Genomic DNA, 229043 nt, shown 5'->3' with positions numbered 1-229043 from the left:
TGGAGCTGTCGACCCCGGTGGTCCGGCTCTGGGACGGGGTCATCGCCGTGCCGCTGGTCGGCACGTTGGACTCGGCGCGCACCCAGGTGGTCATGGAGAAGCTCCTCCAGGCACTGGTGGACACCGGCTCCGAGCAGGCCATCATCGACATCACCGGCGTGCCCGCCGTGGACACCCAGGTCGCCCAGCACCTGCTCAAGACGATCGTCGCCGCCCGTCTGATGGGCGCCGAGTGCACGGTGTCCGGCATCAGCCCGCAGATCGCGCAGACCATCGTCGCCCTGGGGATCGAGTTCGACGGCATCGTGACGAAGGCGAGCCTGGCGGACGCCCTGAAGCTGGCCCTGCGCCGGTCCGGTGTCGACCTGGTCGCCCACCAGGGCGGCCAACGATGAGTGAGCGCATCCCGATCCTCCGGATCGGAGACACGCTGATCGTGTCCGTGCAGTTCGACCTGGAGGACCAGACGGTTCTGAACCTCCAGGAGGATCTGGCCGACCAGATCGTCGCGCGGTCGGCCACGGGCGTGATCATCGACATCGGCGCGCTGGAGATCGTCGACTCGTTCGTGGGCCGGATGCTCGCCACGGTTGCCTCCATCTCGCGGGTGCTCGACGCCCGGACCGTGGTCGTGGGCATGCGCCCGGCCGTGGCCATCACCCTCGTCGAACTGGGTCTCTCCCTCGGTGGAGTCAGCACGGCCCTGGACCTGGAGAAGGGCTTGGCGAAGCTGAACCGGGCCGCCAGTTCGGGCTTGCAGTGACGGCGCCCTGGACGGCGGGGGAGGAGCCGCGGGTCTATCCGATCGCGCGCAGTGGCGATCTCGTACACATCCGCCAAGCCATCCGGACGCTGTCCCAGGAGTGCCGGCTGTCTCTCGTCGATCAGACGAAGATGATCACCGCGGCGAGCGAGCTCGCGCGCAACACCCTCATCTACGGCGGTGGGGGCACGGTCAGGGCCGGCACCGTCAGCAGGGGTGGCAAGCGTGGCGTCGCCGCCATATTCGAGGACTCCGGTCCCGGTATCCCGGATGTCGAGCAGGCCATGACGGACGGCTGGACATCCGGCGGTGGACTCGGGCTCGGACTGAGCGGTGCCCGTCGGCTGGTCGACGACTTCGATCTGAACACCGTGCCCGGTGAGGGCACGGTCGTGACCATCATCAAGTGGGTCCGATGACTACGACTACGGTCCTGGCGTGCGAGGACGTGGCCTGGTTCCGTGACGGCGAGTCCTTCGCGGCCGCCGCTCGGGGCGCGGCCGCCGCACTCGCCCGCCGCATCGGACTGAGCAGCCACCGCGCGGCGGAAGTCGCACTCGCCGTCACCGAGGCGGCCACCAACGTGCACCGTCACGCCGTGGACGGCGCGCTGCTGCTGCGGGTGGTGCGCCAGGACGGCGAGGCCGGCGTCGAGTTCCTCACCGTCGACTCCGGGCCCGGCATGACGGACGTGCCGGCCGCCCTCGCCGACGGGGCGTCCAGCGCGGGCACCCTGGGCATCGGTCTGGGCGCGGTCTCCCGGCTCGCCGACCACTTCGACCTGCACTCCGTTCCGGGCCGCGGCACGGTCATGGCGGCCCAGTTCTGGCCGCGCTCGCTGGACGGCAGGGCGGTCGTCGCCTCGCCCGGGTCCTCCCTCGCCGCGGGGGTCACCAGGCCCATCAGCGGGGAGAGCGTCTGCGGGGACGCCTGGGCGGTGCGCGGCGTCGACACCGGTGCCGGGGACCGGCCCGTCGTCCTGGTCATGCTCTGCGACGGCCTGGGCCACGGGCCCCTTGCCGCACGTGCCAGCGCGGCCGCGGTCAAGGCGTTCGAGACCACGTCCGAAACCAGCCCGGAAGGCGTCCTCGGCGCCGTGCACCGGGCTCTCCAGGGCACCCGCGGCGGCGCCGTCGCCGTGGCCCGGATCGAGCCCGACGCGGGCCGGCTGCTGTACTGCGGCATCGGCAACGTCAGCGGCTTCCTCGTGGGGGAGGACGGGCGCCGGGCCCTGATTTCGGCCCCCGGAATAGTCGGCGCGCACATGCGCCGCCTGCGCACCTTCGAGGAGCCGCTGCCCGGACACGGCGCCCTGGTCATGCACTCCGACGGCCTGACCGAGCGCTGGAACCCCGCGGCGATGCCCGGTCTCCTGCACCACTCCCCGCTCGTCATGGCGGGGCAACTGCTGCGCGAAGCGGCGGTACGGCGGGACGATGCCAGCGTGGTAGTCGTCAAGGAGGCCTGGTGACCGGCGAAAAGCAGGGCGGACATGGCAGCCGACGCGTTTGAACAGGGCCCTCGCACCGGAGTGCTCCACGGCGGCGGTGTGCCCGCGGCGCCGGTGGCGTCCTTCGCCCTGGCCTCGACCCAGGACGTCTTCGGTCTGCGCCGCAGCGCTCAACAGGCCGCAGCGGCACTGGGGTTGGACGGCCAGGACCAGGTCCGGCTCGCCACCGCGCTGAGCGAACTCGGACGGGACCGCCTGGCCTGCACCGGTCTCGGCGTCTCCTTCGCTCTGGACCAGTCGGCCCAACAGGCGTTCCTCGTCGTCACGTTCACCTGGACCCAGGGCCCGCCCCCGGGCCAGGACACCCTCGCACTGGCCGGAAAGCTCGTACGGGTCGACCACGACGCCGAGGCCGCGCCCAGCCGCATCGTCATCACCCAGCCGCTCCCCTCGGACGGCGCGAGCAGTGCCGAGCAGCACAGCCGCCTGACCCGCGTGCTCCGGACCGGCACCCGCTCCACCGAGGCCGACGACCTGCGTGCCCAGACCCGCGACCTGATCGCCGCCCTGGAGGAGACCCGCGCCCAGCGAGAGGAACTGCACCGGCTCAACGAGGAGTTGGAGGAGACCAACCGCGGAGTCCTCGCGCTGTACTCCGAGCTGACCCAGGAGCTGGAGGACACCAACAGCGGGGTACTGGCGCTGCATTCCGAACTGGAGGACAAGCGCCACCAGTTGCAGGAGGCCAGCGAAGCCAAGACGCGGTTCTGGACCAACATCAGCCACGAGCTGCGCACCCCCGTCAACTCGGTCGTCGCGCTCTCGACCCTGTTGCTGGCCCCCAGCTCGCCCCCGCTCAGCGACGACCAGCACGAGCAGGTCGAGCTCATCGCCTCCAGCGGACACATCCTGCTGTCGCTCGTCAGCGATCTGCTGGACGTCGCCAAGGCCGAGGCCGGCCACCTGGAGATCCATCCGGAACCGGTGGACCTGCGGTTGCTCGTGGGCCACCTCAGCAGCCTGATCCTGAGCAGCCACGGACGCGACGAGGTCACCCTGGTCCTTCCCGACCTGGAACGGCTGCCCGCCCTGGTCACGGACGAGACGCTCCTCGTCCGGATCCTGCGCAACCTCCTGACCAACGCCCTGAAGTTCACCGAGCGCGGCGAAGTGCGCCTCGACATAGTCGTGGACCCCGAGCCGTCGGTTCCCTCGCTGCTCTTCACCATCACGGACACGGGAGTCGGCATCCCGGCCGATGAACTCGACCGGGTCTTCGAGGCGTTCTACCAAGTGAGGGGCCCGCACCAGAGCGGCCGCCCCGGCACCGGCCTCGGCCTGCCCTACGCCCGCACCCTTGCCGAACTGCTCGGCGGCTCCCTCAGACTCACCAGCACCGAAGGCGTTGGCACGTGCGTCCGCCTGCGGCTGCCGGACCTCAGCCGAACCAACTCCCCGCACCCGGAAGCCAAAGGGGCAGGCCAATGATCGACAGGGCCCCGGACCTACCCGCCACCGTTCTGGTCATCGACGACAACGAGACCAACCGCTACATCCTCAGCCGCTGGCTGCAGCGCGCCGGCCACACCGTTCTGACGGCCGCCACGGGTGAACAGGGGCTCGCCCGGCTCGACGCAGGCTCCGCCGAGCTGCCGGACATCGCGATCGTCGACGTCCGGCTCCCCGACATGAGCGGCTTCGAGGTCAGCGAACGCGTCAAGACCGATCCCCTGACGGCCCATGTGCCGGTCATCCAGATATCCGCGGCCGCCATCAGCCCGGACGATCACGCGGAGGGCCTGCGCCGGGGCGCCGACGCCTATCTCGACCAGCCCATCGACCCCGGCGAGCTCCTCGCCACGGTTGCCGCGACCCTGCGCTACGCCCGGGCCCGTCAGCGCGCCGAACGCCTTGCGCAGCGCCTCATCGCGCTCAACCGGGCCACGCTGGACGTGTACAGCGCCGTCGGCTTCCACTCGCTGGCCGCGGCGGCCACCGGCGGCGCGGCCACCGTCCTGTCGTGCGCCGCGAGCGCGGTGTTCCTCTCGCCCCAGGCGCAGGCCGTACACAGCATGATCGCCGGTCATCGGAGCCCGCTGCGCGTGCAACCCGCCCACCCGGACCTCCTCGACCAGCTGTCGGCCCACGGCCTGAACCAGGGCACCGGCGTCACCATCGTGCGCATCCCGCAAGGGCAGTGGCGCGCCCTGCTGCCCAGCGACCACCTCTCCGGCGACGTCGCCCTCGCGATGTCCCGCACCAAGCGCGGCCGTCCGCCCATCTGTCTCGCGGTCCCCGCCGAAGCCCTGCGGAGCGCCGACGACGAGCAGCTCTTCCAGCAACTGGCCAATGCCAGTGCCCTGGCCCTCGAAGCCCTGCGCACCTACAACGAGGAACACGCGCTGGGCCTCGCCCTGCAGCGATCGTTCCTGCCCAAGGAAATGCCGACGGTCCCGGGCATCGACCTCGCCTTCCGCTACCTCCCCGCCTCCGAACACGCCGAAATCGGGGGCGACTTCTACGAGGCGGTCCAGACCGTCAACGGTCTGCTGCTCGCCATCGGCGACGTCGTCGGCCACTCGGTCACCGCCGCGACCGTGATGGGCGAGGTGCGCCACGCCCTGCGCGCGTACGCCATCGAGGGCCACTCACCGCACCGCATCCTGGAGCGCCTGGAGATACTGCTCGGTCATTCCCAGCCCGGAATCACCGTGACCCTCTGCCTGGTCCTGGTCACACCCGACGAGCGCCGCCTGCAGATCGCCAACGCGGGCCACATCCCCCCGCTGGTGATCGACCCCCGGACCGGCCCGCGCTACCACACCCCGCACGGCCCGCTCCTCGGCCTTGGCCTTTCCCACCCCGAGCCCACCGAGGTGCCGGTCCCGCCCGGCACCCGTCTGCTCATGGTGACCGACGGCCTCGTGGAGGTACGCAACGCCGACCTCGACGACACCCTCGCCGAGTTCCGCGACGCGGTGGCGAACGGGCCCGAGGACCTGGAGGAGATGTGCGATGTGCTGCTCGCACGCTTCGGCCGGAACAAGGACGACGACATCGCCCTGATCACCGCGCTGTTCACCTGAGGGCCGCGGGCGCGCAGGCCGTGCGGCACTGAGCGTGCCCGCACCTCCGGGCCGTCGAGGAGGTCCGCTCGCCGGGCCGATCACGCGAGCTGTCGCGCCGCCGTGCGCGTCGCTGCCTGGGCCGCCCCGGGCCGCCCTATGATCGGCGGCCGTGGCACACACTTTCGACGAGCTTGTCGCGATGCAGCGTACGGCCGACGCGGCGCACGCCCAGACCGAGCAGCTGCGGGAACAGTACGGGCCCCCCGGCGCCCGGCCCTGGTCCGGGCAGCAGTCCCAGACCTATGAGACGGCGTGGCGGGCCTGGCGGGATCTGGCCCGGGACGCGCATGCGGCGATCACCGCGTACGCGAAGGAGCAGGGTTCGGATCGGCGCGAGATGGAAGCGCGGGTACGGAAGGCCGCGGAGCAGCCGGGGTAACCGCCGGGACGAGGGCCACCGGTCCGCGTGACCGAGCCGTGACGGTGGGCCCGGCGCGGAAAGGGCTGGTCACAGGCCATGGGGAGGCCTTAGTATCCGCTCCTCGGCCCTCTACGAGGCGGCCGGTGCGGTCCGGCGGTTCAGCCCGGCGCCCTTCTTTTCTTGTGTCCTGTGGGGGGACTTTCACATGGCTTGGACCTTGCGTGCTCTGCGCGCCCTGGCGCTGCTGGCCGGGTTCTATTTGATCAGCGGCGCTGTGCTCGCGCTGCTCGTGGGAATCGACGTCCTGATAGCGATCGGGGTCTTCGAGGGCGGCCACGCGGCCTGGGCGCTGGTGAAACTGCTGGCTTTCTCGCTGGCCCTGACCATCCCGATCGTCCAGGGCATGTTCGCCCTGCGGGTGCGCCGACGCCGGCACGAGCCCAAGCCGTGGCTCGCCGTCACGGAGGACGAACAGCCCGAACTCTGGGCCGAGATACGGCAAGTGGCCCAGCTGACCGGCACCCGTCCTCCGCACCGGGTCGTGCTCACCGGCGATGTGAACGCGGGCGTCGCCGAGCGGACCTGGATGCTCGGACTCATTCCCGGACGGCGCCGCATCCACGTCGGCGTTCCGCTGCTCGTCGGCCTGACCCGGCCCCGGCTGCGGGCCGTGCTCGCCCACGAGATGGGGCACTACAGCAACCGCGACACCCGGCTCGCCGGGATCACCATGCGTGGCCGGGACGCGATATTGCGCACCATCGACGCGCTGCGCAAGGGCGCGGAGGGCGGTAGCGCGTCCCAGGCCTTCATGGTCAGGATGTACCTCAGCTACGCCCGGCTCTACATGCGGGTGTCGCAGGCCGTCGCCCGGCGCCAAGAGGTCGCCGCCGACCTCGTGGCGGCTCGGACCGCCGGCCGCGACTCGACGGCCGGCGCACTGCGCGAGATCCCGCTGCTGCACGCGGCCTTCGGTTTCTACGTCGAACGCTATGCGTGCGTGGGCTGGGACGCGGAGCTTCTGCCCCCCGTCGGAGAGTTCTACGGCGGCTTCCGCCACCTCCTGGCCGATCCCGGACGTGAGGACGAACTCGCCGTCCTACGAGCCGAGTTGCCCGAGGAGGAACACTCTCTGTACGACTCCCACCCACCCATCGCCGAGCGCGTCCGGCAGATCGAGGCCCTGCCCGACGACGGTGTGCCCGACGCCCCGGACGCCCCCAGCGCCCTCACCTTGCTGCACGACCCGACCGCGGTCCTCGCCGCACTGGAATCGGTCACCCTCGTGGGGGAGTCGGCGGACATGCGGCACCTGGAATGGGGTGAGCTCGTGCACACCGCCGCGCGCGCGGCCTGTGACCGGGCTGCCGAGCCGCTGCGGAGCGCGGCCGCCGCCGAGGGTGCGAGCGCCGACCTGGCCGGGGTGCTGGACGTGATCGACGCCGGCCGACTGTGGACGTCGCTGGCCGACCGCCTCCCCAAGAGCGCCGAGGCCGCGCGGGCAACCGGCCGCGCGGCCCGCGAGTTCACTCGTCCCGCGGTGCGCAACGGGCTGGCGGCGCTCGTACGCGTCGAGCTCGCGGACACCGGGCGCGGCCGATGGGAGCTCTCCTGGTCGACGACGCCTCAGCAGTCCCTGTCCGCCGATGTCGCGGAGGCGATCGGGCCGGCCCTCGATGCGGCCGTCGCGGATCTCCCCGACACGGCGCCGCTGAGGGCGCTGCTCACCGCGCATCCCAACTCCCCGGTGGCGGGCTCCACCTCGCCCGCGCCGGGCTCCACCTCGCCCGTCGCGTTGCCCGCCCCTACGAAGAACTGAGACAGACACCATGTACGACTCGCAGGCGACCGCCACCATCATGTTGCTGGGCGGAGCCGTTGTGGCCGTCGTCGGCTGCTGCTGGTTCAAGTGGAAGATGAGCCGCGTGGACATCACGCCGCCCGGCCCGCCTGCCCCCTACACGCCGCCCGAGCCCGGCCTCGTGGCACCGGACGACCTGCGCACCGACTGGGGCGGCCCCGACGAGGAGGCCGACGACGCGCTGCGCGCGGCCGAGTCCGGCAATTGGCATGCGGCGGCGGATCTGCTGAGCCGCACCGGGCAGGAGTGGGACCTCCGCTCGCGTCGGGCCAAGGCGCTCGGGGCCGTCGCCGCGCAGGACGACGGATGGCTCCTGAACTGGCGAGCGCAACGGCCCGGTGACGCCGACGCGGCGCTGGTCCACGCGCACGCCATGGTCGTCCTGGCTTGGCTGGTCAGGGGGAGCCTCGGCAGCGAACACACGACGCGCGAGCAGTTCGACGGCTTCCACCGGGTCCTGCACGAGGCGCGGGACGCCTGCGCGGAGGCCGTGGCCCTCGCCGACCCCGGCGACCCCAGCCCCTACATCGCCGAACTCCTGGTGGCCCGCGGTCTGATGTACCCGCACGAGGAGTTCCGCTCCCTGTGGGCGGAGGTCGTCGCGCGCGCCCCGCACCACTACGACGCGCACTTCACCGCGCTGCAGTACTGGTGCGCGAAGTGGCGTGGCTCCCAGGAGCTCGCCGAGGAGTTCGCGACGACGGCCGCCCAGTCCGCACCGCCCGGAAGTCTGCTCCGCGTGCTGCCGGTCGTGAGCTGGTACGAGCACCATGTGAGCGACGCAGACACCGAGCGGTTCCTGCGGCCGGAGATCGTGGCCCGGGTCGAGGCCCTGAGCGAGGACGTGGCCGCCGCGCCGGCCGACCACCCGTGGCTTCCGTCCGCGCGCCACGCTCTCGCCTACTTCCTTCCCCTTCAGGGCCGTTCCGCCGAAGCGCTCCCGCACTTCCGCGCCGTCGACGGCTGGACGGGCACTTTCCCCTGGGCCTATCTGGGCGAGGGCCGCTATGTGGCGGCACGCGACGAGGCGTTCCGGAGCGCCCTGACGCAGGTATAGCCGTCGCCCCCGCCGTGGAGGTCGGGAGGAGACCGCTCGGCCGCAGGGCCGCCCTTGCGGGTGCGCGCGAGGACCCGCGCGCGCCCCTCGACAAGGCCCGGAGCCGTCCGTACGGGGTGTTTATGTGCCGGTTTCCGGAGTGCTCGGGTGTGAGGGTGGTGGACTTTCGGGGCCGGGCGCTGTGCTTCCGGCCCGGAAAGCGACCCGAGTGAAGGGAACGTTCTGTATGCGAGTTCGGATGAGTCTGGCCGCCGCCGTGGCAGGGGCCTGCCTCGCTCTGTCCGGTGCGGCGGTTCCGTCCCAGGCCACCCCGACCAGTACGGCTTCCACCGCACAGACCCCCAGCGCCGCTGCTCTGCAGCGGGCGGCCGAGCAGTGCGGGGCCGGGGAGGTGTGTTTCTGGCACGACCGCAACTTCTCGGGCACCCCGTGGAGGTGGATGCCTTCCAACGGGTACCGGGACATGCCGCCCAACCTTCACGACCACGTGTACTCGTTCTACGCCAACGTCCGCGCATGCTTCATCGACTACAAGCCGCGCGAGTTCCGCGCGGTCAACATCGGTGACTACGCCAAGGCGTACGACACCAACTTCGGCCGCAGGATCGACGCGGTGGGCATCCGCAGCGCCTGCTGACCGGCGCATCCGCCGGACAGGCCCGGCGCGACGTCGTCGAGCTGCCGCCGTCGGCCTCCGGCGGGAGGGGTACGTCTCCCCAGGGCTCACGTAAACCGACGTGGCTTCCGCTACCGGCTTCGTCGCGCCGGCGGGAGCCATGTCCGTATGTGTGGGTTGTACGGCCGTACAGCCATGGCACGACGAGCCGGCAGCTCGGAGACTGGAGTCGTGGCCGGAGGGACCGGTGCACCGAAGGATCTGGTGATGACGATGACGGACGACTCCCCCGTACCTGCCGGGGCGCGCGTGCCCGACTCGAAGCTCGCGCGCGAGGCGACCGAGTTCGTCCGGGACAGCACCGACGACCTGATCTACCACCACTCACGCCGGGTGTATCTCTTCGGCGCTCTCCAGGGCTTCAACCGGGACCTCAGCTTCGACCCCGAGCTGCTCTACGTCGCCGCGATGTTCCACGACCTGGGCCTGGGCGAACCGTTCCACGGCAGCGGCCGGCGCTTCGAGGCGGACAGTGCCGACGAGGCGCGGCGCTTCCTGCAGGCGCGTCAGGTGCCGGAGGACAGCATCCGACGGGTGTGGACCGCCATCGCCCTGCACACCACCCCCGGAATCCCCGAATTCATGGAGCCGGAGGTGGCGTTGGTGACCGCGGGCGTGGAGTACGACGTCCTCGGCATCGGCTACCACGACCTCGACGAGGCGGATCGCGCCGCGATCGTCGCCGCCCATCCGCGCCCCGACTTCAAGCGACGCATCCTGGAGGCCTTCACCGACGGCGTCCGGTCCAAGCCGGAGACCACGTTCGGCAACGTCAAGGCCGATGTGCTCGCCCACTACGTGCCGGGCTTCGAGCGGGGCGACTTCGTACGCGTCATCCTGGACTCCCCGTGGGCCGAGTAGCAACTCCCGTACCAGAAAGCCGAGTTGTCGTGGTGGCCGCCTTCGACGGAGTACAGCTCCTTGACGTCACCGGCCCCGCCGAGGTCTTCACCACGGCCAACGCCCACGGAGCCCGCTACGACGTCCGCGTCGTCTCCCCGACCGGTGCCGACGTCCGGACTTCCTCGGGCGTGCGCATCGGTGTCGACGCCACGGTGGCGAGCCTGCCCGCGCGCCTGGACACGCTCGTCGTTCCCGGCCGTCGCGACTGGCAGCGCGCGGTCGCCGACCAGCGGCTGCTCGCCCTCGTCAAGGAACTCTCCGGCCGCGCACGCCGGACCACCTCGGTGTGCGCCGGCGCCTTCGTCCTGGCCCAGACGGGTGCGTTGAACGGGCGGCGCGCCGCCACCCACTGGCAGCTCGCCACGCAGTTGGCGACCGCGTATCCCCAGGTCACCGTCGAGGCGGACCCGGTCTTCGTCAAGGACGGGGACGTCATCACCTCGGCCGGAGTCACCGCGGGCATCGACCTCGCCCTGTGCCTGGTCGAGGACGACCACGGTGCCGACATCGCACGGGATGTGGCACGCGAGCTGGTGGTCTTCATGGCCCGCCCCGGCGGGCAGTCCCAGTTCAGTGCCCGACTGGCACCGCGCGAAGCGAAGCATCCGGTGGTGCGGCAGGTGATGGACAGCGTCGGCACCGACCCGGCTTCCCCGCACAGCCTGGAGTCCCTGGCGCGTGAGGTCGGCGTGAGCGCCCGTCACCTCGGCAGGCTCTTCCGCAGGGAGACGGGGATGACGCCGGGCCGGTACGTCGAATCGGTACGGCTGGAGGCGGCTCAAGCGCTCCTCGAAGCGGGCAACGACTCCGTCGACAAGGTCGCCCAGGACTCGGGCCTCGGCTCCTCGGAAACCATGCGCCGGGTCTTCCAGCACACCCTGGGTATCACCCCGACCGCCTATCGGGCCCGCTTCCGCAGCACGGCGGAAGCCACCCGCTGACTTGTCGGCCCCCCCTTAGCTCGGGGTGTACACCGAGGCCGACGTCCCGCGCGTGTCCTGGTGGGCCGCCCCGGGTTCCCTGCGGGGGCCGGGCGCGCGGTCCCGGGCGAGGTGCGTGTGCTCGGTCCGTGCGGTTTCGAGGAGGCTGCGCCAGGAGGCGACGCCGGGCCGGCGTCGCAGCAGGGCACGCCGCTCGCGCTCCGTCATGCCACCCCAGACCCCGAACTCGATGCGCTGATCCAGAGCATGCGCCAGGCACTCCGTCCGTACCGGGCACTTCGTGCAGAGGGCGGTGGCGTCATGCTGCCGCGTTCCCTCGGCGAACAGCGCGTCCGCGTCACCCTGTCCACACATCGCCCGCTCACTCCAAGCCAGCACGACCACCACGCCCTTCCACTTCTGCACCGCCCGAGCGACAGTGCCTGCGGCCCGCAGTAAGAAGGCGCGATCGGCGACGGTCGTCGGCATATACACCGTTTCGGGCGGACTCCTACCCCCGATCGGTGACCCCGCACGGTCGATGGCACGGCCGAAAGATTTTGGTGGTGGGCGGGCTCGGCTGCGCCGCTTGCCACTCTCCGCGTCGCCCCGCGATGACGCCCTGAGTGGTCACGGACGGTCAGGGAAACGGATGCGGATGTGGGTTGACCTCTTCGGGGACGAGCGGGCGCGTCGTGTGGCCCAGGCGATGGGGCGCCGTCAGCACCCGGTCCAGGCCCGTGACCCGGCGCAGATGGTGGCCGAAGGTCATCGGGAGCAGGCCGGGGACGATGGTCTTGACGCAGGAGAGGCCGGACGCGGTGTGCACCGGGGTGGTCTGGTCCACGACGATCGCTTCGAGGCCGCTCGCGGCGAACCGGCCCACCAACTCGTCCAGATCCGCCCGCAGATCGGCGTGGAGCGGCCATGCGTACCGGGCGTCGAGTTCGCGCAGGCTCACCCGTTCCCGCGGCGGCCGGCCGCCCGGAGCGAGCAGGAAGTCGAGTCGGCGGGCCGCGACCGGGTCGCAGTAGAGCAGCGCGTGGTCGTCCATCAGCCGGACCTGCTCGGAGTCCTCGCGCATGCGGACGGCGTCGTTCGCGCGCTGCGGATAGATCAGTCGGTACGCCTCGATGGCCGTGACCAGTTCGTGTAGCGCGCCGAAGACACCGCGTTCCGGGTCGAGCCCCGAGCCGCCCGCGCACAGCACGCCGGGGCGGGGCGGCGGGGGCTCGGTGCCAGGGGCGGAGCGCGGTGCCACGTCCACGGCGGCGGCCCAGAAACACGGGATGCCCTCGGTGCCGGTCACGTCGAAGACCTCGACGCGGTAGCCGGTGCGCTGCAGAATCCGGTCGGCGAGCAGGCCGATCCGCCGGTCGCGCGCGGTGTAGAGGTCGATGGCGGGGGCCGGAAGCCGCGCGTACCAGGTGAGCAGGAACGCATCGCGCTCGGCGAGTTCGAGGAGGCCGTACAGCGCGGCCTCTTCGATGCAGCCGCCGAGCGCGCAGCCGTTGGAGATCTCCGAGACGAACGGGCGGGCGGACTGCGGGCGGTGCCGGCCGAGCCGGTAGTACGCCAGGCTTTCGGGAACCAGGACCGGCCGTTCGCGGGTCAGGGAGTACCCCCACACCCACGGCATGACGAGGTCGGGACGGTACGGCTGGAAGGGGAAGCCGGGGTCCTGGTAGCGGTGGGGCTCGTGGCCGCCGGTGGTTGCCGGGTCGAGTACGCCGCCGGGGTGGCGGGCGGCGAGTTCGCGATGACTGCCGTGGACCACCGTGCGCCGTCCGCCCGGGCGCCCACCGCCGAGCCGTTCCAGCGCCTCGGCGATCGCGGTGACCCGGGCACCGCGGAAGTCGAGAGCGCGGCCGTATCCGCCGTCGACCGACTCGGGCGGCCCGACCTTCGCCTCGGCGAAGGGCAGCGTGTGCAGCCCGCGCGACCGCAATCCCTTGAGCACGCCGGTCTCGTCGTCCGCGTAGCGGGCTTCCAGGGCCGTCCGCTCGGCCCGCAGATCCCGGACCCGCAGCACCGAGGGGTCCGGCTTGGGCCGAGGGAGACGCGGGATCGTGGCGCGGGCCGGGGAGTCGTCGGGCAGGCTGCCGCAGTCGGGGCAGTGCGGGTCGGGCATGAAGCGGTGCCGGGTGATCTCCAGATCGGTGAGGCGGAGCATGGTGACCTCGTGTTCGGACGCCTCGTACTCGGCGGCGTGCGAGGTGGTGAGCCGGATCAGGGCCAGGTTCGCCGCGAGGTCGGCGGCGATCGGGGTGAGCAGGGGAGAGACGGTACCGCTCAGGCGGCTGCCGTAGGTGGCGCGCAGGGCCTTCTCCTCGGCCGCGTCCGCACGGGCCCCGGCTCGGCGGGCGGCCAGGCAGCGGAGGCATCCCGGTTCGCCGGGACGGACCAGCGGACCGACGACCACCCGGTCCAGCTCCCCGACCACCAGCAGGAACGGATGCCCCGCAACTTCCGCTTCGTGCACGTGTTTTGAGGCCGCATCAGGTGTGTCGGCCGCGATCAGTGCGACCTCGTCCCGAAGCCTTGGCGAGGCGGTCGATCTGCGGGCGAGTGCCGCCCCGAGCAGGCCGCCGTCGTGCTGCACCCGGAGGCGGTCGTGGTGCAGCACCACGACCGCCTCCGGCAGAACGTCCTCAGTCATCGAAGCGCACCGCTCTCAGGAGGTGGGGCAGTATCTCGGTGGCGGCCGGGTCGTGGTCGAGGGGCACGACGAGTTGGCCGTGTGCGTGGCCGCCCCGGTCGCGGAGTGCCGAAGCCACCGCTTCGTCGAAGGTGGCGCCCGACCCCAGACCTCGCGGCGCGCGCGGGCCCCGCGCGCCGACCGTGGCCGCGGGAACCAGGTGCGCGGTGCCGTGCTCGGGCGACCAGGCCCACAGTGACGGTCCGCCCGCTGCCGGGATGAACCGCCGGGAGTCGAGGGCGAGGAGGGCGTAGAGCGCGAGAGCGCGTTGCGCGGTGCGCAGGCGCGCTGTCGTGAAGTCCGTTCCGGTGGCGTGGACTTGGTGCTCGGCGCGGCCGGTGTACGGATCGCGGACCAGTGCCCGGGACGCGTGCCGGGGAAACTGCGGCAGCGCCGCCTCGTCGAGTTCCGCGAGGAGTCCGCCGCGCCGGTCGATGCGGCTCGCGGCGCGGCGGGAGAACTCCTCGGGGCTGACGGGGGGTGCCTCGCGCAGGTCGGCGATCTTGGCGAGGAACTCCGCCTCGGACTCCGGCGCCGCCGGCAGCGCGGACGGATGGGGCCGGTAGGAGTGGCGGGTGCTGGTCAGGGTCGTGGCGTCCAGCCGGACGAGCGGATCGGGCTGCTCCGGCGCGGATGACGGCGCACCTCGGACGAAGGCCCGCTGAAAGCTGTGCACAAGCAGGGTGGCAGCCAACTCGTTTACACATTGAGGGTGTTGGGGGACAGGGAGAAGGGCTCCCGTGCCGTGTACGCGCAGCCAGGCGCCGAGCCAGCCGCCGTCGGCCCGGTGTGGGCCGGGGGCGAGCAGGGGGCCCAGCCACCAGGATTCCGCGTCACTTACAGCGGCGGCGAACCACAGTCCGTGGGTGCGGCAGTCCTCGTCGAGCCGGGCGACGGCCCCGGGATCGTCGCCTCCCGCGAGCACGAGCAGCGCGTCGTGTGCGCCGGCCGCCACCGCCGCCCGGGCCGCGGCAGGGTCGGCCACCGGCGTGATGGCCGACAGGCCGGTCAGGTGCAGTGCGCTCGTCAGGGCACTCGTCGCGGCCGGCGCGCCCAGGACCAGGGCTCTGAGATGGGGGTAGGAGGCCGTGCGCGGGTCGGGGTCCGGAGTCGCCCGGTCCATCAACAGGTTGTGGCTGTCGATGAGTTGGAGTATGCGCAGCACCATCGCGCGACGGGCTTCGTCCAGGCCGTCGAGCAGTTGTCCCACGGTTCGGGTGCCGTCCAGGAACGGTGTGAGCCGATCCAGCCAGCCGGCGATGCCCGGGGCGGCGATCAGGTCGGTGCCGCGGCTGGAGCGCACATAGACGGTGCCGTTGCCGCTGGGGGTGAGAAAGACGTCGGGGCGCAGGAGAGGGGCGGAGTCGGAGGTGATCACGGTGTCCTCGGCCGGGGAGGGGGCGGTGCGGTCGGGTAGCGGGGGAGGATCACGGCGGGCCCGATGCCCGGAGCAGGGAGAAAGCCGGTGTGCCGCTGCCGCGTTCGTGACCGAGCAGCACGGCGAGCAGGGTGGTGCGGTGGGGGTGCGTACCCAGCACGGCGTCGGCGGCCCGGATGTCGACATCGCAGCGGAGCCCGGCGCCGAGCCCGGCGCGTGCCGCGGCCAGGCCGATCCGCTGGCCGATGACGCCGGCCCGTAGGTTGAGCATCCGGTACCAGCGGTCGCCGTGCCTCGGGTAGCCGGACTCGTAGTCACCGGTCACGAGCACGGCGCAGGCGGCCTCGAACCCGGCCCGTTCTCCCGGCCCGTTGGGCGGGAACAGGTGCCGGGGCGTGCTGGTTTCGGTGACCGGTATGAGGGCGCCGGTGCGCCCGTCGCGCCGGTGGCAGCCGGGTTCCAGGCCGGTGATGCGATGAGCGACCACGTACAGGGCACAGTCGACGGGGGCGGCATGGTCCATGGGGATCGGGCCGGCCGCCTCCGCCAGGACGGAGAGCAGGGCGGGCAGCGGGACCGCGGCGGGTTCGAAGCCGCAACGGGCCGTACGGCGGCGCAGCAGCGGAGCGGCGGGGGTGATCGCACCGGATGCCCCGGCGACGACGACCGCGTGGACGCGTTCCGCCGTGGCGTCGAGGCGGAGCAGACGGCCCAGTTCCTCGTCCGCGAAGACCGCGTGCGCGGTCGGCGTGGCGCCGGCCGACTCCAGCAGGGTGAGCGCCTGCCCGGTCAGCACGCCGGTGTCGAGAGCCTGGAGCCGGTGTCCGAAGGGGCCGTACCGGGCCAGGTTCGCATCCAGCCGAGTGGTGATCAGCAGGACCGACTCCGGTGGTTCGAGCGGTGGCCGGCCCAGCGCGCGGACGACGTCGGCACGGAGATCGGCGGAGTCGAGGAGTTCGAGGGCGTGGGCCGACGGCAGGTAGTGGCAGAGCCCGGAGGCGGTGGCCACGTACACCTCGCCCGGATAGGTGCCGCCGCCGGACGGGACCGGACGTCCGGCGCCAACGCCCGCGCCGGTCCAGTCGACCCGGGTGACGCCGTTGAGCAGCGCAAGGAGAGCGCCCAGACGTTCCGCGGCGGCGGCCGGACCACGGCCGCCCGCGAGAGACGAGAAGACCGGCGGGAACGGCAGGGGGAGTACGGGCACGCCCGGATGGTGCTTGGGTGCGGTGCTGCCCGCCGCCGGGTCGATGGCGGGCAGCACACTGCCGTGCCGTGCGTGGTAGCGGCGCGCGGCCGCCCCGCCGGTCTCGGCCGCCGCGGGATACGCGTCGGGCGGGGGAACCGGAGAGGTGGTCCTCATCGGTGCGCCCGCACCGGAGCGGTGGTGTCGGCCGGGGCGTCGGCGCCGTTCGCCACGACGGCTCCCTCCCGCGAGCCGGGGCCATGCGCGGGGTCGGCGTTCTCGGCAATGACGGCGGCGTTCGCGGGGTCGGGCTCCTCCGGCACAGTGGCGTCGTTCGCCGCGGTGGCCAGGACCAGTTCGAGCGCGCTGACCCCGTAGACCTCCTCCACCGCGTCCGCGGCGAGATGGCAGAGCAGATAGCGGGTCAGTCCGGGCAGGCCGAGGCGCGAGAGGTGGAGGTACGTGTAGTTCAGCATCAGGCGGTAGCGCAGGAACCGCGGATCGCGGTACATCATCTCCTTGTACGTGGTGCTGCCGCTGATCGCCCGGTGCAGCGGGCTGGACGTGAGCAGTTCGCCGATGCCGTTCTCCTCGTCGGTCGGGATCTCCGCCTCGGGGATCTCACCCGCCTCGTACAGGGCGGTCCAGCGGCCTCCCAGCGGGTCGATCGTGGCCACCCAGCGGTGCAGCGCGGCGGCCCAGTCCGGCCCGCCCCCGTCCCCCTGCCCCGCCGCACCGGAGTCGAAGGCCGCGACCACGTCACGCACCTGCGCGATGAGCACCGCGCGGTTGGCCGAGTACCGCGCCTCGAAGGCATCCCGCACCTGCGGGCCGACCGTGCTCAGGTAGCCCTCGGCGTGCGAGCGGAAGGAGACGAAGCCACGGCGGACCGAGGGATCGAGCGGATGCCGGCAGAGCGTGTGGGCGGTGGCGAGCATCAGGCGCAGGGCGAGCGTCTCGCGCGGCAGCCCCGCCGCGACGGACTCCAGATGCTCGAACAGCAGGCTGTTGGTCCGCTCGTAGAAGAGGGCCAGTTCGTCGGCGCCGACCGGACAGCCCAGCACGTCGACCCTGCGGTCGTGCTCCTCCCAGGTGATCGAGTTGTCCTGATAGAAGGGCGTCAGCGGGCCGGACTCCCGTTCCGCCGAGGCGAGTCGGCGGTGCAGCGGGAGGAGGGCCGCCTCGTCGAGGGGCGGCGCGGTGGAGGGCCGCTCCGCGAGCCGGCCCCCGACGATCTCGGCAACGGCGGGCACCACGAGTGCGTCGAAGACGGTCGGCGTGGCCCGGACGACCAGGCGCAGATGGGGACCGCGGCGCCAGTGCCGCAGCACGTAGACCGACTCCACGTGACCGGCGCAGCGCTCGATCACCGGCCGTACGGCGTGGAGGATCAGGTGGTCGATGTCGTCATCGAAGTACGCGATGTGGGCCGCGCGCCACTGTGGCTCTTCCGTCTGCGGGATGGCTGTCACGGGGGTCGCTCCTCGGTGGTTCTGCGCTGTCAGGACTGCTCGACGCGGGGATCGGATCACGGCGGTTCCGCGGCGCCGCCGTGCCCCGCGCGACCGTCCCGGCGGCGTGCTGGGGCGGGTTGGCGTAGGCGGCCGTCACCCGCCAACTCCGCGACGGCCAACAACGCGAGGCCGCGCAAAGTGGCTTCCTGGCCGAGCCGAATGCCGAGCCGGTTGCATGCCAGATGCGTCAGATGCCCGGCGAGCGCGACGGGCGAAGCGGCCTGCCGCTGGGCACCCCGGCAGGACGCGAGCCACCGGCTCACCGGGTCCGCGTCGGGGCCCGCGGGGGAGGCCGAGCGTGCCGCGCGGGCGACGGTCAGCAGGGCGGTACGTCTGCTCCCGTACTGCATCAGCACGTCGGGCGTGGGTCGTACCGGCGGTGCGGTGATGTCGGAACTGCCGGTCAGCAGGGCGAAACAGTGTGCTGTCCGCCGTGCCGGGGGCCACTCGTCGAGTACGGCGGCGAGGGCCAGTTCGCTGCACGTCGCGAACGCGTCCTCCACGGCTCGTAGGGCGGCGTCATGCCCGTACTTGCCGTGCTCCGGACGGTAGTTGTGGAAGGCGAGACTGTCGTTGGGGGCCAGGACACCGGGCTCGCTCCCGGGCTCGTGGACGGCCAACTCGGTTGCCAGGGCGCGATATTGATGTGCCGACATGGCTTGCGAGGGCGGGAGCCCGCGGAACAGTGCCTCGGCGTGTGCGCTCAGGACGGCACGCACTTCGGGCTCTGCCTCGGGCGCGGTGAGACGGACCCGCAGGCGCAGATGCGGGCCGCCCTGCCAGTGACGGAGGAAGAAGTACCGGTCGGCAACGGCGCGTTGGCGCAGCTCGGCGAGGGCTCCGGGCACGAGTGTGCGCAGCACCAGGTCGAGCGGGTGCCCGGTATGCACATGGGCACTGACCCAGCGGTCCGCGGGTTCGGAGTGCGGCGCGCCTGCCGACGCGCGGTTCAGCACGGCCGCGCCCCTCTGTGTGCGGTGGCGGTGCTCGGCATCTCGATCACGAACTCGGTCGCGTAGCGGTGACCGTCCGGGTGGGCGGGCGCATGGTGGAGGTCGGGCAGCGCCTCGGTGAGCAGCAGTGGCCTGCCCGAGGCCGCCGCACGTTCGAAGACGCGCAGCAGATGGGCGTGGGCGAAGTCGATGTACACCGGCTTTCGGTCCTTGTCGTGCAGAGCGGGACCGGTGAAGCCGTCGGCCGGGCGCGGGGTCAGGATCCGCAGGAAGCACCGCCGGGGGAGGCCGAGCGCCGCCCGCCAGGTGTGCACGCGGACGAGGTGGGCGGCGTCGGACTCGCCGGCGCCACGGGCGGGCGCCCGGCCCGCGTCGAGGAACCAGGACGCACGGCGCAGCACCACGGAACCGAGGGCGAGGCGGGGCAGCTTCCTCCAGCACCCGCCGCCTGCTTCTACGTCGAGGTCTTCGCGGGGCTGGTCGACTCGCTCGGACGGGAGCAACCTCCACAACTGCGGCCAGTCCGACCAGAAGGTGTACGAGGTCTGGCCGAAGGCACCCACCAGCAGACGGGCTTGCAGGGGGAGCAGCGGTGTGGCGAGCAGCCCCAGGTGAACCGGCCTGGTTCGACGGCCGGTTGGGCGGTGGATCAGATGCAGTTGCTGTGCGCGCGCGTCGTGTACGACGTCCAGCTCGGCCGGGCGGATCAGCTGCTCGGGCGGACGGTGAGAGGTGGTGCCGTCGAGGTCGATCGCGTAACGAGTGGCGTCGACGCGCTGGTTGAGGGCACTGCCGAAGGTGCCGTCCAGTTCGGCGTACAGGGGGCCGTGCGCCGGGTCGTCGCCTACCCTTTCGCTTCCGGGGGTGCCGAAGCCGGCTGGCGCGTCGAGCAGCCGGGCCGTCCGGGTCAGGCCGGTGCCGTGCCCGCCGGTCACCGTGTTGAGCACCAGGCCCAGCCCCCGTTCGGCGGACGGGTCGGTCAGCGTCTGGATGTAACAGGCGTGGCTGTCGCGGGAGTTCTCCGGATCGGGCCAGTCGCCGCAGAGTTCGCCGACGGCCTGCGGATCGAGACGGACGGTGCCGTCGGGCGAGGGCGGGGTGGCGGCGATCAGGCGGCGCAGCTCGTCCTGCCGCCGCGCGTCACGCTCGGTGGGGCCGCCCGAACCGGCGACGGCCCACCAGTCGCCGAAGTCGTGGAGGAACTGCGTGAACGACCGCGTGAATCCCGGGCCGTAGGCGGTCACCGCGTGCCGACGGAGGTCGACGCGCGCCGGTCCGAGCGTGTCGAACGGGGCGAGCAGCCCGGGTACGAGAGCGAGGTCCGCCAGAGCCGGTCGCCAGACAGCCGGGTCGAGTACGGCGGCCGTACCGACCGCGACCGTGTGATGGAAGTACGGCAACCCGGAGTCCAACTGGCCATCCAAAGGGATCAGTTGGAGCACCTTGGCCACGTCCGTGAGATGGTGCCGAAGACTCGTGGCGATGCTTCGGTGCGAGCCGGGAGCGGCGCCGCGTGCCGTGTCGATCCGGTCGCGGACGGCCCGGAGTCCGCAGAGGAGGCGGGCCGGGCCGTCGTTGCCGCGAACGGGTTCGGGCAGGTGTCGGTCCAGCCAGTCGCAGAGCGTCGCGGCGTCGAGCTCCTGGTCGGCCAGGCCGATGCGGACCTCCAGGAGCCCGAGTTGAACGAGCCGGGCGATCACGGAGTCGGCGCCGCTCCCCGGAGCGGTCGCGCCGAGCAGGCTGCGCAACCGCCCGGGGCTGCCGGTCTCGGTGGCCGCCGCCATGATCGCGGCCAGTGCGGGTGTGGCGGGCAGTGTGCGTACCTCGCCGGACGGGCCGGGGGCCGTGAACAGCCACCGTTCCCCCTCGGGCGTGGACGCGAGGGTGGCAGACGGGCTGACGCGGAGCTGGACCGCCGCGGCCAGCTCGGGCATGTGGGCGAGCGCGGCGGCGATCCGCGACAGCGGCAGCAGGCTCACCTCGGCCACTTCGGCCCGGCCCGAACGCTCCAGGCGCACGCCGACGCCGGTGTTCGCCGCCCAGCGGCCGAAGCCGCCGGCGGCGAAGGTGGTCAACGGGCTGGGCTTGGCCATCGCGCGACCGGCGTACTTGGCCAGCCGGACGGCGGCCCCGTCCAGCGGCCTGCGTGTCGGAGCGTCGCGCTCGGACCAGCGCAGCAGGTCCTCGTACAGGTCCGGGCTGGCGTAGTCGAGACCGGCGGCGAACGCCGGGTCGTGGATGAGCGAGGTCAGAGCCGTTGCCGCCGAGCGCGTCTCGGACGGAAGGACGCGGCTCAGTTCGGCGAACACGTCGGCCCGGGTGCGGCGCAGGGCGGCGTGCCGGTGCAGTCGCTCGGTGAGTGCGCCACCGAGCACATCGGGCGGCGCCGCCGTGTCGAGGAGCGCGTCGATGCGGGCGCCCCGGTGGACCGCTCGGCGCAGGCCCACCAGCCTGGCCTTGAAGGGGCGGGCCGGCTCGGTGCCGATCAGGGCGTACAGCGAATCGCTGAGCTGCGCCGCCTCGGCGGTCAGTCGTTGGTCCAACGCCGTTGTCTGCAAAGCGAGTTCGGTGCTGACGGGAATGCGGGAGTGGTCGAGTGCGAGGGTGGGCAGGCCGGCGATCCGTACGCCCACGGGGCCGGGGGGCGGGCCGTCCACGGATACGGCGGGCAGGTCGGGCACGGGGGCGTACGCCGGGTTTGGGGACGGTGTGTTCCGGCCCATCAGAACATCACCGGGAGGCGGAACGAGGCCGAGGGGCGCGCGGCACCGATCGCCAGTTGGAACACCACCGTCTCCTCACCCGGGACGAGCCCGAGCAGGCGCTCCGCGGTGGCGGCTTCGTAGCCGTTGTGTATCCGGGCGGACAGTCCATGGCGAGCCGCGATCACGCAGATCTGGTGGGCCGCCGCCCCCGCCGTCAGATGCAGTCTGCGGAAGGCGTCGGCGCCGTACCGCGCGACGGCGCTGCCGCGCCGGACGGCGAGATACGCGACGCAGGCGGTCGACCGGAAGTTCATCGACACCCGGCCCTCGGTCTGTCCGATCCGTTCGAGCAGCGCGAGCGGGTCGCCGGCGCCGACTTGGCCCAACCGGCCGTCGCTGTGGACGTAGTGGCCCGGCGCGAGGTCGGTGGAGCGCTGTACCAGCAGGTGGCAGGAGAAGTCGCCGAACGGCACTGTGTCGAGCGCGGTTTCGAGGTCGGCGATCAACTCCCCCGTGACGGGGGCTGGTTCGGGATCGAATATCGCCGCGCCGGAGTGCCGGCTGCGCAGCACGGAGGCCAGGTCGCTCGGGGGCCACGCCCGGCCGGGCGGATGGCGCGGGCCCTCGGCGGCGGTTGGGCCCGGCTTCATGGCCCCCTCCAGTTCCAGGTAGCCCATCGGATGCTCACGGGCGGAGGCTGACCAGGGCGCGCACAAGTCGCTCAGGGTTTCCCGGTCCCGGCCGGCCCGGGTGCGCAGGCCGAGCGCCGCGGCGACCAGGTGCACCGAGCCCAGCAGCATTCCCGCCTCCTGGGCGCAGAGCCGGGGGGCGTAGTCGCCGTAGAGCCGCGCCGTGCGGGCGAACCGGCTGGTGATCACGATGAAGCGGGGTGTTTCCAACTCGGCACTGTGACTGTCCGTCATCGAGGCTTCCAGAAAAGCCAGTTGATGGTGCAGCGGGTCGTAGCGAAACGCTCCGGTGGGGGTGATCAGGGTCAGCTCGCTCGGATAGCGGCACCGCGCCGAGGCCACCGCGCGGTGGAGCGGCCAGCCTCCCGGGGTCAGATCGTGCTGGAGCAGCCCGTAGGAATAGTGCACCAGCGCCGCGAGGACGGCCGGGTCGGACGCATCGGTCGGGGCAGCGGGAGAGGGGGCCAGCTGGAGCGGCGGCGAGGCCAGCGGGATGCCTGGTCCGAGGGGGTGCGGCGGGTCGAGTACCGCAGCGGTCCGTCCCGGGGCCGGCTGTCCCGCGGCGAGCGTGGCCGGGATGGACCGGCGGGAGTACACCGCCTCGGCCCAGAGTTCCGGGGGAAACGGGGCGTCGGCCACGCGGCTCCGGGAGATCTTGTCGATCCGGCCGGTCATTTCGACTCCGCGCCGAGGAAGCGGCCGGTGGCCAGATCGAGCACCGCGGCCGCCGTCTCCGGTGACGGCTCGGCGGCGCCGTCGGCGTGGTCGATTCCCGTCACGCGGCGCAGGAGGTGCAGACAGAGCTGGTGGGCGGCGAGGGCCGCGACGGGGCCGCCGAGGTAGGGGCTCGGCCGGCGCGCGGGAGCCGGACGCGTCCCGCCCGTCGTGTGACGCGCGACGCCAACCGTGGCGGCTTCAAGCCGAGTTGGCGCGGACGTCGCACACTCGACGCTCGCCACGTCGCTGATGACGATGTGTTCTTCCCGGCCCACCGCCTGGCCGTACAGAAGTCCGCCCCGTAACGCGAGCGTACGGGCGAGCTCCGTGGCCTCGGGGTCGAACACGTCCGAGCCCAGGAGGACCGCACCGACGTCGGCGGGCAGTGCGCAGCCGTTGTCGCCCTTGCCGAGCCGCTCGTAGCGGAACGAGCCGCCCTCCTCCTGGAGCAGTCTCACGCATTCGTCCAGCCGGGCCACATCGGTCGGGGTCCCCGAGTGCTCCGCGCTTTCGTTCAGCCGGAGGCGGACCTGTGCCACACCCGAGGCGAGCAGGGCGAGAACCAGCGCATTGGCCAGGTGCCCGGAACCCACCACCACGGGGGCGCAGTCGCGATAGCGCTGGAAGCGGTGCTCGGGCGAGTCGGTGTGTGCCGCGATGAAGTCGATGATCGCCGCGTGACGGGTACGGATGTCCGGGCTCAGCGTGTGGGGCAGATCCGCCGTGGCATCGCGTACGAAGCCTTCCCGGGCGAGGAGTTCGACCAGGGTGCGGACATGCTGTGCGGCCCCGGGCGGAAGGTCGGCGGTGAGTTGGTCCAAGGTGTGGTGGCCGTCCAGGAACGGACGGAGTCTTTCCAGCCACGGGTGCATTCCCGGCAGCGCGTAGGCGGCCGTGTGGCGGGGCCCACTGATCACCACGCCACGGTCGGACGGCAGCAGATGTGTGTCGGGAAGCAGCCTCGGCCTCATCCGCACCTCCTCGGGACACCTGGACGCGATCGCCCCGAAAAAGTGCCCGGCGGCGCGCTCGCACTGGCGCTCGCGCATGTCGCTCTCGCAGGCGTGAAAGTGGCCGGTCGGGGCTGCGTTCGCGGCCTCCGGGCGGCCGACACTAGCGGAGGCGAATGGTCTAGTCCACCCCCTTCACAGTTCACAATTGTCCCGCTAGTGTCCCAACTGGACGTCCAAATAGGCCTGTTGATGCTCCATTCGGATCGAAAGGAGGGCTTTGATGAACGAGTACAGCAACGGCTCACCCTCGCTCGCTGATGCGGTGGCCGACCTCGCGCTGGACCTCGACCTGGACTCGCTGGCCGGGGACGAGCACAGCCAGTCGCTCACCGCAGGTCACGGCATGACGGAGGTGAGTGCGTCCTTCTGCTGCGCACCGCCCCCGAACTGCTGCAACTGCAGCTGTTCCTGAGTCGGTAGCGCGTGCCGGGCGGTCCGTAGGCCCGGCACGCGCGTCGGCGGCCGACGCCCCCCCCCGGAACCCCCATCCGAGGTGCCAACCCCGTTGCGCCGAGCAACATTTCGTGGCTCCTCGCACCCACCCGTACGGTCCCGTTCATGGACTGGAACTTTCGAACGGCCGAAGAACTCGGCGCTGCCCTGCGCACCGGTGAAGTGACCTCGGCGCAGCTGACCGATGAAGCGATCTCGGGCATCGAGCGGGACGACAAGGCGGTCAACGCGATCTGTGTGCCGGACTTCGACCGCGCCCGGGCCGCGGCACGTGACGCCGACGAGGCACGCGCCCGCGGCGACGTCCGACCGCTGCTCGGCGTCCCGGTGACGGTCAAGGAGTCGTACAACGTCGCCGGACTGCCCACCACTTGGGGCATGCCGCCGCACCGCGACTACCTGCCGGCCGAGGACGCGGTACAGGTCTCCCGGCTCAAGGCCGTCGGCGCGGTCGTGCTCGGCAAGACCAACGTGCCCGTGGGGCTGCAGGACATCCAGTCCTTCAACGGGATCTACGGCACCACCAACAACCCCTGGGATCACGGTCGTACGCCGGGTGGATCCTCCGGCGGATCGGCCGCGGCCCTGGCGTCCGGATTCGGCGCGCTGTCCATCGGCTCCGACCTCGCCGGATCGCTGCGCACCCCGGCACACTTCTGTGGTGTCTACGCGCACAAGCCGACCATCGGCCTCGCGGCGACCCGCGGGATGGTGTCGCCCACCGCGCCGGCCCTGCCGACGGAACTGGACCTCGCCGTGGTCGGCCCGATGGCGCGCACGGCCCGGGACCTGACGCTCCTGCTCGATGTCATGACCGGGCCGGACCCGTTGACGTTCGGCGTCGCACACGACGTGACGCTGCCGCCCGCCCGCCACGACCGGCTCGGCGACTTCCGGGTCCTGGTCCTCGAAGACCATCCCTTCATTCCGACCGGAGAGGCTGTCCGCGCGGGTGTGAACCGGGTGGCGGACGCTCTCGCCGACGGCGGTGCCCACGTCGAACGGGGCAGCCGTCTACTGCCCGATCTGGCCGAAGCCGCCCTGATATACCGGCAGTTGCTGTTCTCCGGAGCCACCGCGCACTTCCCGGTCGAGGCGTTCGAGCAGCTGCAGGAACGCGCCGCCCGGCTGGACGCGGACGACCTGAGCCTCGATGCGGCGGGGCTGCGCGGGATGGTCCTGAGCCATCGGGACTGGATCGAGGTGGCCAACCGCAGGGAGGTGCACCGCCACGGTTGGCGGCAGCTCTTCGCCCGGTTCGACGTCGTGGTGTGCCCCATCACCCCCACGCCGGCGTTCCCGCACGACCACCACCCCGATCCGCTGGAACGCCGGATCGACATAGACGGCGTCGAGTACCCCTACTTCGACCAGCTCGTGTGGGCCGGTCTGGCCACCATGCCGGGCCTCCCCGCCACCGCCGTACCGACGGGGCGGTCCGCGCAGGGCCTGCCGGTCGGCGTGCAGCTCATCGGGCCCATGTTCGAAGACCGCACCCCGCTGCGTCTGGCCGAACTCCTGGAACTGAGCATCGGGGGCTTCCAGGCGCCGAAGTAGGGCACGGCCGCCTCCTCGATGGGCCGACGACGACGCCGTCTCGCCGCTGTGCCGCGGCGAAGACCGTCGGCCGGGGCTCCGGTCGACGGTCTCAACTCCCCACGGGGCGCGAGGCGGTAGGGCCTCGCACCCGAGTCCGGCCGCTACTTGAAGAGGCGGTCGGAACTGTTGGCCATGCGGTGGGTGGAGCTGTGCTTGTTCACCCAGTCCCGCACGAGGTTGACCGCATTGGCGCACTGCCAGCTGTCGTCGTACTCGCGCACGCCCGTGAAGGCGCCGTAGCCCGCGATGATGCCGTCCACGCGTGCGTCGCCGAGGAGCTTGTCGACGTACCAGGGGTCGTTGTACGTGGTCGTCCACGACAACGTTGCCGCGAGTCGCCCGGCGGACCGGTCCGAGGCGCCCTTCTTGAGCTCGGCGCACGTGTTCCAGGTGGCCTCCGTGCAATTCCCGAAGCCGTTGGTGATGTCGGTGTCGCCGTAGTCCATCACCCGACGGCCGTTCGGGAACCCCGACCCGGAGCGGTTGAAGGCGCCCATGACCTGGTCGCGGGTGCCGGTCGTGGTGATGCCCTCCAGGGGGCCGAGCTTGCCCTCCAGGCTCTGCCAGCCCCGCCCGCCGACGTCGGGGGTGCTGCCGCCGTGGTACTCGAAGAACCCGTAGAGCACCTGGATGCCGGCCGCGGTCAGGCGCTGTGCCTTGTCGCGCAGTCCGGCGACGCTGCACGTGCGATTGGGGGCTTCCCCGCAGTAGTTGGGGTCCTTGATGTCCAGCCACACCAGGGCGAGGCGGCGGCCTGCGTTGGCGTTGGAGACGATGCGGTCGATCATGCTGTCGAAGCTGGGGCCAAGGCGGTTGTCACCGGCCGACGAGCAGTCGTGGTAAGCACGCCATTCGTTGGGGTTCCACCAGGCACAGACGTCGATCTCGATGCCGTTGGCCCCGTGCTTGAGTGCCGCGTCCACCCCGTCCAGGGTGTCGACGCGGTGGGCGATGGCGTAGATCGCATGCCGTTGGTCGGCCGCGGACGCCGGTGTGGTGCCGAGCGCGGTGGCACCGACGATGCCGCACAGCGCTGCGAGGATGGCCAGCAGTGCGCGAGGGCGGATGCCTCGTCTTAAGTGAGTGGTCAAGGAGACTGCTCCTTCAGGATGGGATACGAAGTCGCTTGTCCGAAGCGGGACGTGTCGTGGAACGAGGCGGTGAGCGTCGCACGTGTGCTGCCCTGTGTGGGGTCGACGGAGCCCACTGCCGTCCATCCAGATGGGTCGACGGCCCGGCCCGTTGCACACCGTCCCGCGCCTTCACGAATCCATCACAAGTGGGTCGGTGCCCTCGCCTTTCGGGCCGCGCCTCCGTCGGGCCGCGCCACCGCTGACTCGTGACGTGAACGGGCTCAGGACGCGTAACCACGCAGGAGCGTGAGTGCGTCCTGGGAGGTGGAGCCCGCATCCGTGGTGACCAGCACGAGTGACTGCTCGGGGGAGCGGGCGGGAACGAGGATCTGCTGGGTGACGGTCAACTCGCCGACCAGAGGGTGGCGCAGTCGGTACTCGTCCGCTTCGCACGGCCGGACGCGGTGATCGCCCCACAATCTGGTGAACTCGGCTGACTGGATGGACAGTTCACCGATCAGCGACGCGAGGAGTGCGTCATCGGGATGGCGTCCGGCGACCTGCCGCAGGTTCCCCACGACAGCCCGCGCCTTGCGTCCCCAGTTCACGTACAGCTCTCTGGTGGGCCGGTCGAGGAACAGCATGCGGGAGAGGTTGGGCCGGTCCTCGGGGCGGTCGGGTGCGGTGGGGGAGAGGTGGCCGGCCAGCAGGGCGTGTGCCGGGGGATTCCAGGCCAGCACGTCAGAGCGACGGCCGAGCACGAGCGCCGGAGTGTTCCCCACCGAGCGCAGGAGGTCGCGGGTCAGCGTGTCCACGTTCTCCGCCGGAGGCGGGCCGAGAGGGCGTCGCCGCCGCGAGGCGAGCTCGCGCAGATGCGCGCGCTCGTGCTCGTCCAGGCGCAGGGCGCTGGCCAGCGCGTCGAGGACACCGTCGGACGCGTTGACCGACTGGCCCTGCTCAAGGCGGGTGTAGTAGGAGACGCTGACGCCCGCGAGCTGTGACAGTTCCTCGCGGCGCAGTCCCGACACCCGCCGGGTGCCCGGCAGTTCGGGCAGTCCCACGTCCGCGGGACTCACCTGTGCCCTTCGGGCCCGTAGGAACTCGCTGAGCTGCTGGGAGAGCGCCATGTCCTCGATTATGCCCGCACCGCCCCATGCCAGCCTGCCCCTGCTGTGCCTAGGCACGGGCCGGGGCTGGTGCCGAACACGGCCCGGGGGGAGGTTGGCAGCACTTCCTTCCTCCTCTCTCCTCCCACGGACAGGACCACGCTCATGCAGGAAATCGTTCTCGGTGACGTCTCGGTAGCCAGGGCCGTCGAGTACTACGGGTCGGTCGAGTTGGCTCCGGCGAGCTTCTTCCCCGATGCGCCGGAAGCGGCCTGGCGACAGCACGCGGCGTGGCTGGAGCCGGACTTCGTCGACCTCGCCTCGGATGTGTGCATCAGCGCGATCCAGACCTGGGTGCTGCGCAGCGAAGGCAGGACCATCCTGGTCGACACCGGTGTCGGCAACGACAAGGAACGCCCCTACACGCCGATCTGGAGCCGCCGCCAGGGCGACTTCCTCGGTGAGCTCGCCAAGGCGGGCGTCCATCCCGACGATGTCGATCTGGTGATCAACACGCATCTGCACGTCGATCACGTCGGCTGGAACACCCGTCTGGAGGGCCGTACTTGGGTGCCGACCTTCCCGAACGCCACCTATCTGATGCCGGCGCGCGACTTCGACTTCTGGAACCCGGAGAACGGTCACGTCCCCAGGCTCGGGCGCGGGAACCAGAACGTGTTCGAGGACAGCGTGGCGCCGGTGCACGAGGCGGGGCAGACACTGTTGTGGGACGAGAGCCACACCATCGACGGCAATCTCCGGCTGGAACTCGCGCCGGGTCACACACCGGGTTCCTCGGTGCTGGCGCTCACATCGGGCAGTGACCGCGCGCTGTTCGTCGGCGACCTGTTGCATTCGCCGCTGCAGTCCGTCGCTCCCGACGTCAACAGCTGCTTCTGCGAGAACCCGGCCGAAACCATAGCCACACGGCGGCGCCTGCTGGGGCGGGCGAGCGAAACCAACTCGCTTGTGCTGCCCGCGCATTGGGGCGGAGCGGGCGGCGCCGAGGTCGTCCGAAGCGGTGACACGTTCGACATCGCGGCCTGGGCCCCCTTCGCCCGGCTCTGAACTCTCATGCTCCCCATACCGAGACTGAGACCGAGCCCGAGACCCAGCCCGAGCTCGAACAGTGCCCCGTCGCCACCGACACGGCTCCACCCATGTGAAGCCCCCTCGGCACCGGCACAGACCGACCCCATGTGAAGGAGAGTCGAAGACCCATGTCCCACCCGATCGTGACGACCAGCACCGGCCGCGTACGAGGTGACATCGCCGACTCCGGCGGTGAGGAGGTCCGGCGGTTCCTCGCCCTTCCCTACGCCGCGCCGCCGCGGGGTGCGGGCCGTTTCGCGGCGCCGCGCCCCCACGAGCCGTGGACGGGTGTGCGCGATGCCCTTGAGCTCGGTCCCACCGCGCCTCAGCCACGCCGGGACGCGTTCGGTGGCCTCGACATGTCGCCGTACTTCGGTCCGGGCTGGGTCCGTGGCGACGACCACCTCACGGTGAACGTCTGGGCACCGAGGGAGGCGTACCGCAGCCCGGTGATGGTGTTCGTGCACGGCGGCGGCTTCGTGGCGGGTTCGACCGGCGCGGGACTGTACGACGGCGCCGCCTTCGCCCGCGACGGGGTGGTCCTCGTCACGCTCAACTACCGGCTCGGCATCGCGGGCTTCCTGGACCTTCCCGGCGCGCCCGCCAACCGCGGCCTGCTGGATGTCATCGCGGCGCTGCACTGGGTCCGGGACGACATCGCGGCCTTCGGCGGCGATCCTGGCAACGTCACCCTGTTCGGCCAGTCCGCGGGAGCCACGATCGTGGGGGCCGTGCTTGCCGCGCCCGCCGCCTCGGGGCTCGTCAAGCGCGCGATCGTGCAGAGCGGCAGTGGGCTGGGGGCGTTCTCCCCCGAGCAGGCGTCGCGGGTGACGCGCAGGGCGGCGGGAGTGCTGGGCATCGCACCGACGGCCGTGGCCTTCGCCGACGTGCCCGACGAGAGGTTTGTCCGGACCGTGCCCGAACTGGGCGGGCTCGACCTGCGGACGGCCGATCGGCCGGACCCTCTCATGGGCCTCAGCCCCTTCGGTCTCGTACTGGAACGACAGCCGGCCGAGAGCCCGCTTGCGGACGTGGATCTGCTCATCGGGACCAACGCCGAGGAGGGGAACCTCTACCTGGCACCCCAGGGCAGCTTGACGACGTCCACCGAGGAGGACGTGCGCGCGACGGCCGCCGCCCACGGCGCCGCCGGCTCGTTCCTCACGGCCCACCGGGCCCGGCATCCGGCCGCCGGGCCCGGTGAGGTGCGCTCGGCACTGCTCGGGGATGCGCTGTTCGGCGCCGGCAGCCGGGGACTGGCCGAGGCCCATGGCCGTGCCCACGTCTACGAATTCGCCTGGCGGTCACCGGCCGTCGAGGGCACGCTCGGTGCTGCCCACACGGTGGAACTCCCCTTCGTGTTCGACCGCCTGGGCCTCCCGGCGCTGCGCGGTGAGCGAGGGCTGCTGGGGCAGCCCGAACCGCCTACCGCGCTGGCCGACGAGATGCACGCGACGTGGGTCGCGTTTGCCCGGACAGGCGACCCCGGCTGGTCGGCGTTCACCGAGGACGGCCCGATCCACCGGTTCGGCGGGGGTGGGAGCGGGCCCGTCCCGGTTCGCGAGTGACTCCATGAGCGATCGCGTCGGCGTCGTCAGGGGTAGTAGGGCGTGTAGGTGATCGAGGAGACCTTCAGGTACCGGGCTCCGTCGGCGGTGGCCCAGGTGGAGGCGTCGGGATTGCCGGGCCAGTCGCCGCCCACCGCGGTGTTGACGATGAAGTGCATGCCGGTACCGGGCGGCGTGGTGTACCACTTGGTGCCGCTGAAGCCGCCGTCCACCCAGAAGTCGATGTGGTCGGGCCACCAGGAGAACGAATAGGTGTGGAAGCTGTTGGTCCAGGCCGAGGCGTTGTTCCGGGCCCACTGGGTCTGGCCGTTGTTGGTGTCGTGGAAGGTCTGGTAGACGGCGGTGGGGTTCTGTCCGACGATCTCGGCCGCATCCATCTCGGGCAACCACGGGTTCAGATAGGCGCCCCAGACCGCGGGCAGAAGCCCCCGCCCGTTCGGCATGCTCGCCGTGAAGCTGTAAGTGCCGTATCCGTAGAGCGACTTGGACTCGACGCGTCCGGAACGGTACTGGCCGCCACCCGCGTTGTACGTCTTGATGATCAGGGTGCTGCCTTCGTACCAGACGCAGTCGGGTGTGTACGTCTCCAGTTCGTGGTTGGCGGTCCATCGTCCATTGATGACGTTCCAGGAATTGACCGTCTGCGGCGTGCCCCAGGAGGAGGCATGTGCAGGTGGCTGCCCCAGCAGAAGCATCGAAAGGGCGGCGAGTATCACGCCCACCCAGCGGGGGGATCTCACACGTGCAGAGAACATCGCGGCTCCCTTGCTCGGATTGACCAGGACCAGCACCAGGACCGTGGGAGCGGTTCCATGGTTGGTTGTGTCACGGACTGTAGGAGTTTGTTCGAAACCTGACAAGACCGTCAGGGCTGGAATCAGTCGGCGTCCCAGGAGGCCCGGATCGGGCAGAACCGGCGGTCGCGCCCGGGCGAGATGGCTTTCGTCGCCAACTGTGCTTCCGCAGCAGCGGTGTTGTGGCGGTGTTGCAGCTCGCGAGGCCCTCTCCGGCGGTCCCCGCGGGGGCTGTCAGGGTCGGATCACGACAGGAAGACCGCCATGATGCCGAGCGTGACGCCGGCGACCAACAGCATGACCAGGAGGGCGGCGAGGCCGCATAGCCAGCCGGTCGTGATGGACAGCAGCGCCCACCAACGGCCGGGCAGGCCATGGCGTTTGGCCTGGCGACGGGCTCTGTGGCCCGCGACCACCGCGGTGATGCTGCAGCCCTCCACGAAGAGGAACCAGGCGGTGGTCAGCGGCATGTAGATGACCGCACCGCTCGTCCACATGCTGCCGCTGCCCGCCAGCACCGCGGTGATCGCACCGTAGAAGCTGATCCGCAGGGCACGGTTTTCGGGCCGTTCGACTTCGTTCCGGCCGCCTTGGACGTACGGTCCCGGCGCATCCCCCGTGGTACTCATCCGGGGACGGTAACAAGCCCCTCGTCACGGTGTCGAAGCGACGCCGATCTCGCGCAGATGGAGGTCGGCGACCTGGCGGTTGTTCACGTCGCGGCGGTCCTTGAGCTCGCCGACGGCGATCGCCCTGCCCAGCGCGAGGCCTTCGCCGATGTAGTCGTCGACGGCCTTGCGGTTGGCCTCCTTCTTCAGCAGACGTACCAGGTGACCCATGAAGACCTCGCCCAGGACGGTGAGTTCGTACCCCGCGTTCGTGTGCCGCACCAGGCCTTCGCCGCAGAGGGCCTGGAGGGTCCGGACCTGTTCGTCGTCGAGCGCACCGTTCGCCAGCATCCAGTCGTATCGATGCTGCGGCAGACCCTCGTGCCGCAGGGGGAAGACCCACAGCGCGGCGTCGGCCTGTGGGACGGTGGCGCACTTGGGCAGGTGCAGCGGGTGCTCCTTGCGTTCCGCTGCCGCCATCCACTGGCCCAGGGAGCTCACCTGCTCCAGCCGGACGCCGGGCATGCTGGAGATCGCGCTCGCACCGACGCCCAGCAGAAACGCCGCATGGTGGCTCTGCCCCAGGCACTCGTTGCCGCTGATCTTGTCCAGCGTGGGCGCGGGCACGGCGGACGGGTCGATGTACGTGTTGGTGCCGCGCCGCACCCACCCCTGGCGCAACAGGGTTCCGTACGTGTTGAGGCGCATGAGCGCGCGGTCGTGCGGGGACGCCTGCTCCGGCAGGGCACCCGAGAGCAGCCCGCCGATCAGGGACGGAGAGGCGCCGGACGTCAACAGGTAGGAACTGATCGCGTTGATCGAGGGGTGCTCGATGAGGGCTTGGAGGTCGTCGAGGGCCATGGCGAGGGACTGGCCCGGCAGGCAGGTGATGAGGTCGGCGTTGATGACGGGGATACGGCCGTCGATCATGTCGAGCACCTTCGAGAGGTGCGTGAGCGAGCGCGGCTGGCGCATGTGCGTCCGCAGGTCCGGGTCGAGGGTCTGGATTCCGAAGGACGCCTTGGTCACGTCGTGACGGACCAGCTCCTCGATGAACTCGGGCCGAGTGGTGCTCAGCGTCATCTCGACGGAGAACTCGGTGGCGTCGGTGCAGCCCGGCAATGCCCTGACGCCTTCGAGGATTCTGCCGACATGGGACCCGAGCAGGTCCGGACTGCCTCCGCCGATGTGTACGGAGCTGATGTGACGGCCTTTCACCTGGACGCGGTCCATGAGGTCCGTCAGCTGCCACATCACCAGCTTCGAATAGCGCTCCGCCATCTTGTAGCTGATGCTGTTCGCGCCGGTGAACGCACAGAAGGTGCAGTTCTGCGCGCAGATCGGTACGTGGATGTAGAGCTGCAGGGAGGCGTCGGGCAGAACGGGCGCCGCCGATACGGCGTCGAGCACGCCGTGGTTGGTCAGGGACGGATCGTCCGGCAGCATCCAGTAGTCGATCGTGTTGCTCGCAAGCGCGTCGAACCGGCTCCCCAAGAGCCCCGAACTGCCGACCGCAGACATCTGACGTCCCCCCGGTAACGTGGCGAAGGCCGGACACCCCGCGGCACTGCGTGCGGTCGGTGCGATGGCCACGGCTGACGTTAGGCAGGAGCGGGCGGGCCTCACCAGACCACCTGGCCCTTCTTTGCGCCGACCACTTGCCGGCCCGCAGAAGGGCCGGCCGGGCTGATCGGCGAGGGTCAGTGGGGCAGACCCAGCAGGTCGTGGCCCGCCCGGCGCACCGTGGCACGGACAGCCTCGGGATCGTCGAGCTGCGCGCCGGCCAGAGCGCCGTCGTGGAGGAGCACCAGGACGCGACCGGCGTAGGCGGGGTCGGGGTGGCCCGCCCGGGCCGCCAGCTCGGTGACCGTCTGCTGGAACCAGGCGCGGTGTTCGGCGATCGCCTCGCGTACGGGGTCGGAGGCGTCCGGGTACTCCGCGGCGGCGTTGATGAAATGGCAGCCCCGGAAGCCGGCCGCGCACGTCGTCTCGCCGATGAGGTCGAGGACCGCCGAGACGCCCTGTTCGGCGGCTCCCCGGGCGACAGCGGTCTCGACGGCGCCGCGCAGGCGGGCGTCGGTCGCGCGCAGATAGGCCACCACCAGGTCCTCCTTGGCGGGGAAGTGCCGGTAGAACGTGGCCCGGGTGACATCGGCCTGGGTGACCAGGCGATCGACTGGAACGGTGTGGATGCCCTCGGCGTAGAACAAGCGGCTTGCCGTCTCCAGCAGGCGTTCACGGGGGCTCGGGGGCGTAGTGGACATGGGGCCAGTGTAGAGAGCGCAGAGACAGAACGTTCTGTTGACACCGGAGCAAGGGGTCCGTAGCGTCAAAGGGAGAACGAACGTTCTGTCTTTGACGGCGGCCTCCCGGCCCTCGAACGAGGAAGGGGTTCCATGAACGCTACGAACAGCCAGTCCCCGACGATCGTGCTGGTTCACGGCGCGCTGACGGACGCGTCCGTATGGCATGGGGTGATCCGGCGGACGCAGGCGGCCGGACACCACGTCGTCGCACCTTCGCTGCCCCTTCGCGGCCTCGCATCGGACGCCGCGTATCTGGCGAGTTTCCTGGAGAGCGTGCCCGGCCCGATCGTGCTCGTCGCGCACTCCTACGCGGGCTCCGTCATCTCGCATCCCGCCACCCTGGATCCGAAGGTGAAGGCGCTGGTGTTCATCGCCGCGTTCCAGCCCGACGCGGGGGAGAGCTCTGCCGAGCTCAACGAGAAGTTCCCCGGCAGCAAGCTCGGACCGGCGACCACGACCGTCGTCCCCCGCCCGGGCGGCAACGACATGTATCTCAAGCCGGAGGCGTTCGGCGAGGTGTATGCCGGTGACGTGACTCCGGACGTCGTGTCGGTGATGGCTGCGGCTCAACGCCCCATCGATCCGGCCGCACTGACCGAAACCCTTCCGGCGCGGGCCACTTGGCACGACCTGCCGTCCTGGGCACTGGTCTCGACCCGGGACCTGTCGCTCCCTCCGCAACTCCTCGGATTCACGGCCCGGCGGGCGGGATCGAACATCGTCGAGGTCGAGTCCTCGCACGCGGTCCCGGTCTCGCATCCGCGCGAAGTCACGGAAGTCGTCCTGGAGGCCGTGCGCTGCGCCCTCTCCTGAGGTCCCCGAACCGCTGAGACCACCGGCCTCCGACCCTCAACTCGCTTTACTCACAACAGAATTGCGTCATAGGAGCAGATCGTGTCCCCCTTCGCCACGTACATCGAGCGCAACAATGCCTTCGCGCACACCGACGCCCACCTCAAGGTGCCGGAGATCCCCTTCATCCCCTTCAAGCAGACGTTCGTCATCACTTGTCTCGACCCCCGGGTGGAGCCCGCCGCGATCCTCGGTGTCGAACTCGGCGAGGCCATCGTGCTGCGCAACGTCGGCGGGCGGGTCACTCCCGCCACCCTGCGGGACGTGGCCTGGATCGGCCATCTGCACGAGGCCAAGACGCCGGACGCCGACTGGTTCGAGCTGGCCGTGATCCACCACACCGACTGCGGATCAGCCCTGTTCGCCGACGACGAGCTCCGCCGGGACTTCGTGAGCCGGGGCGGCTACGACGACTCCACGATCGCCGCCCTGGCCGTCCTCGATCCGGCCGTGACCGTGCGCCGGGACGTCGACCTGCTGCGCTCCTTCCCGCTGTTGTCGGCCGATGTCGAGGTCTCGGGACACGTCTACGACCTCCGGACGGGCCTGCTCACCACGGTCGTCCGCAAGTAGCACTCCGGGGGCGAGGGGTCCCGGACCCCTGAGGGGCGTCCGTGGCCCTCGTCGCGGGTCAGGGTTTCGAGGGCGAGCCGAGAAGGGCGCAGACGAAGTCCTCCTCGACGTCGCGCAGGTGGGCGAGCAGATCGGGGGTGTTCTCCTGGTTCACCTGTGAGGTGATGGAAAGGGTGACGCTGCGGCGGCCGTCCGGTGTGCCCGCGCCGAACTGGGTGTAGCCCGCGGTGTTGCCGGTGTGCCCGTACACCACCCCGCACCGGGTCTTGTACGCGAAGATTCCCAGCCCTGCCCGGTTGGTGCCGGGGCCGGCCGGCTCGGAGGCGCCCGCGATGAAGGATCGCTGCTGCTTCCGGGTTGCCTCGCTGATCAGCCTGCCGCCCGCGTAGCCGGCCATGAAGGTGTTGAAGTCCGCAGGAGTGGCCACCATGCCGCCCGAGGCCCAGGCCCCGGAGGCGCCGAATAGGGTGGAGACGTCCTGGGGCGGGCTGCCCGGCTCCACGTCGTAGCCGTGCAGATACGGGTTGGGCAGGCGGTAGCCGGCGGGGAGGCTGGTGTGGGCGAGGCCGAGGGGCCGGAAGACCTTCGAGGCCAGCAGGTCCTCGTAGCGCTGCCCCGTCACGGCCTCGCTCATCAGGGCAACGGCGATGTTGTCGGAATTCGAGTAGTGGTAGCGGGAGCCGGGGGCGAATTCGAGGTCCTGGTCGGCGACGAAGTCGAGCAGATGCCGGGAGTCGAAGATCCGGTGCGGATCGGCCCGGATCAGGTCGACGAAGTCCGGAGCCGCGCTGTAGTCGGGCAACCCGCTGGTGTGGTGCAGGAGTTGACGCAGCGTCACATCGCCCCAGGCGGCCGGCAGCGCGGGCAGCCTGCGGGCGATGGTGTCGTCAAGGCCGAGCAGCCCGCGGTCGACGAGACGGAGTGCGACGGCACCGCTGTACGCCTTGGAGGCGCTGGCCAGCCGCATGTGGTCGGAGGCGCGGGGCTCACGCCGGGTGCCGACCTCGGCGACCCCGGCCTGGATCACCCGTACCCGGCCGCCGTCCCGCAGCACCGCGATGGCGCCGGGCGGGCCGTCCGGACGGTCCACCAGCTCGCGAAGGCGGTTCCGGAGAGCCTCGTCCCCGTTGCCGCGGGGGGTTGCTCCGGCGGGGCCCGCCAGCGCCAATGAGGCGGCGAGCAACATGACGAGCGCGCGCCCGCCCTGGCGGGACAGCGGCGAACGGCGAGAGCGCAGTGGCACGACGGGCCTCCGATTGGCGACGTGAAGGGAGCGGCGGCGGTTGATCCGGGTATCCCGGCACCCATGCATCACCTGCCGGCGGCCGGCCGAAACGCTCGGCGCCCCGAGGTGACCCGCCCGGCGCAGCCCGCCCGTGCCCGGCCCTGTCGAGCTCCCCTCTCGCCGGGCTCCGAGGCGGGCGGGGGCGGCGCGAGGCCCTGACCACAGCCCGCCCCGTTGATCAACGCAACGCCGCCGAGTCATCCTGGTGCCCTCGGGGCACTCCCCGCGCGGCCATCCCGTCCGAAAGGCGTCACGGACATGACGTTCAAAGACCTGCACCATCAAGCCGCCCCGCTCCTGCTGCCCAACGCCTGGGACGTGGCCTCGGCGCTCGCCTTCGCGGAGGCCGGCTTCCCGGCCGTCGGCACCACGAGCTTCGGGGTCGCCGCCGCCGGCGGAAGCCCCGACGGCGGCCGGGCCAGCAGGCAGGCCACACAAGCCCTCGCCCGGAAGCTGCGGAGCGCCCCCTTCCACCTGTCGGCCGACATCGAGGACGGCTACGGCGACGACCCCGAGCGGGTGGCGGAGTACGCCGCCGGCCTCGGTGCCGACGGCGTCAACATCGAGGACAGCACCGACGAGAGGCTCATCGAGCCCGCACTGCACGCGGCCAAGATCGCAGCCATCAAGCGCACCTCGCCCGACCTCTTCGTGAACGCCCGCATCGACACGTACTGGCTCGGCCAGCGGGCCACCGTGGAGGAGACCCTGGCGCGGGCCACCGCGTACGTGGCCGCGGGCGCTGACGGCATCTTCATTCCCGGGGCGACCGACCCGGCCGAGCTGCATGACCTGGTGAACGGCATCACGGCACCGGTGAACACCCTGGTCCACCCCACGCTCACCATGGCGGAGCTGGCCCGGCTCGGCGTGCGGCGCATCAGCACGGGGTCGCTGCCCTACCGCGCCGCGATGGACGCCGCCGTGCGGGCCGCCACGGACGTACGCGACGGTGGCACGCCTCCCGCGGCGACGCCGTACCCCGTCATGCAGGAACGGCTCCTGCGCCATCAGCGGGCAGAGCGTAAGGACTGAAGGACTGACGGGAGCCACGACGTGCAGATCCGTCCTTTCGGCGTGGCACGCCGGCGCACAACGACGCGCGGGGCAGAGCGGCCACAGAACCCTGACGGGTCGTAGGGGACCTTCGGCCACCAGGAAATGACCTTCGCGGGCGGCGGCCCGGGCGGCGGTCGGCTGAGATGGAAGACCCGCCCGCAGGGAGGCTTGCCGCGCCCGTTCGCTTTCGAGGTCGATGTCCATGTGTGTAGACGCCGGCGCCCCCGGCTGCCCCCGCCACGAGGCGCTCGGCGTCGACGGCATGTGGATGCTGCTCGCTCCCGCGGACGAGCCCGCCGGGGCGGGGGAGCTCATCCGGGCCAGCCCCCGGGCCCGGGCGGCCCTCCTCGACGGCAGGTCCCCGCGGCGCAGCTTCGCCGATCTGCTCGCCCCGACCAGCGTGGCCATCTCCCGCCAGCTGCTCCTGGACGCTCTCGAAGGCGGCGGCCGCACCTGCCGCCAGCCGCTCGAATACGCCCATGCCGACGGGGCGGTCATCTGCATGACGTCGGCGCGTCGCTTCGACCGGTGCGACGGCGGACACGGGCTCCTGGTGGAGATCGAGGAGGAGGAAGAGGGGGAGTGGCTGCACTGGGAGGCCCTGCGCTCCATGACCGTACTGGCGGACCACTCCTTGTGGACGTACGACGAGGAGGCGGACGAGTTCAGCTGGCTCGACGGTGAGCGCCTGTACAACGGCGTGGGCCCCGGCGACCGGATGCCGCTCGCCGAACTGCTCGGGCTCGTGTACGCCGACGACGTGGGCCGCGTGGAGGAGGCGTTCTGGGCGCTGCGCAAGGGGCGGGCCCGGCAGGTGGACGTCGACTTCCGGATGCCGGACGAACACGGCGACCCGCACTGGCTGCGCACCCTCGCCCGGCTGGTCCGGTTCGGGTTCGACGGCAAGCGACGCGTCGTGGGGACGACGATCAACACCACCGCGGCCGTCGAGCGCCACCAGTCGCTGCTCAAGGCCCACGCGGACGCCCGGCGCCGCGGGGACCTCGTGCAGCAGCTCGCCGCGGCGTTCGTGTCCGCCGCCACGGAGGACGAGCTGACCACGGCGATCCTCAACCGGGTGGCCCCCGCCTTCGGAGGGAACGGAACGCTGCTCGCGTTCGCGGAGGAGGGGAGGTTGCGGGTGACGTTCGGCGCGGGGATCGATCCCGCGCTGGCCCGCTCGCTCCACGGGCTGCCGCTGGAGGCCCCGAAGCCCCTGACCGAGGCGATCCGTACGGGCACGCCCCTGTTCATCGCCACCCGGGACGACTACCGGCGGTCCTGGCCACTCGCCCACGGGTTGCTGGACGCCACGGCCGCCGAGTCCTTCATCATGATCCCCCTGCGGGGCCAGGGCGCTTCCCCGCTCGGCGGCTGGGTCGTGACCTTCGACCGTCCGCACAACCTCTCCGACCACGAGCAGACCCTCGCCGGCGTCATGGCGGATCTCGCGGGGCAGGCGTGGGAGCGCATCCGGCTGCAGTCCGCCCGGGCCGAACTCGCCAGCACCGTACAGCGCAACCTGCTGCCCGCCCTGCTGCCGGTCGCCCCGGGCTATGAGATCGAGGCCCGGTACAGCCCCGCTCACCACGGCCTGGACGTCGGCGGGGACTGGTACGACGTCATCGCGCTGCCGGACGGCAGCACCGCCTGCATCATCGGCGACGTGCAGGGGCACAGTGTGCAGGCCGCGGCACTGATGGGGCAGGTGCGGACCGCGATGCACGCGTACGCCTGGCAGGATCCGGCTCCGGACCGGGTGCTGGCCCGCACCAACGACCTCATGCTGCAGATGCGGCTGCCGGTCTTCGCGACGTGTCTGTACGCACTGCTCACGCCGGACGGCCGGGTCATGACCGCACGGGCCGGGCACGTCCCGCTGGTGCACGCCGCCGAGGGCGGGGCCGAGGTCCGCGAGTACCCGGGCGGCCCGCCGCTGGGGGTGCTCGCGGGGAGCGATTTTCCCGTACACGTCCTTCACATGGCACCCGGCGACCTGCTCGCCCTGGTCACGGACGGCTTGGTGGAGGGGCCGCAGCTGCCGATCGACGCCGGTCTTGCCGGGATCTGCGATGTCGCCGAACGCCGGCGCGCGGCGCCGCTCGCGGAGATCGCGAACGTCGTCATGGCTCAGGGCGACTCGTTGACGGGACACGTGGACGACCGGGCGGTGCTCGTGGTCCGCCGGGGAACGTGTGAGGAGACGTCCGTAGCGGGGCCGCGGCGCGCGTTGGCGGACTCCAACCACCCTGCTGGGTCGGCTGGTTGAGAGCCGCAGGCCCTCGGTAAGGGCGGGACGTCGGGACCCGGCTACCGGGTCCGGCTCCAGCTTGCCTGGACGGTCTTGCCCTGCTGATGAGGAATCACCCTGAAGTCGGTGGCCGGCCGACGCACGATGCCGAGCCCGAAACCGCCCCCGCCGCAGAGGTCCCCGGAGCGGGGGACGGGGGCCGTGTTGCTGTGATCGCGCACCGCGGCCACGAGCTTCCCCTGCCGCTGGTCCAGGGAGAGGTGCCAGGGGCCTCGGGTGTGGCGTATGGCGTTGCCGAGCAACTCGGCTACCACGAGGACGACTTCGTCGGCGTCGACCCACGGGCACATCGCTCGACAGTAGTGAGCCGTGGCCTTGCGGGCAGCCGATGGACCGATCTGCGAAGAGTTGAGGGTCAGCATCGATCCGGAACACTCCTGTCTGGGTGCCTGTCTGTACGCGTCCCTCTGCCCGTCTCTCGGCAAGGGAGACAGATATGGGAGCAATAGGGTCATTTTCTCTGCGGCAACGGGACTTGAGCACCTGTCCTCGATGACCAACGGCAGGGGGCCGGCCGTCCCGTCAGGCGAGGGCGGCTCCGCGCAGTACCAGGAGGGCCACGTCGAGGACGGCCAGGAGCAGGGTGGCCGTGAACGGCAGGCGGCTGCGCGCGCCGGAGCGCGGGGGCAGGACGACGGCCGCGGCCAGCGCGCTCGTCACCGCGAGGCCGGTCCACTCCAGGGGGCCGGCCGGGGTCGACGGGCCGAGGACGAGCACGGTCGAGGCCGCCAGAAGCGGCACGGCCGCCATGAGGCGGGCCCGGTGTGCGCCCAGGCGTTGGGGCAGTCCGCGGACGCCGGTGGTGAGGTCGTCCTCGATGTCCGGCAGGACGTTGGAGGCGTGCGCGCCGATGCCGAGCAGGGCCCCGGCCGCCATGGCCCAGCCGGGGGGCCACGGGTGGTCGGGCAGCCCGAGCGTGACGACCGCAGGCAGCAGTGCGAAGGCGGCGGCGTACGGCAGCCAGGACAGCGGAGTGCGCTTGATGCCGAGGTTGTAGGACCAGGCCAGCGCCACGGCGACCAGATGGACGCCCCCTGCCGCCGGCCCCATCGCCAAGGACAGCGGCACGCACAGGACAAGGGCGCAGAGCGCGGCCGTGGCCACGGTGCGAGGGGTCGCCGTGCCGGACGCCAGGGGTTTGTCGCGCCTTCCGGTGGCGATGTCGCGGTGCAGGTCGGCGCGGTCGTTGCACCAGCCCACCGACAGTTGCCCGGTGAGGACGGCCGACGCGGTCAGGACGGTGCCGCCCAGGCCTCGCCCGGTGGTGGCCGCAAGGACGGTGGCCACCACGGTGACGGTGAGCGAAGGCCCCGGGTGCGAGGCCGCCAGCAGCCCGAGAAGGCGCCCGCCCGAGCCGGAGCGCGGCGTGCTGGCAGAGGCTGCGGTGGTGTGCACGGCTTGAGCATAGGCGCCATCCGACCTGCCGGATATCAACCAATTCCTGATGGTTGATCAGTTCGCACCTATTCTGACCGAATGACGCGAATCGCCGCTGTCCATGGGGTGCTCCCGCCCCACCGGTACCAGCAGTCCGAGATCACCGAGGCGGTCGCGGCGATGTGCCTGCCGCCGGGTGCGGACCGCAGCGTACTGAGGCGCCTGCACACCAGCGCGGCGGTCACCACCCGTCACCTCGCTCTGCCCCTGGAGCGGTACGCCGATGTGCACGGCTTCGGGGAAGCCAACGACCTCTTCATCGAAACCGCCCTCGGTCTCGCCGAGCAGGCGATGGTGTCCGCCCTGGCGGAGGCCGGTCTCGCTCCGCAGGACGTGGACCTGGTGATCTCGACGTCCATCACCGGGCTCGCCGTACCGTCGATCGAGGCGCGCCTGGCCGCACGGCTCGGGCTGCGTACGGACGTGAAGCGCGTACCCGTCTTCGGTCTGGGCTGTGTCGCCGGGGCCGCCGGACTGGCGAGGCTGCACGACTACCTGGACGGCCGGCCGGACCAGGCGGCGGTACTGCTCTCGGTCGAACTCTGCTCGCTGACCCTCCAGCGCCGGGACACCTCCGTGCAGGGCATGGTGGCGGGCGCGCTCTTCGGAGACGGTGCGGCCGCGCTGGTGGCGGTGGGCCGAGAGCATCCGCGCGCTCGGGAGCAGGCGGGGCCGCAGGTCGTGGCCACGCGCAGCCGTCTCTACCCGGGCACCGAAAGCGCCCTGGGCTGGGACATCGGCGACAGCGGCTTCGCCGTGGTGCTGGGCGCCGAACTGCCCGACCTGGTGCGGCTCCACCTCGGCGAAGAGGTGCGGTCCTTCCTCGCCGAGCACGACCTCAAGCCGCCGGACGTCACCGCTTGGGTGTGCCACCCCGGTGGGCCCAAGGTGCTGGAAGCGCTCCAGGAGACCTTGTCGCTGGACGCCCGGGCGCTGGACCTCACCCGGCGGTCACTGGCCGAGGTCGGCAACCTCTCCTCCGCCTCGGTCCTGCACATCCTGCGCGACACGCTCGCGGTGCCTCCGCCGCCGGGCAGCGCCGGTCTGGTGCTCGCACTGGGGCCGGGTCTGTGTTCCGAACTCGTTCTGCTCCGCTGGTAGGCCCCTGTGAACCCGTACACCGTTCTGATCCTGCTGGTGGCTGGGGAGCGACTGGCCGAACTCGCCGTCGCGCGCCGCAACACGACATGGAGTCTCGCGCGCGGCGGCGTCGAGTTCGGGCGCGGTCACTATCCGACGATGGTCGTGCTCCACACCGGACTCCTCATCGGCTGTCTCGCCGAGAGCCAACTCGCCCACCGCGCCTTCCTGCCGGCCCTCGGCTGGCCGATGCTCGCGCTGGCACTCGGTGCCCAGGCACTGCGATGGTGGTGCATCACCACGCTGGGGCCGCGCTGGAACACCCGCGTCATCGTCGTGCCGGGCCTGCCACTCGTCGCCGCGGGCCCCTATCGGCTGCTCAAGCACCCCAACTACCTGGCCGTCGTGGTCGAAGGCGTGGCCCTGCCCCTGGTCCACTCCGCGTGGCTCACCGCGTTGTGCTTCAGCCTGCTCAACCTTCCGCTGCTCGCGACCCGGCTGCGCTGCGAGACGCTCGCCCTTCGGCGCTGCGTCCCGGAACCGGCGTGATCGACCTGCTGATCGTCGGCGGCGGCCCCGCCGGGCTCGCCACCGCGATCCACGCCGTGTCGGCCGGTCTCGACGTGGTGGTCGCCGAACCCCGCACGGCCCCCATCGACAAGGCATGCGGCGAGGGCCTGATGCCGGGCGCGGTCCGTGCCCTGCGCGAACTGGGCGTCCAGCTGCCCGGTCAGCCCATCCACGGCATCCGCTACCTGGACGGCGAGTGCCTGGCCGAAGCCAGGTTCCGCGGCGGGCCAGGCCGGGGCGTACGGCGAACGGCGCTGCACGAGGCTCTGTCCCGCAGGGCGGCGGACCTCGGTGTGCCCGTCGTTCCCCTCCGGGTCGGCACGGTCGACCAGGACTCCCACAGCGTCACCGCCGCCGGACTGACGGCCCGCTACCTCGTCGCCGCCGACGGCCTGCACTCACCGATCCGCAGGCAGTTCGGCCTGGAACGCGCCGACCCGCGGCCGCCCCGCTACGGACTGCGCCGCCACTTCGCGGTGGCGCCGTGGACCGACTGCGTGGAGGTCCACTGGTCGCCGCGATCCGAGGCCTACGTCACACCGCTCGCCCCCGACCTGGTGGGCGTGGCCGTCCTGACGAGTCAACGGGCGCCCTTCGACGAGCAGTTGGCCTCCTTTCCGGCCCTGGCCCGGCTGCTCCGCGCGCACGCCACGTCTCCCGTCCGGGGCGCCGGGCCACTGCGCCGGCGCGTCCGGGCCCGGGTCGCGGGCCGTGTGCTGCTGGTGGGGGACGCGGCCGGCTACATCGACGCACTCACCGGCGAAGGCATCTCCCTCGCACTGGCCGGCGCGGCACACCTCGTGCGGTGCGTACGGGCCGACCGGCCGCAGGACTATGAGCAGGCCTGGCACCGCGCCTCCCGGCGCTACCGGCTGCTGACCGAGGGACTGCTCCGCGCACGTTCCCACCCGCGCCTGGCACCGCGCATCGTGCCGCTCGCCACCCGCCTGCCCGCGGTCTTCTCCCACCTGGTCAATCAGTTGGCTTGAGGGGGTTCGGCGGGTGTGCAGAGGGGCCGTAAGGCCCGGCGCGGAAGCCCCGGGTGGCGACATGTGTGCCCATGTCGGGCCACGCCCACTTCGTGCGCCGCAGTCGCGGCGCAGCGCGTCCGGGTAACGAGTCCGACAGGGCTGACGCAGTAATTCAGGGGAAGACGATCAACGTCATGTCCACGCCCCGTCTGGAAGGTGAGCTGCCCGACCCACTGCGTCCCTGCCCACCCGCCGTTCAGGCTCCCTGGAGCGGCGGTCTCTGAGATTGCGACAACTCTGTGTCCCGACGATCGTTGCGCACGGCCCCCACGCCGCCGCTCGACCCCGCATACCCCACCGCTACCCGGCCGAGCCACGAGCCACGCCCCGAAGCGCCCGCGACATCCGAAGCACCGGGGCCGCCCGCGACCGACGAGCCGCCCCTGACCGAGCGGGAGGTAGCCCTCGTGCGTGCGGGTCTCGCGGTGGTCGAACCACAGGCCGGCGAGGTGACGGTGTACTTCTACGCCATCCTCTTCGCCCGTTACCCCGAAGTTCGAGCACTCTTCCCCGCCGACATGGACGTCCAGCGCGACCGTCTGCTGCGAGGCCTGCTGCGCATCATCGAGCTGGTGGACGACCCGGACAACCTCGTCCGGTTCTGTTCCCTTCTGGGGCGTGACCACCGCAAGTTCGGAGCACTGGAGGGGCACTACCCGGCAGTGGGGGAGTGCCTGCTCGCGGCACTGGCCCGGTATGCCGGCCCCGACTGGACACCCGAGATGGCCGCCGCCTGGACGAAGGCGTACACCACGGCAGCGGGCGTGATGGTGCAGGCGGCCGAGGAGGACAGCCGGGTGCGCCCCGCCACATGGCGGGCGCAGATCGTCAGCCACCTGCCGCGGGGCAACGGCATCGCGGAGATCACGGTGCGCCCCGAATTCGCCTACCCCTACACCGCGGGCCAGTACCTCAGCATGGAGACGCCGTGGAGACCCTTGGCCTGGCGTCACTACTCCGTGGCCAACGCGCCCAGGCCGGACCACACCCTCACCTTCCACGTCCGTGCCGTCCCCGGCGGAGTGGTCAGCAACTCACTGGTGTACCGCGCGGTCGTCGGTGACATCGTCAGGCTCGGGCCGCCGCAGGGGGCCATGTCCCTGGACGCCGCCGAGGACCGCGACCTGGTGTGCGTGGCTGGCGGCACCGGACTCGCCCCCATCCGCGCCATCCTGGAACAGGCCGCGCACACCGGCATACGTCGTTATGTCGACCTCTTCATCGGCGCCCGCACCGCGGACGAGCTGTACGGTCTCGACGACATGCTCCGCATGGCCCAGCGTCATCACTGGCTGTCGGTCCGCGCCGCCGTCTCCCACCAGCGCATCGTGGGCAGGGAAGGAACCCTGCCGCAGGTGCTGCGCGAGTTCGGGCCCTGGGACCAGCACGAGGCGTTCCTGTGCGGGCCGCCCGACATGGTCAGCTCCGCCGCCCACAACCTCATGCGCGGCGGTGTCCCCCCGTTCCGGATTCACCACGACCCGCTCGACGTCCCCGTCCTCAACACCCCGCTCGCGCCCATGCGCAACCCCGAGGAGAACCCAGAGCCGTGACCAGCCCCCACCCCATACCCTCCCCGGGTGAGCGTGCCCTCCAGGCCCACCTCGGCACCGCGGAGCGCGCGAACTCGTTCTACTCCCGCCAGGTGCATCCGGTGCTGACCCCGCCCATGGAGGACTTCATCGCGCGGCAGTCCATGGTGTTCCTCTCCACCGCCGATGCGGGCGGACGCTGCGACTCCAGCTTCAGAGCCGGGCCACCGGGCTTCGTCACGGTCCTCGACGACAGGACGCTGGTCTACCCCGAATACCGTGGCAACGGTGTCATGGCGAGCGCCGGGAACATCGCGGAGAACCCCCATGTGGGGCTGCTGTTCATGGACTTCACGCACCACCACATAGGCCTGCACGTCAACGGGACGGCCGGGTTGCTGGCCCCCGCCGACCCGCGCATCGCCCACGCCCGCATTCCCGTCGATTCGGCCCCCGGGCGGCAGCCCGAACTGTGGGTCCACATCACGGTGCACGAGGCCTACGTCCACTGCTCGAAACACATCCCCCACCTCGAACCCGCCTCCCGCCCCCGGCGCGACGAGTCGGCCCAACGCCCCAAGGACAGCGACTACTTCGTCGCCCCGCCCGCCGACCTGCTGGGCGCGGGTAGCCAGTACGACCACCTGGCCCACGACCCTCGATCCCCGCGATGAGGTCACCGGGTGCGAGCGGCCCGGAGGGCTCCGGCCCGGCGATCGGGTTGGTCCTGGGGCGGGTTGGCCGACCCGCCCCGTCCGGCCGGAACCAGTGCGCCGGTTCGTCCCGGAAAGCCGGAGTGCTCCCGGGCCGGACCCGATGCACCGAGTCGTCGTAGCATTGGGCACACTTTGCTGTTTATAGACCTATGCGAACTACCAGAGGATGGCTGACGCATGATCACGCTGACGAAGGAAACCGGGCCGGCGGACCTGGACGGAGTTACCCATCTGTCCCTCGGTGTGTCCTGGGACCCCACGGCCGGCAGCAGCGGTGGAGTGGTGGGGATGCTCCGTCGTAAGACGGGCACCGACCTCGACCTGATAGCCGTCGCCATGCAGGGCGCTGACCCGGTGCGGCTGGCGGGCCTCGACTCCTTGGACCCGATGGGCAACGGCTCCCTCGTCCACAGCGGCGACAACCAGACCGGTCACGGCGACGGCGACGACGAGACCGTCACGGTCGAGTTCGCGCGCGTACCCGCCAACATCACCTCGATCGTGTTCGTCGCCGCGGCCTTCAAGAAGGGCAGCTCCTTCCAGAAGGCCCGCAACATCAGCTTCAAGGTCTACGACGCGACGGGCGGCAGCTCGCAGCAGGTCGCCGACATCTGGCCCAGCCTCCTGACGCAGGACAACGGCTGCGCCGTGGCGAAGGCCACGCGGGCCGGCGCCTCCTGGAAGCTCGAAGTGATCAACGTGACGGGCAAGATCAAGCAGGGTGACGAGCACGCGCTGATGCGGTTCGCCGTCAGCAAGTAGCCCCGGCGAGGGCGGCCCTCGCGTGACGCGAACGGGCCGTCCTCCGATCACCGGCGCCGCACGCCTCAGACGACCTCGTTCAGCCTGCCGTCCGCGACGTCGAAGACGAACCCCCGAACCGCGTCCTTGTGCACGATGAAGGGGTCGGCCTTGATGCGGGCGACGGACTGCCGCACATCGGCCGCCAGGTCGGTGAACGCTTCTGCCGCCCAGGGCGGTCGGATCCCGGTGTCCTGCTGGATCTCGTCCTTGAAACCGTCATCGGTGAAGGTGAGCATCCCGCAGTCGGTGTGGTGGATGAGGATGATCTCGGTGGTGCCGAGCAGTCGCTGGCTGATGGCGAGCGAGCGGATCTCGTCCTGCGTCACGACGCCGCCCGCGTTGCGAATGACGTGGGCTTCGCCTTCCCGCAGGCCGAGCAGGGCGTAGACGTTGAGCCGTGCGTCCATGCAGGCCAGGACGGCGAGCTGCTTGGCGGGCGGCAGGGGGAGGGGGCCGGCGAAGGACTTCGCGTACAGCGCGTTGTTGGCGAGCAGTTCATCGGTCACGGACATGTGCCCTCTGTTCTGGTGCGTCGTCGTGAGGATGGGGGGTGCTGCGGGCGCACGGCAAGGCCACGGGCCGATCCGGTGCGTACCGGGCGCGCGAGTGCTCAAGCGCGGGAGGCGGCTCGGCGAGGAGCGCTCAGCGACAGAAGAGGTCGTACAGATAGACGCGGCGGGACGGCCAGAAGGCTTCCAGTGCGCGGGCGACTGCGGACACGCGTCCAGTGAAGCGCCCTCTCCGGCCGCTGACAAGGAGACACTTGTTCGGCCCGCTCGGGCCATGGGCACACGGAGCAAGCCGAGGGAGAGCAGTTCATGACCACGTTCCCCACCGCGCGAAACGTCAGGACCACACCGGAGGGCCTCGTCTGGGAGCCCGGCGAACGCTGGGTCCGAGGCCGCAAGGGGGAGGTCACCGTGGTCGACAGCAGGCACCCCGTCCTCGTCTGGGAGCCGGATGTGCCCGTCCCGCTGTACGCGTTCCCCCGTGACGAGGTACGTCAGGAGTTGCTCCGGCCGGCGAAGAACCCGCCCACGGGTACGCACACGGGCTCGCGCGTCTTCTACGACCTGGAAGTCCAGGGCGAGTTGACGGAGAACGCGGCATGGACGTTCCCGGCCGACGACCTGGCCGGGCACATCGCCTTCGAGTGGTTCACCCGGGTCGGCCGCGGCCTCGACCACTGGTACGAGGAGGAGGAAGAGATCTTCATCCACCCCCGCGATCCGTACAAGCGCGTCGACGCGCTTGCGAGCAGCCGGCATGTGACGGTCGAGATCGACGGCACGGTCGTCGCCGATACCCACCGCCCGGTGCTGCTCTTCGAGACCGGACTCCCCACGCGCTACTACATCCCGCGCGAGGACGTGCGTCTGGACCTGTTCGAGCCGACCGACCACAGCACCGGGTGCCCCTACAAGGGCACCGCCGAATACTGGTCGTGGCGCGGCGATGCCGACGTACCGCCGAACGTCGTCTGGACCTATCCGGAGCCACTGCCCGCGGTGGGCGCCGTCCAGCGTCTCGTCGCCTTCTACAACGAGGCCGTCGACATCACGGTGGACGGTGAACGGCTGGAGCGCCCCGCCACGGTGTTCAGCAAGACGCTACCGACACCACCTACGCCATGACCCCGGCCCTTCGGCCGGTCGCCGGGGCGTGTCCCGCGGGTGCCTGGATCGCGCTCCGGAAAGCGGGATGCTCCCCGAGCCGCCGCACGTACTCCCCGAGCCGAGGGGCCCCGAGCAGTTCGGCCGGCTCGTCGAGGTGGACCAGTGCCACCCACAGGTCCACGTCCGAAGCCGTCAGCTCCTCGCCCAGCGCGTAGGGACGCCGGGCGAGACGCCGGTCCAGTCGGCCCAGCGCCGCTCGTCGGGCCGAGGGCTGTGCGGCGGGCGTGACGTCGCGGTCGAGCAGGGTGCGCAGGGCCTCGATGTCCGCGGTCAGGTGCGGCGGCCTGAGCGCGGCGGGCCCGGCGCCGCCCTCGCCGGCGAGCGGACCGGCCAGGTCGCGGAGGATGTCGGACGTGTGGTTGCTGACGATGCGTCCGCTCCACCGGTCGCGCAGCGCGGGCGCCGTGAGCGGGCCGTCGTAGTGGTACCCCGTGGTCTCGTAGGCGCGGCGCAGCGCGGCGTATCCGTCCGGGGTCGCGGTGGGGGAGGTCAGCAGAGTCGTGCCGACCGAGTCGCGCAGACCGAGCAGGTCGAGGGTGATCGAGATACGCAGTGACCTGGGACAACTCCCGCACAGGAAAAGGTCGTAGCGCCGTGGGGCGGGGTAGAAGCCACCGGCCGCGCCGACGCCGATACGGCTGCGAAAGCGACGGGGGTACGGCGACGGCGACGGCACCCGGGGGCGCGCGCCCGGCGCGGGGGCCGGGGCCTGACAGCCGGTGGAGGCAGTGCGGGACGTGCGGGAAACGGTCTCGGGCATGACTCTCCCTGGGAATGAGACGCCACTGCGGCCATGAGCGCACCAGTGGCCGGATGCGGGGTGGCCGCGCCGGTCGGGGGCGGTCCGGATCGCGCGGACCCGTCCCGGATCAGTAGGCGCTGGAGACGCGCAGGAGGTCGATGTGCAGGCGCCTGGTCAAGCCGCTCCTCGGCATGTCCACCCGCCTCATCCTCGGGGCTCGCGAGACGCGAGACCACGCTTGCCCCGCCGTGCAGGCGAGACCCGGTCGTCACCCGGGGCACCCCGTCGCGGTGGAAGGGTTGCCTGTCAGCGGGCCGGGGCCGATGACCACGGGAGCGGGGTGAATCCGCACTGTGGGCGCTGACAATCGTGACCGTCCACGCCAGTCTGAGCGGGGTTCGCGGAGCCGTCAAGAAGGCCGACAAGGGGTCTCAACTGGTGGCCCGTACATTGACATTCCCTTCGGCGCCTGCCTACCTTTCGCGAACGACGTGATGCCCTCGGGCCCGTAGCAGCGGGCCGGTGGCAGATGCACCTGCGGGGCCGGAGAAGTGACGGGGACAGTGATGCGCGCAGCTGAGGGGACGGCCGCCCGGCGGCAGCCCGGACGCATCGCGCTGTGCACGGACCGCTGCGTCGACCTGCTGCGCGTCAGCAGCGCGCTGTGTACGGCCATGAGCAGCACCCTCCGCTGAGCCCGGCAGTTGCCCCAAGTCCCTGACGTCCACCGCCCGCGCGGTGCGGCTCCCCGGGCTTGACGACCCCCTCGGCCCCCACGGACCCCACGCGTCATCGCAGGCCTCCACGCCGTGTTCCGCCCGGCGAGGGCCCTGCCGCGATCCCGATACGGAGACCCGCCCCGCCATGTCCACCAGCGTGTACCCAGCCCCGCCGTCGAGCCCGGCCGCTCGCCTCCCCGAACCGCATGTCCTGGACAACGCGGCCTGGGCGGCGCTGACGGGCCCGCAGGCGCACCTCGCCGAACGCCACGGCCTGGCCGCCCGCTTCCCCACGGACGTCTCGCCCTTCACCGCTCTGGCGGACCCCACCGACGTCCGCGCCTGGGACGACCTGGCCGTACTCGTCGGGCCCGGTGCCGTCACCCCGGTCGCCGCGGTCCACACCGTGCCGGACGGCTGGCACGTCGAGCAGAGCGGCGAGGGCGTCCAGATGGTGGCCACGGCGTTGCACGACGCCGCCGCGCCCGACGCCGTGCGGCTCGGGCTCGCCGACGTACCCGAGATCCTCGAACTCGTCGCGCTGACCAAGCCGGGCCCCTTCCTGCCCCGTACCGTTGAGCTCGGCACCTACCTGGGCCTGCGGGAGGGCGGGCGGCTGATCGCGCTGGCCGGAGAGCGGCTGCGCCCGCCCGGCTGGACCGAGATCAGCGCCGTGTGCACCCACCCGGACCACCGCGGCCGGGGCCTGGCGACCAGGCTCGTGCGCGCGGTCGCCGCAGGCATCAGAGAGCGCGGGGACACCCCCTTCCTCCACGCCGCCGCGAGCAACACCAACGCCATCCGCCTCTACGAGTCGATCGGCTTCACCCTGCGCCGCCGCACCCGGTTCACGCGCGTCCGGACACCGGGAGAACTCTCCGACCCGCCCGTCCGAGCGGGCCAGGAAAAATCCGAACTCCGGGAAGAAACGGCGTAGTTGTGCTGTTGGACTCGATGAAGAGGACGTGGTCCCCCGGTGGGGGGCCGTCGGCGCGAGATCGGCAAGGAGCCCGGGGGCACCGGACAGAAGGGGCGGTGAGCCAGGTGCGTACGCCGTCTCGTCGCCCTGCCGCGAAGCCGGTTCCGCGCCGCCGTCTGTACCTGTACTCCCGGCACCACATCGACCTGCTGCGCGTCGCCGGCGCGCTCTGTCGCCCCTGACGTTCCCCTACGGCCACGCCCCTCGCACGGGGGCGGGCTTCCCCGTACGGATCTTCAGGAAGGCGTCACCGCCGTGACCTCAACTCCCCATCCCCTGCACCTCGCTGTCGCTCTCGACGGCACCGGCTGGCATCCGGCGTCCTGGCGGGAGCCGGTGTCCCGGCCCCGGGACCTGCTCACCGCCGGATACTGGGCCGACCTCGTCGCGGAGGCCGAACACGGGCTGCTCGACCTCGTGACCATCGAGGACGGTCTGGGGCCGCAGTCGTCGCGGCTCACCGAGCCCGATGACCGGACCGATCAAGTGCGCGGCCGTCTGGACGCCGTCCTCGTCGCCGCCCGCATCGCACCGCGCACCCGGCACATAGGCGTCGTGCCGACGGTGGTGACCACACACACCGAGCCCTTCCACATCTCCAAGGCGATCGCCACGCTCGACTACGTGAGTACGGGCCGCGCGGGCGTACGCGTACAGATCGGCCCGCGCCCCAACGAGGCCGCGCACTTCGGCCGCCGGAGCGTCCCGTCGCTGCCGGCCGGGGGCTACAACACCCCCGAGGGGCAGGAAGCGGTGCGCGGCCACTTCGACGAAGCGGCCGACTATGTGGAGGTGGTCCGCAGGCTCTGGGACAGCTGGGAGGACGACGCCGAGATCCGGGACGCGGCCACCGGCCGCTTCGTCGACCGCGAGAAGCTGCACTACATCGACTTCGAGGGCGAGCACTTCCGTGTGAAGGGCCCCTCGATCACCCCGCGCCCGCCCCAGGGGCAGCCGATCGTCAGCGCACTCGCCCACGCGACCGTTCCGTACCGTCTGGTGGCCAGGGCCGCCGACATCGGCTACGTCACCCCGCACGACAGCGACCAGGCGCGCGCGATCGTCGCGGAGATCCGCGCCGAGCAGGCGCTGGCGGGGCGCGCGGACGAGACCGTGCACATCTTCGGCGACCTGGTGGTCTTCCTCGACGACGATCCCGCCGAGGCCGCAGCCCGCAGGGAGCGGCTCGACGCCCTCGCGGGCGAGGCCTACACGAGCGACGCCCGCATCTTCACCGGTACGCCGTCCCAACTCGCCCACCTGCTGCAGGAGTTCCAGGCGGCAGGACTCTCCGGCTTCCGGCTGCGTCCGGCCGTCGTCGGCCACGACCTCCCCGCGATCACCCGGGGTCTGGTCCCCGAACTCCAGCGCCGCGGTGTCTTCCGGAGCGCCTACGAGGCCGACACCCTGCGCGGACTGCTCGGACTCGCCCGTCCCGCCAACCGCTACGCCGCCACCACCGCCTGAGCCGGACGGAGACCGCACGACATGAGCAAGCCCCTGAAGCAGATCCATCTGGCCGCCCACTTCCCCGGCGTCAACAACACGACCGTGTGGAGCGATCCGGCTGCCGGCAGCCACATCGAGTTCAGCTCGTTCGCGCACTTCGCGCGGACCGCCGAACGCGCCAAGTTCGACTTCCTGTTCCTCGCCGAGGGGCTGAGGCTGCGTGAACAGGGCGGAAAGATATACGACTTGGACGTGGTGGGGCGCCCCGACACGTTCACCGTCCTGGCCGCGCTCGCCGCCGTCACCGACCACCTCGGCCTGACCGGCACCATCAACTCCACCTTCAACGAGCCCTACGAGGTGGCCCGCCAGTTCGCCAGCCTCGACCACCTCTCCGGTGGCCGTGCCGCCTGGAACGTGGTCACGTCCTGGGACGCCTTCACCGGGGAGAACTTCCGCCGTGGCGGGTTCCTGCCGCAACAGGAGCGCTACTCGAGGGCCAGGGAGTTCCTGGAGACGGCCAACGAGCTCTTCGACTCCTGGCGGGGTGACGAGATCCTCGCCGACCCGTCCACCGGCGCGTTCCTGAGCGACGCGAAGGCCGGCTCCTTCGCCCACACGGGTCAACACTTCGACATCCACGGCCAGTTCAACGTGCCGCGCTCCCCGCAGGGCCGCCCGGTGATCTTCCAGGCAGGAGATTCCGAGGAGGGGCGCGAGTTCGCCGCGTCGAGTGCGGACGCCATCTTCAGCCGCTACGCCACGCTGAAGGAGGGCCAGGCCTTCTACGCCGACGTCAAGGGGCGCCTTCCCCGCTACGGGCGCGAGCGTGACCACCTGCTGATCCTTCCCGCGGCGAGCTTCGTACTGGGCGACACCGACGCCGAGGCCGAGGAAATCGCACGCGACGTGCGCCGTCAGCAGGTGAGCGGGGCCACCGCGATCAAGCACCTGGAGTTCGTGTGGAACCGGGACCTGTCCGGGTACGACCCCGAGGGCCCGCTCCCGGACGTCGACCCCGACCTCGGCGAGCACACCGTCGCGCGAGGACGTGCCCAAGTGCGCATGTACCGCGACCCGTTGGCCACCGCCCGCGAGTGGCGCGAGCTGGCCGAGGCCAACAAGTGGTCGATCCGTGACCTGGTCATCGAGACGGGCAACCGGCAGACCTTCGTCGGCTCACCGGCGACCCTGGCGGGGACCATCAACGACTTCGTGCAGGCGGACGTCAGCGACGGCTTCATCCTCGTCCCGCACATCACCCCGGGCGGTCTCGACTCCTTCGCCGACCAGGTCGTCCCCCTGCTCCAGGAGCGGGGCGTGTACCGCACCGAGTACGAAGGCACCACACTGCGCGACCACCTCGGCCTGGCCCACCCCGACGAGCGCCACGACGTCCGGTCCGCGTCGTGAACCGCCGGACAGAGCCGGCCGGGGCGCCGGTTGTCGTCGCGGCCGCCCCACGGCCCGCGATGCGTACGGCAGCCGGTGCCCGCCCCGTCTTCGTGCCTGCAGACCGCTGAGGAGCCTTCGCACATGTCCGACATCCCTCTCGGGATCCTCGACCTGGTCCCGATATCGTCCGGGTCCACGGCCACCGAGGCGCTGCACAACTCCATCGACCTGGCGAGACATGCCGAGAGGCTCGGCTATGCCCGCTACTGGTACGCGGAGCACCACCTCAACCCGGGCGTGGCCGGCACCTCGCCCGCGGTCGTCCTCGCCCTGACCGCTGCCGCCACGTCGTCCATCCGGATCGGCTCCGGTGCCGTCCAACTCGGCCATCGCACGGCCCTGTCGACGGTGGAGGAGTTCGGTCTGATCGACGCACTGCACCCCGGACGGCTCGACCTCGGACTCGGCCGCTCCGGCGGCCGCCCGCCGGGAGGCGCCACCGCTCCCGTCCCCGGCGCGACCCCGGTGGTGGACGGACGGGCTCCCAACGGGCTGCGGATTCCACCGCGGTTCTCCTTCGAGCACCTCCTGGGTTCACCCCGGGTCGCCCTCCAGCGCAAGCTGCTCCTGCTGCCGAACGCGGAGTCGCAGCCGTACGGGGAGCAGATCGACGACGTCCTCGCGCTGCTCGCGGGCACCTACCGCTCCGAGGACGGCATCGAGGCACACGTGGTGCCGGGAGAGGGCGCCGACGTCCAGGTGTGGATCCTGGGCAGCAGTGGTGGGGAGAGCGCCGAGGCGGCCGGCCGCAACGGCCTGCGGTTCGCGGCGAACTACCACGTCAGCCCCGGGACGGTACTGGAGGCGGCCGAGGGGTATCGCGCGGCTTTCCGGCCGTCCGACGCCCTGGCCGAGCCGTACGTCACCGTGTCGGCCGATGTCGTGGTCGCCGAGGACGAGGAGACCGCCCGTGAACTGGCCACCGGATACGGACTGTGGGTCCGTAGCATCCGGACGGCCGAGGGCGCCATCCCGTTCCCCACGCCCGACGAGGCGCGCGCCCACACCTGGTCGGAAGCGGACCTGGCGCTGGTGCGGGACCGGACCGACACCCAGTTCGTCGGTTCACCGAGCAGCGTCGCCGACCGGCTCGCCCAGCTCCAGGAGGCCACCGGGGCCGACGAGTTGCTGATCACCACGATCACTCACGGCCACAAGGACCGCGTCCGCTCCTACGAGCTGCTGGCCGAGGAGTGGCGCAGGAGGTGAGGCTGCCGCCGCCCCGGATCACGGACGACTCCGCTGATCCGGGGCGGACTTCGCCGCGTCGGTCACTATCCGACGAGTTCGCGCACCAGCCCCGCGACCTGCGCCGCCTCGATGAGGAACCCGTCGTGTCCGTACGGCGACTCGATGACGCGAGGGCGGTCCGCGCCCGGGATCAGGGCAGCCAACTCGGACTGCTGCGACAGCGGGTAGAGGCGGTCCGAGTCGACTCCGGCGACCAGCGTCCGGGCGGTCACCCGGCCAAGGGCCCCGCGTGTGCCACCGCGCCCACGGCCGATGTCGTGGCTGTTCATCGCCTCCACCAGCGTCACATAGCTGCCCGCGTCGAAGCGCCGCACCAGCTTGTCGGCATGGTGATCGAGGTACGACTCGACCTGGTAGCGGCCGCCCTTCCACGGTTCCTCGTCCGCCTGGGGCGTCCGGCCGAAGCGGGCCGCCAGCTCCGGCTCGCTGCGGTAGGTGACATGGGCGAGACGGCGGGCCAGGCCGAGTCCGGTGTGCGGGCCGTGCCCGGGGCCGGCGTCGTAGTAGTCGCCGCCGCGCCAGTGGGGGTCCGAGCGGATGGCGTGCAGCTGGATGTTCGCCCAGGCGATCTGTTCGGCGCTCGCACCGGCGGTGGTGGCCAGCAGCAGCAACGCGTCCGTCCGGCGCGGATGCGACACGGCCCACTCCAGGGCGCGCATCCCGCCCATGGAACCACCGACCACCAACGCCCAGCGTTCCACGCCGAGTTCATCGGCAAGACCGGCCTCCGCCACCACTTGATCGCGCTGGGTGAGGAACGGGAAGGCGGCGCCCCAGGGCTTTCCGTCGGGTCGCGCGGAGGAGGGGCCGGTGCTGCCCTGGCATCCGCCGAGTACGTTAGGGACGACGACGAACCAGCGGTCCGTGTCCAGGGCGCGTCCCGGGCCGATCAGGGTGTCCCACCAGCCGGGGGAGGGGTGGCCGGGTCCGGCGGGTCCCGCCGCGTGGCTGTCACCGGTGAGTGCGTGCAGCACGAGGACCGCGTTGGAGCGGTCGGGTGCGAGCCGTCCCCAGGTCTCGAACGCGAGCCGCACGAGGGGAAGTTCACCGCCTGCCTCCAGGCTGAGAGGTCCAGGCCGGGTGTGCCACCTGCGACGCCCGGGAGGGTCTCCCTCCCGCCAGGCCCCGGAGGCCGGCGGGAGGGAGGGCCGGGACCTGCCGGGCAGGATGCTCAGGACGCACCCTTGGCCGCGCGGAACCCGGCCTCCAGGTCGGCCTTGAGGTCGGCGAGGCTCTCGATGCCGACCGAGAGACGCACGAGCCCGGCCGACGTGCCGGTCGCGGTCAACTGGGCCTCGTCCAGCTGGCTGTGGGTCGTCGACGCCGGGTGGATGATGAGGCTGCGTACGTCTCCGATGTTGGCGAGGTGGCTGAACAGCTCGACGGCGTCCACGAAGCGCTTCCCCGCCTCGACGCCGTCCCGCAGCTCGAAGGCGAGCACGGCGCCGGCGCCCCTGGGGAGGTAACGCTGCCCCGCCTCGTACCACCGGTTGGATTCCAGGCCCGGATAGTGGACGGCGGCCACTTCGTCGCGCTGCTCCAGCCACTCGGCCAGGGCCTGCGCGTTCGCGGAGTGCCGTTCGATCCGCAGGCTGAGCGTTTCCACCCCTTGGAGGAGCAGGAACGCTGAGTGCGGCGAGAGGGCGGGGCCGAGGTCGCGGAGCAGCTGCACGCGCAGCTTGACGGCGAACGCGCCCGGGCCGAGCGCCGGCCAGTACTGCAGGCCGTGGTAGCTCGGGTCCGGCTCGGTGAAGCCCGGGAACCGCTCGGCGTGCACGCCGAAGTCGAACGTGCCGCCGTCGACGACGACACCGGCGATGGTGGTGCCGTGGCCGCCGAGGAACTTGGTCGCGGAGTGGACGACGATGTCGGCGCCGTGCTCGATGGGGCGCAGGAGGTACGGGGTCGGCACGGTGTTGTCGACGATCAGCGGGACGCCCGCGGCATGTGCGACCTCGGCCACGGCACGCACGTCGAGCACGTTGCCGCGCGGATTGCCGAGCGTCTCGGCGAAGAGGGCCTTGGTGTTGGGCCGGATCGCCGCTTGCCAGGCGTCGAAGTCGTCAGGGTCGTCGACGAAGGACACCTCGATGCCGAACCGGGGCAGGGTGTGGCGGAAGAGGTTGTACGTTCCCCCGTACAGCGAGGTGCTGGACACGATGTGGTCACCGGCGGACGCCAGCGTGAGGATGGCCAGGGTCTCCGCGGCCTGCCCCGAGGCGAGGGCCACGGCGGCGACTCCGCCCTCCAGGGCCGCGATGCGCTGTTCGAAGACGTCCTGGGTGGGGTTGTGGATGCGGGTGTAGATGTTGCCTGGTTCGGCCAGTGAGAAGAGGTCCGCGGCGTGCTGGGTGTCGCGGAAGACGAACGAGCTGGTCTGGTAGATCGGCACGGCCCGCGCCCCGGTCGTCGGGTCCGGTACCGCACCGGCGTGGATCTGCTTGGTCTCGAACGACCACGCCGAGGTGTCGGGGCCGACGGGCTCGTCATCGGGCGTGTGGCCCGCAGTGACTGCGTCGATGGGCTGACTCATGGTTCTCCCTTGTGCGGCAGGCGGAGGTGGGGAAGGGCACGGGGACGGGCGGCCGGCACGCACCGCGAGACCGCACGCCGTGCCCGCGAGCGGATGCGGGACGGCGGGCAGCGCGATGCGGGGAAGAGCGGCGGGCCCGGGTGCTGGGACTGGGCGGTCAGCTCACGGCGGGACAAGCCGTGGTGGTGACACGCGCGTAGTCGACGTGGCGGCGGGTCACGAGCACGGTCATGCAGTGAGGGAACCACAGCCTGACCGTCAACACCCCTGAGTTCACACGGAGTTGACAATCGAGTCGGCCCGCTGTGGTCCCACCTCCAGGACCGGGAAGGCCGGTGCCGCCGGGCAGGTGGGCATTGGCGCGCCCGACGCCTGAGCCATCACTCGGACCGTGCGAACCCGACGCCTGGTCATCACTAGGACCGTGCGAACCCGTGGCCCGGTCCATCACTCGGACAGTGCGAACCCGTTCCCTCCAGGAGATCCGCACGCGGGGATCCCGACCCAGTGTGCGATCAAGGCGAGGGAGTTCCCGCGCCGGGGCCGCCGCGCTCGACGCCCTGCGGCTGGACGGCGGCGGCCATCAGATCGCGCAGGATGTCGTCGTCGAAGTCGCCTCCCTGTGCCTCGGCACCCTCGGAGGCGGCGGCCTCGGCGCTGCGGGAGAACATGCCCTGCTCGTACGCGGCGAGGGCGGCCTCCACGTCACCGGGATGTGCGGCGAGGGCCGCGCCGAGGTCGGCGCCGTCCAGCATGGCGAGGTTGGCGCCCTCGCCGTTCGGGGCCGAGAGGTGGGCGGCGTCGCCGAGCAGCGTCACTCCCGGCACCCGCTCCCACCGGAGACCCGTCGGAAGAGCGTAGAGGCGGCGCAGGGCCGGCGGGATGTCGGTCTCGGTGATCAGCGCCGTCAACTCCGGCGCCCAGCCGTCGAATTCCTTCGCCAGTCGCGCGGTCGCCCCGGCGGTGTCGTCGAAGTCGATGGCGGCGAACCAGGATTCCGGTTCGGCCAGACCCAGGTAGGCGTGGAGCGTGTCGCCCTTCTCCCGGTGGGCGAAGAGCTCCCTGCCCGGCCGGGTCGCGACCATCGAACCCCCGCCGACCGCTGCCGCTGCGGCGATGTGCCGGGTGTCGGCGTCGAAGAGATAGGTGTCGACGACCGACTTGCCGATGTACTCGGGCACGGAACCGCAGAGCAGTGGCCGCACCCGCGACCAGGCGCCGTCCGCGCCGACCAGCAGTCCGGTGGTATGGGTGCCGCCATCGGTGAACGTCACCTCGTGACGGCCGTCGCCGAGCGTACGGGCGCGGCCGACCTTGTGGCCCCAGCGGACGGTGCCGGGCGGGAGCGAGTCGAGCAGCATCTGCCGCAGCTCGCCGCGCAGCACCTCGGGGCGCCCTCCCATGCCGTCGTCGGGCTTGTCGAACAGCACGGTCCCGTCCGGGTCGAGTACGCGCAGGGCTTGGCGGCCCTCCAGGACGAGCCCGCGAAAGGTGTCCGTCAACTGTGCTGCTTCTAGGGCGAGTTGGCCGTTGTAGTCATGGATGTCGAGCATCCCGCCCTGGGAACGGGCAGCCGGGGAGGACTCGGCCTCGTAGACAGTGGCGGACATTCCGTGGACGTGCAGGACGCGGGCGAGCGTGAGGCCGCCGAGCCCGGCGCCGATGATCGTGACGTCGGTGGTCATGGGGTTTCCTCCTGGGCCGTGCGCCCTTGGGGCGGCCGCCCGGCCGGTCGGACCGGGGCACAGCTCCAGGGCAGCGGGACGATGGGGCGCGTCGGCGCCGCCTGCCGTTGCCGGCCCGGCTCCAACGAGAACCAATGTCCTTGCCACCACCGACAGTTCACCGACAGGGCACCGACCGCCGCCGACAACCGCCTGACGCGTCCGGTCCGCCCGCCTCGCGTCGCCGCGGCCGATCGGGGTCCTGACGGGGTCGGGCGTCGGCCGGGGCGTCAGCGGCCGGGGGCGCGGCGCCGGTCCACGATCGACTCGACGATCGTCATCATGCGCTCGCCCACCCGGTCGATGCTCCCGTTCTGCTTACTGACCTGCGCGCCTTCGAGCACGAAGGTGATCTCCGCCGCGACCTGCTCCGGGTCGTCGAGCCCGGCCTCGGCGCACAGGGCGACCAGCCGACGGGTCTGGCGTGCCTTGTGCTGCTCGATGACCTGGCGTGCGGGATGCGAGCGGTCGGGCAGCTCCGCGAGGGAGTTGATGAACGGGCAGCCCCGGTGCGAAAGCGTCGGCAGCCCGTCGGCGATGAAGCGGGCGAGCCCCAGGATCTGCTCCCGGGGGCGGCCGGGGTGCTCGGTCCCGACCCGGTCGAACGCCGCCTGATAGTCCGCGGCGACGATCCGCAGCCACTCCGCGACCAGCGCGTCCTTCGTCTCGAAGTGCCGATAGATCGCCGCCTTGGTGGTCTCGGCCCTTTCGGCGATGGCCTGGACGCCCACCCGCAGGATTCCCTCGCTCTGGAAGAGCTCCTCCGCCGCGTCGAGGATGCGCTCGCGAGGAGGCAGTTTCGCCACCCTGCCCGGCCTGCTGGCGGTCGATGCCATGACTGCTGCTCCGTGGGATCCGGTCGGTCGTGGGGGAGGTGGGGTCGTGCGACTTGCTGCTACGGTACCAGCTCGACCCGCACGATACCGATCGGTATCGTGCGAGTCTCATCGGTATTGCCTCTGGCGCCGTGCGGTCCGACACCTGGGCCCGATTCCTGGAGAGACAGTGAAAATCAGCGAGTACGTGGGCTTCGACGCGGTCGGACTGGCCGGGCTGGTAGCCAAGGGCGAGGTGACCTCCGCGGAACTCCAAGCGGTCGCTCGCGCCGCCGCGGGAGCGACCGAGCCGCGGATCAACGCAATCGTGGAGACCTGGCGGCCCGATGACGAGCCGAGCCCCGGCAGCGCACCGCTGGCCGGCGTCCCTTTCCTCATCAAGGACCTCGCGGTGGCCATGGCCGGACGGCGCATGGAACTGGGCAGCCGGCTCGCCGCCGGTCACGTCTCCGCCGCCGACTCCTTCCTCATGTCACGTTTGCGCCGCGCCGGCCTGGTCACCTTCGGACGCACCTCGACCCCGGAGCTGGCCTACAACACCACGACGGAACCGGAGCTGTACGGCGTGACCCGCAACCCGTGGGACCCGGCTCGCAGCGCGGGCGGCTCAAGCGGGGGTGCGGGCGCCGCCGTCGCCGCCGGTGTCGTGCCGATCGCGCACGCCACCGACGCCGCCGGCTCGATCCGCATACCGGCCTCGTACAACGGTCTCTTCGGGCTGAAGCCCACCCGCGGCCGGGTGTCCGTCGGCCCGTTCTTCGACGAGATCTTCAACGGCCTTGCCGTGCACGGCAGTGTGAGCCGCACGGTGCGCGACAGCGCGGTACTCCTGGACCAGATCCGCGGCCCGGAGGCGGGCGACCCGTACGTCGCCCCGGAGCCGCCCAGGCCCTACGCGGAAGAAGTCGCGCTGCCCCCGGGCACCCTGCGGATCGGCGTCCTCGCGCAGGGATGGGGCGGACACCGCACCGCCGCGCCGGTACGGGACGCCCTCGCACACACCGTGCGCCTGCTGGAATCCCTCGGCCACCGGGTGGAGGAGGCCGAGGTCGAACTGGGCGTGGCCCAGGAGGAGTTCCTCCTGGCCAATGCCCGGCAGTGGACGGCGAACCTCGCGGCCCAGATCGATGAACTGGCCGAAGCGCTGGGCCGCCCCGTCGACTCCTCCACCCTCGAACCGTCCACCCTCGCCAGCTACCACTACGGCCGCCGGGTCACCGGCACCGAGCTGGTCACCGCTCTCGCGCTGCGCAACCGGGTGTCGCGGAGCATGGCCGGGTACTTCGGCGCGTATGACGTCCTGCTCACCCCGACCGTGCCGGACCTGCCGGTACCGCTGGGCACCCACACCCGGGGCGTGGCGGAGCTGGACGGCCTCGGATGGCTCCGCCGTCTCTTCGACTTCGCCCCGTTCACCGCGGTGTTCAACGTGACGGGCATGCCCGCCATGTCCGTGCCGCTGGCGGCGGACGCCGCGACGGGACTCCCGATCGGCATGCAGTTCGCGGCGGGCTTCGGACTGGAGGGCCGCCTCTTCCGCCTCGCCGGACAGCTCGAACAGGCAAGCCCGTGGGTGGGCCGAATCCCGGCGGTGTGGGCCGGACGTTCGTCGTGTACGGCGCCGACCGGCTGACCGGCGAGGACTACCCGTACCTCGCCAAGGCCCGCACGTACGCGGGTGAGGGCGGGGCGAGGGTCCGCCGCCGGGCCGCTCCGCGCATCGGCGAAAACGGCCTGGGAAGGGATATTCGGCACGTACTTGGGCAGTATGGACCCGTGCTCTCCAACGCTCTCGCGTGGTGCCGCGCCCGTCTGCGCCGACCGCGTTCCGGTGTCCGTTCCCCGGTGGCCGATGGGCCGGTCGTGTTCACCGCCGATTTCGCCTCGCTGACACAGTGGGTCGCTGGACGATCGTCGGCGTATCCGGACGGCGGCCCCGTCAACCCCGGTGACAACAAGCTGGATTACCTGGTCGACGACCCTTCGTACAGCCGTGGCGGAGTCTTCCGGGCGACCCGGAACCCCGACGGCACCTGGAAGACCGGCCTGCTGACCACGGAAGGAAGCGCCGACGGGTTCATGGTGCGCACCGGAGACGTGCTGGAGGCGCGGGTCAGGCTGCCCGTCGGCGTGGGGGCCTGGCCCGCGATCTGGACCTGGCGGGACGGCGGCCAGGAGATCGACGTCTTCGAATACCACCCGGACAACCCTGACCTCCTGGAACTGACCAACCACGTCAAGGGGGGCCAGTTCTACTTCCGGGACGCCGTCGTCGCCCCCGACGCATGGCTCGATCTGCGTGTCCGGTTCGGTGCCCGGTCGGTGACCTGGTGGGTGAACGGCGTACGCGCCTTCGGCGACCGCGCCGGCGTGGGCCGGAACTGGCAGGCGTACCTCATCGTGAACCTGTCGGTCAGCGCCGGCCGCTATCACCCCAGGCCGCCAACGGACTTGGCGGAGCTCTCCTTCGAGGTGTCGTCCCTGCGCATCCACCGCCGCTGACGACGCCGACGGGCAGGCCCGTACGGGAACGGTGCGCGGTGCCGCCCCTGATCGTGCCGGCACACCGTGGTGCATGCTGCCTGAGGTGACGGGTACGCCCCTGCCGTACCGGAGCGCATGGGCGCGGCCCGCGAACGAGGAGTGTCGCAAGTGATTCGAAAGCTGCAGGCAGTGGCGTTGGACTGCGCCGATCCGGCAAGGCTCGCCGAGTTCTACGCGAGTCTGCTCGGCGGGCAGGTGGTGGCGGACCCGGACGATCCCGACTGGGTCGAGGTGCACGGTTTCGAGGGAGGGCGCCTGGCCTTTCAGCGGGTGGACGGGTGCCGGGCCCCCGACTGGCCCGGCCAGCAGGTTCCGCAGCAAATCCATCTGGACTTCGACGTGGACGATCTGGAGGGCGAGGAGAAGCGGGCGCTCGCTCTTGGCGCGAGGGTGCTCGAACGCACGGACCAGGTACACCCGGGAAGCAATTGGCGGGTCTACGCGGACCCGGCCGGGCACCCCTTCTGCCTCTGCCTGCACTGAGCGGAGTGTCCGGTTCACGTCACCGAACGGGCACGTCGACTGTGGCGCCCGTCGGAGCAACCTCGGCCCGCCGTGGCCCGTGTTCCAGGTGTGCGGCCGGGGTTGGACGCGGAATCGAGGTCCGCTCGGCACAAGTGAGGCATAAAACAGGGGAGTTCAGCATGGCCGTCCGTCGGCACACCATTCCGCTCGCTCTGGTCGCGGCTGCGGCGGCGCCGGCCCTGACCGCTTGCGACGGCGGTGCGGGCGGCGGTCCGCCACCCCGTCCGGCAAGGGGGCGTACAGGACCGTGAGCGCGTTGAGGGCGGCCTTGGACGACCGGTATGAGGCGGCAGCTCCGCCGCCGGGGGTGAACTGCGGATTGGGGCTGGTGCTCCAGGTCAGCGACGCGGTGCCGCTGGAGACGTTGACGATGCGTGGGTGGGGGGACCGGCGCAGGGCGGGCAGGAAGGCATTGGTCACGGCCACCACCCCGAACACATTCGTCTCGTAGGTGCGGCGGAACTCCTCCATCCCGGCTTCGGCCGGCGGGGCGAGTGAGGGGGAGATCCCGGCGTTGTTGACGAGCACGTCCAGCCGGACCACCTGTACCAGGGAGGGGTTGTACCCGAAGCAGTCCGCATCGGGCCGCTCTGCATCGGGTCGCTCCGCACCGGGGACGAGCCGGGCCCGGGTGGCCCTTCCGGGGCGGCGGGGCCGGGAGGAGATCCGGATGGCACGGCAGGAGCAGGCCCGCTTCCTGCGGGCCCGCAGGGCGAGCCTGCGTCCGCACGAGCTCGGCCTCCCGGTGACGGACGGACCGCGACGCACACCGGGCCTGCGGCGTGAGGAGGTGGACGGCCTTGCCCATACGTCGGTCGACTACTACACCCGGCTGGAGCAGGCCCGGGGACCACGCCCGTCGGCCCGGATTCTGGACGCGCCGGCGCAGGCCCTGCGGCTCACACCGGTCGAGCGCAGCCACGTGTTCCGCCTGGCGGGGTCCGTCGTCCCGCCCGGCGGCACCGCCGTGCGGCCCGTACGCCCGCAGGTGGCCCGGCTCCTTGAGCGGCTGCCGGAGACCGGTGCCGTCGTCACCGATGCTGCGTGCGGCATCGTCGCCCGGAATCCGTTGGCCCAGCCGCTGTTCGGCGGCGACCTCGGGGCAGGGACGACGAACCTGGCCCGGCGGCGCTTCCTCGGCCAGGGGCGGATGTACGAGAGCTCCAGCGCCGAGGGGTTCGGACACATCGTGGTGGCAGGTCTTCGCCGGGCAGCCGATCGCTGTCCGAACGACCCGCAGTTGGCGACGCTGCTCGCCGAACTGCGCGCCGGGAGCCAGGAGTTCGGGCGGATCTGGGAGACGCGTCCGGTGCATGCCCCCAGCCACCGTGCCAAGAATCTGGACCACCCGCGGGTGGGCAGGCTGCGGTTGAACTGCGACGTCCTGCTCGTGCCCGAGGACGACCAGGAGGTCGTCCTGATGGCGGCGGACCCCGGTTCGCCGGCCGAGCGTGGCCTTCGCGCGCTGGCCTCGGCGGCCTCCGTACATCCTGTACGCTGAAGCGAACGGTGTACCCAGATTGATTACGGTGTGCGCTTGCGTGCGGGGTGTTCGCCCCGTGGTCCGAGGGTGCGCGACGGAGACGGGGAGGCCCCATGCCGGCCGACGAGCAGCAGGCAATTCCGTCGGTGTGGACGCGGCCTCGTACGCGCCGGGAGCAACCGGCGCTGAGCCGGGAGCACATCGTGTCCGTGGCCGTCCAACTCCTGGACGCGGAGGGCATCGACGCGCTGAGCATGCGCAAGCTCGGCACCCGGTTGGGCGCGGGTGCCACCTCCCTCTACCGGCACGTGGCCAACAAGGACGAGCTCATCGAGCTGGTGGTCGACGAGGTGTACGGGGAGTTGGAGGAGCCCGACGCCGCGGGGTCCACGCACTGGCGGGACGTCACGGCGCGGCGCGCGCACGGGCTGCGGGCGATGTTCCTCGCGCATCCGTGGATCGCCTCGGTGCTCGGCGAGGTGGGCGTCGCCTACCTGGGGCCCAATCTGATGCGCCTCTCGGACCGCATGATCGCCACGTTCGAGGCGGCGGGATTCCCGCTGAACGAGTCGGATCACGCGGTACGCACCGTCTTCGCGTACGTCAACGGGATGACGACCAGCGAGGCGGCATGGCTGACGATGCTGGCGCGCAGCGGGCAGAGCGAGCAGCAGTGGGTGGAGCGCCTGTGGCCGGCCGCCGAGCAGGCGGCGCAGGCCTATCCGCGCCTGCGGAAGGGGTATGCCGACCAGCGTGGCAAGGACCCGCGCACCACTCGCGACGAGAACTTCCGGTACGGCCTCGATCTGATCCTCGACGGCCTGGAGGCCAGACTCGGGCAGGCGGGCCCGGCCGCGGGATAGCGGGGCGCGGGGCTTTCGGCGCACGCGGGGGAGTGGGGGGAATCCATGTCCGCGGCGCACACATCAATGATCCACCGTCCGATCCGTGCGGACGGCTCATCCCCTCTGCAGTAATGGAGTGCCTTGATGGCCAGGCAGGAACGCGCGTTACGTACGCGCAACGCGTTAATCGAGTCCGCCGCCGAGCTGTTCGACCGGGACGGCTTCGAGACGGCGTCGCTCGCCACGATCAGTGCCCGTGCCGGGGTGAGCAACGGTGCGCTGCACTTCCACTTCGCGAGCAAGGCGGCCCTCGCCGAGGCGGTGCGCGAGGCGGCCGCGCAGCGGCTGGCGAGGATCACGGACGGCGGTGCCGAACGGGGGGACGGCGGCGCCCTGCAGATGCTGATCGACACGAGCCACGCCCTGGTGCGGGGTTTCGGTCAGGACGTAGTGCTCCGGGCGGGGTTCGACCTGGGGGACGGCCGCGGGTCGACGGGGACGGGCACGGACCTGTGCACCCGTTGGCGGGACTGGGTGGAGGCGGCGTTCGCGAGGGCCGCCCGGGAGGGCGCATTGGCGCAGGACGCCTCGGCGCGCGACGCGACACTGGCCGTCGTGGGAGCCGTGGCCGGTTTCAAGGCGCTGGGCGGGCGGGACCCCGAGTGGCTGTCCCCGGACACGCTGACGCGCTTCTGGAGTCTTCTACTGCCGCGTGTGGCACAGGAGTTGACCCTGGGCGGCCTGGTGGCCGCGGGAACGGCGGCCGGCAAGGAAGCGCTGTGGTTCTGACGATCGGCTGATCCGCCGGACTCATGTGCGCGGCCGGCTGCCGATCGCTCGACGTGGCGGCGTCAAGGGTCCGTCAAGGAACCCTTGACGCCGGATCGACGTAAAGGCACGCTTTACGTATGACCGATGACTCGGAGTCCACGATGCCGCTCGGCACGCTGACAGCGCGGCTTGCCGAGCAGGCCGGGGCGCTGGCCGGGGCGGTGGGCAGCCCGTTGGAGCCGCCCGCCTACCTCGACCTGGTGCGGCGCGCCCGCGACGTGGACGGCCTGGCGGGACAGGTGCTGAAGCTCACCGTGCAGCAGAGCCGCGACGCCGGTCACACCTGGCAGGAGATCGGTGAACTGCTCGGCGTCACCCGCCAGGCCGCGTTCCAGAGGTTCGGCAAGCCGATCGACCCCCGGACGGGAGCACCCATGGACAAGACGGTACGCATGGAGAACGCGGCGGAACGTGCGCGGCAGATCGCCGAGGCCGTTCTCGGCGACCGCATGGACGAAGCCAGGCCGTACTTCAACGCCCAGGTCCTTGAGGCCTTCACCGACGAAGTGCGCGGCAGCGGCATGGCCACGGTCGCGGGCCTGGTCGGGGCGTTCGAGGGATTCGCCGAGGACGCCCCGTTCGTCCGCCGGGTCGGCGATCACACGGTGGTCGACATCCCGCTGCACTACGAGGCGGGCGACATGAAGGCCCGGGTGGCGTTCGACACCGATGAGAAGGTCGCGGGCCTGTTCATCCTGGCTCCGGAGACCCCGTAGCACCGCTGCACCGACGCGTAGAGAGGCCTTCATCATGCCGGCCGGCCCCGCCCCCACCGCGTGTATGGCGATCGTCCCGCTGATCGCCCTGCTCCCCGCCGTCCTGTGCATGCTGGACATCTCCCGCCACCCCCGCACCCGCACCCTGACCCCTCAACTCTGGCTCGCCATCTGCGCGTTCGGGAACGTGGTCGGTCTTGTCGCGTACCTCAGATACGGGCGCGACGAGCGCCGCTGAGCCGAGCCGGCCAGGAGCATCGGCCGACCGGGAAAACCCGTTGGCGCCCCCCGCCCCGGCGGGTAACGTTCGCTGTGCCGTGACACCGAACCGGGAGGTGAGACCCATGAACGCAGTAACCATGTGGGTGCTCCCCCTCTCCGTCACGGTCGGCGACTGACGAAGCTGTCGCCGGGAGCGCCTCGACTCAGGCACTCCCGAAAGGCAACAGCCATGAATACTCTTGAATTCACCACTGAAACGTCGTCGAACGGCATCGTCGAGCGCGAGTTCACCCTCGGCGACTTCGACGGCGCCCTCTGGTCGCCGGCCTCCGGCGCGGAACGCGCACCCCTGATCCTGATGGGTCATGGCGGCGGCAACCACCACAAGTCCCCGGCGATGACCGGCCGTGTGGCACGCCTGGTGGCCATCGGCGGCTTCAACGTCGCGACCATCGACGCCCCCGGGCACGGCCGCCGCCCGCGCACCGCCCACGACGAGCGCGAAATCGCCCTGATGCAGCAGGCGATGGCGGCGGGCGAACCCGTGGGCCCGATCGTCGTCCCGTACAACCTCCACCTGGCCGAGCGCGCCGTACCCGAGTGGCGGGCGACCCTGGACGCACTCCAGGAGCTGCCGGAGATCGGCCCCCAAGGCCCGGTCGGCTACTACGGGTTGAACATGGGCACCGCCATCGGCATCCCCCTCACGGCTGCCGAACCCCGCATCAGGGCCGCGGTCTTCGGCCAGTTCTGGCCCGATCCGCTGGCCGCGACGGCGAAGCGGATCACCGTGCCCGTCGAGTACGACCTGCAGTGGGACGACGAGCACATCCCGCGTGCGGAAGGCCTCGCCCTGTTCGACGCCTTCGCCTCGAAGGACAAGACGCTGCACGCGAATGCGGGCCGCCACAAGGCACTGCCCCGGTTCGAGGCGGACAGCGCGGCCCACTTCTTCGTACGCCACCTGGGCCGGGCGACGACGGCCTGACCCGGACGGGCCGAGCCGGCACCGCACTCCGCCGGCTCGGCCCCCTTCCCCGCGCGCAACCCCTGGGCTCCTGGTTGAAGCCGGCTGAAACCGTAGTAACGCCCCGCTGAAACCGGCCCGGCGCACTCTCTTCAACAACACGGCGGACACCCGCCGCGTCGAAGACAACGAGTCGCAGGAGCCCACCATCATGCAGAAGTTCGCCACCACCGCCCCGATCACCGCGATCCTCGCCATCCCGGCCGGACGCGTCCAGATCGTCGCCGCCGACCAGAGCCACACCACCGTCGCGGTCAAGGCCGCCGACGCCTCCAAGAGCCGTGACGTCAAGGCCGCGGAACAGACCGCGGTCACCTTCGACGACGGCGTGCTGCGCATCGAGGCCGCACCGGCCGGGAACCAGTACTTCGGCTCCTCCGGCGCCCTCGATGTGACCGTCGAGCTGCCCGCAGGCTCTCGGATCGACGCGAAGTCGGCCAGCACCGAGTTCCGTACGGTCGGACGCCTCGGCGATGTCGCCTTCGACGGTGCGCACGGCACGGTCGAGCTGGAGGAGACCGCGGGCCTGCGCCTGACCGTCCACGCCGCCGATGTCTCGGTCGGCCGGCTGGCCGGGAACAGCGAGATCCGGGTCTCCTCGGGCGACATCACCATCGCCGAGGCCCAGCACGGCACGCTGGAGCTCCGCACCGAGTCCGGCAGGATCACGGTCGGCGCCGCCCATGGAGCCTCCGCCACCCTGGACGCGGGAACCTCCCACGGCCGCATCCACAACGCCCTCACCAACACCGAAGGCGCCGCGGCGGCCCTGAACATCCACGCGACCACGGCCAGCGGCGACATCACCGCGCGCAGCCTGTAAGGATCATGACGCACCGTCAGCCAACCACGAGCCGCCATCAGGTCGCATCATGGCCGGCTCGGCAGGCCCCCGCTCGTCCGGTGCTGGACATACCGTCTGCCCAGCACCGGGGAGCGGAGCCGGTCGGGCGGGCGGGAGCCGGGCGAGGGCCCGGCGGACGCGTGACGTGACGAGTCGGCCGATGCCGAAGGCCAAGCCCTCGACCCTCCGCCTGACGATCGCCAGGCCGCGGCTAATACGCCGACGCTGAAGGTCACCGCCCCCCTCTGGGGGTCAGCACCTGCCGCCGACAGAAGTCGGTTGGCCGCGCCCCTGTCACACTGCGATCATCGGCGCATGCACATGCTCAGTGATGACCTTGGACACTTTTCCTACGACGTAGGGGGCGACGGGCCGCCCGTCGTGCTCATACACGCCGGTGTGGCCGACCACCGCATGTGGGACGCGGTCGTGCCGGCTCTCGCCGAGCAGCACACCGTCATCCGGTACGACCTGCGCGGCTTCGGTGAATCCGCGCCGCCGACCGGCCCGTTCAGCGAGAGCGACGACTTGCGCCGTCTCCTGGACCACCTCGGTCACGATCGTGTCCGGCTCGTGGGCGCGTCATGGGGTGGCCGCGTTGCCGTGGACTTCACGCTCGCCCACCCGGCACGCGTGCACTCCTTGGCGATCCTTGCCGCGCCGTGGCCGCGCTATGACTGGTCGGCGGACATGATCGCGTACGACGAGGCCGAGACGGCGGCCCTGGGCGCGGGCGATCTGGACGCCGCCGTGAGCATCAACCTGGACATGTGGCTGCGTGGCCCCTCTCGCAGCTGGGCCGACGTGGCCGATGGACTGGCCGACCAACTGCGCGGCCCGCTGCGGACATCGCTCCTGAACCAGGACCTGGTGGGCGAACACTCCGCGGGTCCCGGGACGGGAGACCTCGCCGCCATCGCCGTCCCCGCATTGGTGGGCGTCGGCAAGCTGGACGTCGCCGACTTCCAGGACATCGCCCGTCGCTACGCCGCCGCGATCCCGGGTGCCACCCTGGTCGAGTTCCCCACCGCGGCTCACCTCATCGCCCTGGACGCCCCGGCCGAAGTCGGTTCGGTACTGGGCCAGTTCCTCGCGCGATAGCGCTTGACGTCTGCTTGATGCCGCGAGGCATGTCTGATTCACCGACCGCGGCGGAGGGGCCGGGCCCCTCGATAGACTCGGATGCGGCTGCCACCAAGCGTCCCTAGGCTGCGCTCGCTGGAAGGGCGAGGCGTCGTCTCACGCATCTGGGGATCGGAGATGCACAAGGTATGGCCAGTCAACTGTTCGCGATCTGCTTCCATGCGGCTCAGCCGTCGAGGCTGGCGCGATTCTGGGGCGGGGTCCTGGGCTGGGACGCGGTCGACGGGCGCGGCGACGACATCGAGATCCTGCCCCCTCGTCCTGACGGCCTTGCCGGGTTCCGCATCCGGTTCCTGCCCAGCCGTGTGCCGAAGGTCGGCCAGAACCGGGCGCACTTCGACCTGACGAGCGCCTCCCCGGAGTCCCAACGGCACACGGTGGCACGAGCGTTGGAGCTCGGCGGTGCGCACATCGACGTGGGTCAACGCCCGGAAGAGGGACACGTGGTGCTCGCCGATCCGGAGGGCAACGAGTTCTGCGTCATCGAGGCGGGCAACAAGTTCCTCACCGGCACCGGTTTCATCGGCGCCCTGGCCTGCGACGGTACGCAGGAGGTCGGCTACTTCTGGAGCGAGGCGCTGGGTTGGCCGTTGGTCTGGGACCAGGACCAGGAGACCGCGATCCAGTCACCGGACGGCGGCACGAAGATCACGTGGGGCGGCCCGCCGGTGGCACCGAAGACGGGCACCAACAAGCTGTACCTTGAACTGATGCTGCCCGCCGGCACCAACGGGGAGGCGGAGGTGGCCCGCCTGATCTCGCTCGGCGCGAGCCGGACCAACTCCCTTGAGGTCGAAGGAAGTACGGTGCTGCTACGGGACCCCGACGGCAACGAGTTCTCCGTACGGAGGGGGTCGCGCTAGCGGCATCGGGCCGACGGCACGACGGTCTGGGACCGGATCTTCGCGGTGTTCGAGGCGACGGGCCGGTGGGCATCGTTAAGCGTCCGCGCCAGGGGTGTTGCCGCAGTCGTCAGGATGAGCACGGCGTCGTACAGGCCGTTGGAGGACCCCGAACATGACCGAAGGTTGCCTCGGTTGCTGGGACGTGAGGTGCTGGTGTCGGCTGTCGGACCTGAGCACGGCTGACTCGAACGGGCAGTTCCGCAGGACGAGAGCGGAGTTCCGGACCTCGTGCGAAACGCTGCTTTCGTGCTCGCACCTTACCCGGGTGCATGCGCGCGGTTGCCCCTGAACAACGGGTCTCATGCCAGAAGGCCGTCCCAGTAACCGAGTTGGGGATTGCGCACCCTGGTCCGTCGGGTCGGCCTGAGGCGGAGTGCCGAGGGGCCCGCAGAGCGCATAGGCTCTCCTCCTTATGAAGGTGCTGATCTCTGTTGACATGGAAGGCATCTCGGGGATCGTGCATCCTGCCGAGACGAATCCGGACTGCTACGACTACCAGCAGGGTCGCGCGCTGATGACGGCCGAGGCGAACGCTGTGATCGCGGGCGTCCTGGACGCCGAGCCGGCGGCCGAGGTCTGGGTCGCCGACGCGCACGGGCCTTTCCGCAACCTGTTGCCGGAGGACCTCGACCGGCGGGCTCGGCTGATTCGTGGCAAACCCCGCCCCCTGGGCATGCTGGGTGGGCTCGACGAGCACACCGACGCGGTCATGCTGATCGGCTACCACGCGCGAGCCGGAGGCGGCCCGGCCGTCCTGGCACACACCATGAGCGACGCGATCCTGGACGTACGCGTCGGCGGACGCTCCCTCGGCGAGATCGGCCTCAACGCCGCCATGGCCGGCCACTTGGGCGTGCCGGTCGTGTTGCTCAGCGGTGATGACACCGCTGTGCCGAACTGACTGATCTGGCGCCCTCGGCCGTCACTGTTGCGGTCAAACAAGCCCTCGGCCAGACCGCCGCCGTGGCGGTGCACCCCGAGGAGGCTCGGGAGCGTCTGCGTACGGCGGCTGCCAAAGCCATCGAGCAGCGCGCTCTGGTCGCGCCATTCGCACTGGCCGGACCTCTGGAGGTCGAGATCGATCTCTACGGCCCGCACATGGTTGACCTGGCGACACTCGTGCCAGGTGTCTCGCGTGCCGGGGGTGGGCGGAAAGTCGCCTTCACCGCTTCCGACTACGCCGACGCCTACCGGCTGGTCCTGCTGCTCGTGCAACTCGCGAGCATCAGGCCCTGACCCCGGGTGGACGCGGAAGGGCCAATGGCGGGCCAGGCGTCAGGAGACGGACGCCTGGACCACCACCGTTCGTGCGGGACGCTCAACAGACCCGCCCTCCTCGGCGAGACGCTGCTCGTGAGGGTGAGGTGCGGGCACGGCGCCCGGCTTCGGTCGCCCGGGTGGGCCAGGCTGCTGCCATGGAGATGAACATCAGGGTGATCAGGACGCTGGCGGGGGCGATGCTGCCCGTGGTCGCGCTCATCGCCGCGTCGGACACGGCGCTCGCACAGCCCGGTTTGCCTGGCGTCGGCATCAGCTCCGCCACGTGGGCCCGCTCATCGGTGGTGGGGGTGTGGGAGTCGGTGCCCGGGACGGGCGCCAAGCGGGTGGACAGCGTGGACCTGCGTGCTGATGGCACGTTCGAGCTGCGATTCGCGTACTACTGCCCGCCGGGCGCGATGTGTTTCGTGGGGCCGCGTGCTCCCGACCACGGCACATGGACGCGGAGTGGCCGGGGCGTCGACCTCACTGGTGCCGCGGGTACGTATTCCGGGCGGGTGGACGGCGACGTGATGGAACTGGACGGCGAGATCCTCCGGCGGGCCGGCTCCCGCCCGTAGGGCGTGGGGGCGGGCACGGGATCGGACCGACTGGCGGCGACAACTGGGCACCCCGTCGGCCGAGTTGTCCCGGCGCGCGTGTCGGCCTGCGGGACGGCTCGTTACGATCATGGCCTTGCTGTCCTGACCAGCGGGCCTTGCTACCACGAGAGGCCGACCGTCACCATGACCCACCATTTGCGCGCAGGACCCTGAGCAGTTCGATGAAACCTTCCTGCCTTCTGTCCCGAAGCCGCCCGCGGCGTATCGGAAGGTGCTGCGGGACGAACTCGTAGCCGCGGCCGAGTGGGCGTCCCGTTACCTGAGCGACCTGCCGGCCGGACCGGTGAACCGGCCGATGCCCGCGGAACACCGGGCACGCCTCCGTGCGGGGCGGCTCGGCCGGGAGCCCGGCGACCTCGGCGGGGTGCTGGAGTTCGTACGGGACGAGATCGCCCCGTACCCGACGGGGAACGGGCACCCCGCGTTCTTCGCCTGGATCAACTCACCGCCCGCACCGGCCGGGGTCATCGCGGAGCTACTGGCCTGCACCATCAACGCGACCTGCGGCATGGGCGAGAACGCCCTCATGGATCTGGAACGCGGCACGGTGCGCATGCTCGCAAGCCTCGCCGGGTTGCCCCAAGGCACGGGGGGAGTACTGACCAGCGGTGGTTCCATGGCCAATCTGCTGGCCCTCGCCACCGCCCGCACCTGGTTCCTCACCCGCCGGGACTCCGGCGACGGGGCCGCGTACGACCGAGACCACGCCCGCCTCACCGTCTACTACAGTGCCCAGGCCCACATGTCCGTGGCCAAGGCCGCCTCCTGCATCGGCCTGCCGGCCCATCGGCTGCGTCCCATCGCGACCGACGGGTCGGATCGCATGGACCCTGCCGCGTTGAGGGCCGCGATCACTGCCGATCTGGATGCGGGGCTATTGCCGTTCTGCACGGTGAGCACACTGGGCACCACCGCGACGGGCGCGGTCGACCCGCTCGAACCGATCACGGAGGTGTGCCGGAGCGCAGGCATGTGGCATCACGCGGACGGTGCCTGGGGCGGCCTCGGAGCCGCAGTCCCTGCCCTCGCACCCCTCTACCGGGACGTCGGCGGCCTCGACTCGATGACCGTGGACCCGCACAAGACCCTGAGCGTGCCGGTGGGGTGCGGAGCACTCCTGGTCCCCGATCCCGAGCACCTCCACACAGCCTTCGCGCACCAGGCTTCCTACCTCGTGGCGGACGAAGCGGATGGAGCGGACGCGGCGCCGTGGCTCTCCCACGCCACCATTGAGCTGACGCGTCCCGGTACGCGGGCACTGGCGCTGTGGGCCACGCTGCACCACTTGGGGCGCGACGGTGTCGCCGGGATGCTCACTCAACAGCTCGCCCTCGCAGCCGAGTTGAGGGAGCGCATCGTCGCCGAACCCCGGCTCGACCTCTTGGCCGGTGGCCCATGGCCGGTCGCCTGCTTCCGCATCGCCGACCCGCGGCGCGTCGCACCAGATGCCCTTCACACACACGTCGCCCGCCGCGTCCAGGAGAACGGGCGCGCCTACCTGGCCACCGTCGCCGCACGGGGCCGCACCGTTCTGCGCGCCTGCGTGTGCAACTACCGGACCACCTCCGACGAGCTCGACCTCCTCGTCCGTGAAGTCCTCCACGCCGCTGACGCCGATGGCCGTCCTGGGCCCGCCGTGAAGGGGCAGCGGTCGAACGGTCGGTGACCTTCGCCTTCCTCCCGGGCGAAGGCGTGGGCGGCCACATCGTAATAGCAGGATTGCCAAGTTGCGCAACCTATAAAGTATTGCCATGAGTGTGAATGACAGGGCGGGTTGGGAACTGGCCGAGCTCGACGGGGGGCCCGCGCACGGGCTGCGCATCCGGGTCGTCGGCCAGGCGACGGTGTTGCAGGTGACGTACCCGTGCGCGGTGGAGCCGTCCCGCGGGGAATCCGTGAGCGTGCATGCGCTGTTCGTCTACCGCCGGGACGCGCGACAGGAAGTGCGGCGGGATGCATCGAGTGGCGCCGACGGCGGTCGGCCCGTGCGGTACGGCTTCGACCCGGCCAGCCCGTGAGCCCCGCCCGCGTTCTGCTCGATGACGCCTTCGTCCCGCCCCGCCAGGTAGTCCGGGCGGGGTGCGCTCACGAGAAAGCTTGCTACATTGCGCAACTGAGGAAGTGTTGCGGGGTGGGGTGAGTCGACCCCTTCTTTGGTGAGCCGTACGGACAAGGGGCGCGCGGATGGCAGGCAGTCGTAAGGCGTCGAGTCGGCGCAGTGGCGGCGGGCGGACTTCGGAGCCAGGCCGACCGCGCGGCCGCCGCAAGACGAAGGCCGCTCTCGCGGTAACGGTTTCACTGCTCGTGCTGCTGACGGCCGGCGCCGGGTGGATCTACATCCAACTCGACGGCGACATCGAGACGTTCGCCGCCGACGGCGTCTCCGACGACCGGCCGCCCGCCTCGGCGAACGGATCGAACGTCCTGGTCATCGGGACGGACGCGCGGACCGACGGCAACAGTGATCTCGGCGGCGGCGACAAGAACGACATCGGTCGCTCCGACACCGCCTTCCTGCTCCACGTCTACGCCGACCAGAAGCACGCCGTGGCGGTCTCCATACCCCGGGACACCCTGGTCGACATCCCTGCCTGCAAACTGCCCGACGGCACGTGGACCAAGCCAGAGACCGACACCATGTTCAACGCCGCCTACTCGGTGGGTCAGACCGCCAAGGGCAACCCTGCCTGCACGCAGAACACCGTCGAGAAGCTGACCGGCCTGCGCGTCGACCACACCGTGGTCGTCGACTTCAAGGGGTTCGCGAAGATGACGGAGGCCGTCGGCGGCGTCCAGGTCTGCCTGCCCCAGGACGTCTACCAGAAGGACCTCAACCCCAATCGGTCCACCCGCGGTACGCAGATCTTCGCCAAGGGGCCACAGACCGTCTCGGGTCAGAAGGCTCTGGACTACGTACGGATACGGCACGGCATCGGCGACGGGTCCGACATAGGCCGCATCAAACGCCAACAGGCCTTCGTCGCCTCGCTGATGAAGAAGGTCAAGAGCGACGGCATGAGCCCCACCAGCCTGCTTCCGCTCGCCGATGCCGCGACGCAGTCGCTGACCGTGGACCCCGGACTCGGCTCGGCCGACAAGTTGATCTCCTTCGCCCTGTCGATGAAGAACATCGACCTGCACAACACCAAGTTCGTCACCCTGCCGTGGCGCTATCAGGGTGCTCGGGTCGCGATCGTCCACCCGGACGCCGAGGCGCTGTGGGCCGCCCTCAAGGCCGACCGCACTCTCGACGGGCAGAACGCGGGGAGCCCCCAAGGGGAGCGGGCCGGTTCCTCGGCTCCGTCGCCGGGCGCCGCTGAACCGGTGTCGGGGAAGGGCGTCTCCGTCGCCGTGTACAACGGCACCACCATCACGGGTCTGGCCGCCCGCGCGGCGGAAGCGCTCAAGCAGCACGGCTTCACGGTCACGGGCACCGGCACAGCACTCGTGCGGACCCAGACCAGAACCGTCATCGAGTACGGGCCCGGTGAGAAGGACCAGGCCGAGAAGGCCGCCCGGGTCCTGACCGACGCGGAGGCGACCGCCGCGGCCGCGCCCGGGATCAAGGTGATTCTCGGCAAGTCGTACGCCGCCGACCCGGTAGCGCAGAAGACCGTCACGCCGAGTGCGGTGCCCTCCGACATCGCTGGAGGGGCACGCTCGGCCGACGACGACCCGTGCTCCAACCTCTCGTACGGCTGACCCCGGCGGCGGCCGGGCGCCACTCCGCGACGGCTTCCGTGCGGAGAGGGGCAGGGGAAGCTGCTTCTCGGTCACGGTCACTGCCGGCGCGCCGACGGCCCTCGTAGAGTGACCGCACCCAAGTGACAGGAGAGGCAGACATGGCGACCTTCGTTCTGGTTCCCGGCGGGTGGCACGGAGGCTGGTACTACTCGGGGCTGGCGGCCCGGCTCCGGGAGGCGGGGCACCGGGCACTGCCCGTCACGCTCTCCGGCATCGGCGAGCGCGCACACCTCAACGGCTCGGCGGTCAACCTCGACACCCACATCGAGGACGTTCTCGCGGTGCTGGCGTCCGAGCAGGTCACCGACGCCGTTCTCGTCGGGCACAGCTACGGGGGCATGGTGATCACGGGCGTTGCCGACCGGGCGGGCCCGGGCGTGGTGCGCCGGCTGGTCTACAGCGACGCCTACGTACCCCAGGACGGCGAATCGTGCTGGGAACTCACCACGGAGGCGTTCCGTCAGTTGTTCCTTGAGGGCGCCGCGGGGGACGGCCACTCCGTCCAGCCGCCGCCCGGTCTGGACGCCCGCACGACCGCGCACCCCCTCGCGTCCTTCCTCCAGCGCATCGTCCTTGGCGGGGAGGGTCTCGACCGGGTCACGACGCGGGACTACGTCTACCTTTCGGGCTGGTCGGGCACGCCGTTCGCCGGGGTCTACGAGAAGTTGTCCGCGGATCCTGGGTGGCGCACCCACGTCCTGGAGAGCAGCCACAACGTTCTGCGTGACGCGCCGGACGAATTCGAGCAGATACTCCTGCGGGGGGAGTGACGCCCTTGCCGTGATGTGACTCGGCGAAGGCGGCGGCCCAAGTGTCGAGTGCCAGGTGCCAAGTGGCCGTCGCCCGTGTCGGCAGCGAGGCCGGCGTCTGCATGCTGATGGCCGCCTCGGCGGACGCGACCGGGGGCGCCGCGCCCGGCAAGTGACGACGGCGCGGCAGGCGGTGCGCAGGCCAAGGCGCTCCAGAGCGACGGGGCGCGCGGCTCGCACCGGGCGAGCTCGCCGCCCCGCCCCCGCCTGATGTCCCAGGGGCCCGTCCCGCGGCGCAGTGGGCTCCTCAGCCGAAGGCCGAGAACGAGTCGTCGTCCCGCAGGTGGGCGCGCCGCACCCCGCTCCAGTCCAGCGCCTCGCGCGCTTCGTGCTGCGCCTGCTCGGCCACGGTGCGGGTCTCGGCGAGGACGTCGCCGCGTTCGCTGATCAGTCGCTGGTAGATCGGGGGATGGGATATCTCTGACGAGTTCATGATGCTTGATCTTTCCCGTTCGCCGCGGATCTGTCAGCCTGAGGGCCCGCCGTTGCCCTGTGAGATCCGCCTCGGCCGGTCGGAGACCGCTGATGGAGCGGCGGCCGCGACCCCATGGACGGAGCCTGCGCGGGCGCAGGCTATGGTGACCCGCTCGATGTCCGAGGTGGGGGTGGATCGCGTGAAGCGGATACGGCTGTGGTCGACGACCTGTGCCGTCACGGCAGTAGCCGCACTGCTTGCGGGGTGCGGTGGTTCGGGCGGCAGCACGGCCCCGGATTCGACCGTGGACGTGACTCCCTCGGCGGGCGCCCCCGCCGGTCGGTCCGCGGCACCGGCGTCGGACAGGGCGGCGGTCGCGGAGAAGGTCAATTCCGCGGTGGAGGCGCAACTCTCCCTGGACGAAGGGCGGTTCGGGTCCGGCAGCAACTCGCCGTGCGCGACGGCGTCCGCCAAGATGTTCACGCGGCAATGCGCGGCTGCGGCAAAGGGCACGAATGCGGATGCCTCATTCGCCCTGGCCCAGGTCGACGGCCATGAGGGCTTTGCCGCCCTGCGTTCGGTGGCGCGGGAGATCCAGAACTCTGCCGCCGCGTATCAGCGGCTGGGCTGCGGGGCGAACCCGTCGAAGGCTGCCACGCGCCACGCGTGCCTGGAACCCGCGGCGGTCCTCGCCCAGGGCTTCCCGGATCTCCGCGACGGGGCCAACCTCGGCCTGGCCGGGAAGTGATGCCCGGACTGTCCAGCCCGGTGCGCCGAGCCCCGTGAGACCGGCCTGCCCACCTGCTATCGGCAGCCCCTCGCGGACCTCATTGTTGCGAGGCATCGGGGATCACCATCCCCGACCTCAGCGTTCGTAGACGCCAGTCAGTCGGGCGCGGCCGAGGACGGGGCCGGTGACGGATTCGAGGAGGGCGCGAGGCCGTGCCCGGTCCGCCGGTCTCGCGTCGTCGCCGTTGTCCACGGGGGTCGCCAGGGCGAACAGCTGGAACACATAGCGGTGCGGCCCGTGGCCCTTGATCGGGCCCGGGCCGTGGTAACCGCGTCCGATGGTGGAGCGCATCAGCCGCACTCCGCGTCCGGGCTGCCGCGCGTCGAGCGCACCCGGCTCCAAGTGATCGCACGACGGATCGATCAGGGCGACACAGTGCACGGCGGGCTTGGCCATGGGGACGTCGACGTCCTCCATGACCAGCAGGAGTTGTGCCGTGCCGGACGGCGGCGGGGACCAGGTCAGGCGGGGCGACAGGTCGCGGCCGCCGATGTGCTTCCCGCAGTGCTCCAGCAGCATGGTGTCGCCGTCGCCGAACTGGTCGCTGGTCAGCGTCGGTCCTTCCGGGCCCCGCAGGTTGGGCAGGTGCCAGGCGGCCTGGGTCTCGTCCGCCCTGCGGTTCTTGAGAAGTCGTCCGAGCAGTGTCATCGGGTTGCTCCCAGCATGTCGATGAATTCGCTTGTGGTGGTGGTCTCGCCGAGTTTGGGGAAGACGCGCGCGACGCTGTGGCGATGGGCCTCGGCATCGGGGTCGGTCATGGCATCGGTGGCGAGGACGACGTGGTAGCCGTAATCGCAGGCCGAGCGCGCGGTCGACTCGACGCCTGAGCTCGTCGATATGCCGGCGAGCACGACCTGCGTGACGCCCAGGTCCCGCAGGAGCGTGTCAAGACCGGTGTCGTGGAACGCGCTGCGCCGCCGCTTGCTGATCAGGTGATCGGTCGGTCGCACGTCGAGTTCGTCGACGAGGTCGGCCCAGTCGGCGGGTGGCGCCGGCCGCCCGCCCCCGGACCGTGCGGTCCGGGGGACCGGGCGGCTGTGGTCGGTACGCCCCGGCGCACGTCCGGTGACGTTGACCAGGACCACGGGCAGGTCGTGCCGCCGGAACTCGGCGGCCAGGCGGGCGGCCTGGGTGACCGCCGCGGTCGTCCCGTCGTCCGAGGGGGCCGTGACGATGCCCTTCTGCAGATCGATCACGACGAGCGCGGGCGTGGTGTCGACGGTTGTCAGCGTCATGGCTGGCTCTCCTGTGGGGTCCGGCGGTTCACCGGGTTGGGAAGAGAAGCGGTTCGGTTCGGAAGCGAACGGTTGTGAGGCAAGCCGGTTGTGAGGCGAACCGGTGGGGAGGTAAGCCGATTGAAGGCGAGCCGATTGGGCGACGATGGCGTCAACGTTCGCTCCCGTACGGCCTGTTGGGCTCGACCGGTACTTCCGTGCCAAGGGTCTCGGCGGGCGTGCCTGTCGGTGGACCGCCGGTCTTGGCAGCGGGGTTGGCCCCACGCAGCACGGAGGCGATCGCGGCGAGGAGGGCGAGTGCGGCGCCGAAGGCGAAGACGACGACCAGGCCCGAGTGAAAAGGACCGGAGATCAGGTTCGGGAAGAACTCCCGTTCCGCGTGCCCCGGCGGGGGCACGCGTCCGGGGAGGATCCGTCATCGGTCTGCTTCCTCGTGATTCCTCGTGGTCTCTTCGCGCCAGGTCGGCGGTACGCCGCCGCCTTCAGACACTTGATGCCGCCGATGAGCGCTCGATGCCGTCGACGTCTCAGATGTTCTGAGCCAGCCGCGCGAGAAGAGGGGCGGATGCCGCGAGTTGCTCCAGCTCCGCAGAAGTGAACTCGCCGCTGGTCAGGGCGCGGGCGATGAGCTCGGCCCGTGCGTTGCGCTTGTCCCTGAGCGCCTGGTGACCGGCGTCGGTCACCGACATCACGCCGCGCCTGCCGTCATGGGGATCCGGGCGGCGCTCGATCAGGCCACGGGCCCGCAGCTCACCGAGTGTGGCCCCCATGGACTGCGCGGTGATCTGCACCTCCCGGGCGAGCGCCGAAGAGGTCGTGGGCCCCGAGCGGGCCAGGTGGGACAGCGCGGTCCGCTCGGGCATCGTCAGTCCGCCTTCGACCGGCACCTGACGCACCCGTCGCACCAGCACGCTGAGGCTCGCCAGCAAGGTGGTCGCGACTTCGCCGGGGTTCAGTTCATCGCCCATATGCTAAGGCTACCTTATCAACCAGCCTTAGTATATGTCGTGCCGCTCTCTACGAGACTGAAGATCCCGTAGCGGGAACAGGTGGTCACTTCGCTGCTGTTGCATCTGGGGAGGGACCGGCGCCACGCGTCCGGGGGAGGGGGATCGTGAGGTCGTCCGCCCTGACAGGATCGAGCCTCGGGATCGCGGCACACCGTCGCGCAATCGGACCAATGCGTTTCCTAGCAGGAGGACTTTTCATGGCTGACCGGCCGCTGACCCTGATGGCAGTGCACGCCCACCCCGACGACGAGGCCACCAGCACTGGCGGAATCCTCGCCCGTTATGCGGCGGAGGGCATTCGCACGGTGCTCGTGACGTGTACCGACGGCGGTTGCGGTGACGGACCCGGAGGCCTCAAGCCGGGCGATGCCGGACACGATCCGGCGGCCGTTGCCTCGATGCGTCGCCGCGAACTGGAGGCCAGCTGCGATGTGTTGAAGATCAGCGACCTGGAGCTGCTCGACTACGCCGATTCGGGAATGATGGGCTGGACGAGCAACGACGCCCCCGACTCGTTCTGGCAGACCCCGGTGGCTGACGGCGCCGCTCGACTCGCGGAACTCATGCGCCACTACCGGCCCGACGTGGTCGTCACCTACGACGAGAACGGCTTCTACGGCCACCCCGACCACATCCAGGCGAACCGCATCACCACGGCAGCGCTGGAGATGACCGACCTGACACCGAAGGTGTACTGGACGACGATGCCCCGCTCGGCGATGCAGCGGTTCGGGGAGATCATGCGCGAGTTCAACGGGGACATGCCCGAGCCGGACCCTGCGGAGGCGGCCGAGATGGCCAAGATCGGCCTCCCGGACGACGAGATCACCACATGGGTGGACACCACCGCGTTCAGCGGCCAGAAGTTCGACGCGCTTGCCGCGCATGCCAGCCAGGGCGAGAACATCTTCTTCCTCAAGATGGGCAAGGAGAAGTTCGGCGAGCTGATGGGCGTGGAGACCTTCGTCCGCGTCCAGGACACCACCGGCGCGCCCCTGCCCGAGAACGACCTCTTCGCCGGTCTGCGCTGATCCGACCGCCCGATGAGACCGGGGGAGTGCGTAGCCGGGGCGTCCGCCCCACGCGGTTTGCGTCGGCACGCCGACGCATCGGGTTCTCGGCGGTAGGGCGCGTCCCGTGTTACGCGGGACCGACTCGCGCCGGCTGCGAGACCTTTCAAGGTGCTTTCAAGGGGCTTCCAAGGTGAGGAGGTCTCCCACGGTGACGCGGTCGAGCCAGCGGCAGTGCCCCCGCACCGGGTGCCGGCCGTGGCTCGACCGCGTCGTCGTGCGCGGGGGAGTTCCTGGCGGGCTGTGAAGCGGCCGTGATGGTCCGCACCACCTTCGAGCCTGTGCTCACCAACAGCCGCCGGCCCTGGTCGGCCCTCGATGTGTTCGTCCTCGGCTCACACCGTCCGTACGGCACCCCCGAACATGTCACCACCGGCAGTCAAAGCTGATCGACGACCAAGCCGCTGCGCGCGAGGAGTTCGTGCGCAGCAGTCGTAGCGTCTGCCGTGTCAGTGCCGAGCTGGAGCACGGTATCCGTACCGAGCCCGGCATGAGGCCTGCCGTGTGATCAGGATATGGCCGTGTCGCCCGGCAGGCCGGGCTTGAGCTTGGGCTCGAGGAAGGTGGCGGGTGGAGCAGCGGCCTGGGAGCGGGGCGCTGCCAGACGCGGACGCGCCGACTCCGGGGAGCTGAAGGAAGGCGCGTCGTTGTCCAGGGGACTGCTTGGGTCTGTGGTCACCCGCCCAGTCTGCCGTACGTTCCGGCCCACCTCCATCCTGAATTGATCGCTTTGGCCGGTGAACCGGCCAAAGGTCGGTCTCGGGGCGAGGAGCCGGCCTTGTCGCGGAGCAGGTTGAGCCGGACCCACTGGGTGCGGCGAACCGTCCGATCCGGCACGAACGCCGATGCCGCCGTCCCCCAACAGACCCCGCGGCTCGGGTGCTTGGAGCGGTGGCAGTGTGGGCGGAAAGGTCGCCGTCTTCCACCGGTGCGGAACTGGCGGCGGAGGTGATGGTCCCGTGGCCGGGCGTCCCGTCGACGGGTTCGCGAAGGGCGTCCGCGTGGCCCGCGTGCCGGGCGGGCTCCTCGATCGGATGGGCGAGTGCCCAGTGGATGCCGGGAACCGGGCGGCCCGGCCGCGTACGGGGGAGGTCCGAGTACGGGCACTCTGACGAACAGATATCTTGAACGCGTTCAAGTTTGTACGTGTCGCGTGCGTGTCGAGTGCCTGGGGGGCCTTGTGGATACGGAGTCGATGGATGCGGGGCGGGCCCATGGGTGGCAGATCGCTCTGGCGGTGAGCGCCTTTGTGGCAATCCTTCCTTGGCTGGCCATGGGCGTGGAAAACACGTTCGTTCTGTTTGTGTTCGTGCTCTGCGGCCTGCCGTTGGCGGCGCCCTTGCTGGTCCTGCGGCGACGCGAGGAGTTCGTCCGGATCTGTATTGGTGTGGCCTCCACCAGCATATTTTGGGTGGTATTCGGTTGCATGCTGGGGACGGTCGTGCTCCTGCCGTCGGCCGTGCTGCTGTTCCTGGCCGCAGGCGCGGACCCTCGCAGGCGGCCGGTCAAGGCGCGGTTCCTTGGCGGAGTGGGCGCGCTGCTGGCGGCAGCCGCGGTGATCGGTCCGACGATGCTGATCTGGGAAGTCCTGGTGGCTTCCGAGTAGCCCCGGAGCGGCTGCTCCAAGCCGGCCCGCCCGCTTTCCCATTTGCCGACGGTGTCGGCCCGTTGGCGACAATGGAGCCGTGAGCATCCTTGAACGTCCCATGCCGCCTTTGAATGCCGACGAGCGCACCACTCTGGAGAGTTGGCTCGACTTTCACCGCACCACACTCGCCATGAAGTGTGAGGGCCTGGACGACGAGCGGGCCGCTGCCGCATCTGTGCCACCGTCCGGCTTTACGATGACCGGCCTCGTCCAGCACATGGCCGAGGTGGAGCGGAACTGGTTCCGCCGAGTGTTCGCCGGAGAGCAGGCCTCGCCCATCTACGACCCGCAGGCCGACCCGCGCGGTCCCGACGGCGGCTTCGAGCTGTCCGAAGGCGCCTCTTTGCGTGATGCCCTTGCCACTTGGCACGCCGAGATCGCCCGCGCTCGCGAGTGCTGCGCCGACCGTGCCCTGACCGATACCGGTCGTTTCATGGACCAGGATGTCAGCCTCCGCTGGATCTACGTCCACATGATCGAGGAGTACGCCCGCCACAACGGCCACGCGGATCTGGTCCGAGAACGCATTGACGGCACCACCGGCGTGTAGCGGCGGGTCAGGCGGCGTCGGCCTCGGGGTGATCGGCCTCCCTTCGAGGGCTGATGGCGCCTCTCAAGGAAACCCTGTTGGCGCGGACACGTTCGCAGCGGGTAGCCCATCGACAAGTCCCGTCCATACCGAGGGAGTTGGACCGACCGTGACCCATCGGTGTCAGTGGTGCAGAGCCGGTGAGGGGGCGGGCGTGCTGTTGTGGTTGGCGCTGCGACAGGTGGAGATGCCGAGCCCGAGCAGCCAGTAGCTGAAGATCGCGCCCATGAGGGCGGTGGTGCCCCAGCCGTTCGCCGCGTAGAAGTGTGCGGGGTTGTTGCCGAAGAACAGAGAGGGCACGAAAGCCAGGTTGCCCGCCGCCAGCACGAGGGCGGAGCGGCCGGTCCAGCGCGGCAACAGGTTGGTTCGGGAGACCGCGTAGGCCAGTGCGATCAGGAACAGTGCCAGCATGACGCGGCCGATCGTGCCGTAGAGGATGTACGTGCCGGTGACGGTGATGGTCGGGTCGATCGGGTGGTCGGCGGCGATGACCGCGCCGGCTTCCAGCCCGCTCGATACCAGAGTGATCGTCGCGTAGACCAGTCCCGATGCGAAGGCCATCGTGCCGACCCACTCATGGGACGGGCTCGCCGCTTTGACCAGTTCCCGGAAGGCCGTTGCGAACACGATCAGGAATGCCAGCGCGAGTATTCCGACCAGCAGCCGCGCGAGCACGTTCGAGTCCGGCGGTGGGCCGGAGTAGAGAAAATACAGCGGCACTTCGACGATGAGGGCGGCTGCGGAGAGGATGCCCGCCAGTCCCGTCAGACGCCTTGCTCCACGTTCGTTCACGATGTTTCCCCCAGGTGGTGTGTGAACTGTCCGTTGCTGGTTGCTGGTTGCTGGTTGCTGGTTGGTTGGGATACGTGGATTCTGCTGCGCGGAGCGCCTGCCGTCTTTGGGCCTGGACACCGGACGTCCCTGGGCCTGGACACCGGGCGGGGTGGCCCCACCACCACCCTCGGGGGCGTTGCGCCGGGGGAGTTGGCGCTGAGTGCCCGACTGTCGAGCGTCGGACTGTCTGTGTACCTGAGTGCCTGAGTACGGATCTGAGTACGGTGGCTCAGGTCAGTGCTCGGTCAGCGGCGGGAAGCTGGGGCCATGACAACACCTCCTGCCGTCTATCACCTGCCCCTGCCGCCGATGCCTCCGTTCCCGCCCGGGCAACGTCGTTCGCGCCGCGCATGGGTCGTCGCGGCTGTCGCCGTCCTGGTTGTGGCGCTTCTCGGCGGGGCGGCGCACTGGTGGCTCGGCCGGAGCGACTCCAACTCCCCGTTGGCCGGGCGGCCGCGTGTGACGGACAGCGCGGCAGGCCTTTCGTACGGTGTGCCCGAAGGCTGGAAGGTCAACGATGGCAAGGACCTGATCCAGGCTTTCACTTCCTCGATCGCCACGAGCGCTCCGGACGCCGCCAAGGGCCGAGAGGGGAACGGAGGCGCCGTCGTGCTGGCCGGGCGGGGCGGGCCCGTTGCGGAGTCGGCCCTGCGGCAGCGGACGGAGAGTGCGGCGCGGTCCAACGCGGAGTTCTTCTACCCGGACAACAAGTCGACGCTGGAGGAGTCCGGCGCTACGAAGGTGAGTGGCCGTGCCGCGTACACGGTGGTGCTGAGCGTGCGCGGTGAGACAGGGACGTCCGGCCGGATCCGCTTCACCCTTGTCACACTGAGCAGTGACCGGTCGGCCTTCCTCCTCGGCGTCACGGAGTCGCCCGGACCGAGCGACAGTCGCGAGGTCGATGCGGTCCTGGCCAGTGCCGCGGTGCGGTAGCACCCGGAGGGCGGGGGCACGTGCGGAATCGTCCGACTCGCGCCCACCGCAACCGGCCAGGCCGCCGGCGCGGCAGCCTGGCCGGGTTCATTTGCTGGAGATGCTCCAGGCGCCATCGCCCGAGGCGGCCTCTGCGCCGAGGTCCGTCCACGCAGCACCACTGATCTCGAAGGCGTCGAAGAGGTAGGCGGAGATCGCATCGGCGACGAGGGCGACGCGGGCGGGGTCCTCGTCCGTGGTCTCGGCGACCATCTCACCGGCGAGTCCGCCGAAGGTGTGCTCGCCATCGACGATGGAGAGCAGGGCCTTGGGGGACGGGCTGAGGTGGTAGGCGTCGGTGAACCACTCGGGTCCCCGGGTGGAGAGCTGCGACTGGTCCTTGCCGCCCGCGACGATCAGGGCCGGGGTGGTCATGGCGGAGTAGTCCGGCCGCATGAAGGGAAGGCGTTCGACCGCGAACGGGGTGAGGGTGTCGCCGGTGCCGGTCGCGCCGATCAGCGCGCCGGCCGAGACCGCGGCGTGGGAGAAGTCCTCTCCCGGCAGGCCGTCGGCGTCGAGCACGCGGGCGCCGAGGATCGCGCCGGCGCTCTGGGCTCCCCAGGAGTGGCCGACGATCGCTGTGCGGCCGCGATCGACGCGGGTCGCCAGGCCGTCGACTTGGGCGAGGACGCCGTCGAGGCCGTCGAGAACCGCGTGGAGGTCCGCGATCCGGACCCGCCAGATCGTGGCGAAGCGCGGATCGTCCCACCCGATGCCGTTGCGGCGGGAGTCCAGGTGGGTGGGCTGCACGACGACGAATCCGGCCGCGGCCCACCGGTCCACGAGGGGCTCGTATCCGTCCAGGGACCATGCGTTGCCGTGCGAGAACACGATGACGGGCAGGTTCCGGCCCGACAGGGGGGCGGTGACCTTCACCTGCAGGTCGACGCCCCGGTCGGGTGCGGGGACGGTGATGGGCTTGACCGCGATGATCCGCTGGTCGGGGTGGTTGGAAGGCATGGGGGACCTGCACTTTCCCAGAAAGTCGCTCTGCCATACTTTGGCGGAGCGCCGTTCCGCCAACTTAGCGGAACATTGTTCCGTGAGTAAAGGAGGGCCTCGTGCCGGAACCGGTCGGAGTACGCCAAGCGCAGGCGGAACGCACGCGAAGTGCCGTGCTGGCGGCCGCGGCGGCGGTCTTCGTGGACCAGGGCGTCCAGGCGCCGGTCCGCGACATCGCCGAACGTGCCGGTGTCGGAGTGGGCACGATCTACCGGAACTTCCCGACGCGGGCGGACCTGGTGAGCGCGGTCTATCGGCACCAGATCGACACCTGTGCCGCGCTCTCGGCCCGCCTCCTGGAACAGTCGGCGTCGCCGTTCGCCGCGCTGACCCGCTGGGTGGACGCGTTCGTGGAGTTCCTGGTCACCAAGCACGGCCTCGGTGCCGCCCTGGGGTCCGGTGATCCAGGGCTGGAGAACCTCCACGCCCTCATGCTCGACACGCTCGTCCCGGCCTGCGCGACACTGCTCGACGCCTGTGCCGACGCCGGTGAACTCGGCGCAGACATCACCGCCTACACGCTCATGCGCGCCATCGGGAACCTCTGCATCACCGGTCCTGACTACGACCGGGACGACGCCAAGCGGATGGTCGCAACCCTGCTCGCCGGGTGCCGTCGCACGGCATAGCGACAACATGCCACGTACGGCGCGGAGTTGACCGCGTGGGCCGCCCCGGACCGTCGCGCCGGCGGCGCGATCAGCTGGGGTTGGTGGTCAGGACCATGCCGGCAGGGACAGGGGCTTGCCCGTTTCGAGGTAGGTCTTGAGGTTGGACAGCACCGCCGACCAGCCCCCGGCCGCCTGGCGGAACTCGGCCTCGTCCCGCAGATTCTCGTGGGTGACGGTGAGCTGGACGGTGCCGCCCAGCGGCTTGAGGTCGAAGGTGACCGTGGAGGGGCTGTCCGGGTGGTCGTCGGTGGGCTCGGCCCAGGTGATGACGAGGCGCTTGGGCGGTACGGATTCGACGACGGTGCCCACCACGTCCGCGACGCCGGAGCCGTCGAGGCGACGGTGTTCCCAGGTGGAACCCGGCTGCCAGTCCGAGACATTGCTGTGGCCCCAGTAGGCGGCGGACGTCTCGGGGTCGGTCAGCGCTTCCCAGACCTTTTCGGGGGTCGCCTCGACGTAAGTGGTGTAGACGAACTTCGGCTTGGGGGACATCGCGTGCTCGGCTTTCTGCTTGAGTGCGCTCAGAGCCCGCAGGTGCGGACGCTCGAACTTGTCGATCCACCGCTCCTGGATCTCGTGGAGCGGTACGGGATTGAGGTAGTGGAGTTTTTCCCGGCCCCTTCTGACCGTGCTGACGAGGTTCGCGGCCTCCAGCAGGCTCAGGTGCTGGGTGGCGGCCTGGCGGGACATCGCCAGGCCGTCGCACAGCTCACTGAGGCTCTGGCCGTTGTTCTCGTGCAGCCGGTCCAGCAGACGCCGACGGGTCGCATCGGACAGGGCCTTGAAGACCCTGTCCATCTCATCGCTCACACCACTATCGTGCAAGTATTTCCTTGCATGTCAACTCCAGGGCCGTTCGGACCATCTCGCGCCCGCGCGGAGAGACGCTCCTGGCCTGCGGATACGTCGACTTCGCCCGGCTCACGTCGCTGCTTCCGGCTCCACTCGCGGAGCCACCCCGACGACGCGGCCGTAGCGTTGCCGTCATGTGCTGGAGTGCGACGGCAGACCTCGTGGCGGGCGGGGTCATTACGGCGGTGGGGGCAGCGACGGTGGCCAGTGCGGCCCGGCGCCCGCGTGATCTGCCGATGGCGGCCCTGCCCGTCCTTCTGGGGCTCCACCAGATGATCGAGGCCGTCGTCTGGCACCGCGACGGCGGTGGTGGCCCGGCCACTGTCGCCTGGGCCGTCATCGCGCTCCCGCTGCTGCCCCTGTGGCTGCCCGCCGCCGTGCTGTGCGTCGCGCCGCCGCGGGCACGCCGCCGCCTGCTGGTCCCGTTGGCGGCGGGAGTCGCGACCGCGGCAGCGCTCGCGCATGCCCTCGCCACCGGTACGGTCACGGCCGAGATCCGCGGGCACACCGTCGGGTACTCCCTGGGGCTGCCGCTGGCGGGGCTCATCGTCTCCGGCTACTTCCTCGCCACCATCGGCTCCCTCCTCCTGTCCGGAGACCGCGGCCTCGTCCTCCTCGGCGTGCTGGTGTCCATCGGCGCGGCGGTGACCTTCGCGCTGTGGCGGCAGGAGTACGTCTCGACGTGGTGTGCGTGCGCGGCCCTGTGTTCGGTCGTCCTGCTGCTCTGGGTGAGGCGGCGCCGGTCCTCCGTGGTGTGAGGAGGCATCGGTCTGTCCCCACTCCGGATCTGGACGGCGTGAGGACCGGTACGTCAAGAGCGCCCTGGGGGTCTGGCGGCACGTCGACCTGAACTCACCACCTCCAGAAGCCGGGTTGTCCGTACTACTGCTGCGGGACCCTCTTCCGCCGGGCCGGGGGCGGCCCGGCGCGCCGAGGCCCCCATCAGGGGGAGCATCGCGGTGGGTGGCCGAACGCCCTGCCACGCCCGGGGGCCGGGTGTGGGGATCGCGCCGGGTTTCGGGCGTCCGATTCGGACAAAGGGAATTCCGGTGTCTACGGCACCAGCGCTTGGGAACGCGTATATCTACGTGCCGGTGGGCTTGTGATCCACATGTGCCATCCCGGTCGGCATTCCCACCGAGTACGCAGCAGGCCCGATGAATCTGGGGGCGGTAAGTGGAGAGAGTCCGGATCCGCGCAGGAGTGTAGGACGACGTCCGCCCCCTGCGTGTTCCGCCCGTCCGCGCCCGGCCGAGTACCCGCGCACTTCTCGGGGTCTCCCGTGCCATTTCCCGCTTCCCGCCCCCTACTTCTCGCCTCTCGCCTGCTTCCTTCGCGCGTTCCGCATGGTCTTTCCATCAAGCAGAACCAAGGAGTGACGTCATGTCCTTATTGGACGGTCGGCTCGACGAAGCGCCGACGATCAAGCTGCTCGACTGCACACTGCGCGACGGTTCGTACGCCGTCGATTTCCAGCTCGACGAGGGGTTCGTGACGAACCTGCTCACCCGCTTGAACGACATTCCGGTGGCCAAGGTGGAGGTGGGTCACGGAATCGGTCTCGAGGCCGAACGCAGTGGGATCAAGGCGTGCAACATCGGCCACTACCGGTGGGCCGAGATAGCGACGGCCACCCTGACCGACAAGCCCTGGGGGATGTTCGCACAGCCCGAGTTCACCCGCCTGAGCACCGTCGAGGACCTGAGCGCACGGGGCATGTCCTTCATCCGCATCGGCATGGAGCCGGACCGGGTCCCCGAGCACCTCGACTACCTGCGGCGCGCCACCGAGCTGTGCGGAGAGGTCTATCTGAACCTCATGAAGTCCAGCGCCACGCCCGTGCGCCAACTCGTGCGCCTGCTGGACGGGTTGAGCCCCGACATCGCGGGCGTCTACGTCGTCGACTCCTACGGCGCCATGCTGCCCGCCGACGTGCAGACGTACGTGAGCGCGGTACGTCAGGACTTCCCGGTCGTCGGCTTCCACGGGCACGACAACCTGGGCATGGCCAACATCAACAGCCTCACCGCCCTACAGGCGGGGGCCACCATCGTCGATGCCACGCTCGACGGCATCGGCCGGGGATCGGGCAACGCCGCCATCGAGTCGCTCGCCGGCGCCCTCAAGATCCTCGGATCCGATCTCTTCGACTACGCGGAACTGGCAAAGCTCGCCGCGTACTGCCGGGCGAACATGGTCGCCCTCCCCGAGGACCGCACCATGCAGGTCCTGGGCGCGGTGATCGGCATCCACTCGGGCTTCTTCCCGCTGGTGGAAGAGCTGGCGGGCGAGTACCACACCGATCCGGCGCGGCTGATGGAGACCGCGGTACGGATCGCCGATCACAGCCCGCGCCAGGACGACTTCCGGACCGCCGCACACCAGATCAGCGCCTGAGACGCGGGCGGCCGACCACCAGTCGATCGGTGGGCCGGTCCCGGCCCGCCCTACCCTGGGAGAGCAGCATGAGAATCGCCAAGTCGAGCAACTCCGCCTCCGGCCACGGCATCGCCGTCGGCCACGAGGGTCAATGGTTCGCCCTGTCGGACATCAAGGGCTATGAGAGCGTCACGCGGATCGGTGAACTGGTCCGGGACGACGCGGACCTGCGGGCGCTGAAGGAGTCCGTCGAACGGCAGGCGGGCGAACTCGCCCCCGTACGGCCGGACTTCGAGCGCGCCGCCACGATCGTCGACCCGGGCGCCGACATCTGGGGAGCCGGTCTCAACTACCGGCGCCACTCCGAGGACTTGGAGTCCGAGCAGCCCCGCTCCGGGCCCGGCTCCTATCTGCGCCCCGCCAACTGCCTCATCGGCAACGGCGATCACATCGAGCTGCCCCGCCAGTCCGGGCGCGTCACGGCGGAAGCGGAGCTGGGGCTCGTCATCAAAACCCCCTGCAAGAACGTCGATCGATCCGAGTGGCGCTCCGTCGTGGCGGGCGTCACCGCCGTGCTCGACATGACCGCGGAGGACGTGATCCGGGAGAATCCCCGCCACATCCCGTGGGCCAAGGGCTTCGACACCTTCTGCAGCGTCGGACCCGTCCTGGTGACCCTGGACGAATTGAGTGACGCCGACCTCGCGTCGCTCCGGGTCGCCACCGTGCGCAACGGAGAGACCGTGGCGGCTGCCACGCCCGCCGACATGAAGTTCGGCCTGGACCGTCTCGTCGAGTACTTCAGCGCGGGGCGGACCCTCGAACCCGGCACCGTGATCTGCACCGGTACCCCGGGGGCCGCGCCGCTCGCGGCCGGCGACACGGTGCAGGCCGTCGTGGAACACGTCGGCACCCTGACACACCCGGTGCGCAAGGACGAGGAGCGCCCCCAGGAGATACGGCGCCCCACAACTCACGGCGAAGGAGGCCGACATGGCGAAGGAGGCTGACCTGCCGCCCGGGAGCGAGTACTCGGGAGACGGGTCCGTGGTCGAGGCCTTGGACCGTGCCGTACGTGAATTCCCGGACCACGACGCGCTGCGTACCGCCGAAACGGTCATCACCTACCGGGAGTTCGGTGCCCGTGCCGAGGAGTTCGCGCGCCGATTACAGGACCTGACCGCACCGGGTGAGTTCATCGCCCTCGAAAGCGTCCGAGGACCGGCAGCGGTCATCGCGATGGTCGGCGCCTTGAAGGCCGCCCGGCCGTTCGTCTTCGTCGACGCCCGTGACAGTGCCTCGTCCAACGCCGAGAAGACCGGGCTCCTGGGTGTGCGCCTGATGGCACGCGGTCCCCACGGGGACGGCCCGGCGGAGTTCGTACCGATCCCCGAAGACTGGGGAGACTGGCGCTCCGACGCGGACCGGCCCGCCGGAGCGGCCCACGAGTCGTCCCAACTCCCTTTCAAGGAAGGTGAGATCGGGTACGCGATCCACACCTCGGGGTCCACCGGAACGCCCAAGTGCGTGCTCGTCAGGGTGGCCCCCCTCGCCCCGGTGATCCGCGATCACGTCGACCGCCTCGCCGTCGGGCCGGGCAGCAGGACCCTGCAGTTCGCCCGGCTCACCTTCGACGGCTGCATCACCGAGATCCTCTGGACGTTGACCGCGGGCGGCTGCCTCGTTGTACTGGACGAGGCACACCTGGCGCCCGGCGCCGTGCTGCGCGACACACTGGAGCGGTTCGCCATCACCCACCTCAAGACGACTCCGTTCGCCCTGACGGTGACCGAACCCAGTGACGCGATGCACCTGGAACATGTGATCAACGGCGGCGGCCCCTGCCGCCCCGCCGTGATCCGCACCTGGTCGAAGGTGGCGAGCTTCCACAACGCCTACGGCCTCACCGAGACCACGGTGTGCAACCTGCTGAGCGACGCGCTCGACCCGGACGACTGCCGCGAAGCGGTACCCCTCGGCGATCTCGTGGGCGACTGCGGATACCTCATCAGGGAACCGGCCACGGGAGCCACCGGCACCGGGGTGCGCAAAGGTGAACTCGTCGTCACCGGGGCCAGCGTGGCAGCCGGCTACCTCACCGCACAGGGCGTGCGGCCCTTCCTCGGGCCGGACGGTACGAGCGCCTACGCCACCGGCGATCTCGTCGAACTCCGCGACGAGGGGCTCCACTTCGTGGAACGCCTCGACCGGCAGGTGAAGGTCCGCGGCTATCGCCTCGACCCCGGCGAGATCGAGACCGCGGTGTGCCGGCACCCGGACGTACGCGACGCGGTGGTCGTGGCCGAGGCCCAGGACGGCGGCGACCCGACCGACCTGGACACCCTGGTCTGCTACTACCGTGGCGACCCCGGCCCCCGCTCCGTACGCCGGCACCTGGAGGGCGTACTCGACCCGTACAAGATCCCGTCGGTGCTGGAGCAGGTCGACGCCTTTCCGCACACCGTGAACGGCAAGGTCGACCGGGACGCCCTGCGGGCGAGCCGCCGCACCCGCGCCACCACGGACGCGCCCGACACCCCCGACCAGCAGCTGCTGCGCCTGGTACGCACCCTGACCGGCGTCGAGGACGTGTGTCTCGACGACAACTTCTTCGACGTCGGCGGCGACTCGGCCTCGGCCGTCGTCCTGGTGTCGGGCCTGAAGAAGCTGGGATGGGCGGATGCCGGAGTCCGCGACGTGCTGCGGGCGGCGGACCTGCGGGAGCTCGCCGGCCGACTGCGGGAACGGAGCGTGTGAGCATGTGTGGCCTGTGCGGGACCTACGCCCTGGACAAGACCCTGGACCGGTCCGTAGCCGCCGCGATGCACGCCCGGCTGATCCACCGGGGACCGGACGAGACCTACTCACTCAGCACACCCACCCTGTCGGTGAAACTCGGCCGCCTCGGCATGACCGCGCTGAAGGACGGCTGGCAGCCGTCCGAGGACCCCAGCGGCCGGTACGTGGCCATGACGAACGGCGAGATCTACAACGGCGCGGACCTGCGCGCCCGGCTCGGAGGCACACGGCCCGACAACCGGGTCGACGTGGCCGTGCTGCCGGAACTCTTCGCCCGGTACGGGCCCGCCGGCCTCGAAATGGTCGACGGGCAGTTCGCCACCGCCATCCACGACCGTGCCCAGGACCGCCTCTACCTGGGCCGGGACCGCTTCGGCGTGTGCCCGCTCTTCTACACCGTCGTCGGCACGCACGTGCACTTCTGCTCGGAGTTGAAGCCGCTCGTGCAGAGCGTGCCGCGTGCCTGGGGGCTCGACATCGGCGCGGTCGACCAGTATCTGACGCTCGGCAACATCGTGGCTCCGCGCACGCTGGTAGAGGGAGTCCACGCCGTGCCGCCGGGCTGCCTGGTCCGCTTCGGCGATGGCGCCCCCGCGACCGAACGCTACTGGCGGTACGGGGAGTTCACCGTGCCGGACCACCCCGTCACGGCGGACCGGATCCGCGGTGCGGTGCGGGGAGCGGTCGGGGACCGGCTGCGCGCGGACGTGGAGATCGGGGCCTACCTCAGCGGCGGGTTCGACTCCACCGCGCTCGTCCTCGAAGCGTCCCGCATGCGGCGCGAGCCCACCCGTACGTTCTCCGTGCTCTTCGACGACATCGCCCTCGACGAGGGGCGCTTCCAGCGCGAGGTCGCCGACAAGGTGGGCAGCGAACACCACCAGATCCGCTGCACACCCGACGACGTCACCGCCCGCTTCGAGGAGATGGTCCGCCACTGCTGCTATCCGCAGCGCGAGACGTACAACGTGGCGGCCCTGATGCTGGCAGGCGAGGCCCGCCGCACCGGACTCAAGGGAGTGATCTCGGGGGAGGGGGCCGACGAACTGTTCTACGGCTACGACTCCTACGCGTTCGACGGCGCCCGCAGAAAACCCCCGCCGAGCCACGCCGAGAACGAACAGGCCTGGGGCCGGGCCGACTTCTCCTGGGAGGTCGACCGGGCCAGGGCCGCCCGCCGGCGCGAGATGTGCCTCACTCCGCGGGCGGCCGCATCCCTGGCCGGCAAGGAGTACTGGCGAGACCGGCTGATCCCCTTCGACGACCGGGAGACCGCCGGGCTGACCCGGATGCAGCTCCGCTCGATCGCCGATGTGTATGTGCAGCTCAGCGGCCATCTGCTCGGCGACCACGGCGACACCATGCTCATGGCGAACTCGGTGGAGGGCCGCTACCCCTTCCTGGGGAACGCCGTGGTGGCGCTGGGCCTGAGCATTCCGGACGAGCAGAAGGTGGCGGACTTCGAGGGCAAGGCCTGTCTGAAGGCGGCGTACGCCGACATCGTCCCGCGCGCCGTCCTGGACCGTGCCAAACAGGGCTTCACCGCATACGGCCTTTCGGCGACGTCCGACGAGCGGACGCTGTCGCGATGGCGGGACCTCGTCGCGGACAGCGGTGTCTTCCGGCCCGACTCCCTGGACGCCCTGGGCGCCGACCCCACGCCCGACAAGTGGGACGTCCGACTGAGCCTCATCAGCATCAGCGCGGTGATCGACGAGTTGGGACTGACCTCATGACGGACACATGGCACGAGGTGATCCACGGTGACCGGTGGACATCGGCGTCCACCCTGTGGGTCGAGGACGGTACCGAATACACCGGCGCGCAGGTCGGACAGCTGGCCTCCACGGTCGAGCAGGCCATCCGCGCGCACGGCCCCGCCCGCGTGGTGAGCATCCGCTCCGCGGAGAAACTGGGCTGTTTCGCAGGCCAGTTGGGCGCCTGGCGGGCCGGCTGTGTGGCCGTCGCCGACGACCACACCCTCAGCGAGCGCGACTTCGGCCGGGTGCGGCCCGACCTCACCATCGAGGTGCGGTCCGGTCCGTCCCCGTCCGTCGAGGCGGCCGTTGCGCCGGGGCCCCGGCTGCCACGGGACCGGATTCCCGAGGAGGTCGTGGCCGTCAACTTCACCTCCGGCAGCACGGGCCGCCGCAAGGCGGTCGCGGTGACCCGCGGCAATCTGCTGGCGCTCTTCGGATGCCGGGACCTGGATGTGCTGGGCGGCCGGAACGCGGACGCAGCCGGGCGGGGCCCGGTCACCGCGGGCAGCTTCGCCACCGTCACCTACGACGGCTGGTGGTTCGACACCTGGCGCACGATCGCGACGGGCGGGCGCGTGGTGTGCCTGCCGCACGTCAACGACGACGTCTTCGCCTGGCCCGACCTCGTCGACACCTACGGCATCAGCCGCCTCCTGTTGCCCGCCGCCGTCATCACGACGGTCGTCGAAGCCGTACCCGACTGCATCGCGGACATCCCCTGGCTGTTCAGCGGTGGCGAGCAGTTCCGGACCTCGACCTACCGACGGGCCAGGCAGGCCGGCCTGCGCGGCCGCTTCGTCAACCTGTACGGCCCGACCGAAGCGACCTTCGCCACCCACCACTACCGGCTGCCGGAGCAGTTCTCGGCGCCCACCATCCCCATCGGCCGCCCCCTGGAAGGCTGTTGGCAGACCTTGCGCGACCCGGCCGAAGGTCCGCCGGACGCCCGGGAGCTGGCGGTGCACGGCCCGTTCGTCTGTCTCGGATACCTGGAGGACGGCGCGCTGGTCCACCGGTTCCGGGACGCGGCGGGGCAGGCGTCGTACCGCACCGGCGACCTGGTGCGCCCGGACGAGAACGGCGACCTCGTGTTCGCCGGGCGGCTGGACGGCGAGGTCAAGGTGAACGGGATGCGCGTCGACACCGCGGCCCTGGAACAGCGGATCACCACCCTGCCCCGGGTCCTCGACTGCCGGGTGGCCCAGGACGAGCGGCACACCGTCGCCTTCGTCCGGACCGACCCCGCCGCACTGCACGACCCCTCGGCCCGCGACCGGATCGAGTCCGTCGTACAGGACTTCTCCCCGGCGATCGGGGTGCGCCTGGTGGGCCGCTACCCGGTCAAGGCGGGCGGCAAGGTCGACTTCCCCACCCTCATGGACCGATACCGACTGACAGAGAAGGTCGAAGAGACATGACACAGATATCGCCCGAGGCCATCACCGAGTGCCTGAGCACCGTGCTCGACCGTGAGGTCGACACCGACGCCGACATCTTCACGGCCGGAGTCGACTCCCTGGCCGTGCTGCGCTGCCGCGCCCTTCTGAAGGAACGGACGGGGATCAAGGTTCCGGGGCACGTCTTCTTCGAGGGCCGGACCCCGGTACGCATCGCCGAGCTGATCGGAGCCGAGCATGCTGGTCGTTGAGGACAGCCCGCTGTACTCGCCCGAGTTCTTCGCAGACGACGACCCCTGGGCCTACCTCGCCGCGCTGCGCGAGAACGACCCGGTCTCGGTGCACCGCAGGGACGACGGCTACGAGTTCTACGCGCTGACCCGGTACGCGGACGTGTATGCCGCCTATGTGGACCACCAACGGCTCAGCTCGGCGTACGGCACCATGATAGACGGCTCGTACCTGCCACAGAAGGACTCGGCCTCCGGCCGGATGCTCATCGTCTCCGACCAGCCCGAGCACTCCGCGATCCGCAAACCCATCAAGACCAGCGGCTTCAGCCGGGACATGCTGGGCCGGGTCGGGCGGACCGTGCGGCGCAACATCCGCGGCGCCCTCGACGGCCTGTCCGTGGGCGACCGGCTCGACTTCAGCAAGGTGATCGCGCCCGAGCTGCCGAAAGGCGTCCTTGAGGTGCTGTTCGGCATCGGCGCCGAGGACGCCAACCACCTCCTGGAAGCCACCCGCACGATGATCGGCTACCGCGACCAGGCGTACGCCGGTGCGCGGCCGCTGGACGCGCTGGTCGACGCGCAGCTGGACGTCCTGGAGTTCATCGACGAACTGATCGTCAAGCGGGCGGTCGACGGCTCCGCCGAGGACATGATCGGCTTCCTCGCCCAGTGCGTCGCGGAGGGCACCATGCCCCGGGACGTCGCCGTCCTCAACGGTCTGAACGTCGCCGTCGGGGGAAACGAGACCACCCCGCACACGGCGAGCCTGACCGTCCACACCATCGACCAGGAGCGCGACGAGTGGCGGAAGGTGACGAGCGGCGAGGTGGGCCCTGACGTGGCCACGCAGGAGTTCCTGCGGTGGACCTCCACCAACAGCTATGTCCAGCGCCTGACGGTGGAGGACTTCGAAGTCGGCGGACACACCATTCCGGCCAACAGTTTCGTGGCCCTGTGGAACATGTCCGCGAACCGGGACTCCCAGGTCTTCGACGATCCCGACACCTTCCGGATCGACCGGCCGGAGAACAAGCAGATCGCCTTCGGGGCCGGCGTCCACCGCTGCGTCGGAGCGCCCGTGGCGACCCTGGAGATCCAGACGTTCATCGAGGAACTGGCCGACTGGGACAAGGCGTTCGCGGTGATCGACCCGCCCAGGCGCCTGCACTCCAACTTCATGCTCGGGCTGACCGAGCTGGAGGTGGAGGTGGTCGACGCGAAGGAACTCGGCACGTGAACGGGTCCGCCGCCGGGGCGGACGTGTGCGTCTGCTTCCCGGCCGCCGGCGGCGGCGGTGCCACCCTCGCACTGCTGAGGGACACCGCTGCCCGTCGCGGCATGACCGTGCTGGCCCTGTCGAACGCGGAGTCCGTGGCCGACGTCGACTCGGGCCGGTGGAAGGACCGGGCCGTTCGGGAGGTCCGGCAGGCCGTGGCGCACACGTCCGGCCGCCGGGTCGTCCTGGCCGGGCACTCCATGGGTGGGCTTTCCGCCATCTGCCTGCACGCCGCCCTCGGCGCGAGGATGAGCGTGCCGACGGGGGTACTGGTCATCAATACCCCGTGCCCCGACCCATCAGGACGCATACCGACGATGTCACACCTTCCCGACCGCGAGATCGCCCAGGTACTCGCCCACGACGGCTTCCCGCAGGAGTTACTCGACGACGAGGACATGCTGTCGGAGATCGCCCACGGGCTGCGCCGCGACGCCGTGGTGGCCGACCGGCTGGCCGAGGTCATCGGCTCCGCGGACCACCTGGACCGGCTGCACGTTCTCTCCGGACGCGACGACAGGTTCATCCCACCCGAACGCTGTGCCGCCTGGCGGCACCGGGTGGCCGAGGAGTTCCACCTGACGATCACGCCCGGCGGACACGCACTGGACGCGACGCGGGCCGCCGCCGTCGAGCGGGCCTTCGACGGGCTTCTCGCGGCCACCCCGCAGAGGGAGGTCACGGCGTGAGCGGACTGCAGAAGTCACTGGGCGGCGCCGTGGGCACCTTCCTCGCGCTCTCCACCATCCTGGGCAGCGGCATGATGATCCTGCCCGGAACCAGCTACCAGGAGTTGGGCCGCTCGGCCTGGATGCCCTGGGCCATCGCGGCCGTGTCGGTCATCCCGCTCCTCTACTGCTACGCCTGGCTCGGCCGGCGCTACCCCTCGGCGTCCGGGGTGGCCCACTACTCGGAGGTCGCCTTCGGGCGGCCGACCGGGCGGTCCGCCGGACTGCTCGCCACCCTCGCGCTGGTGGCCGGCATCCCGGCCACCGCCATCACCGGCGGGCGCTACGTCGCCGAATTCTCCGGCGTCCCCAGCCTGGCCTGGCTCTTCCCGGTCGCCGTCCTCGCCGCGGCCACGGTCATCGGATGCCTGGGCACCAACGTCTCCGGCAAGGTCCAAGTCGCCCTGGTTCTGGCCCTGTTCGTGCTCGTCACCTGCACGTCCCTGGTCGCCCTTGGTGTGCACGGCGTGCGTGCGCCGAGCGCCGACGTGCCCCCGCTGGGCGAGCTGGGCAGCGTCCTGACCGCCGTCTACGTCGCCTTCACCGGCTGGGAGACCGTGGCCTTCACCTTCGAGGAGCACAAGCGCCCCGACGCGATCCCGCGCATCTTCGCGGCCTCCTACGTGATCGTGGTGGCTCTGTACGGGCTGGTGCTGCTCGGCCTGTTCAGCGCGGTGGACCCCGGCGACAAGGCCCTGGACCAGGCCCCGCTGCTGCGCCTGGCGGAGCGCTCGCTGGGGGAGCTCGGCCGGCCCGTGACACTGGCCCTGGTCGTCGCCGCCATCACCGCAAACGTGTGCGCCTCCGTGCTCGCCCTGTCCCGGCTGGTGTTCGGCATGGCACGCAGCGGCTTTCTGCCCGGCGCGCTCAGCCGCGTACGCGAACGTGACGGCAACCCGGTCACGTCCGTGCTCGCGGTGGGCGCGGTCCTGACGGTGATCGCGGTGCTCGGCGCGACGGGCGTCATGTCGTTCACGCTCCTCTTCGTCCTGTCCGGCGGGATCTACTTCGTCCTGTACGGCCTGGGCGCGGCCTCGTACACGAAGCTGGCCGGCCACGGCACGCCCCGGCTCGTCGCCGCGCTGTGCGCCGTGACGGTGGTCGCGGTGACCGTCCTCGCGGGGCCGCCCATGTGGTTGTGCTGGGCGCTGTTCGCCGTAGTTCTGCTGGTGACCGCGGCTCTGGCGCGTCGCACCTCGCGACGGGACCCGAGCATGCGCGCGCGAGCGGACGAACCCGTCCGGTGACCGCCCTCGAGATACGGAGGCTGTGATGAGCGACGCGGTGTTCTTCCCCGGCGCGGGTTCCTTCGGCGGTGAGTTCCGTTCGCTCACCCAGGCGCTGGGGTCCTCGTCCCTGCTGGTGCGCTATCCGGGCCGACAGGGCCGGGACTTCGGAGTACCCGCACCTTCCTTCGACGCGGTGGTCCACGCCTGTGCCGAACAGATCGTCCGGCACGCGGTGGTGCGACCCCTGCTGTTCGGGCACAGTTACGGGGCTTACGTCGCTTGCGCCACCGTCGCGCGCCTGCGCGAGTGCGGTGTCGAGGCGGCGGCGCTCGTCGCCGCGGGCGCTGCGGCTCCGGGGCGGAGGGAAGTGCCGGAGCAGGCAGTGAGCAGCCCGGCCGAAGCGGTCGCGTACCTCGAAGAGGTGGACCCCGGTCTGCTGGCCGGGGCCCCCTCGGACGAATGGCGGGAGATCGTCGCGGAGACGACGGTGCAGGACCTGCGCCTTCTCGGCGGGTTCGACCCGGCCGGGGTGTCCGCTCTGCCCTGTGGTGTTCTGGCGGCACGGGGAGCCGACGACCCCTTGACGACGGACGATTCGATCGCCGGCTGGCAGGACGTCACGACGGGCCCCTTCACCAGCCGCACCTTCCCGGGCGGCCACTCCGACCTGCTGCGCTCGCCCGACTGCGCCTCCTGGCTCCAGGAGGCGGCACGGACGGCGGGCCACTGATCGGAGTGGCGCGCGGCGCTTGGAACCGGGGCCGGGGACGCGAGGCATCCCTCGCGCGTCCCCGGCCGCCACGGCCGGACCGTGTGCCGGTCCGAGCCTCCTGGTTCAGTGCAGTTGGAACTTCTGGGCGGGGCTGCCGTTGCAGTCCCAGATCTGGAGCCGGGTGCCGTTGGCGGTCGCGCCGCTCGGTGAGTCCAGGCACCTGCCGGACTGCGGGTTCAGGAGCGAACCGTCCGACTGGACGACCCACTTCTGCCCGCCGACGCCGTTGCAGTCCCACAGCTCGACCTTCGCCCCGCCGGCCGTACCGTTGCCGTTGATGTCCAGGCAGCGGCCGAGGGTGCGCAGCGTGCCGTCGGCGAGGTGCGCCCAGTGCTGGTCCTCGGCGTACTTCTGGCAGTCCCACAGCTGCACAGCGGCGCCGTTCACCCCGGTGTCGTCGGCGGCGACGTCGACGCAGGCGCCGCCGGGACCGGTGAACTTCCGCTGGTCGCCGTTGGGTTCGTCGGTCTGGCCGGAATAGCCGACCGAGGCGATGTTGGCCTGGACGGCGTTCTCTGCGGCGTCCGTCGGGTAGCCGGCGACCATCACGCCCTCGAAGAACGTGCCACGGTTCCAGTTGCTGTTGTCACCGCCGGTGCCCAGGATGATCCCGCCCTCCTGCTGCATCGGCGCGTAGCCGCCGCGGTCGGGCAGGGCTCCGTCCCACCAGGTCGACAGGCCGCCCGACTGTGCGTCGGCGCCCTTCAGCGCGTACCTGGTCTGCCCGTTGTTCTTCAACATGGCCGTGACGTAAGGGGTGTTGTTGCCTCGGTTCGCGGTGTTGGAGCCGTTGGCGCCCTGGAACATGCCGTTCTCCAGGTCGGCCTCGACCCAGGGCCCCGCCCCGGTGCACGGGGCGAAGTAGCAGGTGGTGGCGATGGATACGGCATCCATGTGGCCATTGCCGGTGTCGGCGGGGGTGCGTTCGGCGTTGCCGTAGTCGAAGCAGCAGGCGGACCCGACGTGGGTGCCGCTGGCGACCATGTAGGCGCCCTCGGCCTGGCCGTTGACCGCGGCACCGGAGGCCTGGCCGCTGGAGCGGTATCCGACACCCGGCGAGATCCAGATGCCGTAGACCTTGTGGCCACCGGCGGTCACCGAGATCTCCGCGGCGTCGGCGCCCCGGTCGGCTCCCATGCCCGCGGTACCGGCGGGCCCCGGCAGGAGGTCGTTGTGGCGGGCGGTCTGGTCGTAGACCTTGCTGATCGAGCAGGTCGTGTTCAGGCAGAAGGCGTCCTGCGCCGCGGCGTTCGCGTAACCGCCGGGCACGAGCGGGCCGATGTCCTTGGCCGAGCCGTCGGAGGCCCTCTTCACCTGGTAGAGCGGGCCGTTGTAGGACGAGAAGAGAGCGCGTGTCGTGCTGTGCGCGGCGACGCACGCCGTCCCGGCGCTTCCGTAGATGTCGCAGGGCAGCGACGAGGCGGCCTGGGACGCCGCCGGCAGCGCCAGGAGCGTGCCGAGCACGACGGTGAGGACGGCCAGGACGGAGAGTGCGGCCCGGCGCGCGCGGGCACCGGGGCCGCGGCCCCCTGTGCCGGTTCCTGTGTGGGGGAGGGGCGCTCTGCGCATGCTGTGCTCCCGAGGAGAGTGGGGTGGAGCCTCAATGGGCGTGCAGGAGACGCGAGTTGCCGTGGTGCGACTGAGGCGGAACGTAACCCCACTGTTTGATTGCGTCAATGTTTGTTGCTTCTGATTCGATCCCTTGGGAGAAGATTTTGGATTCGGACTGAACCGGCGTCTGTGCCGCTACGTCAGGACGAGCCAGCGGCGGCCGTCGATCAGCTCGCGTGCCGCGTCGAGGTGGCCGGCGTGGCACGCGGTCTCGGTGATGACATGCAGCAGGACATCGCGCAGCGTGTGCAGGTGCGGCTCCCCGAACAGCTCGTGCGGCCACCAGGCCAGGGCCGTCCCGGGCGAACCGGCGGCGCTGATGGAGTCCGCGATCTCGGCTTCGCGCCGGTACCCGTCGAGCACGTCGCGGGCCGGCACGTCCGGTGGCACGATCCAGGCCTCGTCGCCGCTAGGCAGGTCCCGGATGACCTCCTCGTCCCCGGCCACGACCGCACGGAACCAGAAGCGCTCGACGTCGAGCGTGAGGTGCTGGACGAGCCCGAGACAGTGCCAGCCGGACGGCAGCACGGGCCTGCGCAGCGCTTGCGGGTCGAGCCCGTCGAGGATGCCGAGCACGTGGCGCCGCTGTCCGGCCAAGACGTCGAGGAGTGCCCTGATCTCGCCGTCCGGAGGTGTATCGCTGTTGCTTTCGGTCACGCGCCCATGCTTTCGCACTCCGCACGGCTGCGGGGCCGATTCCGCGATCCACGGTTCCGGCCGCGCCCCGCTGTCCGGTTCGCTGCCGTGGAGCGTTGCCTTCCGTGCCACACCGATGACAGGCGGTGGAGCCGGTGCCAGAGTGTGGCGCGCACGGCCTTTGCGGGAATCCGGCCGGACCCCGTTCCCCTTGTCGCCCCCCGGTGCCGCTCCTTCGCGGCGCCGGGCTCCTGGAGCAGCCTCAGCATGCCCCGCCGACAGTACGTCGGGCCGCGGGCCGGAGAGGGAACTCGATGGGTTCATGGCAGTGGAACGACCAGCAGAAGCCCACCAGCACGGTCGGTGTCCGGGCCTCGATGGGTGCGGTCACCATGAAGGACGATCCGCAGGCAGCGCAGCGACCCTACGTCTTCGTGCGCGGCCTGGACTCGAAACTGCACGTCAACTGGTGGGACGGCAAGGCGTGGCACTGGAGCGCCCAGGGTGCGCCCAGTGGGCGCGGCATCATCGAGAAGGTCGGCGCGGTCACCGTGCAGGACGGCCCCAACGCGGTGCAGCGCCCGTACGCGTTCGTGGTCGGTGACGACTCGAAGCTGTACGTGAACTGGTGGGACGGCTCCAAGTGGAACTGGAGCGACCAAGGAGCGCCGAGCGGGCGGCTGGTCCGTGAGGGCGTCGGCGTCGTCACCGTCCAGGACAACCCCAGCGCGCCGCAGCGCCCTTACGCCTTCGTGCTCACCGACGACTTCCGCCTGTGGATCAACTGGTGGGACGGCAGCAAGTGGAACTGGAGCGACCAGGGTGCCCCGCCCAGCCGCACGGTCTCGCGCCCCCTCGGGGTCACCACCATGCGGGACAACCCGAACGCCTTCACCCGCCCGTACGCCTTCGTCATCACCGACGACTCCCAGGTCTGGGTCAACTGGTGGGACGGCTCGCAGTGGAACTGGAGCTCCCAGGGAACGCCGTCGGGACAGCCGGTCAAGAAGGGCGCCGGTGTGGTCAGCGTCCGGGACAACCCGAACGCGGTGGAGCACCCGTACGTCTTCGTCCAGGGGTACGACTCGCAGTTGTACGTGAACTGGTGGGACGGCTCGAAGTGGAACTGGAGCTCCCAGGGTGCGCCCAGCGGGCGCCGCATCCTCGACTCCGTCGGCACGGTCACGATGAAGGACGACCCCAACGCCTTCACCCGGCCCTACGCCTTCGTCATCGGCGACGACTCGAAGCTGTACGTGAACTGGTGGGACGGCAGCAAGTGGAACTGGGCGGCCCAGGGCGCGCCCGCGGGCCGCGTCGTCGAACGCCCCGGTGAGGCCATCACCGTCCAGGACAACCAGAACGCCGCACAGCGCCCGTACGCCTTCGTCATCACGGACGACTCCGACCTCCAGGTCAACTGGTGGTCCCTGCCGTAGGCCACCACATTCGGACAGGTTCCCGACAGGACCGGTGGCGTCACCGCCCGGGCGCCCCCGGCCCACCGTGAGGGGGCGCGTCCCGAGCCGCGTGCCCGAGGTGTCCGGCCGACCGTCCCTTTCCGCCAGTGGCCGTGGACGTCGGCTATAGGGTGGGGAGCGATGACAGCCATCAACTGCCGTGGAGGCGTTGGCCGCTGATGACGTAGTCGGCTCGGACGCCTCGCGCGATGGTGGCGTGCCCGGCCCGACGCGCGGCAGGCGGCCGTGCCGTACGCGGTGCCGGATGCCGCGGCCGGACCCGTGAGAGGACCCGATGCACGCCAACGAGCAGGCCAAGACCCCCCAGAGCAGGACGCCTCGTCGGGTCGGGGCCGGGACCCCCACTCCGGAGAGCGGCACATCTCCCGGCCTCCGTGCCCTCCAGAACGTCGCGGGCAACGCGGCCGTGGTCCAGATGCTCCGCAGGTCCGGCCACGCCTGGTCCCAGGACCAGCACACGCACACGGGTGACTGCGGTGAACGACAGGGCGCTCAGCCGGAGGCGGCGGTGCAGCGTTCGGCCGTCCACGATGTGCTGCGTGCGCCCGGCCGGCCGCTGGACGACCGGACGCGCACGGACATGGAGGCCCGCCTGGGCGCCGATTTCACCGGCGTGCGCATACACGACGGGCCCGAAGCCAAGGCATCCGCCGCCGAAGTAGGTGCCCGCGCCTACACGAGCGGTGACCACGTCGTCATCGGTGCGAGCGGCGCCGACAAGCACACGCTGGCCCATGAGCTGACGCATGTCATCCAGCAGCGTCAGGGGCCGGTCACCGGCACCGACCGGGGCGACGGCCTGCGCGTCTCGGACCCCTCCGACACGTTCGAGCGCGCGGCCGAGGCCAACGCCCGGAAGGCGATGTCCGGCTCGGCCCCCCTTCAGCGCACCGCCACGCCCGCCGTCGGCACGGCGCGGCAGGACTCACCGGTGATCGCCCGGATGCCCGCCGACGAGTCCGCGGCCGAGGCGGTCAAGCCGTGGCTGGTCTTCGGCGTGGACGGACGCAACAAGGAGCAGCTGACCTCGGCCGTCGCGGCCGGATACCGGCGGTTCGACACGGCGGAGAGCTATCGGAACACCGAGGTCGTCTCCGAGGTGCTGCACGGCCTGCCTCGCAGCAGCTACGAGATCCTGTACAAGTTCGACGTCCGCTCGGGCGAGTCGGCCGAGGTGCTGCGGGCCCGCCTCGAGCGCGCCGCCGCCCTGTTCGGTGGGCGGCTCGACAGCCTGGTCATCCACAACCTGGACGCCGACAAGCGGGTCCTGTCGGACGCCTGGCAAGTGCTCACGGAGCTGAAGAGCGACGGGGTCACCGGGCAGGTCGGGCTGGGGAACGTCGGCGAGAACCACGCGGGGCTGCTGGCCGAGCTCGGCGGGGTCGACGTCGTGGAGAACTCCGTCGAAAGCCTTCTGCTCAGCGAGAACGTGGAGAAGGCGATCAAGGAGTCGGGCGCGCACCTCTACTACTACGACGTCATCAGGACGGCCCGGCAGATGGGTCTCGACCTGACCTCGCCCGACGACCTGAACGGCCTCATCTACACCATGGCCGGCACATTTCACCGGCCCGACGGCACGTCCAACGCCACCATGATCAGCAGCAGTGGAACGTCCGGCACCCAGGCGGCCAACCTGGAGAACTACGGCGGCGGTCCCGACCACGCGGACTTCACCGGGGACGAGCAGTACGGCGCGATGGAGAAGATCGACACGTGGCGTAAGCAGCAGAGTTCCGGCCAGACGAACGACACCTCGTTCGCGCTCCGCCCCGAGCTCGGCAGCTGGCTGGAGAGCCTGTGCAGGCCGGGCGCCACCGATGCCCTGCGCGAGGGTCTCCTGAACGCGGCGAAGGAGAAGGGGGAGGCGGTGAACCAGGCGTTCATCGAGAAGTGGCTGGCGGAGCAGGGCCATGTCACGGCGGAGGACCTCGGCTCGGTCCGCATCCCCTCCCGAGTGGGCCTGAAGCGGCGTTACATCGGCATGCCCCTGCGGGACACCCTGGCCGCGCTGTTCGGAGTGAAGAACTGCGACTGGAAGTGGTCCATCGAGTTGGTGCAGTTGATGATCAGTGGCGCCGGCCAATGGGACGAGGTCCTGCGGTTCGCCGCGGAGGAGATCGTCCAGCAGTGAGCGACACGGCATCCGGCTCCGGCGAACACCCGGACGTGACCGAGGGACGTCCCGGTCGTGGCGATGGCGAGCGGCACTCCGGGGGCGCCTTCACGGGATGGCCCCCGGAGGCGTTCGACGTTCTGCTGCGATTGCAGGGGGAGCCCCCGCAGGCTCTACGGGAGGGGTGCCGGAAGGACCGCGAACGGCTGGTGCGCAAGCCGATGATCGCGCTGCTGAACGACATCGCGGACTCGAACCCGGAGTACGAAGACTTCTCCGTCTGGCACTACCGCACGAACGCGTGGTGGTGGCAGCACCAGGGTGCGGTGATTCGGCTTGCGCGCAACATCGAAATGGGCCTGCGCTTCGACCTCGACGGCCTGCGGATCCAGGGGGCTTGGTGGTACCCCGCTCCGGAGCAGATCAAGGTGTTCCGGCAGGCGGTCGCGGCGGAGGGCGCCGGCCGTCAACTAGTTGCAATTGTCGATGAGTTGAGGGCGCGGGATTACGAAGTCACCGGTGACCTCATGAAGCGGATTCCCCGGGGCCACCCGCCCGACCATCCGCGCGCCGAACTCCTCCAGCACTGCTCGTTGGTCGCCGCGCGGCCGCTGGAATGCGATGCCTGGCTGCACACCCCGCAGGCATTGGACGTGGTCCTCGACGCCATCGGCGAGCCGGGGGACATGATGTCCTGGCTGGTCCGCCACGTGAAGGTGTGACCCTCGCCGAGGCCGATCCCGCGCAGGACCCGTCCGTACTCGGCGCATGCCCCGGCGCGGTGTTCCGAAGCCGGGGCGAGGGAACCGGGCCCGGTGAGGCGCGCCGGTGTCGGGGCATCAGGTGCCCCAGCGACATCTTCGTTCACGGGCAGAGCATCCATCTCTGTCCGTAGCCCTCGGGCTACGGGCGGCATCAGGATTCGGCCAGGCCGAATGGCCAAGACGGCGAGCAGCCGTGGCGCAGTGCGTGGTTCGTGCCGGTATGAGGAGACGGCAAGGACCAGCCGCCGGTGCCGAGGACCCGTGCGCGATCGTCGCACGACGCCCAACCGCTGATGCACGCGCGGACGCGAATCCGCAGGCCTTCGCTCCGGCGGGCACGCCTTCGCCCTGGCGGACCGGTCGGCCGACTCGGGTTCCGGTCATGCCGGCGAGATTTGGGCCTCGCCCGGACCGGCCATTCATGGCTGAATTCACTCCCTGGCTCGATTTGGCGCCCTGTGCCTATTGCCTGCTGGACGGATCCGGCCACGCCGCACACAAAGGGCAGAGTGGCATTTTTCCGCCGCTCTATTCCCGTACGGAATCCGACGCCGTCGGCGAACTGTTACGGGAGGTTGTCGACGAGGCGAACGTTGCCGAGAGCGGAACGGGCATTCCTGCAGGCAGGGCCGTTGTGGATGCCGAGGCGCCCGATGGATCCCCGTGCGATCCCTATGTGGATGGGTACTGCTGTGCTAGCGTCGCCGACGGCTCAGATCGAGCGGTGGGAAACGGGGGATGATCGTGGTACGGGGGCGCGTGCTCGTCGTTGGAGACAGCATCCGACTAATTTCGAAGGCGAAGTCGGCGGATGTAGACGTGGTCTACATGCAGAAGCCGTCACAATTCGATCCCGCGCTGATTCCGCATTGTCAGCAGCTTGTTCTGGTGGACTATCAGCATGTGCCGAGCGCCGTCGCGATGGCGACCGCGCTGCACCGGATCGCACCGATCACGCGGATCGTCACCCAGACCGAGGCGGCGCAACTGGTGGCCGGTCACTTGACCGATGCGCTGGGAATTTCCGGCACATCGGAACGGTGCGCCCGGCTGTTGCACGACAAGTCCGCGATGCGGGCACTGTTGAACGAGCAGGGAATAGGGGCCGTGCCTTACGCGGTCAATCCCACTCAGGCGGACCTTCGCGAATTCGTCGTCACGCATGGAGCGGCGATCGTCAAACCGACCAAGGGCTCGGGCAGTCTCGGTGTGCGGCGGGTCGAATCGGTCGAGGAGGTCGACGAAGTATGGGCCTGGAGCCAGTCGTTCGAGCTCGGTGAATTCCAGGTCGAAAAGCTTCTGACCGGCCCTGAGCTCAGCGTGGAATCCTTTTCCGTGTCGGGCCGCCACACGATCGTCGCGGTGACCGCCAAGGACACCGAAGGCGGGACCGTAGAACTCGGACATGTCATTCCGGCGCCCTTGGCCGAGGAAGACCTTGACCGGATTCACGAGTTGACGGTGCGCCTGCTCGACGCGGTCGGACTTGAGGACGGTCCCGCGCATACGGAGATCATCCTCACCGCCGAAGGGCCCCGGGTCGTCGAATCGCACACTCGCCGGGGTGGCGACCGGATCAACGATCTCGTCAGGATGGTGTACGGCGTCGACATGGAAGAGGCCGCCTATCGCCTGGTCGGCCACGGTGCTCCGCTCGACGGTCATCTGCACCCGGCCCAAGGAGCGGCCGCCATCCGGTTCCTGACCGCGGCTCCCGGGGTCGTCACCGCGGTGACCGGGTTGGAGGCCGCGCGAGCCGTCGACGGTGTGGTGGAGGTGTCGGTGAGCGTGGACGTAGGTTCCGTGGTGCCGGAACTCCGCTGGTCCGACGATCGCAGTGGGCACGTCATCGTGCGTGCCGACGACGCGGGGACCGCCGTCCGTCTGGCCCGCGAGGTTGCCCGTCAGGTCGTGATCACCACCGAGCCCGTCACGGACGGACCGGGACCGGATGCGGCGGGAGCCGACACGCTGAGCTCGATCCTGCGCCCGTACGACGAGGTGTTCGATCCGTTCCACACACCAGTGACCGCGCCCTAACCGCAGCCCCTGGATCGGGCCCGGCCCTCAGGGCCGGTCCGCCGGGATCGGTCTCCCTGCTTCAGGGGGCCGGGAACACGGGCCCGTCGGCGTGCCGGGACGCGACAAGCCGCGCCCCGCCACGCCCGCCCGGAACATCGCGACGACGCGCGCCCGCGGATCACCCGGGCCCGCCCGGGGCTCCGCCCGGCATGTCGTCACCCAGTCCCTTACATCGCTCGCCCGGCACGTCAACGGGCCAAGGTTTCGTTCCGAGTTTGGAGTGCGGTATGGCCGGGAGACCGGACACAGGCGCAAGCATGCTCTCGTACACCCAGGAGAGCCTCTGGCTCTTCCATGAACTGGCCGGATCCGACGAGCCGGCGTACAACGAATCGGTGGCCTTCGAGACCGCCGGCGCACTCGACCCGGACGCGTTACGCCAGGCCGTGCGGGCCACCGTCCTGCGGCACGACGCACTCCGCACGACGTTCCACGAGACCCCCGCCGGACCGCGGACCCAGGTGCACGACCCCTCCGGGGAGGGCCTTCCGGACAGCACCACCGTCGTCGACCTGCGCACCCACACCGCTGCCGAGGCCCGGTCCCGGGCGGAGGAGGTGCTCGCCGAACACCACCGGAAGCCCTTCGACCTGAGCGCGGCCCCACTGCTGCGCACGGTCCTGGTGGCCCTCCCGGGCGACACCTGGCTCTTCGAACTGACGGCCCATCACATCGTCATCGACGACTGGAGCGTCCATCTCGTACTCGATGAAGTGGCCGAGAACTACCGGGCGTTGACGACCGCCGGCGAGCTGCCCCGGCGGCCGGTCACGGGCTCCGCCTTCCGCGCCTTCGTCACCAACAGCCGCGCCGGTACCGCGGGAGCGGAGCAGGCGGCCGCCGTCGAGCGCTGGCGCCGGTCGCTGGTCGATGCCCCGGACCTGCTCGGCATGCCACTGGACCGCCCGCGGCCCGCGACGCAGACCTTCCGCGGCGACAGCATGACCGTCACCCTGCCGGGCGCGGCCGTCGACCCGCTGCTCAAGGAATGCGCCCGCGCCTGCCGCACCACCGCCTTCCCGGTGTTCCTGGCCGCCTACGCGCTGCTTCTCCAGCGCTACACGCGCCAGGAGGGCTTCGCGATCGGCACCACGGTCCTGAACAGGCCGGGCGTCGACGACCTGGAGGAGGTCGGCTGCTACGTCAACACCCTGCCGCTGCACGTTCCGGTGGACCCGGACGACACCTTCCGCACCGTCCTCGCCGGTGCCCAGGAGGCCGCCGAGCGACTCCTCGACGACGGTGACGTCCCCTATCCGAAGGTGGTGGAGGCACTCGGCGCCGAGCGCGCGCGGAACCACAACCCGGTGTTCCAGACGATGCTCACCCTGCTCGACGGCCGTCCCTCGATCGACCTGGGACCGGAGCTGACCTCCCAGTACCACCCCGTTCGTCGTACGGCCGCCAAGTTCGACCTGATGCTCTACATCAACCGGGCCGACGACGCCTACGAGTTCGAGCTGGAGTTCAACACCGACCTGTTCACCCGGGACACCGCGGAGCGGATCCTGCGCAACTACGCGCAGCTGCTGACCTCGCTGGGCGAGGCCGGCGTCGACACTCCGGTGGGCACGCCGTCCATGACCCGCGACACGGAACGGGACCTGATCCTCGGCGACTGGAACGACACCGCGGCCGCCCACCCGGACGGCACGGTCGTCGACGTCATCGAGGAACAGGTCCGGCGCCGCCCGGACAGCCTCGCCGTGGAGTTCGACGGGGAGCGCTACACCTACGACGAGCTGAACCGGCGGGCCAACCAGGTGGCGGCCCGCATCCGGACCCTGCGCGGGGCGGACGGGGCCGGGCCCTTCATCGGCGTGTTCATGGAGCGCTCCGCGGAGATGGTCGTCGCGCTGCTCGCCATCGTCAAGGCCGGCTGCGCGTATGTGCCCATCGACCCCGAATACCCGTCCGCCCGGATCGAGTTCATGATCCAGGACGCCGGTCTGCCGCTGATCCTCACCCAGGAGCAGCACCGCGCGGCCCTCGGCGCCGCCGACGCGCGCATCCTGGTCCTTCCGGACGGGACCCTGGACGACGAGGACGACACCGACCCCGTCCGTGAACTGGGCCCCGACTCGCCCGTCTACATGATCTACACGTCGGGGTCCACGGGACAGCCCAAGGGCGTGATCAACCGTCACGAGGCGCTCGCCAACCGGCTGCACTGGATGCAGTCCGCCTTCCCGCTCGCCGGTGGCGCCGAGGCGGACCGGGTGCTCCAGAAGACCCCGTACAGCTTCGACGTGTCGGTGTGGGAGTTCTTCTGGCCCCTGATGACCGGCGCCGCCATCGTCATGGCCAAGCCCGGCGGACACCGCGACCCGGACTACCTCAAGGAACTGATCCGCTCCCGCGCGGTCACCACCGTGCACTTCGTCCCCTCCATGCTGAACGTGTTCCTGGAGGCGGAGGAGCTCGCCGAGCACTGCGGCACGCTCAAGCGCGTCATCTGCAGCGGCGAGGCGCTGCCCCGCAAGACCATCGAAGTCTTCACCGCCACGCTGCCCGCCACGGGACTGCACAACCTGTACGGCCCGACCGAGGCCGCGATCGACGTCTCCCACTGGCCGTGCAGCGCCGACTATCCCGGAGAGCTCGTTCCGATCGGCAAACCCATCGACAACGTGCGGCTGTACGTCGTCGACCGGGACCTGCGGCTGCAGCCGGTCGGTGTTCCCGGGGAGCTGTGCATCGGAGGCGTCGCCGTGGCCACCGGCTACCACCGGCGCGACGACCTCAACGCCGAGATGTTCGTCCCCGATCCCTACGGGACGCACCCCGGAGCGCGCCTGTACCGGACCGGCGACCTGGCCCGCTTCCTGCCGGACGGCCAGATCCAGTACCTGGGACGCATCGACAACCAGGTCAAGCTGCGCGGACTGCGGGTCGAGCCCGACGAGATCGCCGCCGTGATCCGCGAACTGCCCGGCATCCAGGACGCCGCCGTCATCGTGGACAGCTCGGGTCCCGCGCAGGCGCTCGCCGCCTTCGTCGTGAGCACCGCGTTCGACCCCGACGACCTGCGCGCCCAACTGCGCGACCTGCTCCCGGAGTTCCTCGTCCCGCAGTACGTCGTCGAAGTTCCGCAGCTGCCCACCACGCCCAACGGCAAGCTGGACCGACGCGCCCTGCCGTCGCCGGCGGCCCACGTGGTCCCGGCCGGCCGCCCGCCGGCCACGGCCGCCGAGCACGACGTGGCCCGGGCCTGGCAGGACGTGCTGCAACTCGCCGCACCGGTCTCAGCGGACAGCAACTTCTTCGCCCTCGGCGGGGACTCCATCATGGCCCTGCGCGTCAGTTCGCGGCTGCGCGCCGCCGGATACGCCGTCAACCTGCGCGAAGTGTTCGCCCACACGACGGTCGCCGGGCTGGCCGCGTCACTGAACCGTCACGACCCCGCCTCGGCCGCGCCCCTGGTCACCGCGCCCTTCGCCCTGCTGACGGACGAGGACAAGGCGGCGCTGCCCGACGCGGCGGAGGACGCCTGGCCGTTGACGAAGCTCCAGTCGGGCATGATCTACCACTCGTTGCTCGACGAGGACTCGCCGGTCTACCACGACATCTTCGACTACGAGCTCGCGGGCGTGCGGGACCCGGCCGAACTCGCCCGTGCCGTGCGGGAGACCGTGGCCCACCACGCCCAACTCCGTTCCTACTTCGACCTGGAGCGATTCGACGAGCCGCTCCAGGTCGTGCTCGGCGCGGACACGCCCTCGGCGGCCGCGTCCCTGGAGGTCGTGGACCTCGCCGGGCTGTCCGCCGATGCACAGGACCGAGCGGTGCTGGAGTGGGTCGAGGCAGAGAAGGGCCGCCCGCTCGACCTCGGCAGACCGCCCCTGCGCTTCTGCGTCCACCTGCGCGGCAGCGGCCGGGTCAACCTGGCCTTCTCCTTCCACCACCTGATCCTGGACGGGTGGAGCGTCGCCCTGGTCATCGAGGAGATCCGGGCCCGCTGCGCCGGAGTCTCCGCCGGACCGGACGCGGACACCGCACCCGATCCCGGCTACGGCACCTACGTGGCGCTGGAGCGCGAGAGCGCACGGCGTACCGAGGACCGGGACGCCTGGCACACGCTGCTCGACGGCTTCCCCGCCACCCTGGTGGCGGGCCACCTGGGATCGGCACAGCCGGAGACGATCGAGACCGCGGCGGTGGAGCTGGACGTGCCGCCGGGCTTGGAGGAGCGGCTGCGGCTGCGCGCCGCGGCCCTCGGACTGCCGCTCAAATCGCTCTACTTGGCGGCGCACTGTGCGGCCCTGGCGGACCTGACCGGCCGATCACGCGTGGTCACCGGACTGGTCGGCAATGGCCGCCCGGAACTGCCCGGCGGCAGCGAGATGGTCGGCCTGTTCCTCAACACCCTGCCGCTGCCCGTCGAAGTGCGCGAGGCGGACGACGCGGAGCTGCCGGCCGCGGTCTTCGCACGCGAGCGGGAACTCGTACCGCTCCAGCGGTTCCCCCTCGCCGACATCGAACGCCGAGAGGGCGGAGCACTCTTCGACGTCGTCTTCAACTACACCGACTTCCACTCCTACACGGCAGCCGGTGACACGAACGCCGCCACGCGGGACGCGGTGACGATCGAACACGCCCGGTACTTCGAGCTGACCAGCTTCCCGATGACCGTCCACGTGCACCGGGACCACTTCGCCGGTGCGATGCAGCTCGCCGTGTGCCACGACCGAGGCCGGATCAAGACCTCCACGGCCGAACAGTTCCTGGGAGAGTTCCTCGCCGCCCTGGAGCGGTACGCGGAACAGGAGCCGGCGGACGGCGGACCGGACGAGGCGGAGCGGGCCGTGGCCGCGGTCATCGCGAAGGTGGTCGGAGCCGAGACGCTCGGCGCCGAGGAGAACTACCTCGACGCCGGAGTGGATTCCATCAGCTCCATCCGCATCCTGGCCAAGCTGCGCAAGCAGTTCCCCGCCGCCGCGCTGCGCGACGTGATGGAGGCCCGCACGGTCCGGGCCCTGGTCCGCAGGCTTGGGGCACCGGCACCCGTGGCGGGGGCCACGCGGCCCGCGGCCGGTACCGAAAGGGCACCGGGCACATCGCTCGACGGGCTTCCGCCGGGGGTCGTCGACGCATATCCGCTCACCGCGACCCAGCTCCGGATGATCAGAGCGACGATGCGGGACCCCGAGCAGTCCGCCTACCACGACGTCTTCGCCTACACCGTCGCGCTGCCTCTGGACGAGCCCCGGCTGCGCGCCGCGCTGCGCCGGACGACCGCGGCCTGCGACACGCTGCGCATCGCCGTCGACCTGGCCGCGACGCCCGGACCCCGGCAGCTCGTGTACGGCTCGGTGGAGCCCGAACTCGCCGTGTTCCAGGCCGAGAACGACCCCACGGCGGCGAACGCCTGGTTCGACCGGGAGCGTGGTTCGGGATTCCGCTGGGACCGTCCCGGGCTCATCCGGTTCGCGGCCCACCGCACGGCGCCGGACCGGTTCGTGCTCTCTCTGAGTTTCCACCACGCGACCGTCGACGGGTGGAGTCTCTCCCTCCTCGTACGGGACCTGCTCCTGTCGTACGCCGAGCAGACGGACGCGGTCCTCCCCGGGCCGAAGCCCGGCTCCTTCCGTGACTACGCCATGGCCGAGACAGCCGCGTACGCCTCGGTCGAGTCGAGGGAGTTCTGGCGCGACGTCCTCGCGGGCCACTCCGGAGCGTCCTGGCCCCACTACCCGTCCGACGGCGGTACCCGGTGGGCCGAGGCGACCGCCGTCATACCGCCGGCCACGGAAGACAGGCTGCGCGAGATCGCGCGCAGCACCGGGCATCCCCTCAAGTACCTTCTGCTCGCGGCCCACTTGAGGGTGCTGGCTCTGGTCACGGGGGAACCGGACGTCCTGACCGGGACGTTCACGCACGGCCGCCCCGAGCGGGACGACACCGAGGAACTCGTCGGGATGTTCCTCAACTTCCAGCCGCACCGGGTCCGGATCGCGGACCAGACGTGGCCGGAGCTCACCGAGCAGGTGTTCGCGTTCGAGATGCGTGCGCTCGCGCACCGCCGTTGCGCCGCGTCCGACGACGGCCGGGACGACTGGCCCCGGTACCCGGCGCTGTTCAACTACACGGACTTCCCCGCGTATACGGACGCCGCTCAGGGCGGAGGCCACCTCGTGGGTGTCCGCTGGTTCGAGCACACCCACGCCCCGCTGCTGGCGACCGTGGGCCGCGCCCCGGAGGAATCCGCGCTGGAGATCACCCTCAACGCCGACGGCAGGCTGCTTCCGCAGCACGTGGTGGACGACCTGGCGCGCCTGTACGAGGCCGTCCTGGCGCAGATCACCGAGACCCCGGACGGCCTCGTCCGGAACGTCACCAACCGGATCAGGACGTGTGTGGACGGCCTCGGCGCCCGCCGGGTCCCGTCCGCCTGAAAGGGATACGGACAACCCCCGTGAAAAGCTTCCGCAACCCCCAGTCGATCGCGGCACCGCTCGCCGCGTACTCGCACCAGGCGGAGATCACCGGCCCGGTCCGGTGGCTCGTGGTCTCCGGGCAGATCGGCATGGCCCCCTCCGGGGACCTGCCCGAGGACCCCGTCGAGCAGCTCGGCATCGCCCTGGACAACATCACGGCCAACCTCGAAGCGGCCGGAATGACCCACGAGGACCTGGTCAAGCTGACGTTCTACTTCGCCGGCGAGGTCGACCTGCAACGCCGGCGTGAGCGCCTGGCCGAGTGGCTCAAGGACCTGCGCCCCACCATGACCGTCATGACGGTGGCCGCACTGGCCACGCCCGCGCTGCGCGTCGAAGTCGAAGCTCTCGCGTGCACCGAGGACCGCCCGGCCCCCCAGAGGAGTGAGCAGCAGTGATCGTCCAGACCACCCTGGAAGACGTCCATACCTTCGAGCAGCCGGACGGCTACCTCACGCACTACCGGATCTGGGGCGCCGAGAGCGCCGCGGACCTCGTGGTGATGCTGCACGGCGGGATGAGCCACTCCGGCTGGCAGGCACCGCTCGGCGTCCGGCTCGCCGAGCTGGACGCCGACGTGGCCTTCGCCGCCGTGGACCTGCGCGGCTCGGGCCTGAACGCGGTGCGCGGACACATTCCGAACGGGGAGCTGGCCGTCGCGGACATCGCCCTGCTGCTGCGCAGCCTCAAGCAGTCCCGCCCCAACACCCGTATCCACCTTGCCGGTTGGTGCTTCGGTGCCCAGGTGGCGACGGTCGTGGCGGCCGGGCTCGCCGACCGTGACGTGCTCGCGAGCCTGCTCATGGTCTGCCCCGGCTTCTTCTTCAACGACCGCTACTCGGACATCCTCGACCGTGCGATCGACGCCGCCCTGGACGTCGTCGAAGAGCTCGGCATCACCGTCGAGCCGGCCCGCCCCTTCATCCAGGTGCCGATGCGCCCGGTCGACTTCACCGACAGCGCGGAATGGCTCGCGGTCATCGGCGACGACAAACTGAAGCTCTCGCACGTGACGGTCGGCACGATCGACGCGTGGGAGGAGATCGCCGTCAAGTCGGAGACCGACTACGGGCAGCTCGGCGAGCTGCCGGTACGCGCGGTGTTCGCCACCCAGGACAAGCTGGTCGACAACGACCGCGTACGCACCTTCCTGGAGAGCCACCCCGACCTGGAGACGCACGACCTCGACGCCGGTCACGCCGTCCAGTTCGAGCAGACGGAGGCGCTCACGCGGCTCGTCGCGGGCTTCGTGGCCGAGCTGAAGCGATGAGCGCGGGAGTCGCGCGCTACCGTACGGTCCTGTCGACGCCGGGCGCCTGGGGATTCTTCCTGCCCGGAATGCTCGCCAGGTTCCCGCTCGGCATGACCGGCATCAGCATTCTGCTCTTCGTCTCCGCGACGCGGGGCGACTACGGCACCGCGGGCGCCCTGTCCGCCGTCTCCGCCGTCGGGTACGCGGTGGCCGCACCCCAACTGGCGCGCCTCGCCGACAGGTTGGGCCAGCGCAGGGTCCTGCTCGGCTGCGCGGCGCTGTGCGCGGTGAGTGGCGGCGCCTTCGTGGCGAGCGTGCTGAGCGACGGGATGCCGCTGTGGGTCCTGTTCGTCACGGCGGCCCTGACGGGTGCGGCGACTCCCGCGATCGGCTCGATGGTGCGGGCGCGCTGGAGCGGTCTGCTGGACGGCTCGTCCCTGAAGGGGACCGCGTTCGCACTGGAATCCCTGGTCGACGAGGTCATCTTCATCGTCGGCCCGGTCATCGCCACCTCACTCGCCGTCGGGGTGAGCCCGGCGGCGGGACTGATCAGCGCGCTGGTCCTGGTGTGCGGCGGCAGCCTCCTGCTGTCGCTCAGCCGGCGCACGGAGCCACAGCGCAAGCCCGGCGAGAAGGCCGGAGGGAGCGCCCTGTTCCTCGGGCCGGTCGCCGTCGTCGCGGCACTGAACCTGTGCTTCGGCGGCATGTGGGGCTCGATCGACATGGCCACGGTGGCGTTCTCCGGCGAGGAGCACCAGCGCTTCATGGCGGGGGTGCTGCTCGGTGTCTACGCGATCGGCAGCTCCGTGGCGGGAGTCGTGTACGGCTCGCGGGAGTGGTCGGCGCCGCTGTCCCGCATCCTGTGGGTCTCGACCCTGATCATGACGGTCGGGATTCTGCCGATGCTCTGGGTGCACAGCTTCGTCGGGGCCGGACTCGTGCTCCTGGTGGCCGGGACGAGCTCCTGTCCGGCCATGATCGTCGCCATGATGCTGGTCGTGGACGGGGTGCCCGCCTCCCGCCGCACGGAAGCGCTGGCCTGGCAGTCCACGGCCCTGTGGCTCGGGGTGTCCATCGGCTCCTCGGTGAGCGGACACTTCGCGGACTCCCGCGGCGCACAGGCCGCCTATGCCTTCGCCGCCCTCTGCGGCGGCGTCGGCTTCGTGATCGCCCTGGCCGGCGGGCGCCGGCTGCGTCCGGTGGAGCCCGCACCCGCGGACACCGCCACGGCCGATGACCGTACGAACCTTCCGGAACCTTCCCACTGAGTCAGGTACCCGATGACCTCCACCAGCATCATCCCCGACCCGGCCACCCCCATCACCGTTGCCGCCGCCCCGTCGCGCGTGGCCGACCGGATCGCCGCGCGGGCCGGACACCCGGACGCGACGGTCCGCGAACGCGTCGCTCTGCGCACCGCCGCTGCCGACATCACCTACGCCGAGCTCTGGGAGCGTGCGCAGAAAGCGGGCGCGGAACTGGCTGCGCTCGACGTCGGCGCCGGTGACGTCGTCGGCGTACGACTGCCCTCGGGCCCCGGTGCGGTCGCCGCCATGCTGGCGTGCTGGCACGTCGGCGCCGCCTTCCTGCCCATGGACGCCTCGGCGCCCGATGCCCACCGCGACCACCTGCTGCACCGCTCCCGAGCCCGTGCCGTGATCGATGGCGACGGCCCCCGGGCCCTGACAGGCGCGGCCCCTTCGGTCACCGGGGGCCCGCGGGACGAGGGCGCCTACGTCATCTACACCTCGGGCTCGACCGGAACTCCCAAGGGCGTGCTCGTCGGCCAGGACGCCTTCGCCGAGCACACCACCGCCATCGCCGGCCTCCTCGGACTGCGCGACACCGACACGGTGCTCCAGTTCGCCGGGCTCGGCTTCGACGTCGCCCAGGAGGAGATCTGGCCGACTCTCGCCGTCGGCGGCACGGTCGCCTTCCTCGACTCCAAGGACCGGGCACTGAGCCCGGCGGAACTCGCCAACCAAGTACGGGAGTTGGGTGTATCGGTGCTCCAACTCCCGACCTCGTACTGGCGCTTGCTGTGTGCGCAGATGCAAGGTGCGGAGAGTTCCGGGTGTTCCTTCGAGGGCGTCCATACCGTCGTCATCGGCGGAGAGGCGGCGGGCACCAACGACGTGCACGTGCACCGGAACGGGCCGCTCGGCCACTCCACGCTGATCAACGGGTACGGCCCCACCGAGACGGTGGTCACCTGCACGGCCTTCGTCCTGCCGGCGCACGAGCCGCTCCCGCCGACGGCCGGCCTGCCCATCGGCGGCCCGGTGGGGAACCGGCGGCTCCACGTCCTGGACGCCGATCGGCGTCCGGTCCCCGTAGGCAGCCCGGGCGAGCTCTGGGTCGGCGGAAGCCCGCTGGCCGAGGGCTACCTCGGGGAGCCGCTGCGCACCGAGGAACGCTTCCACCCCGATCCTTTCGGTTCGGTGCCGGGCGCGCGGATGTACCGCACCGGCGACCTGGTCCTGCGCCACCCCGACGGCGCGCTGGAGTTCATCGGCCGCCTCGACAACCAGGTCAAGGTCCGCGGCTACCGGATCGAACTCGACGAAGTGGACCGGCACTTGACCGACACACGAGGGGTCACGGCCGCCGCCGCGGTGGCACTCGACGACGGGTCGGGCACCGGTGGGCGCATCCTGGCCGCCGCGCTCTCCGTGATCGCGGACGGCCCGACGGCCGAGCAGATTCGGGAGGAGCTGCGCGGGCGTCTGCCCTCCCATCTGGTTCCCGGCCTGATACGCGTCCGCGACACGCTCCCGCTCACCGCCTCGGGGAAGATCGACCGCCGGGCGGTGGCCGCCCTGCTCGCGGACGCGTACGCCTCCAGCGCGCCGGAGGCCGAGGCGACCGCGGCCGTCGCGAAGTCCGGGGCCGATGCGGAGCCCGGGGCCGACGTCGGCGTCGTGGACACCGACGCTGCCGAAGTGTCCGCCGACCTCGCCCTGCTCCTCAAGCTGATCCGCACCCTGCTCCGCGCGCCGGACTTCGGCCCCGACGACGACTTCCTGGCCCACGGCGGGGACTCGCTCGTCGCCCTGCGGGTGAGCGGAACACTGCGCGAACACGGCTTCCGGCTGCGCCCGTCGGACCTGCTGACGGCGACTGACGCCCGGGCCGCGGCCGCCCGCATCGTACGGCTCTGAAACCACAGGCCCCTGAAAGCTGCCGCACGGCCGGGCTGCCGCGCGGGGCAGCCGACCAACAGGACCGAGCGCGACAGCACACGACAGCCGAAACGCCGAAGGAGAGAGTCATGACAGTCATGCCCGTCCATGAGCAGCTGACGGCCTGGATCGAGAGCGAGGAGTTCTCCTGCCTGGGCGCCAAGTCCGCACTGCGCCGGGAAAGCCTGCGCCAAGTCCACGTAGGAGCCATGGGCACCGAGAAGGCGACCGCCCAACTCCACGCCGCGCTGGCCGAGTTCGTCGAGAACGACCTCAATCCCGAGCAGAACTTCGCCACGATCGTCGCTGTCTTCGAGGGGCCCCTCGCCCTCCCGGAGCCCGAATTCCATGCCCAGTTGTGGCGGCAACTGACCGAGTTGCACGCCTACGACGCGGACCGCGGCTACCCCTGGGCGGAGGGTGCGGACCCGGACCCGGACTCCCCGAAGTTCGGCTTCAGCATCGCCGGACACCCGTTCTTCGTCGTCGGCCTGCACGAGAACGCGTCGAGGATCACCCGGCGCTTCCCGTTCCCGGCGATGGCGTTCAACTCGCACCACCAGTTCCGTCGGCTGGTCGACAACGGCGTCTACGGGGGCCTCCAACGCCGCATCCGTGAGCGGGAGATGCGACTGCAGGATTCCATCAACCCCAACCTCGCCGAGTTCGGCGAGTCGTCCGAAGTGCGCCAGTACTCCGGCATGCGCACGGACGACCAGTGGCAGTGCCCCTTCGACCCCCGGGGCGGAGCGACCGACGCACCTGCGCCGGGCGGCCGGGCCGAGGCGTGAACGCCGGGCACGAAGCCGCGGCACATCCTGATCGGCGAGCGCTGCCGAGTCGGCCCCGACGCCGCCCTTGAGGCCACCGGCGGCCGCATCCCGTGGCGGGTCCGCATCCGGAGGTGGGTAGCGTGGTGCGTGTCGCGCTGGATGGCCAGCGCCGACGCGAGACGTGGCCCCGGACCTCGTGGGCCCGAAGATTGGGAGTGTGGGCGATGAGCAGGGATCTGGAACGGCCCGTGGTTGAGGTTCCCCGTGGCCAGGCGCCGCAGTTCCTGGAGATCAAGGACCTGTGGGTGGGGGAGGGGGACGAGGCCGTGAAGGGGAGCCGGGTCTCCGTCCAGTACGTCGGGGTGGCCCACTCGACGGGCCAGGAATTTGACGCGAGTTGGAACCGGGGTGAGCCCTTCGAGTTCGACCTGCTGGCCGGTCAGGTCATCAAGGGATGGGACATGGGAGTGAAGGGCATGAAGGTCGGCGGCCGACGCCGGCTGGTCATCCCGGCGCACCTGGGCTACGGCGACCGCGGAGCGGGAGCGGCGATCCGTCCCGGCGAGACCCTCGTCTTCGTCGTGGACCTGCTCGCGGTGAAGTAGGCGAGTCGGTAAAGCGGGTGAAGTCGCTGAAGTCGCTGAAGCCGGTGAAGCAGACGAGCCGCTCGTAGACGCTGGGGCCCTTGCCGAGGGGGAGGGGCCCGAAGCGATCCGGAAGCCGCGCGTCGAAGGGCGGCGCGCGCTCGCACTGGTCGCTGTGGCGGGCGGCACGGCATGTGCGTCGGGCGACACCCCTTCGGTGTGGCAGGACACCGTGCGCGCCACCACCGCCGGCCACTCCGCGCGCTCCTGAACCGGCCGACCACGGCGGACAGCAGCCCCGGTGGACTTGTCGCGCCGGGGAGCCGGCCGGGCGGCACGGCGCTGTCCAGCGGTGATACGGACGTGACGAGCCACGCGCCGATGCGTGGGGACGGCCGGTTCCGGACCGGCAGCATGACCTCGTGAAACTTGCGCTCGCTCACGCTCCGGCGTTCGAGCCCGGCGCCAACTGGAGCTATTCCAAAGCGGGTTACCTGCCGGCCGGGATGCTCGCCGTACGGGTGACCGGCCACCCGTACGGCGACGAGATCCGCCGACGCTTCATCGAACCCCTCGGCCGCGCCAGACGTCCGTCCCCGGCAGCGATCCGCAGATCGGCGGGCGAGATGATGAGCACCCGCCCGACCGGCGACCCTGACTGCCGGACGACGGGCGCCGGTACACGCTCGCTGACCCGCTTGCCGCCGCTGTCGACGAACCGGCACCTGTTCGTGTTGCCGCAAGAGTGGTAAGCGCTGCCGACTCCACAAGATTTCCGGCGAGCTACCGGGGTTGCCCGGGGCTTCCCGGTGAGTGGAACGAAAACGCACCAGTACCCGGAAATCCCTGGCACATGTCAGACATCCGTCCTCGGATTCGTATGCCTTCGACACCGTGTGAATGTGGCGCAGGCGGGCAGTCGCCGGGAGAACCCGGTCCAGCAGGGGGCATTGCGTAAGTCCCGATGCCCTTCAAGGCGCCGGAAAAGGTAGAGCCCCCGCGATACCCGTCCCGGAGCCGTGACAAGGTTCCAGGCATTGATTTGTCAGAGCCGCAGCACCGCTGAAGCACGTCGAGCTCATTGCATTCCACGCGGTGACGCGGTGAAGGGACACAGCTGCCCGGCGGTCGACGCAGGCATGCGGGTACTCGGGGTCGGAATGGTCGGAATCGCAGTCGACGGCTCGATATCGGCATTCGTCCGAACAGAACTGAGGTGGAGAGAATGAACGACAGCGCCAAGATAGGGGTGGCAGTTGCAGGGGGATACCTGCTCGGCCGCACCAAAAAGGCTCGTCTGGCTCTGGGCCTGGGCATGTATCTGGCCGGGAAGAAGCTGAGCCTGGACCCGAAGCAACTGCGCCAGATGATCACGGACAATCCGGTGCTGGCGGGTCTCAGTGACCAGGTGCGCACGGAGCTGGTGGGCGCCACCAAGAGCGCTGCCGCGGCCGCGCTCACCAAGCGCGCCGGATCGCTGGCCGACAATCTGCGCGACCGCACTCAAGTCCTTCAGGGACATGTGGTCTCCGCCAAGGACGAGAAGGACGAGCCGGAAGACGAATCCGAAGAGCTGAGCCAGGACGACGAGGCGCAGCAGCACGACGGCGACGAATACGAGGGTGCCGACGAGGAAGACGCGGAGAACGCGGACGACGAAGAGGAGCCCGCGAAGACGCCGCGCCGCAAGCCCGCCGCTCGCCAGAGCGGCAAGACCGGCGGTGCGTCGCGGTCTCAGGCGAAGGGTTCGAGCAAGGCGTCCGACGACGAGGCCGCCGATCGCCCGCGCCGCAAGACCACCGAGGGCTCCACCCGCTCGCGCGGCGGCTCGGGAAGCTCGGGAAGTGGAACGGCACGCAAGGCCACGGAGTCGTCGAGCCGCAAGGCCCCGGCGCGTAAGACGGCCGCCCGTAAGACCTCCACGCGTGGGGGCGACGATGCCTGAGCAGACCTCTGACTCGATCAAGGACCGGATCACGGGCAACCCCGCCGCCGGCCGCCTCAAGGAAGAGCTGGGGAACTACCTCCAGACACGCGCGGAGCACGCGGTCAGTGGGCTCGGAGAGAAGCTGGGCAACAGCCTCGCCAAGCTGGGAGAGGGCCGCGGCGACGGCGATGACTCCTCCGGCGGCCTCATGAAGCATCTGGCGAAGGGCGGCAAGGTGCTCGCGGAAGGCGGCTCGCCGGCCAAGGCAGCGCTCTCCGCGGGTGGCGACGCCCTCAAGGACAAGGTGACGGGGCTCTTCAAGGGCAAGGGCGGCAAGGGTGGTGGCGGCTCCAAGAGCGTCAACATCGTCGAGGACATCGACGTCGGTGTGCCCGTGCGGGAGGCCTACGACCAGTGGACCCAGTTCCAGGAGTTCAGCACGTTCGCCAAGGGCGTCGTGAGTGTCGAGAAGAGCGACGACACCACCAGCAACTGGCGGGTCAAGGTCGCCAAGTCGACTCGGAGCTGGAAGGCGAACGTCACTGAGCAGATACCCGACGAGCGCATCGCCTGGACCACGGACGGTGCGAAGGGGACGGTCAAGGGTGTCGTCACCTTCCACCCGATCACGGACAACCTGACCCGGGTGCTGCTCAATCTGGAGTACTTCCCCCAGGGGCTCTTCGAGAAGACGGGCAACATCTGGCGCGCTCAGGGCAGGCGGGCGCGGCTCGACCTGAAGCTGTACCGCAAGTTCATCATGATGCGCGGCGAGGCCACGGACGGCTGGCGCGGGGAGATCCGTGACGGCGAGGTCGTGCTCGGCCACGACGACGCGGTGGCGCAGGAGGAGGACAGCGACCGGACCGGTTCCGACGGCTTGCATGACGACCAGGCCGCCGATTCGGCCGAGGACGTCGACGGGGTCGACGAGCAGGACACGGATGAGTACGCCGACGGAGGCGTCCCGGACGACGAACTCGAAGGCGACGAAGAGGCCGAGTACGACGAGGACGACGAGTACGAGGACGAGGGCGAGGACGGTCACGACGACGACCGGCACGCGCGCCCCCGGGCCGACGACGACGAGTACGAGCAGGACGAACTGCCCGAGGGTCACAACGGTCGGGCCGAGGACGCCGAGCCCGTGGACGACGAGGAAGACGAGGAAGACGAGTTCGAATACCTCGACGACGAAGACGTCGAGGACGAGGCGGACGACGACCACGCGGAGGACGACGCGGAGCAGCCCGACGAGGAAGAGCAGCCGCGCCGGCGACGCACGGCTTCCCGGCGCTGACCAGGAGCCCGCGTACCGCAGCGGCATCGGACCGGCGGCAGCCGCCCACGTCCTCGCGGTGTCGTTTCCGAGCGGGGCGGAGGATCCCTCGTCGGGGATGCCTCCGGCCCCCGGTCCGGACGGCCCTCGCCCGCACCGGCGCCCGTGGACCCGAGCACGCCCACGACTCCTGCCCGTCGTCTGATCGCGTCCCCGCCGTCTGAAGGCGTCGGAGGCGGCCGGACGCCAGGCCGGGCCGTGGTAGCCGCGCCGCCCTCGCGCGCTACCCGCTTATTCGGCACGCATGCGTTGACCCTGCCCACACATTCGACATCGGCGTAGGGGCATATGACGTCCGAAGGCGGGCAAGCGGCCACGACACGCACATGGGAAAAGCTGACCCGGTGGTGCGGAAGCAGTAACGAAAGGAGCATCGCATGGCCTCCGAAACGGCCTCGAACACGACCGCCAAGAGGGCTTCGGGAAGAAGTGGGGAAAGGCCGGCGGCGACGGACGAGAAGTCGGAGCCGCGGGAGAGCGAGCGGACTCGGCCGCGGGCCAAGCGTCCCCCGTCGAAGCCGTCCATGCGCGTGGTGATGGGCAACGCCGTCGAGGAACTCTGCGACCTTTTGCGCTGCCCCTCCGGTTCGGTGTCCGCGATCAAACCGTCCGATTCCGGTTGGACGGCCGACATCGAGGTACTGGAGCTGGAAAGGATTCCTGACACCAGCAGCGTCATGGCCTCCTATCGAGTCCAGCTGGACGAGCGGGGGGAACTCACCGGGTACGAGCGCACCCGTCGCTATCAGCGCGGTGCGGTGGACCGCTGAGAACACCGTGGTACCCGCGGGGGGATTCTGCGCGCGCCCGTTCCGAATTCAGCATTCAGCGCGACAACCTGTGCGGAATCGTGCGGCCTCGTACGGAATCGTACGGATGCGTCGAACTCCGCATGGAACTCCGCATGAATGAATCACGTACCGAAATCGTGTAGCGCAACATCAGCAACAGAAAGGCCTCGCCATGAGTGTCGTACCGCAGGCAAGCGCTCCGGCCGGAGGGTCCGGTGGCGGCTCCTCCGGCCTCTACGACGTCCTCGAACTGGTCCTGGACCGCGGTCTGGTGATCGACACGCTCGTCCGTGTCTCCCTGGTCGGCATCGAGATCCTCAAGATCGACATCCGGGTCGTGGTGGCCAGTGTCGACACCTACCTCCGCTTCGCGGAAGCCTGTAACCGCCTCGACCTGGAGTCCGGCAAGAACGCCCCCTCCAAGATCACCGACCTGGTCGGCGATGCCACGGAGAGCGGGGCCCACGGCAAGACCAAAGGAGCACTGAGCGGTGCGGTCGAGGCGATATCCGACTCCCTGAAGGGCGGGGGCGACGACGATGACGAGCGAGAGCCCGCTCGGCGCAAGTCGTCCTCCGGAAGCCGTCGCACCACAAGCCGCAGTCGAGAGGCCTGATCCGTGTCCACTTACATCTATGCCATCCTCCCCGCCGACCGGCCGCTCGACCTGGACGGTCTCCAGGGCGTCGGCAAGGAGCCGAGCGCGCTCCGGACGCTCAGCAGCGGCAAGCTGACCGCCGTCGTCAGTGAGGCCCCGGAGGACCTGCGCGCCAAGCGCCGCGATGTCCTGGCCCACCAGGCGGTCCAGGAGCGCCTGCTGGCCGACGGCTCCGTCCTGCCCATGCGCTTCGGGCTCGTCGGACCGAGCGACGAAGCCGTGCTCGCCGAACTGGACGCCCAGGCCGATGCCTACCTCCACCGGCTGGAGGCGATCGGCGACTGCATCGAGTACAACCTCAAGGCCTCGCGGGACGAGAGCGACCTGCTGCGCGAGGTGGTCTCCGAGTCGGACCTGGTGCGCGACCTCAACGAGCGCACGAGGAACAACCCCCAGGCGCAGGGCGACAAGGTCGCCCTCGGCCAGGCCATCTCCCAAGAGGTGGAGCGGCTCGAGAAGCGTGACGCGAGCACGATCATCAACGGCCTCACGTCCTCGGCGCAGCAGTACGCGACGGCGGACGTGCCCGAGTCGCACTTCCTGAACGTGTCGTTCCTCGTGCCCCGCTCCTCCGCCGCGGCGTTCTGCGACCGCGTCGACGAGATGGCCAAGCACCTGGAACCGGTGTTTCAGCTCACCCTGCGCGGTCCGCTGCCGCCCTACAGCTTCGTCTGAGGGTCGCCCCCCCAGGGTGCCTCAGGAAGGAGGCCGACGCATCGCATGGGACTTGTCTCGCAGTTGCTCACCCTGCCATTGGCACCTTTGCGCGGAACCTTCTGGGTCCTGGAGCAGGTGACCGAGACGGCGGAGCGTGAGTACTACGACCCCGAGAAGGTCCGCCAGGAGCTCGCGGCGCTGGAGGGCGAGCTCCTGGCAGGCCGTATCGACGAGGACGAGCACGACCGCCGTGAGGACGAACTCCTGGACCGCATGGAGGAGTTCAAGCGAAGACAGCAGGAACTCGGCTGAGCGACACCCGCTCCGAGCGGAACGAAGAGAGGCCACCACATGTCTGAATCCATCTCCGGGCGGCTGGGCGGCTCGACCGGGGCATCCCCCTACGGCCAGCCGCAGGGATCGTCGGCCAACCTGGCGGACATCCTCGAACGTGTGCTGGACAAGGGCATTGTCATAGCCGGTGACATCAAGATCAACTTGTTGGACATCGAGCTGCTGACCATCAAGCTGCGGCTGCTCGTCGCCTCCGTCGACAAGGCCAAGGAGATGGGCATCGACTGGTGGGAGCACGACCCCTCGCTGTCGTCCCGCGCGCACTCGGGCCCAGCCGCCGCCGCGCCGCCGCCACGCGACGGACTGGAGGCGGAGAACGCCCGCCTGCGGGCCGAGCTGGACGAGTTGCGTGCGGCCGCCGGTCTGCCGGCCGGCGCGCGGGGCGAGAAGGCGGAGGAGGACCGGGATGCCTGACCACATAGCAGCGCCGTCGTCGGCTCTTCCCGCGACCGGTGGCGACCAGCTCTGGTACGTGTACGCCGTGGGCCGCGCCGATGAGGCGATCCGGGCCGTGGCGCGTGAGACGACCGGCCTCTACGGCGAGCCGTTGCGCGCCGTAGAGTGCGAGGGGCTTGCCGCTCTGGCCTCGCCCGTGCCTGCCGCGGACTTTCACGAACAGGCGCTGAAGGCCCAGTTGGAACAGTTGGACCGGCTGGAGACGCTCGCCCGGATCCACGACGGTGTCGTGGCCCAGGCCGGTGCCCGGACCACGGTGCTGCCCATGCGGTTGGCAACCGTCTACGTGGACACCGAGCGCGTGGCGGAGATGCTGCACGAGGGATTCGCCCAATTCGGGCCGCTGCTCGATCATTTGACGGATCATCAGGAGTGGGGCGTCAAGGTGTACGCGCTCGCCGCGCCGGAGGCCCGGCCTTCCTCCTCGGTGTCGCAACCGTCGGCCGGGTCGGGCGCCCCCGTCAGCCCTGGCCGGGCATTTCTCCAGGAGCGGCGCGCGCAGCGCCGCAGCCGCCAGGACGCGTTCCGCGCCGCCGGAGCCGTCGCTGCCCGGGTGACGGAAACGGCGACGGCGTTCGCCCGCGACCGCGTCGCCCACCGCCCGCAGCAGGGCGGCCCGCTGGCGACGAAGGCCGGCGAGAACATCAGCAATGAGGCCTACCTCGTTCCGGTCGAGCACGCGGCGGCGTTCCGGGACGAACTGACGGCCCTGGGCGACGCGGCGGCGGGCGTGCACGTCGAGGTGACCGGGCCCTGGGCTCCGTACTCCTTCGCCGCGCCCGGGCAGGCGGCGGGCGCCGGCCAGGGCGCGGAGAACGACGGGGACCGGGGTCAGGACGAAGGCCGAGCCCATGTCGAGTGAGCCCGCATGGGCCCGTAACGCGCCGGACGAGGATCTGCTCGGCGGCCGGCAGGTGGCTCTGATCGACCTGCTCGACCGGCTGCTCAACGGCGGCGCCGTCCTGACCGGCGACCTCGTCCTATCGGTGGCGGACGTCGACCTCGTACGCATCAATCTGCGGGCCGTCATCCACTCGATCACCCCGGACAGCCCCTCTCCCTGGTGAGACGGGCACAGGTCCATCGGCCGACGGCCCACAGGAGGCAGACCTCATGACAGACCCGCGACAGGCCGGCAGCTCGGCGGCAGCCCAGGACGACGACTTCCGGCGCGCCTTCGACCTGCTGCCGTCCGTGTCCGATGGCCTCAGGGCCGACCCCGTGCCCCCGGGAGACGGTTCTCCCGCGACGCGCCTGCACACGGACGCCGACACCGTCGAACGCGACCTGATCCGGCTCGTGCTCACCATCGTCGAGCTGCTGCGTCAGCTGATGGAACGCACCGCGCTGCACCGGGTCGACCAGGAGGACCTGACCGAGGACCAGGAGGAGCGCATCGGCCTCACCTTGATGATCCTCCAGGACCGCATGGCTGAGCTGTGCGAGCGCTACGACCTGACTCCGGAGGACCTCAACCTGGACCTCGGGCCCCTGGGCAGTCTGCTGCCCCGGAACTGAGTGCAGGGCGCTCGCGGCGAAGGGCGTGCTCGGCCCCAAAGGCCCGACCGGGTGGCAGCGGGGCGGCGTGCCTGCGCAAACCCGCCGGTCGGCCGCCCGGGCCGCCACACTGTGCCGTGTCCACCGCCCCTCGGATGCCGGAGCCGTGCCATGACCCAGTCCTCCTCCACCGAACCTGCCGGAGCGCAGGCGTTCCTGGCCGTCTGCGGCAACACGCACCTCTTTCCGGGTGCACGCTGCCGGGTTCAGGGGCTCTCCGATCCGACTGCCTTCGCAGCGGACCCGCGGCCGGTCGAACTGGAGCTGCGCCTGTCCGACGACGTGGTCACCGAGGCGGAGTTGCACCCCTCGCGGCCGGTGGGCCCCGTACTCACTGTTTCGGCCTACACCACCGGCGCCGGCACCACCATCGAAGCCCGCACATGGCTGATCCGGGAGTTCGCCCGAAGGGGAGACGACATCGAGCTGACCATCGGTGGCCGGGCCGCGACCTGACCGAGGGCCCGGCACGCGGTGATGTGTGCGCCGGCGCCCGTCAGGTACGCGACGCCGAACTCCAGGGCCGTGGCCCCGTACTGGGCCTCGCACCGGGGCCCGCGTCGAGCCCGATGTCGAGCAACGGCCGGACGGCAGCCCGCAGTTGACCGATCTCGCGATAGTGCAGACCGGTCAGGCCGGCGGCCCTGGCCGCAGTGACATTGCCGAGGGTGTCATCGACGAACAGGCAACGCTTCGCATCGATTCCCACCCGCTCGGCCGCGGTCTCGAAGACACGAGGATCCGGCTTGGCCATGCCGATCCGGGCGGTGTTGACCACGGCGTCGAACGCTTGGTCCAGCCCCACCGCTGCGAGATAGGACTCCAGCCGGGTGGTGGCGTTGGAGACGAGAACCACCGGCACTCTCCGGCGGACAACGTCGAGGAGGTCCACGACCTCGGCATCGACACGGCCGGTGAGCGCACCCCACGTCGCCACCAGCTCGCCCGCCCGCTCGGACGACCCGCAGAGCCCTGTCAGATCGTCTGCGACCTGAGACCGCCACTGCTCGTCCGTGAGCCGGCCTGTCACGGCCGAATGCAGAAGCTCGGGCTCGAACGCGGTCGAGGCCAACGTCCCCTCGGCCAGCCCCCAGGCCCGATCCAGCGCGGCCATGCCATCGGGGTCCCAGAGATGCACGACTCCGTCGAAGTCGCACAGCACCCCGTCGAACGGCAACTCATTCATGGGGCCGATCATGTCATTCGCGCTGCACAGTGAGCATCGCGGCCGTGGGACGGCGGTCGAGGACCTGGACCGGCTCGGCGGGCCAGTCCTCGCATGCAGCCGTGCCGGCCCCCGAGAAGGCTGCGCATCCATGTCAGGAGCCGCCGATCACGTCCTCCCGCACAGGACCCCGAGTTTCCGGGTCATCCGCGTCAGCAGCCGACGCGGCGGCGCGCAGCGCTGCCTCGACCTGGCGGTTGCTGGTCATGGTCGCCGTCACGGCCGTCATGGTCAGGAGGAGGCCGGCGGCGACGTACAGCGGGGTGCGTATGTCGTACGCGTCGGCCAGCCAGCCGCCGAGGAAGGCGCCGAACGGGGCCGCGCACATGGCGAGCATGCGCGAGGTGGAGGCGACCCGGCCCATGAGGTGTGCCGGGACGATCGCCTGCCGCAGAGAAGGCCCGAGCACCATGGTGGCGCCCATGCCCGCCCCGCACACGGCGAGCGCGAGCCCTGCCACGTACGGGTTCGGGGCGGCCGCAAGCCCGAGGATGGCCAGGCCCTCCACCGTCGCGGTGCACGTCAACGCGGCGCCGGTGCCGAGTCGTCGGCCGAGGAAGGAGGCGATGCCGGCGCCGAGCAGACCGCCGGTGGCCTCCGCCGCGAAGAGCAGACCGAAGCCGAAGTCCGCGATGCCGAGCCGGTCGTGCGCGAAGAGCGCGAGCACGGTCTCCACGGCGAGGAAGGCGATGTTCCCGACCGCCGGACGGAGCGCGAGCCCGAGCAGCAGCCGGTCCCGGAAGACGTACGACGCTCCGGCCCGCGCCTGCCGAAGCAGCGAGTCGCGCGCCGTCGACTCGGGCCGTGCCGAGGCGGGCAGTGACCGTACGAGCAGTGCGGAGAGCGCGAAGGACACCGCGTCGGCGAGCAGCGGGACCGCCCGCCCGAGCGCGAGCAGAGCACTGCCCGCAGGCGGTCCCGCGAAGCCGGACATCGCGGTCTGGGCGCCGCGCAGACGGGAGTTGGCACGCTCCAGGACCGCGGTGTCGCGGCCCAGCAGCGCCGGTAGGTACGCCGTGGCGGCCGTGTCGAAGAAGAGGCCGCCGAGGCCGAGGAGAAAGGCGACGGCCGCGAGCAGCGGAATGCTCAGCGCGTCGAACGCGGCCGCCGCCGCCGGTATCGCGAGGAGCACCGCGCGCGCCGCGTCCGTGACCCACATCGTGCGTCGCCGGTCCCAGCGGTCCACCAGCGCGCCGCCGAGCACCCCGAAGAGCAGCCACGGCAGGGTGCCGGCGGCTGTGACGGCGGCGAGTGCCATCGGATCGCGCGTCAGGGTCAACGCGATCAGCGGCAGCGCCGCATGCGACACCCCGTCCCCGAGTGAGGACACCGTCTGTGCGGTCCACAAGCGCCCGAACCCGGTCGTCAACTGCGCCTTTTCCGCTGTCACTTGGTGTCCTCTCTGGTCTGCTCGCGCGCCGCCGGCCGGAACAGTGCGAAGACGAGCGAGACGTCCGGAAGAGACGGATCGGACAAACCCCGGTACTCGTCGGCCAGTGCCTGCAGCCGCGCACCGAGCTCCGCGAACTGGCCCTCGGTGAGCCGCAGATGCGCCATCCGTACGTGCCGCTCGCCGTCGACCGGCGCGGCCTCCAGGTCGGCCACCGCGTGTCGCATCAGTACGTCCGGCTGCCCCGCTCCCGGATCCGGCAGTGCGATCGACTGCACTGCCATCGCGTAGTAGCGCTCGGTGACCCCCCGCACCTTCCGCGTCCGCACCACCTTCACGAGGCCGACCCGTTCGAGCAGGCGCACGTGATAGCTGGAACTCCCCTTCGCGAGACCCACGTGCTCGGCGATCTGGGTGATCGTCGCCGGCTCGAAGCGGAGCGCGGCCATGATCCGGTGACGAGTGAGATTGGAGACGGCACGCAACTGCTCGTCGGTGGTGACGTGAAACGTCGTCTCGGGAGCTTCGTCGGCAGGCATGCGCCAAATGGTCAACGATCCTTGACCATTTGGCAAGAGGGTTGTCGTACGCCTGTCGTACGGCCTCCCGGGCCTTGCTGCCCGGCGCCGGAAGTGTTGCTTGGGTGCGGGGTTGGCCGTTGTGTCCATCCCGGCCGTCCTTGGGGAGGGGCCGAGGGTGCAACTCCGCTTGCGGAGAGGTTGGTTGAGCGTGCGAGGGCCATCTCATGCGCATGGGGCTCGGGGGAGCGTCGGGCCCGCGCGGCTTGTCGCTGCGGGGCGGCACTCACGCAGTCGATGCGGGTGGGCGGGGCCCCTGAGAAACCCTGCCGAGGCTGATGCGTAACCGCAGGCAGGCGTTACATGTCTACACGCCCGGGAAGCTGCGCTGTGCCGGCTCCCAGACAGAGCAGTCGTGAGCGAACAGAACGCGCCGGGGGTCGAAGTCGGCCAATCGCTCCAGCCACTGCGGGTAGGCGGGGAGAGGCTGCTCCACGCCGTCGAGTACCGCCTGGCGGGCCAGTTGGTCGGATGCGAAGTGGGAGGCGAAGTCGTGCGCCTGACCGGCGAGGACGACCGTGCCGTCGGCCTGCCGAAGCACCAGCGACTGATGTCCTTCGGTGTGCCCCGGCGTCGGAATGAGCCAGACCCCCGGCCGGACCTCGGCCTCACCGGTGAGTTCCTCGTAGCGGGCGCTGGGGAAGTCAATCAGCTCGTCGAAGGTGTAGTCGCCGTTGCGGGCGGTGGTCAGCTCGACGTCCTGAACCAGGATGGGCTTGCCGCCCAGAAGGGGGTTCCCACCGCAGTGGTCGAAGTGGAGATGGCAGTTCGCGACGAGGGAGATGTCGGACAGGGCGACTCCGGCCGCGGACAGAGCGTCCCGCAGGTCCCGGCGTCGGGGACGGTAATGGGCTTCGGTCTCAGGGTCTGCCCGACCGATGCCTGTGTCGAAGAGGATCAGGCCCTGGTCGTGCTGGACCAGGTAGGCAAGCACAGGCTCGACCCGCGGTTGCGGACCCCCGGTCTCCGACGCGGGCCGGACGAAGTACCCCAGGTCGAGTCGGCGTACGGCCATGTTGTTTTCCATGCGGCCAGCCTGTCAGAACCTGGTGTGCGGGTCGGGCAGTCCGCCGAGAGCGAAAGGGCGGCCGGCGTCGGCCGCCGCGCCGCTGTCACTCGGCAAGATTCAGCTGCCAGGAGACCCCGAAGCGGTCGTTCACCCAGCCGAACTTGGCGCTGAAACCGTACGCGCCCAGCGGCATGAGCTCCGAGCCCTGATCGGCGAGGGCGCCGTAGAGGCGGTCGATCTCGGCCTCCGTGTCGCACTCGATGAACAGGGACATCGCCGGGGTGAATCCGAAGCCGTGCTTGACGTAGCTGTCGATGCACATGAGCCGCTGGCCGGCGAGCGCGAAGGTGGCACGTTCGACCGTGCCCGCCTCGCCGGGCCCGTCGGCGCCGTAGCGGGAGATCTCGACGACCTCCGCGTCCTCGAACAGCGAGGTGTAGAAGGTCATCGCCTCCTCCGCCCGGCCCTCGAACATGAGGAATGTGGTGATCTTCTGCGGCATCGAAGCCATGGTCCTGCCCTCCGGTTCCTGAAGTCGGCCCTTCGACGACGAGGCTAGGCCCTGCCTCTGACAACGGCCCGCCCAACACCTCCAGGCCACTGTCCGAGGCCGATGCGGAGGCTCGGACCTCCCTCGGGCAATCCCGGTCGGGCCGGGCCTCCAGCCGGCTCGCGGCGTATGCCGCCCGAACGCCGAGTGTGTCCCGGGATGAGCAGTGCGTCGTCAGGGGCCAGACTTGGGATACCGGGTCCGGCCCGGTCCGGAGCGCCTCCGACGTAAGGAACGACATGAGCTGGGCATCTTGGACCACGGTGGGCATCCACGTCCTCCCCGGCGTAGTACAGGCCGAGGGGTTCGGCCAGATGCAGGGTGACCTCACCATCCACACCACCTGGTCGGATCACGAGGCGCACCTTGCCGTGCAGTACTCCGGGGCCTCCGACTGGTACACCCTCGTCGGGAGTCCCGTGCCCTGCCACTCGGAGGAGGACAGCCGCGTGTACCACCAGGCCGTCGTGGACGGTGTGCGTGAGGGGGAGCGGGCTCAGGACGTGCTGAAGAAACTCTCCCGTACGGCCTGACAAGTCCCTCGGCGTGCACCCGAGGGGCCCAACTGTTCCACAGTGCAGCCCACTTGGCCGTCGGCAGGACCCGCTGGCGCGCGGCCGCACATCCGCTGATGTACGGCCGTCGCCTGCCCGGCGTCCCTCGTCAGGCGCCCGCCCCGCCGTCCACCGGAAGTATCGCGCCGGTCACCATCGCGGCGCGGTCGCTGAGCAGCCACGCGGCGGCTTCCGCGACCTCGTGCGGCCGTGCCATCCGGCCGAGGGGGATCGCCTCGGTCACCCGAGCCTTGATGCCGGGGGTCGCCGCCTCCCACTCGTCGATCATCTGGGTGGAGGTGCCGCCCGGGGTGATGCCGTTGACGCGGATGCCGTCACGGGCCCAGCTCACCGCGGCGGTCTCGGTGAGGCTGTTGAGCGCCCGCTTCATCGCGCCGTACGCCGGCAGGGCCGGGTTCGCACGGCGGCTGCCGATGCTCGACGTGTTGACGATGGCGCCACCGCCACCGCGCCGCATCAGGGCTGCCTGTGCGTTCATCGCCGTCCAGTGCGCGCGGAAGTTGACGGTGAACTGTTCGTCGATGTCTTCGTCGCTCGTGGTGTCGAGCGGGCCCGGCCGCTGGATCGCCGCACCGTTGTTGAAGGCGGCGTCCAGCCTGCCGTGCAGTTCCTCGACGCGAGCGACGGCCGCGCGGATGCTCCCGGGGTCGGCCAGGTCCATGGGCACGGCATGTGCGGTGCCGCCCTCCGCACGAAGGTCGGCGACGATCTCGTCGAGGGCTCCGGACCCGCGGGCCGCGAGGACCACGGCCGCTCCCTCGCGAGCGAAGAGCCTGGCCGCCGCGGCGCCGATGCCGCGGCTGGCGCCGGTGATGAAGACGACCTTGCCGGTGAGCAGGCCAACAGGGGGGAAGTCCGTGGAATTCGTCATGACAACAGTCTTGGACCGGCGGCGGCACCGCATACAGGCACAGGCTGTACCAGGCTGCGCCGACGTGCCCCCGGGCACACTGGATTCATGGACAAGCAGGAGCTGGGCGCATTCCTCCGCAGCCGGCGCGAGCGGCTCCAGCCGCAGGACGTCGGCCTGCCGGGCGGACCTCGCCGACGAACCCCCGGGCTTCGCCGCGAGGAGACAGCTGTCCTCGCCCACATCTCCACCGAGTACTACATCCGGCTGGAGCAGGGCCGAGCGCCCCGGCCCTCGGGCGAGGTCCTCGCCGGGATCGCGACTGCCCTGCGCCTCACGGACGCCGAGACCGACCATCTCCACGTCCTGGCGGGCACCGCGCCGACGCTGAACAGGCGGCATCGCAGGGATGTCCGGCCGAGCATCCTCGCGCTCCTGGAACGACTGCCGCAGACGGCCGGCATCGTCGTGTCCGCCGCGTTCGAGGTGCTGGCCTGGAACGACCTCGCCGCCGCGCTCATGGAGGACTTCGCACTCATCGCCCCCGAGCAGCGCAATCTCGCCCGCCGCGCGTTCCTCGGTGCGGACCGGCCCGGCCGGCCGGTGTACGGCGTGTCCGACGTCTCGGACTTCCGGCAGCATGTCGTGACGGAGCTGCGCGCCACCGTGGCCCGCTATCCGACGGATCCCGAGGTGACCGACCTCGTCGCCCAACTCCGCGACGGCAGCCCGGACTTCGTCCGCCTGTGGGAGCGGCACGATGTCCAGGCGGCCCCGACGCTCACGAAAACCTTCCACCACCCGGTCGTCGGCCCGGTCACCGTGAACTGCGACAACCTCGCGCTCACCGACCGCGGCCAGCACTTGGTGCTCTACAGCGCACCGCTGGGATCACCCGACGCGGATGCCCTGGCCCTGTTGAACGTGCTGGGTACCGAGGCGGGCGGCTACCAGGTGCAGGGAGCGCTCCAGCCTCCTGGCACCAGGAGTGATCCGTAGTGGTGGGTGGCAGCGGGTGCCGCGGAGCCCCGGCGCCGACCGCGGCGCCGGGGCTCGGTGCTGTGTGAGTTCGCTGTGTGAGCTCCAGGTGGCGCGGGGCCGGTCGCCCGACCGGACCGCAGGTCAGCCGCGCTGCCAGAGCGCCGGGACGTTCGGGGGCTCCCACCCGCTGATGGCGGTGTGGGCCTGGAGGCAGCGGTACGTCGAAGCGCCGTAGGTGACGACATCGCCGGCGTGATACGAGGTCCCCGCGGCCCAGGTGCCCGACGGAGGCGTTGTGGGCGGTGTGGTCGGACCCTGGGGGGCATCCAGGACGAAGTCGAACGTTGCAGCACGTGCCGGGCCGACCTGGCGGACGTCCATGAGCAGGCGTGCGTCGAAGATGGTGTCGGTGCTGTTGCGCGGCTCTCCGGGGAAGTACAGCTGCGTGGTGACGACCGGCTGTCCGGGCGACTGCAGCTTCACGTGGAGGTGCCGGGTGCGCCCCGGGTACAGACCGGGCACGATGGTGGTCAGGGTGAACGCGCCCTGAGACGTGCTGAATTGGTGGCCGCGGAAGCCGAAGCCGACATTGTCGTAATTGCCGTTGTCGTCGGCTTGCCAGAAGTCGAGGAGCGCGCCGGCGATCGGCTGGCAGGTTCGGCTGAAGACGTATCCGGTGACGGTCAGCCGCGTTCCCGGCGTGCTGTTGGTGACCAGTGAGGTGCGCAGGGGTGAGTCGGGCTTGAAGTACGGGCCTTCGATCTGCTCGATGGTCGGTTCGTCCCCGTCGTGGCATGAGGGAGTCGCCTCCAGGGACCTCGCTTTCGTTGTGCGGTCGCGCGCCAGCGCCACGCCGCCGCGGGCGAGCAGGGGAGTCGCGCCGAGTGCGGCCGCGGCGCGCAGGACCGCTTTGCGACTGACCCGGGGGGACGTGGCGCTTTCGGTGGGCACATCGAGCGGTTCTTCGGAAGCGGGCATGGCGGGCCTCCTGTGGTGGGGCTGGGGACAGGTGAGTCACGGGCTTGCCGACCGGGCCCGCTGCCGGGGATTGGTGAGGCGCAGCGGGACCCGGTCGGCAGGCTGTGGGGGTGCTGAGCGAGGTGTCTGGCGGCTGCAGCCAAGTTATGTGCTGTCCGGGCGGGCAGCGATGGACTCGACCCGGGGATCGTGGTGATTTCCTCCGGCGTCCGCCCGGAACTCGCCGGGTGACATGCCGGTCTCCCGCCGGAAGAAGCGGCAGAAGTAGGCGGGGTCCTCCACGCCGACCAGGGCCGAGACTTGACGCACCGTCAATTCGGTGCCGACGAGCAGCCGTTTGGCCTCCAGGGTGCGCTGCCGCCGGATCAGGCCACCCGGCGTCAGCCCGGTGGCCTGCCGTACCAGCGTCTGGAGATGGCCCGGGGAAACGCCGAGCTCCTGTGCGTACGACTCGACCGACCGGCGGGTGCCGCCGGGCAGGCCGACGAGCCGGGTGAAGTCCGCCGTCACTTCGGTCGCCCGGCTGCGGACCGCGCTTCTTTCGCCGGTCGAACAAGTCCGCAGCGCCCGGACGATGAGGATGCGCAGACTGGCGCGCAGCAACTGGTGATAGCCGGGCCGGAGGGCCCGGTACTCGTCCTCCATGTCGGCCAGCAGCGCTTCTATGGGCCCGGATTGGTTGCCGGAAGCGTGGCCGGGCCCGGCGGACAGAGTGCGTAGTGCGGCCACGTCCTGGGCGCGGGAGAGCAGGAAGTCCTCGTTGAAGAGAACCACGTGGCCGGCGAGGCCTTCCGCGTTCTGCCAGTGATGGACCTGGCCGGGGGAGATCACGCACAACTGCGGTGGGTCGAGTGTCCGGTGGGCCGAGTCCAGCACGTGGGCGCCATGGCCGCCGGTGACGTAGACGATCTCGAAAAAGGTGTGGCGATGGGGGAAGTTCGCGCGGGAGAGCGCGCCGATGGTGTCGAAGGTGCCGATGGCGAAGGGGAGGAGGTGCGGCAGGGGGACGTCCAGGCGATGCAGCGGGATGTCGAAGCGCCGGGTGTTCCGTGGCTCGTCCATCCTGGCAGTCTGGGACAGCGCGCTTTTGCGGTCCAGACCAATCGCTGTGATCGGGCCACACCTCCGTGCCTCGTCCCTCGCCCGTCGTCCGACGGCAGCGAACGCGGTTGCGGGTGCGGTGGTGCGGCCCGAACGGTCGAGCGGTCCGAGCGTGGACTCACTCCGGCGTTTCTGAACTCCTGACGGTGCGGGAGGCCCGCCCCTGGGTCACCTCGGCGAACCACCAGGTACCGGCCACCACGCATGACCACAGCAACCCGTTCACCATCGCCGCGGGCCACGGCTTTTGCTCGGCCCACCGTTCCACGGCAGTCAGCATCGCCCAGCCGATCAGGAGTACGCACACGAGCCGTACACGTCGATGTTTGAACATGGGCTCCCGGCTACCCCATGGCTCACCGATCACACTGCTGCGCGACCACCCGCTCAGAGGAAGACGCGGGCGATCTCCAGCCAGGTCTGGGCGTCTTGGCCGGTCGCCGTCAGGTCGGTCCGGGACAGGGGCCGGCGGCGGGTGACGCGCAGGCAGAAGTCCAGCGCGGAGCCGCGCACCCGCTGGGTCGCGTCCTGCGGGCCCCAGGCCCAGGTCCGGCCGTCCGGGCCGGCCAGTTCGACCCGGAACGGCTGCGTCGGCGGCGGCAGTTGGGCGGCGGCGAACGACAGGACCACGCCCTTGATCCCCAGCAGGGCCACCGACTTGAGCCGTGCCGTAGCGGGGTGCGCGACGTCCACCGCGTCGAAGACGTCCTGCCCGTGGGCCCAGGTCTCCATCACCCGCAGGGGCGCCATGAGCGCCGGGGTCACGGTCGCCCCGAACCACGGGAACTCGAAGTCGCGCGGAACCGAACACAGTGCCGCGACCACATCGGCGCGACCGGCACGCCATTGTTCAAGGAGTACCGGCCGCGGTCGGGCCGCCGCTGCCGCGGCGACGTCGTCGGCGTACTGGCTGCCTGCGGCCTCGGCCTGCTTGTTCACCGCTTCGAACGCGTCGGGGGTACGCACGGCGACCAGTACGTTCGCATCCGCCGCGGCGAGGTGGGCGATCTGGTGCGCGATCGTCCAGCCCACTGCGGGGGTGGGCCGCATCCAGTCACCTTCGGCGGACACCAAGGCGTCGAGGAGGTCCCCCTCGGCGGCCAGATCCGACAGCACGGGGTCGTAATCCACGTCGGAGACATCGATGTTGTAGTTCAGCACACAGAAGTCTACCGCTCGTGATGAGACAACTCGCCTTCGCTGAGCGGTAGTTGGGCGTGCTGCGTGGGTGGAGACCGGGTGTCCACGACGCGCCCTCCGCTCCGGGGGACGTGACGGGGCTCAGCGCGGTGCGTTCTCGCTCCATCCCACCAGCAGCTCCCGCAGGGCGGAACGGGCCTGTGTCTGCTTCCCTTCGTTCCCTTTGTTGCGTGCGGACGGGGAGAGCTCGGCGTGGACGAAGGTCCCCGAGCGCTTCTTCGCGTCCTCGCCCTGGACATTGGTGGTGCCCTCCAGCGGGCATCGGTCGGACCAGCTCCTGCAGACCCGGAGGTCGCGGTCCTTCATGAAGTCCGCCAGCCGCGTGGCGCTCCCGGTGGCGCTCCGGGCCGCGCCGGTGGAGAGGATGGCGTCGTAGGGGCGGTCCCGTTCCTTGGCGAACCCGTGCAACTGGACACCGGGGATCGCGCGCTTGTGCATCTCGGCGACGACGGCGTGGAACACGCTGTCCGTACGGTGGGCCACGTCCGCCGCGTCGCCTCGGCCCGCCGTGCGGTGGGCGCCCGCGAGGACGAGCGCGCCCCGGGGTGTTTCCTCCAGAAGGCGCGCGCCGAGGTGTTCGGTGCCGCTGTCGGAAACCGGGTGGGGCACCTGGACGCTCCAGCGGACTTCGGCGTCGGCGTTGACGTACAGGCGGCCCCAGCGCTCCCGCGGCCCCGGCTTCCGGGCGGCGACCTCGTCGTAACGCCGGCCGGAGGCCGCGTCCGTGAGGCGGGACAGATGGAATCCCGCCGTGGCGAAGAGCTCCTCGGCGCGGGCCGCGTCGCCGTCCAGCAGATGGCCGACCCCCTGTGCGATCCGCTTCCTCTCCTCGTCGGAGGGAGGCGTGTACGGCCTGCGGTCGGCCGCCTTGCGGGCGTAGTCGACGATCCTGCTGTCGAGGTCGACCAGTTCACGCGGGGCCGACCGTCCCTTTTCATCGTCTTCACGCTTCTCCGGTCGGCATGCGACGAGAATCACAAGAGATGCAGCGAGGCAAAGGAAGCAAAGGAAAAGTAATGCCCTCGTAATACCCCGAGGACTCCCGGCCAGTTTCGCCATGCGAAGATCGGGTCGTGACATTCTGTAAATCTCTCCCTACAAGTCGTGCGCTGGTCCTCGTCGCCGCACTTGCCGTCCTCGGGGCGGCCTGCGCGGCGAATCCTTCGGAGTCGCAGGTCAAGCCCGGCGGACGGTCCTTCACGGTGGCCGCTGCCGGAGATGTTCTCATCCATCCCGAGCTGGTGGACCAGGCGGCCAAGGACGCGAAGAGGACCGGTAAGGGGAACGCAGGGCTCGACTTCGGGCCGCAGCTGGCGGGAATCCGGCCCGTCATCAGCAAGGCCGACCTGGCCATCTGTCACATGGAAACACCCGTGGGCGGCCCCAAAGGCCCCTTCGAGGGCTATCCGGAATTCCTGGTACCGCCGCAGGTTCTCACGTCCCTCAAGGATGTGGGATACGACACCTGCTCCACCGCCTCGAACCACACCTTCGACCACGGCCTGCCCGCCGTCCGCCGCACCCTCGACGCCATGGACAGGGCGGGCCTCGGCCACGCCGGGTCGTCACGTACGCCCGCCGAGTCGCAGAAGCCCAACATCCGTGACGTCAATGGCGTCAAGGTGGCCCACCTCGCCTACTCCTGGGAGTCGTTCCTCAACCCGACGCCCGAGAAGGAGAAGTGGGCCTTCAACCGGATCAGCACGGAGGAGATCAAGAAGGCCGAGGCCCGCGCCCGCGAGGCGGGGGCCGAGGTGGTGATCCTCTCGGTGCACTGGGGCCTTGAGCACTACAACGAGCCCAGCGTCCCCCAGCTCGAACTCGCCCAGCGCATCACCAAGGAGACCGGCATCAACCTGGTGATCGGACACCACGCGCACGTGGTCCAGCCGATCGAGAAGGTGAACGGCACCTGGGTCGCGTACAGCCTCGGCAACCAGCTCGCCCGCCACTCCTCGCCCTCCGGCCTCACCGAGGAAGGGGCGATCGGCTGGTTCGAGTTCCGGGAGACCAAGAAGGGCTGGGACGTCGTTCCCCGGTACCGCACGACACTGGTCGACATCCCGCCCGAGCCCGACGACTCCACCGAGAAGCTGCCCCGCGACGCCGTACAGGACGTCCGGCTCGTCGATGTCCGCGCGGCCCTGGAGCACCCCGACGAGCTCCCGGCGGACCGCCGCGCCCGCTACCGCCTCGCCGCGGCCCGGGTCGAGGGATTCCTCTTCAACCGGGGAGCCCCGGGCCGTGACGGCCTGGCAGAGCTGTCCCTCAAGGACTGAGCCGGCCCCGGCCGTTCGACCACCAACGCCCTTGCGGCGGCTCGCCATTCGCTTGCCGGCCGCCCTTCCGTGTGCCGTGCCGCGGGAGCCCGAGCCGCAGGAATCAGGAAAGAACAGACGTGACATCGAAGAAGGCGCCGTACTCCGTGCGCGGAGGGCGGCGACGAAGCCGACGGCGCGCGGACATGCCGCTGCTCGGCGGCATCCGGCCGCCGATCGCGGTCCTGTGCATCCTCATCCTCGCCCTGTCCGGGCTGACCGCCAAGGTGCTCGGGCCCGTCGGCGACGCCGTCGTGCCCAAGGCCGTGCTCTCCTCGCAGCGATACTTTGCGGAGGACGGCGCGATCGCGCTCCGCTCGTCGATCGACGAACGCATCGCCGACCTGCAGCGCACCGCCACCGCGGTCAACTCCGGGAGCTCGGTCAAGCCCGAACGCGTCCTGTCCGACCTGAGCCGTGCCTACCAGAAGTGGACCGGCACGACCGTCCTCGACCTGGAGAGCGGCGAGGTGCTCGCGGCCCGGGGCGAGACGATCCCCCTGGGCTGGCTGGACGAGGACACACTGACCGGTGGCAAAGCCCTCAAGCCGCGCATCGTACGGCTCGAGACCGGCGACGTCCGCCTCATGACGATGGTGGTCCTGGAGCAGGCCGGACAGTCCCAACAACTCCTCGTCGCCGCCAGCAGTCTGACCGTGCCGGCCATCAACCTCGGCCCCTTCCGCAGCATGTCGGTCGTGGCCGAGGACGGCGAAGTGCTCGCGACCGCCGGGTTCGAACGGGCCGAGTCGCTCAACTCGGACCAGGAGCGCGCGGAACTGTCGTTCAACCACCAGCAGATGACCCGGCTCGCCGACCAGGCAGCCAAGCGTGCCGAGCAACACCCCGTCCGCGCCAAGGAGCCGGGCGCCCGGGGCTACCCCGGCGTCAGCGGCACCCTGCTCGGCGGGGAGCACAACGGCCGTGTGGCCACGGCCGGTTACGCCTCGCTCGCCTCCTCGGACCCCGACGAAAAACAGAGCGTGGCAGCCGGACTCGGCCTCAGCGTCGTGTCCCTGCTTCCCGTGGTCCGGCAGGAGGCCGGCCAGTCCGACCGCGCGCTGCTCGGCCTGGCCGCCGCCGGAGCCCTGGTGCTCCTCGGTGTCGTCGCGGTCGCCGTGCTGTGGCGGAACGTGCAACGCCCGCTGCTCCACTTGTTCCTGGAGTCCCGCAGGCTGGCGCGCGGCGATCTGCACCGGCCGGTCTCGGTGCCCAAGCGCGGCGAGGCCGCCCGCATCGGCATCGCCCTGGAACGTCTGCGCCGCCGGTTGACCGGTGACGACCCGGCCGCCGGTCCGCCCGCCGCCCGGCGCCGGATGGGCACGCGCGGACCGCTGGTCATCACCGGCGTCCTGCTGCTCCTGTGGTGCGTTCCGGTCGGGCTGCTCCTCAACCGCACCGACGCGACCGTCAGCGTCCCCACCACCATCGTCAACGACCAGCGCGAACGCACGGACATGATGGCCGACCGACTGCGCCGGGCCCTCAACGAAGCACAGGCCGACCTCGTCTCCGTCTCCCACCTGATCGAGGAGGGGAACGGACAGGGGACGGACAGCCTCCTCAAGGACGCCCTGGCCAAGCACAGCCGCTATCAGTCCCTCTACGTCGTCGACTCCTCCGGCACCGTCTCCGCCCGCGCGGGCGGAGAGCCGCACGCCTGGAGCAACGGCGAGGACCAGCCGGAGTTCCAGGTGGGCGGCAAGGGCGGCAAACTGCCCGTCCTCCAGGCCTCCGCGCCGGTGGCCGAGGGCAAGGGCGGCACCCTGGTCGGGGAGATCCGCGTTCAGTTCCTCAACTCGCTGCTCGTGCGGCCCGGCCTGGGCGAGGTCCGGGTGGTGGACGCCGACGGCCTGACCATCGCCTCCAGCGGTGGGTTCACCGCCTTCGAGAAACTGCCGGGCGGGGCGCTCGACGACCTGGTCCGGGCGGCCAACGTGCGCGTCGGGGCCGGCCCGGTCGAGAACGGGCTCCTCATCCGCGGCGGGGGCAAGGTCACCGTGGCCGCGGCCGCCCCCTTCTCCGGCGGCGGTGTCACCGCCGACATCGGCTGGACCCTGGTCAGCCGGCAGGACGCCGGACACCTCCGGATCGCCCCGTACGAACGCGAGGACCGCAGTGTCCTGGCCGGGCTGCTCGGGCTCGCGGCCGTCATCGTCTGCCTCGGCTGGATCCACCTCGTGGTCGTCCGGCCGCTGCGCGCCCTGGCCACCAGCGCCGAGAAGCTCGCGGACGGCGACCTGAAGACCGTGCTGTACCCCCGTTACCAGGACGAGGTGGGAGCCGTAGTCCGAAGCCTCGAACTCCTGCGTCAGCAGGCGCAGGCCCACCGACAGAACCCAACGCACCGGACCGCGGACCCCCGCGTCGAGGGAAAGTGACAAGGTCGTGCTCTACCTCTACTTCGTGCTCCTGATCAGCGGGGCGGCCCTGCTCATCGCCGGCATCGTCGAACAGCGGCGCCACTACGCCGCCCTCCACGCGATCCCCACCCGGGTCCTCGTCAACGGCATCCGCGGCAAGTCCTCCATCACCCGTCTGTGCGCGGGTGCCCTGCGCGGCGGTGACCTCGTCACGGTCGCCAAGACGACGGGAACGGCCGCGCGCTTCATCCACCCCGACGCCACCGAGGAGCCGGTCTACCGCAAGTTCGGCATCGCCAATGTGGTGGAGCAGATCGGGATCGTACGACGGGCCGCCTCCTACCGGCCGCATGCGCTCGTCATCGAGTGCATGGCCGTCATGCCCGCCCTCCAGGAGGTCAACCAGAGCAAGCTGATCCGCTCGACCATCGGCATCCTGTGCAACGTCCGCGAGGACCATCTCGCCGAGATGGGCCCCACCCTCGACGACGTGGCCCGCTCGCTGTGCCGCTCGATGCCGGAGGACGGCATCTGCGTCACCGCCGAGAAGGACCGCTTCGCGATCCTCCAGGAGGAGGCGGACGCACGGAACTGCCGGCTCGTCTACGCCGACCCCGACACCGTGTCCGACGACGAACTGCGCGGCTTCAGCTGGTTCACCTTCAAGGAGAACGTCGCGATCGCGCTGGTGGTGGCCGAACTCCTGGGCGTGGAGCGGTCCGTAGCCCTCCAGGGCATGTACGACGCGCCGCCGGACCCGGGTGTGCTCTCCGTGGAGCGCTACGTGACGCCCACGGGCAACCGCCTCGCGTTCGCCAACGTCTTCGCCGCCAACGACCCCGAGTCCACCTTGATGAACGTCAACCAGCTGCTCGACCTCGGAGCGATCAGCCGTCCTCTGAACGTCGTCATCAACTGCCGCCCCGACCGGGTCGAACGCAACGGGCAGATGGGCGAGATCATCCCCGATCTGAAGCCGGAGCACGTGTTCGTCATCGGGCACCCCGCCAAGAGCGCCATCGACGCCGTTCCCGCCGAGTGGCGGGACAGGGCCGTGGACCTGGGCGGCGAGAAGCGCGCCGCCGAGGAGTTCATGCCGGTGATGCTGGACGCGATGCCCGACGGTTCGTCCCTCGTCGCCATCGGCAACATCCACGGGCAGGGCGAGGAACTCCTGGAGTTCCTCGCCGAACTCCCCGCGGACGACACCCCCGCCACGACCGGACCGCGGAACCCGCACCCGGCCGTCGTCCAGCCGGCCCGTCCTGACCCGTACGCCGCCCACCCCATGGCCTACGAAGAGGGCCGCCGGCCGGACCGGACGGCAGAGTTCCCGAGCCTGCCGCATCCCGCCTCCACCCCCGGCGGGTGGAATCCGTCGGCGCCGTACGGGTCCGGTCTCGGGGAGCCCGAGCCCGAACTCACCGAATGGCCCGGCCGGTTCGGCCCCGCCCGACACGACGGCCCGGACGCTCGCCGGCCGCGTCAGCCATGACCCGCCGCGCCCGCACCACGCGACCGCCCCGCCTCACGCCTCGCTTTCCTGCCCGGAGTTCCCGTTGACCACCGCAGCCCTGACCCCCGAGATGGCCGCCCTCGGCATCGCCATCGGCCTGCTTTTCTCCCTGCTGTGCTACCTCACGACCAACCTCTCGCCGGGCGGAATGATCACGCCGGGCTGGCTGGCGCTGACCCTCATCGAGGACCTCCAGCGTGCCGCCATGGTCGTCGGAGTGACCGCCCTGACATACGCCGGAACCAAGCTCATGCAACGGCTGGTCATCCTTTACGGCAAGCGGCTGTTCGCCGCGGTGGTGCTGCTCGGTGTGCTCCTCCAGGCCACCGTGATCATTGTCCTGTCGATCGAATTCCCGCTCATGTACGGCAACCAGACCCTGGGCTTCATCGTGCCCGGGCTCATCGCCTACCAGCTGGTGCGCCAGCCCAAGGGGCCGACCCTGCTGGCCACGGCCACGGTCTCGTTGCTGGCCTACATCGTCGTCGCCGCCGGGCTGCTGCTCGGCATCATGCCCGGTGTCTGAGAACGGCCCGATGACCGAGAACCGAGGGAGAACCATGGCTCGCAAGAAGAAGACCCGTCCCGTGCTCGCGGGCGTCACCATCCTCGGGCTCGTCGGAGCCTCGGGATACCTCACGCTCGAACTGCGCAAGAAGGACGAGCCGGGCGTCACGCAGGTCCGCAACGTGGGTGTGCTCAACGGGAACCGCGACAAGACGGCCGGCCCGGGGACCGCGGGAGACCGCTGGTCCCGCCTCGACCACCCCGCGCGCAGCGTCCTGCGGGGCGCCGACGGCCAGATCAAGGCCGTCCTCAGCGACGGCGCGCGAACCGCCACGCTCAAGGGCCCCGAGCGCACCTTCGCCGAGCCGGCCGCGACGGCGTCCAAGGTCTCCACGACCGACTGGGTGCGGCTCATGCCCAAGCCCTGGACCAAGGGCGCCGAGAGCGAGGAGTGGTTCAGGACCTGGTACAAGCAGTACGCCGACAGTCGCGAGGACGACATCTTCGCCATCGCGTTCCAGTACGGGGCGGGCGCGCCGGAGCGCAAGGAGAAGGACGGCCGGGTGATCGCGGGCGACGCCAACTTCGGACCCCTCAACACCACCGGAGCCGAGGGCGGCGACCTGCGCCTCGAACAGTCCGACTTCTACGACTACATCGGTGCGCCCTACCCCTTCCGGGACGGCGTCGTCGGCAAGCCGGAGGCCATACGCGCCCGGTCCCTGGACTGCTCGGGCTTCATCCGCATGGTGCTCGGATTCCGGTCGCGCTACCCGCTGATGTCCTCGGACAAGTCAGGCAACGGGTTGCCCCGCACGGCGAACGGGATGGCCCGCTCCAAGGAGGGCACGGACGTCCTGCCCCTCAAGGGCATCGCACCCAAGGACCGGCCCTCCGCCATCGACCAGCTCCAGCCGGGCGACCTCGTCTTCTTCAAGCTCGACACCCGCACCGGCCAGCGGCTCGACCACGTCGGCATGGTCGTGGGCCACGACACCGAGGGTCACTTGATCTTCGTGTCCAGCCGCGAGGAGGTCAACGGCCCGACCATCGGCGACATCGGCGGTGTCTCGCGGCTGGACGGCAACGGGTATTACGCCAAGACCCTGCGCAGCGCCAAGCGCCTCTGAGGGGCGCGTCTTCGCGAAGGCCGGCCGTCCGTCTCCGGACGGCCGGCTAACGGTCAGTGGCTGAGCGACTTGAGGGCGGCCGCGTCGTACGGCTTCAGCTCGTCGAAGCGGTTGCCGAGCACCTTCGCCGCCCACCGCGGGTCCTGGAGGAGTGCCCGGCCGATGGCGACCATGTCGAACTCGTCGCGCTCCATGCGCTCCAGGAGGTTGTTGATGTCGCCGAGCTCCGCCCCCTCGCCGGCGAAGGAGCGGAGGAAGTCGCCGTCGAGGCCGACCGAGCCGACGGTGATGGTCGGCCGCCCGGTGAGCTTCTTCGTCCAGCCCGCCAGGTTCAGGTCCGAGCCCTCGAACTCCGGGAGCCAGTAGCGCCGGGTGGAGGCGTGGAACGCGTCGACGCCCGCGGCCGCCAGCGGGGCCAGGATCGCCTCCAGCTCCTCCGGAGTCTGCGCGAGCCGGGCGTCGTAGGCCTCCTGCTTCCACTGCGAGTAGCGGAAGATGACCGGGAAGTCGGCCGGGACGCGCTCGCGGACCGCCGCCACGATCTCCGCGGCGAACTTCGTGCGGGCCACCGCGTCGCCGCCGTAGGCGTCGGTGCGGCGGTTGGTCCGCTCCCACAAGAACTGGTCGAGCAAGTAGCCGTGGGCGCCGTGCAGTTCGACACCGTGGAAGCCGATCCGGTGCGCCTCCTCGGCGGCGTCCGCGAACGCGCCGATGACGTCGTCGATGTCGGAGAGGGTCATCGCCTTGCCCGTTCCCTCCGTGCCGTCGACGCGGATGCCGGAGGGGCCGACGGCGGGCGCGTCGGGGTAGGGGGCCTCGCCCTGCTTGCGCACCATGCCTATGTGCCACAGCTGGGGGACGATGGTGCCGCCCGCCTCGCGCACGGCCGCGGCGACCTTCGCCCATCCCGCCAGCTGCTCCTCGCCGTGGAACCGCGGTACCCGGTCGCTCTGCCCGGCGGACTCGTGCCCGACGTAGGTGCCCTCGGTGACGATCAGGCCCACACCCGCGGCGGCCCGGCTGGCGTAGTACGCCTGCACGTCCTCGCCGGGAACGCCGTCGGGGGAGAACATCCGGGTCATCGGAGCCATCGCCACGCGGTTGGGGACGGTGAGGCCGTTCAGGGTGACGGGCCGCGACAGGATCTCGGCGGCGCGTGAGGCGGTGGACGTGGTGACGGTCATGCGGGTCCTCCGGATTGAGGCTGTGGCTCGCTGGAGTGACAACGAGAGAAGTGCATCGTACACATGTTATGTATCATGCATATTGCGGCGCCCGGGCGGACCGGGAGCCGTACACGGTCCGGCCTGCGGAGGCATCGCGGAGACTTCGCGGAGGCTCCGGTCCGGGAGTCCGCGATAATGAAGCGCCGCAAGAAGTGGGAGGCGATGTGCTGGAAAAGTTGGAGCGAGAGCTGATGCTGCTCTCACGCCACCAAGTGCTCGCCCGGCGTGAACGCGACCCGGAACGCCTGGAGCGGTCGGCCTACCTGCTGCTCAGCCGGATCGACACCCAAGGCCCCATGTCCATCGGACAGTTGGCGGAGGCGTTCGGGCTCGACACCTCGACCGTGAATCGCCAGACGGCCGCGCTGCTGCGCTGCGCACTGGCCGAGCGCGTCCCGTGTCCGGACGGCGGCATGGCCCGCAAGCTGCGCATCACCCCCGAGGGCCGGCGCCGGCTCGACGGAGACCGGGAGGTCAACCGGGCGTGCCTGGCCCGGGTGGTCGCCCACTGGTCCCCCGAGGAGATACAGGAGCTCGAAGACGTCCTGGTCCGCCTCAACCGCAGCGCCGAGGCCCTCGAAGGACGGCACTGGCCACGCGAGGAGGAGGGCGGGACGAGCGCCGCGTGCCACCCACCTGTTCCCGGCGCATCGGCCCCGCGAGCCACCTAGGAGGGCGGCGACCACAGGCGGTCGCCGCCCCGGTCGCGCAGCCTCCGCAGGAAGGTGAGCACGCCCGTGCTGCCGGTTGCCCAGGCCACGTCGGAGCCGATGAGGGTGTTGTCGGGGAACAGGGGCCGGCTCCCGCCGCCGCTGCGCGCCAGGATCAGGGCGGCGACATCCTCGGCCGCCCGCCACATCTCGTCGTCGTCCGTGGCGACCGCGGCGTCGACGAGGAGGTCGCCGATGCCGGACAGGCCGCAGCACTGTGAGACCAGGCTCATCCGAGGGGCGATCCGATGGCAGGCCCGGGCGCCGCTCAGGCCGAGGGCCAGCAGGTCTCCGTCCTGCTCGGCGGTACCCGCTTCGACCAGCACGGCCGCCATGCCCGCGAGCCCCCGGCACCACGAGCCGTAGCGACGGCTGGCTTCGGGGCGTTCGACCGTGGCCAGCAGGGCCGGCACATGTGCCGCGAGGGCGTCGAGGCCGGAGAGCGCGGCGGCGCGCACGACCGGGTCGGCGGTCACCCGCTGGTACGCGTAGAGGAAGTGGACGGTGCCCGCGGCGCCGTGGGCGAAGCCCAGTTCGTACGCCGCGTCCGACGAGGACGCCGGACGCGAGCGTTCCGCAGCCGCACCGATGACGGCCCCCCGGGCCAGGAGCGCGGCGGCACAGTCGGCCGCGGTCGCGAGATGGCGAGCCGCGTGGGTGGCGCGCCCGTCGGCCGCGGCCCCTGCGGCCAGGATCAGGTGGCCCGTGCCGGTGCCCGCCGCACCGCCGATCTGGTCGCCGGTGCCGTCGGGCGGGGACGGGTCGGAGGGCGGCGGCCCGGCGGGCCGCCCGGCGGCGCCCAGGAACAGGTCGACGCCGGTGCGGCCGATGTACAGTGCCGCGTTCAGCCGGGCCAGTTCGGGATGCCGTGCGGTGCGGCGGGCCAACTCGTCGACGGCCCGGGCAACTCCAGGCCGGTCCAGGTGATGCAGGAGTTCCAGGCCGACGCCCGCCGCGCCCGCGTAGAGGGTGAGCGAAGAGCCCGGGTGGTGGGTGCCCGGCCCGCCGCACAGCCCTGGCGCCTCGGCCACGCCCCTCGCGACGGTGTGGCCGATCAACTCGTCCAGGAGCGCGGGGGAGGGGCGTGGTACGGGCGAGACGGCACACCTGCCGGGCAGGGCGGGCAGGGCCGCGGTGAACCGCCTTGCGGTGGTGGTCCGTTCGACCGGATCGAGGCTCATCAGACCGCCGATCAGATCGCGCAGAGGCCGCAGATCGGTGCCGGGCGCGGCGGCGGCAAGGCAGGCCAGCGTCCGGTCGCGGTTGATCGTGCGGTCGGGGTCGACGACGACCGGGTCCATTCCGGTGAGCGCGTAGTGCAGGGTCGCGCCGAGCGCGTAGAGGTCGTCGGCGGGTTCGGGTGCCTCCCCGGCCCGGTACACGGGCAGGGAGTAGCCGGGCGTCGCACCGGCCGGGCGGTCGCCGTCCAGGGCGCTGATGCCGAAGTCGACGATGCGGGCCGCTCCGTCGGGGCCGAGCACCACGTTGCGGGGTTTGAGGTCGCCGACGACCACCGCGCGGTCGTGAAGGGCATCGAGGATGGCCAGCAACTGTCGCGCCAGGAGCGTGAGTTGAGCGGCCGCGCTGTCGCCACGAGCCGCGTGGGGGCCATGGTCCAGAATGTCGCGGCGCAGGTCACCCGGCCCGCAGTCGGTCATGACGAGGTACTCGTCCTCGCCGTGCCTCAGATGGTCGAGAGCGCGTGGCACACCGTCGGTGCCGGCCAGGGCCGCCAGCACCCGGTGCTCGTGACGCAGTCTGCCGAGTGCGTCGACTCCCTGCTCGTCTTCCGCCACGTAGGGCCTGGCCTGCTTGATGACCACGCGATCGCCGGTCGTCGTGTCCACGCCCCGGTACACGTCCCCGCGCGGCGAGCGGGCGATGCCCGTCGTGATCCGGTAGCGGCCGCCGACGAGCCGTGCGCCCGGGACCTCGGCGGGGGCGGGCCGGCCGAACGGGTCGGTGGCCCAAGGGGGTTGGAGGTATCGGGCACCTCCTTGCGAGGTGAACGTCCGGCCGTCGGGGCCAACCATGACGGGCGCTCTTCCGTCCGGGGAGGTGATGCGGAAGGGGCCGTAGCGGTAGTGCACCGGTGAGCCGGGACGTACACGTCGGTCGCTGAGCACGCGAGGGCCGGTGCGGCCCTCCAAGGCGCAGGCCAGTTCTTCCGCGATCGCCACGAAATCCCCGTCGGGCGGGTAGATCGTGGCTGCCTTGCCGACGAGATGGGGATGGCGCTCGCCGCCGTTGAGGTCCCGCAGCACGGACGGGCCGACCGCGAACTTGGCGTCGCAGGTGTGGCGCAGCAGGACAGGAACGATCAGGTCCACGATGTCCAGGAGGTCGTCGGCACGCGTGGAGACGTGGAGCTTCCAGCCGTGCTCGCGCACGGGCATCTCGGGGTCCAGCAGGTAGAGCCAGCAGTCGTCGGCTGCGAGGCGTCGAGGGGCACCGGACAGCAGCGCCTCGACGCGCCGCCACAGGAGGCCGGCGCCCTCGTGGAAGTCCTCACCGCGTTCCCGCGGGTCCCGGGCCTGGGGCGGCAGGGCACCACGATGGTCCCGCAGGTCCTGTACGTCGTCGTGCCGGGCCGGTCGCATGTGTTCCCCGTTTCCCGATCCCGCGTTCTCGTTCCTCTCACGCTGCCGCTCGGGCGGCAGGGTCTGTCGCCGCGCAAGGGGTGCCGTGCCGCTGTGGCCGCGCCGGGCCACAGCGCCACGGCGGGCCTCAGTCGCAGGCGACCCGGGTGGTGGCCGTGGGCCACGGGTCGGCGAGGCAGGCTTCGATGCGGCGCGCGGTGTCCACGTCGTCCTCGAACTCGATGAGTTGCTCCTCGATGTCGAGCGGTCCTGCTTCGCGAATCTGGAGTTCCAGGGGGCTCATGGCGATCCTTCCCGCTTGTCCCGGTGAAATGAACGGGTGACGTCGTCGTGCATGCGGACAGAGAGCTGTGCACTGGTCGACGGCATATGCGCCGGCGGCTCGAACAGCAGGAGCCACTACAGCCCAACCGGGTCCAGGGCCGAAGCCCGTCGAAAAGAAAGCCGAAAGGAAACGGGGACACGAGCCGTCGGCGCCCGCGGTACGTGAGGTCGGCCGATGACGTGCGGGGCCCGGGGCCGCGTTCCACGTGAAACAGGCTGAAGCCGCAGTGAGGCGCCGCTGAAACCCGCGCGGCTCATTCTCCTCAGGACAACGCGGCCACGAGGTCGCGAAGGACAACGAGAAGTCGGAGCACGTCATGCAGAAGTTCGCCACCACCGCCCCCGTCAGCGCCATCCTGGACATCCCCGTCGGCCGGGTTCAGGTGACCGCGACCGACGAGATCGGAGCCACCGTCGAGATCAAGCCCGTGGACGCTTCCAAGGGACGTGATGTGAAGGCCGCGGAACAGACCAGGGTTCACTTCGCGAACGGTGTCCTGCGCATCGAGACGCCGATGAAGAACCAGTACTTCGGCAACTCGGGGGCTGTGGACATCTCCGTCCAACTCCCGTCCCGCTCCCGGCTCATGGCCAAGGCGGGCGCGGCCGGGTTCCGCACGGCCGGTCCCCTCGGGGACGTCGTCTTCGACGGGGCGCACGGTGCCGTCCAGGTCGACGAGGCCGCGAGCCTGCGGCTGAGCGTGCACAGCGGTGACGTCCGGGTCGGCCGTCTCGGCGGCGACAGCGAGATCACCGTGGCAGCGGGCGACATCCACATCGACGAGGCCGCACGCGGCGCCCTCACGCTGAACACCGGTTTCGGGACGATCACCGTCGGCGCGGCCCATGGCGCTTCGGCAACTCTGGCCGCGGACACACACTGCGGCCGTGTCCACCATGCGCTCAGGAACGCCGACGGCCCGACGGCCGACCTCACCATCCAGGCGACCACCGCGTACGGGGACATCACCGCGCGCAGCCTGTGATCGTGGGTGCGCCGCACGCTGCTCAGAGCGCTGCCAGGACGCTCGCGTCCCCCGGGTGGGTTCCCCATCGACCCGGGGGACCGGCCCTCGCAGCGCCCGCGGTGCACGCGGCCGGGGTGCATGAGCGAACTCTTGACAGGTGCATGGGCCGTTGCGAGGCTTACTCCGGCCAACGCGAGCTTGATCCGCGGCAGTTGCTCCGTACGGCACTCCGTTTTCCGACCGAGGCATTCGGTCGGTGTTGTTCCGTTGCTCCGGCTCCTCGACGGACCCGGGACATCGGTGCGCGATCTCCTCGGCCCGCTCACCGACGAGGCCCGCGCGGAAGACGGGATGAGCCGGGAGGAGGCACGGCCTGCGACGAGGGAAGGCGCACGTCGTCTCCTGGAGACCCTGGAGCGTTTCCGAGGTGTCGGCCGGTCAGGACACCGGGGGCGATCGCGGTGAGTACCCGCAAGTGAAGTGAAGCCCCGCCCCGGCCGTGCACGGGTCACAGAAGTCCGAGGAGCCCCTCCGTGAACTCGGTCGTGGTGGCGTTGCCGCCGAGGTCGGGGGTGCGCAGGTCCGTCCTGGCGAGCACCGAGGCGATGGCGTCGGTGACGTCCCTGGCCGCTTCGCACTCGCCGAGGTGGTCGAGCAGCAGAGCCGCCGACCAGATCGCCCCGATGGGGTTGGCGATACCGCGCCCGGCGATGTCGGGGGCGGAGCCGTGGACCGGCTCGAACATGGAGGGGAAGGTGCGCTCCGGATCGAGGTTGGCGGCCGGCGCGATCCCGATGGAGCCGGCCACGGCGGCGGCCAGGTCGCTGAGGATGTCGCCGAAGAGATTGGAGGCGACGACCACGTCGAAACGGGCCGGTTCGAGTGCGAACTTCGCGGCCAGCGCATCGATGTGCTCCTGCTCCCAGGTCACCTGCGGGTGGTCCGCACCGCGCTCGGCGACCAGCTCGTCCCAGAACGGCATGGTGTGCACGATGCCGTTGGACTTGGTGGCCGAGGTGAGCCTTCCGCCGCGCCGAGCCGCCAGCTCGAAGGCGTAGTCGAGGACTCGGGTCACACCCGAGCGCGTGAACACGGCCTCCTGCACGGCCATTTCCTCCGGAAGGCCCCGGTTGAGCCGGCCGCCGATCTCGCTGTACTCACCCTCGACGTTCTCGCGGACGACGACGAAGTCGACCGCTCCGGGAGCGGCGGCACGCAACGGACTGTCCACTCCCTCGAAGACGCGGATCGGCCGGAGGTTGACGTACTGGCGAAAGCTCCGCCGGATCGGGATCAGCAGTCCCCACAGGGAGACGTGGTCGGGCACGCCCGGGTGGCCGACCGCGCCGAGCAGGATGGCGTCCTTCGTACGAAGGTGGTCGAGGCCGTCCTCGGGCATCATCGCGCCCTCACGGACGTAACGCTCACACGACCAGTCGTAGGAGGTGTACGAAAAGCCGAAGCCGTGGCGTGCTCCGACGGCGTCGAGCACCTGCTGGGCGGGCGGCAGGACCTCGGCTCCGATGCCGTCGCCGGGGATGAGTGCGATGTGGTGGTTGGTCATGGCCCGATTGCAGCAATCAGGCCGCGGAACCGTCCAAGACGCCCTGCCGATCTGCCTCATAGGACACGCCTATGTGCCCGCGACGGCGGCAAGGGCGCAGGTCAGGAATGCCTCGGCGGCCGGAGACTGCTCGGCGCGCCGACCGATCAAGGCGATCCGCAGCATCGACTTCGGTTCGATGTCCAGCACGAGTGCGCCGGCCCGTTCGGCCATGTCGCGCCATGACTCGGTGACGACGGCGATGCCGACCCCCGCAAGGACCAGGGGCAGGATCGCCACCCGATGCTCGGTCTCCGCGGCGATGGTGAAGGCGATTCCGCGCTCGCGCAGCCCATCGACGTAGGCGCGCATCCCGGTGCCCCGCTGCCCGACGATCAGCCGCTGTCCGGCGAGCTCCGTACAGTCCACCGAACTGCCGCTGGAGAACGACCCGTTGCGCGGGGTCACCAGCACGAAGCGCTGCTCACCCACGACACGCGAGACGACCTCCGTGTCGGGCGGGGGGCCGGACGTCGCGAGGAGACCGAGCTCGGCGGCGCCGGTGCGCACCATGTCGATGACATCGCGCGCGGTGAAGGCGGCCCGGATGTTCACCGACACACCGGGATGGCGGCCGGTGAAGCCGCGGATCATGGTGGTGAGCGGCTCGACCGCCTGGGACGGCATGACGGCGATGTCCAGGCGCCCCTCGCGCAGTTCGCGCACCGCGGCGACCCTCGCACGGGCCGTCTCCAGACTCCGCACCGCCGCCCGGGCGGGTTCGATCAGCGCGGTGCCGGCCTCGGTGAGTACGGCCCGGCGGCCGATCCGATGGAACAGGCTGCTGCCCAGGTCCCGCTCCAAGGCCCGAACGGCCTGGGACAGCGACGGCTGCGAGAGGTAGAGAGCCGACGCGGCCCGGCCGAAACCCCCGTGATCCACGATCGCGAGGAAGTACTCCAGCTGACGAACGTCCATGCCCACATCTTGGTGCCACGGCACCTGCGGGCGGGCCCCCGCTCACCGGGCCTTGATGGCGCCGCACGCGGACGGCACGATGAAGGCCGCTTCCCATCACGTGTGCACTGTCGCACGGGGCCAGGGGGAACCATGGGTGAGGCGGCTCACCGACACCGCGATGGCGGAATACACCAAGGTGGGCGAGGGGCTCGTTGCGCGATCGAGTCAGGCGTGGGGCATTCTGGCCGGCAATCCATGTGAGCATGTCCGCATGGCAGTTGGACGGATCATCTTCCTCAACGGCACGTCCAGTTCGGGCAAGTCGAGCATCGCGCGGGAGTTGCTCGACATCCTGGACGACGGCGTGTTCTTCCATCTCGCGGTCGACAGCTTCAACGCGATGCGGACGAAACGGAACCTCGCGCAGGAGGAGCTCGACGCGGCCCTGCGCCGGACGAGGATGGGTTTCCACCGCTCGGTCGCCGCCATGGCCGAAGCGGGCAACGATGTCGTCGTCGACCATGTGCTCAGCGAACCGTGGCGGCTGATCGACTGCCTGAGCGTGCTGCGTCCGCAAGACGTGCTGTTCGTCGGCGTCCACTGCGCGCCTGCCGAACTGGCCCGCAGGGAGCGAGCGCGTGGCGATCGACCTCCGGGGCTCGCGGCACTGCAGTACGACGTGGTGCATCAGCATGGCGACTACGACGTCGAATGCGACACCAGCACGGCCGGCCCGCGCGAATGCGCCACGTTGATCAAGGAATTCCTTCCGCACCGGCCGACGCCCACCGCCTTCGCCCGCCTCCGCGCACGGTATCTGGGGGGCTCCCGCGAACCATCCGTCTCAGGAGATGCGCGCACGCGGTAGATCCCCGCTTCACGGCGACGACGGTCGCGCCGGATCAACCGTCTGGTTCATTTCGCCGATCGCCTGCCACAACATCCCCGCCCGCTTGCGGTGTTGGGAGGCCGAGTCGTGGACCCCGGCCGCGGCGTCCAGGTCGCCGATCAACTGCCAGCAGGTGGCCTCGTCCTGGAGGTCGCCGTGCCGGTGGAACAGGCCCGCCGCGTGTTCCAACGCCCGGCCCGCCCGGTCGCGGTCGTTCTGCCCGGCGTACACGCGTCCGACTTCCAGCAGTGCGTAGCCGGTGCACCGCTCGTCGGCCAGTTCCTCGAAGGTGGCCAGCGCCTGCCTCAGGCAGCGCAGCGCCGCGTCCGGATCGCCGCGCCGGTCGTGCAGGCGGCTGAACCGTCGCAGCACGACGGCCACACGATGCTCGTCGTGCAGCGCCTCGGCCAGCCGCAGGGCTCCGGTGAACCAGGACTCCGCCTCGTCGAGTTCACCCTGCATGAGCCGCATCACGCCCATGGAGCACGACAGTTGTGCCTCGATGTGCCGATCGCCCTCGCCGACGGCGATGGCCAGCGCCTGCTCGACGCGCTCAAGTGCTTCGTCGTCGCGGCCCTGCACCCGGCTGACCGTACTGAGCATCGCCACCGACAGCGCCTCGCCGCGTTTGTCACCGGTGTCCCGGCACAGCTCGATGGAGGATTCGAGGGCGCGGGTGGCCCGGTCGAACTCGTCCTGATAGATGTGCAGTTGGCCAAGCCCGCGGAGCAGGACCGACGTGCCGGGCGCGTTGCCGGCCGCTTGTGCCGCGTCCAACGCGAGCCGGTGTCCGTGCTGCCAGTCCTGGTACAGGCACCGGTGGTCGTAGTAGGTCGCCGTACCGGCCGTCAGCTCCCAGGCCAACTCGTCGAGGCCCCAGTCCACGGCCAGTTTCACCGCGCCGAGGAGGTTGTCGCGTTCCGTGTCGAACCAGCCGAACGCATCGGCCATGAGCCGCTCCACGACGGCGTCGGGCAGCGCCCGGCGCGGTGCCGAACCGTGTGCGGCGGCCAACAGCCCGCCCGGGAGACGGTCGGTGCCGCGCCTGACCAGATCGAGCCAGACGGACAGCACCCGGACGATCGCGTCCCGTTTGTCCGCCGTCGCCAGCGGGGCGGCGATTTCCACGGCACAGGTCCTGATCAGGTCGTGCAGCCGGTACCGCGGCTCGCCGAGGGCGTCGGTGGCGGTCAGCCGCACCAGGCTGGCATCCACGAGGGCGTCCAGTACCTGCTCTCCGTCCGAGCGGTCCAGAAGCGGGCCGACCACCCAGCCGGGCAGGGTGTACGCGCCGAGCAGGCCGAGCAGGCTCAGCGCGCGTACCGCGTCGGCCGGTAGCAGCCGCAGGCTCAGCTCGACGCTGGCGCGCACGCTGAGGTCCCCGATCCTCAGCTCGGCCAGCCGCCGGGACTCGTCCTCGATCCGTTCGCGCAACACCCGCAGCGACCAAGCCGGGCGGCCGGTGAGTTTGCCGCTGGCGATCCGGATCGCGAGTGGCAGGTTGCCGCAGCAGTCGAGGATCGCGTCGGCTTCGTCCGGTTCCCGCTCGACCCGTTGCCGCCCGACGATCCCGGTGAACAGTTCCCGCGCCTCTGCCGGGCTGAGCACGTCCAGGTCGATGTGCCGGGCCCCGGGAAGTTGCGTCAGCAGCGTGCGGCTGGTGATCAGCACGGCACACCCGTCGGCTCCGGGCAGCAGCGGCAGCACCTGATCGGCGTGACCGGCATCGTCCAGGACCACCAGCATGCGACGGTCCACCAGGAGCGACCGGTAGAGCGCCGCGCGCTCGGACAGGGCGTTCGGGATGGCGCTGCCGGCTATCGACAGCGCGCGCAGCGCTTCGGCCAGCATCAGCCCCGGGTCCCGGGGTTCGTCCGAGGTAGCCGCGAGGTTGAGGTAGAGCTGACCGTCGGGGAAGCTTCCGCGAGCCAGCCGAGCGGCGTGTGTCACCAGGCAGGACTTGCCCACACCGGGGCCGCCCACGACGACGACCACCGGCGCCCGGTTCGGTGCCTCCCCGTCCAGCAGCCCGGAGATCTCGGCCAGCGCCGACGAGCGGCCCACGAAGTCCGGAACATCCAGGGGCAGTTGACGTACCGGCAGAGCCATGGCCAGCCCGGCGGTCACCGTGTCGGAACGCTCCGACGACGCGTCCGAGGGACGATGGGCGGGGGCGGGGGCGGGGGCTGAGTTCGGAGCCGGAGCCGGAGCCGGAGCCGGAGCTAAAGCTGGAGCTGGAGCCGGAGCGGGAGACGGGTCCGGAGCGGTCAGGGCGGGATCCGCGGTCAGGATGCGCTGATGCAGCGCTTGGAGCGCCGGGGTGGGGTCGACGCCGAGCTCGTCGGCCAATGTCCGGCGCAGTCGTTCGTACACCTGCAGTGCCTCGCCCTGTCGGCCACACCGGTAGAGGGCGACCATGAGGTGCTGGGCAACGTCCTCGTCGTAGGGGTGCTCGCGGAGCAGATCGGTCAGTTCGTCGATGACCTCCCGAGGGCGCCCCAGGCCGAGTTCGACGGCCAGGCACTCTTTGTGCGTGGCCGCACGTCTCTCGTTCAGCCGTGCCGCATCGATCTCCAGAACCCGGCTGGAGACATCGACCAGGGCGTTTCCGCGCCAGCAGGAGAGCGCCCTCCGGAGCGCGACAGCCGTGTCGAGCGGAGCCGCGCTCCGGCCGGCGAGCTGCCGCTCGTGCTCGAACTCCAACAGGTCGAGCTGGGCCCGGGCCAAGTGCATCTCGTAGCCGCCGCGACGCGTACTGATCAGGGAGCGGGGAGCTCCGCAGGCGACGAGGTTGCGACGCAATCCGGAAACGGCATCCTGGACTTGGCGGACCGCGGTGGCGGGCGCGTCCGAGTCCCACATCACGGCGACGAGCCGTTCCATGGGAACGATGCTGTTGGCGTCGATCAGCAGTGCAGCCAACATCTTGGCCTGCCGCGGCCCGTTCAACTGGACCGAACGTTCGGCGATCTGGGCATGTAACGGCCCCAGTAAGCCGAATTTCATGTTCCCCCCGGCACGTGACGATTGGCGCCCATCCCCCGGCTGACCTCGCACTAGGACGAATCTAGGACGGCCGACGGATGTGTGTCCATAGCGTCTCCTGAGCACGGGCCGCCGACGACCGCGGACCGGCCATGAATGAGGGGCGTGCCTTCGCCCGGTTCCCGGGCGGCGTCCGGGCCGGTAGGCGGGGGGCGGAGGCCGTCTCCTCTCGGCAAGACGACAGAAGGAGCTGGGATCAACGATGCCTCGGAACTGGAAGACCTTCGGCGCACTGGCACTCGCGGGGTGCTGCGCCACGATCGGCCTCACCACGGGAGCCGCTGAGGCGCAGACGCGGGTAACGACCGGCAACGTCACAGAATCCGGCCCGTACAACGACTCCGGCAGGACTGGCAACTACCAGTTCGTGGCGAACAATTGGGACAGTCGTTACCAGCGCTACCAGCAGTCGCTCGTCTGGGTGTCCGGGCAGGACGGCGGCAAGGACATGGCCCACTGTCTCCGGGGGAACGGCGGTGGGAACTGGTACGAGTCCTCGATCGTGGCGCGCAACGGTACGAACTCCTCGCACTACGACTGCACCAACAACGGTACGTACAACCAGGGCTTCGACCAGGTGGCCGTCGATCTGAGCAACTGGTGACAGCTGCCTGAATGGGCAAGCACGTGCCTTGGTGCGCCCGCACGGGTGCACCAAGGCGCACCGGTCACCAGCAGGTGAGGCGTGAGGCGCGCGCCGTAAGGCGTGAGTGGCCAGTGGCCAGTGGTCAGTCGAAGGAGGAGGACCGGACGATGCCGGGCACACGCAAGACGGTGGTGGTCGCGCTGGCCGTGCTGATTGCCGCGCTGGTCGCGGCAGGGTTCGTGTACTTGCCGTCCGACGACGGCCGGCCCGCCCCGGCGACAGCCGACACCCGTCGTTTCGTGCTGATCCTGGCAGGCGTGTCCGGCGCATCGGAGTCGGGAAAGTTCGACCTCGAAGTTGCCGCTCGCACGGAGGCACGGACATCCGCCTGCATGGAGTCGCACGGCTTCCAGTACCTGCCCAGGAACCCGCACAGCGTCGTCGATGTGGAGGATGCCTCGGACTTTTCGAGCCTCGACTACGCGCGCGGGCACGGGTTCGGGATTTCGGTGTTTCCGCACTTCGCCCCCGATGCTCCGGCGGCCAAGGGATACATCAAGACCCTTTCGGCCGCCTCTCTCAAGTCATACGACGCGGCCCTCCCCGGCTGCGTCGAGAGCTCGCAGCGGGCGACCGAAAAGGAGTACGGCATTCCGGAGGCCAACTCCGAGTGGACCCGGGTGGACGGCGAGGTGCAGCACGACGAACGGTACCGAGCGGCACTTGAGACGTGGCGAGCCTGTGCGGCGGCCGCCGGGCATCCGGCGCAGTCCCGGCTCGCGCTCATCACGGACCTGCGCAAGCAGTACACGTCGGTGATGGCCGCCCTTCGCGGTGGGGACCAGGTGCTGTCCCAGGATCAGCTGGCGGCGCTGGCCGCGCGGAATCCGACCTGGCAGAAGTTCCATCGAGCGGAAGTCGGCGCCGCCGTGGCGACATTCCCCTGCTCACAAGCTGCCGACCGGACGTATGCCTCCACCTTCCTGCAGTACTTGGATCATCAGGGTTGAGGGCGGTTGGCGATATACCCCCCGACCTGACGCCCATCACCAGCACGGGATCTCTGGAGGCCTGCCTCCTGCGGCCGAGCGTCACCACTACGGCCGGAGCCGGGACGCCTCAGCTGCTTGAAGTACGGCCGATGGTTCAGCGGGCTGCTCGTTCGGGGAGCGTGGGCAGGATCTTCTCGGCAATTCCGATGAGAGCGCCGTCGTCCGGGAGGGTGCCGAAGGTGCTCCACACCGTGACCTCGTAGTAGCCGCCCCGGTCCATCGGGTCCAGGGCCACGGCCAGTGTCCGGGCCAGGGGCCCTTGTTCGACGGGTCTGGGAGATCCCCCGTCTCCGAGGCCGATTCTGATCTCCATGGTGTGATCCGAGTAGAGGACCGAGGGCCGTCCAAGCGCCTTGAGCGTCTTGATGTTGGTCTCGTTGCCGAACTCCATCAACTTCACGTACCGGTCCATCGGCATCTTGTTGTAGGTGGCCGAGAGGTTCACGGTGTACGTCTTGAACCTGACCTCGGCCTCCGGCTGGGCGACCTTCTCGCCCGTCAGGGGAGCGGTGTTGTTCGTACCTGAGGCCGAGGTCGCGATCTCCCCTGGCGTGCCCAGGAGTTGCGCCAGGTCGGGACGGTTGAGTGCCTTGCACAGCTCGTCGCCGGTCGCGGCCCGGGAGGTCTCCGTGTATGCCTTCGGCAGCTCCGTGTGCTTCTCGGCCGGGCATGATGCAGCCTTCGGCGTGCTGTCACCGGCACCGTCGCTCTGTAGGTGGGAGGACGCCCACACGGCGCCCACGAGCGCCCCGACCACGGCCACGGCCGCGATGGCCTGGCCCCACGCGTTGGGCTCCTTCTCCGGAGCGGACGGGACCGGCAGCGGGGCCGGTTCGGCCTGTGCGTGAGGGGCGGGATCAGCTGCCGTCCCGTCTGCGGGGGTAGTCGTAAGGTTCTGCCGCCCGAGGGTGCGGCGAGCGCGCAGAGCAACCCGCACCGTATGAATGCGTATCGCGGTAAAGACGAGGAACACCAGCCCGAGACCTGCCGCGACCTTGTCATGGTCGTCGAAGGCGAGGTACATGATGCGAACGCCGAGAACGGATCCGAGCACGATGAGCAGTGGTTCGCGGACCCAGAAGGGCAGGAGACGGAGAAGGAAGCCGAGCATCTGGTGATCTCACCATGACGTGATCATGCCCGCCGTGGTGGAAGCCACAATTCCAGGCGCGTACCCAGGCCACACCCGCGGTCGCCTCTCGGCAGAGCAGGGACCTGCCCGGTTCGGTCTGGAAGTGCTGTTCCTCAACACCCGCCTCCGGCCCCGCAGTTGTGTTGCTGTCGACGGGTGCAGCAGGCCGTCCGCGGGGTGCCCCTGCCGGGCTACTTCCCGTCCACCTCCGCGAGGGTGTGAGCCACAAGCGCGTTGGCATGGCCGTGCCCCGGGCCGTTCTCACCGTTCCCGCAGGGCAGTGCCGGGCGGACGTGGGTGTCATGTCCAGCGGCGCGGCGGCGGACGAGCTGCGGAGGAACCGGGGGAACCAACGCTGATCTGGGGGTTTGCCCTCGCTTGCGGAGAAGTGCGTGCGCGGCGTACACCTTGGAGTCACTTGTACCGCGGTCGACCGGCCGTGGGCGTGTTGTGACGGAGGCGAATGTGCTGATCAATGTCGCGGACGTGGAAGCCGCGGCCGAGCGGATCGCCGGGCATGTCATTCGGACCCCTACGGTGCCGAGCCCCGGGCTGTCCGCGTTCCTGGGTGCGCAGGTCACCGCGAAACTGGAACTGCTGCAGCACACCGGCTCCTTCAAAGCACGCGGCGCGACGGCGAAGCTGCTCTCGCTCGGCGAGGCCGAACGCGCCGCCGGTGTCGTGGCGGTGAGCGGTGGCAACCATGGCATCGCCGTGGCGGTCATGGCCGGAGCACTGGACATCAAGGCGACCGTCGTCATGCCCCGGTCCGCCCCGCGCCGCGCCGTGCGGATCGCCGAGGCCGCCGGAGCCAACGTCATCGTCGCCGACGCCATGGACGGCGCGTTCGCCCTCGCGGAGGAACTCCGGACCGAGGGGCTCACCCTGGTCCATCCCTTTGACGACCCCGTCGTCATCGCGGCCCAGGGCACGGTCGGCCTGGAGTTCGCCGAGGATGCCGGGGAGCTCACTGACGTACTCGTCAGCATCGGCGGCGGGGCCTTGATCTCCGGGGTCGCCACCGCCCTGCGCGCGCGTCGCCCGGGCGTACGGATCTGGGGCGTGGAGACCGAAGGCGCGCGAGCCATGTCGGAGGCCCTGGCCGCCGGTGGGCCGGTGCCGGTCCAACTGTCCTCGATCGTCTCGACGTTGAGCGCCCCGAGCGCTTCGCAGCTCACCTACGGCCACGTTTCCGCGTTGGTCACCGAGGTCCTCACCGTGACCGATGCCGAGGCCGTGCAGGGCACCCTCGACCTCGCCGACCACGCGAAGGTCTGGGCCGAGCCCGCCGCCGGCTGTCTGGTGCCCGCGGCACGCCAGGTGCTGGAACGCGTGGGCGAGGGGGCCAGGATCGGCCTGGTCGTCTGCGGTGGCAATGCGTCGGCCTCCGATGTGACTGCCTGGGCCGAGCGGTTCGGCCTTGGCTGACGGGGGGACGGGCGGGCGCAGGTTGTCGTCGGCGGTGACCCTGTGGTTCCCGTTGGGTGGCGCCGTACGCGTGGGTCATTGGTCCGTCCCTCCGGGCCCCGGAGTGGTTGCCCGTTGGTAGACCTCCGCGGACGGCTCACATACTGGTCCGACCGTCCCTCGACGCCCCGCGGAGCATGAGGTGACTCGAAGCCCCTTGATCTGATGGCCACATGGGGCCTGCGTGGGGGAGGGGTGACGGAGGGGTGACGGTGTCGGTATGCCAGAGTGATCCATATGGTTCTTCTTGGTCAGGCACCGCACTACACCGCCCATAAGGGTCCCTCCCGTCGGAATCTCCTGCTGGCCCTCGCAGTTGGCCTCGCCGTCTGCCTCGGCATCGGAGCCGTGGCCGTGTCGGCCTTCAACGACAAGCCGCTGTTCAACGAGGACGTGGCCTATGAAGGCGGATACGTGGTCGCCCTCGCCGGTATGAAAGCGGACCCCACGGGAGGCACGCAGGGCTTCCTCAAGAGCGGTGGCTGCGAGCAGTGGCGTCGCGAACAGGGCGGCCCCAAGGCCGCGGCCTCCCCTGAGCGCTGGCTCCAGGGCTGCCGGGACGCGGCCGACGACGGCGACTGCCGGGACGGGCAGGCCGTCGCCAAGCCCAAGGGTTCCACCGGGATCCGGGGACTCGTCTGTGACAGCGGTAAGGGCGTCAGGAAGCCCGTCGCGGGCTCCTAGCCGGAGGCGGCGCGTTCGCCCGAGACATCCCGTCCCGCGACGCCGTGGTTTGGCTCCCGCGCCGCACCGGCGCCCCCCGCTGTCATCCGGCTCGCGCCTGCCCGCCCGTCGCGCTGCCCGGTATCTCTTGGATCGATGCCCGGGCCTACCCGCCTTGACGCATTGACAGCGGCCCTCGACACAGGCTGGGGCGCGGCGATGTCGAAGCGATCGCTGCCGCGAGGCGAATTGTTCAGAGAACTTTCATGTGAAACGGATTGGCGTCCAGTATTCGGACGGCTCCTGAAGAATCACGTCGGGCGCTCCTTGTGATCGCCGGATGGACGGAAGTATTTGGCTGCCCGCCACCCTCGTGCCTTCTGGCGGATGTTTCTCCGTGCGGGATGGTGCGGGCAGTCCATGGCCAAGGTGGGAACAGGCCGAAGCGCATGACGTGTTGGCTCGGTCGAACGTCTCGTGGCCCCGCGCGGGGGACGAGCCCGGCGGACCGCTTGGCCGGCCTGTGGTCCCGAACGCCCTGGTCCGGCTCCAGTGCCGCCGGGTGAAGCGAAGCGGGAGTCCGGGACCGCCCCCGCCTGACGGAGGCCTCCGTGCGACGGCGCTGACGTGGGTCTCGTTGTTCCTGACCCCGCAGACGCCCCACCCGGTCACCAGCCTCCGTCGGCGGGCTCGGGACACGTACCCGGATCGGTGTCGATGCCCGGACGCCGCCACCTACCGTGCTCGCCTCCGGCGCCCGGCCCGCACCTCGGCCTGCCCGGAGCGGACGACCCATCGGAGCCGGTGATCCATCAGATCTCCCGGCGCCCCGGGGGTGGCGCAGAGGAATTCCCCTATCGTCGTTCGCGGGCTGAAGAATCTATTGTCTGCGGCCAGTTGAGCCGCCGCGCGGCCGCAATGAGTGCGACACGCCGTATCTCTCCGTCTGACTGCATTGTCTCGTTTCATCCATGCATCGCAATATGCATTTTCGCATTACGACACATGCTCATGCTTTTGATGTGGCGCCGGCCCAACGAGCATGGAGGAGTCGTGAAGACGCGTTGCCGCTGATTTATCGAATGGAACAAGAAATGAAGAAGGCTCTCGTAGCTTTTGTGTCCACCCTCGCTCTCTCTTCTGCCCTGATCGGCCTCGCTCACACCACGCCGGCGTCGTCCGTCACGGCGGGCGGCACGACCACCACCGCCGAGATCCCCAGCAAGCGTGACCTGGGCTGGGGCTGACACATCCGAGCAGGACCGCGCGAGGAGAAGGATTTCCAGATGTCGCAGAAGCACCTTCCTGTAGTTCTCATCGCCGAGCAGCTGAGCGAGGCGACGATCAGCGCACTCGGCCCCGGCTTCACGGTCCGGTCGTGTGACGGAGCCGACCGCAACCGGCTCCTCGCCGCGGTCGCCGACGCCGACGCGCTGCTGGTGCGCTCCGCCACCAAGGTGGATGCCGAAGTCCTCGCGGCCGCACCGTCGTTGAAGATAGTCGCGCGCGCGGGCGTCGGCCTGGACAACGTCGACGTGCCCGCCGCCACGGCGGCCGGTGTCCTCGTGGTCAACGCGCCCACGTCCAACATCGTGAGCGCCGCGGAACTCGCCGTCGGCCTGCTGCTTGCCTCGGCTCGCCACATCGCTGCGGCCAACTCCGCTCTCAAGGGCGGCCGTTGGGCCCGATCCCAGTACGGTGGCATCGAACTCGCGGGCAAGACCGTCGGCATCGTGGGCCTGGGCCGGATCGGCGCGCTCGTGGCCCAGCGCCTGTCCGGCTTCGACGTGAACCTCGTCGCCTACGACCCGTACGCGAAGCCGGAGCGTGCCGCCGAGCTCGGCGTGGAACTGCTCCCGCTCGACGGCCTGCTGGCGGCCTCGGACTTCATCACGGTGCACCTGCCCCGGACCGCCGAGACCGTCGGCCTGATCGGCGAGGAGGCGCTGCGCAAGGTCAAGCCGACCGTGCGGATCATCAACGCCGCCCGCGGCGGCATCGTCGACGAGGCCGCCCTGGCGCTCGCCCTCAAGGAAGGCCGCGTCGGCGGCGCCGGCATCGACGTTTTCGAGTTCGAGCCGACCACCGCGTCCCCCCTCTTCGACTTCGACTCCGTCGTCGTCACCCCGCACCTGGGCGCCTCCACCGCCGAGGCCCAGGAGAAGGCCGGCGTCTCGGTGGCGGAGTCGGTGCGCCTGGCGTTCGCCGGCGAGCCGGTGCCGGACGCGGTCAACGGCACGTCGTTGGAAGACATCGGCCGATGAGTCCATCGCCCGCGCCCGTCGACGCGACACCGGTGCACGACCTCGTGGGCATCGGCTTCGGCCCGTCCAACCTCGCGCTCGCGGTCGCGGTGCGCGAGCACAACGAGACGGCGGCCCCGCACGAGCGGCTCACCCCCGTGTTCGTTGAACGACAGCGCGCCTTCGGCTGGCACCGAGGCATGCTGATCGAAGGCGCGACCATGCAGGTCTCCTTCCTCAAGGACCTGGCGACCATGCGCAATCCGGTCAGCCGCCACAGCTTCCTGTCGTATCTGCAGGACAAGGGCCGACTGGTCGACTTCATCAATCACAAGGAGTTCTTCCCGACCCGGGAAGAGTTCCACGACTACCTGTCATGGGCGGCCGCCGGCTTCGACGACCAGGTGTCCTACGGGGAGGAGGTCGTGCGGGTCGGTCTGACGGCGGACGCGGACGGCACCCCTCTGTTCGAGGTCGTCTCCCAGGACGTGTCCGACCCCGGCCGCACCACGTCCCGCTTGGCGCGGAACGTGGTCGTGGCCGTGGGCCTGACCCCGTACCTGCCGGACGGGGTCACCGAGTCGAAGCGGATCTGGCACAGCGGCAACCTGCTGCACGAACTGGACCGGCACGAGACGGGCCGGGCCCGCCGGTTCGTGGTCGTCGGCGCGGGGCAGAGCGCCGCCGAGATCGCCGAGTACCTGCACCGCAGCCACCCCGGGGCCGAACTGTGCGCGGTGTTCAGCCGGTACGGCTACAGCCCGTCCGACGACAGCCCGTACGCCAACCGGATTTTCGACCCGGAGGCCGTCGACGTCTACTACGAGGCCGACGACGCCCTGAAGCGGCGCCTGATGGGCTATCACCGCAACACCAACTACGCGGTGGCGGACCTGGACCTGATCGAGGAGCTCTACCGGCGGGCGTATCAGGAGAAGGTGCGCGGCGAGGAGAGACTGCGCATCCTCAACGTCTCGCGGGTGGTGCGCGCCGAGGACCTCGGCGACCAGGTCACGGTGACCGTCGAGCACCTGCCGTCCGGCAGCACCGAGCGGTTCGAGGCCGACGCCGTGGTCTACGCGACCGGATACCGGCCCACCGACCTGCGCGGTCTGCTGTCCGGCCTGGAGTCCGCGTACGAGTGGGACGCGGACGGCCGGCCGCTCCTGGACCGGGACTACCGCATGCGCGGTGTCGGATCCGTACCCGGCGGCCTGTTCCTGCAGGGCGGCACGGAGCACACCCACGGCATCACCAGCTCACTGCTGTCCCTGGCGGCGGTGCGGGCCGGGGAGATCCTGGACTCCGTGCTCGCCGGGCGACCGGCCCCGGGCCGGGACGCGGCCGCGAACCGGTGAGCGCCATCGGCCGCAGCCCGGTGGACCCGTCGGGCATCGAGCCGGTGACCGGACCGGTGGGCGGGGATCGGCCCCCGCCCGCCGGGATCGGCACCCGCGGGCTGATCGTCTTCTACATCACGAGCCTGATCGGGGCCGGTGTCCTGGGCGTGCCCAGCGTCACCGCCTCCATCGCCGGTCCCGCCTCGCTGCTGTCCTGGGCGGTCCTCGCCTTCGCCTCGTACCCGATCGCCGTCCTGTTCGCGGAGATGTCCGCCCGGCACGTCGACGCGTCCGGGATCAGCGCGCTGGTCCGCAGCGGGCTCGGACACCGGGCCGCCGACACGGCCAACACCCTGCTCGTGCTGGTCTACACGTTCGGCAACCCGGTCATGGGCGTCATCTCCGCCCGGTACTTCTGCCACCTGACCGGCATCGACGACCAATGGGTGATGTACCTGGCCATCGGGTTCATGCTCGTCTCGGTCGCCTTCAACCGGCTCGGCATCACCATGGGCGCGCGAATCCAGAACGCCGCCCTCGTGGTGCTCCTCGCATGCCTGGGCGGCGCGGTGCTTCTCGCCGTGCCGTCGATGTCAGCCGACCACTACCGGCCGTTCGCCCCGCACGGATGGACGGCGGTGGGCACGTCGTCCGTCGTCGCGTTCTTCTCGTTCCTCGGCTGGGAGAACGTCTCGTCCGTCGCGGAGGAGGTTCGCGACCCGGCGCACTCCTTCCGGCGCGCGATCCGGTTCGCGGTACCGGTCGTGGGCCTGATCTACCTGGCCGTGGCCGCCGCCTACTTGGCGGTCGACCACGGTGACGGGACGGTCGTGATGTCGGCGCTGCTCGGCCCGGATCTCGGGCGGATCTCGGGCACCCTCGGCGACCTCCTCGCCCTGTTGATCGTGATGGTCGCCACCAACGCCTGGGTGCTCGGCGCCTCCCGGCTGTCGCTCGCGGCGGCCCGTCAGGGCCTGCTGCCCGGCCGGCTCGCCCGCACCGATCCACGGACCGGCGCGCCCGGCCGGATGCTGCTCGCGCTCGCCGTCGGCTACACCGCGGTCCTGGCCACCATGGGCGCGCTCGATGTCAACGAGGACCGCATCGTCGTACTGACCAGCGCCGTCTTCCTCCTTCTGTACGTCGCCGCGGCCATTGCCGCACTGCGCGACCGGCCCACCCCCGCGATGCGCCGCAGCGCCTGGGCCACCGGTGCCATCGCGTTGGTCTTCCTGCCGTTCACCGGCTCCGCGCTGCCCGTCGCCGCTCTGCTGGCCCTCGGGGCGTTCCTCGCCACCGGGGTGCTGGCCCGGCGCCGCGGGCGGACCGTGCCGCTCCCTTCTGATGAGGTCAAGTGATCACCAAAATCCGGATCGACGAGTCCACCGCGGCGGCCGAGTTCGGCATGCGCTGCCAGCGGCTCATCCCCTGGTCGGCGGAGGCCGAGGAGCCCCCGGCCGGGGCCATGGCGTGCTTCCTGCCGGCCGGGTCGAGCTCGGCGCCCGACTGCCACGACCAGGACGAGGTGATGATCGTCCTGTCCGGCTCGGGGAGCGTGGAGCTGAGCGGGGAGTCCACCCCGGTCGGCCCGGGCGAGCTCGTGGTGCTTCCGCGCAACGAGGAACACATCGTCCACAACCCGGCCTCCGCCGACGGAGCGACACTGACCTGGGTGTCCGTCTACTGGCCGCTGCACGAGCCGAAGCCGGGGGCGGCCGCGTGAGCGCCCCTGTGTGGATCACGGCCACCCCGCCGACGCCCAACGGCGACCTGCACGTGGGCCACATCGCCGGCCCGTACGTGGCCGGGGACGTGCTCAGCCGGTTCCTGCGGGCCGAAGCCCTCGACGTCCTCTACACGACCGGCCTCGACGACCACCAGAGCTACGTCCAGGTCCGGGGCCTCAAGGACGGCGGCAAGCCCGCCGAGGACGTGGCCGACGGCTACGGCGACTCGGTCGTACGGACCTGGCGGGCGGCCTCGGTCTCCTTCGACCGCATCGTGCGGCCCCGTTGGGACGCCGGATACGAGCAGAGCGTCCAGGCATTCCTGCGGCGCCTGTGGGACGACGGCCACATCCGGGCCAAGGTGACGGACCTGCCGTACTGCGAGCCCTGCGAGCGCTGGCTCTACGAGGCGTACGTCGTCGGCGGGTGCCCCCACTGCGGCGCCGCGTCCAACGGCAACGCGTGCGAGCCGTGCGGCCGTCCCAACGACTGCGGCGACCTGGTGGACCCGCGCTGCGTGGTGTGCGAGACCCCGGCTCAACTGCGGCCCTGCGAGCGGCTGTTCTTCCCGCTGGCCCCGTACGCGCAGCGGCTCGCCGACTTCTGGGACGACGTCAAGATGCCCCCGCACCTGCGGAGCCTGTGCGAGCGGATGCTCGCCGACGGGCTGCCGGACATCGCGGTGTCCCACCCGGCCGACTGGGGAGTCCCCGTGCCGGTACCCGGCTTCGAGGACCAGCGCGTGTACGTCTGGTTCGAGATGGCGCCGGGTTACCTCCTCCAGGCCGCCGCTTCCGACGGCGATCCGGAGGCCGGCCGGCCGGTGCAGTTCTTCGGCTTCGACAACGGTTACTTCCACGCGGTGCTCTTCCCGGCCCTGTTCCTCGCGGACGGGTCCCCGGAACGGCTGCCGGCCGGCTTCGAGGTCAACGAGTTCTACCAGTTGGAGGGCAAGAAGTTCTCCACCAGCCGGCGGCACGCGATCTGGGCCGACGAGGCCCTGGAACTGGCCGGCAGCGATGTGCTGCGCTACCACGTGTGCGCCGACCGCCCGCAGGGGCGCCAGACGAGCTTCGACCTGCCCGCCCTCGAACGCAGCCGCCGTCGTCTGCACGAGCAGTGGAACGGCTGGCTCGACCGGCTGTTCGCCGACGTGCGCGACGAGTGCGCGGGCGCCGTCCCGCTGGAGGAGCCCTCGGGCGAGGGCTGGGAGCTGCTGCGCGGGCGCCTCCTGCGCATCGTGGCCGAGCTGCGCGAGGCCTACGGTCCCGCCGGCTTCGATCCCCGCAGGGCCATCGCGCTCCTGGACGAAATGGTCGCCTGCGTCACGGACTTCGCCCATGTCCACGCGCACGAGCGCGAGCGGCCCGCAGGCCGTCCGGCGCACCGGGCCGCCCTGGCAGCCCAACTCGCCGTCGCAGCCGCACTCGCGGCCTGGGCGGCGCCCGCGCTGCCGGACGGCTCGGCCCGTCTCGCCGCCGTCCTCGGCCTGGCGGCCGACCGTCCGGTGACCGCGCAGTCCCTGGCCGTCCCCCGCACCACCGGACGCCTCGCCGCCCACGAGGGGCCGGTCTTCGGTGGCTGAGCAGGTCCGGATCGCGGTCGTCGGCCCGTTCAGCGGGCCCCGGTCGGCCTGGGGCGAACTGCTGCGCCGCTCGGCGCGGCAGTTCACGGAACCGAGCCTGGTCTGGGAGCTCCACGACGACCGCGGGGACGCCGAGTCGGGCGTGCTGCGGGCGGGGGATGTCACGGACGACGGCGGATACGCGGCGGTGATCGGCCACTTCAACAGTGCCGGGGCCGAAGGCGCCCTGCCGCTGTACCGGCGGGCCGGGCTGCCCGTGGTGCTGCCGCTCGCCACGCGCCCGGGTCTCCTCGCGGGGTCCGGGGGCGGCGCGCTGCGCTGGTGCCCGGACGACCTCGGCCAACTGCGCGCCATCGCCTCGGCCGCGGCCGGTCACGGCCTCGCCCGGCTGCTCGTCGGCCACGACGACAGCGACTACGGGCGGCACCTGGCCGCGCTGTTCACCGCGCTGCCCGCGCCGCCGCTCGCGTTGTCGGCCCTGCCTTCGCCCTGGAAGCCGCGGGCGGGGGACGCTGTCGCGGTGTGCGGCACGCACGTCGGCGTGGCCGGGGTGGTGCGCGGGCTGCGCCGGGCCGGCTTCGACGGCCGGCTCTTCGCCACCGACGACTGCTCGGTGGGGGAGTTCGGCGAGCTGGTCGGCGCCGCCGGCCGGGACGTACACGTGACCCGCCTCGCGGGAGGCCCCGAGCGCAGGGTCGAGGCCGCTTTCACCGCGCTGGCCGGGGCCCTGTCCGGTGACCCGGCGGCGCGTGGCGAGCGGCTCCTCGCCCGGATTCGTGCGCACGCGGATGCCGCCTTCACCGTGGACGGTGAACTGGACGTCACCCCGGGCGCCGGCGACGGGCACGGATGGGAGATCCTGCCCGTCCGGCCCACCCGCCCCGGCACGCGGGGTGCGGGCGCGGCTCCCGCCGAAGCGGCGTCCTTCGACGTGGCGGTCGTCGGCGCGGGCGTGGTCGGCTCGGCCGTGGCCGCCGCCACCGCTGCCGCCGGAGCGAGGACCGCGCTGATCGACGCCGGTCCCGCGGTGCCCTCCGCCACTCATTGGTCGGGCGGCATCGTGCGCGCCTACGACCCGGACCCCGAGATGCGGGCCCTGGCCATCCGCAGCCACCAGCTGCTGTGGGGCCGCTCCTCCGGGCACGCGCGGCGCTACGGCTTCCGGCGCACCGGATCCCTGGTGCTGCTGGGCCCCGGCGACCTGCCGGAGGCGGTCCGGGGCGTCGTGGAGCTCCAAGCGGGCGGGATCGAGGCGGAGTTGCTCACGGTCGAAGACATCGCCGAACGCTGGCCGCAGCTGGCGGCCGGGCACGCGGCGGGCGCGGTCTGGGAGCCGGGCGGCGGCTGCGCCGACCCCCGGCTGACGACGTCCGAGTACCGCAGGCAGGCCCTCGCCACAGGTGCGCAGATCCTCGACGACACGCGCGTGGACGCCCTGGAACCGCACCCGCTCGGCGCCCTGGTGCGCCTCGACGGCTCCTCGGTCCTGGCGCACTCGGTGGTCGTCGCGGCCGGCAGCGGCACGCCCGCGCTGCTCGCCGAACGCCTCCCGGCCGGCGCGGGCACGGCGGACCCGGTGACCCGGCGCATCCGGTACGGCTACTTCGACCGCGGCGGGCGCGCCCTGCCCGCCCTGGTCGACCTGGTCACGGGGGTGTGGGGCCGGCCGATGCCCGAGGAACCGGGGGCGGGCACGCTGCTCGTGGGCCGGCCCGTGGACGAATGGGGTGTACCGCCGGGCGGTGGGACGCAGTTGACCCTGGAACAGGTCCAGTACGTACGGGACGGCGCGTCCACGGTCTGGCCGTGGTTGCGGGAGGCCCGTTGCCTGGGCGGGCGCCACGGCACCGACCTCTACCGCGACGACGGCCCGCTCCTCGGTGTCGTGCCGGGGGAGCCGTGGACCGTGGTGGCGGCCTGCTGGTCCGGGGGCGGATTCAAGACCGCGCCCGCGGCGGCGGAGTCCGCCGCGGAGAAGGTGCTGGCCAACCTCTGCCGACAGGGCAGGATTTCGGCATGAGCCGAGAGCCGTGGGCTTCCGGCATCAACCGCGTGCACAGAGTCCGTACGCGGAGAACCCGAGTGCACGGAGACCTTGTGCACAGAACAAGGACCGAGGAGTCCCGATGAGCCAATCCGTGTCCGTACGTGCCGCCACCTCGGCGGATCTTTCGGCGGTGACCGCACTGTTCCGCGGGTACCTGGACTTCTACCGGGTCGCCGTCGAGGACGGGAGCCGGCCGGAGCAGTTCCTCAAGGAGCGTCTGGAGAACGGTGATTCGCTGATCCTGCTGGCCGAGACCGGCACCGGGCCGATCGGCTTCGCCCAGATCTACCCGACGTTCTCCTCCCTGTCGATGGGGCGGGTGTGGACCCTCAACGACCTGTACGTCGAGGCCTCCGGGCGCCGTTGCGGAGCGGGCCGGGCGCTGGTGCGCTCCTGCGTGGAGCGGGCCCGCGCCGCGGGCGCGGTCGGGATCCATCTGGAGACCGCGCACGACAATGCCGATGCCCAGGCCCTGTACGAGGGCGAGGGTTTCGAGCCGGACGCGTTCGCGGCCTACTTCCTCGCCCTGGGCTGATTCGGTCCGTCCCGCTGGTGCTTCAGTCGTCCCGGCCGCTGTCGGCGTCCGGGGCGGTCACCGCCGAGGGCAGGTTCCCGTCGTATTCACGCAACAGGTACCCGGCGTGGATACGGCTTTTGGCCCCGATGCGCTCCATGATTTTGGCGATGTGGCGTTGGCAGGTGCGTACGGTCATGCCCATGCGGCGGGCGATCACCTTGTCCTGTTCACCCAGGACGAGCAGCCGGATAATGTCCTCCTTCGTCTTGTCCGAAGCGAAGATTGCCTGATCCCTGCCGTGGTCGAGCGGAAATTCTTCTGCCTGCCCCCACATGCGGTTGAAGATATCGATCAGGAATCCGGCGATATTCGGCTCCCGGATGATCAGAGCGCCCTTGGGATTGTCGCGCAGCTCGATCACCACGACCTCACGGTCGAAGGCAATCATGCGCATGAAACCGTCCCCGAGGGTTCGGACTTCCGCGCCGAGCTTGGTGACGATTTCTACATATGCAGACGTTGTCGCACTGAATTGCGCGGTGTGTTGATAAAGTGTCCGCATTTGCACTCCTCGTTCGAGCAGCTCCTCGGTGCGTCGCATCGCCTCCTGGAGCACATCCTCGGCGCGGGCCCCGCCGGGCTGCGAGGTGAGGACCTCGAAGGTGGCTTGAGCTGCGAGTTTCGTCAGCTGGTCGCGTACCGCGTCGACGCTGTGCAGCTCCTCGACGGCGGGTCGCCTCAGCCGCTGGGCGAGGCCGGCTTCGTAGACCGGGGTGAGCTCGTCGCGCAGCCGGTCGGCCGCGCCGCGCATGAGCCGCGCCCGGCGCTCGGCCGGTTCGGCCAATTCATCCGACGCGGCTTCCGGAGAGGCGGCGACGAAGTGGGTGTCGACGGAGCCCACCCCGACGAGCAGTCGGCGCTCGGCCAGGCGCTGAATGGCCGTCTCCACTTCGTGCTGCGAAAACCCCTCCAGTGCGCCCTCCCCTTCGCGCACTCCGGCATGTCTTATGGCATGGGAATACACCGCGAGCTCCACCTCGGACAGCGGCGAGAGGAGGTCTAATCCCTTAATGTTCCGTATGTCCAATTTATTCACCCCTCCTGATGTTGCCAGTGCATATAAGCACGCATGGATCGTGCCAGGTGAGGGGGGTGGCGATGCCAAGATGAGGACAACGTCCAAGGGAGTTGCGCGATGTCTCAAGCCGAAGCGAAAGCGATAACGCAAACCATCCAAGGCGTGGCCCGGTAACTTCATGGACATTCAGAGCACACTGTTCGCCTCGTTCCTCCTCGCCGCCACCGTCGTCTGCGTCACCCCCGGCCCCGACATGCTGTACGTGATGTCCTTCGGGGTGTCGCAGGGGCGGACCGGCGGCCTCGCCGCAGCCGCGGGAGTGGCCGGCGGGATGCTCGTGCACGCCGTACTCAGTTCCCTCGGGGTGGCCCTCCTCATCTCGCAGTACCCGTGGCTCATGATGGTCTTCAAGGGCGTGGGAATCTGCTACCTGACCTACCTCGGGGTATCCATCCTCCGGGACAGGTCCGACCTCTCCGTCAACGCCGACCGGTCGAAGAGCTCGTACGCCAGGATCGCGTACAAGGCCATGATCGTTAACCTGACGAACCCCAAGGTGATCGTCTTCTACGTGGCCTTCCTGCCCCAGTTCACGGCGGGTTCCTCGGGCTGGCCGGTGCCGGTCCAGATGCTCACCCTCGGGGCCGTCTTCGTCACCATCGGCTTCGCCGCCGACGCTGCCGTGGGTCTGGCGAGCGGTGCGCTCAGCGAGCGCTTCGCCCAGAGCAAGACGTTCACCCGCAGGGTCAACGTCTGCTGCGGAATCGTCATGTTCGTCCTCGCCGCGGTTCTTCTGCTCGACATCTGAGAACCGCGCCCGGCACCACACCACTCCTCCTTCCACCGGATCTCGACCGGGCGCTGCGCGCTGCCCCGACGCAGGCCGCCGAATCGGCCGCCGCATGTCAAATCCGTACATTCCGCGCGCCCGCACAAGAACCCACACCGATTTCTTCGCCAAGGGAATGCCGTGTCCGTTGTAGAAACCCAGCCCCCGCTCCCCGCCGACGTCAGCGCGCTGCGCACCGGTATCTGGTCCACGACGGCCACGCAGGACCAGGACGGCGTGCTGAACATCGGCGGCGTACCGGTCACGGAGGTCGCCGAGCGCTACGGGACCCCCGCCTACGTCTTCGACGAGGCGGACTTCCGGATGCGCTGCACCACCTACCGCGAGGCCTTCCACGACTTCGACATCTACTACGCGAGCAAGGCGTTCCTGACCCGAACGAGCGCCCGCATCGCCAAGGAGACGGGCCTGAGCCTGGACGTCTGCACCGAGGGCGAGCTCGCCTACGCCAAGGCGGTCGACTTCCCGCCCGAGCGCGTCCTCATGCACGGCAACAACAAGTCCGAGGCCGAGCTGGCCGCGGCGCTCGAATACGGCGTCGGACGCATCGTCGTCGACTCCCGCGAGGAGCTCGACCGCCTCGAAGCGCTGCTCCCGAGCTTCCCCGGCAGCAGGCCCGGCGTGCTGCTGCGCGTCACCGTGGGCGTGCGGGCCGACACCCACGCCCACATCGCCACCGCGCACGAGGACCAGAAGTTCGGCTTCTCGCTGGTCAGCGGCGAAGCCGAGGAAGCCGTACGGCGCGTGGTCGACAACGGCCTACTCGAACTGCGCGGCCTGCACAGCCACATCGGCTCCCAGATCCTCACCACCCAGGGATTCGAGGCGGCCGCCAAGCGGCTCGTCGGACTGCGCGCCAAGCTCGCCGAGGACGGCATCGACCTGCCCGAGCTCGACCTCGGCGGCGGCTTCGGCATCGCCTACACCTCCGAGGACCAGCCCACGCCCGCCGCGGAGATGGCCGACATCCTGCGCACCGCCGTCGCCAAGGAGTGCGCGCAGCTCGGGGTTTCCGTGCCCCGCCTCGCCATCGAGCCCGGCCGCGCCATCGCCGGCCCCTCCGGCGCGACCCTCTACCGGGTCGGCACGGTCAAGCACCGCGAGGGCATCCGCACCTTCGTCGCGGTCGACGGCGGCATGAGCGACAACGTCCGCACCGCCCTGTACGCGGCCACCTACACCGTCCAGCTCGCCGGGCGCATCTCGGACGCCGCCCCGACGCTCGTCCGCGTCGTCGGCAAGCACTGCGACGCCGGTGACGTCGTCGTACGCGACGACCACCTGCCCGCCGACGTCCGGGCCGGCGACCTGATCGCCGTACCGGGCACCGGCGCCTACTGCCGCAGCCTCGCGCACAACTACAACCAGATCCCGCGTCCGCCGGTCATCGCCGTCCTCGAAGGCCGGGCCCGGGAGATCGTGCGCCGCGAGACCGTCGCGGACCTGATGGGCCTCGACGTCGGATGACGGCCGCCCGCCGGCAGGCGGCCGTCCGACCCCCGAAACCCACCAAGGAGCCAGCATGACCAAGCACCGCAACGACGACGCCTACACCAACAGCATCGAGGCGCCGACCTACCAGAGCGCCTCCTACTACTTCAACAACGCCGAGCACGTGAAGGCGGGCCTGCACGACCGATCCGAGCCGGCCGGCCGCTACGGCCGCTACTCCAACCCGACCTGGATCGCGGTGGAGAACCAGCTCAGCGAGCTGAGCGGCGCCGAGAGCTCGCTCGTGTTCTCCTCCGGAATGGCCGCGCACGTCACCGCGTTCCTGGCGCTCCTGGAGGCGGGCGACGAGGTCGTGCTGCCCTCCGAGTCCTACCGGCAGGTCCGCAACGTCTTCCACCACATCCTGCCGAAGTTCGGCGTGAAGGTGCACGAGTTCTCCATCCGGGACCCCGAGACGTTCATCGCGAACGTCGAAGCCCTGCGCGGACGGATCAAGCTCGTGCACCTGGAGATGCCGTCCTCCCCGCACATGTACCTGATCGACGTGGAGCGCGTCCGCGCGGCCGTCGGCCCTGACGTGATCATCACGCTGGACAGCTCGTTCTCGCCGCCGCCGAACTTCTACGCCCTCAAGTGGGGTGTGGACCTGGTCCTGTTCAGCGCCACCAAGTACCTCAGCGGGCACGGCGACATCGTCGCCGGTGTGGCCTCCGGCCGCGAGGAACTCATAGAGAAGCTGCGCTGGTACCGCGACACCACCGGCCCCATCACCGACGGCAACACGGCGTTCCTGCTGCGCCGCAGCCTCTACACGCTCCAGCTGCGCATGGAGCGGGTGAACGCCATGGGCCTGGAGGTCGCCCGCTACCTGGAGGCCCAGCCCAGCGTCGACCGCGTCTACTACAACGGCCTCGACAGCCACCCGCACCGCAAGCTGGCCCAGCGCTACCTGAACGGCTTCGGCGGTGTGATCACCTTCGAGCTGAACATGACCGAGGAGCAGACCGCCGCGGTCGTCGACCGGCTCCGGGTGCCGTTCATGGCCTCCAACTTCGGCGCCCCGCACACGCTCGTCGAACAGAGCACGTTCTTCACGTACTTCGAGTACTCCGAGGACGAGCTGAAGTCCATCGGCGTCCCGCGCGGCACGGTCCGCCTCGCGCTCGGCTACAGCAACGACGTCGGCGCGGTCATCAAGGACCTGGACCAGGCGCTGGCCCACGTCCAGCAGACCACCGCGTCCTAGCCGCCCCGTCCCCCGTCCGTCACCGTCCTTCGACGGAACCACCGAAGCGAGCCCTGCCATGAACCCGTACCAGCGGTCCGTCGCCCCCGTGGCGTACGGGACGGACGAAGCGGCCGCAGCGATGCAGGCCGGCCCCTTCACCGTCCGGCGCTGCGGCGGCGCGGACCGCGGGGCGGTGCTCCGGGCGGCCGGCAGGGCCGCCGACCGGTCCGCGGCCGGGGTGCGCGCGGGGGCCGCGCGATGAGCCCCACGACCGAGCACCCCGTGACCGCCGGCGCCGTCCGGGACCGGGTCCACGACGTGGGCGCCGCCCATGCCTTCCTCACCCTGCCGGGCTTTCGGCCCCGCTTCTCCACCACCCTGAAGCTGGAGGCGCTCAACGCGGCCGGCTCCATCAAGCTGAAGACGGCCCGCGAGATGCTGACGGCCGCCGGGGACGAGGGACTGCTCCGGCCGGGCAACGCCCTGATCGAATCCACGTCGGGCAACCTCGGCATCGCCCTCGCCATCATCTGCGCGGCCGAGGGACACCGGCTCACCCTCGTCACCGACCCCAACACCCCGGCCCAGAGCATCCGCCACATGCGGGCCCTGGGCGCCGAGGTGGTCGTCGTGCGGGACAGGGACGCCAACGGCGGATACCTGGGGACCCGCATCGCCCTCATCGAGGAGCGGCTGCGGATCACACCCGGGCTCGTCTGGCTCAACCAGTACCGCAACCCCGCCAACTCCCTTGCCCACAGCCGCCACACGATGACGGAGATCCTCGACGGCTTCGGCGAGCCCGACTGGCTGTTCGTCGGGGTCGGCAGCAGCGGAACCTTCATGGGCTGTCTGCGGGCGATCAGGGAACGGGGACTCGCGACCACACTGGTCGCCGTCGACGCGATCGGCTCGGTCACCTTCGGCAGCGAACCAGCCACCCGGCACCTGCCGGGCCTGGGCGCGAGCCGCCGCCCCGAACTGTTCGTGGACGACGGCTCGTTCACCAAGATCCGGATCTGCGAACGGCAGACGGTCCGGACCTGCCGGCAGGTGGCCCGCACCTACGGGCTGCTGCCGGGCGCCTCCACCGGCACCGCGCTGTCCGCCGTCGCCGCGCTCGACGAGCACATCCCGACGGGCAGCCGGGTCCTGGTCGTCGCACCGGACCTCGGCGAGCGGTACCTCGACACCCTGTACGACGACGAGTGGGTGGCCCGGACCCTCGGAGACGACGCCCTGACGGACCTGCCCGACGCACCCCACCGCTGAGATTGCGACTGTTCACATGCACGAGTTCTCCGTACTGGCCGGCAAGCACATCGTCGAACTCCTCGACGGCCGGGAGCGCGAGGTGATCGACTGGGTCGAGGCCGCCTACCTGGCCCACGACGCGGGCAGCACCGTCAACCCGGACAGCTACTTCCTGCGCTTCCCCGAGAAGCCCGACGCGCGCATCATCGCGCTGCCCGCGTTCCTCGGCGGCGAGGACGACGTGGCCGGCATCAAGTGGATCAGCAGCTTCCCCGCGAACACCGAGTCCGGGCTGCCGCGTGCCTCCGCGGTCCTGGTCCTCAACGACTACCGCACCGGATACCCCTTCGCCCTCCTGGAGTCGGCCGGCATCAGCGCCGCGCGGACCGCCGCGTCCGCGGCCCTTGCCGCCACCGCCCTCGGCGCCGGGAGCGCCCGTACGGTCGGCATCGTCGGGGCCGGGGTCATCGCCCGTACGATCGCGCGCTACCTGGCGGCTGCCGGGATCGGGCTCACCGACGTGGTCTGCCACGACCTCGACGACGCCTCGGCCGGCGCGCTCGCCGAACACCTCGCGGCCCGCCACGGCAGCGGCAGCCGCACCGGATCGCTGGCCGAGGCGCTCGGCTGCGACCTGGTGGTCCTCGCGACCACCGCGCTGTCCCCGTACATCGGCACCGAGCACACGCTGCGTGGCGGCCAGGTCGTGCTCAACGTGTCGCTGCGCGACATCGAGCCCGAACTGCTGCTCACCGCGCAGAACTTCGTCGACGACGTGGACCACTGCCTGAAGGCCAACACCTCGCCACACCTCGCCGAACAGCGGCTCGGTGACCGCTCCTTCATCGACGGCACGCTGGCCGACGTACTGCGCGGTCGTGTAGCGCTCGATCCCCAACGTCCCCTGGTCTTCTCGCCGTTCGGACTCGGCGTACTCGACCTCGCCGTAGGTCACCGGCTGTTCCAGCGGGCCCGGCAGGAGGGCCGCCTCACCGAGGTGCCCGGCTTCTTCGGCGAGACACGCCGCTGGTGACCACGTCCCACGACGCCCAGCCACTCACCACCCCCCAACCGCACCACCCACGAAAGGAAGACGCATGTCTGCCGTCACCGCAGAGCTCCACACCGACTCCCACGAGAAGCGGGTGCTCGACCTCGCCGAGTCCGTCTACCGCCACCCGGCGCTGAACAACGCCTTCTACGACCTGTGGCGGAGCACCGAACTCCCCGCGGCGAAGGTCGAGATCGTCGCCCGGAACTTCTTCGCCCAGGTCGCCCCGACCGTCAACCGGCTCGCCCTGGTCTTCCTTCGGATGTCCCCGGACGACCTGGTCGCGCGCTCCGAGACGGTCGAGAACCTCAACGACGAGATGGGCAACGGTGACCCGAAGAAGGTCCACACCGTGCTCCTGAAGAACTTCTTCTCGGTGCTGCTCTCCCGCATCCAGGGCCACGAGGTCGAGTTCGACGACATCGACCCGACGGTCCTGCCCGCCACCCAGCGCGTGGTCGACGAGGGCGCCAAGCTCTTCGGTCACGAGAACGTCAAGGTCGGCTGCGGCGCGCTGCTCGCCCAGGAGTGGCACGCGTACGCGCAGCTCGTCTACCTCTACGAGGGCTCGCGCAACTACATGGGGCACTTCGCCCTGGAGGAGTTCCACGAGCACTGCGAGTTCTTCTACCTGCACATCGGTGCCGCGGAGAAGGAGCACAAGCTGCACGCCGTCTCCAGCTCGGCCGCCCTGTGCAAGACCGAGGAAGACCTGGAGGCGCTGGAGTTCGGCTTCACCAGCTACCTGGACCTGCTCGCCGACTTCTGGCAGGAGCTGGCCGTCGCCGCCGCGCCGGGCTCCGAGGCCTGACGAACTCGCGACGGCCGCATGGGAAGGGCCTCCGTCCCAGGCCCTTCCCGCCGGACCCCCTGTCCAGACCCCCGTGAAGGAAGTGAAGGGCAATGACCGCTGTTCCCCGCGCAGTCGTGGTGATCGTCGACCCGGTGCGCGCCGGCATCAAGCTGGCCCAGCTGTTCAACGGCCTAGGTCACCGGTGCGTGGCCGTGCTGAGCGAGGAGAGCGACTCGGAGTTCTGGCGCGCGTCGTTCCGCCCGCAGGACTTCCTGTTCACCCTTCATGAAGCGGACGGCTTCGACGCCCTGGTGGCGGGCCTGCGCGGCCACGAGGTCGCCTGTCTGGTGCCCGGCGGCGAGTCCGGCGTGGACCTGGCCGACCGGCTGACCCCGTACTTCCCCGGAGTGCCTGCCCTGGACCCCGCGATGGCCCACGGCCGCCGCGACAAGTTCCACATGGCCGAACTCCTCGCGGCCCGGGGGATCCCGTCGATCCCACACTGCCGCACCGGCGACGTAGAGACGGCCCTCAAGTGGTACCGCGACCGCGGCGCGGACCGCGTGGTGGTCAAGCCGCTGGCCGGCACTTCCGCCGAAGGCGTGCACTTCTGCGCCTCCGAGGACGAGGTACGGGCCGCGTTCGGGGAACTCACCGGCACGGTGAGCCTGTTCGGCAGGACCAACGACGAGCTGCTGGTACAGAGCGACATCTCCCGTGACGGAGCGGTGGAGTTCACCGTCAACTCCGTCAGCTCGCGCGGTCACCACCACGTCACGGACGTGTGGCGGATGCGCCGGCGGATGGTCGACTCGACGGCCGTCTGCGTCTTCTCGGAGCTCGTCCACCCGCACGAGCGGGAGTACGGGCTGCTGGCCGACTACCTCCAGGACGTCCTTTCGGCACTCGGCATCGACAACGGCACCGCGCACAGCGAGATCATGCTGACCCCCGGCGGACCGGTCCTGATCGAGACGGGTGCCCGCATCGAAGGCGCCTGCGACCCCGGCGCCGCCCTCACCCTGTGCGGCCGCAGCCAGAACTCCCTGCTGCCCGCCAGCTATCTGGACCCGCAGGCCTTCGAGCACGCCATCACCGCGCCCCGGCCCGTTCCGGCGCTGTACGCCCGCCACGTCTACCTGCTCAGCCCGGTCGAGGGCAAGGTCGTCAACCCGCCCGCCCTGGAACGGATCCGGGCACTCCCCACCTTCTACGGCATGGACACCACGCTGGACGCGGTCGAGGTCCTCGAACGGACCGTCAACCTCGCCACCTGCCCCGGCAACCTCTACCTCGTCTCGCCCAGTCAGGAGCGGATCGAGGAGGACTACGCCGCCCTGCGCGAGATCGAGCGCGAGCTGTACGCCGACATGCTCGCCGTCTGACGGCCCGCGAGAGCACGGATCACGAAAGGCAAGGTGCGTCCCTTGGACGTCATGACGGCGGTCCTCACCCGCCGGAGCACCTCCGTGCTCCGCGAACCCGCCCCGAACGACGAGGAGTTCCGCTACCTGCTCCAGGGAGCGGCCACCGCGCCCGACCACGGCCGCCTCCGGCCGTGGCGCTGGATCCTGGTCCGCGGGGAGCAGCAGGAGGTGCTCGCCGACTGCCTCGCCACGGACAGTCCCGACACCGCGCCCGACCAGATCCGGCGTTCGCTGCGGCGGGCCCCGCTCAAGGCCGTGCTCGTGTTCTGCCCGCACACCGGCCACAAGGTCCCCGAGTGGGAGCAGTTGGCCGCCGCCAGTGCCATGACGCAGAGCCTGATCCTCCTGCTGCATGCCCGGGGCTACGGCAGCAAGTGGCGCACCGGACGGCTGTGCACCTCCGACACGCTGGCCGAACGGCTCGGGCTGAACGGCCCGGAACGGCTCCTCGGCGCCCTGGACGTGGGCACCGCCGACTCCGCGCAACCGGCGGAGCGACGCGCGCCGGCCGACGTACGCGGCCACCTCTCCGTCTTCGATTAGGACCGCCATGAAGCGATACGCGCAGGTGCTGGCCGTACCGGGGGTGGGCCGGACGGTCGCACTAGGCTGGCTCGTCAAACTCCCCATGATCGCCACGCCCGTCGTGCTGGCCCTGCAGGTGTCGGTGGGCCTCGGCCTGGGCCTGGGCTCCGCGGGCCTGGTGACCGGGGCCTGGATGATCGGTGCGATGGTCGGCTCGCCGTTCCTGGGCCGGGCCATGGACCGGCACGGGCTGCGCCGCGTCCTGCTGCTCAGCGCGGCCGCCCAGGGCGTGTTCTGGGGAGTGGCCGCGCTGCTGCCCCAACCGGCGCTCGCCGTCGGCGCGTTGGCGTCGGGGCTGCTGCTCGTACCCGGGTCCACCGTGGTGCGCCTGGTGGTCTCCGCGAGCGTCCCGGCGCAGCACCGGCAGACGGGCTTCGCCCTGGACTCGGTGACCAGCCAGCTGTCGTACCTGCTCGGGCCGGGCATCGCGGCGGTCGTCGCGACCCAGCTGTCGCCTGCGCTCGCCACCCGGTTGCTCGGCTGCGTGTTGGTGCTCGCGACGACCGCCCTCGCCCTGTACGTGCCGACACCGCCCGCCGAGGAGCACGCGAAGACCACGGCCGCCCCGTCCGCGGCCGGAGGCCGGACCCTGGGCCTGCTGCCTGTGCTGGCCTGCACGTTCGCGGCCGGCACCGTGTCCTCCGGATTCGAGATCTCGCTCCTGGGCGTGCTGCGCTCCGAAGGCGAAGTGGCCTGGATCGGACTGCTGATCGCGGCGTGCGGGGCCTACGCGGTGGCCGGCGGGTTCCTGTTCGGGATGCTCTCCTTCCCCGTACCGCCCTGGGCTCCGGTGCTGTTGCTCGGCCTGGCCACCGGCCCGCTCGCGTTCGTGTCCGACTGGCGCATCCTGCTGGTCGCCGTCCTGCCGGCGGCCATGCTGTCGGCGGCCTCCTTCGCGGCCACCGCCACCGAGGTCGGCCGCGTCAGCGACGAGCGGACGCGCGGCCGGACGATGGGCCTGTACGGATCCGCCCTCGCCGGCGGCAACGCGCTCGGCGCACCGCTCGCCGGTCTCGGCAGCGGCTGGACGGGCCAGTCGTCCGCCGGGTTCCTCATCATCGGCGCGGCCGCGGCCGCCACGGCCCTCGCCGGCCGGCTCCTGCGCCCGCGTCCCGCCGCCTCGCCCGCCGCGGCGCACACGGCCGAAGTCCCCTCCCATGCCGCCCAGGAAGGCTGAACATGTCAGCGTCCCCCGTCGTCGCCATCGTCGACTCCTACGGTCTGTCGAAGATCGTCTCGGACGAGTTCCAAAAGCGCGGAGCCGTCCTGGTGCGGGTCCAGAGCACCCCGGAGGTCCCGGCCGCATACCGGGGAGCGTTCGACCTGTCGGCGTACGCCGACAACATCGTCCACCGCGGCGACCTGGAGGAGACCGCACGGGCCGTCGCGGCCCACCGGCCGGTGGCGGTCGTCGCGGGCGGTGAGATAGGCGTCGAGCTCGCCGACGCGCTGAGCGAGAGCCTCGGCCTGCCCACGAACGGCACCGCACTGAGCGCGGCCCGGCGCGACAAGTACGTCATGATCGAGACGATCAAGCGGGCCGGTGTCCCCGGCGCCCGCCAGCTGCTCGTCCACGATGCGGCCGAACTCGCGGCCTGGCACGAGGAGTTCGGCGGCCGGATCGTCCTCAAGCCGCTGCGCAGCGCCGCCGGCAACGGCGTCTTCTTCTGCGACCACCCGGACCAGTCCGTGGCCGCGTTCGCCCGGATCTCCGGCCAGGAGAACGTCTTCTCCGAGCGGAACGACGGCGCCGTGGCCCAGGAGTACCTGCGCGGCACCGAGTACATGGTCAACACCGCGAGCAGGGACGGCGTCCACCGCGTCTGCGAAATCTGGCGCACCACCCGCATCACCGCCAACGGCGTCGCCGACCTGTCGGACACCGTCTACCTCATGCCGCGCAACGGCCCAGTACAGGAACGGCTGAGCCAGTACGCGGGCCAGGTGCTGGACGCGCTCGGCATCGTGCACGGACCCGCCCACGTCGAGATCAAGCTGACGGCATCGGGGCCGATGCTCGTCGAGATGGGGGCGCGGATCTGCGGCGCCAGCCTCCCGTACTACGCGCAGACCGCCCACGGCACCTCGCAGCTGGACTGGACCGCCGAGGCCTATCTGCGCCCCGAGTACTTCCTCGACCATCACGCGGACGAGACCCCCGAGGGCCGCTTCTGCGCCTTCGTCGGACTCGTCTCCCCGACGGCCGGAACCCTGAACGCCTATCGCGGCCTCGAAGCCCTGAAGGACCTGGAGAGCTTCTCCGAGCTGAAGGTGTACGCGCAGCCCGGCGGGCGCATCGCGCGCACCGTGGACGACCTCAGCTATCCGGCCGTCGTGATCCTGATGCACGACAGCGAGGAGACGGTCCTGAGGGACGCCAACACCATCCGGTATCTGGACGGCCCCTCCTTCTACGACGTCACCCCGGACCCGGACCCCGCGTCCGTGCCCGCGGCTTGAGCCCAGCGCCAGCAGCGTCACCCCCCCCCGCCACCCGCGAGACAACCCGGCGTGCCACGCCCCGAACGCATGAGGAACCCGTCGATGCCGACCACCACGTACACCGAGACCGCCCGCGCCTGGGTCACCCGATGGGACCGCCAGCAGGAGGCCTTCCTGCCGCAGCGCGAGGAGCAGTTCACCGCCCTGATCGACGTGGTCGAAGAGGTCTCCGGCCGTCCCGACCCGCTGGTCCTCGACCTTGGGTGCGGACCCGGGTCCATCGGGGTCCGCCTCCTTGCGCGCATCCCCGGCGCGACCGTCGTCTCCCTCGACGCCGACCCGCTCCTCATCGAACTGGGCCGCGCCGCCTACGCCGAGGTCCCCGGGCTGCGCTTCGCCGACGTCGACCTCCGCGCCCCCGACTGGGCCGCGGGTCTCGGCCTGGAGCGGCAGCCCGACGCCGTGCTCAGCACCACCGCCCTGCACTGGCTCGACCCCGCGACGCTGGAGGCCCTGTACGGCGGCCTCACCACCCTGCTGCGGCCCGGCGGGATTCTCGTCAACTGCGACGAGCTGGAGCGCGACCGCAAGTCCTCGCCGGTCCTCTCGCGACTGGACCGCGCCCTGCTGCGGCGCCGCAAGAACCGCGGTGTGCCGCAGTACGACGTGGACAGCTGGTACGGATGGTGGGAGGAGGTCCAGGCGGAGCCCGCCTTCGCCGAAGCAGTCGCCGAACGGGCCCGGCGTGGGTACGACGGCGAGAATCACAGCGACCTGTCCGCGGCGTTCGCCGTCCACCTCGACGCGCTGGAGCGCGCCGACTTCGCGGAGGTCGGCACCATCTGGCAGCACGGCGAGGTCCGGCTGCTCTGCGCGGTCACCCACGACCCCGACAGCACGCCGCAGGACGACGAACCGCACACCCACAACCATGCCCCGGCGCGCCCGGGTGCCACGGCGTGACGGCCCTGGACGCGGGGGAGATGGGTGGCACGACGATCCCGCGTGCGGGGGAGGCGGGTGACACGACGATCCTCGACGCGGGGGACACCGGCGTTTTGAGACCCCTGGGGCCGACCGTACGCAACAGTTGGCGAGCCTCGGGAACCGAGGTCGACCTGTGCCGGCCCACCCGCGCCGCCCGGCCGCTGGCCGTCCCGGCCGAACCGCAGAGCCTCACCCTCGACCTCGCCCGGACCGCACTGGTCGTCATCGACATGCAGAACGACTTCTGCGCCCCCGACGGCTGGCTCGCCTCCATCGGCCTTGACGTGTCGGGCGCCGCCCCCCTCGCCGAGGCCATAGCGGACATGCTGCCCCCACTGCGCGTCGCGGGCGTGCCGGTGATCTGGCTCAACTGGGGCAGCCGCCCGGACCGGGTGAACATCCCGCCGAACGTTCTGCACGCCTACGATCTCGCAGGGACGGGCGGCGGCATCGGCTCGTACCTGCCACAAGGCACAACTCCCGTTTTGCAGGAGGGCAGTTGGGGCGCCGCAGTCGTAGAAGGACTGCGCCCGGAGCACGGGGACATCCACGTCACCAAGCACCGGATGAGCGGCTTCTTCGACACCCCGCTCGACTCGATCCTCCGCAACCTCCGCGTGGACACGCTCCTGTTCACCGGCGTCAACGCCGACCAGTGCGTGCTCGCGACCCTGTCGGACGCGGCCTGCCTCGGCTACGACGCGGTCCTCCTGGAGGACGGGGTCGCCACCACATCCCCCGACTTCTGCCTGCAGGCCACGCTCTACAACGTCCGCCACTGCTTCGGCTTCGTCGCCAAGGGAGGCGACTTGGTCGCCGCCCTGCAGAGCGGCTGACACCGCCCGGGCGGACTCGGCAGTTGCGTGCCGTGGCTTCCAACGGGGTTGAGCGCGACCAGCGCGCCCCATCGACCGGTCGAGCGGCGGCCGGACCGGTCGATGGGGGCTGGCAGACGTGCCAGGCAGGTCGAGAACGGTGGTCAACTCGGGTATCCCGACGATGCGATGGTCCATCGCGCAAAGACTCTGTAGGCCTGCAGGGGAGTTCGGAAAGGCTGAAGTAGGCGCTGCAGCGCGGCTGTTGGGCAGTTCGTCGACAAGGGCGTTCCGGATCGTGGAGCGCGAAGACGGCATGGGTCCGAACCAACGCGTGCGACGCACGTCCGGGAGGAAGCCGCCGCGTCGAAGGGCGGTCACTTCGCTGGTGCGTCGATGAGTATCTGGTCCAGGATCCGGGCCAGTTCGCGGGGCCGGGAGAACATCGGCCAGTGGCCGGTGTCCATCTCGACCAGCCGCCGGCCCTGGTTGGTGAGAAGCCTCGCCACGTAGTCGCCCGGCTCGGGGTCACCGAGCGTGCACTTGATGTACGTCGCCGGGAGTCCGCCGAGCGGCCGCGCCAGTACGGCGGGTTCGATGAGCGTGCCGCCCGGGTGCGGGGTCGAGTTGCTCACGATGCGGGCGATCTGCTCATCGGTGAGACCGTGGCCCCGCTAGTGGGCAGCGGCCGCGACCGGCCAGAAGCCTCCGTTCTCGGCGATCGTTGCCGTCATCGCCGCCCCTCCGTCCGGCCACGCGGCAACGAACGGTTCACCATCGGCCGGAACGCCGGCGTCGACGAACACCACACGCGCCAGCCGGTCGCCGATCCGCTCGGCGGCCTGACCCACCGGGATGCCCGAGTAGCTGTGCCCGACCAGAACGACCTCACGCAAGTTCCGGCGTTCGATCTCGTCGACGATGTCCTGAACGTGAGTCTGCTGACCGACCGGCTCCCCGCGCCCCTCGGCAAGGCCGGACAGTGTCAAAGGGAGGGCGTCCTGTCCGGCCGCCACCAGGTGCGGCACCACGTCATCCCACGCCCACGATCCGAGCCGCGCTCCTGCAACCAGTACGAAGTCCGCCATGGCAGCACCGTAGTGAAGCTACACGGCGATCGCTTCGGAATTGCTTTCGAGGCAAGTGGTCATGGACTGAGGAGAGGATTCATCCGGTGAGGGTCGAAACAACGCACGATCAATCCCGGCCGGGCTGGCCATAGGGTCGTGTCATGACGACCGTTGACGCCATGGGGTACCGGTTCCGCACTGCCCGCCCCGAGGACACCGAGGCCATCGAGACACTCGACGGATCTTTCACCGCGCACACGATGTTCCGCGTGGCCGTCACCACAGACGGGTTCGCCGTCCGGGAGGTCCCGGTGGCCCCGCCCATCCACAAGGTCTTCCCACCGGACGACGGCGACGACGAGAGCGGCCCAACAGCCGCGGAGAACCCGAACTTTCGTACCGTCGTCGCCGTCGATGCCGACGGGTGCCTCGTGGGATGCATCGCCGTCTCCTACGCGCCCTGGAACCGGAGGCTGACCATCGCGGACGTGGCCGTGGCTCCGGCCCACCGGGGCCGCGGCGTCGCCCGCGCCTTGATGAGCCACGCGGCAGCGTTCGCGCATGAGCGAGGTGCCGTGCACATCTGGCTTGAAGTAACCAACATCAACGCCCCGGCCGTCCACGCCTACCAGCGCATGGGATTCACCTTTTGCGGACTGGACACGGCGCTCTACGAAGGCACTCCATCATCGGGCGAACAAGCTTTGTACATGAGCATGCCTTGCCTCTGAGCCACCGGCGAACCCCACCTGCCACAACGGGTCGTCCTTAGGGCCTGTCCGGCGGATCAAGCCTGGGACGCGGCGCGCTCGCACAGGCGGGGTGACCGGCAACCGAGCTGTCCCCAGGCGGACTTGCGAGCCCTCGGGAATGAATCTCAGGGTCTCGTGGCTGTTGATCAAGCCGGGGTGATCACATCTGCCCGGCTCCGTACAAGTGCAGTTTTGTTTGAGGGGAGTGTCGGCAGTATGTCTGTTACGCAGCCTGCCGCGGAGCGTGTGCGTGTCTCCGCGGAACCCGACTGGTACGAGTCGGCCGGTATATCGCTCGGGGTCCGGGTCGGGAACTTGGTCTTCACTTCAGGCCAGGCGCCGATCGACGCCCAGGGAGCCACGGTCGGCGTCGGGGACTTCGAGACGCAAGCCCGTCAGGCGCTCGCGAATCTGTCGACGGTCCTCACGAACGCGGGCTCCAGCCTCGCCGAAGTGGTCAAAGCGACCGTGTTCGTCACGGACATAGCGAAGCAGGACGTCTTCGCGAGGCTGCGCGCGGAACACTTCCCGGACAAGCCGCACCTCGCGGAGTCGTTCGTAGAGGTCTCCTCACTCGCGAACCCTGAGTGGATGATCGAGATCGAGGCCATCGGACTCGTCAGGTGACGCGGGGTACCTGCAGGCCCTTCGGTGACTCGTCCCTGGCGCCGGGACTCGCATAGACGGCATCGTCTTGATGACGCGAGACAGCATGGCCGCATGCGTGGGGCGTGGATGAGACGGGAGATGCTGGGGCGCAAGGTGGGTCAGGAGTTGGTCCAGCCGCGGGTGCTGAGAACCAACCGGTACCCGTCCGGATCTTCGATGCTGGCACCCCAGGTCTCCCAGTACGGATTACGGGCCTGCACGCGCGTGCCGCCGTGGGTTTCCAGGCGGGCGAGCAACTCCTGCGGCACCTGTTCGTCGAGGTAGACGACCAGCAGATCCTCCTCGGTGGGCCGGGGCTCAACGGCGGCGTCGTAGACGAGTTCAAGGTGCCAGGAGGCATCCGGCCAGCCGACCATCAACAGGTCGTGCTCGTCCGGCCGACCTGCGCTCTCCGCCCGGAACAGCACGCTCAGCCCGAGTCCGTCGACCCAGAAACGCTCAGCCGCGGCGAGGTCACGCGAAGGCCGGGCGATACGAATGTGGCTCTGGCCGGTGGCGGGCATGCAGTGCTCCTCGTCCTGAATCATGTGCTGACTGCGTCAGCGTATGAGGGAACGACTCCCGCGGCATCGACCCAAAGATTCAAGATCGATCGACCGTAAGTCCTACGCCTGTGAGGTGAGCCGGTTCACGGGGAGCAGTCCAGACCGAGGGGCGCGACTGGGCCCCGGCGCGCCCCCTGGTTGGATGATCCGCCACGGGTGGTTCATGGGGTCACTCCGGTGTGATCGCTCTCGGACGCGCGTGAGCCGTGGATGTTCAACGCGTGTGGCACGACGACGACTTGGACGTCGTCCTCGTAGATGACCCGTCCCGGGTCCGTGGAACGCAGGGTCACGCAGTCGACGTCGTGCGCGGCCAGGATCTCCAGGTAACCGGGGACTCGCGCCAGGAGGTGCGTGGCCGACGGTTTGAACCACGCCTCGGCGCCGGGGTTGATCTCATCGTCGTAGACGGTGGCGTCGATGGTGGAGGGGTCGGGGTACGCGGCGTCGTACCACTTGTTGTTGCTGCGGCGAAAGGACTCCTGATCGTCGGAGAGCCGTCCCGCCCGCGCCAGGTTGTTCACGAGCCCGAAAATGCCGGTGAAGTTGCCTCGGCTGTTGCGGTGAGGCGATTGGAAGCGTACGTACTGGACGGTCTCGCCGCCGCTCTTGTCATCGATCGTCGCCATCGCGGCATCATCCCATCGCTGTTGCCGTTCATCGAGGGCTCCTCCCGATCGAGGGCTCCTCCTGGCAGAGCAGAGGTGATCCTCGGCGCGGTGAGCATCGTGCGTGTCCGCCTTCGTGATTGCCGCGCTTTCGTGCGGGCATCTGTGGACCATGTCAGAGATCAAACAGACCGCAGACGGCAAGCCCGACGAGTGGTTCTACTGCCTGGAGCACAAGACGGTCGAACAGGGACCGCAGTGCAGGGCCGCCGACCGTATGGGCCCGTACGGAAGCCGTGAAGAGGCCTCCCACGCGATGGAGACAGCCAGAGCGCGCAACGAGGAGTGGGGGACGGACCCCCGCTGGAACGATGACAACGGGACCGGCGACTAGCGAGATGAGCGGGAGGCGGGGCGGGGGCGGGGGGACGGGAGCGGTCCCGGACACGCCCCCGTCCCCGCCCGCGTCCTGCCCGACCCGCTCACCGCAGCAGCTTCGCGGAACGCCCTAGACGGGAACCGGGCCCGGGACCGAGACGGGGAGACCTAGGACGACACCCACCGGGGTGGATGGCCGGGGTTCGCCGGGCAGGTGAAGACGTGCAGGTCACGGTCCCGGCCGAAGCGCAACCGAGTGGGTTGGACGACCGACGGGCCTGCCCCGGATATCCGGGATGTCGCGGATATCCCGGATATCGCGGATAGGGGACCTGCCCTGCGGGTGCGGGTCACGGTCCTCCAGCGGCATCCAGATGTGCGAGTCGGCATCCACCTCGGAGCCGTCTGCGGTCAGCAGCAGTCGCATCGAGCGAGGACAGGCCGTTTGGTCGACCGTCAGCGGGCCTGTCGAAGCCCAGCTGGGAAAGCCACCGATCCGCCAGCCGGGCGGAATCAACAGATCGGATTGGTAGCTCGGGGCGTCGCGGCCGTGTTCCGACTCCTGGACGTCGTCCCAGGCATCGATGAGGGCGATCACTGCCGCGGGGAGGGTGTCGTCCTCCGCCCAGGGGTAGGTGTCCACTTCTTCCGGATGCAGCCCGCACGGTTCGGGATGTTCGTGCTCCCAGGGGAGCAGGGGCACTTCGGGTGGGACGGCGAGGAAGCGGCTCGCGCGTTCCGTCTCGGCGGAGCGCCGCCACCGCAGGTGGTAGCGGCGCTCCAGCGAAGAACCGTGAGTGAACGGGCAGCGGAAGAGCTGCACCAGGTCCGCGCCGTCGGGGCCGGGAGCCAGGCCCGGTACGTTCCGGCGGAAGAATTGGGCGAGAGCCATGAACGGCACTGGCGCGGCTGCGCCGTCCGTTCCGCCGCCTGGCCACGGGCGCTTCCGCGAGTGCCCGCGACCCTGGCGGCGCGGATCTCGTCGGGTGCGTATCCCTCGGTCACCGACTGATGCGACTCGTGGCAGACCGGCCATGGCTCCGCCTCCGGTCACAACATCGGCCCGCCGACATGGCTGTCGCGCATCGTCGGCTGCCCCGGCCGGGGATGCAGGCGAGTTGTCCTGTCCCGGTGGATGGCCAGCTCCGGGAAGACGGCCTCCACGGGGAAGGGCCTGGCCGGCGTGGTCCTGGTCATGCGCAGACCGTACGGCGCTGATGAGGCGCCACGCGAACGGATTGCTGCGGGCCCGTCCGCGATGGCTCACGTGTTACCCGGCTCCACGCGGACGGCTCGGGCGCGAGCCACGAGCGGCCGGGTGAGCACGGTGATGGCGACGGAGGTGGCCGCCACGGCCGTGATCGCCGTGCCGGGGGTGACGTACTGGGCGACGCCACCGGCGATCGCGGCTCCCAGGCCCTGCCACGTCATCCGCCCCGCCGACTCGACCCCCTGTACCTGGCCACGGACCGGATCGGGAGTCAGCGCCAGGAGCTGTTCCTGGAGCGGCAGCGTGGCGGCGAAACCGGCGCCGGCGATGAACACCGCGACGGCCGCCACCAGTACTGGAGGGTGGAGGGCGAACAGAAGGTACGGCACGGCGAGCTGCAGTCGCAGCACGAAGGCGTACCGACGCCGCTGCTCGGCGCCGAACAGCCGACCGACGGTCAGGTCGCCCAGGAGCATGCCCGCCGATCCAGCGGCCAGGAAGGCACCGGCCTGATCCGGGGCGTACGAGATGAACAGCGCCTCGCAGCCGACGATCAGGCCGTTGGGGACCCACAGGTTGAGCAGCAGGGCGCGTTGGCCTGGGTGGGAGAAGAACGCGATGTTGGTCCTCCAGGTCTGGCGCAGCCCGGGGCGACGGGTCGGACGGATCGAGCGTTCCCGTACGGTCGCCGCCACGATGAGCAGTGCGGAAGCGGTCAGGGCCATGGCGATGGCGAAGACCCCCTGCGGGCTCAGGTATCGCAGGAGCACGGCGCCGATGGTGTATCCGAGGATGGCCATGCCACCGGAGGTGATGTTCATCAGCGAACGTGCCAGTGCGTACGCGGAGTTCGGCACCACTTCGGCGAGCAGCCCCATCCGTGTTCCGGTCCCGAGCGACTGGAGGAACCCCAGCACGAGGAGCAGGCCGAACCGGGCGAGCAGCGGTAGACCCGGTATCGCCTGTGTGGCGACGCCTGCGAGCGAGACGCACTGGAGCGTTACGAGGGTTCGGCGCGGCCGGTCTCCGTCCGCTACGGACATCAGTGTCAGCGCACCGAGCACCGTCGCGAACGTGGCACCGTACATGGCCACGGCGGTCAGGAACGGGGACCTGGTCTGGTGGTTGACCAGCGTGCCGAGGGCGAAGCCCGAGAGGGTGCTTGCGGCGACGGTCAGAGTGAAGCTGGAGTACAGCCCGGCGAACTCGCGGTTGCGGAGCAGGCCGTGGTAAGTGGTGGCGGGGTGGGTGTGGGACGTGGATGTGTCGGTAGGCATGAAAAAAGCCTCCGCACGACCCCAGTTGGGTCGCCGAAGGCCAAGGCGGACATTCTAGCAGCGGACCCGGCCCCGCATCAGCCGCCCCGGCCCCGCTTCACCGCTCCGCCCCCGCATCAGCGGCTCCTGCTCCCAGCCTCAGACCAGCGCGGCAGGGGGATCGCATTGGCCGCGGTGGATCGCGCCGGCGTTGAATGGTGCGGACCGGGGGAGGCCGTGGCACTGTCCTTCCATGCGCATATCAAGGTCCACGCATGCCGCGGTCGGCCTCTGCCTGGGGGCTGTCCTCGCCTTGTCCGCCTGTGGTCAGCAGCACGCGTCCGCAGGCGGACCTCCCGCCTCCCCTTCGCCCTTGAAGTCCTCGGTCGGTCCCGCACGGGGCAACGTCGAGCCCGACTCCCACGACGGTGCTCCCCACTACCGGGAGAACAACGGCTTCAAGGTCCCCAAGAGCATGTCTCCCGCCAGCGAGAAGCTCGCCCGGGCGGAAGCCGCTCGCATCGAGCCCGTCCTCGAAGGACTCTGGAAGAAGAAGGTGTGGGACGCGAAGAGCGTGCGGGCGGCGCTTCTCCCGCTGGGCTACCGCAACGAGGGCCCCGACAGCCAGCAGGGCCGAGGCACGCTCCACGTACAGGACATGGACGTGCGGCAAGGACTCGCCGACCCCCGTCCTGTACGGCCCGAGGGGGCCTTGATCTCGCTGCGCGTCCGTGACGACGCCTGCGTCACGGCGTTCACGCAGCCGACCAACTACCAGGTTTCGGTCAACGGCCGTTATCCGGAGGGTGGTTGCACCGAACCCCGCGGCGGTCACTGAACGCCCAACGCCCGTCCCGACGGAGATGTCGGAGGGCTTGGGTCCCTCGACCCCAGGTACCCGGCCACGTCAGGTGAACAGGACAGTCGCGTATCAGCCGTACAAGGACGGCGGTCGCGTCTCAGCCGTACAGTACGGCCGCGTGTCAGCCGGACAGGAGGTTGGCGTGGCCGTCCGACGGTATCGTCTCGTCCGCGGGCGGCGGGGTCACGGTGACCGGCTTGCCCAAGTCGGAGATTTTCATGGTCAGTTCGGCGTACGTGGTCGCCGCGTCCTTCATCGTGAGACGGGCCTGCACCACGTGCCCCTGGCCGTCGATCCACACCTCTGCCGTGAAGGGCATTTCGCGGCCGGCGGCTTTGTACTGGCTGACGGCGTCGTCCAGCTTCTGCCGTGTGTCGGCGGCCAAGCGCAGAACCATCGTCTCGTAGTCGATGTTTCCGGTGTAGCGCGTGGCCTCGACCCCGTTGACGGTCTCCTTGCCCTTGGCGTGGACCCTCGTCATGCGGGACACTTGGAGCAGCGTGTGCTCCGGGTCGTTGTCCGGCGCGCGGAAGAGGTAGTGGGCCTGGGCGGTGTCGCGCTCGGACCACACCCAGCTGTGATCCACTTCCTCGGGTTCGACGTTGCGCGTGTACACCTTGCCGTCGGCGAAGATCAGGTCGCCGCGGTTCTGGCCCTGGACGATCCGTACGTCGATGCGGCCGCGATCGGCGGCCATGTCGAACCCGCCGTCCGTCGCGATCTGCGCCTTCGTTCCGGCACCGTCGGTGAGGTCCAGCATGGTGCTGATGTGAGCACTCGTCTGCCGGGTGGAGTCCACTGCCTTCCGTACGGCGTTCTGCGCATCCGGCTCGTTGACGCGGGTGCAGGCGGTGCACAGCACGAATGCCATGGCGGCCAGGGCGAGGGGACGGCGCATCGAAAGTCTCCAGGGTCGGGGTCGTTTCAGGATCGGGCCCGCGTCGCCTGGTGAGTGCGTCGTGCATGCCTCGAACATGGGACGACCCGGCGGATACGAAATCCGCCAGGTCGTCGCAGATTGAACCTTACCTGGGCTTTATGTTCGGTTGAACGGGGGTTGTGGGCAGCGGTGACACCGGCTCATACGGGCACTCTGCTGCCACGAGGGCCTGGCTACTGGCGATAGGTGGCCAGGAAGCGGCCGATGCGGCCGATCGCTGTCTCGAGGTCAGTGGTGCGGGGGAGCGTGACGAAGCGGAAGTGGTCCGGGCGGGGCCAGTTGAACCCGGTGCCCTGGACGATGTGGATCTTCTCGCGCAGCAGCAGGTCCAGTACGAAGCGCTCGTCGTCGACGATCTTGTGCACGGCCGGATCGAGCTTGGCGAAGGCGTACAGCGCGCCCTTGGGCTTGACGCAGCTCACACCAGGGATGTCGTTCAGCGCCCGCCAAGCGACGTCGCGCTGCTCGGTGAGCCTGCCGGTGGGCAGCGTGAGGTCGTGGATCGACTGGTGCCCTCCGAGGGCGGCCTGGACGGCGTACTGCGCCGGTACGTTCGGGCACAGCCGCATTCCGGCCAGCATGGCCAGGCCTTCGAGGTAGTCCTTGGCCTGTGCCTTCGGTCCGGAGACGACCAGCCAGCCACTGCGGAAGCCGGCCACCCGGTAGGCCTTGGAGAGCCCGTTGAAGGTGAGGGTGAGCACGTCGTCGGCGAGCGCGGCCAGGCAGTGGTGCACGGCGTCGTCGTAGAGGATCTTGTCGTAGATCTCGTCGGCGAGCACCATGAGCCCGTGCCGACGGGCCAGCTCGAGAATGCCCTCCAGGAGCTCCTTCGAGTAGACCGCGCCGGTCGGGTTGTTGGGGTTGATGACGACGATGGCCTTGGTGCGGTCGGTGATCTTCGCGGCGATGTCGTCGAGGTCCGGGTACCAGTCGGCGTCCTCGTCGCACATGTAGTGCACGGCCCGCCCGCCGGCGAGCCGGACCACGGCCGTCCACAGCGGGAAGTCGGGGGCGGGCACCAGCACTTCGTCGCCGTCGTCGACGAGCGCCTGCACGGCCATCTGGATCAGCTCGGAAGCGCCGTTGCCGAGGTAGACGTCGTCGACCGCCACACCCGCGACTCCGCGCTGCTGGTAGTACTGCACCACCGCGCGCCGGGCGGGCAGGATGCCGCGGGCGTCGCTGTAGCCGTGGGCCTGGGGCAGGTTGCGGATGATGTCCTGGAGGATCTCCTCGGGCGCCTCGAAACCGAACGGCGCGGGGTTGCCCGTGTTGAGCCGCAGCACGCTGTGCCCGGCCTCCTCAAGGGCGTTGGCCTGGTCGACCACCGGTCCCCGGATCTCGTAGCACACGTCCTTCAGCTTGCTGGACTGCCGAAACTCCATCTGTGGCCTCCCGACCGTCACTGTCACCGGCAATGTCGCCCGCACCCTCGTGATTGCTTTGTTCTACCAAGTACCAACTTGGAAAGTCCAACCCCTGGGCTATGCTGACTGTCATGCCACACCGGAGCTACGACCAGTACTGCGCGGTCGCCCGTGCCCTGGACGCGGTGGGGGAGCGCTGGAGCCTCCTGGTCGTCCGCGAGCTGCTGCACGGGCCGCGGCGCTACACCGACCTGCACGCCGACCTGCCGGGCGTCTCCACCGACGTCCTGGCCGCCCGCCTCAAGCAGTTGCAGGGCGACGGCCTGGTGGAGCGGCGCCAACTGGAGCGGCCCGCCAGCGGGATGGTGTACACGCTGACCCCGCGGGGACTGGCGCTGCGCGAGGTGGTCGAAGCCCTGGCGGTCTGGGGCCGCGACGCCCTTGGAGACCCAAGGCCGACGGACGCCGTGCGTCGGCACTGGTTCACCGAGGGCGGCCGTCTGCCGGTGGTCCCCGAATCCTGACGATCAGTCAGGGTTGTTGCCCGGCCCCCTCCGTGCAAATCAACTCGCCCTGTCCGCACGGCGGTTGGAGCGATCGCGCGGGACGTGGTCGAAGACTCGGCCGTGGAAGTCCAGCGAGAAGATCGCGTCCACGGGCCGCCCGTTGGGCAGGCAATCGCGGCTTCGCGCGGATGCCGCCGCCAGGAGGTCGGCGGCGGCATCCGGAATCGAGTCCAGCACGCGAGGCGTGCTGCTCGACCGTGCACATCATCGGGCGTGGGAGGGCCCTCCGTGCTGGTCCGGCGCTCCCCCGTGTGTCCACGACGCGCCGACAAGAGGTACTTCACCGCGCGGGGCGGGTGCGGGGCAAGCCGGGGTCGTACGGCGGCCGCTCATATTCCGAGGATCGAAATGAGGGTGCGGCGGCTGTTCCATCGGCCGGAACAAGACGGAGAAGGCGTGCGTCGGCCGGCTGAAGGCAGGCCCGGCGCACGGGTCACGCGGTGGAGGAGTACTCCCACGCGATGGTCGCCGCGTGGTTCATCAGTGCCAGCATGTCCGGCGCGGCGGAACCTCCGTCGAGGTGGCGGTACTCGGTGCCCAGCGTGATCGCCAGGCGCTCCGGCAGGCCCAGGCCGGGGTAGCGGTCCTCGTCGAGCAGGATGCGGACCGCCTCGATGGAGGTGCGGCCCTGTGCGTGCATCACGTCGGCGTTGTCGGCGAGGTCGTTCAAATAAGCTATGTGCGACCGCAGTTCGTCGGGCCGCATGAGTGGACCGTGGCCCGGCACGATCCATTCAGGGTCGAGCGCCAGGATGCGTTCGCAGGCGGTGGAGATGTTTTCCAGCGGCCCGGCCCAGTGCGGGGGATGGTCGCCCGCGAAGACGATGTCACCGGCGAACACCACGCGCTGCTCGGGCAGATGGACGATCAGGTCACCCACGGTGTGCGCCGGGCCCACCTCGTGGAGTTCCACGGGGATGGAGCCGACCTTCAGGTCGTACCGCCCGGTGAAGGTGACGGTCGGGGGCAGCACCTGTACGTCCGAGAAGTCGAAGCGGCCGAAGTGCCGACGGATGTACCAGCCGAGCGGCTGGTCGGGGTCGGTGTCGTGGATCAGCGCCTGGACCTGCTGGGGCGTGGGCTCTATGCACTGGTGGTCCAACGCGGCCCGGGTCGCGACGATTTCGGCTCCGGGCAGCTGTTGCAGCCCCCAGGTGTGGTCGCCGTTGGCGTGTGTGACCACGACGTGCGCCGGCTCCGCGGCCGGGCCGGCGACCTCGCGGACGGCATCGAGCAGGACATCGGTCAGGGCCGGGGTGTACGGGGTGTCGATGAGCAAGGTCTCGCCCTGGGAGCTGACCAGGCCGCAGTTGGCCATGCCCCAGGTCGAGCCCAGTCCGGGAAGCCACGCGAAGACGCCGGGGGCGAGCAGTTTCATGTCAGATTCGGGTGCCATAGGCATGCATTGTGCCCGGTTGGGAGGCCCCTCGGCAGAACCGCCTCCGTCGTACCGGAATCCGTGCTTCATCGGCGCTCGGGCTCGAAGACCAGGAAGAAGAACCGTGCTCCCGGGCTCCTGAACGGCTGCGCGGCGCACATCGTGACGTAGCCCAGCTGTGAGGCGGAGTGCCGCGCGCAGCAACGGTCCCGCAGGTCGGGGCAGCCGTCGGGGGCGGTGTAGCCGGCATGGCGCATGACGCGGGTGTCGCCGTCGGGGTGGACGTACGCGAGGTTGTGATTGCGGTAGATCGGCCCGGCGACGGGGTCCTCGTTGACTTCCTTGTCCAACCGCTGGAGATCCTGATTGGTGGGGTGCGCGGCCACCGCCGTACGCAGCTGGGCTGCCACCGGGGCGGCCCAGCGCTTCTCCCAGTCCACCAGGTGATGCTCGCGGGCGTCCTCGCGCAGCAGCATCCAGCGCAGCAGGTTCTGCTCGGGAAGGCGCGGAGTCTGGGCGTCCACCTGCGGGAACATCCGGACGAAGTCGTCGTTGGCGGCGAGCACGTTCCAGGCCACGTCATTGATGTAACACGGCTGCCCCGAGACGTTGTTGACCGCCGTCTGCCAGGCGGGAGCGACGTTCGTCCCGGCCAGCGGGTCCATCGGGATGGGCGGCTCGTACCCGAGCGCGTACACGTAGAGCGCGGTGCGCTCCCGCTCCTCCATGCGCAGGATCTTGGCCACGGCGTCCAGGAACTCCCGGGCGGGCGAGGCCATGTCCCCGCGCTCCAGCGCCGCGTAGGTGCGCTCCGACACGAAGAGGGCCTGCGCCACCTGAGCCTGCGAGAGACCGGCCGAACGGCGGCCCCGTCCCGTGCGCTTGGGGATGCCCCACTCGGACGGGTCTATCTGGCCGCGCTTCCATTGCAGCAGCTGCTGCAGTGCCTGATTGTTGTTCACCCTTGAGCCTCTCCCCTTCGTGCCGTGTTCCGTTCGCCGCAGCGAATTGCCGGAAGTTTCTGCTCCTGAAATTCACGAACCGGAAAAATCAGAGCCTGGTCATCGCGATCCTGGTTGAGAAGAATCGGCTGCCGGATCGAATGCGCGTTGTGGGAGACGGGCTGGTCCGCCACCGCGAGGGGGAAATCGCGTTGCTGAACCAAACTGCCGTGGCGTCCGACCGCACCGGCGGAGCCGTGGCGCGCACCATGGCGGTACTGCGTGCCCTGGGGCGACTCGGCCCTGGTGAGCAGCCTCTTGCCGCGATCGCGGCGTCCGCGCAACTGCCGGCGCCGACCGTCCACCGCTATCTGCAGGCACTGCTGCGGGACGGCACCGTCGAACAGCGGGGGCCGCGCGCTGCGTACGCGCTGGTCGACGCGCTGCACGGTGCCCCCCATTTCCTGTCTGCGGCCCAACTACCGTCGGTGGACCGGCCGTCTCCTGCAGTGAAGGCGGAGATCGTCACACTACAGTCGCGAACTGGGCAGATTGTATTCGTTTATCGACCGCACCTGATCGGAACACCGGCGAGGATCGCTGCGGAACGGGCCTTCGGAGCGCATGCCGAGGAGGTGCTCTCGGCGCCCGTGGCTGTCCTGCGCGCCCTTGAGTGCGCGCCGCTGGAGGCCGACGCGGCAGGTCTGGCGATCCTGTCCTGCCTCGGCTCGGCGACCGGCGCCAAGATCGACTTCTCGTACGTCCGCGAGGAGGGGCACGCGCTGGGGCCCTCCCCGTTGCCGGGCCGCACCATGATCGCGGCCCCACTCTGGTACGGCTCGGCGGTCGCCGGGTCCATCGCGTTGCTCGCCGGGGACGCCCAGGTGCGAGCGGCCGCGACCCGGGCCCGGTACGTCGGCGCGGTCATGGACGCAGCCGCGGCGATGAGCGGGCAGCTGACCCGGTCCGGAGTCCGCCGGGCCAGCTGATTGACTGCTCGGGACCAACAGAGACAGAAAGGCGTCATCCGTGTCCCGTTCAGTTCTGATCAGTGGCGGCAACCGTGGCATAGGCCTGGCCATCGCCCGTCATCTCGCGGCAGCAGGCGACCGCGTCGCGGTGACCTACCGCTCGGGCGAACCGCCGGAGGGTCTGTTCGCCGTCCAGTGCGACATCACCGACACCGAGCAGGTCGACCGGGCCTTCGGCGAGGTCGAGAAGGAGCACGGTCCCGTCGAGGTGCTCGTCGCCAACGCGGGCATCACCAAAGACCAGTTGCTGATGCGCATGAGCGAGGACGACTTCACCTCGGTCCTCGACACCAACCTCACCGGCGCCTTCCGCCTCACCAAGCGGGCCTCCCGGGCCATGCTGCGCGCCAAGAAGGGCCGCGTGGTCCTGATCTCCTCCGCCGTCGGTCTGCGCGGCGAGAGCGGACAGGCCAACTACGCCGCCTCCAAGGCCGGCCTCGTCGGCTTCGCCCGCTCGATGGCTCGCGAACTCGGCTCGCGCGGCATCACGTTCAACGTCGTGGCCCCTGGCCTCACCGAGACGTCGATGAGCGGCCAGCTCAGCGACGAGCAGCTCGAAGGCATGAAGAGCCAGATCCCCCTCGGCCGCCTCGCCCGCCCCGAGGAGATTGCGGCGGCCGTTGCCTTCCTCGCCTCCGACGAGGCCTCCTACATCACCGGCGCCGTCGTCCCGGTCGACGGCGGAGCCGGCATGGGGCACTGAGACCCTGAACGGCGAGTACGGGCGCTTGCCGCAGGGATGACCCGCCGACGGGGCAGTCCGATGTGAACTGCCCCGCGGCGAACCGCGTGCGGCCGGGTTGGCCATGGCTTCCGGGCCGAGCCGGAGGGTGATTGCGGACGCGAAGGGCGAGCCACCGGTGGCGGCCGCCCAACCGGCCGCCCCGAAGGACACCGGCTCGCGGCGCCCATCTACTCGGGCACAGCGAACACGCCACCGCTCAGTCCGGCGCCGAGGAGATCCCCAAGCGCGGGCCTGAGACTGCCGTCGGGGGAGCAGGTCCGGGGCCGACCCCTGGGGGGCAGCGCAGGGAGGGGGCTTGCGCGCGTGCGGAAGATGGGCTGGTCGAATTCCGGACACCGGCGCGGCGAACGCCTGCGCCTCGTAGCGGTCTGGCCAGGGAACGAGAACCAGGCCTCCATGAAGTTCCGGGGACGAGATCAGGCCGGTACGGTTCGAGCCAGATGGTGATCTGTATCATCGACGGAACGTCCTATTCAGCCCTTTTCGCCTTCGCCGAGGGAGAGCATCCGTGCCTGCTCACATAGCACCTCCCTTTGTCGTCCTGCCCGGGAACGTGGTGACGACCGACGAGATCTGTGCGGACATCCGCCGGGCTCACACCGATCTTCCGCGCCTGGAGGCCATGCTGCGGGTCGCTCGGGCGACGACCGTGCGCACCCGGCGCTTCACCCGGCCGCTGGACGCGCCGACCGTGGCCGGAAACGCGCCGGTCGAGGAGCGCAACAAGGCGGCCTATGAAGACTCGTTGAAGCTCGCGACCGAGGCGGGGCAGCGAGCACTGGCCGCGTCAGGACTGCGGTCCGAGGACATCGACGCGATCGTCACCAGCCACACCACTTCGTGGACCGTGCCCTCCCTGGACGTCCATCTGGTGGGCTCGCTCGGGCTGCGGCCCGACGTCCGGCGTTACCCGATGGGAACGGTCGGCTGTGCGGGCGGAGCTCAGGGGCTGGTCCGCGCCCACCAGGACATCGCCGCGCATCCCGGCGCGAACGTCCTGGTCGTCACCTCGGAGTGCCTGTCGACGGCGACGTACAACCACGAGGACACGAGTCTCGATTCGTTCGTCTACAAGGTCCTGTTCGGAGACGGCGCCGCCGCCACGGTCGTCTCGGCGCGCCCCGCCTGGGACGGGCCGAGCTTCGTCATCACGGACGCCTTCGAGTACGTACTGCCCGACAGCGCCGACCTCTACCGCGGCCGACTGAGCGGCGCCGGGCTCCACTTCGACTCCACGCGAGCGGCGACCGCGGGTGTCAACAACTCCATGCCTGCCCTGCGGAAATGGCTCGGAACCGATGCCCGCCCGCTCGACTTCGCGGTGGTGCATCCCGGCGGCCCCCGCATCCTCGACGACGTGGCCGCAGGCCTCGAACTGGACGACGGGGCTCTGCGGCACGCCTGGGAAAGCCTCGCCGCCAACGGCAACCTGGGCGGCTCGGCGGTCCTGGACGTCCTGTCCCGTACGTTCACCACACCGCCGCCCGCCGACTCCGCAGGCCTGCTCATCGGCTTCGGCCCGAGCTTCGTCCTGGCGGCGGTGCGCGGCCACTGGTCCGACTGACGGCCATCGGCGGGTGGCTGCCATCAGCAGGCGCCCCTGGAGCACGAAGTCATGGGCCGGCTCCGCCCAGCGAATGCCGCGTCTAGGGTTGACCGCAGAATGATCTACCAGGTGCGACATGGGGGCCACGACGTGCGAGCAGGCGGGAAAACCAGGACAGACGGGACCGTTCCGGGGCCACTCGTTCCCACGCTCGTGCCCACGCCACCGTCCTCGCGCACCCGGACACCGAGTTCGCTGCGCTGGGCTGTGCTGATTCCACTGGCCACCCTGGTGGGCGCGGTCCTGGGCCTGTACCTCTCGACTTGGGTCGCCGTCGTTTTCGCCATGTGTGCCGCAGCCATGGCGGCCATCGTGGCCGGGGGTCTCTGGCACCGTGCGGGAGCCGCGGTCGTCGCGACCGCCGCCACCATGGCACTCGGACTCTTCGTAGGGCCGACCGTGCAGCAGACGTACCTCAAGCAGTTCGGACAGCGGGCCGACGCGTTGGTGGTCGACACGGCACAGCACGTCAATTCCAAGGGCACCGAACTCGATGTCTGTCGCGTGGTCGACACCTCGGGCGCGGTGCGGGATCTGGGCAATACGGAGAACTGCTACGGCCAGTTCAAGCCCAAGCAGCACGTCTTCCTGTTCAAGGACCCGCTCGGTGGCCTCAAGCCGTGGATCGAAGCCACGGACGACCGCGGCCTCGATGCCCTCGACCTCTCCGCAACCGGCGGCTTGTTCACCCTCACCGCCGGTGCGCTGTTCTACGCGGGGATGCGTCGGCGTTCGGACCGGGAAATGGACGCGAAGAAGCTCCGCAGGCGCGGCTCGCCTCGACGACAGGCGGCCTAGGGAGCTGCGGGCTGAGGAAAGACGGCGCGCGTAACGCCGCGCTGCCCACCCCCGGACATCGCCGTCGTGCCGACTCGGTGTTCACGGGGCGGTCCCCACGCCATGGAAGTGGTGAGCGCGCGGGATGGTGTTCCCCTGGCCGGGGGCGATACGGGTAGTCCGTTCCCCGGCTGGCGTGGCGATGACTTTCGGCCGCGTTCGGGGTCTATGTGTAGGACGGCCGACGAATCGCGCCGCGCCGCGACAGGGACGTCCGCCCGTGTAGCGCCGCGCCGCGAGACGGACGTCCGCCCGCAGACATGCTGCCGACCAACGCATCCGAGGAGCACGCCATGACCGCTACCTACACCTTCGACGTCTTTTCCAGTCTGGACGGCTTCGGCGGGGCCAGTGCCAACTGGGGCGGCTACTGGGGCAAGCAGGGCCCTGAGCTGCTTGAACGCCGTGCCGACCTGTACGGAACGGAGCAGCGGATGGTCTTCGGCGCCAACACCTATCGGGCGTTCGCGGAGATGCTGGCCGCGAGCGACGAACAGGCCGACGTGCGTGATGAATGGGTCACCAGGATGCGGCACATGCCGACCACCGTGGTGTCGAAGACGCTGCGGGCCCCGCTCGACTGGCCGGACGCGACCGTCGTGAGCGGTGACGCCGTGGATGTCGTGGCCCGGCTCAAGGAGGAGTCCGACGTGCCGTTGCGTTCGCACGGCAGCCTGTCCATGAACCGGGCGCTGATGGCCGCCGGCCTGGTCGATTTCGTTCAGGTGACGCTCTTCCCCGTCATCACCGGACAGACCGGTCTGGACGCGATCTTCCAAGGCGCGGCGGACTTCGACCTGGAGCTGGTGGAGAGCCGAACGCTCGACGGTCACATCCAGGAGCTCATCTACCGGCCCACGCTCCACTGACCCGCCCCATCAGCCCTTCACACCGTGGCTGGCCTACAGCCCTCGCCTGCCACAGCCGCGGCCCCTGGTGTCACGCGGGCTCGGGAAACCCTGGTCCCTACGGGCAGGCAGCCGGTCTGCCGCATCGGCCGAAAGGCGGAGACGCGATGCGGTTTCCGGTGGTCCATGGACCCGGGGAATGGGGACCTCCGCTCCGCCTGCGGGGGAGATGCAACGGGGACGCTGATATGTGACGGCAGAACTGTGCCGCTCGCATTCCGTCGCCCCTGGCAGGGGGCCCGCGTTCCGAGGGAGAGCATCATGCATCAGAGCGCCTGCACCACGGCCGAGGCGCCGGAGACTGCTCGGGCCCGCGCACAGGTTGTCGACGCCATCCGGGAAACGGCCCCCGGAACCTCCGAGGAGCGTGTCGCCGACGCACTCCTCGTCGTGACCGAGCTGATCACGAACGCGCTGCGGCACGGCGAAGGGCTGTCGGCCTGCACCCAGAAGGTCCAGGACGGACGGCTCGTTCTCCACGTCGCCGACCACAGCGACCGGCTGCCCGTGATCCCCCTGCGGTCCGACTGCCAGCCCTTCGAGGGCGGCTACGGCTGGTCCATCGTGCAGACCATCGCCGAGCGGGTCTCGCTCAGGGCTCTTCCCGCCGGGGGCAAGGAGATCTGTGCCGTCCTCAGCCTCGCCTGAAGGACGCTGCCGGTCCGGGCGCCACCTCGGCGGACGCCGCACCGGCCGGGCGCACCCGTACGGCGTCCCGGGTGTCGCACCGACGGGACGCCGCGCCGGCCGAGCAGTGGTCCGTCGCGCCCGTTCAGGCTGCCTGGAGGGCTTCCTCGCGGGAGTGGCGGGCGGCACCGGTGAGATGGTGGTGGGCCGCGGCGAGGGCGGAGCCGATGTCGCGCGTCCCGGTGGACACACACAGGGTGTAGGCGAGGTCGTCCAGGCGCCCGTGCACCTCGGAGGTGCCCCCGTTCTCGGCCTGTAGAGCGCACAAGGTCTCGTACTGGTCCAGCAGATTCCGCAGGACTGCGGGGTGGGCCATCAACATCGGCGTCGTCCTTCTTTGTCATGTCCTATGGGCTCGCGTCCCGTCCGCCCCGGTCCTCGGCCACCACGCCTGCTCTCGTGTGGCACCCGCCGGGACCGATCGGGCGGCGGACGGCCAATATCGGCTCCCCCGGTGGAGAAGACCTGCTCCGCCGGTGGAGAGGACCTGGAGTGGACCGAGAGCGCACCTCGCTCCCTGCTCCCCGCACTCCCCGCTCCCTGCCCCCCCAGGCACTCCCTACGGTCCCCACGCCCCGCGCTTCCCCGAGACCGTCGCCGTGCCCTGCGGGCGGCCGAGGGGAAGTAACCGGCCCACGTGCGGTCGCGTCGGAATCCTCGGCCGGGGCCGGCGTGCTTTGATGCGCGGATGGAGACGTGGCCTGGTCGTCCTTATCCGCTCGGTGCCGTCCACGACGGCGCCGGAACCAATTTCGCTCTCTTCTCCGAGGTCGCCGAACGGGTGGAACTCTGCCTGTTCGACGAGGCGGGCGAGGAGCGGCGCGTACCCCTCGCCGACGTGGACGGCGCTGTGTGGCATGCCTATCTGCCGGGGGTGGGTCCCGGGCAGCGGTACGGCTACCGGGTGCACGGCCCGTTCCGGCCCGACGAGGGGATGCGCTGCGACCCCACGAAGCTGCTGCTCGACCCGTACGCCACCGCCGTGGACGGTCAACTCGACGGTGACCCATCGCTGCTCAGCACCGACCCGGACGACCCCGGGACGCCCAACGGTCTGGACAGTGCCGGACACGGCATGTTCGGTGTGGTCACGGACCGGGACTTCGACTGGGAGGGGGACCGGCGCCCTGATCATCCGTACCACCAGTCGGTGATCTACGAGGCCCACGTCCGCGGTCTGACGATGCGTCACCCCGGTGTGCCGGAGGAGCTGCGCGGCACGTACGCCGGTCTGGGGCACCCCGAGGTGATCGGTCACCTCAAGGAACTGGGCGTCACAGCAGTCGAGTTGATGCCGGTGCACCAATTCACGCAGGACGGGTTCCTCGTCGACCGGGGGCTGTCCAACTACTGGGGCTACAACACCATCGGCTTCTTCGCGCCGCACAACGCCTACGCGGCCGGCGGCACGCGAGGGCAGCAGGTCGACGAGTTCAAGGGGATGGTGAAGGCGCTGCACACCGCCGGGATCGAGGTGATCCTGGACGTGGTGTTCAACCACACGGCGGAGGGCAACGAGCAAGGGCCGACCCTGTCGTTCCGCGGCATCGACAACGCCGCGTACTACCGTCTCGTCGACGACGACCCGGCGCACTACTTCGACACGACCGGCACCGGCAACTCCCTTCTGATGCGGCATCCGAACGTCCTGCAGCTCATCATGGACTCATTGCGGTACTGGGTGACCGAGATGCGCGTCGACGGCTTCCGCTTCGACTTGGCGGCCACCCTGGCGCGGCAGTTCCACGAGGTGGACCGCCTCTCCGCGTTCTTCGACCTGGTCCAGCAGGACCCCGTGATCAGCCGGGTCAAGCTGATCGCCGAACCGTGGGACGTCGGAGACGGCGGCTACCAGGTGGGCAACTTCCCAGCGCTGTGGTCGGAGTGGAACGGCCACTACCGGGACACCGTGCGCGGCTTCTGGCGGGGTGAGGACCACACCCTGGCCGACTTCGCGTCCCGCCTCACCGGTTCCTCCGACCTCTACCAGCACGATCGGCGACGGCCCCGCGCAAGCGTCAACTTCGTTGTGGCGCACGACGGTTTCACCCTGCGCGACCTCGTCAGTTACGACGGCAAGCACAACGAGGCCAACGGCGAGGACAACCGGGACGGCGCCGACGACAACCGGTCGTGGAACTGTGGCGCCGAAGGCGAAAGCGACGACCCGGGTGTCCGGGCGCTGAGGCTGCGCCAGCAGCGCAACCTGCTCGCGACCCTCCTCCTCTCGCAGGGCGTGCCTATGCTCGCGCACGGCGACGAGATGGGCCGCACCCAGGGCGGCAACAACAACGCCTACTGCCAGGACAGCGAGATCTCCTGGGTGGACTGGGAGCTCGACGACGAGCGGCGCGGCCTGCTCGACTTCGTGAGGCGCGCGGTCGCACTGCGCCACGCCCACCCGGGGCTGCGCCGTCGGCACTTCCCCGTCGGGTCCACCCCAGGCACTCCTCCCGAGCAGGCCGAAGTGGTGTGGCTGCGACCCGACGCGTGCGAGATGGGTGACACGGACTGGGAGCGCGGCGATGCGCATGCCATCGCGGTGTACCTGTGCGCCGACCGGCCGATGGAACGTGACGCGCAGGGTCGGCCGCTTCCCGACGACACGTTCCTGCTGCTGTTCAACAGCAGTGGGGACCCGGTCGACTTCCGCCTGCCGCCCGCCGCGTACGGCGAGAAGTGGCACGTCGCCCTGGACACCGCCGACCTGTCGGTGGACGAGGAGGAGATGGTCTTCGGGCCGGACGCCGAATTCCCGTTGGAGGCGCACAGTTTGCGGGTACTGCGCCGCGACCGCAAGCAGTGACGTGCGGCGCGCCCCCAGCGCACGGGCCGGGGGCGTTGCCGGTTCTTCACCATGCGGGCGGGGTCCCGACCTCACGGGGTCGAGAGGCGCGGACAGCTGGGAACCGTCCGCAGCCCGTCCCATCGGAGCATAGCCGCGCCCGGCCGGCCGGCGCGGCGAGCTTGCCGGTGCTGAGCCTTGCCGGCCCCGGGTCCTGCTGTTGCTCAGGAACACTCCGAGCTCGACCTCGCTGCCGTCGTACGTCCGCTGGACGTGCCCCCGGGGACCGTCAAAGGGGGGTTCTCGCAGTACCTGTATCGCCAGGATCTCCCAGCCGTCCCCAACGCCTGTCAATCTGATCGAGTCGAAAGCGCCGACAACACTCCACGGAAACGCGCCGCAGCGTCAACCACAGCAGATCAAATCCGGCTGCGTGACCGTATCGGTGTCTTCTCCACGACAGAAAGACGGAGACCAATGGCGGACAGTCAATTCACCACTCACACAGAGCTTTTCGATCTGCGGGGGAAGCGCGCCCTTGTCACTGGCGGCACCAGGGGAATTGGGATGATGATAGCGCGCGGCCTTCTCCAGGCGGGTGCTCGCGTGGTCATCAGCTCACGCAAGGCGGACGCGTGCGCGGAGGCACAGCGTCTGCTGTCCGAATTCGGCGACGTTCGAGCGATCCCCGCCGACCTGTCCAGACACGACGAGTGCCGACGCCTCGCTGACCTTGTCAAGGCTGACTCGGAACGCCTCGACATTCTCGTCAACAACGCGGGAGCCATGTGGCGCGAGCCGCTGGAGACGTTCCCGGACGAGGCCTGGGACGCGGTGCTCGACCTCAACCTCAAGTCGCCGTTCTGGCTGGTGCAGGCGCTGCTCCCCGCCCTGCGCAAGGCGGGCACCGCCGATGATCCCGCGCGGATCATCAACATCGGCAGTATCGCCGCCATCCACGTCGCCCAGGCGCCCAACTACTCGTACGCCAGCAGCAAAGCGGCACTCCACCAACTCACCAGAGTGCTTGCCAGGGAGCTGGGCCCACAGCACGTCACGGTGAACGCGGTAGCACCCGGAGTGTTCCCGTCACAGATGATGGCGTCCACGCTCGATGCCATCGGCGACACGATCGCTGCGGCGACCCCTCTGCGCCGGCTCGGCCGCGACGACGACATGGCGGGTATCGCCGTGTTCCTCGCCAGCCAGGCTGGGGCCTATCTCACGGGCACCGTCATCCCGGTGGACGGCGGCACGGCGACTACCGCATCGGGTACCCCTTAGATTGCGGGCACGGGCTTAAGTTGCGGGGACGGGCTTGCGGTGAATCGCGGGGGACGGGCTTACGGTGAGGGGATGGCCACGATGGATCTACGCACCGAGGTACGGGAATTCCTGAGCTCGCGTCGCGCCCGCATCACACCCGAGCAGGCAGGCCTCCCCGCTTACGGCGGCAACCGTCGGGTCAAAGGTCTGCGCCGCGAGGAGGTAGCGGTACTGGCGGGCGTATCGGTCGACTACTACGTGCGCATGGAGCGCGGCAGCCTCGCCGGTGCCTCCGACGGCGTGCTTGAGGCGTTGGCCTCTGCCTTGCAGCTCGACGAGGCCGAGCGTGACCACCTGTTCCACCTCGCGCGTCCGTCCGGGGCGCCCAGCGGCCCACGCCGACGCAGGCCGGCCGTGACGGTGCGCTCGACGCTGCAGCAGGTGCTCGACGCGATCTCCGATGCGCCGGCCTGGATCGGTAACGGACGCTATGACGTGCTCGCCATGAATCAACTCGGTCGCGCACTGTATTCACCGGTACTGGCCGACCCGCGACAGCCCGCGAACACAGCCCGGTTCGTCTATCTGAACCCCGAGGCGGCCAGGGATTTCTTTGTCGACTACGACCGAATCGCCGGTGACGTGGCCGCGAAACTACGCATGGAAGCGGGCCGCAATCCGCACGACGATGAGCTGATCGCTCTGGTCGGCGAACTGTCAACGCGCAGTGAGCTATTTCGGCGGCGGTGGGCATCTCAGGACGTGCGGCTGCGCCGGTCCGGCCGCAAGCGTCTGCACCATCCGATCGTGGGCCGGCTCGACTTGGACGTCGAGTCCCTGGAACTGCCCGCCGAACCGGGCCTGCACCTCATCGTCTACACCGCGCCCGCGGGCACCCAGACCGCCGACAACCTGGCGCTCCTGGCGTCGTGGGCGGCCACCCGACAGACGCCGGCCACCGAACTCGAAGAACACAGCGGATAGTCCGGCACCTTGAGCCGCACCAGTTCAGGCCGTCGTCGGAACTTGTCGCCCGTGCCTGTCGCGCCGGACGAGGCCGCATTCGTGCGTGGCATGGGCGCGGACGAGGTGATCCGGTACCAGGACACGGAGTGGGGCGGTCCGTACGACGTGATCCTCGACGGAGTCGGTGGCGACCTGCTCGGCCCGGCCGTGCGAGCCGTGGCGACGGGCGGTCGGCTGGTCGCCTTCGGCTCCGGCGGCGGCACGGTGGAGGCGTACGAACTCCTGGTTCGCGGTGCCTCGATGATCGGCTTCCAGATGCGGGCCATCGCCGTCGGCGATCCGGAACTGTACGCCCGCTGGCTGTGCGAGCTCTGGCGGATGCGTGACGCCGGCGCCCTGCGGACCGCCGTGCACGAGGAGATTCCGCTCGCTGAGGCTGCCCGGGCCCACGCTCTCATCGAGCAGCGCGGAAACCTCGGGAAGGTCGTCCTGGTTCCCTGGCGCTGTGCCCCCTGGACATCGCACGAGCGAGCGCTGTGACCGCCTGGACATCTCATGCCCGTTGGTTCCGGCCTCGCCGGTTCGAGATGTGAGCAGACGATGAACGGGCTTGTCAGGAACGGGCGTTGACACTTGTCGGCGAGGGCGAAGTGGCTTTCGCGCGCAGTGCGGTCACGACTTGCCCGGCCGGTCGATTCCGGTCGGCGGCGCCCACTGCTTCGGGAGGGGCTGCGGGCCGTCCAGCGCGCTGCGCAGCTTGTCCTTCAGGCTCCTCGGGGGAGCCTCCTTCTCTTCCGTCGTGTGGGCGAGCCGGGCGGCGGTCACTCGCATGTGGCACTGCCGGTGCCGCTGCTTGAGGAGGACGAACCAGGCACCGTCCTGGGCCCGGAAGGCCTGCCGCGCCGGTTCGTCTCCAGGCCTGGCGTGGCGGGCGAGTCGTTCCGGCAGATGGTTCAGGGCCGCGTCCTCCGCCGCCGCGAGCGCCTGGGCCTCGTTGCCGTCGATGGGATGGGCGGCCGTCAGCTTCCACCGATACAGGTCCAGTGACTTCCCGTCGGCGCGTTCCGCCCGTTTCGTGTCCTCTTCGATGAGGACGTACCACTCAGCAGCCATGTCGCACACCCACTCGTCGTCACCTTCGGCCCAGGGCATCCTGCCACGCGGCTCACGTACTGCGGGTGGCAGTGTCGCTGACGCATGCAGGACAAGGAAGTTCCCCCGCGCTGCCCGTGGCATCCACCGGCCAAGATTCATCGCGGATCGGTGCCGGTTAGGGTCACATGCATGACGACATCCCTTGCAGGCAGTGCCTTCGACTCGCTCCTCCTCGACTCCGTGCCCGACCAGGAGACGCTGCGTCGGGTCTACGAGGGCCCAAGCGGCGCGGCCGTACGGAAGCAGATGACCGAACTCACGGAGCAGACACGACAGTTGATCGGCTGCTCATCGCTGGTTCTGGTTGCCAGCGCGGACGCCGAGGGCAACTGTGACGTCTCGCCGCGCGGCGGCCCCGCAGGGTTCGTAGCAGTCCTGGACGCACGGACGGTGGCGATACCGGATGCGACCGGCAACAAGCGTCTGGACACCCTGCAGAACGTCATCGCCACCGGGCGGGCCGGGCTTCTGTTCATCATCCCCGGGCGCACCACCACGCTCAGGGTGAATGGCCGGGCCTGCGTCTCCACCCGCCCCGAGCTGCTGTCGCAGTTGACCGCCGTCGGCAAGCCGCCGGCCAGCGCGCTGGTGGTGGGGATCGAGGAGGTCTACCCGCACTGCCCCAAGTCGCTGCTGCGCAGCGGCGCCTGGAAGCCCGGCGAGTGGCTGCCGGCGGATGCCCAGCCCGCATCGGCCGAGGTGACACTGGCCCAACTTCGCATGCCGGAGCTGACGATCGCCGACATCGAGCAGGCCGAGGCAGACTCGCTGAAGTACCGGTACGAGTAGGGAAGCTGGCGGGCAGGCGAGCGTGCGGCCTCAACCTCGCCCCCTCGCCCGTGGTGGTGGCCGTCAGCCATGGGGGAGTAGGTCGTAGGGCCTTGGGACCTGAGAGGTGATCAGCAGCCCGAGTGCAGCGGCGTGAAGGTGATCTTCGAACCCACCTTGGTTTCGGCGGCCTGTTGGTACACATTGGGGTTGACTTCGTACCAGATGCGATCCTGGTCCGTGTTCCCGCCCGAGACGGATTCACCGTCACCGTTCTCCCCAAAGGCTGATACGGCGGCGACGGTCAGCGTCAACATCACGGCGACGACGGGTGTTCGTGCGCCAAGGCGTACCGGGCGGCGGGGAGCAGCTGGCAGGGCAGGCCGGTATCGGTCGTGATGGTCTTCGGGCCGACCGGGTATGAACATGAACATGAATATGGGCATGGGCATGGGCATGGGCATGGGCATGGGCATGGGCATGGGCATGGGCATGGGCCGCAAATCCTGTCTGCCGACGCGGGTTGGCCCGAGGTCGGGTGTCGTTCGGGTGCTTGCACGGGATGCAGCAATCTGGCCGAGGCGTTCGATCGCCCGTCTCGCGGCACCGGCCGGACAGACGGCCCGGCAGTCACTTGAGGGCGCAGCCGGACGAGGCTGGGGACGGGAGTCCGTCGGGGGTGGGGTGCGGGCCGTTGGTGGCCGGCCATGCGGCTCTGGTCGTTCGCCACTCGCCCCGCATCTGCGCTCTGCTGCCGCGCCTCTTCCAGTGGCCGGTCGCGCAGGGCCGGGTACGGATCGGGTGCTGCGGCCGGCGGCTGTGTCGGATGCGGTGGCTCGGGTGTCCTCGGGGACCCGGCTTGACCGGGTGTCCACGCCGACCCGGCTTGACCGGGTGTCCACGCGGACCGGGCTTGACCGGTTTCGTCGCCGACCAGTCTGACCGGGTGTTCTCGGCGACCGGGCTTGAACCGGGCATACGCCGTGTACCCCGATGCGGGGACAGGCCCTGGCCCGCGGGTAGGAGCAGGCGTGACATCGTGGCTGCCGACACTGACGGTCCGGAACAGTCGATGGAGAGGCAGATGGCATGACGCGCGTACCGGGGCATCCTGGCCCCCAGCATGCCGGGACGGCAGGTACTCGCATCGCCGGGGCCATGGACGCGGACCAGGATCTCAGGGCGCTGTTCGGAGAGTCCTCTGCCGTGTTCGCCTCCCTCGCCGGACCCGCGCACATGCTGGAGGCGGCGAACGCGGCCTTCTTCACGACGATCGGCGGACCCGAGCGCACCCGCACCGGTATCCCGCTTGGACAGCTCGTGCCCGAGCTCGTCGACCAGGGATTCATCGCTCTCCTGGACCGGGTCTACCGCACCGGCAAGCCCCACACCGTCCGTGCGGCCCGGGTGCTGCTGGGCGCGGGAGCGGCTGCGCGAGAGGCGTTCTTCGACTTCACCTACGAGCCTCGCCTGGACGCGGGCGGCAACGCCGTGGGGGTGCGGCTGATCGGGGTGGAGACCACCCAGGTCAAGCACGCCCAGCGGCTGACGGCCGAGCACCGGGTGCTGCTGGAGCAGATCGCCCGCCAGGCGCCGCTGCCCGACGTCCTCGACGGCATGGCCCGCGCCATCGAGGAGCTCGCCCCCGAAGAGGTACTGGTCTCCGTCCTGCTGGCCGATGCCGACGGACGCCATCTGCGCCACGGTGCGGCCCCCAGCCTGCCCGACTTCTACAACCAGGCCATCGACGGCATCGCCACCGGTGAAGGCGTCGGCTCGTGCGGCACGGCAGCGCACCGCCGCCAGCCCGTGATCGTCACCGACATCACCGCCGACCCGTTCTGGGACGACTTCCGCGATCTTGCCGAGAAGGCCGGGGTGGCCGCCTGCTGGTCCACCCCGATCCTGGCCCGCGACGGATCGCTCCTCGGCACGTTCGCGATGTACCACCGCACCCCGCGTGCCCCGCAGGAAGCCGACCTCGCGCTTGCCCGCGTCTTCGCGGACACAGCGGCACTGGGTATCGAACGCCACCAGGCCGAACAAGCACGTACGGCGGCCGAAGCCCGCGAGAAGGCCGCGCGCGACGACCTCGCCTTCCTCCTGAACGCCAGCACCGCCCTGAGCACCTGCCTGGACGCGGCCGAGGCACTGAAGCGGTTGGCCGAGGCCTGCGCCCCCACGCTCGCCCCCCTGTGCGCCGTCGACATCGTCGAGGGCGGGCGCGTGCACCGCGTCGCCGCTGCCGCTCCCACCCCGGCCCAGCGGGACCTGCTGGCTGCACACATCCCGGTCTACGACGCTGCTGACGACGCCGTCGCCCGCGTCCTGGCCTCCGGCACGAGCGAGGTCGCCCGCCGCACGCCCACCGGCCCCGGGCCCTGGCACGACCTCGACGTCACCGGCTATCTGTGCGTCCCGCTCGTCGACCGAGGCGCCGCGTTCGCGACCCTCACGCTGCTGTCCACGGGCCGGCACACCTTCGACGGCCACACCGTGGCCCTGGCCGAGGAACTCGCGCGCCGCGCCGCAGCGGCGGCCCACAACGCCCGCCAGTACACCCACCGGGCCGTCCTCGCCCGCGACCTCCAGGCCGGCCTGCTCCTTCCGGGTCTGCCCGACGTGCCCGGCGCCGACGTCGCGACCTACTACCACCCCGCCGGCGAGGGGCTCGAAGTCGGCGGTGACTTCTACGACGTCTTCCCCCTCGACGACGGGCGCTGGGCCTTCCTGCTCGGCGATGTGTGCGGCCGGGGCGCCATGGCCGCGACCACCACCGCCCTGGTCCGCCACACCGCGCGCGCCGTCGCGCCTCTCCTCCCCGGTCCCGTGGACGTGGTCCAAGCCATCAACCGGGCGCTGATCAACCGGCCCGGAAGCCACGGCACCGGATTCGTCACCCTCGTCCACGGTCAGCTCACGCCCACCTCCACCGGCCTGGACATCGAGTTGGTGCGAGCCGGGCACACCCTGCCCCTGCACCTGGACGTCCACCACACCGTCCGTTCCGTCGATGTGCCCGGGCTGCTGCTCGGCGTCGCTCCCGACCCCCACCTCACCCCGCACCACCTGCATCTACACCCCGACGAGAGCCTGGTGCTCTACACCGACGGCATCACCGAGGCCCGCCGTGACGACGAACTGTTCGGCGACCAACGTCTCACCGACGCCGTGGCCGGGGCCCCAGTCCGCCCTGCCGCGCAGCGCGTCATCGACACGGTCACCCAAGCCGTACACGCCTTCACCGGCGGCCACGACATCGACGACGACCAAGCCATCCTCGTCCTGACCGCCACCGACCCGGAGCCCGAGGCCTGACCCGACCCGGACCCCGGGCAGACCCCAGCACCGCCACGAAACCGGCGGATGGCGACGACAGCCGCGGCCGGGTGCCTGTCCCAGGCATCCTGGGCAATGAGGGCATCGATGTTCCGGCCCCCAGCAGTACGGCCGTGTCCCATGGGTACGATCGCATCCCGTTCAAGGGCGGGACGACATCCACGCACGGGGAGTTCGCATGGCCACCATCCATCGCACCACCATGACGCCGACGAAGCTGGAACTGCTCGCCGGCTGGCTGCCGAAGCAGAGCTGGTACGTCGGCGATGCGGCAACGCCGGAACTGGTCAAGGCAGGTGGGTTCCGGTTGGACGATCCGAAGGGTGCGGTCGGGATCGAATTCATGGTCGTGGTGGACACCACCGCGCAGGAGCCGGTGGCCTACTTGGTGCCGATGGCCTACCGGGATGCTGCACTGGAGGGCGTCCCCGACGAGGCGCTGATCGGCACGTCCGAGCACGGCGTGCTCGGCACTCGCTGGATCTACGACGGCGTCCACGACCCGGTGGTGGTGGCGCAGTTGAACGCGCTGCTGCGCGGCGAGGCGACCCCGCAGCGCCAGAACGAGAGCGACACCCCCGACCCGACCGTCACCGTGCACGGAACGGGTACCGCCGACGGCCGCGACGTTCGGCTCCACCGCGTCCTGCGGTCGGGGGACACAGCTCGCCCGTCGTCCGTACACCTTGTCGCCGGGTGGACCTGGCCGGACGGAACGGCTGCGCGGGGCGTAATCGCGGGGAGTTGAGACCGCAGGCCGGACTTGGAGGGTGGGGTAAGCCGGAGAGCTCGTCACCTCTCCGGCGGGCGGCCGAGCCGCGAGCGGCGATGGTCGGGGAAGCGTTCCGCGCGCGGATCGAGGAGATCGATCAGGTCCATGAGGGCGTGCTGCAACGCGATCAGCCGGTACGGCACTTCCGCCGCCCGCGCCACCGCCTCGACACTGTCACTCAGCGGGCCGAACCACTCGGCGAACTCCGCGTCCTCGTCGAGTCGGCGGCAGAACTCCACGTACCCAAGACAGGAGTTGCCGTCCGCGGCCGGCATGAGCTCGCCGATCGCCCGCTGATCGCTGCGGAAGACGATGAAGTGCCCATCGAGGAAGCGTGTGTTGCCGCCACCATCGTTGTTCAGCACGTTGCTGATCGCCGTGAAGTGACCCAAGATCCGCCGGTTGAGCGTGCTGTCCCCGAGATCGAGGAACTGGACACCGCGGCGCAGGATTTCCACCCGGCCCAGGTACTCGCCCAGTACATAGAGCGTGCTGCGACGGGCGTACGCGCGTTCCCGGTCGGAGCCGTCGCGGAAATACACCCGCAGGAATCCACGGTCCACGATGTTGTAGAGGCGGGACTGCAGATCGAAGGCGGCCCACAAGAGCGGATCACGGTGGCGGCCCATCAGGTCCTGCTGCGTGGTCCGGCTCTCCAACTCGTGTGCGAGCAGCGCTTGTCGGCGGCTGGAGCGGGCCGAGAACCAGGCGCCGCCGAGCGCCACCACACCTGACAGGGACGCGACGACTAATTCGGTATTCACAGGCCCGGGAGCGTAGCGGGCACGACAGCCACCTGCACTGGTTTCGCCGCCTCCGGATGCGCTGGGAGGCCTGCGGTGACACACACCCGCCGAGACCTTCCTCACCCTGCCGCGTACGCCTGCTCGCTCTCCCGGAAACGCTCGATCAGGAGCGGATCCATCAGGGTGGAATCCGGCCCGTAGAACTTGCCGAACTTCGCCTTGTATTGCTGGAACCAGTGCGGACGTTCGGACAGGAAGAAGATGTCATGGAGGGCGATGGAGCGGATCGCGAGCAAGGGTACGGGTGCCCGGCTCACCGCGAAGCGGGAGTTGCGTGCCGCTGTTACCCGGCAGTTCTCGTGGAACTGGCCGATCATGAGGCCGTGCGCCACGAAGTCGTCCTTCACACGGGCTTGGGCCTGGTCGAGCAGTCCCGTGTCCTCGCTGCGCAGATCGGGCAGGACGATCACCATGGCCTGCAGCATGGGGTTCCGGCCCTGCCAGGTCGTCAGCTCGTACTCCCGCAGGCCGCTGCGTGCGATCTCCTCGACCAGTTCGAGGCTCGGGGCATGCCCGACAAGGCGTATGCGGACCTCCATGGTCCGGTTTTTGCGGGAGGGTGACACGAACGGGCAGATCGGCCCGGTGCGGCCGATCTCCGGATGGCTCGCCGATATGTACTCGCTCAGCCACGAGTCGACCGACTCCAGCGCGGACTCGAAGTCGACGTCGGATGTCTTGGGCGTCATGGCGTACCCGTCAGGCCGGCGACGCGATCGACGGCGATGCGGGCGAGCCGATGGATCTCGGACCCGTCCGGAATACGGGTGTTGATGAAGTTGAGGATGCCGTCCTTCGGCACGATCACCCATGCGGTCTCGATGCGGAAGTGGTCGACGGCGGACAGCCAGCGCACGACGAAGCCGCCGTCCCCCAACTCCACCGGCCCCAGGTCCACTTTCGTGATGTCGAGTTCGACGCCGTCGTTCAGCCCCATCCGGTAGTGCTCGCAGTCGCGCACCGCTTCGAAGAGCTCCTGGTACACCTGCCGGCAAGCCCCGTTGCCGAACTGTGCGACGTGGTGGAACACCACGGAACCCACGATGTTCGTGAACAGGGCGGAGGCGTGATGCGTCGTCTCCGGGTGCGTGCCGTGCGTGAGCATGTTAGTCAGGTCGACGATGGCCCGCCCCGACTCGTCGCCGGAGACGAACACCGGATCGTAGGCGGCGCTCGGCTCCTCCCCGTAGAACGACTCCTCCAAGTCCTTTTCGTTCAGCAGTAGTTGTGCGAAAGCGGCGTCGTCCATCGCGTTCTCCTATCGGCGCACGAGGCTCAGCGGTCGCATGTCGGTCCAGTGCTCCTCGACGTAGGTGAGGCAGCTCTGGCGGTCGGTCTCGGCGAGCGCGACGGCCCAGCCCGCGGGCACCTCGGCGAACGCGGGCCACAGCGAATGCTGGCCTTCCTCGTTGACGAGCACGAGGAAGGTGCCGTCGGAATTCTCGAAGGGGTTGCTCATCATTGCTCCCTGCGTAGACAGTTGCGGTGGGGGAGGGCGGGGCCCGTCACTCCTCGTGCAGTACCGCCGTCACGTACTTGTGGATGCCGTTGATCGAGGTGAACAGCGTCATGTCCTCGAACTGCGGGTCGATGACGATGCCGTGCCGCTCCTCCAGCTCGTGCTGGAGAAGGACCAGGGTGAACGAGTCGATCACCAGCTCGGCATCGTCCGGCAGCTCCTCGGGCGGACCGAGACCCGCGTTCTCGGCCAGGATCGCTCTGATGTCGTCTTTCGAGATCACCGGTTCCCCTGTCTGCGCCATGTGGTCTGCCCTGTCGTCATGCCTGGGGCGATGCTTCCGCGGTGATGCGTCCGTGCATCAGTGCACGGTCGCGTACGAGTTTGCCCATCGAGTTCCGCGGCAGCTGCCGCGTGACGAAGTACCGCTTGGGATTCTTGACCGGGCTCAGCCGCTCGCGGCACCAGTCGGTGAGCTCGTCCGAGGTGGGCGCCCGGTCGGTTCCGGTGCCCACGAACGCCTCGATGAACTGCTCATGGGTCACCACCGCCTCGGTCACCCCCGGATGGGAGAGGAGGACGGTCTCCACTTCCGTGAGGTCGACCTTCAGCCCGCCCACCACGGCCAGTGAATCGGCCCTGCCGAGCATGCTGAGGACTCCGGTCGCCGGATCCTGGTGGACGCGGTCGTAGGTCCGCAGCCAACCGTCCGAGAAGCGATCGGCATGCTCGCTGAACAGGTACGGCGAACGTTCCATCCGGACGAAGAGCTCCTCGTCGAGCACCTTCACCTCGACCCCCCGCACCGGAGGCCCCAATTGGGGCGGTGGGGAGCCGCCGGACAGGTCGCCCGCGATCAACCCGATCTCGGTCACGCCGTAGACCGGACTGATCGGCAGGCCGAACCGGGCGTGGAAACGTTCATAGGTCTCCTGCGGCACGCGTTCCCCGCCGGACACCGCGAGCCGAAGGGCGGGCAGTTCGGGCCGCCCTCCGGTCCGGGAAAGGAGATCGTAGTGAACGGGCGTTCCGTACACGGCAGTTGCCTCGGCCCGCGCCATCAGGCGCACCACTTCGGCCGGGCGGAGACTGGGCGGGACGATCAGGGTCGCCCCGACCGCGAGGGCGTGCAGGACGCCGCTGACCAGGCCCATGTTGTGCATGACGGAGTTCAGCAGCATCACCCGCTCACCCCTGCCGGGGATTCCGGGCAACGCGCTGTGCCGGTCGAGTTCGGCCAGGACGGAGTCGGCCGGGCGGCCGATCACCTTGGGTCGGCCCGTCGAGCCCGAGCTGAACTGCACCAGGCGGATGCCGTCGACGGCCGGTAGGCCGTCGGGAAGCCGCTGCACCGAGAACCCGGACTCCTGGCGGAATCCGGCGACCGGCCCGTCCGCCCCGGTCGCCACGACGAGGTACTGCGGTCGCACCAGGTCGGCCAGCGGTTCGTATTCGGTGGGCGTCAGCCGGAAGTCGACCAGAACCACCTGTGCGCCGCGGCTCCACAAGGCGAGCAGTACTTGGAGATAGGTGAAGCTCGGCTTCATTCGCAGAAGAACCGAGCTGCCGTCTGTAATGCCTTGTTTCCGAAAACGCTCACCGAAATCATTGACTGCTGCACGTAACTGCCCGCGCGTAACTGGCGCACTGGAAATTGCCCACAGTTCGTCGTCCGCGCCCCGGCTCAGCAGATGGCTACCCCACCATGTATTTGCCATACACGCTTCCTTTTGCGAAAACAGGTCCGCGAAACGTTCGATCAGGCATTTAGTGAAGGTAAAGCTAGCACCGCCGAGAAACCTCGGGCAAGCACTCGGACGTCAATCCGTTCCAGCCCCGGCAAAGACGTGCAGCCCCAGTCGGATGCCCTGACGGTTGGTGCGGACCAAGCCTCGCCGTGGGCCTCCACGCTTGCACGTGAAGAACTTGGCGGGTCCCCTGCCTGCTTCGATCGCTGTGCCGGTGTGCTCCTTCGGTCCCCGCCGACCGATTTCTTGTCCCGCCGGCGGTACAACCGGCGGCACATGCGCATGGCGTAGGCCTTTGATCTCCTTGACCCCCTGGGGCTCCCGAGTTAGGTTGCCCTTGATTGCGTTTCCGAGGCGTTGCGCTCGATTCCGGTGCGTACTGCGAGATTTCTCGCCCAGTTGGCCCGACGATCGCCTTACATCCATTACCCGGTCGCATTTCCGACGTGTCTTCATCGGGCCGTCGTGAGCTTTTCACTCGTGTCTCTCCGGCCGTCCGTGCGGGGGAAACTTCGGAGGTGGAGACTTGTTCGCCAGTCCTGGCACCACGCTGCCGCTCACGGCCGCGCAGCGCGAGATATGGATCGCCGAGCAGCGTCTTGGGGAGGGGAATCGGGTTTTCCGGGTGGGTGAATACCTGGAGATCCACGGTCAGGTGGACCCGGCGCTGTTCGAACGGGCGCTGGTGCGCGTCGTCGGTGAAGCGGACGCCTTGCACGTCAGGTTCGTCGAGGAACGCGGCGAGGTCCGGCAGGTCGTCCACGAGCTCGGCGACTGGTCCCCTTCCGTGGTCGATCTCAGCGCGGAGCCGGACCCCGAACGGGCCGCCCGCGACTGGCTGGACGAAGCGGTCGCCCGGCCGATGGACCTGGCCGGTGACCGGCTGTTCGAGCACGCACTCCTGCGGCTGGGCGGCGACCGCTGCTACTGGTACCAGGGCTACCACCACGCCGTGATGGACGCCTTCGGGTCGCTGCTGATCACCCGCCGGGTCGCGGACGTCTACACCTCGCTCGCCCAGGGCAGGCCGGTGTCACCGAGCCCGTTCGGCTCCCTGTCCGACCTGCTGGCCGCCGAAGGGGAGTACCGCGATTCGAGACGATTCACCGAAGACCGCGAGTACTGGACGGAGCTCTTCGCCGACCGCCCAGCGCCGGCCGGGATCGTCGGTCGACCCTCCACCACCCCCGACCGCTACCTTCGGCACACCGCAGGCCTTGACCATGCCGGGCTGAGCGAGCTGCGCGAAGCGGCCCGCCGCGCACGCGTCCCCTGGTCGTACCTGGTCATCGCCGCCACAGCCGTCCATCTGCACCGGATGACCGGCGCGTCGACCGTGGTGCTCGGTCTGCCAGTGACGGCCCGCCTGAACCAGGTCCAGCGCCGAACGCCCGGCACGGCGGCCAACGTCCTGCCGCTCAGGCTCGCGCTCCGATCGGAGATGACGCATCGTCAACTCCTCGATCAGATCGGGGAACGGATACGCGAACTCGGCACCCACCAGCGCTATCGCGCCGAGGACCTCCAGCGCGACCTCGAACTGCCGGGCCACGCGGGGACCTGGTACGCACCGGTCGTCAACATCATGTCCTTCGACTACGCGGTGACCTTCGCCGGCCTGTCGACCACGGCCCACAACCTCTCCTCGGGACTGGTGGGCGACCTCACGTTCGCCGTGTGGGATCGACGCGACGGCACCGGACTGACGCTCGACCTCAACGCCCACCCCGAGATCTGCGCGGACCATGAATTGGCCGCACACCAGCGCCGTTTGATCGCCGCGCTGCGCGCCGTCACGGCGGCGGACCCCTCCTTGCCGATTGGCCGGATCGACCTGCTCACCCCGGAGGAGCGGGCCGCCTTCCTGGCCGTCCCCGACGACGTTCCGCCGCTGACGGAAGCCACACTGACGACGCGGTTCGAGGCGCAGGCCGACAAGACACCCGACGCGGCGGCCGTCACCTGCGGCGAGGCGTCCCTGACATACCGGGACCTGAATGAGCGGGCCAATCGGCTGGCCCATCGACTGGTGGCCCGGGGCATGGGTCCGGAACACGTCGTCGCGCTGGCCCTGCCCCGCTCCGCCGACCTCGTCGTGGCCATCCTGGCGACCCTCAAGGCGGGCGCCGCCTACCTGCCCCTCGACCCCGAATACCCGTCGGCCCGTCTCGCCCACATGGTCACCGACGCCTGCCCCGGCCTCCTCCTCACGACAACGGCGGCCCGGTCCAACCTCCCTGCCACACACGGCACTCCGGTCCTCGTTCTGGATGCCCCGGACAGCTTCACCGACCTCGCGCACAACCCCGCTCCGGACCTGGTACCCGACCACCCCGCCTACGTCATCTACACCTCCGGCTCGACCGGACGGCCCAAAGGCGTCGTCAACACCCACCGGAACGTTGTCCGGCTGTTCGACGCCTCCCGCAAGTGGTTCGGCTTCGGGCCGCAGGACGTCTGGACGCTGTTCCACTCGTATGCCTTCGACTTCTCCGTCTGGGAGCTGTGGGGTGCTCTGCTGCACGGCGGCCGTCTTGTCGTGGTGCCCTACGAGGTGAGTCGGGCGCCGGGCGCCTTCCTCGACCTGCTGGCGGACGAGGGTGTCACCGTCCTCAACCAAACCCCCTCAGCCTTCTACCAGTTGGCGCAGGCCGAAGCCGAAGGCGAATCCGGAGCCGAGGCAGTAGGAGGACCGGAGGCCGGAACGAACGAGGGTGCCGAGGCGGTGGATGCCTCCAGGCCGACTCGCCGACTCGCGCTGCGGACCGTGGTCTTCGGCGGTGAGGCGCTGCAGCCGTCCCGCCTCGCCGACTGGTACGAGCGGCATCCCGACGACGCGCCGACGCTGGTCAACATGTACGGCATCACCGAGACCACGGTGCATGTGACGTACCAGCCGCTGAACCGCCGGCGGGCCACGCCCACGGCGGCCAGTGCGATCGGCACCGGCCTCCCGGATCTGCGGACCCATGTGCTCGACGGCGGGATGCAGTTGGTGCCCCCCGGGGTGGTGGGCGAGCTGTATGTCGCGGGAGGCGGCGTCGCTCGCGGCTACCTGGGCCGACCGGGCCTCACGGCCGAACGCTTCGTCGCCGACCCGTACGCGTCCGAACCCGGTGCCCGCATGTACCGCACCGGAGACCTGGTGCGCTGGAATCCGGATGGCGAGCTGGAGTTCATGGGCCGCGCCGACCATCAGGTCAAGATCCGCGGCTTCCGCATCGAACCGGGCGAGATCGAGGCGGTGGTGAGCAGCCATCCGAGCATTGCCGAGGCGGCTGTGGTGGTCCGCCAGGAGCAGTCCGGTGACGGGCGCCTGGTGGCCTATGCGGTCGCGCGCGATGCACTCCGGGCCGAAGACGTGCGGGAGTTCGCGCGGGAGCGGCTGCCGGAGTACATGGTTCCGGCCGTCTTCCTGCTGGACCGCATGCCGCTGACGGCCAACGGCAAGCTGGACAAGGCGGCGCTCCCGGAGCCGGACTACTCGGTGTCGGCTGCGGGGCGGGAGGCGCGTACGCCGCAGGAGCAGATCGTGTGCGATCTGTTCGCGCAGGTCCTCGGGCTGCCACGGGTCGGGGGCGACGACCATTTCTTCGAGCTCGGTGGGCACTCGCTCCTCGCCACCCGCCTGATCGCCCAGGTCCGGGCCGTCTTCGGCGTCGAGCTGGAACTGCGCCTGCTGTTCGAGGGGCCGACCCCGGCCGCGGTGGCCGCCCGCCTCGACACCGCCGGGCCCGGGCGCCTAGCGCTCGCGCCGCGGGAGCGGCCGACGGCCGTTCCGCTCTCCTCGGCCCAGCGGCGGCTCTGGTTCCTGGCCCGGATGGAGGGGCCGAGCGCCACGTACAACATCCCGCTCGTCGTGCGACTGTCCGGCGAGTTGGACCACGACGCGCTGCGCTCTGCACTCGGAGACGTGGTGGCCCGGCACGAAAGTCTACGGACGGTGTTTCCGGAGACCGAGGACGTGCCGTGCCAGCGGGTGCTGGCCCCCGAGGCGGCCGTGCCGAGTCTGACCGTCGTGCCGACCTCCGAGACCGAACTGCCGGCAGCCTTGGAAGCGGGCGCACGGTACACCTTCGACCTGGCGGCCGAACCTCCGCTGCGGGCCGGGCTGTTCACGCTGTCACCGCGAGAGCACGTGCTTCTCGTCGTGGTGCACCACATCGCCGGTGACGGCTGGTCGATGGGCCCGCTGTCGCGGGAGCTGACGGAGGCGTACACGGCACGTGCGCGGGGCCAGGCCCCCGAATGGCCGGCGCTGGCGGTCCAGTACGCCGACTACACGCTGTGGCAGAACGAACTCCTGGGCGACCAGGACGACCCCGGCAGCCTCCTCGCCACCCAACTCGACTACTGGACCCGCGCTCTCGCCGACCTTCCGGACCAACTCACCCTGCCCACGACCCGCCCTCGCCCGGCCGTCATGACCTACCGCGGCGACTACCTCACCGTCGAGATCGACGCCGCACTGCACCAACGCCTCGCCGACCTCGCACGGTCGACCGGCGCCAGCCTGTTCATGGTCCTCCAAGCGGGACTCGCGGCCCTCCTCACCCGCCTCGGTGCGGGGGAGGACATTCCACTCGGCAGCCCCATCGCGGGACGCACCGACCAAAATCTGGACCACCTCATCGGCTTCTTCGTCAACACCCTCGTCCTGCGCACCGACACCGCAGGCAATCCCACGTTCACCCAGCTCGTCGCCCGCGTCCGCGAGACCTGCCTCGCCGCGTACACCCACCAGGACGTGCCCTTCGAGTACCTCGTCGAACATCTCAGTCCCACGCGCACCCTCGCCCACCACCCTCTCTTCCAGATCATGCTCGCCCTCCAGAACGCCCCCGAGGGCGAGTTCGAGCTCCCTGGTCTGCAAGCGGCTGTCGAGCTGGGCAGGACGGGCACGGCGAAGTTCGACCTGTTCTTCAGCCTCACCGAGCAGCGCGGCGAAAGCGGCACCCCCCAGGGCATCACCGGTGCCGTCGAGTACTCCAGCGACCTGTACGACGCCGACGACGTCCGGGTCCTCTTCGAGCGCTGGATCCGCCTGCTGGAGGCGGCCACGGCCAACCCGAACCGCCCGCTCAGCCACCTTGCCATCCTCTCGGACGAGGAACACCACGACGCCGTGGTCGAGTTCAACGACACGGCCGTGCCTTTGCCCGAGTTGTCTCTTGCGGAGCTCTTCGTGCGGCAGGTGGCCAGGACTCCGGATGCTCCTGCTGTGATGGATGGGGAGAGCTCTCTCACGTATGCGGAGCTTGATGTCCGTGCGGACCGGTTCGCGGGTGAGTTGGTCGCGCGTGGTGTCCGGCCGGGTGATGCTGTGGGTGTGCTTCTCCGGCGTTCGGTGGAGATGGTCACGACGGTGCTGGGGCTGATGAAGGCCGGTGCTGTCTATGTGCCGCTCGATGTGCGTTACCCGGCAGAGCGCATCCGGCACGTCCTCACCGACGCCGGGGTCTCACTCGTCGTGACCGACGAAGTCTCGCGGGGTGAACTCGGGTCTGTGGCAACAGAGTTGTTGGTCATCGGCCGCGAGTTTCGGGAAGGCGAGCACTCGCCGCCGGACGTGGCTGTTGCCCCTGATGCCGCGGCGTATGTGATGTATACGTCTGGTTCGTCGGGTGTGCCGAAGGGGGTTGTGGTCAGTCATCGGAATGTGGCTGGTCTGGCGTTGGATGCTCGTTTCGGTGGGTGGGCTCATGAGCGTGTGTTGTTGCATTCGCCGGCGGCGTTCGATGCGTC

214 protein-coding genes, 8 pseudogenes and 1 riboswitch (1 of these 223 running past the window's edge) are annotated in these 229043 nt (G+C 70.4%); of the genes and pseudogenes, 146 read left to right on the top strand and 76 right to left on the bottom strand.

Features of this window, described 5'->3' with window-relative positions; all coding sequences use genetic code 11:
• From IE267_RS11975 to IE267_RS11920, 12 genes are all read left to right on the top strand, one after another.
• On the top strand, positions 1-395 hold the 3' portion of the coding sequence (locus IE267_RS11975) for an STAS domain-containing protein (RefSeq protein WP_167151780.1). It extends 457 nt beyond the left edge of the window; the window shows 395 of its 852 coding nt (coding positions 458-852); its start codon lies beyond the left edge, outside the window; its stop codon occupies positions 393-395.
• The gene (locus tag IE267_RS11970; RefSeq protein ID WP_161246857.1) at positions 392-763 is read left to right on the top strand and encodes an STAS domain-containing protein; all 372 of its coding nucleotides are present in this window, start codon (positions 392-394) and stop codon (positions 761-763) included. The genes IE267_RS11975 and IE267_RS11970 overlap by 4 nt, the downstream gene beginning before the upstream one ends.
• The gene (locus IE267_RS11965; protein ID WP_167151778.1) at positions 760-1182 is read left to right on the top strand and encodes an anti-sigma regulatory factor; all 423 of its coding nucleotides are present in this window, start codon (positions 760-762) and stop codon (positions 1180-1182) included. Before IE267_RS11970 ends, IE267_RS11965 begins: the two co-directional genes overlap by 4 nt.
• Complete coding sequence (locus IE267_RS11960) at positions 1179-2234, top strand: ATP-binding SpoIIE family protein phosphatase (RefSeq protein ID WP_167151776.1); 1056 nt, start codon at positions 1179-1181, stop codon at positions 2232-2234. The genes IE267_RS11965 and IE267_RS11960 overlap by 4 nt, the downstream gene beginning before the upstream one ends.
• 21 nt (positions 2235-2255) lie before the next feature.
• On the top strand, positions 2256-3701 hold the full coding sequence (locus IE267_RS11955) for a sensor histidine kinase (RefSeq protein WP_189763177.1): 1446 nt from the start codon (positions 2256-2258) through the stop codon (positions 3699-3701).
• The gene (locus tag IE267_RS11950; RefSeq protein ID WP_189763176.1) at positions 3698-5299 is read left to right on the top strand and encodes a fused response regulator/phosphatase; all 1602 of its coding nucleotides are present in this window, start codon (positions 3698-3700) and stop codon (positions 5297-5299) included. Before IE267_RS11955 ends, IE267_RS11950 begins: the two co-directional genes overlap by 4 nt.
• Positions 5300-5450: 151 nt before the next feature.
• A complete protein-coding gene (locus IE267_RS11945; protein ID WP_161246847.1) occupies positions 5451-5720 on the top strand; it encodes a hypothetical protein in 270 nt (89 codons plus the stop codon).
• 187 nt (positions 5721-5907) lie between these two features.
• Entirely contained in the window at positions 5908-7521 is a 1614-nt protein-coding gene (locus IE267_RS11940) for a M48 family metalloprotease (protein WP_189763175.1), read from the top strand.
• Positions 7522-7531: 10 nt separating this feature from the next.
• The gene (locus IE267_RS11935) at positions 7532-8620 is read left to right on the top strand and encodes a hypothetical protein (protein ID WP_189763174.1); all 1089 of its coding nucleotides are present in this window, start codon (positions 7532-7534) and stop codon (positions 8618-8620) included.
• Between the two features lie 238 nt (positions 8621-8858).
• Positions 8859-9257, top strand: coding sequence for a peptidase inhibitor family I36 protein (locus IE267_RS11930; RefSeq protein ID WP_229861036.1), 399 nt, complete (start codon positions 8859-8861; stop codon positions 9255-9257).
• Positions 9258-9509: 252 nt separating this feature from the next.
• Positions 9510-10157 carry an HD domain-containing protein gene (locus IE267_RS11925; RefSeq protein WP_189763456.1) on the top strand — a complete coding sequence of 216 codons (648 nt, stop codon included), beginning with the start codon at positions 9510-9512 and terminating at the stop codon, positions 10155-10157.
• A 29-nt stretch (positions 10158-10186) separates the two neighbouring features.
• Positions 10187-11140, top strand: a complete 954-nt coding sequence (locus IE267_RS11920) for a GlxA family transcriptional regulator (protein ID WP_189763172.1) — start codon at positions 10187-10189, stop codon at positions 11138-11140.
• Positions 11141-11155: 15 nt separating this feature from the next.
• Here IE267_RS11920 and IE267_RS11915 read toward each other — a convergent pair whose 3' ends face one another.
• The 9 genes from IE267_RS11915 to IE267_RS11875 form a co-directional block, all read right to left on the bottom strand.
• Entirely contained in the window at positions 11156-11545 is a 390-nt protein-coding gene (locus IE267_RS11915) for a WhiB family transcriptional regulator (RefSeq protein WP_373304531.1), read from the bottom strand.
• A gap of 214 nt (positions 11546-11759) precedes the next feature.
• Positions 11760-13778 (bottom strand): TOMM precursor leader peptide-binding protein, encoded by a 2019-nt coding sequence (locus IE267_RS11910; protein ID WP_189763171.1) that lies wholly within the window; start codon positions 13776-13778, stop codon positions 11760-11762.
• Positions 13771-15195: a hypothetical protein gene (locus IE267_RS11905; protein ID WP_189763170.1), complete on the bottom strand. Its 1425-nt coding sequence runs from the start codon at positions 15193-15195 to the stop codon at positions 13771-13773. Before IE267_RS11905 ends, IE267_RS11910 begins: the two co-directional genes overlap by 8 nt.
• A gap of 49 nt (positions 15196-15244) precedes the next feature.
• Positions 15245-16558: a nitroreductase family protein gene (locus tag IE267_RS11900; RefSeq protein ID WP_189763169.1), complete on the bottom strand. Its 1314-nt coding sequence runs from the start codon at positions 16556-16558 to the stop codon at positions 15245-15247.
• Positions 16555-17853 (bottom strand): thiopeptide maturation pyridine synthase, encoded by a 1299-nt coding sequence (locus IE267_RS11895; protein ID WP_189763168.1) that lies wholly within the window; start codon positions 17851-17853, stop codon positions 16555-16557. Before IE267_RS11895 ends, IE267_RS11900 begins: the two co-directional genes overlap by 4 nt.
• A 56-nt stretch (positions 17854-17909) precedes the next feature.
• A complete protein-coding gene (locus IE267_RS11890) occupies positions 17910-18851 on the bottom strand; it encodes a lantibiotic dehydratase C-terminal domain-containing protein (protein WP_189763167.1) in 942 nt (313 codons plus the stop codon).
• Positions 18845-21529 (bottom strand): lantibiotic dehydratase, encoded by a 2685-nt coding sequence (locus IE267_RS11885; RefSeq protein WP_189763166.1) that lies wholly within the window; start codon positions 21527-21529, stop codon positions 18845-18847. Before IE267_RS11885 ends, IE267_RS11890 begins: the two co-directional genes overlap by 7 nt.
• A 41-nt stretch (positions 21530-21570) precedes the next feature.
• Positions 21571-22917 carry a nitroreductase family protein gene (locus IE267_RS11880; protein WP_189763165.1) on the bottom strand — a complete coding sequence of 449 codons (1347 nt, stop codon included), beginning with the start codon at positions 22915-22917 and terminating at the stop codon, positions 21571-21573.
• Positions 22914-23930, bottom strand: coding sequence for a hypothetical protein (locus IE267_RS11875; RefSeq protein WP_189763164.1), 1017 nt, complete (start codon positions 23928-23930; stop codon positions 22914-22916). The genes IE267_RS11880 and IE267_RS11875 overlap by 4 nt, the downstream gene beginning before the upstream one ends.
• Positions 23931-24192: 262 nt before the next feature.
• Here IE267_RS11875 and IE267_RS11870 point away from each other — a divergent pair, with 262 nt between their 5' ends.
• On the top strand, positions 24193-24384 hold the full coding sequence (locus tag IE267_RS11870; RefSeq protein ID WP_161256881.1) for a thiomuracin/GE37468 family thiazolyl RiPP peptide: 192 nt from the start codon (positions 24193-24195) through the stop codon (positions 24382-24384).
• Between the two features lie 146 nt (positions 24385-24530).
• Positions 24531-25982: an amidase gene (locus IE267_RS11865; RefSeq protein WP_189763163.1), complete on the top strand. Its 1452-nt coding sequence runs from the start codon at positions 24531-24533 to the stop codon at positions 25980-25982.
• A 143-nt stretch (positions 25983-26125) separates the two neighbouring features.
• On the opposite strand, the gene IE267_RS11860 is transcribed toward IE267_RS11865, so the two are convergent.
• Entirely contained in the window at positions 26126-27115 is a 990-nt protein-coding gene (locus tag IE267_RS11860) for a PI-PLC domain-containing protein (protein ID WP_167151745.1), read from the bottom strand.
• A 263-nt stretch (positions 27116-27378) separates the two neighbouring features.
• The gene (locus tag IE267_RS11855) at positions 27379-28224 is read right to left on the bottom strand and encodes a helix-turn-helix transcriptional regulator (protein WP_189763162.1); all 846 of its coding nucleotides are present in this window, start codon (positions 28222-28224) and stop codon (positions 27379-27381) included.
• 144 nt (positions 28225-28368) lie between these two features.
• On the opposite strand from IE267_RS11855, the gene IE267_RS11850 reads away from it, so the two are divergent.
• Together IE267_RS11850 and IE267_RS11845 are read left to right on the top strand one after the other, a co-directional pair.
• Positions 28369-29271: an MBL fold metallo-hydrolase gene (locus IE267_RS11850; protein ID WP_167151741.1), complete on the top strand. Its 903-nt coding sequence runs from the start codon at positions 28369-28371 to the stop codon at positions 29269-29271.
• Positions 29272-29423: 152 nt separating this feature from the next.
• A complete protein-coding gene (locus IE267_RS11845; RefSeq protein ID WP_189763161.1) occupies positions 29424-30863 on the top strand; it encodes a carboxylesterase/lipase family protein in 1440 nt (479 codons plus the stop codon).
• Between the two features lie 26 nt (positions 30864-30889).
• On the opposite strand, the gene IE267_RS11840 is transcribed toward IE267_RS11845, so the two are convergent.
• From IE267_RS11840 to IE267_RS11825, 4 genes are all read right to left on the bottom strand, one after another.
• Positions 30890-31603, bottom strand: a complete 714-nt coding sequence (locus IE267_RS11840) for a glycoside hydrolase family 16 protein (RefSeq protein WP_229861035.1) — start codon at positions 31601-31603, stop codon at positions 30890-30892.
• A gap of 299 nt (positions 31604-31902) precedes the next feature.
• A complete protein-coding gene (locus IE267_RS11835; RefSeq protein WP_167151734.1) occupies positions 31903-32286 on the bottom strand; it encodes a DUF4190 domain-containing protein in 384 nt (127 codons plus the stop codon).
• Between the two features lie 24 nt (positions 32287-32310).
• The gene (locus tag IE267_RS11830) at positions 32311-33786 is read right to left on the bottom strand and encodes a radical SAM protein (RefSeq protein ID WP_167151732.1); all 1476 of its coding nucleotides are present in this window, start codon (positions 33784-33786) and stop codon (positions 32311-32313) included.
• Between the two features lie 179 nt (positions 33787-33965).
• The gene (locus tag IE267_RS11825; RefSeq protein WP_167151730.1) at positions 33966-34529 is read right to left on the bottom strand and encodes a TetR/AcrR family transcriptional regulator; all 564 of its coding nucleotides are present in this window, start codon (positions 34527-34529) and stop codon (positions 33966-33968) included.
• A gap of 132 nt (positions 34530-34661) precedes the next feature.
• On the opposite strand from IE267_RS11825, the gene IE267_RS11820 reads away from it, so the two are divergent.
• Together IE267_RS11820 and IE267_RS11815 are read left to right on the top strand one after the other, a co-directional pair.
• Positions 34662-35384: an alpha/beta fold hydrolase gene (locus IE267_RS11820; protein ID WP_167151728.1), complete on the top strand. Its 723-nt coding sequence runs from the start codon at positions 34662-34664 to the stop codon at positions 35382-35384.
• Positions 35385-35465: 81 nt separating this feature from the next.
• A complete protein-coding gene (locus IE267_RS11815) occupies positions 35466-35996 on the top strand; it encodes a carbonic anhydrase (protein WP_229861033.1) in 531 nt (176 codons plus the stop codon).
• A 58-nt stretch (positions 35997-36054) separates the two neighbouring features.
• On the opposite strand, the gene IE267_RS11810 is transcribed toward IE267_RS11815, so the two are convergent.
• Positions 36055-37239 (bottom strand): serine hydrolase domain-containing protein, encoded by a 1185-nt coding sequence (locus IE267_RS11810; RefSeq protein WP_229861032.1) that lies wholly within the window; start codon positions 37237-37239, stop codon positions 36055-36057.
• 300 nt (positions 37240-37539) lie between these two features.
• Here IE267_RS11810 and IE267_RS11805 point away from each other — a divergent pair, with 300 nt between their 5' ends.
• Together IE267_RS11805 and IE267_RS11800 are read left to right on the top strand one after the other, a co-directional pair.
• Complete coding sequence (locus IE267_RS11805) at positions 37540-38316, top strand: isocitrate lyase/PEP mutase family protein (protein ID WP_189763160.1); 777 nt, start codon at positions 37540-37542, stop codon at positions 38314-38316.
• A gap of 226 nt (positions 38317-38542) precedes the next feature.
• Complete coding sequence (locus tag IE267_RS11800) at positions 38543-40609, top strand: SpoIIE family protein phosphatase (RefSeq protein WP_189763159.1); 2067 nt, start codon at positions 38543-38545, stop codon at positions 40607-40609.
• A gap of 41 nt (positions 40610-40650) precedes the next feature.
• On the opposite strand, the gene IE267_RS11795 is transcribed toward IE267_RS11800, so the two are convergent.
• Positions 40651-41013, bottom strand: a complete 363-nt coding sequence (locus IE267_RS11795; RefSeq protein ID WP_189763158.1) for an ATP-binding protein — start codon at positions 41011-41013, stop codon at positions 40651-40653.
• Positions 41014-41173: 160 nt separating this feature from the next.
• Positions 41174-42046: a UbiA family prenyltransferase gene (locus tag IE267_RS11790; protein WP_189763157.1), complete on the bottom strand. Its 873-nt coding sequence runs from the start codon at positions 42044-42046 to the stop codon at positions 41174-41176.
• Positions 42047-42127: 81 nt separating this feature from the next.
• Here IE267_RS11790 and IE267_RS11785 point away from each other — a divergent pair, with 81 nt between their 5' ends.
• From IE267_RS11785 to IE267_RS11760, 6 genes are all read left to right on the top strand, one after another.
• Positions 42128-43189, top strand: a complete 1062-nt coding sequence (locus IE267_RS11785; protein WP_189763156.1) for a type III polyketide synthase — start codon at positions 42128-42130, stop codon at positions 43187-43189.
• 6 nt (positions 43190-43195) lie between these two features.
• The gene (locus IE267_RS11780; RefSeq protein WP_189763155.1) at positions 43196-43717 is read left to right on the top strand and encodes an isoprenylcysteine carboxyl methyltransferase family protein; all 522 of its coding nucleotides are present in this window, start codon (positions 43196-43198) and stop codon (positions 43715-43717) included.
• Entirely contained in the window at positions 43714-44727 is a 1014-nt protein-coding gene (locus IE267_RS11775) for an NAD(P)/FAD-dependent oxidoreductase (RefSeq protein WP_189763154.1), read from the top strand. The genes IE267_RS11780 and IE267_RS11775 overlap by 4 nt, the downstream gene beginning before the upstream one ends.
• Before the next feature lie 449 nt (positions 44728-45176).
• On the top strand, positions 45177-46322 hold the full coding sequence (locus IE267_RS11770) for a globin domain-containing protein (RefSeq protein WP_229861027.1): 1146 nt from the start codon (positions 45177-45179) through the stop codon (positions 46320-46322).
• Positions 46319-46975, top strand: coding sequence for a pyridoxamine 5'-phosphate oxidase family protein (locus IE267_RS11765; RefSeq protein ID WP_189763153.1), 657 nt, complete (start codon positions 46319-46321; stop codon positions 46973-46975). Before IE267_RS11770 ends, IE267_RS11765 begins: the two co-directional genes overlap by 4 nt.
• A 219-nt stretch (positions 46976-47194) precedes the next feature.
• Positions 47195-47779 carry a TerD family protein gene (locus IE267_RS11760; protein ID WP_167151707.1) on the top strand — a complete coding sequence of 195 codons (585 nt, stop codon included), beginning with the start codon at positions 47195-47197 and terminating at the stop codon, positions 47777-47779.
• Positions 47780-47844: 65 nt separating this feature from the next.
• Here the strand turns inward: IE267_RS11760 and IE267_RS11755 are convergent, their stop codons facing one another.
• On the bottom strand, positions 47845-48333 hold the full coding sequence (locus IE267_RS11755; protein WP_189763152.1) for a beta-class carbonic anhydrase: 489 nt from the start codon (positions 48331-48333) through the stop codon (positions 47845-47847).
• A gap of 306 nt (positions 48334-48639) precedes the next feature.
• On the opposite strand from IE267_RS11755, the gene IE267_RS11750 reads away from it, so the two are divergent.
• Complete coding sequence (locus tag IE267_RS11750) at positions 48640-49455, top strand: DUF427 domain-containing protein (protein ID WP_167151702.1); 816 nt, start codon at positions 48640-48642, stop codon at positions 49453-49455.
• On the opposite strand, the gene IE267_RS11745 is transcribed toward IE267_RS11750, so the two are convergent.
• Both IE267_RS11745 and IE267_RS40425 read right to left on the bottom strand, forming a co-directional pair.
• Positions 49445-50257 carry a glutathione S-transferase C-terminal domain-containing protein gene (locus IE267_RS11745; protein ID WP_189763151.1) on the bottom strand — a complete coding sequence of 271 codons (813 nt, stop codon included), beginning with the start codon at positions 50255-50257 and terminating at the stop codon, positions 49445-49447. The two genes, IE267_RS11750 and IE267_RS11745, sit on opposite strands and share 11 nt — an antisense overlap.
• A 109-nt stretch (positions 50258-50366) precedes the next feature.
• Positions 50367-50432 carry a putative leader peptide gene (locus tag IE267_RS40425; RefSeq protein ID WP_362459411.1) on the bottom strand — a complete coding sequence of 22 codons (66 nt, stop codon included), beginning with the start codon at positions 50430-50432 and terminating at the stop codon, positions 50367-50369.
• A gap of 36 nt (positions 50433-50468) precedes the next feature.
• Positions 50469-50614, bottom strand: a riboswitch (SAM riboswitch).
• Between the two features lie 191 nt (positions 50615-50805).
• On the opposite strand from IE267_RS40425, the gene IE267_RS40120 reads away from it, so the two are divergent.
• From IE267_RS40120 to IE267_RS11725, 5 genes are all read left to right on the top strand, one after another.
• Positions 50806-50934, top strand: coding sequence for a hypothetical protein (locus tag IE267_RS40120; RefSeq protein ID WP_268251541.1), 129 nt, complete (start codon positions 50806-50808; stop codon positions 50932-50934).
• 169 nt (positions 50935-51103) lie between these two features.
• Positions 51104-51895, top strand: a complete 792-nt coding sequence (locus IE267_RS11740) for a GNAT family N-acetyltransferase (protein ID WP_189763150.1) — start codon at positions 51104-51106, stop codon at positions 51893-51895.
• A 297-nt stretch (positions 51896-52192) separates the two neighbouring features.
• Complete coding sequence (locus IE267_RS11735; RefSeq protein ID WP_189763149.1) at positions 52193-53404, top strand: LLM class flavin-dependent oxidoreductase; 1212 nt, start codon at positions 52193-52195, stop codon at positions 53402-53404.
• Between the two features lie 21 nt (positions 53405-53425).
• A complete protein-coding gene (locus IE267_RS11730; RefSeq protein ID WP_189763148.1) occupies positions 53426-54799 on the top strand; it encodes an NtaA/DmoA family FMN-dependent monooxygenase in 1374 nt (457 codons plus the stop codon).
• A gap of 123 nt (positions 54800-54922) precedes the next feature.
• The gene (locus IE267_RS11725; protein ID WP_189763147.1) at positions 54923-56050 is read left to right on the top strand and encodes an LLM class flavin-dependent oxidoreductase; all 1128 of its coding nucleotides are present in this window, start codon (positions 54923-54925) and stop codon (positions 56048-56050) included.
• A gap of 65 nt (positions 56051-56115) precedes the next feature.
• Here IE267_RS11725 and metX read toward each other — a convergent pair whose 3' ends face one another.
• From metX to IE267_RS11705, 4 genes are all read right to left on the bottom strand, one after another.
• Positions 56116-57258 carry a homoserine O-acetyltransferase MetX gene (metX, locus tag IE267_RS11720; RefSeq protein ID WP_189763451.1) on the bottom strand — a complete coding sequence of 381 codons (1143 nt, stop codon included), beginning with the start codon at positions 57256-57258 and terminating at the stop codon, positions 56116-56118.
• 5 nt (positions 57259-57263) lie between these two features.
• Positions 57264-58625: a bifunctional o-acetylhomoserine/o-acetylserine sulfhydrylase gene (locus tag IE267_RS11715; protein ID WP_189763146.1), complete on the bottom strand. Its 1362-nt coding sequence runs from the start codon at positions 58623-58625 to the stop codon at positions 57264-57266.
• A 515-nt stretch (positions 58626-59140) separates the two neighbouring features.
• Positions 59141-60310 carry an FAD-dependent oxidoreductase gene (locus IE267_RS11710; RefSeq protein WP_189763145.1) on the bottom strand — a complete coding sequence of 390 codons (1170 nt, stop codon included), beginning with the start codon at positions 60308-60310 and terminating at the stop codon, positions 59141-59143.
• A gap of 269 nt (positions 60311-60579) precedes the next feature.
• Positions 60580-61185, bottom strand: a complete 606-nt coding sequence (locus IE267_RS11705) for a TetR/AcrR family transcriptional regulator (protein WP_189763144.1) — start codon at positions 61183-61185, stop codon at positions 60580-60582.
• 169 nt (positions 61186-61354) lie between these two features.
• Here IE267_RS11705 and IE267_RS11700 point away from each other — a divergent pair, with 169 nt between their 5' ends.
• The 3 genes from IE267_RS11700 to IE267_RS11690 all read left to right on the top strand — a co-directional run bounded on the left by IE267_RS11700 (position 61355) and on the right by IE267_RS11690 (position 64212).
• Complete coding sequence (locus IE267_RS11700; protein ID WP_189763143.1) at positions 61355-62818, top strand: amidase; 1464 nt, start codon at positions 61355-61357, stop codon at positions 62816-62818.
• Positions 62819-62997: 179 nt separating this feature from the next.
• Positions 62998-63687 carry a LamG domain-containing protein gene (locus tag IE267_RS11695; RefSeq protein ID WP_229861125.1) on the top strand — a complete coding sequence of 230 codons (690 nt, stop codon included), beginning with the start codon at positions 62998-63000 and terminating at the stop codon, positions 63685-63687.
• Between the two features lie 150 nt (positions 63688-63837).
• Positions 63838-64212 carry a VOC family protein gene (locus IE267_RS11690; RefSeq protein ID WP_189763142.1) on the top strand — a complete coding sequence of 125 codons (375 nt, stop codon included), beginning with the start codon at positions 63838-63840 and terminating at the stop codon, positions 64210-64212.
• A 276-nt stretch (positions 64213-64488) separates the two neighbouring features.
• Here IE267_RS11690 and IE267_RS40420 read toward each other — a convergent pair.
• Positions 64489-65022 (bottom strand): annotated as a pseudogene (locus tag IE267_RS40420) (SDR family NAD(P)-dependent oxidoreductase); the annotation flags it as partial.
• Between IE267_RS40420 and IE267_RS11680 the strand changes: the two are divergent.
• The 15 genes and pseudogenes from IE267_RS11680 to IE267_RS11610 all read left to right on the top strand — a co-directional run bounded on the left by IE267_RS11680 (position 64925) and on the right by IE267_RS11610 (position 78664).
• Positions 64925-65755, top strand: coding sequence for a helix-turn-helix transcriptional regulator (locus IE267_RS11680; protein ID WP_189763141.1), 831 nt, complete (start codon positions 64925-64927; stop codon positions 65753-65755). The pseudogene IE267_RS40420 and the gene IE267_RS11680 sit on opposite strands and share 98 nt — an antisense overlap.
• 95 nt (positions 65756-65850) lie before the next feature.
• A complete protein-coding gene (locus IE267_RS11675; RefSeq protein ID WP_189763140.1) occupies positions 65851-66600 on the top strand; it encodes a TetR/AcrR family transcriptional regulator in 750 nt (249 codons plus the stop codon).
• Positions 66601-66726: 126 nt separating this feature from the next.
• The gene (locus IE267_RS11670) at positions 66727-67371 is read left to right on the top strand and encodes a ScbR family autoregulator-binding transcription factor (protein ID WP_167151676.1); all 645 of its coding nucleotides are present in this window, start codon (positions 66727-66729) and stop codon (positions 67369-67371) included.
• Between the two features lie 119 nt (positions 67372-67490).
• Positions 67491-68129 carry a DUF3887 domain-containing protein gene (locus IE267_RS11665; RefSeq protein ID WP_189763139.1) on the top strand — a complete coding sequence of 213 codons (639 nt, stop codon included), beginning with the start codon at positions 67491-67493 and terminating at the stop codon, positions 68127-68129.
• A gap of 34 nt (positions 68130-68163) precedes the next feature.
• A complete protein-coding gene (locus tag IE267_RS11660) occupies positions 68164-68367 on the top strand; it encodes a PLDc N-terminal domain-containing protein (protein WP_189763138.1) in 204 nt (67 codons plus the stop codon).
• A gap of 213 nt (positions 68368-68580) precedes the next feature.
• Complete coding sequence (locus IE267_RS11655) at positions 68581-69339, top strand: alpha/beta hydrolase family protein (RefSeq protein WP_189763137.1); 759 nt, start codon at positions 68581-68583, stop codon at positions 69337-69339.
• Between the two features lie 190 nt (positions 69340-69529).
• Positions 69530-70201 carry a DUF4097 family beta strand repeat-containing protein gene (locus tag IE267_RS11650; RefSeq protein WP_189763136.1) on the top strand — a complete coding sequence of 224 codons (672 nt, stop codon included), beginning with the start codon at positions 69530-69532 and terminating at the stop codon, positions 70199-70201.
• A 336-nt stretch (positions 70202-70537) separates the two neighbouring features.
• Entirely contained in the window at positions 70538-71323 is a 786-nt protein-coding gene (locus IE267_RS11645; RefSeq protein ID WP_189763135.1) for an alpha/beta fold hydrolase, read from the top strand.
• Positions 71324-71493: 170 nt separating this feature from the next.
• Positions 71494-72228 carry a VOC family protein gene (locus tag IE267_RS11640; RefSeq protein WP_189763134.1) on the top strand — a complete coding sequence of 245 codons (735 nt, stop codon included), beginning with the start codon at positions 71494-71496 and terminating at the stop codon, positions 72226-72228.
• 454 nt (positions 72229-72682) lie between these two features.
• Positions 72683-73506, top strand: a pseudogene (locus IE267_RS11635) (M55 family metallopeptidase).
• A gap of 179 nt (positions 73507-73685) precedes the next feature.
• Positions 73686-74108, top strand: a complete 423-nt coding sequence (locus IE267_RS11630; protein WP_167151660.1) for a hypothetical protein — start codon at positions 73686-73688, stop codon at positions 74106-74108.
• 253 nt (positions 74109-74361) lie between these two features.
• Positions 74362-75816 (top strand): pyridoxal phosphate-dependent decarboxylase family protein, encoded by a 1455-nt coding sequence (locus tag IE267_RS11625; protein ID WP_229861026.1) that lies wholly within the window; start codon positions 74362-74364, stop codon positions 75814-75816.
• 85 nt (positions 75817-75901) lie between these two features.
• A complete protein-coding gene (locus IE267_RS11620; protein WP_189763498.1) occupies positions 75902-76168 on the top strand; it encodes a hypothetical protein in 267 nt (88 codons plus the stop codon).
• A gap of 166 nt (positions 76169-76334) precedes the next feature.
• Entirely contained in the window at positions 76335-77852 is a 1518-nt protein-coding gene (locus IE267_RS11615; RefSeq protein ID WP_189763133.1) for an LCP family protein, read from the top strand.
• 140 nt (positions 77853-77992) lie between these two features.
• A complete protein-coding gene (locus IE267_RS11610) occupies positions 77993-78664 on the top strand; it encodes an alpha/beta fold hydrolase (RefSeq protein ID WP_189763132.1) in 672 nt (223 codons plus the stop codon).
• A 286-nt stretch (positions 78665-78950) separates the two neighbouring features.
• Here IE267_RS11610 and IE267_RS11605 read toward each other — a convergent pair whose 3' ends face one another.
• On the bottom strand, positions 78951-79136 hold the full coding sequence (locus tag IE267_RS11605) for a hypothetical protein (protein ID WP_161245213.1): 186 nt from the start codon (positions 79134-79136) through the stop codon (positions 78951-78953).
• A 157-nt stretch (positions 79137-79293) separates the two neighbouring features.
• On the opposite strand from IE267_RS11605, the gene IE267_RS11600 reads away from it, so the two are divergent.
• Positions 79294-79866 carry a hypothetical protein gene (locus IE267_RS11600; protein WP_189763131.1) on the top strand — a complete coding sequence of 191 codons (573 nt, stop codon included), beginning with the start codon at positions 79294-79296 and terminating at the stop codon, positions 79864-79866.
• A gap of 117 nt (positions 79867-79983) precedes the next feature.
• On the opposite strand, the gene IE267_RS11595 is transcribed toward IE267_RS11600, so the two are convergent.
• From IE267_RS11595 to IE267_RS11580, 4 genes are all read right to left on the bottom strand, one after another.
• On the bottom strand, positions 79984-80556 hold the full coding sequence (locus IE267_RS11595) for a YbhB/YbcL family Raf kinase inhibitor-like protein (RefSeq protein ID WP_189763130.1): 573 nt from the start codon (positions 80554-80556) through the stop codon (positions 79984-79986).
• Positions 80553-81143 carry a cysteine hydrolase family protein gene (locus tag IE267_RS11590; protein ID WP_167151646.1) on the bottom strand — a complete coding sequence of 197 codons (591 nt, stop codon included), beginning with the start codon at positions 81141-81143 and terminating at the stop codon, positions 80553-80555. The genes IE267_RS11595 and IE267_RS11590 overlap by 4 nt, the downstream gene beginning before the upstream one ends.
• Positions 81144-81294: 151 nt before the next feature.
• Positions 81295-81540 carry a hypothetical protein gene (locus IE267_RS11585; protein ID WP_189763497.1) on the bottom strand — a complete coding sequence of 82 codons (246 nt, stop codon included), beginning with the start codon at positions 81538-81540 and terminating at the stop codon, positions 81295-81297.
• A 130-nt stretch (positions 81541-81670) separates the two neighbouring features.
• Positions 81671-82111: a MarR family winged helix-turn-helix transcriptional regulator gene (locus IE267_RS11580; RefSeq protein WP_189763129.1), complete on the bottom strand. Its 441-nt coding sequence runs from the start codon at positions 82109-82111 to the stop codon at positions 81671-81673.
• Positions 82112-82350: 239 nt separating this feature from the next.
• On the opposite strand from IE267_RS11580, the gene IE267_RS11575 reads away from it, so the two are divergent.
• Together IE267_RS11575 and IE267_RS40115 are read left to right on the top strand one after the other, a co-directional pair.
• Positions 82351-83184 carry a PIG-L family deacetylase gene (locus tag IE267_RS11575; RefSeq protein WP_161245208.1) on the top strand — a complete coding sequence of 278 codons (834 nt, stop codon included), beginning with the start codon at positions 82351-82353 and terminating at the stop codon, positions 83182-83184.
• A gap of 296 nt (positions 83185-83480) precedes the next feature.
• Complete coding sequence (locus tag IE267_RS40115; RefSeq protein WP_268251540.1) at positions 83481-83612, top strand: hypothetical protein; 132 nt, start codon at positions 83481-83483, stop codon at positions 83610-83612.
• Between the two features lie 119 nt (positions 83613-83731).
• Here IE267_RS40115 and IE267_RS39580 read toward each other — a convergent pair whose 3' ends face one another.
• Together IE267_RS39580 and IE267_RS40415 are read right to left on the bottom strand one after the other, a co-directional pair.
• Complete coding sequence (locus IE267_RS39580) at positions 83732-83902, bottom strand: hypothetical protein (RefSeq protein ID WP_229861156.1); 171 nt, start codon at positions 83900-83902, stop codon at positions 83732-83734.
• Positions 83903-84206: 304 nt separating this feature from the next.
• A pseudogene (locus tag IE267_RS40415) lies at positions 84207-84479 on the bottom strand (mycothiol transferase); the annotation flags it as partial.
• Here IE267_RS40415 and IE267_RS39570 point away from each other — a divergent pair.
• The gene (locus IE267_RS39570) at positions 84404-84829 is read left to right on the top strand and encodes a hypothetical protein (protein WP_229861154.1); all 426 of its coding nucleotides are present in this window, start codon (positions 84404-84406) and stop codon (positions 84827-84829) included. The pseudogene IE267_RS40415 and the gene IE267_RS39570 overlap by 76 nt on opposite strands.
• A 79-nt stretch (positions 84830-84908) precedes the next feature.
• Positions 84909-85421, top strand: coding sequence for a DinB family protein (locus IE267_RS11560; protein ID WP_189763128.1), 513 nt, complete (start codon positions 84909-84911; stop codon positions 85419-85421).
• Positions 85422-85583: 162 nt separating this feature from the next.
• Here IE267_RS11560 and IE267_RS11555 read toward each other — a convergent pair whose 3' ends face one another.
• Positions 85584-86252, bottom strand: a complete 669-nt coding sequence (locus IE267_RS11555) for a hypothetical protein (RefSeq protein ID WP_189763127.1) — start codon at positions 86250-86252, stop codon at positions 85584-85586.
• A 309-nt stretch (positions 86253-86561) separates the two neighbouring features.
• Here IE267_RS11555 and IE267_RS11550 point away from each other — a divergent pair, with 309 nt between their 5' ends.
• A complete protein-coding gene (locus IE267_RS11550) occupies positions 86562-87227 on the top strand; it encodes a hypothetical protein (RefSeq protein WP_189763126.1) in 666 nt (221 codons plus the stop codon).
• 87 nt (positions 87228-87314) lie between these two features.
• Here the strand turns inward: IE267_RS11550 and IE267_RS11545 are convergent, their stop codons facing one another.
• A complete protein-coding gene (locus IE267_RS11545) occupies positions 87315-88226 on the bottom strand; it encodes an alpha/beta hydrolase family protein (RefSeq protein WP_189763125.1) in 912 nt (303 codons plus the stop codon).
• A gap of 101 nt (positions 88227-88327) precedes the next feature.
• Between IE267_RS11545 and IE267_RS11540 the strand changes: the two genes are divergently transcribed.
• Positions 88328-88897 (top strand): TetR/AcrR family transcriptional regulator, encoded by a 570-nt coding sequence (locus IE267_RS11540; protein ID WP_189763124.1) that lies wholly within the window; start codon positions 88328-88330, stop codon positions 88895-88897.
• An 87-nt stretch (positions 88898-88984) separates the two neighbouring features.
• Here the strand turns inward: IE267_RS11540 and IE267_RS11535 are convergent, their stop codons facing one another.
• Entirely contained in the window at positions 88985-89737 is a 753-nt protein-coding gene (locus IE267_RS11535; protein ID WP_189763447.1) for an ArsR/SmtB family transcription factor, read from the bottom strand.
• A gap of 188 nt (positions 89738-89925) precedes the next feature.
• Between IE267_RS11535 and IE267_RS11530 the strand changes: the two genes are divergently transcribed.
• From IE267_RS11530 to IE267_RS11480, 11 genes are all read left to right on the top strand, one after another.
• Positions 89926-90549 (top strand): DUF6629 family protein, encoded by a 624-nt coding sequence (locus IE267_RS11530; RefSeq protein ID WP_167151631.1) that lies wholly within the window; start codon positions 89926-89928, stop codon positions 90547-90549.
• 625 nt (positions 90550-91174) lie between these two features.
• The gene (locus tag IE267_RS11525; RefSeq protein ID WP_189763123.1) at positions 91175-92188 is read left to right on the top strand and encodes a hydroxymethylglutaryl-CoA lyase-like TIM-barrel protein; all 1014 of its coding nucleotides are present in this window, start codon (positions 91175-91177) and stop codon (positions 92186-92188) included.
• A gap of 68 nt (positions 92189-92256) precedes the next feature.
• Complete coding sequence (locus IE267_RS11520) at positions 92257-93180, top strand: fumarylacetoacetate hydrolase family protein (RefSeq protein WP_189763122.1); 924 nt, start codon at positions 92257-92259, stop codon at positions 93178-93180.
• Positions 93164-94927, top strand: a complete 1764-nt coding sequence (locus IE267_RS11515; protein ID WP_189763121.1) for a non-ribosomal peptide synthetase — start codon at positions 93164-93166, stop codon at positions 94925-94927. Before IE267_RS11520 ends, IE267_RS11515 begins: the two co-directional genes overlap by 17 nt.
• A gap of 2 nt (positions 94928-94929) precedes the next feature.
• On the top strand, positions 94930-96705 hold the full coding sequence (gene asnB, locus IE267_RS11510) for an asparagine synthase (glutamine-hydrolyzing) (RefSeq protein ID WP_189763446.1): 1776 nt from the start codon (positions 94930-94932) through the stop codon (positions 96703-96705).
• Positions 96702-98147 (top strand): AMP-binding protein, encoded by a 1446-nt coding sequence (locus IE267_RS11505; protein ID WP_189763120.1) that lies wholly within the window; start codon positions 96702-96704, stop codon positions 98145-98147. The genes asnB and IE267_RS11505 overlap by 4 nt, the downstream gene beginning before the upstream one ends.
• Positions 98144-98377, top strand: coding sequence for an acyl carrier protein (locus IE267_RS11500; RefSeq protein ID WP_189763119.1), 234 nt, complete (start codon positions 98144-98146; stop codon positions 98375-98377). The genes IE267_RS11505 and IE267_RS11500 overlap by 4 nt, the downstream gene beginning before the upstream one ends.
• Positions 98364-99596, top strand: coding sequence for a cytochrome P450 (locus tag IE267_RS11495; RefSeq protein ID WP_167151619.1), 1233 nt, complete (start codon positions 98364-98366; stop codon positions 99594-99596). Before IE267_RS11500 ends, IE267_RS11495 begins: the two co-directional genes overlap by 14 nt.
• Positions 99593-100324, top strand: coding sequence for a thioesterase II family protein (locus IE267_RS11490; protein ID WP_189763118.1), 732 nt, complete (start codon positions 99593-99595; stop codon positions 100322-100324). The genes IE267_RS11495 and IE267_RS11490 overlap by 4 nt, the downstream gene beginning before the upstream one ends.
• Positions 100321-101610 (top strand): APC family permease, encoded by a 1290-nt coding sequence (locus IE267_RS11485; protein ID WP_189763117.1) that lies wholly within the window; start codon positions 100321-100323, stop codon positions 101608-101610. The genes IE267_RS11490 and IE267_RS11485 overlap by 4 nt, the downstream gene beginning before the upstream one ends.
• Before the next feature lie 25 nt (positions 101611-101635).
• Positions 101636-102322: a thioesterase II family protein gene (locus tag IE267_RS11480; protein WP_189763116.1), complete on the top strand. Its 687-nt coding sequence runs from the start codon at positions 101636-101638 to the stop codon at positions 102320-102322.
• A 105-nt stretch (positions 102323-102427) separates the two neighbouring features.
• On the opposite strand, the gene IE267_RS11475 is transcribed toward IE267_RS11480, so the two are convergent.
• On the bottom strand, positions 102428-103933 hold the full coding sequence (locus IE267_RS11475; RefSeq protein ID WP_229861025.1) for an arabinofuranosidase catalytic domain-containing protein: 1506 nt from the start codon (positions 103931-103933) through the stop codon (positions 102428-102430).
• Between the two features lie 177 nt (positions 103934-104110).
• On the bottom strand, positions 104111-104632 hold the full coding sequence (locus IE267_RS11470) for a DinB family protein (RefSeq protein ID WP_189763115.1): 522 nt from the start codon (positions 104630-104632) through the stop codon (positions 104111-104113).
• A 293-nt stretch (positions 104633-104925) separates the two neighbouring features.
• Between IE267_RS11470 and IE267_RS11465 the strand changes: the two genes are divergently transcribed.
• The 23 genes and pseudogenes from IE267_RS11465 to IE267_RS11355 all read left to right on the top strand — a co-directional run bounded on the left by IE267_RS11465 (position 104926) and on the right by IE267_RS11355 (position 131477).
• Positions 104926-106050: a PLL family lectin gene (locus IE267_RS11465; protein ID WP_189763114.1), complete on the top strand. Its 1125-nt coding sequence runs from the start codon at positions 104926-104928 to the stop codon at positions 106048-106050.
• Between the two features lie 316 nt (positions 106051-106366).
• Positions 106367-108226 (top strand): aldo/keto reductase, encoded by a 1860-nt coding sequence (locus IE267_RS11460; protein WP_167151608.1) that lies wholly within the window; start codon positions 106367-106369, stop codon positions 108224-108226.
• The gene (locus IE267_RS11455; RefSeq protein WP_229861023.1) at positions 108223-108930 is read left to right on the top strand and encodes a DUF2461 family protein; all 708 of its coding nucleotides are present in this window, start codon (positions 108223-108225) and stop codon (positions 108928-108930) included. The genes IE267_RS11460 and IE267_RS11455 overlap by 4 nt, the downstream gene beginning before the upstream one ends.
• A gap of 780 nt (positions 108931-109710) precedes the next feature.
• Complete coding sequence (locus IE267_RS11450; RefSeq protein ID WP_229861021.1) at positions 109711-111012, top strand: ATP-grasp domain-containing protein; 1302 nt, start codon at positions 109711-109713, stop codon at positions 111010-111012.
• Positions 111013-111311: 299 nt separating this feature from the next.
• Positions 111312-117449: a non-ribosomal peptide synthetase gene (locus tag IE267_RS11445; RefSeq protein WP_189763112.1), complete on the top strand. Its 6138-nt coding sequence runs from the start codon at positions 111312-111314 to the stop codon at positions 117447-117449.
• 20 nt (positions 117450-117469) lie between these two features.
• Positions 117470-117889: a RidA family protein gene (locus IE267_RS11440; RefSeq protein WP_167151602.1), complete on the top strand. Its 420-nt coding sequence runs from the start codon at positions 117470-117472 to the stop codon at positions 117887-117889.
• Entirely contained in the window at positions 117886-118761 is an 876-nt protein-coding gene (locus tag IE267_RS11435; protein WP_161257547.1) for an alpha/beta hydrolase, read from the top strand. The genes IE267_RS11440 and IE267_RS11435 overlap by 4 nt, the downstream gene beginning before the upstream one ends.
• Complete coding sequence (locus IE267_RS11430) at positions 118758-120011, top strand: MFS transporter (protein ID WP_229861019.1); 1254 nt, start codon at positions 118758-118760, stop codon at positions 120009-120011. The genes IE267_RS11435 and IE267_RS11430 overlap by 4 nt, the downstream gene beginning before the upstream one ends.
• Before the next feature lie 12 nt (positions 120012-120023).
• Positions 120024-121904: a non-ribosomal peptide synthetase gene (locus tag IE267_RS11425; protein WP_189763111.1), complete on the top strand. Its 1881-nt coding sequence runs from the start codon at positions 120024-120026 to the stop codon at positions 121902-121904.
• 110 nt (positions 121905-122014) lie between these two features.
• The gene (gene gntA, locus IE267_RS11420; protein WP_229861017.1) at positions 122015-122716 is read left to right on the top strand and encodes a guanitoxin biosynthesis heme-dependent pre-guanitoxin N-hydroxylase GntA; all 702 of its coding nucleotides are present in this window, start codon (positions 122015-122017) and stop codon (positions 122714-122716) included.
• A 206-nt stretch (positions 122717-122922) separates the two neighbouring features.
• Entirely contained in the window at positions 122923-123303 is a 381-nt protein-coding gene (locus IE267_RS11415; protein WP_161257553.1) for an FKBP-type peptidyl-prolyl cis-trans isomerase, read from the top strand.
• A 392-nt stretch (positions 123304-123695) separates the two neighbouring features.
• A pseudogene (locus tag IE267_RS11410) lies at positions 123696-124034 on the top strand (serine hydrolase); the annotation flags it as partial.
• Positions 124035-124507: 473 nt separating this feature from the next.
• Positions 124508-125227, top strand: coding sequence for a hypothetical protein (locus IE267_RS11405; protein ID WP_189763109.1), 720 nt, complete (start codon positions 124508-124510; stop codon positions 125225-125227).
• Positions 125220-126509 (top strand): SRPBCC family protein, encoded by a 1290-nt coding sequence (locus IE267_RS11400; RefSeq protein ID WP_189763108.1) that lies wholly within the window; start codon positions 125220-125222, stop codon positions 126507-126509. Before IE267_RS11405 ends, IE267_RS11400 begins: the two co-directional genes overlap by 8 nt.
• 416 nt (positions 126510-126925) lie before the next feature.
• Positions 126926-127318, top strand: coding sequence for a gas vesicle protein GvpO (locus IE267_RS11395; RefSeq protein ID WP_189763107.1), 393 nt, complete (start codon positions 126926-126928; stop codon positions 127316-127318).
• A 193-nt stretch (positions 127319-127511) separates the two neighbouring features.
• A complete protein-coding gene (gene gvpJ, locus IE267_RS11390; protein WP_189763106.1) occupies positions 127512-127955 on the top strand; it encodes a gas vesicle protein GvpJ in 444 nt (147 codons plus the stop codon).
• A gap of 3 nt (positions 127956-127958) precedes the next feature.
• A complete protein-coding gene (locus tag IE267_RS11385; RefSeq protein WP_167151590.1) occupies positions 127959-128672 on the top strand; it encodes a GvpL/GvpF family gas vesicle protein in 714 nt (237 codons plus the stop codon).
• 45 nt (positions 128673-128717) lie between these two features.
• The gene (locus IE267_RS11380; RefSeq protein WP_161257570.1) at positions 128718-128966 is read left to right on the top strand and encodes a gas vesicle protein GvpG; all 249 of its coding nucleotides are present in this window, start codon (positions 128718-128720) and stop codon (positions 128964-128966) included.
• A gap of 39 nt (positions 128967-129005) precedes the next feature.
• Complete coding sequence (locus tag IE267_RS11375) at positions 129006-129422, top strand: gas vesicle protein (RefSeq protein ID WP_167151588.1); 417 nt, start codon at positions 129006-129008, stop codon at positions 129420-129422.
• The gene (locus IE267_RS11370) at positions 129415-130326 is read left to right on the top strand and encodes a GvpL/GvpF family gas vesicle protein (protein ID WP_189763105.1); all 912 of its coding nucleotides are present in this window, start codon (positions 129415-129417) and stop codon (positions 130324-130326) included. Before IE267_RS11375 ends, IE267_RS11370 begins: the two co-directional genes overlap by 8 nt.
• Positions 130316-130531 carry a gas vesicle protein gene (locus IE267_RS11365; protein ID WP_167151583.1) on the top strand — a complete coding sequence of 72 codons (216 nt, stop codon included), beginning with the start codon at positions 130316-130318 and terminating at the stop codon, positions 130529-130531. Before IE267_RS11370 ends, IE267_RS11365 begins: the two co-directional genes overlap by 11 nt.
• Positions 130532-130577: 46 nt before the next feature.
• Positions 130578-130982 carry a gas vesicle protein K gene (locus IE267_RS11360; RefSeq protein ID WP_189763104.1) on the top strand — a complete coding sequence of 135 codons (405 nt, stop codon included), beginning with the start codon at positions 130578-130580 and terminating at the stop codon, positions 130980-130982.
• Between the two features lie 150 nt (positions 130983-131132).
• Positions 131133-131477 (top strand): hypothetical protein, encoded by a 345-nt coding sequence (locus IE267_RS11355; RefSeq protein ID WP_189763103.1) that lies wholly within the window; start codon positions 131133-131135, stop codon positions 131475-131477.
• Between the two features lie 40 nt (positions 131478-131517).
• Here IE267_RS11355 and IE267_RS11350 read toward each other — a convergent pair whose 3' ends face one another.
• The 5 genes from IE267_RS11350 to IE267_RS11330 form a co-directional block, all read right to left on the bottom strand.
• Positions 131518-132207 (bottom strand): HAD-IA family hydrolase, encoded by a 690-nt coding sequence (locus IE267_RS11350; RefSeq protein WP_189763102.1) that lies wholly within the window; start codon positions 132205-132207, stop codon positions 131518-131520.
• 133 nt (positions 132208-132340) lie between these two features.
• Complete coding sequence (locus IE267_RS11345; RefSeq protein ID WP_373304546.1) at positions 132341-133615, bottom strand: MFS transporter; 1275 nt, start codon at positions 133613-133615, stop codon at positions 132341-132343.
• 17 nt (positions 133616-133632) lie between these two features.
• Positions 133633-134175: an ArsR/SmtB family transcription factor gene (locus tag IE267_RS11340; protein WP_189763100.1), complete on the bottom strand. Its 543-nt coding sequence runs from the start codon at positions 134173-134175 to the stop codon at positions 133633-133635.
• Positions 134176-134521: 346 nt separating this feature from the next.
• Positions 134522-135241 carry an N-acyl homoserine lactonase family protein gene (locus IE267_RS11335; RefSeq protein WP_167151573.1) on the bottom strand — a complete coding sequence of 240 codons (720 nt, stop codon included), beginning with the start codon at positions 135239-135241 and terminating at the stop codon, positions 134522-134524.
• An 85-nt stretch (positions 135242-135326) separates the two neighbouring features.
• Positions 135327-135725: a VOC family protein gene (locus IE267_RS11330; protein WP_229861015.1), complete on the bottom strand. Its 399-nt coding sequence runs from the start codon at positions 135723-135725 to the stop codon at positions 135327-135329.
• 287 nt (positions 135726-136012) lie between these two features.
• On the opposite strand from IE267_RS11330, the gene IE267_RS11325 reads away from it, so the two are divergent.
• Complete coding sequence (locus tag IE267_RS11325; RefSeq protein WP_161257603.1) at positions 136013-136306, top strand: hypothetical protein; 294 nt, start codon at positions 136013-136015, stop codon at positions 136304-136306.
• 130 nt (positions 136307-136436) lie between these two features.
• Here IE267_RS11325 and IE267_RS11320 read toward each other — a convergent pair whose 3' ends face one another.
• Positions 136437-137219: an SDR family NAD(P)-dependent oxidoreductase gene (locus tag IE267_RS11320; protein ID WP_189763098.1), complete on the bottom strand. Its 783-nt coding sequence runs from the start codon at positions 137217-137219 to the stop codon at positions 136437-136439.
• 87 nt (positions 137220-137306) lie between these two features.
• On the opposite strand from IE267_RS11320, the gene IE267_RS11315 reads away from it, so the two are divergent.
• Positions 137307-138197: a helix-turn-helix transcriptional regulator gene (locus tag IE267_RS11315; RefSeq protein WP_189763097.1), complete on the top strand. Its 891-nt coding sequence runs from the start codon at positions 137307-137309 to the stop codon at positions 138195-138197.
• 123 nt (positions 138198-138320) lie between these two features.
• On the opposite strand, the gene IE267_RS11310 is transcribed toward IE267_RS11315, so the two are convergent.
• The 4 genes from IE267_RS11310 to IE267_RS11290 all read right to left on the bottom strand — a co-directional run bounded on the left by IE267_RS11310 (position 138321) and on the right by IE267_RS11290 (position 142436).
• On the bottom strand, positions 138321-139157 hold the full coding sequence (locus IE267_RS11310) for a dioxygenase family protein (RefSeq protein ID WP_189763096.1): 837 nt from the start codon (positions 139155-139157) through the stop codon (positions 138321-138323).
• A gap of 144 nt (positions 139158-139301) precedes the next feature.
• Entirely contained in the window at positions 139302-140219 is a 918-nt protein-coding gene (locus tag IE267_RS11305) for an AraC family transcriptional regulator (RefSeq protein ID WP_189763095.1), read from the bottom strand.
• Positions 140220-140645: 426 nt separating this feature from the next.
• On the bottom strand, positions 140646-141419 hold the full coding sequence (locus tag IE267_RS11295) for a TIGR03084 family metal-binding protein (protein ID WP_189763093.1): 774 nt from the start codon (positions 141417-141419) through the stop codon (positions 140646-140648).
• Positions 141420-141539: 120 nt separating this feature from the next.
• Positions 141540-142436, bottom strand: a complete 897-nt coding sequence (locus tag IE267_RS11290; RefSeq protein WP_229861014.1) for a hypothetical protein — start codon at positions 142434-142436, stop codon at positions 141540-141542.
• A gap of 95 nt (positions 142437-142531) precedes the next feature.
• Between IE267_RS11290 and IE267_RS11285 the strand changes: the two genes are divergently transcribed.
• The 5 genes from IE267_RS11285 (at position 142532) to IE267_RS11265 (ending at position 149292) form a co-directional block, all read left to right on the top strand.
• Positions 142532-143737, top strand: coding sequence for a CapA family protein (locus tag IE267_RS11285; RefSeq protein WP_189763092.1), 1206 nt, complete (start codon positions 142532-142534; stop codon positions 143735-143737).
• Between the two features lie 185 nt (positions 143738-143922).
• Positions 143923-146157: a HAMP domain-containing protein gene (locus IE267_RS11280; RefSeq protein ID WP_189763442.1), complete on the top strand. Its 2235-nt coding sequence runs from the start codon at positions 143923-143925 to the stop codon at positions 146155-146157.
• 7 nt (positions 146158-146164) lie between these two features.
• Positions 146165-147634, top strand: coding sequence for a poly-gamma-glutamate synthase PgsB (gene pgsB / locus IE267_RS11275; RefSeq protein ID WP_189763091.1), 1470 nt, complete (start codon positions 146165-146167; stop codon positions 147632-147634).
• Positions 147635-147698: 64 nt separating this feature from the next.
• Positions 147699-148181, top strand: coding sequence for a poly-gamma-glutamate biosynthesis protein PgsC/CapC (locus IE267_RS11270; RefSeq protein ID WP_189763090.1), 483 nt, complete (start codon positions 147699-147701; stop codon positions 148179-148181).
• A 34-nt stretch (positions 148182-148215) separates the two neighbouring features.
• Complete coding sequence (locus tag IE267_RS11265; protein WP_189763089.1) at positions 148216-149292, top strand: C40 family peptidase; 1077 nt, start codon at positions 148216-148218, stop codon at positions 149290-149292.
• Between the two features lie 53 nt (positions 149293-149345).
• On the opposite strand, the gene IE267_RS11260 is transcribed toward IE267_RS11265, so the two are convergent.
• Positions 149346-150476, bottom strand: coding sequence for an NADH:flavin oxidoreductase (locus IE267_RS11260; protein ID WP_189763088.1), 1131 nt, complete (start codon positions 150474-150476; stop codon positions 149346-149348).
• 233 nt (positions 150477-150709) lie between these two features.
• On the opposite strand from IE267_RS11260, the gene IE267_RS11255 reads away from it, so the two are divergent.
• Positions 150710-151189, top strand: coding sequence for a MarR family winged helix-turn-helix transcriptional regulator (locus IE267_RS11255; RefSeq protein ID WP_167155879.1), 480 nt, complete (start codon positions 150710-150712; stop codon positions 151187-151189).
• Here the strand turns inward: IE267_RS11255 and lanL are convergent.
• Both lanL and IE267_RS11245 read right to left on the bottom strand, forming a co-directional pair.
• The gene (lanL, locus tag IE267_RS11250) at positions 151186-153828 is read right to left on the bottom strand and encodes a class IV lanthionine synthetase LanL (protein WP_189763087.1); all 2643 of its coding nucleotides are present in this window, start codon (positions 153826-153828) and stop codon (positions 151186-151188) included. The two genes, IE267_RS11255 and lanL, sit on opposite strands and share 4 nt — an antisense overlap.
• Before the next feature lie 127 nt (positions 153829-153955).
• Complete coding sequence (locus IE267_RS11245; RefSeq protein ID WP_167151550.1) at positions 153956-154111, bottom strand: SflA family class IV lanthipeptide; 156 nt, start codon at positions 154109-154111, stop codon at positions 153956-153958.
• Between the two features lie 358 nt (positions 154112-154469).
• Between IE267_RS11245 and IE267_RS11240 the strand changes: the two genes are divergently transcribed.
• Entirely contained in the window at positions 154470-155138 is a 669-nt protein-coding gene (locus IE267_RS11240) for a DUF4097 family beta strand repeat-containing protein (protein ID WP_189763086.1), read from the top strand.
• 490 nt (positions 155139-155628) lie between these two features.
• Here IE267_RS11240 and IE267_RS11235 read toward each other — a convergent pair whose 3' ends face one another.
• Together IE267_RS11235 and IE267_RS11230 are read right to left on the bottom strand one after the other, a co-directional pair.
• Complete coding sequence (locus tag IE267_RS11235; RefSeq protein WP_189763085.1) at positions 155629-156684, bottom strand: tartrate dehydrogenase; 1056 nt, start codon at positions 156682-156684, stop codon at positions 155629-155631.
• 69 nt (positions 156685-156753) lie between these two features.
• A complete protein-coding gene (locus IE267_RS11230; protein ID WP_189763084.1) occupies positions 156754-157641 on the bottom strand; it encodes a LysR family transcriptional regulator in 888 nt (295 codons plus the stop codon).
• Positions 157642-157894: 253 nt separating this feature from the next.
• On the opposite strand from IE267_RS11230, the gene IE267_RS11225 reads away from it, so the two are divergent.
• Positions 157895-158491 (top strand): chloramphenicol phosphotransferase CPT family protein, encoded by a 597-nt coding sequence (locus tag IE267_RS11225; RefSeq protein WP_167155878.1) that lies wholly within the window; start codon positions 157895-157897, stop codon positions 158489-158491.
• 9 nt (positions 158492-158500) lie between these two features.
• Here the strand turns inward: IE267_RS11225 and IE267_RS11220 are convergent, their stop codons facing one another.
• Positions 158501-161437 (bottom strand): AfsR/SARP family transcriptional regulator, encoded by a 2937-nt coding sequence (locus tag IE267_RS11220; RefSeq protein WP_189763083.1) that lies wholly within the window; start codon positions 161435-161437, stop codon positions 158501-158503.
• 322 nt (positions 161438-161759) lie between these two features.
• Between IE267_RS11220 and IE267_RS11215 the strand changes: the two genes are divergently transcribed.
• Together IE267_RS11215 and IE267_RS11210 are read left to right on the top strand one after the other, a co-directional pair.
• Positions 161760-162161 carry a hypothetical protein gene (locus tag IE267_RS11215; protein ID WP_167151544.1) on the top strand — a complete coding sequence of 134 codons (402 nt, stop codon included), beginning with the start codon at positions 161760-161762 and terminating at the stop codon, positions 162159-162161.
• Positions 162162-162274: 113 nt separating this feature from the next.
• A complete protein-coding gene (locus IE267_RS11210; RefSeq protein WP_189763082.1) occupies positions 162275-163153 on the top strand; it encodes a hypothetical protein in 879 nt (292 codons plus the stop codon).
• Between the two features lie 136 nt (positions 163154-163289).
• Here the strand turns inward: IE267_RS11210 and IE267_RS11205 are convergent, their stop codons facing one another.
• Positions 163290-164306, bottom strand: coding sequence for a DUF6215 domain-containing protein (locus IE267_RS11205; RefSeq protein WP_167151540.1), 1017 nt, complete (start codon positions 164304-164306; stop codon positions 163290-163292).
• A 489-nt stretch (positions 164307-164795) separates the two neighbouring features.
• Between IE267_RS11205 and IE267_RS11200 the strand changes: the two genes are divergently transcribed.
• From IE267_RS11200 to IE267_RS11155, 10 genes and pseudogenes are all read left to right on the top strand, one after another.
• Positions 164796-165755: a threonine/serine dehydratase family protein gene (locus tag IE267_RS11200; protein WP_167155877.1), complete on the top strand. Its 960-nt coding sequence runs from the start codon at positions 164796-164798 to the stop codon at positions 165753-165755.
• A gap of 276 nt (positions 165756-166031) precedes the next feature.
• Positions 166032-166478 carry a hypothetical protein gene (locus IE267_RS11195; protein ID WP_189763081.1) on the top strand — a complete coding sequence of 149 codons (447 nt, stop codon included), beginning with the start codon at positions 166032-166034 and terminating at the stop codon, positions 166476-166478.
• A gap of 950 nt (positions 166479-167428) precedes the next feature.
• Positions 167429-167704 carry a hypothetical protein gene (locus tag IE267_RS11190; protein WP_167151536.1) on the top strand — a complete coding sequence of 92 codons (276 nt, stop codon included), beginning with the start codon at positions 167429-167431 and terminating at the stop codon, positions 167702-167704.
• A gap of 39 nt (positions 167705-167743) precedes the next feature.
• Positions 167744-168712 (top strand): annotated as a pseudogene (locus tag IE267_RS11185) (NAD(P)-dependent oxidoreductase); the annotation flags it as partial.
• A gap of 5 nt (positions 168713-168717) precedes the next feature.
• The gene (locus IE267_RS11180; protein WP_189763079.1) at positions 168718-170058 is read left to right on the top strand and encodes a lysine N(6)-hydroxylase/L-ornithine N(5)-oxygenase family protein; all 1341 of its coding nucleotides are present in this window, start codon (positions 168718-168720) and stop codon (positions 170056-170058) included.
• The gene (locus IE267_RS11175; RefSeq protein ID WP_189763078.1) at positions 170055-171398 is read left to right on the top strand and encodes an APC family permease; all 1344 of its coding nucleotides are present in this window, start codon (positions 170055-170057) and stop codon (positions 171396-171398) included. The genes IE267_RS11180 and IE267_RS11175 overlap by 4 nt, the downstream gene beginning before the upstream one ends.
• A complete protein-coding gene (locus tag IE267_RS11170) occupies positions 171395-171763 on the top strand; it encodes a cupin domain-containing protein (RefSeq protein WP_161257185.1) in 369 nt (122 codons plus the stop codon). The genes IE267_RS11175 and IE267_RS11170 overlap by 4 nt, the downstream gene beginning before the upstream one ends.
• Positions 171760-173352 carry a class I tRNA ligase family protein gene (locus IE267_RS11165; protein WP_189763077.1) on the top strand — a complete coding sequence of 531 codons (1593 nt, stop codon included), beginning with the start codon at positions 171760-171762 and terminating at the stop codon, positions 173350-173352. Before IE267_RS11170 ends, IE267_RS11165 begins: the two co-directional genes overlap by 4 nt.
• Complete coding sequence (locus IE267_RS11160) at positions 173345-175372, top strand: FAD-dependent oxidoreductase (RefSeq protein ID WP_189763076.1); 2028 nt, start codon at positions 173345-173347, stop codon at positions 175370-175372. The genes IE267_RS11165 and IE267_RS11160 overlap by 8 nt, the downstream gene beginning before the upstream one ends.
• 106 nt (positions 175373-175478) lie before the next feature.
• Entirely contained in the window at positions 175479-175934 is a 456-nt protein-coding gene (locus tag IE267_RS11155) for a GNAT family N-acetyltransferase (RefSeq protein ID WP_189763075.1), read from the top strand.
• 22 nt (positions 175935-175956) lie between these two features.
• Here IE267_RS11155 and IE267_RS11150 read toward each other — a convergent pair whose 3' ends face one another.
• A complete protein-coding gene (locus IE267_RS11150; RefSeq protein WP_161255586.1) occupies positions 175957-177003 on the bottom strand; it encodes a LuxR C-terminal-related transcriptional regulator in 1047 nt (348 codons plus the stop codon).
• A 169-nt stretch (positions 177004-177172) separates the two neighbouring features.
• On the opposite strand from IE267_RS11150, the gene IE267_RS11145 reads away from it, so the two are divergent.
• From IE267_RS11145 to IE267_RS11085, 13 genes are all read left to right on the top strand, one after another.
• Positions 177173-177802 (top strand): LysE family translocator, encoded by a 630-nt coding sequence (locus tag IE267_RS11145; protein ID WP_161255583.1) that lies wholly within the window; start codon positions 177173-177175, stop codon positions 177800-177802.
• 162 nt (positions 177803-177964) lie between these two features.
• Positions 177965-179311, top strand: a complete 1347-nt coding sequence (gene lysA / locus IE267_RS11140; RefSeq protein ID WP_167151522.1) for a diaminopimelate decarboxylase — start codon at positions 177965-177967, stop codon at positions 179309-179311.
• 55 nt (positions 179312-179366) lie between these two features.
• Positions 179367-180542 (top strand): aminotransferase class I/II-fold pyridoxal phosphate-dependent enzyme, encoded by a 1176-nt coding sequence (locus tag IE267_RS11135; protein WP_161250356.1) that lies wholly within the window; start codon positions 179367-179369, stop codon positions 180540-180542.
• A gap of 58 nt (positions 180543-180600) precedes the next feature.
• Positions 180601-180786, top strand: coding sequence for a hypothetical protein (locus tag IE267_RS11130; RefSeq protein WP_167151520.1), 186 nt, complete (start codon positions 180601-180603; stop codon positions 180784-180786).
• Entirely contained in the window at positions 180783-181796 is a 1014-nt protein-coding gene (gene sbnA / locus IE267_RS11125; RefSeq protein WP_167151517.1) for a 2,3-diaminopropionate biosynthesis protein SbnA, read from the top strand. The genes IE267_RS11130 and sbnA overlap by 4 nt, the downstream gene beginning before the upstream one ends.
• 16 nt (positions 181797-181812) lie before the next feature.
• The gene (gene sbnB / locus IE267_RS11120; protein WP_189763074.1) at positions 181813-182811 is read left to right on the top strand and encodes a 2,3-diaminopropionate biosynthesis protein SbnB; all 999 of its coding nucleotides are present in this window, start codon (positions 181813-181815) and stop codon (positions 182809-182811) included.
• A gap of 64 nt (positions 182812-182875) precedes the next feature.
• A complete protein-coding gene (locus IE267_RS11115) occupies positions 182876-183640 on the top strand; it encodes an iron-containing redox enzyme family protein (RefSeq protein ID WP_167151513.1) in 765 nt (254 codons plus the stop codon).
• Positions 183641-183732: 92 nt separating this feature from the next.
• On the top strand, positions 183733-185007 hold the full coding sequence (locus tag IE267_RS11110; RefSeq protein ID WP_189763073.1) for an ATP-grasp domain-containing protein: 1275 nt from the start codon (positions 183733-183735) through the stop codon (positions 185005-185007).
• Between the two features lie 51 nt (positions 185008-185058).
• The gene (locus IE267_RS11105) at positions 185059-185592 is read left to right on the top strand and encodes a nitroreductase family protein (RefSeq protein WP_229861120.1); all 534 of its coding nucleotides are present in this window, start codon (positions 185059-185061) and stop codon (positions 185590-185592) included.
• A gap of 7 nt (positions 185593-185599) precedes the next feature.
• Positions 185600-186811, top strand: a complete 1212-nt coding sequence (locus tag IE267_RS11100; protein ID WP_189763071.1) for an MFS transporter — start codon at positions 185600-185602, stop codon at positions 186809-186811.
• A 2-nt stretch (positions 186812-186813) separates the two neighbouring features.
• Positions 186814-188094 carry an ATP-grasp domain-containing protein gene (locus IE267_RS11095; RefSeq protein ID WP_189763070.1) on the top strand — a complete coding sequence of 427 codons (1281 nt, stop codon included), beginning with the start codon at positions 186814-186816 and terminating at the stop codon, positions 188092-188094.
• An 84-nt stretch (positions 188095-188178) separates the two neighbouring features.
• On the top strand, positions 188179-189039 hold the full coding sequence (locus IE267_RS11090) for a class I SAM-dependent methyltransferase (RefSeq protein ID WP_189763069.1): 861 nt from the start codon (positions 188179-188181) through the stop codon (positions 189037-189039).
• Positions 189036-189899, top strand: coding sequence for a cysteine hydrolase family protein (locus IE267_RS11085; RefSeq protein ID WP_229861013.1), 864 nt, complete (start codon positions 189036-189038; stop codon positions 189897-189899). Before IE267_RS11090 ends, IE267_RS11085 begins: the two co-directional genes overlap by 4 nt.
• A 356-nt stretch (positions 189900-190255) precedes the next feature.
• On the opposite strand, the pseudogene IE267_RS11080 reads toward IE267_RS11085, so the two are convergent.
• Positions 190256-190966 (bottom strand): annotated as a pseudogene (locus tag IE267_RS11080) (alpha/beta fold hydrolase).
• 143 nt (positions 190967-191109) lie between these two features.
• Between IE267_RS11080 and IE267_RS11075 the strand changes: the two are divergent.
• Positions 191110-191679, top strand: coding sequence for a GNAT family N-acetyltransferase (locus IE267_RS11075; protein WP_189763068.1), 570 nt, complete (start codon positions 191110-191112; stop codon positions 191677-191679).
• A gap of 237 nt (positions 191680-191916) precedes the next feature.
• The gene (locus IE267_RS11070) at positions 191917-192327 is read left to right on the top strand and encodes a RidA family protein (RefSeq protein ID WP_167151496.1); all 411 of its coding nucleotides are present in this window, start codon (positions 191917-191919) and stop codon (positions 192325-192327) included.
• Positions 192328-192467: 140 nt separating this feature from the next.
• Here IE267_RS11070 and IE267_RS11065 read toward each other — a convergent pair whose 3' ends face one another.
• Both IE267_RS11065 and IE267_RS11060 read right to left on the bottom strand, forming a co-directional pair.
• Positions 192468-192872, bottom strand: coding sequence for a VOC family protein (locus tag IE267_RS11065; protein WP_189763440.1), 405 nt, complete (start codon positions 192870-192872; stop codon positions 192468-192470).
• Positions 192873-193075: 203 nt separating this feature from the next.
• Positions 193076-193543, bottom strand: a complete 468-nt coding sequence (locus IE267_RS11060) for a hypothetical protein (RefSeq protein WP_189763067.1) — start codon at positions 193541-193543, stop codon at positions 193076-193078.
• Between the two features lie 151 nt (positions 193544-193694).
• Here IE267_RS11060 and IE267_RS11055 point away from each other — a divergent pair, with 151 nt between their 5' ends.
• Entirely contained in the window at positions 193695-193916 is a 222-nt protein-coding gene (locus IE267_RS11055) for a hypothetical protein (protein ID WP_167151491.1), read from the top strand.
• A 213-nt stretch (positions 193917-194129) separates the two neighbouring features.
• Here IE267_RS11055 and IE267_RS39565 read toward each other — a convergent pair whose 3' ends face one another.
• The 3 genes from IE267_RS39565 to IE267_RS11045 all read right to left on the bottom strand — a co-directional run bounded on the left by IE267_RS39565 (position 194130) and on the right by IE267_RS11045 (position 196387).
• Positions 194130-194792 carry a hypothetical protein gene (locus tag IE267_RS39565; RefSeq protein ID WP_229861011.1) on the bottom strand — a complete coding sequence of 221 codons (663 nt, stop codon included), beginning with the start codon at positions 194790-194792 and terminating at the stop codon, positions 194130-194132.
• Between the two features lie 158 nt (positions 194793-194950).
• Complete coding sequence (locus IE267_RS39560; protein WP_229861010.1) at positions 194951-195097, bottom strand: hypothetical protein; 147 nt, start codon at positions 195095-195097, stop codon at positions 194951-194953.
• A gap of 66 nt (positions 195098-195163) precedes the next feature.
• Positions 195164-196387 (bottom strand): MFS transporter, encoded by a 1224-nt coding sequence (locus IE267_RS11045; RefSeq protein ID WP_189763066.1) that lies wholly within the window; start codon positions 196385-196387, stop codon positions 195164-195166.
• Between the two features lie 352 nt (positions 196388-196739).
• On the opposite strand from IE267_RS11045, the gene IE267_RS11040 reads away from it, so the two are divergent.
• Positions 196740-197204, top strand: a complete 465-nt coding sequence (locus IE267_RS11040) for a hypothetical protein (RefSeq protein ID WP_229861009.1) — start codon at positions 196740-196742, stop codon at positions 197202-197204.
• 145 nt (positions 197205-197349) lie between these two features.
• On the opposite strand, the gene IE267_RS11035 is transcribed toward IE267_RS11040, so the two are convergent.
• Together IE267_RS11035 and IE267_RS11030 are read right to left on the bottom strand one after the other, a co-directional pair.
• Entirely contained in the window at positions 197350-198126 is a 777-nt protein-coding gene (locus IE267_RS11035; protein WP_189763064.1) for an SCO4651 family lipoprotein, read from the bottom strand.
• A gap of 215 nt (positions 198127-198341) precedes the next feature.
• Positions 198342-199553, bottom strand: coding sequence for a pyridoxal phosphate-dependent aminotransferase (locus IE267_RS11030; RefSeq protein ID WP_189763063.1), 1212 nt, complete (start codon positions 199551-199553; stop codon positions 198342-198344).
• A gap of 113 nt (positions 199554-199666) precedes the next feature.
• Here IE267_RS11030 and IE267_RS11025 point away from each other — a divergent pair.
• A pseudogene (locus IE267_RS11025) lies at positions 199667-200020 on the top strand (winged helix-turn-helix transcriptional regulator); the annotation flags it as partial.
• Between the two features lie 78 nt (positions 200021-200098).
• Here the strand turns inward: IE267_RS11025 and IE267_RS11020 are convergent.
• The 3 genes from IE267_RS11020 to IE267_RS11010 all read right to left on the bottom strand — a co-directional run bounded on the left by IE267_RS11020 (position 200099) and on the right by IE267_RS11010 (position 202441).
• Complete coding sequence (locus IE267_RS11020; RefSeq protein ID WP_189763062.1) at positions 200099-200278, bottom strand: hypothetical protein; 180 nt, start codon at positions 200276-200278, stop codon at positions 200099-200101.
• Positions 200279-200534: 256 nt separating this feature from the next.
• Positions 200535-201497 (bottom strand): MBL fold metallo-hydrolase, encoded by a 963-nt coding sequence (locus tag IE267_RS11015; RefSeq protein WP_189763061.1) that lies wholly within the window; start codon positions 201495-201497, stop codon positions 200535-200537.
• A gap of 68 nt (positions 201498-201565) precedes the next feature.
• The gene (locus IE267_RS11010) at positions 201566-202441 is read right to left on the bottom strand and encodes an MmyB family transcriptional regulator (protein WP_167151478.1); all 876 of its coding nucleotides are present in this window, start codon (positions 202439-202441) and stop codon (positions 201566-201568) included.
• Between the two features lie 140 nt (positions 202442-202581).
• Between IE267_RS11010 and IE267_RS40280 the strand changes: the two are divergent.
• From IE267_RS40280 to IE267_RS10980, 7 genes and pseudogenes are all read left to right on the top strand, one after another.
• Positions 202582-202770 (top strand): annotated as a pseudogene (locus IE267_RS40280) (hypothetical protein); the annotation flags it as partial.
• A gap of 300 nt (positions 202771-203070) precedes the next feature.
• Positions 203071-203409: a hypothetical protein gene (locus tag IE267_RS39550; protein WP_229861152.1), complete on the top strand. Its 339-nt coding sequence runs from the start codon at positions 203071-203073 to the stop codon at positions 203407-203409.
• A gap of 40 nt (positions 203410-203449) precedes the next feature.
• Positions 203450-204154, top strand: coding sequence for a beta-ketoacyl-ACP reductase (locus IE267_RS11000; RefSeq protein ID WP_161245574.1), 705 nt, complete (start codon positions 203450-203452; stop codon positions 204152-204154).
• A gap of 550 nt (positions 204155-204704) precedes the next feature.
• Entirely contained in the window at positions 204705-205760 is a 1056-nt protein-coding gene (locus IE267_RS10995) for a beta-ketoacyl-[acyl-carrier-protein] synthase family protein (RefSeq protein ID WP_189763060.1), read from the top strand.
• Between the two features lie 249 nt (positions 205761-206009).
• Positions 206010-206600 carry a hypothetical protein gene (locus IE267_RS10990; protein ID WP_189763059.1) on the top strand — a complete coding sequence of 197 codons (591 nt, stop codon included), beginning with the start codon at positions 206010-206012 and terminating at the stop codon, positions 206598-206600.
• A 332-nt stretch (positions 206601-206932) separates the two neighbouring features.
• Positions 206933-207508, top strand: coding sequence for a dihydrofolate reductase family protein (locus IE267_RS10985; RefSeq protein WP_189763058.1), 576 nt, complete (start codon positions 206933-206935; stop codon positions 207506-207508).
• A gap of 300 nt (positions 207509-207808) precedes the next feature.
• The gene (locus IE267_RS10980; RefSeq protein WP_189763057.1) at positions 207809-208195 is read left to right on the top strand and encodes an ATP-binding protein; all 387 of its coding nucleotides are present in this window, start codon (positions 207809-207811) and stop codon (positions 208193-208195) included.
• A 124-nt stretch (positions 208196-208319) separates the two neighbouring features.
• Here IE267_RS10980 and IE267_RS10975 read toward each other — a convergent pair whose 3' ends face one another.
• A complete protein-coding gene (locus IE267_RS10975) occupies positions 208320-208556 on the bottom strand; it encodes a DUF5133 domain-containing protein (protein ID WP_189763056.1) in 237 nt (78 codons plus the stop codon).
• Between the two features lie 366 nt (positions 208557-208922).
• Here IE267_RS10975 and glgX point away from each other — a divergent pair, with 366 nt between their 5' ends.
• From glgX to IE267_RS10955, 4 genes are all read left to right on the top strand, one after another.
• Entirely contained in the window at positions 208923-211040 is a 2118-nt protein-coding gene (gene glgX / locus IE267_RS10970; protein ID WP_189763055.1) for a glycogen debranching protein GlgX, read from the top strand.
• Positions 211041-211496: 456 nt separating this feature from the next.
• On the top strand, positions 211497-212303 hold the full coding sequence (locus tag IE267_RS10965) for an SDR family oxidoreductase (RefSeq protein WP_189763054.1): 807 nt from the start codon (positions 211497-211499) through the stop codon (positions 212301-212303).
• A 72-nt stretch (positions 212304-212375) separates the two neighbouring features.
• The gene (locus IE267_RS10960; protein ID WP_189763053.1) at positions 212376-213269 is read left to right on the top strand and encodes a helix-turn-helix transcriptional regulator; all 894 of its coding nucleotides are present in this window, start codon (positions 212376-212378) and stop codon (positions 213267-213269) included.
• A gap of 51 nt (positions 213270-213320) precedes the next feature.
• Positions 213321-213791 (top strand): zinc-binding dehydrogenase, encoded by a 471-nt coding sequence (locus IE267_RS10955; protein ID WP_373304523.1) that lies wholly within the window; start codon positions 213321-213323, stop codon positions 213789-213791.
• A gap of 132 nt (positions 213792-213923) precedes the next feature.
• Here the strand turns inward: IE267_RS10955 and IE267_RS10950 are convergent, their stop codons facing one another.
• On the bottom strand, positions 213924-214364 hold the full coding sequence (locus IE267_RS10950) for a hypothetical protein (RefSeq protein ID WP_189763052.1): 441 nt from the start codon (positions 214362-214364) through the stop codon (positions 213924-213926).
• A 171-nt stretch (positions 214365-214535) separates the two neighbouring features.
• On the opposite strand from IE267_RS10950, the gene IE267_RS10945 reads away from it, so the two are divergent.
• Positions 214536-215195 (top strand): MSMEG_1061 family FMN-dependent PPOX-type flavoprotein, encoded by a 660-nt coding sequence (locus IE267_RS10945; protein WP_167151457.1) that lies wholly within the window; start codon positions 214536-214538, stop codon positions 215193-215195.
• Positions 215196-215305: 110 nt separating this feature from the next.
• Here IE267_RS10945 and IE267_RS10940 read toward each other — a convergent pair whose 3' ends face one another.
• Positions 215306-215620, bottom strand: a complete 315-nt coding sequence (locus IE267_RS10940) for a hypothetical protein (RefSeq protein ID WP_229861006.1) — start codon at positions 215618-215620, stop codon at positions 215306-215308.
• A gap of 712 nt (positions 215621-216332) precedes the next feature.
• Here IE267_RS10940 and IE267_RS10935 point away from each other — a divergent pair.
• The gene (locus IE267_RS10935; protein ID WP_229861004.1) at positions 216333-218492 is read left to right on the top strand and encodes a GAF domain-containing SpoIIE family protein phosphatase; all 2160 of its coding nucleotides are present in this window, start codon (positions 216333-216335) and stop codon (positions 218490-218492) included.
• Between the two features lie 199 nt (positions 218493-218691).
• Positions 218692-219261 (top strand): maltokinase N-terminal cap-like domain-containing protein, encoded by a 570-nt coding sequence (locus IE267_RS10930; RefSeq protein ID WP_167151451.1) that lies wholly within the window; start codon positions 218692-218694, stop codon positions 219259-219261.
• 44 nt (positions 219262-219305) lie between these two features.
• Here the strand turns inward: IE267_RS10930 and IE267_RS10925 are convergent, their stop codons facing one another.
• The 6 genes from IE267_RS10925 to IE267_RS10900 form a co-directional block, all read right to left on the bottom strand.
• Complete coding sequence (locus tag IE267_RS10925; protein ID WP_189763049.1) at positions 219306-220013, bottom strand: hypothetical protein; 708 nt, start codon at positions 220011-220013, stop codon at positions 219306-219308.
• A gap of 137 nt (positions 220014-220150) precedes the next feature.
• Positions 220151-220780 (bottom strand): DUF6875 domain-containing protein, encoded by a 630-nt coding sequence (locus tag IE267_RS10920; RefSeq protein ID WP_167151446.1) that lies wholly within the window; start codon positions 220778-220780, stop codon positions 220151-220153.
• Entirely contained in the window at positions 220777-221340 is a 564-nt protein-coding gene (locus tag IE267_RS10915) for a hypothetical protein (protein ID WP_189763048.1), read from the bottom strand. The genes IE267_RS10920 and IE267_RS10915 overlap by 4 nt, the downstream gene beginning before the upstream one ends.
• A 9-nt stretch (positions 221341-221349) precedes the next feature.
• The gene (locus tag IE267_RS10910; protein ID WP_275901320.1) at positions 221350-221550 is read right to left on the bottom strand and encodes an MbtH family protein; all 201 of its coding nucleotides are present in this window, start codon (positions 221548-221550) and stop codon (positions 221350-221352) included.
• A 46-nt stretch (positions 221551-221596) separates the two neighbouring features.
• A complete protein-coding gene (locus IE267_RS10905) occupies positions 221597-221833 on the bottom strand; it encodes a phosphopantetheine-binding protein (RefSeq protein WP_167151440.1) in 237 nt (78 codons plus the stop codon).
• 37 nt (positions 221834-221870) lie between these two features.
• Positions 221871-223268, bottom strand: a complete 1398-nt coding sequence (locus IE267_RS10900; RefSeq protein ID WP_189763047.1) for a class I adenylate-forming enzyme family protein — start codon at positions 223266-223268, stop codon at positions 221871-221873.
• Between the two features lie 556 nt (positions 223269-223824).
• On the opposite strand from IE267_RS10900, the gene IE267_RS10895 reads away from it, so the two are divergent.
• The coding region (locus tag IE267_RS10895) for a non-ribosomal peptide synthetase (RefSeq protein WP_189763046.1) at positions 223825-229043 on the top strand (5219 nt) is incomplete at its 3' end.

This window comes from Streptomyces xanthochromogenes, assembly GCF_014650455.1.
GTDB classification, from domain to species: Bacteria; Actinomycetota; Actinomycetes; order Streptomycetales; family Streptomycetaceae; genus Streptomyces; species Streptomyces xanthochromogenes.
Note: the sequence above shows the minus strand (reverse complement) of the source record. Positions and strands in the feature narration are given on the sequence as shown.

Bases quoted from the DNA above. Each gene is read 5' to 3' on its own strand.
- IE267_RS11665 (WP_189763139.1), top strand. From the start codon at position 67,491: ATGACCGATGACTCGGAGTCCACGATGCCGCTCGGCACGCTGACAGCG.
- IE267_RS11340 (WP_189763100.1), bottom strand. From the start codon at position 134,175: ATGCCTGCCGACGAAGCTCCCGAGACGACGTTTCACGTCACCACCGAC.
- IE267_RS11375 (WP_167151588.1), top strand. From the start codon at position 129,006: ATGTCTGAATCCATCTCCGGGCGGCTGGGCGGCTCGACCGGGGCATCC.
- IE267_RS11550 (WP_189763126.1), top strand. From the start codon at position 86,562: ATGACAACACCTCCTGCCGTCTATCACCTGCCCCTGCCGCCGATGCCT.
- IE267_RS11725 (WP_189763147.1), top strand. From the start codon at position 54,923: ATGTCCGACATCCCTCTCGGGATCCTCGACCTGGTCCCGATATCGTCC.
- IE267_RS11875 (WP_189763164.1), bottom strand. From the start codon at position 23,930: ATGAGGCCGAGGCTGCTTCCCGACACACATCTGCTGCCGTCCGACCGT.
- IE267_RS11835 (WP_167151734.1), bottom strand. From the start codon at position 32,286: ATGAGTACCACGGGGGATGCGCCGGGACCGTACGTCCAAGGCGGCCGG.
- IE267_RS11180 (WP_189763079.1), top strand. From the start codon at position 168,718: ATGAGTCCATCGCCCGCGCCCGTCGACGCGACACCGGTGCACGACCTC.
- IE267_RS11680 (WP_189763141.1), top strand. From the start codon at position 64,925: ATGGCACGGCAGGAGCAGGCCCGCTTCCTGCGGGCCCGCAGGGCGAGC.
- IE267_RS11245 (WP_167151550.1), bottom strand. From the start codon at position 154,111: ATGAGCCCCCTGGAACTCCAGATTCGCGAAGCAGGACCGCTCGACATC.
- IE267_RS11230 (WP_189763084.1), bottom strand. From the start codon at position 157,641: ATGGACGTTCGTCAGCTGGAGTACTTCCTCGCGATCGTGGATCACGGG.
- IE267_RS11800 (WP_189763159.1), top strand. From the start codon at position 38,543: ATGTGTGTAGACGCCGGCGCCCCCGGCTGCCCCCGCCACGAGGCGCTC.
- IE267_RS11900 (WP_189763169.1), bottom strand. From the start codon at position 16,558: ATGAGGACCACCTCTCCGGTTCCCCCGCCCGACGCGTATCCCGCGGCG.
- IE267_RS11955 (WP_189763177.1), top strand. From the start codon at position 2,256: ATGGCAGCCGACGCGTTTGAACAGGGCCCTCGCACCGGAGTGCTCCAC.
- IE267_RS39560 (WP_229861010.1), bottom strand. From the start codon at position 195,097: ATGACCAGGACCACGCCGGCCAGGCCCTTCCCCGTGGAGGCCGTCTTC.
- IE267_RS11460 (WP_167151608.1), top strand. From the start codon at position 106,367: ATGCACGCCAACGAGCAGGCCAAGACCCCCCAGAGCAGGACGCCTCGT.
- IE267_RS11740 (WP_189763150.1), top strand. From the start codon at position 51,104: ATGTCCACCAGCGTGTACCCAGCCCCGCCGTCGAGCCCGGCCGCTCGC.
- IE267_RS11970 (WP_161246857.1), top strand. From the start codon at position 392: ATGAGTGAGCGCATCCCGATCCTCCGGATCGGAGACACGCTGATCGTG.
- IE267_RS11260 (WP_189763088.1), bottom strand. From the start codon at position 150,476: ATGACCGTCACCACGTCCACCGCCTCACGCGCCGCCGAGATCCTGTCG.
- IE267_RS11710 (WP_189763145.1), bottom strand. From the start codon at position 60,310: ATGACCACCGACGTCACGATCATCGGCGCCGGGCTCGGCGGCCTCACG.
- IE267_RS11315 (WP_189763097.1), top strand. From the start codon at position 137,307: ATGGACAAGCAGGAGCTGGGCGCATTCCTCCGCAGCCGGCGCGAGCGG.
- IE267_RS11730 (WP_189763148.1), top strand. From the start codon at position 53,426: ATGAGCAAGCCCCTGAAGCAGATCCATCTGGCCGCCCACTTCCCCGGC.
- IE267_RS11090 (WP_189763069.1), top strand. From the start codon at position 188,179: ATGCCGACCACCACGTACACCGAGACCGCCCGCGCCTGGGTCACCCGA.
- IE267_RS11500 (WP_189763119.1), top strand. From the start codon at position 98,144: ATGACACAGATATCGCCCGAGGCCATCACCGAGTGCCTGAGCACCGTG.
- IE267_RS11760 (WP_167151707.1), top strand. From the start codon at position 47,195: ATGATCACGCTGACGAAGGAAACCGGGCCGGCGGACCTGGACGGAGTT.
- IE267_RS11475 (WP_229861025.1), bottom strand. From the start codon at position 103,933: ATGCGCAGAGCGCCCCTCCCCCACACAGGAACCGGCACAGGGGGCCGC.
- IE267_RS11320 (WP_189763098.1), bottom strand. From the start codon at position 137,219: ATGACGAATTCCACGGACTTCCCCCCTGTTGGCCTGCTCACCGGCAAG.
- IE267_RS11215 (WP_167151544.1), top strand. From the start codon at position 161,760: ATGCCTCGGAACTGGAAGACCTTCGGCGCACTGGCACTCGCGGGGTGC.
- IE267_RS11015 (WP_189763061.1), bottom strand. From the start codon at position 201,497: ATGGCACCCGAATCTGACATGAAACTGCTCGCCCCCGGCGTCTTCGCG.
- IE267_RS11615 (WP_189763133.1), top strand. From the start codon at position 76,335: ATGGCAGGCAGTCGTAAGGCGTCGAGTCGGCGCAGTGGCGGCGGGCGG.
- IE267_RS11870 (WP_161256881.1), top strand. From the start codon at position 24,193: ATGAACGAGTACAGCAACGGCTCACCCTCGCTCGCTGATGCGGTGGCC.
- IE267_RS40120 (WP_268251541.1), top strand. From the start codon at position 50,806: ATGCGCGCAGCTGAGGGGACGGCCGCCCGGCGGCAGCCCGGACGCATC.
- IE267_RS11035 (WP_189763064.1), bottom strand. From the start codon at position 198,126: ATGCGCCGTCCCCTCGCCCTGGCCGCCATGGCATTCGTGCTGTGCACC.
- IE267_RS11095 (WP_189763070.1), top strand. From the start codon at position 186,814: ATGTCAGCGTCCCCCGTCGTCGCCATCGTCGACTCCTACGGTCTGTCG.
- IE267_RS11100 (WP_189763071.1), top strand. From the start codon at position 185,600: ATGAAGCGATACGCGCAGGTGCTGGCCGTACCGGGGGTGGGCCGGACG.
- IE267_RS11950 (WP_189763176.1), top strand. From the start codon at position 3,698: ATGATCGACAGGGCCCCGGACCTACCCGCCACCGTTCTGGTCATCGAC.
- IE267_RS11070 (WP_167151496.1), top strand. From the start codon at position 191,917: ATGTCTGTTACGCAGCCTGCCGCGGAGCGTGTGCGTGTCTCCGCGGAA.
- gntA (WP_229861017.1), top strand. From the start codon at position 122,015: ATGACAGTCATGCCCGTCCATGAGCAGCTGACGGCCTGGATCGAGAGC.
- IE267_RS11225 (WP_167155878.1), top strand. From the start codon at position 157,895: ATGGCAGTTGGACGGATCATCTTCCTCAACGGCACGTCCAGTTCGGGC.
- IE267_RS40115 (WP_268251540.1), top strand. From the start codon at position 83,481: ATGGTCCGCACCACCTTCGAGCCTGTGCTCACCAACAGCCGCCGGCCC.
- IE267_RS11755 (WP_189763152.1), bottom strand. From the start codon at position 48,333: ATGTCCGTGACCGATGAACTGCTCGCCAACAACGCGCTGTACGCGAAG.
- IE267_RS11525 (WP_189763123.1), top strand. From the start codon at position 91,175: ATGTCCTTATTGGACGGTCGGCTCGACGAAGCGCCGACGATCAAGCTG.
- IE267_RS11620 (WP_189763498.1), top strand. From the start codon at position 75,902: ATGAGTGTGAATGACAGGGCGGGTTGGGAACTGGCCGAGCTCGACGGG.
- lanL (WP_189763087.1), bottom strand. From the start codon at position 153,828: ATGCGACCGGCCCGGCACGACGACGTACAGGACCTGCGGGACCATCGT.
- IE267_RS11880 (WP_189763165.1), bottom strand. From the start codon at position 22,917: ATGACCGGCCGGATCGACAAGATCTCCCGGAGCCGCGTGGCCGACGCC.
- IE267_RS11705 (WP_189763144.1), bottom strand. From the start codon at position 61,185: ATGGCATCGACCGCCAGCAGGCCGGGCAGGGTGGCGAAACTGCCTCCT.
- IE267_RS11515 (WP_189763121.1), top strand. From the start codon at position 93,164: ATGGCGAAGGAGGCTGACCTGCCGCCCGGGAGCGAGTACTCGGGAGAC.
- IE267_RS11655 (WP_189763137.1), top strand. From the start codon at position 68,581: ATGAATACTCTTGAATTCACCACTGAAACGTCGTCGAACGGCATCGTC.
- asnB (WP_189763446.1), top strand. From the start codon at position 94,930: ATGTGTGGCCTGTGCGGGACCTACGCCCTGGACAAGACCCTGGACCGG.
- IE267_RS11845 (WP_189763161.1), top strand. From the start codon at position 29,424: ATGTCCCACCCGATCGTGACGACCAGCACCGGCCGCGTACGAGGTGAC.
- IE267_RS39565 (WP_229861011.1), bottom strand. From the start codon at position 194,792: ATGGCTCTCGCCCAATTCTTCCGCCGGAACGTACCGGGCCTGGCTCCC.
- IE267_RS11400 (WP_189763108.1), top strand. From the start codon at position 125,220: ATGCCTGAGCAGACCTCTGACTCGATCAAGGACCGGATCACGGGCAAC.
- IE267_RS11335 (WP_167151573.1), bottom strand. From the start codon at position 135,241: ATGGAAAACAACATGGCCGTACGCCGACTCGACCTGGGGTACTTCGTC.
- IE267_RS10915 (WP_189763048.1), bottom strand. From the start codon at position 221,340: ATGGACGACGCCGCTTTCGCACAACTACTGCTGAACGAAAAGGACTTG.
- IE267_RS11395 (WP_189763107.1), top strand. From the start codon at position 126,926: ATGGCCTCCGAAACGGCCTCGAACACGACCGCCAAGAGGGCTTCGGGA.
- IE267_RS11130 (WP_167151520.1), top strand. From the start codon at position 180,601: ATGAACCCGTACCAGCGGTCCGTCGCCCCCGTGGCGTACGGGACGGAC.
- IE267_RS11065 (WP_189763440.1), bottom strand. From the start codon at position 192,872: ATGCCCGCCACCGGCCAGAGCCACATTCGTATCGCCCGGCCTTCGCGT.
- IE267_RS10965 (WP_189763054.1), top strand. From the start codon at position 211,497: ATGGCGGACAGTCAATTCACCACTCACACAGAGCTTTTCGATCTGCGG.
- IE267_RS11240 (WP_189763086.1), top strand. From the start codon at position 154,470: ATGCAGAAGTTCGCCACCACCGCCCCCGTCAGCGCCATCCTGGACATC.
- IE267_RS11480 (WP_189763116.1), top strand. From the start codon at position 101,636: ATGAGCGACGCGGTGTTCTTCCCCGGCGCGGGTTCCTTCGGCGGTGAG.
- IE267_RS11265 (WP_189763089.1), top strand. From the start codon at position 148,216: ATGGCTCGCAAGAAGAAGACCCGTCCCGTGCTCGCGGGCGTCACCATC.
- IE267_RS11030 (WP_189763063.1), bottom strand. From the start codon at position 199,553: ATGGAGTTTCGGCAGTCCAGCAAGCTGAAGGACGTGTGCTACGAGATC.
- IE267_RS11220 (WP_189763083.1), bottom strand. From the start codon at position 161,437: ATGTTGGCTGCACTGCTGATCGACGCCAACAGCATCGTTCCCATGGAA.
- IE267_RS11855 (WP_189763162.1), bottom strand. From the start codon at position 28,224: ATGGCGCTCTCCCAGCAGCTCAGCGAGTTCCTACGGGCCCGAAGGGCA.
- IE267_RS11575 (WP_161245208.1), top strand. From the start codon at position 82,351: ATGGCTGACCGGCCGCTGACCCTGATGGCAGTGCACGCCCACCCCGAC.
- IE267_RS11415 (WP_161257553.1), top strand. From the start codon at position 122,923: ATGAGCAGGGATCTGGAACGGCCCGTGGTTGAGGTTCCCCGTGGCCAG.
- IE267_RS11355 (WP_189763103.1), top strand. From the start codon at position 131,133: ATGACCCAGTCCTCCTCCACCGAACCTGCCGGAGCGCAGGCGTTCCTG.
- IE267_RS11060 (WP_189763067.1), bottom strand. From the start codon at position 193,543: ATGGCGACGATCGATGACAAGAGCGGCGGCGAGACCGTCCAGTACGTA.
- IE267_RS11195 (WP_189763081.1), top strand. From the start codon at position 166,032: ATGGTTCTTCTTGGTCAGGCACCGCACTACACCGCCCATAAGGGTCCC.
- sbnB (WP_189763074.1), top strand. From the start codon at position 181,813: ATGCACGAGTTCTCCGTACTGGCCGGCAAGCACATCGTCGAACTCCTC.
- IE267_RS11960 (WP_167151776.1), top strand. From the start codon at position 1,179: ATGACTACGACTACGGTCCTGGCGTGCGAGGACGTGGCCTGGTTCCGT.
- IE267_RS10935 (WP_229861004.1), top strand. From the start codon at position 216,333: ATGGACGCGGACCAGGATCTCAGGGCGCTGTTCGGAGAGTCCTCTGCC.
- IE267_RS11595 (WP_189763130.1), bottom strand. From the start codon at position 80,556: ATGACACTGCTCGGACGACTTCTCAAGAACCGCAGGGCGGACGAGACC.
- IE267_RS11235 (WP_189763085.1), bottom strand. From the start codon at position 156,684: ATGACCAACCACCACATCGCACTCATCCCCGGCGACGGCATCGGAGCC.
- IE267_RS11850 (WP_167151741.1), top strand. From the start codon at position 28,369: ATGCAGGAAATCGTTCTCGGTGACGTCTCGGTAGCCAGGGCCGTCGAG.
- IE267_RS11505 (WP_189763120.1), top strand. From the start codon at position 96,702: ATGACGGACACATGGCACGAGGTGATCCACGGTGACCGGTGGACATCG.
- IE267_RS10960 (WP_189763053.1), top strand. From the start codon at position 212,376: ATGGCCACGATGGATCTACGCACCGAGGTACGGGAATTCCTGAGCTCG.
- IE267_RS11430 (WP_229861019.1), top strand. From the start codon at position 118,758: ATGAGCGCGGGAGTCGCGCGCTACCGTACGGTCCTGTCGACGCCGGGC.
- glgX (WP_189763055.1), top strand. From the start codon at position 208,923: ATGGAGACGTGGCCTGGTCGTCCTTATCCGCTCGGTGCCGTCCACGAC.
- IE267_RS11795 (WP_189763158.1), bottom strand. From the start codon at position 41,013: ATGCTGACCCTCAACTCTTCGCAGATCGGTCCATCGGCTGCCCGCAAG.
- IE267_RS11115 (WP_167151513.1), top strand. From the start codon at position 182,876: ATGTCTGCCGTCACCGCAGAGCTCCACACCGACTCCCACGAGAAGCGG.
- IE267_RS11425 (WP_189763111.1), top strand. From the start codon at position 120,024: ATGACCTCCACCAGCATCATCCCCGACCCGGCCACCCCCATCACCGTT.
- IE267_RS11825 (WP_167151730.1), bottom strand. From the start codon at position 34,529: ATGTCCACTACGCCCCCGAGCCCCCGTGAACGCCTGCTGGAGACGGCA.
- IE267_RS11495 (WP_167151619.1), top strand. From the start codon at position 98,364: ATGCTGGTCGTTGAGGACAGCCCGCTGTACTCGCCCGAGTTCTTCGCA.
- IE267_RS11325 (WP_161257603.1), top strand. From the start codon at position 136,013: ATGAGCTGGGCATCTTGGACCACGGTGGGCATCCACGTCCTCCCCGGC.
- IE267_RS11670 (WP_167151676.1), top strand. From the start codon at position 66,727: ATGGCCAGGCAGGAACGCGCGTTACGTACGCGCAACGCGTTAATCGAG.
- IE267_RS11610 (WP_189763132.1), top strand. From the start codon at position 77,993: ATGGCGACCTTCGTTCTGGTTCCCGGCGGGTGGCACGGAGGCTGGTAC.
- IE267_RS11930 (WP_229861036.1), top strand. From the start codon at position 8,859: ATGAGTCTGGCCGCCGCCGTGGCAGGGGCCTGCCTCGCTCTGTCCGGT.
- IE267_RS10985 (WP_189763058.1), top strand. From the start codon at position 206,933: ATGACCGCTACCTACACCTTCGACGTCTTTTCCAGTCTGGACGGCTTC.
- IE267_RS11145 (WP_161255583.1), top strand. From the start codon at position 177,173: ATGGACATTCAGAGCACACTGTTCGCCTCGTTCCTCCTCGCCGCCACC.
- IE267_RS11310 (WP_189763096.1), bottom strand. From the start codon at position 139,157: ATGCCCGCTTCCGAAGAACCGCTCGATGTGCCCACCGAAAGCGCCACG.
- IE267_RS11370 (WP_189763105.1), top strand. From the start codon at position 129,415: ATGCCTGACCACATAGCAGCGCCGTCGTCGGCTCTTCCCGCGACCGGT.
- IE267_RS11365 (WP_167151583.1), top strand. From the start codon at position 130,316: ATGTCGAGTGAGCCCGCATGGGCCCGTAACGCGCCGGACGAGGATCTG.
- IE267_RS11925 (WP_189763456.1), top strand. From the start codon at position 9,510: ATGACGGACGACTCCCCCGTACCTGCCGGGGCGCGCGTGCCCGACTCG.
- IE267_RS11935 (WP_189763174.1), top strand. From the start codon at position 7,532: ATGTACGACTCGCAGGCGACCGCCACCATCATGTTGCTGGGCGGAGCC.
- IE267_RS11590 (WP_167151646.1), bottom strand. From the start codon at position 81,143: ATGACGCTGACAACCGTCGACACCACGCCCGCGCTCGTCGTGATCGAT.
- IE267_RS10950 (WP_189763052.1), bottom strand. From the start codon at position 214,364: ATGGCTGCTGAGTGGTACGTCCTCATCGAAGAGGACACGAAACGGGCG.
- IE267_RS10920 (WP_167151446.1), bottom strand. From the start codon at position 220,780: ATGACGCCCAAGACATCCGACGTCGACTTCGAGTCCGCGCTGGAGTCG.
- IE267_RS10975 (WP_189763056.1), bottom strand. From the start codon at position 208,556: ATGTTGATGGCCCACCCCGCAGTCCTGCGGAATCTGCTGGACCAGTAC.
- sbnA (WP_167151517.1), top strand. From the start codon at position 180,783: ATGAGCCCCACGACCGAGCACCCCGTGACCGCCGGCGCCGTCCGGGAC.
- IE267_RS11820 (WP_167151728.1), top strand. From the start codon at position 34,662: ATGAACGCTACGAACAGCCAGTCCCCGACGATCGTGCTGGTTCACGGC.
- IE267_RS11255 (WP_167155879.1), top strand. From the start codon at position 150,710: ATGCTGCTCTCACGCCACCAAGTGCTCGCCCGGCGTGAACGCGACCCG.
- IE267_RS11135 (WP_161250356.1), top strand. From the start codon at position 179,367: ATGACCAAGCACCGCAACGACGACGCCTACACCAACAGCATCGAGGCG.
- IE267_RS11155 (WP_189763075.1), top strand. From the start codon at position 175,479: ATGAGCCAATCCGTGTCCGTACGTGCCGCCACCTCGGCGGATCTTTCG.
- IE267_RS11350 (WP_189763102.1), bottom strand. From the start codon at position 132,207: ATGAATGAGTTGCCGTTCGACGGGGTGCTGTGCGACTTCGACGGAGTC.
- IE267_RS11785 (WP_189763156.1), top strand. From the start codon at position 42,128: ATGACGCGAATCGCCGCTGTCCATGGGGTGCTCCCGCCCCACCGGTAC.
- IE267_RS11940 (WP_189763175.1), top strand. From the start codon at position 5,908: ATGGCTTGGACCTTGCGTGCTCTGCGCGCCCTGGCGCTGCTGGCCGGG.
- IE267_RS10900 (WP_189763047.1), bottom strand. From the start codon at position 223,268: ATGGCAAATACATGGTGGGGTAGCCATCTGCTGAGCCGGGGCGCGGAC.
- IE267_RS11305 (WP_189763095.1), bottom strand. From the start codon at position 140,219: ATGGACGAGCCACGGAACACCCGGCGCTTCGACATCCCGCTGCATCGC.
- IE267_RS11910 (WP_189763171.1), bottom strand. From the start codon at position 13,778: ATGACTGAGGACGTTCTGCCGGAGGCGGTCGTGGTGCTGCACCACGAC.
- IE267_RS11045 (WP_189763066.1), bottom strand. From the start codon at position 196,387: ATGCCTACCGACACATCCACGTCCCACACCCACCCCGCCACCACTTAC.
- IE267_RS10945 (WP_167151457.1), top strand. From the start codon at position 214,536: ATGACGACATCCCTTGCAGGCAGTGCCTTCGACTCGCTCCTCCTCGAC.
- IE267_RS11600 (WP_189763131.1), top strand. From the start codon at position 79,294: ATGTCCGAGGTGGGGGTGGATCGCGTGAAGCGGATACGGCTGTGGTCG.
- IE267_RS11110 (WP_189763073.1), top strand. From the start codon at position 183,733: ATGACCGCTGTTCCCCGCGCAGTCGTGGTGATCGTCGACCCGGTGCGC.
- IE267_RS11545 (WP_189763125.1), bottom strand. From the start codon at position 88,226: ATGCCTTCCAACCACCCCGACCAGCGGATCATCGCGGTCAAGCCCATC.
- IE267_RS11645 (WP_189763135.1), top strand. From the start codon at position 70,538: ATGCACATGCTCAGTGATGACCTTGGACACTTTTCCTACGACGTAGGG.
- IE267_RS11805 (WP_189763160.1), top strand. From the start codon at position 37,540: ATGACGTTCAAAGACCTGCACCATCAAGCCGCCCCGCTCCTGCTGCCC.
- IE267_RS11445 (WP_189763112.1), top strand. From the start codon at position 111,312: ATGCTCTCGTACACCCAGGAGAGCCTCTGGCTCTTCCATGAACTGGCC.
- IE267_RS11605 (WP_161245213.1), bottom strand. From the start codon at position 79,136: ATGAACTCGTCAGAGATATCCCATCCCCCGATCTACCAGCGACTGATC.
- IE267_RS10940 (WP_229861006.1), bottom strand. From the start codon at position 215,620: ATGCCCATATTCATGTTCATGTTCATACCCGGTCGGCCCGAAGACCAT.
- IE267_RS11675 (WP_189763140.1), top strand. From the start codon at position 65,851: ATGCCGGCCGACGAGCAGCAGGCAATTCCGTCGGTGTGGACGCGGCCT.
- IE267_RS11530 (WP_167151631.1), top strand. From the start codon at position 89,926: ATGTGCTGGAGTGCGACGGCAGACCTCGTGGCGGGCGGGGTCATTACG.
- IE267_RS11190 (WP_167151536.1), top strand. From the start codon at position 167,429: ATGCATCGCAATATGCATTTTCGCATTACGACACATGCTCATGCTTTT.
- IE267_RS11535 (WP_189763447.1), bottom strand. From the start codon at position 89,737: ATGGACAGGGTCTTCAAGGCCCTGTCCGATGCGACCCGTCGGCGTCTG.
- IE267_RS11380 (WP_161257570.1), top strand. From the start codon at position 128,718: ATGGGACTTGTCTCGCAGTTGCTCACCCTGCCATTGGCACCTTTGCGC.
- IE267_RS11650 (WP_189763136.1), top strand. From the start codon at position 69,530: ATGCAGAAGTTCGCCACCACCGCCCCGATCACCGCGATCCTCGCCATC.
- IE267_RS11640 (WP_189763134.1), top strand. From the start codon at position 71,494: ATGGCCAGTCAACTGTTCGCGATCTGCTTCCATGCGGCTCAGCCGTCG.
- IE267_RS11660 (WP_189763138.1), top strand. From the start codon at position 68,164: ATGCCGGCCGGCCCCGCCCCCACCGCGTGTATGGCGATCGTCCCGCTG.
- IE267_RS11580 (WP_189763129.1), bottom strand. From the start codon at position 82,111: ATGGGCGATGAACTGAACCCCGGCGAAGTCGCGACCACCTTGCTGGCG.
- IE267_RS11075 (WP_189763068.1), top strand. From the start codon at position 191,110: ATGACGACCGTTGACGCCATGGGGTACCGGTTCCGCACTGCCCGCCCC.
- IE267_RS11745 (WP_189763151.1), bottom strand. From the start codon at position 50,257: ATGCCCGAGACCGTTTCCCGCACGTCCCGCACTGCCTCCACCGGCTGT.
- IE267_RS11055 (WP_167151491.1), top strand. From the start codon at position 193,695: ATGTCAGAGATCAAACAGACCGCAGACGGCAAGCCCGACGAGTGGTTC.
- IE267_RS11520 (WP_189763122.1), top strand. From the start codon at position 92,257: ATGAGAATCGCCAAGTCGAGCAACTCCGCCTCCGGCCACGGCATCGCC.
- IE267_RS11205 (WP_167151540.1), bottom strand. From the start codon at position 164,306: ATGCTCGGCTTCCTTCTCCGTCTCCTGCCCTTCTGGGTCCGCGAACCA.
- IE267_RS11105 (WP_229861120.1), top strand. From the start codon at position 185,059: ATGACGGCGGTCCTCACCCGCCGGAGCACCTCCGTGCTCCGCGAACCC.
- IE267_RS11330 (WP_229861015.1), bottom strand. From the start codon at position 135,725: ATGCCGCAGAAGATCACCACATTCCTCATGTTCGAGGGCCGGGCGGAG.
- IE267_RS11865 (WP_189763163.1), top strand. From the start codon at position 24,531: ATGGACTGGAACTTTCGAACGGCCGAAGAACTCGGCGCTGCCCTGCGC.
- IE267_RS10930 (WP_167151451.1), top strand. From the start codon at position 218,692: ATGGCCACCATCCATCGCACCACCATGACGCCGACGAAGCTGGAACTG.
- gvpJ (WP_189763106.1), top strand. From the start codon at position 127,512: ATGAGTGTCGTACCGCAGGCAAGCGCTCCGGCCGGAGGGTCCGGTGGC.
- IE267_RS11750 (WP_167151702.1), top strand. From the start codon at position 48,640: ATGACCACGTTCCCCACCGCGCGAAACGTCAGGACCACACCGGAGGGC.
- IE267_RS11405 (WP_189763109.1), top strand. From the start codon at position 124,508: ATGAACGACAGCGCCAAGATAGGGGTGGCAGTTGCAGGGGGATACCTG.
- IE267_RS10980 (WP_189763057.1), top strand. From the start codon at position 207,809: ATGCATCAGAGCGCCTGCACCACGGCCGAGGCGCCGGAGACTGCTCGG.
- IE267_RS10910 (WP_275901320.1), bottom strand. From the start codon at position 221,550: ATGAGCAACCCCTTCGAGAATTCCGACGGCACCTTCCTCGTGCTCGTC.
- IE267_RS11715 (WP_189763146.1), bottom strand. From the start codon at position 58,625: ATGAGTCAGCCCATCGACGCAGTCACTGCGGGCCACACGCCCGATGAC.
- IE267_RS11630 (WP_167151660.1), top strand. From the start codon at position 73,686: ATGGAGATGAACATCAGGGTGATCAGGACGCTGGCGGGGGCGATGCTG.
- IE267_RS11830 (WP_167151732.1), bottom strand. From the start codon at position 33,786: ATGTCTGCGGTCGGCAGTTCGGGGCTCTTGGGGAGCCGGTTCGACGCG.
- IE267_RS11450 (WP_229861021.1), top strand. From the start codon at position 109,711: ATGATCGTGGTACGGGGGCGCGTGCTCGTCGTTGGAGACAGCATCCGA.
- IE267_RS11360 (WP_189763104.1), top strand. From the start codon at position 130,578: ATGACAGACCCGCGACAGGCCGGCAGCTCGGCGGCAGCCCAGGACGAC.
- IE267_RS11465 (WP_189763114.1), top strand. From the start codon at position 104,926: ATGGGTTCATGGCAGTGGAACGACCAGCAGAAGCCCACCAGCACGGTC.
- IE267_RS11280 (WP_189763442.1), top strand. From the start codon at position 143,923: ATGCCGCTGCTCGGCGGCATCCGGCCGCCGATCGCGGTCCTGTGCATC.